Raw genomic sequence first — 228,354 nt, forward strand, 5'->3', positions numbered from 1 at the left:
GGGTCGGCGTCGATGACGAGCACCATGTCGCCGATGACGTGCTGCATCATCTCCACGGCGTCGAGGATCGCCTCCAGGGATCCCGTGGTGGCCTCCTGGGCCGGCAGGCTCTCGCCGAGCAGCTGGGCGTGACCGCGGATGGCCGTCAGCGGGCCGTGCAGCTCGTGATGGACGGAGTTCAGCAGCAGGTGGCGCATGGATTCGAGCTGCCGCTGCGCCGACTCGTCCACGAACACCGCGGTGAGGAGCTCGCGCGCCGACGGATCGGCCGGAGTCGAGGATGAGACCTGTACCCACAGGGACCGGCCGGCGTGCGTGACCAGCCGTACGCTGCCGCGGGGCGAATCGGCGAGGCGCACCCGGGACTCCTCCTCGTCGTAGAGGAAGAACAGGTCGTCGTCGCGTTTCCCGAGGGCGTCCCGGGACGCGATGCCGGTCAGATGCGACATTGCCACGTTCCACACGGCGATCCTGCCCGCCGGATCGATGGCGAGGATCGCGACGTCGGAGTGGTCGATCACCGCGCTGAGCCGGGAGCGCTCCTGCTCCAGTGCGTGCGCCGACCGCTGGTTGGCCCAGAGCGCGCCCAGGGCCCGGGCGGTGCTGGTCAGTGCTCCGCCGAGGACACCGGAGGTCATCCGGGAGGCGTTGTACGAGCCGCCGCGCCGCGTCCAGCCGAGCAGCAGGTACCCGATGTCCCGGCCGTCCGGGGCGCGCAGCGGAGTGTGCACGCCGGCCCGCCAGCCCGCGGGCCGTACCCACCGCGGGATGAGCGCCGGCCGTCCGGCCCGGCCGAGGCCGGCGAAGGTCTGGTGGCCGGGCGGTGGCCGGTCGTGCACGGTGCAGCCGTCCGTGAGCGTCGCCAGCAGCCAGACCTCTCCGGCGGGCAGGCTCGTGTGCAGCCAGAGCTGGTCGGCGCGCAGGATGCGGCGCAGGTCCGTGCTGAAGGAGGTGAGGTCCGCGGCGGTCGTCATCCGCACGGCCATGACGTGCGGCAGCTCCAGCAGCTGCTGCGCGATGCCCAGCGCGCCGTCCTTGGCGAGGGCGTCGTCGGTCTCCAGGTAGTAGGCGAACAGGGCGAGCAGGGCGAGCAGCCCCCACAGCACCCGGCCCGTGTGCGCGGCCTGGAGGATGAGGACGGCGAACGCGACGGCACAGCCCGCCTCCGCCAGGCAGCTCCAGCCGCGCGCGTACGGTCCCGGCCGGCGTGCCGCGGGCGAGTCCGTCAGGCAGCCGATCAGCACGCCGGCGACGACGAGCGCCCCGACCTGCCACGTGCCGGGCGTCGTCGAGGGCAGGCCGCTCGCGGCGACCGGCAGACCCGCCGCGGCCAGGACGAGGGCGCCGCGGGCCGCGTCGGACACCGCCCTGCCCCAGGTCCGTCGCAGCAGGCCGTCCACCAGGAGGACGGCGACGACGCTCGCGGCGACCAGCACCGGCACCGGGACCAGGCAGTAGCCGATCGGCGTGACGAAGGCCATGACCGACACCGTCAGCTGACCGGTGGGCCCGTCCGATCGGGAGCGCCCGGCCCGGGCGAGCCCGAAGGCGGCCGTCAGCGTGGCCGCCGTCCACCAGTTGTCGGGGCGGGGGTCGTCGGTGAGGCTCCACGCGCCCGCGTACAGGCAGAGGGCTCCGGCCCACGTGCACAGGGTCAGCCGCGCGGACCGGCTCATGGCGCCGGCGGTCCGGCGCTGGGGAGGCCCATGAAGCCCTTTCACGAATTATGGCGGTTAACACGTGATAGTCGGCCGCAACCTACCACGAAGCCCCTTTTTTGCGTCGATTTGCTGGTCACACGGCTAATGCTGCGTTCGGCGCCGTACCGGCGGCGCCACGGGGGTGCCCGCCCCCCGCGAGCGGCGGTGGTCGTCGGCTCCGGTGATCGGGCGGGAGGGCGGCGACGACGGTGATGAGGCTTGGCCCTCCGGTGCACCGCCCGGACGGTCGTGTCCGTAAGTCCCTACAAACGAGAGGAGGGTGCGATGAGCCGACCCCGAAGGGCTTGCTCCTGCCTGATCTGTACGGGATCGCGCAGTGACGATCCGGTCGTGGACGGTCACGTTCCCACGATCATGGACGAGGGATGGACCGTGGTCGACAACGGCGACAGCGGACGCCCGTCCTGGTCGTACACGGTGGGCCTGTGGCACCACCAGGGCTGGCCCGAGCTGGTGATCTGCGGTATGGACAGTGACTGGCGGGCCACGTTGCTCGGCCAGGCGGTCCTGGCCATGGAGCACAAGCAGGGCTGGTCCGGCGACGTCGACCTTGAACTGGGGTTGCTGTTCATCAAGTTGACGGAGGTGGACCCCGGCTGGGGAGCCACTCGTCTGCTGGAACAGTCCGCCGCGTTCTACCGGAGCGATGTCCCCCCGCACTGTCAGCTGGTCTGGACCGATGCGGACGGGAACTTTCCAGGTGACAACGGCTTCGACGAGAAGCTCCTGGAGGCTCAGCCGGACCTCGCCGTGCCGTGGCCTGACCATCGGCCCGGCGTCTGGCCGCGGCTGGGGCACCGGCCGTAGTAGCGGTCCCCGCGGACTCCGGCCCGCGGGACCGTCAGGAGGCAGAAGGCACCTCGCGTGATGCGGGGTGCCTTTTCTCGTTGCCCGCACCCGGACCCGGTCCCTGTCCCGGTCCGGGGAGCTGGCGACCACCGAGGGCGCGTGGACGGTCCTCTCGGTAAGCCCCTACAAACAAGAGGAGAGCACGATGAACGCTGCTCGAAGGCCGTGTTCGTGTCTGATTCACCAGGGTCTGAAGACTGGTGACCAGGTGGTGGATCGTTTACTCGAGAAGGTTCGCGGCCACTTCTGGGCCATCAGCCACGAAGGCGGCGACGGTCTTCCGTCCTGGGCCCTCACCGTGGGCCTGTGGCACACCTTCGGTCTGCCGGAACTGCTGGTCTGCGGTCAGGACCGCCCCGGGCGGACCGCGACCCTCAGCCAGGCCCGCCTGGCTCTGGACTACGGCCTCCTCCAGGTCGGGCAGGTGGACCGGGAGGTGGCGTGGCCGCACGTCAAGGTCGGTCGTGTCGACGAGAGCTGGCATGGGACCGGCCTGATGCGGACTCCCTCCGTGTTCTACGCCGGAGCGCTCCCCGAATACCGGCAGCTCGTCTGGGCCGACGGACAGGGGATCTTCCCCGGCGAGGAGGGCCATGCCGGGACGCCCGGTGGCCAGCCGGACCTCGCCCTCCCGTGGGGTGACCACCCGGCCGGTGCCTGGCGGGATCTGGGCGGCCAGGCCTGACACGTCACGGACGGGCCTCCGTCCGTGACCGTTCGGAACCATGGGGTGCCTCGTCGACCGGCGAGGCACCCTTTTCCTGCCGATGGGCACAAACACAAAGTGTGTCCCGGCACGTGACGGCGTGAAGCCGCCCCGTGCCGGGACACCGGAGCTCACCCCGCGCGGTCGTTGTGACGACCACGCGGGGCAGGTCGTGCCCGAACGGGAGCGGCGTGGAGCCGCCCCCGCCCGGACACTGGTGGTCTACCCCGCGAAGCCGTTAGGCTACACGGCGTAGAGCGACGGGAGCAGGCCGGCGAGGTCGAACCTTTCGCCGTCCCGCATCGTCCTGAGTCGCGTCACTTCCCTGTCCCTGAGGGTGACGGTCTCCATCTCTGTGGGATGGCTGACCCTCACGCCGCTCGGGTTGTGGAAGATGACGTCCCTGCCCGGATCCTGCCGGTACATCACACCCGTGGAGGGGATGATCTTCCCGTAGGGGAACAGGGCGACCGCTCCGTGGAACTCCAGGCCCCAACGCTTGGCGATCACCGGAGTGAACGCGTCCACGGAAGCCTGGATGGTGCTCTCGACGTAGTCGTTGATCGAGATCACCGGGCCGTTCTGACTTGCTCTGAGAACGGCGGCCGTGTAGGAGGCTCCGCAGAGCTCCTGCACAGTCTGGAGGTAGGGCGTCAAGGGCTTCCGTTGGAGGTGAACCTCCGGACGGAGGGCCGGTGACAGCAGCGCGTCCCAGATGGGGTCCCCCTGGTTGCGCATGACATCGACCAGGTCCTGAAGGTTGACCTCGCGCTTGAACCGGCGTCTGATCCTCCCGCGGAGGATCTCGCCGACCGGCGCGAGCTCGTCCTTCTCGACGATCTTGATCTTCTTGTACCGGTTGCCCAGCATTTCCTGGAGCAACTGGCGGAAGAAGGCCCTGTCCATGGCGTTGCGCTCATCGTCCTGGTCGAACCAGGCGATGGACGCATCCCGCGAGATCTTCTTGGCCTGAGCGTAGCGCAGGATGTACGTGTAGTACTCCTCGCGCGGAACGTTCAGGTTGATCGTAAAGCGGGTCTCTCCCGGCGAGCGGGAGATCACCTTTGCGATCGCGCAAGCCGACCGCCACGCGTTCTCCAACTCGTAGAACACGAGATCCGGGACGAACCCGGCGGAGAGCAGGCGGCTGACGGTGTGCTCGTCCGCGCCGTGTGAGCCGAGCTGGAAGGGCGCCCTACCCCGTCGGAAGAGGCCCAGTCGCGTTTCCGCGACCGTGCCCTGGTTGGAGCCCAGGCATCCTCCGGTCACGATGGTGACGTGGGCCGGCCTCGTTGCGAAGGCCTGCTCCACATCGCCGTGAACGGCGAAGTGCTCCTGGGCAGCGCCCGTCCCGAGGCCCGTGAAGGCCGACTGGACGTAGCGCTTGTCCTCCCTACTGCGGAGTTCGTACATCACGCTGGGCGACACCGCGACGTTCCGCAGGCCGAGACCCTGGATCAGGGCCTCCAGCCTTCGGGCGTTCTTGGTCGCACCGCCCCCCTCGCCGTACAGGACACCGTCGTGGGTGCCGCTGATCGGCTCGGGCGAGTAGAGCCAGTCCCGAGTGATCTGGACCGGCTCACCCGCCAGGAAGTGGGGGGTGACGCGGGAGGTGTTGGGCCCGTCGGGGTCCAACTCCGTCGACCAGCGGATGATTCCGCTGTTCTTCGATGACATGAGCCACCTTTCTCGGTTGTGCGCGCCACGGCTCTTGCCGGGGCGACCCGGTTCCGAGAACCAGGCAGAGGTGACCGTGCGGAACCTGGACGCGACCGCAACATGAGGGGTCTTGGGAACGTGCCAAAAACGAGGTCTTACGAGGTCACGCGGTTGTCGGACGCGCCGCGCAGCCCGTGCCGGGCATGCGAAAACGGCGGGGAGGATCGCTCCTCCCCGCCGTGATTGGTTGTGGCGCCGTTCAGCGCCGTGTCGGACGTACGGCCCAGCCGGCGGACGCCGCCATGCAGACCAGGATGATCCCGGCCACGTTCAGCGGGGTCATCCACTGGGCCAGGCCGAACAGCTCGGCCGTGGTGGCCAGCACCGGTGCGAGCACCGGCACGGAGCGCACCATCGCCGAACTGGTCGGCTGTGACCGGGCCTTGCGCAGGTGCGCCAGGAGCGTGATCAGGCACACCCACAGCAGGCCGGTGACGAAGGCGAACCCGGCCAGCAGCAGGGTCGCCCAGGTCGGGTCATGCGCGGTCAGGACCGGCACCGCCAGGACCGTCAGGGCCATCCAGCCGAAGGCCGGGAAGGCACTGTCGTGCCCGGCGCGTGCCTTGCGCCTCGCGATCTCGGTGAGGATCGAGATGCAGATACCGCACAGGGACGCGCTCGCCACACCCTCGCTGCCGAGAACGTGGTGCCACGGGTCGCTGAGCAGGAGCACGCCCATTCCGATCAGCAGGAGGACCGCGAACCGGAGCAGGCTGGAGTCGTGCTCGGCGGGCACGGAGTACCAGAACCAGTAGATCGTGCAACCGGCCAGCGCCAGCGCGATTCCGTAGCCGAACGGCAGCCTGTGGCCGATCACGAACGTGGTGGCCATGGCGACCGCGATGGAGATGCGGAGGACGGCCGTCCGTGCCACGGGAGTGCCGGCGCCCACCGACGCCTCCGGCTTCGAGGTGAGCAGGAGCAGCACGGTGCCGCCGATGGTCTGCAGAGCCACCACCATCAACGGCGCGGGCCCGATCAGCCCCGCCGCTGCCGCCGCGATGAACTGCGCGGTGATGAGCACGCCGAGTACGACGACGAAGGCGAGGACGGTGAGGCCGAGGCTGAAGGATCGCCCCGCCCTTCGGATGTTCTCTGGCATGACGCCAAGTTCCTTTCTCGTTTGTTTCGCGCGGACGTTGAGCCCGTGCGCGCCGGTTCCGAGAACCGGGCAGTGGTGACCGTGCCGAGTGGGGCGACCGAGGCAACGGAGGCGATCTGCGGTGAGCGACGGCACGAGGCCGCTACGACCGTGCCGATCTGGTGAGGCGGGCTGAATGGCCGGGGTAAGCGAATGTCCCGGTGGAACGGCATGGAGCCGTCCACCGGGACATCGTTGTCACGTCACGCAGCCTCGCGTCCCGGTAGACCGGCGGATGGCCGTTCTACCGGGACAGCGCCGTCACGTTACGTGATCTTCAGCCCCGCGACCGCGGTCGCACGGGGCAGCAACGTGGAGATCGTGCGGTGGAGCGGGTTCACCTGGAGCGCCCCAAGCCACCGCTGCGGTTCACCGCTGTCAACGGTGATCGCTCGGACCAGGTCCTGGGCGAGCACCAGCGTGTCGCCCGTAGGATCCGGGAAGCCCACCGCGATGGCCAGGCCGTCTCTTGCCGCCCCGGCCAGCGTGACGGCGTGGGCCGTCAGGATGAGCTCGTCCATGGTGCCGATCGTCCCCGGGAGGCCGGCCATTTCCCGGAGTTCCGGATCGAGCGCGTGCGTCCACACCGTGTTGGCGCTGTGGCGCATGACGCCGACCAGGTCGTCCAGGGACGGGACCCGATCCTTCCCGAGGGCCGTGGAGAGATGCCGGCCGGCGAGCAGGAGCTCGTCGTGGGCGGACACGCGGACGCGCCCGTGTCCGTCCCCCAGCATCTCGCGCAGGAGGTCGCGGAAGAAGTCCTCCGCGAAGAGGCTGCTCCGCGACACCAGCTCCACGTACGCGAGGTAGTCCTCGTGGGAGATGGCGCCCTGGTGCAGCCCGTCGATCATCCGAAGCCAGCGCTGTTGGCGCGGAATTCCGATGCGGATCGGGATCTTCCTCCGGCCGGCCGGCGCGCCGCTGAGAAGCACGGCGAGCGTGCTGGCGTTGAGCTGGATCTCCGCCAGTTCTTCGAGCGAGACCTTCGACCCTCCGGACGCCAGGTCGTCGAAGTCGGCCCCGAGGTTCACCCAGGGCACGAACGTGATGAGGTCCGAGCCGGCGCGGAACGCCAGGTCGACTTCGCCGCTGATCGCCCAGTGGCCGTGGTAGGAGCCGACTTTGACTCCGACGTACTCGGTGCCGCTGGAACGGTGGCGGATGAGTTCGTCCATGACCGAACCCTGGATGCCCAGGCCGCCGAGCAGGGCGTTCATCTGCCACCATGTCTGGCCCCAGGGGCCGGACGCGGTCAGCCCGCCGGACGGCTGGTGGATCCAGTCGGAGAGGATTCCCTCACGTGGACCGGTCCGCGGCCGGGGCGGGGTGGCGGTGGGGTTCCGTGGATCCCCACCCGGTAGGGGGCGAACGAGTTCGCCGCCATCTGATGACACAGTGCCGCCTTTCTGGGTTGTGATCCGCCCGCGCACTGCGCGCGGGCGGCCTGGCTCCGAGAACCAGGCAGGGGTGACCGTGTGAGGGCGGAGGCGTACGGCAAGCTCATGGGGTTGATCAGTGATCGCCGGGTGAGAGCGGAATGTCCCGGTGGGGCGGCGTGCGGCCGCCCCACCGGGACACGGTTCGTTCGGCCACGCGGCCGCCGGGGCGGCTACCTGGCGTAGATCTCCCGGAGCAGGCGGCCGAAAGGCACGCGAGTGTCAGAAAGATCCGGTTCGGTGACTCGAACCTGTAGGTCGTCGGGCTGCGCGGTGAGAAGGCCGGTGGCCGTCTCCAGTCCCAGAATCCTCGGGAACGGATGCATGGTCAGCACCCGGAACGGGAGGCTCTGCTGCAGCTCGTCGAACCCTGTGGGGAGTTCCGCCCCGCTGGGCGCATCCACCCGGATGACGGGGCCGCTGAGCGCGTCCCGTTCCAGGTCGGCCGTGCGGGCCGCCTCGATGAGGGTGGGTGCTGTGTGCGGCGATCCCTGGACCGGCTCCGGTGCGAAGGCGTGGAACGGACCGGGATGTTCGAGCAGTACCTCGTCGACCACTTCCCGTAGGGTCGGTACGCGACCCCGCGTGAGGTGCTGATAGAGACGCTGCCCGAGGTGAACGAGCCGGTCGCTCACGTAGACGCGAACCTCGGCGCCGTGGGAGTCCATCATCTCGTCGATGACGAGGCGATAGCGCTCTTCCACGAGCCGGGCACGTGCCACCACCTGGTCGAGCCGGCGGATGCATTCGTCCGGGGTGAGAGCGCCCCCCTGGGCCGCGTCCAGTACGCGCAGCATCGCCGGTACCGGAGACGTGTCGAGACGGATCTGCGGGCTGGGCAGGAGACCTCCCAGGCTGCGGACCAGGCTGACGGTTCCGTGGGCGAGCTGCTGGATCGTGGCCCATTCGTCGGGGGACAGCAGTGGCTCGGTGAACACCTCCGCGTTCGGCCACATGCCGGTGACGAAGGTGATGAATGCTCCGGGCCGCGAGGCCGGGTGCACGGCCGCATTCCCCATGGCCCAGTGCTGGAGGCCGTGGGCGAACGTGACTCCGGCATAGGCCCGGACAGCGGACCTGGTGTCGTAGACGACGTCGTCCCCGACCTCGGCCCTGGAGCCGATGGAGGCGAGCAGCGCCGCCAGGTCCTCGCGGACCTCGTCGGCGCCGGGCACGTCGGCGACCGGGCGGCCGTCCGGCGTGCGGGGGCGGTCATGGTGCAGGCCGTCAGGGAGGTCCTTGCCTCCCGGCGACCAGTGATGGAGTGCGAGGACGCCGCCGTCCGTCCTCGCTCGGTAGGGTCTGATCACTTTTCACCTCTTCCTGTTTTGTTCCGTCCGCGCACCGCGCGGGCGACCCGGTTCCGGGAACCGGGTACGAATGACCGTGTGGAGAGGGCGGCGGGCCGCAGGTCCGGCCGTGAGACCCCTGGGGAGTACCGGGAGCACCGGGCGGGGCCGGAAAGACGAACGGTGGGGAGGAATGATCCTCCCCACCGTCGGGTGGGTTGCGGCGCCTTTCAACGCCGCGCTGATGAGGTCTTGCCGCGACTCTCCGCCCGCGAGACACCGATTCCGGCCATGCAGACCAGCGCGATGCCGCACATTTCCAGGGCGGAAGGCTGCTGGGACAGCGCGATCAGCCCTATGAGGGAGCTGATCGCCGGTTCGAGGCCCAGCAGGACCCCGTTCGTGCTCTGCGAGATCCGTCGCAGAGCCGCGATCTGCAGGAGTTGCGGAACGCCGGACCCGGCGAAGCCGGACGCCATGGCCCAGACGAGCACGTGCGGGTTCGCCCAGTCGTCGTTCATGAAGATGAGCGCCGACGAGAACAGGACGATCGCACTGATCGTGGTGGCCGCGGCGACGACCTTCTCACCGTGGACGGCGTGCCGGGACACCTGCGTGATGTGCCCCATGATGATGAGGAAGTTGGCCCAGCAGGCGGCACTGACGAGTGCGAACAGCACACCCCAGCCGTCGATCTCCCCCTGCAACGGGTTGGTGAGAACGAACACTCCGCCCCCGGCCAGCAGTGGCCAGAGCAGAGCCGTGAGCCGTCGGGAACCGGTCCCGGCGCGGTACGACTTGACGGCCGCGACGCCGAGCGGGCCGAGGAACGACAGCGCGGCCGTGGTTCCCAGCGGCAGTTTCTGCGCCGCGTACAGGTACGAGGCGTTGGAGATCGCGTTGCCGATCGCGAGAGCGGCGACCATCAGCAGCAGCGCTGGGCCGAGGCCCTTGATCCGCGAGAGGACGTAGGAGATCTGCTCGCGCCTTCGCGTCAGGAACGCACCGAGGCGCGCGTACGCCCACTTCAGAGCGGGTCGGATGTGCCTCCGCCCCGTCCACAGCAGGAGGGAGAAGGCGCCGGCGCCGATGCTCAGGGCCGAGGCCATGAGCGGCGACACGTGATCGGACAGCAGAACCGCGAACGCGGCTCCGCCCTGTTGGCTGGTCAGCGCCAGCACGACCAGGAGAGGTCCGGATACCGAACCTTTCCTATCGGAATTCTTGTTTGTAGTCATGATCGGGACCGTGCCCGGGTGCCGGCCGTTCGGCAACCGGAAGCGCCGGCGTTCCTGGCCGAGACCGGTGGAGGCACGCGGGCCGAGCAAGAAACCGGCTCCCCACCCCGTCGGGGTCGAGAGCCGGTCGTGTGGCAGCGTGGCTATCCGTCCTCGGTCCAGGCGTCGACCCGGAGTCGCACCGAGACGGCACGCGTGTACTGGGGGAAGGTGAATTGGCCGTTGTAGCGGGCCGCTCCTTCGCTCCCGGTGATGGTGGCGCGCTCCGTCGCGGAGAGCTCAGGCACAGGCCCGGTCGCCCTGACCGCGATGACCAGGTGCTGCCTGTCGCCGCCCTCGTAGACGTCGAAGGCCCGCACGGTGAGGCTGCGCATGCCTTCGATCCGCACCACGGGGAACATCGCCATGACCAAGGCGATGGCCGCGTTGCCGTACTGCGACATTCCCCAGGACCTGAGAGTGGTGTCGAGAACGAGCCGGCTCATGGCCATCCGGTCCTCGTCGTGGTACGTCAGCTTCAGCCGCCGGCGTCCTTTGGTGAAAGCCCGATCCATCAGGCCTACTCCTCTCTGGTTTGTAGGTTGCGGGTCGTACCGTCCGCGTGGTCCGGGCCGGAACAAGGACACCGGGGGCCCAGGAACGAAGAATGTCCCGGCGGGAGCGGCATGAGCCGCCCCGCCGGGACACCGTCGTACGCCCTACGCAGCCGGCACCGGGGTGCGGCTACACGGGGTAGGTCGCGGCGAGCATGAAGTCGAAGGACCACAGACCGCCGCCGTTGTTGCGGAGGACCTGCCGGGTGCCGTCGCCGGCGCCCGGACCGCCGCCCGGGTGGTACGAAGCGGGATCGGCCCGCAGGTTCCCGAAGATCTTCGGGAGCGGGTACACCGCGACGACCCTGAAGAGGAGCTCAGGATCCCGGGCGTTGATGTGCAGGCCGTAGGCCTTGACGAAGGCCATCGTCCGTGCCGTGGGCTCGGGGGCGTCCACCGCGATGACCGCGCCGTCCGCCGCCGTGCTCATCAGCGTGACCATGCCGGCCATGTCGATCAGCCGGCTGACCGTGTCGATAGACCCGCCGAACTCGGGGCCGACGTCCCGCTGGACTCCGGAGTGCAGTGCCCAGCGCCAGAGCCGGCTGCCCCTGGACAAGGCCAGGAGCACGTTCTCCAACTGGGGAACGGACCCCTGCCGGAAGGCACCGTAGAGGTACCGCCCAGCGAGGTGCAGTTCGTGGTACGAAAGGACCTGATGGAAGTGCGAACCCAGCATCCGCTCCAGGAGCGTGGTGAAGTGCTGCTCCAGGAGGAGGCTGTGCGCCTTCACCCGGTCGAACCAGGCGAGGCACACCTCCGATGAGATGAGTCCCTGCTGTGCCGCGTCCAGCACGGCCAGCCAGTGTTGCTCGCACGGGATGTCGAGCCGGATCCGCGTGTTGCCGCGGACCCACTCCGGCCTGCCGAGGATCAGCTTGGCGATCGTGCTGGCGAGGCGTTGGACGGTCTCCAGCTCATCGAGCGAAAGACCCTGCTCCGCGTACGTCACGGAGATCACGCGTTCGCCCCGCTCGGCGAGTTGGGCCAGCATCTGCTCCGATGCCAGCTCGGCCAGCGGGAACGACCGCGTCGACGTGTGCGCGAGCATGTCGATCTTGGTGCTCAGGCTGGCGCCCGAGACCACGGTGAAGCCCGGGTCGGACCCGAGGGCCCAGCGGACATCACCTTCGATCGCCCAGTGGTCGCGGCCGGCACCGCACGTGATCCCGGCGTAGGCCAGGTCGATGCCGGAGGTGATCTCACGGATGAGATCTCCCGTGACCGAGGCGTCCTCCAACCCCAGGGCGCTGATCAGAGCATCCACCTTGTGCCAGGGAAGGCTCCCCAGGCGGTGGACATTCGATCCGCTCCGGAGGTCGTCGCGGTGCTCGTGGAGCCAGCCCGTGACGAACTCCGTCTCGCCGGACTTCAGCGACAGGGGGGACAGGACCGGGATGGCCGGGTCGAGCGGATGCCTCCCGACCACCAGATAGCGAATGGAATCGCCGTTGTCGGATGACACGATGTCACCTCTTCTCTTGGTTGTACGCGCCCGCGCGCTGCGCGCGGACGGCCCGGTTCCGAGAACCGGGCACCGATGACCGTGTGCCTGTCAACGTGGGCGGCAAGCGTGCACGGGCCACGATCAGGAGTCGTTCGGGGTGCCGGCCGGAGGCAGGTGGGAGATCACCTGGCGGCGGAGCGGGCATCACCCGCGCCGAAACGCGAGAAACGGCGGGGAGGAGTGATCCTCACCGCCGTCGGTCACCGCGGCACTCGACGTGCCGCGGCAGAAGGGCGGCGGGGGAGTGACCCCCCGCCGCGGTTGGGGACAGCGGGGGGTTACCTGCTGTCGTGTCGTACCGCGCCGATGGCGGCGACGGTGATGGTGATGATGCCGATCCCCTGGACGAGGGTCACCGGCTGGTGCAGGAACAGCAGGCCCAGGACGGCCCCGAGCACGGGGCTCAGGCACAGCAGGATCCCGTACACGCTGTCGGAGACGAACCGGCGGGCGGTCAGCTGCAGCAGCTGCGGGACGAACGTGGAGATCGCCGCGCAGATCAGCACGAGACCGACCGTGCCGGTGGCCCAGGCGGGCGCGAGGCCCTCGCCCATGAGGAGGGCCCAGATGAGGATCGCGGCCGCGCTGATGGCCGTGGCCGCCGCCGTGTAGATCTCTTCCTTGCCCTTGCGTATGTGGCTACGGGAGATCGGAAGAGACAGCGCCCGGCAGACTCCGGCGATCAGGCCGCAGACGATGCCGAACAGGTTGACGTCCCCGGTCCAGAACTCGGTGAGCACGGCGACGCCGGTGGCGGCCAGCAGCGGCCAGGCGAGTGCCTGAGCCCTGCCGGAGTCGCGTCGCCACCCCTCGATCACCGACACGATCAGCGGCGCCGAGTAGTAGAGGGCGTTGACCATACCGAGCGGGATGCTCGCCACGGCGTAGACGAACCCCACCTTCACCCCCACGTTGGTGAGGGCGAGAGCGAGGATCGACGCGGTCGTGGATCGCAGCGCCCGGTCGACGTGTCGCTTGATCTGGCGGAGGAAGTCCCTTACCGGGCTCCTGAGGCTCCAGAGCAGAAGCATGACCGCGCCTACGCCGGCCTCCAGGCCGGCGATGACCAGCGGCGGCAGGACGGTCAGCAGCCAGACGGAGACGACGCCTCCGCCGATGGCGCTCAACCGGCCGGCCAAAGTGAGGGCGGTGCCGAGAATCGGCCTCCGCCCGGATGTACCGCCCGGCTGGTGCCGGGGAACATATTTTTGGTTGGACATGAGAGAAACTCCTTGTGTGCATGGCGCGCACAAGGGGCATGGGTAGCTAGCCCGGCCCCTCGTCGCGCCTGTGAGGACAGGCGCAACTCCGAGAGCCGGGCGGCTCTTTTTTGTGGAGTTGTTGATCTCCACACTCGCAGGGGCTCGATCACAGCCGGTGAAGGCGATCGGAAGTTCTGGTGACGGCACCCTGTACAGAGCCATCGTCAGGTGGCCGCGCGGTGAACTCCGGGGGCGCGGTGGCAGACACCCCGGTGAGCTGGCTAAACTCGGCCGCGCGGAAGCCCCTCCTGGAAAGCGGCGGCCTCGCTAACCGTCGGCAGGGGCACGCGGAACGGCGGGAAGACCTCTTGTCCTTGTGGGAGGTCGGCCCGCCGCGTCCGCGGCGGCGGATGGACCTTCCCGACGGCGCAGGGCGGCCGGGCCTCTCCGGCCGGGACGGCGGACCACCCCGGCGGGTGACCGGGGCGGGTCCCACCGGCGCCGGGACCGCGCCCGGCGCGGGGTCAGCGGGGCGGCTCGGAGTCCTTCGTGGCCAGATGGCACGCGACGTCATGGCCGTCGGCGACGGGGAGCCGCTGGGGGTTCTCGGTGGCGCAGCGGTCGACGGCGATGGGGCAGCGATGGCGGAACGGGCAGCCGCTGGTCGCGGGGCGGGCGTCCGGGCGGTCGGTGTGCCGGTGCTCCTCGCCGATCTGCGGCACCGCGTCGCGCAACGCCATGGTGTACGGGTGCACGGGCGCGTTCAGCACGGTGTGGGCGGGTCCGGACTCGATGACCCGGCCGGCGAACAGCACGTGCACGGTGTCGCAGAGCCGTTCGACGATGGCCAGGTTGTGCGTGATGAGCAGGTAGCTGAGGCCGTGCTCGGCCCGCAGGTTGACCAGCAGGTCCAGGATGCGGGCCTGCACGGTGACGTCGAGTGCGCTGGTCGGCTCGTCCAGGATGAGCAGCTGCGGGTCGACGGCCAGCGCCCGGGCGATGATGACACGCTGGCGTTGCCCGCCGGAGAGCTGGTGCGGACGGCGGTCGGCCAGGCCGGGCTCCAGGCCGACGTCGTCGAGCAGGGCCGCCACGCTCGGGCCGATGGCGTCGCGCCCGCGCATCCGCAGCGCCTCGGTGATCGAGGTGCCGATGCGCATCCGCGGGTCGAGGGCCTCGCTGCCGTCCTGGAAGACCGGCTGTACCTGCGACCGGTAGCGGGCCCGGTCGGCCCGGGACAGGCGCCCGATCTCCGTGTCGCGGAACAGCACCCGGCCCTGCTCGGGCTTGACCAGGCCGAGCAGGGCCCGGGCGATGGTGGTCTTCCCGGAGCCGCTCTCGCCGATGAGCGCGACGCCGCCGGGCGTCTGCGGCAGTTCCAGGGTCACGTCGTCGACGACGGTGGTGCGGCCGTAGCTGACGGTGAGGCTCTCCGCGCGAAGCATGGTCACTTTCCGATCGTCGGGACGGCGTCGAGCAGTTCCCGGGTGTAGGCGGCGGACGGGGTGGTGAGCACGTCGGTGGCGGGTCCGGACTCCACCACCCGGCCGTCGCGCATCACGATGACCCGGCCGGCGATGTTGGACACGATGGCCAGGTCGTGCGAGACCAGGATCAGGGCGATGCCGTGCTCGTGTTGCAGCTGCGCGAGCAGGTCCATGACCGCGGCCTGCACGGTGACGTCGAGTGCGCTGGTCGGCTCGTCGGCGAGGATGACGTCGGCGCGCAGCGCGACCGCCAGGGCGATGGCGAAACGCTGTGCCTGGCCGCCGGAGATCTGGTGCGGATAGCGCCGCAGCAGGTCGGGGTCGAGCAGTACGCTGCGCAGCGCCTCGTCGGTCCGGCTGCGGGCCTCGGCGCCGCGTACGCCGTGCCGGGCGAGCGCGCGCCGCAGCAGCGTGCCGAGCCGCATCGTCGGGTTGAGGGAGGCCTGCGGGCTCTGGCTGATCAGCGCGATCGCGGAGCCGCGGATCCGGCAGAGCTGCCGCTCGCCGGCCTCCAGGACGTTCACCCCGCCGGTGACGATCCGGCCCGTCACCCGCAGGCCGTCGGTCAGCCCGAGCATCGCCTGCAGTGCCGTGGTCTTTCCCGAGCCGCTCTCGCCGACGATGGCCGCGCACTCGCCGCGACCGACCTCCAGCTCGTCGAGGGAGGCGAGCAGCCGGTCACCGGCGTACACCCTGAGGTTCTCCACTGTGAGCAGGCTCATCGGGTGATCTCCCGTCGGGGGTCGAGGGCGGCGCGCAGCCCCTCGCCGAGCACGTTGAAGCAGAACGCCGCAATCACGATGGCCAGGCCGGGGAAGGTGACGACCCACCAGTCTGTGGTGAACAGGCTCTGGCCCTGCTGGACCATCAGTCCCCACTCACTGGTGGGCTCCTGCGGCCCGAGCCCGAGGTAGGACAGGGCGGCGGCGGTGAGGATGACGCCACCGGCGTCCAGGGAGAGCTGGACCAGCACCGGGGTCAGCGAGTTGGGCAGCACGTGGCGGGTGACGATGCGTACCCGCGAGACCCCGAGGCACCGGGCGGCGTCGATGAAACCCCGGCCCCGGATGGAGGTGGCGGCGACCGCGGCCATCCGCGCGTACCAGGGCCACCACGCGGCCGTGATGGCGATGATGGCGCCCTGCATGCCGGGACGGAGCACGGTCACCAGCGCGACCGACAGCAGCAGCGCCGGGAAGGCGAGGAACACGTCGGTGATCCGCATGATCACGTCTTTGACGAGCCCGCCGGCGTACCCGGCGATGACCCCCAGCAGCACGCCGATGACGGCGGAGATGCTGAGCACGGCGAAGGCGATGGTCAGGGAGGTGCGCGCACCGTAGAGGACCCGGGTGAACACGTCCCGGCCGACCCCGTCGGTGCCGAACCAGTGGGTCCCGCTGGGCGGCAGGAGCGTCTGCAGCGGGTGCGTGGCGGTGGTGCCGTCGGCCGGGTACGGCGAGATCAGCGGAGCCGCGAGGGCGGCCAGCACGATCACGACGAGGACCACGGCGCCGCTCGCGGCCAGCAGGTCTGCCCGCGCCAGCCGTGCGAGGTGCTCGGTCCGCGCGATCCGGGCCAGCCGGTGCAGCGGCGTGCGCCGGTACGGCACGCCGCTCGCCTGCTCGCCGGTGGATTGCGGGACACGGTCGTCGGCGGCCATGAAGATGCTCCCGGCGCTCGCGGAGGTGTCCCCCGTGCCCGCGGAGTGGTTCCCGGCGGCCTGCACCGGCGTGCCGTGGGCGGTGTCGGGGCTGGTTTCGGGGGTGGTCATGAGAGCCTCACCCGGGGGTCGATGGCCGCCTGCGCGAGATCCACGAGCAGGTTGACCAGGACGTACGTCAGCGCGACGCCGATGGTCACGCCGGCGATGGCGGGAGTGTCGGAGGACCGGATGGAGTCCGCGGCGTACCGGCCCAGGCCCGGCCAGTCGAAGATGGATTCGACCAGGAAGGCGTTGACCAGGGAGAACGCGAACACCAGAGCGAGCAGTGCCAGCACCGGGCCGAAGGCCGGGCGCAGCGAGAACCTGGTCAGCACCTGCCAGCGGGAGAAGCCGAGCGCGCGTTCCAGCCGCGCGTGGTTCTGCGAGGACTCCTCGATGAGGGACGCCCGGGTCATCTGGGCGACGACGCCGATCGGGTAGGCGGCGATGGCGAGGGCGGGCAGCACCAGATGCCGCAGGGTGCTGCCGAGGACCGGCCAGTTCCCGGTGATCAGCGCGTCGAACGCGGTGATGTTGGTGTAGACGTGCAACGGGCTGGTCGAGTCGAGGTTCGAGTCGTACTCCCCGGCGACCGGCAGCCAGCCCAGCAGGGTGGCGAACACGTTCTGCGCGGCGAGCGCCAGCCAGAACACCGGGATCGACACGGCGAGCATCGAGCTGATGCGGACCGAGGCGTCGGTGGGACCGCGCTGGAAGTACGCGCCGATCATGCCGAGCGGCAGACCGACGAGCACGGCGATGATCATCGCGGTGCCGACCAGCTCGAGGGAGGCCGGGAACGCGGTCGAGATGTCGCTCAGCACGCTCTGATGGGTGCGCAGGCTGGTGCCCCAGTCGCCCTGGAACAGCGCGGTGAGGTAGTCGAGCAACTGGACCAGGAACGGCCGGTCGAGCGCGAGCTGCTCGCGTACCTCCGCCAGCTGGGCGGCGGAGGCCCGGGGGCCGGCGTAGGTGACCGCCGGATCCCCGGGTACCAACCGCATCACCACGAAGGTGAGCACGACGACCCCGGCCACCACGAGGGCGGCCTGGGCCAGTCGGCGAAGCAGGTAGCGGGCCATGCTCACGCGGTCGGCCGCAACTCGTGCACGAAGACCACGTTCGGGTACGCCGGGTTGTCGACGTAGCCGCCGACTGTCTTGGCGTAGGCCCGCTGGTACTGCTGGACGTACAGGGGAGCGGCGACGGCCTGGTCGGTCAGCAGCTTCTTCTGCAGATCGGTGTAGGTCGTCTGTGCCGTGGTCCTGTTCGTGGCGGTGAGCTCCGGCAGCTTGTCGATCGTGCTGTCGATGCCGGAGTCCTTGAGATAGGTGAGGTTGAAGCTGACCGGGTTGGCGGAGCGGAACACGTTGAGGAACCAGCTGTAGGCGTCGGGGTAGTCCGGGTACCAGTACATCAGGAAGATGTCCTGGCGCTTGGCCGGATCGTTGCCCTTGGCGCGGGTCCACTGGGCGTCCCACTGCATCGGCTTGGCGTCCAGCGTCACGTTGACGGACTTCAGTGTGGAGCTGAGCAGCGTCACCGCGGTCTGCTGGTCGGCGTCGCCCTGCGCGTAGGTGAGGTCGAGCCGCAGTTCCTTCTTACCGGGGCCGTACCCCGCCTGGTTGAGCAGCTGGGTGAGCTGCGCCGTGTTCTGGTGCATCGCCAGGCTGGGGTCGGCTCCGACCAGCCCGTTCGGGACGATGCCGGTCGCGGGCGTCACCGAGCCCTTCAGCGCCGCCGCCAGGCCGTCGTAGTCGATGGCGGCCTGGATCGCCTTGCGGAGGTTGACGTCCTTGAGCGGCCCGGCCGTGGTGTTGAACAGCGCCAGGAGGTTCTGGAACGAGGGCGTCGACTGGGTCTGCACGCCCCGGGTGTTCTTCGCCTGGGCGAACAACTGCGGGTTGAGCCGGTTGACGAAGCTCACCCCGCCGGTCTGCAGCTGCTGCCAGGCGGTGGTGACCTGCGGGGTGTCGCGGAACTCGACGCTGGTGTAGTGCGAGCCGCTCCATCCGCCCCAGTAGTCCTTGACCTGGCCCAGCCGGAGCTCGGTCTCCTGGCCCTTGTTCCACGAGGCGACGGTGTACGGGCCGGTGCCGGTGTCGTGCCCCTTCCCGAGCCAGCTCTTGAGCTCGGCTCCGCCGGGCACCGAGGTGTCGTAGATGTAGGCACCGTAGTCGGAGGCGGAGATGAGGTCGAGCGGCGCGGCGTACTTCAGGTGGAACACCAGCGTCTTCGGGTCCGGGGTGTCGATCGTCTTGACCGCACTCCAGATGTACGCGGAGCCGCCTTCCAGCTTGATCGTGCGCTCGATCGCCGCCTTGGCCGCCGTGGAGGTGACCGGGGTGCCGGTGTGGAACTTCACCCCGTCGCGGAGGGTGAACGTCCACGTCTTGCCGTCCGCGGACGAGTTCCACTTGGTGGCGAGCAGTGGTTTGACGGTCTTGGCGGCGGTGTCGTAACGGGTCAGCGACTCGTAGATGTTCTGCATCGCGATGATCTCGTTGGAGTACGAGGTCGCCGGATCCCAGTCGGTGACGACGTTGAGGTTGAAGGAGTAGACGAACGGGCGGGAGACGGGGGGAGCCGACTTTCGGACGGTTCCGCCAGAACAGCCGGTGGCCGTCACGGCGAGGCCCGCCGTGATCGCCAACGCTCTTATGCGCCAGGACATGTAGGTCTCCTTGCGGGGTCGGGCCGGATTGGAGTGGGGGGTGGGAGGGTCTCGGGTGCGTTACAGGCTGCCGAGCGGGCCGGCGGCCTTGACGCGCAGTCGCAGTGCGGGTTCGGGCAGGTAGCTCATGGGGACTTCGGTGATCTCGACGACGTCGACCTGGGCGGGGTCGGCCCCGGCCTGGACCGCGCGGCGGCGGGCGTGGTCGCAGGCGGCGTCGATGGCGTCACGACGGCCGTCACCGGCCGGAATGATGGTCTCGATGGTGCCACTGACCAGGGCGATGGCGGCGCCGACCGCGTTGGCGACATCTCCGTGATCGGGGTGGATCACTTCGGCGACCCCCGCCAGCTCGGACGGGACCAGGAACGCGCCACCACCGACGACGATCAGGGGCTTGTCGACCTTGCCGAGCGTCATGCGGTCGACCGCGTCGGTGAGCATCAGGTCGCTGATGCTCAGCGCCTCGGCCAGGGCCCCGTGCAGCGACGAGGGGATCGACGACCCGTCCAGGTCCGACCGGCCGGCCACCACGCCCGCGTCGGTCAGCGTCGGGGTGCTGCCGCCGAAGGCGTACGCCTCCTTGGTGATGCGGTAGCCGACGGAACGCGGACCCACCGATCCGTCGGCGCCGATGACCGTCCCGCCGCCGAGTGCCAGGGCGAGGATGTCGGGCATCCGGAAGTTGGTCCGTACCCCGCCGATCTCGACCCCGGCCGCGGACTCCCGGGGGAATCCGGCCGACAGCACGCCGAGGTCGGTGGAGGTGCCCCCGACGTCGGCGACGATCGCGTCGGTGAGACCGGACAGGAACGCCGCTCCGCGGATCGAGTTCGACGGGCCGGAGCCGATCGTCAGGACGGGGTAGCTGGCGGCGTAGTCGATCGCCATCAGCGTGCCGTCGTTCTGCGCGAAGTAGCTGGCCACGTCCAGTTGCCGGGCCGCGAGCGTCTGGTGCAGGCCGTCCCGTACCCCGCCGATGACCTGGTAGAGGGCGGCGTTCAGGATGGTGGCGTTCTCCCGCTCCAGCAGGCCGAGCGTGCCGATCTCGTGGCTCATCGACACCGCCACGCCGTCGCCGAGCTCGGCGCGCACGATCTCGGCGGCCTGGAGCTCCTGGTCGGCGAAGGCCGGGCTGAACACGCTGGTCAGTGCGACGGCGTCGGCCTTGCCGGCCACCTTGGCCAGGCAGGCGCGCAGCGCCCCGGTGTCCAGGGGGGCGAGCGGCGTTCCGTCGACGTAGTGCCCGCCGGGCAGCACCGCCGAGCCGGCGGCGATCGCGGCCGACAGGTCGGCCGGCCACGACTCCAGCGGTGGGACCGAGGTGGTGGCCGGGGCGCCGAGCCGGATGGCGGCGACCTTGCCGAGCCCGCGGCGTTCCAGGATCGCGTTGGTGGCGTGGGTGGTACCGAGCATGACGCGGCCGACGCGGCCGATGTCGTCACCGAGCGCGTCCAGGATGACCGTCAGCGCCGCCTGCAGGCCGGTGGTGACGTCGGCGCTGGTCGGCTGCTTGGTGTAGGTCAGCACCCGGCTCTGGTTGTCCAGGACGACCGCGTCGGTGTTCGTACCGCCGACGTCGATGCCGATGCGCAGGTCGCGGACCGCGGAACCGGCGGGGTGGTTTTCGGGGGGCATGGGGGATCGTCCCTCCTCGGTCGACTCAGACACGGGTCAGTTCCTCCACGGGCGTGTAGTCGAGGTCGTAGCCGAACGCCCGGGGGCCGGCCGTCGCGATGCCACGCTCGGTCCGCCAGATCGGGTCGCACGGCCAGGACAGGACCGACACTCGCTGCCCGTACCGCAGTGCCTCGGTGGAGATCGCGTCTCCGGTCTGCGCGTCGACGACGGTGATCAGGTCGGGGACGGACGCGCGCAGCCGGCCGTCCTCCAACGCGATGAGGTTCTCATTCTGGATCTCGACGCGGAGCAGCCGGCCGCGGTCGTCCCCGGTGCCGTCCACGACCAGGCTGCCGCGGACGAACCCGCCGCCGGTCCGCCGGTCCACGTCGACGACCTTGCCGTTGATCAGGACGATCGCGCCGAGGATGTCGCGCAGGGCGCCGACCGGGTCGGGCTCGTCCTCCACGACGTGCCCGATCGCGAGCGCGGCGCTCACCGTGCCCTCGATGACCGCCCCGCGGGCCTCCGCGCCGGTCAGGACGTAGTCGGCCATCAGCGCGGACGCGCCGTTGGCGACACAGACGGCGCGGGCGATGCGCTCGGACCACAGCCCGTCGACGGGGCGGATCGTGGTGACGTTGCCCTGCACGTCGGCGAGGATGGCGATGTTCACGGGACGGCCGGCGACGTACATGGCGACCATCTGGACCTCGGGGAAGGCCCGCCCCATGCCGTCGGCGTCCACCAGCGGCAGGCCCAGCCGGGCCGCCCAGCCGACCGGCCCGACCCCGTTGGAGCCCCCGATCTCGCAGGACATCACCGCGGCGACCCGGCGGCCGAGCAGCGACTCGACCTCGTCGCGGATGAGCACGGGCTCCTCTCCGCTCATCAGCATCTCGTGCGCGACGGTGGGCGCCCCGATCCCGGACAGTGGAAGGATCAGGCCGTCCTCGGGTACGTCCGAGAGCGCGATGAGCGGTACATCGCCGTACTCCCGGATCGCTCGTGCCGCCGTCAGGCTTCCGGTCTCCACCTGGCCGCCGCCCCCTGTGCCGAGGATCGCGCAGCCGCGGGCGAGTGCTGGCAAGTCATCCAGCGTTATCTGATCGATCCGCGAACGTATCTTCTGCATGTAGGAAGAATCGCCGAACCGAGAACAGGGAGGAAGGAGGCGCAACACAAGCTTTCTCATTCATTTGTGTCAGTGGCACAATCGGGTCGTGCCACATGTCGCAGATCTGCTTCAACCGGGCTCGCGCATCCCGTTCACGCTGCTCGCCGGGCCGGCCGACGCCGCGCCGCTCACGTTCGTCACCGCGGTCGAGACCTTCGACGGGCTCCGGCGGGCGCCGTCCGGGGCGCTCACGGTCGTCACCGGCCGGGCCTCGTCCCGCGCCGCCGCCTACGAGGTCGACATCGCGATCCGGACCGCCGCCGAACGGGACCTGTCCGCGCTCGTGCTGATCGGCGGGGACCACCTGCCGGTCACCGCCACCCGGCTGGCGGGCCGCGCCGCGCTGGCCGTGCTCTCCGCCCCCGAGGACTGCGACGTCGCCGACGTCGTCCTGCATCTCGACCAGGTCATCCGGGGCGGCGCGGCCGACTCGCTCGCCCGGGCCCAGGCGGCTCTGCGGATCATCGGGGAGGCGGGCCCCGGCACGGCGGAGGCGGACCTGCTGGAACGGGTGGGCATCGCGCTCGGCCGCAACATCTCGGCGCGGGACGACGACGAGGGCGAGGCCATCTGGATCGCGGGGCGGCGGCACGGCTCGCTCGCCGGGCCGCGCGACGACGCCGTCCGCCTCGTGCTGCCGGCGCTCGCCGCCGCGGTCGGGCGGCTGAAGGGGATCGCCCTGGAGCACGCGACCGCGCCGGGCCAGACCCGGTCGGACATCCTCACCGAGCTCATCGTGGCCGAGCGCGAGCAGGCCGGCATGCTGGCCGACCGGGCCCGGGTCCTCGGGTTCGCCGTCGACGAACTGCACACCGTCGTGTGGATGACCTCCGGCCGCCCGGCGGGCGCGGATCCGGCCGAGCTGGCGGAGCGGCGGCGGGTCTTCGACACCCTCACCCTGCACACGCACCATGTGCCGGGTGAGATGTGGAACCTCGCCAGGCTCGCCGACGACATCGTGCTGGTCGGTACGGCCCGTACCGAGGTCCGGGTGTCCGCCGCCCGCCAGATGATCACTTCGATGCACGCCGCGGTCGCCGCCGAGCACCCCGGTGTGGTGCTGCGGTCCGGCATCGGCAGCCCCCAGCGGGGCGTCGACGGGCTACGCCAGTCGGCGATGGAGGCACGCGCCGCGGCGGCGATCGCGGCCCGGTCCGGCCAGCTGATCAGGATCTTCGACGCCACGGGGATCAACCGCATCCTGGCCGGGATCGCCGGCTCGCCGCTCAGCCGCCGGGTGGTCGACGACCTGCTCGGCCCGCTGGACGCGCTCGGCCCGGTCCGGTCCACCGAGGCGATCAGAACGCTCTGCGCCTACCTCGACGCCCGTGGCTCGCTCAAGGGGGCGGCCGCCCGGCTGCGGCTGCATCCCAACGCGGTGAACTACCGCATCAGGAAGATCACGGAGCGGCTCGGCTCGGACCTGACCGATCCGGACACCGGCTTCGCCCTGCACCTGGCCTGCCGGGTCCGGCTCCGGGACTGAGAGAAGCCGGCCCGCACCCCCACAGGGGGGTGAAGGCCGGCTCCGGTTTCAGCCCGTCGGCTCGGAAGGAGCCTCAGAGCGGTGGTGCGTCCCGGTGTATTGGACGCCGGGGAGATGGACCGTAGCGCGTACCACGCGTCCGCTGTTCAGGTGCTCCTGGCTCCAGTCGCCTCCGGTGAGGGACTCGAGACGGGCGCCCAGTTCATCGGGCAGTTCCGGGCCGGCGTGCGACATCTCGATGCGCACGAAGCTCAGCTCGCCCCGCTCCACGCGGAGCTTCGTCGCGATCTCCCCGAACGGGAGCGCGAAGTGCCCGAGTTCGGCGATGACGTTCATCGCGTCGAGGAACAGGGCCTGCATGTCCAGGGCGCAGAGCGCCATGCGGAGCAGGTTCTCCGTTTCGCCCATGATGCGTGTGGGGTCCAGCGAGAGCCCCAAGTTGATCACGCCCGGGGGGCTCGGTGCCGTTTCGGGGGTCGGCTCGTCCATGCGAGTTTCCGCCTTTCTGGTTTGTGTGTTGCACGGTCGGTTCCGCGGTCGGAACCGTCCGTGCGGGAGGAGTCATGGCAATGAAGAAACCGGCCCCCACCCCCCGCAGGGGGGTGAAGGCCGGTTCCGGTTTCAGCCCGTCAGCTCACGAGAGCCTCAGAGCGGTGGTGCGTCCGGACCGCCGGTGCGGCTGACCGTCGCCTTCACCAGGTGCCCGCCGTCCAGGTCATGCCGGCTCCAGAGCCCTCCGGTGATGGCCTCGATGCGATCACGCAGTGCGGCGGGCAGTTCCAGGCCCACGTCCAGGACCTCGAAGTGCAGGCTCGGCTCGCGCCTGTCGACACTGAGCTTCACATCGACTCCTCCGGACGCGAGCGCGAAGCGCAGGAGGTCGGTGAAGACTTTCACCGCCTCCTCGAACCGCTCCAGCAGGCCCCATTCCCGCGGGCCTTCACGGAGCAGCGCCTCGATCGCCACGGGCGTACCCGCGGAGGTCAGAGCGAAGTCCAGCCGCATTACGTCCGGCCGGCTCCGCCTTTCGGTGTCGGGTCCCTCGTCCATGCGAGCTTCCCCTTTCTCGTTTGTGTTTCGCGGTCGGTACCGCGCTCGGTACCGTCCCCCGGTGCGGGTCAGGGCAGCAAAGAAACCGGCCTCCACCCCGCGAGGGGGCGAAGGCCGGTCCGGTGTCACGCCTCAGCCCGCGAAGGGCTCAGGCGCAGGTGGTGCCTCAGTGGCGGGCGCGCGGGCCGATCAGGGCCCACACGACCTTTCCGCCGGGAACGGGGCGCGCCCCGTGCTCGGCGGAGTACGCCTCGATGATGGGCAGACCCCGGCCGTGCTCGGCCCAGGGGTCCGGCACGGCCGACGGTCCGGGCATCGCCGGCATCGTGTCGAACACCTCGACGTACACCGAGGTGCCGTCCTGGACCGCGCCGAACCTCACGTGGAACGGCTGCCCCGATCGGGCGGCGTTGGTCACCAGTTCGGTGACCACCAGCGTCACCTCGTCGGAGAGGTACGCCAGGTTCCACACACGCAGGGCTTCGCCCACGAGCGCGCGCATTGCCGCGAGGGCACCGAGCGCGGGCCCCATCGGGAACACCGCCCAGCGGGCGTTCGGGTCGTGCGGATGGATGAAGGGTTCCTCGTCCATGCGAGTGGCCCCTTTCTCTGGTTTGTCACGGCTTTTGCCGTTGCCGCCTTGTGCGGCCTTACGGTGCGTACCGTCCGTACCCGCGGAGTCGGGTCAAGGGGGGTGATCACGGCCCGTTCGAGGTCGGCGACGTGGAGACGACAAGAAGCCGGCCCCCACCCCGCGAAGGGTGAGGGCCGGCCGTGTGATGGTCGCGTCAGCTCGCGAGAGCGTCAGCGGCTGTGGTGTCGCCCCTGCTTAGGAGACGTGGTGCCGCCCCTCAGGAGGCGCAGTGGTGTCGCCCTGCGAGGCAGGCGGTTCGACGACGAACCACCTGACCACGCCGGGACCGCCGGGCATCGGCATGTAGCCGTCCTCGGCCCCGGCGGGGACATCGGTGATGTGCAGGTCGAGGACCTGCACGCACACCCCACCGCTGCTGGTCGGGAACATCAGGACCTTGGCGGGCAAGCCGCCGGCCAGGACCGGGCGGATGAGCGCGCTGGCGCGCGTCAGCACGGCCTTACAGAGGTGGCTGAGTTCCCACACCTCCAGGACGTGCCCGACCGTCATGTCCAGGTAGTGGAACGCGACCGGCTTGCCGGGTGCCAGCTCCAGGACCAACTCCTTGGCGAGCCAGCGGCGTTTGGTTCCCTCGTCCATGCGAGGTCCCCTCTCTGTTGTTTGTACTTCACGGTCTTCACCGCGGTGAGGACCGTCCGCGCGTGCTCCTGCAGCGCAATGGCCGGTCGGGCGCTCGGGGCGTGTCGCGAGCGCATGCGAAAGGCGCGGGTGGATCACTGGGATCCACCCGCCCCGCGATGTGCTACCGCCTCCGGGCGTGCCGGAAGCGGCGGCGGTCAGTCGGCTCTACCGGAGTGATCTTCTTGATCATCCCCGGACGGAACAGGATGCCCGCCGATGGCGGGTTCCCCCCCTGGTAGAGCTCCTTGGCCAGGTACATGGCCGCGTCGGCGTCACCGAGACGTGCGTAGGAGCGCACGCCTTCGGCGATACCGATGCTCGCCGTCACCTCGGCGACGATGCCGCCGCCCAGGGTGATCGGTTCTGCGATCGCCTGGGCGATGTCCCTCGCCAGTTCGAGTCCGGCGTGTTCCGCCTCCTCGGAGGTGCTGTAAGGGCCCGCGATGGTGACGAACTCGTCACCGCCGAGGCGGTACACCGGGCAGTCCGAACCGACTGCCCTGAGCCGGCCCGCGACGACCTTCAACAACTCGTCCCCGGTGCCGTGACCATGCTGGTCGTTGACCGGCTTGAACTCGTTGAGGTCGAGCAGGAGCAGGACCCAATGGCCGCTCTTCTCCCGCTTGAGCCGCTTCTCCAGGGCCCGCCGGTTCGGCAGACCGGTGAGATCATCCAGCGATGCCTTGCCGGACTTGGAGTTCTGGCCGAGCCGGAACGCCAGCCATAACGCGGCACCTTCGGTGATGATGATCAGTGCGATCATCAGTGGGTGATGTAGTGGCACGTGTTCTCCACATTTTGTTTGTAGCCGATCTGGTGTCGGCCTCAGTGACGACCGTGTGCGCCGGACCGCGGCGGGCAACCGGAGGTGCCGGCCGGTACGACCGCGCCCGCCGCTTCGACCACTCCGCCGGCACGGACCAGGCACAAAAGAAGCCGGCCCGCACCCCGAGGGGTGCGGGCCGGCCCGGTGACGGTGGTCGGCCGACCGGGGTCAGCCGGCCATGCGGAACTGCGGCCACCTGGCCAGCCGCCACGGGCTCGTCCGGGTCGCCCGGTGCCAGTCGACGGTGGCGGCGGCGAGCACCTCGTCCTCGTCCCGCAGTTCCCACACCTGGGTGGCGGTCAGTCCCGACGCGTCGCCCATCGGCTGGCCCGGCTTGACGGTGAACCCGTAGTTCACCCATCCCGCGAAGGTCGCCGCGTACAGCCGCTGGCCGACCGGGCTGTACTGGCTCTTCTCGACCACACTGCTGATCCGGCTCAGGTCGCCCGAGGTGACCTCGGTCACCGCGGAGGTGTACGAGGTCGCGGACGGCACGGGATAGCCCTTCGCGAGCACGGGGCCGGGGGTCGGCTTGGCCGGCGCCGACGAGGCGGCCCCGCCCTTCTTGCCGGCCGGTGCCGTGCTGTCCTTCGGGGTGGGCGAGGATCCCGACACGGTGACGGCCACGATGACGACCGCCACGACCACGATCGCCGTGCCCGCCGCCCCGGCGATGGCGTACTTCGGCCAGCGCGGCTTGCGCCCGCCCTTGCCAAGATCGCGTGCCGCGGGCAGGCCACGAGGGCCGAGCAGGGTGTCCAGGCCGCCGGGCGGGGTGCCCGGCCCGCCACCGGGCCCGGGCGGGCCGGGCGGGCCGGGCGGAGCGGGCTGAACGGCGGGGGCGTCGGGGATCACCGGTTGCCCGCCCGTCGCGGCGAACGGCTGGTCACGGGGGTCCGCCGGGCCCTGCGGAGCCGTGAAGGCGTACTCCGACGGATCGGCGGGTTTCCACTGCCCGTCCGGGCCGGGGGCGCGCCGGATGAACGACTGGGTGACCGGGTCGATCCGCCAGGTGTGGCCGGCGGCGTCCACGACCTCCTTGTCCTGGATCTGGAGGATCGCCTCGTCGAGGCTGATGACATTGGCCTCGATCTTGGTCGTCAGATCGAGATAGGCCGCATGGAGCGCTTCGAGGGGGCTGCCGAGGAGGTTGTGCTCCACGCCGCATCATTCCTTTCGTCCCGGGGCATCGGGTGCCGGTGCCCGTCGCCGCCACCGACGGTCCGGCCCCGTCCACCGGCCGGCAGCGGAGTGGCCCTGGCGTCCGTGGCCGGTGACGCTGTTGACAGTCCCACAGGTCCGCTGGTCGGCAACGGGCTTGCGGGGATTTCGGCCGGTGGGTTGCCCGTGCGCCCCGGTTACGTACAGATATTGGGTATGCCCTACTACCGTGTCAGCAGAATGTCCTGCGGCGGACTGCTCGCGCAGATCGTGCTCGTGGTGATTCTCGGGGTCGTCGGGCTCATCTGCTTCGCCAACCGGTCATGGTTCGAGGCCAAGGCCATTAACGCCGTCTACGGTGACAGTTCGAAGATCCATGCCGGTGCCGCGTTCCGGCCGGGGGCCACCGCGGTGGAGGACGGCGTCCGGCAGACCGCCGTGCTCATCGCTGGGGCCCCGCACGTCCAGGTGAGCTCGCCTACCGCCGAATGGCGCGAGCGTCACAAGGACGCGGTGTGCAGCCACGGCATCTGTACCGCCGCGGCGACCCCGAAGTCGTTCGGTTCCGGGTTCGGTTCCGGGACCGTCTTCGGCGGCCTGCTCGGCGGGCTCCTGCTGAGTTACGTCGTGTGGGTCATGGTCGTCGGCGATTCGCCCTCCGGTCGTGACTACCGGGACTGATCCGGAGGTTGCCGGCCGCGGCCCTGCGCATGCCGGACTGCCGGTGGGCGGGCGTCACTGGGCGGGGCCCTCCGCGAGGCGGACGTTGGCCATGTGATGTCGGCCCAGGGCGTCCATCCAGCCGATCCGGACGGTGTCGTCCGGATGGTGCCGGAGCAGCAGCCCGGTGAGCTTGCCCGGGGAGTCGACGGACTCCCCGTCCACGGAGTCGATCACGGCGCCCGGGAGCAGGCCCGCCGACGCCGCCGGAGTGCGGGGGAACACCCGGGTGACGGCCGCCCCCCGGCCGGTGGCGGTGGAGGCCTGCACCTGCACGCCGAGCAGGGCGGTACGCCCGATGTGGACGTCCGGGGACGCGGTGCCCTTGAGGATCTGGCGGATGACCGGCATCGCGCGGTTGATCGGGATGGAGTACCCCTCGCCGGTGCCCAGCTTCATGTGGTAGCCGTACGACGCGGCGGTGTCGATGCCGATGACCCGGCCCGCCGTGTCCAGCAGCGGGCCTCCCGAGTCGCCGGGCTGGATCGGGGCGCTGGTCCTGATCAGCCCGCTCAGCCGCTCGGTGCTGCCGTCGCTCTGGTCCGTGGCGATGATCGACTCGTTCATCCCCATCACGGTGCCGGTGACCACGGTCGGCGGCCCGCCCCTGCCGCCCGCGTTGCCGACGGCGGTGACCACGTCGCCCTGGCCGACCTTCGAGGAGTCACCGAGCCTGGCCGGCTTGAGCTTCGTCGCGTTGCGGAGCCGGAGCACGGCGATGTCGGCGGTCCGGGAGTAGCCGAGCACCCGGGCGGAGTAGGACCGGCCGTTGTCGGTGTCGGTCACCTTGATGCGGGTGGCGCCCTGGATGACGTGGTTGTTGGTCAGTACGGTGCCCGTGGCGTCGAGCACGATGCCGGTGCCGGCGGCCCGTGCGTTGCGGAAGCCCAGCACGGTGTCGATGTTGGCCACGCCGGGACGTCTGCCGCTCGGAACGGTGCTCTGGACCAGCGGCTCGGCGGTCACGGCCGGGGGGTTGCCGGTCACCAGCGGCTGCACCGCCGACAGGCCCAGGATCGCGGCGATTCCCAGCCCGACCGCGTAGCCGACCGCTCCGCCCACTCCTCGGCGTGGCGGCGGGATATCGCTCATGAGCGTTCCTCCCCGGCCTGTCCGTCTCCGTGAGCGCCGGAGCGAACTCCGTGCCCACCGGGACGGACCAGGGTGATTCAGGTATCCCTGCGTCGGGTTGAATTCCCTCATACCCACCCGGAGCGGTAATTCCCCCCATATCCACCAGGGCCGTTCTGTCTCTTATACCCAGCCTGAGTGGTTATTCCTCTTCCACCTGCCCAGGCCTGGAGACAGGGACTACCGGGCGCCGGCCAGCCAGGAGCGGGTGTCGAGCGGGACGGTGGGCCTGCCGACGAGCGGCAGGCGGAGCTCGATCCGGGTGCCGGGGCCGGACGGCGGGGCGGTGATCCGCACGGTCCCCCCGTGCAGTGCGGCCTGCTGGTGCACCAGGGTGAGGCCGAGCCCCGATCCGGGGCTGCCGCGGCGCCGGGTGAACCGGCCGAAGACCGCCTGGCGCTGCTCGGGCGGCACGCCCGGCCCGGCGTCGTCCACGGTGAGCACGGCGTACGGCTCCGCGCACCGTACGTCCACGGTGATCGCCGCCCGGCCATGGCCCCCGGCACCGTGGATCGCGGCGTTGTCGAGGAGGTTGTCGACGATCATCCGGAGGCCGTCGAGCCAGCCGCGCACCATGACGTCCCCGACGAAGGAGACCTCGATCGTGGCGTGGTGGTGGCGGCGCCGGGCGTCCTCGGCGGCGGCCTCGACCAGCTCCGCGAGGTCCACGGTGGTGAAGGTCGCCGGGTCGATCAGCTCCGCCTGGGCCAGATGGCGCAGAATCGTGATCAGTCCCTGCATCCGGGCGTGCTCGGCGCTGAGGTCGGCGACGACCTCGTCCCGCTGGTCGGCCGGGAGGCCGGGGTGGGCCAGCAGGCTGAGGTTGGTGCCCATGCTGGTCAGCGGGGTGCGCAGCTCGTGGGCGGCCGTCGCCGCGAAGGCACGGGCGGTCTCCAGCGCCTCGCCGGTCCGGGCCACCGCCGTGTCCCGGCGATCGAGCAGCGCGTTCACCAGCCGGGCCAGATCGTCGACCTCCACGACCCCCGAGCCGGTCGCCAGCCGGTTCCCCGCGTACGGCGGCGTGTCGATCAGCTGTGCCTGCCGGCGCAGCGCGGTCAGCGGGCGGCTCGCCACCCGTCCGAGTGCGAAGCCCGCCGCCGCGCCGGCCACCGCCGCGAGCAGGACCGCCAGCAGCAGCCGGTGCCGGAGCAGGCTCATCCGGGCGGCCAGCCGGGACTCCGGCTCCACCACCCACATCCTCGCGGCGTTGCCGCGCCTGCCCAGGTCGGCCGCGACGAACCGCCACCTCCGGTCTCCCGGTCCGGAGAAGGTGGCCGGGCCCCGCGCCGTCTCGGGAAGGGCGGCCGGGGCGGGGACGGAGCCGATGATCAGCGGATCGCCGCCCGCCACCCGCAGGTACAACCCGCCGCTGCCCACCGCGGCCTTCGCCAGCTGATCGGCCGTCGCCTCCGCGGGCAACACCCGCTGGCGCCGGGTGCGCTGGGCGTACGCCGTCGCGAGCGGGGTGAGGGCCTGCAGCCGGCCCACGAGCTGCCGGTCTCGTTCGGCCCGCAGATCGTGCGAGGCCAGCCGCAGCACGAGCAGCCCGGCCAGCAGCACCAGCAGCGGGACCAGGACGGCGACGGCGATCGCGAACCGCGTGGAGAGCCTCATGAGCCGGACCGCAGGACGAAGCCGACCCCGCGCACCGTGTGCAGCAGGCGCGGGGAACCGCCCGCCTCCAGCTTGCGCCGCAGATACCCGGCGAAGGTGTCGACGGCGTTGCTGGTGACGTCGAAGTCATAGCCCCAGACCCGCTCCAGCAGCACCGAGCGGGAGAGCACGATGCCCGCGTTCACGGCCAGGACCTCCAGAAGGTCGAACTCGCGCCGGGTCAGCTCCACCTCCTGGCCGTCGACGGCGACCCGCCGGGCGCCGGTGTCGATCGTCAGCGGGCCGACGCGGATCCGGCCGGAGTCGGCGGCCGGGCGGACGCGGCGCAGCAGCGCGTGCAACCGCAGGGCCAGTTCACGCAGGTCGAAGGGCTTGACCAGGTAGTCGTCCGCACCGGCGGCCAGGCCGGCGACCCGGTCGGTGACGTCGTCCAGAGCCGACAGCATCAGGATCGGCACCTCGGTGCCGCGCTCGCGCAGCGAGGTGCACACCGCGATGCCCGACATCTCCGGCATGGAGACGTCCAGGACGACCGCGTCGGGCGGGACGTCCGCGATCCGCGCCAGCGCGTCCTTTCCCGACTCGGCGGTGTCCACCGCGAACCCTTCCAGCGCCAGCCCGCGCCGCAGCGCGCGCAGGATCGCCGGGTCGTCGTCGACGGCGAGAATCCGCTGCATGGAGTGCTCCCGGGTGGAACGCGAGGTGGCTCACCACAGTACGTAACGCCGGGTACGCCGGGGCCCGGCATCGCGGCGCCGTGACGGGGCGCGCGGCCCGCATGCCACGCGCCCCTGCCGCGACGGACCGGATCACTCGTCGGTGGCCTCGGCCTGGTCCGCGGCGCTCTCCGCCCCGGACACGATCTTCTCCAGCTCGGCGACCTCCCGGTCGGACAGCCCGCCGCCGGTCGTGCCGGTCGTGCCGGTCGTGCCCGTGGTCGTGCGGGCGGGGGGAGGGGACGTCTGGTTGTCTGCGCCGCCGCAGCCGGTGAGCAGCAGGGCGGTGGTCAGTGCTCCCGTGAAGAGCGCGCGGCGGCTCATCGGCCGTGCGCCTTGCACCAGGCGGCGACCTTCGGCAGCTGGTCCGCGCGGAGCTTGAGCGTGGCCAGCCGGGACTGCCGGATCTTCGCCCGGCCGTCGATGATGGCCGCCAGCGCCGGGTCCTTGGCCCGCACCCGGTTCGCCCTCGCCTGCAGCCACTGGACCGAGCCACGGGTCTTGGCGTCGCCCGAGAACCTGGCGGTCAGGCGGGTCACCCGCTGCTGGACCTTGGGCACTCGCTTGCACAGCCGCGCCGCCCGCTTGGTCAGATCCGGCCCGGCCTGCGGTCCGGGGGCCGAGGGGGTGGGCGTGGGGGAGTCCGCGAGCGCGGCCGGAGCGGCGGCGCTCAGGGTGAGCACGGTGGCCAGCCCGACGCCGGCCAGGATCTTGCGTGTCATCTTCTGCCTCCTCATCCGGGGGGTACGCCGCAGAAGCTAGGAGACGTTCTTGGCGAAACTCTGTGGATCCAAGACTTTGTGCAACCGAAACTCCCTGCAACCGAAACTCCGTCGAACGGAACTCTGCGGGCTGAAACCGTCTGATACCCCGCAGATGTCGGTCACGTTTCGTATGCGGACATGCCGTGGCTTTCGTGACGTAGGTAACACAGATGCAACGATCACTACCGGCGCGCCGTAAGAACCATGCTGATCAGGGGACACGGCAGTACGATCCGCTCACTTTGGTGAGAACGATGTTGCGCTCCGGGAGGCTGCTCTCATGTCGCGTTTTCCCCGTGCGCGGTTGCTCGGACGCCTGCGAGCCAGAAGCCGTTCGATCAAAGCGAAGATCTTCTTCCTGCTGGTCGTGCCGCTGGTCGCGCTGGTGGCGCTGTGGGGTTTCGCCGTGGCCGTCACCCTCGGGGACAGCCTGCGGTCGCTCCAGGCCACGACCTTCGACTCCAAGGTCGTGCGGCCGACGGAGGCGCTGATCAGCAACCTGCAGAACGAACGCAGGCAGTCGCTCGCCTATCTGGGCGGTGATATCACGGTCGGCCGGGAGGGGTTCGAGGCGCAGCGCAAGCGCACCGACCAGGCCCGTGCGGACTTCCGGCGGTCCGCCGCCGACGGCGACGCGCGAAGCGCCGCCACCGCCGAGACCAGGCGCCGGCTCGACGCGCTGGCGCGGCGGCTGTACGAGCTCGACGGCCTGCGCCGCCTGGTCGACGGACGGTCCATCGACCGGTCGCAGGCACTCGCCCAGTTCAACTCGCTGGTCGACGACGCCTCCGGGATCTTCGACGGGGCGTCCCCGGACGACCCCGTGATCGCCAAGCAGACGTGGACCCTCATCGAACTGGAACGCGCCCGGGAGAACCTCTCCCGGGAGGACGCGCTGCTGACCGGCGCACTGGCCGCGGGCCGGTTCACCGTGGCGGAGCACGCCCAGTTCGTCCAGCTCGTCGGCGCCCAGCGGTTCCTCTACCAGGACGCGGTCCGGGCGTTGCCCGCCGCGGACCGCTCGCGGTTCGAGGGGTTCAACGCCGGTCCCGAGCTCGGCCGGTTCCGTACGATCGAGGACGCCCTGGTGAACAGCCCCGTGACCGCCAGGGGGCTGCCCGTCGACGTCGGGTCGTGGCACACGGCCTCGGAGTCGGTGGTGACGAGCCTGGTCGATCTCGAGACGTCCGCCCGGGAGGGCACGTCCGAGCGCGCCGAGTCGCACGCCGCCTGGGTGATCCTCCGGCTCGCGCTGGCGGGCGGGCTCGGCCTGATCGCCGTCGTCGTGTCCACGGTCATCGCCTTCCGGCTGGGCCGGCGGCTGATCGGGGAGAGCCGCAGCATGGCCGGGGCGGTCGACGAGTTCGCCCACGACCGGCTTCCGGAGGTCACCGAGCTGATCCGGCGCGGAGAGAAGATCGATCCCGACCACGGCGCTCCGGTCTTCGACTTCACCGTCAGCGAGGTCCGGCGCATCTACGACGCCTTCCTCCAGGCCCGCCGGGCGGTCATCACCGCGACCGTGAGCGAGGCGGCGGCCAGAAGGGGCCTCAGCGAGGTCTTCGTGAACCTCGCCCGGCGCAACCAGGTCCTGCTGCACCGGCTGCTGCGCCTGCTCGACGACATGGAACGGCGGGTGGACGACGCCGACGAGCTGGCCGACCTGTTCCGGCTGGACCATCTCGCCACCCGTATGCGCAGGCACGCGGAGGGCCTGGTCATCCTGTCCGGCAGACCGGCGGGCCGCACCTGGCGCCGCCCGGTGCCGGTCGTCGACGTGACGCGCGCCGCGGTCGCCGAGATCGAGGACTACACCCGGGTCGACGTCTCCCCGCTGCCGTCGGTCGCCCTGGTCGGGGCCGCCGCCGCGGACATCATCCATCTGCTCGCCGAGCTGATCGAGAACGCCACCGTCTTCTCTCCGCCGGACCTCTCGGTGCAGGTGAGGGGTGAGCTGGTCGTGCACGGATTCGTGCTCGAGATCGAGGATCGCGGGCTGGGCGTCAGCGACGACGAGACGCTGGCCCAGATCAACGAGCGGCTGGCCGATCCGCCCGAGTTCGACCTGTTCGACAGTGCCCGGCTGGGTCTCTTCGTGGTGGCCAGACTCGCCCAGCGGCACGGGATCAGGGTCACCCTGCGCCGATCGGCCTACGGCGGCACCACGGCCATCGTCCTGCTCCCCGCCTCGATCGTCACCGTCGTCCCGGACGAGAACTCCTCCGTGGAGGTGGTGACCTCCTCCCGGAACGGTGCGCAGCCGGTGGGTGACGATGCCACCGCCGGATGACGAGCCGGAGTGGACAGATCTCGAGGCCGGACCCATCGTCCGCCCCTACGCCCTCACCGGCGGGCGGACCCGTCACGACTCCGGCGGATTCGACCTGATCGCCATGGTCGAGACGGCGGACGGCCACCCAGCGGAGCGCGTGCAGAACGGCCCGGAGCACCGCACGATCCTGCGGCTGTGCAGGTCCGCCCTGTCGGTGGCGGAGGTCGCCGCCGAGCTGGACCTCCCGGTCGACGTGGTGCGGGTCCTGCTCGGCGACCTGGCCGACCAGCGCCTGATCAACGTGCGGCGGCCCGCGCCGGTGACCGGCTCCCCGAGCACCAGTGTGCTCCAGCAAGTGATCGATGGACTCCATGCGCTCTGACAAGGACGCCGGGATGGAAGCACAGGAGGCGGTCGTGACACGACGTACCCGAAGGTTCGGAGCGGTGCTGGCGGCGGTGATCCTGGGCCTGTCCGGTTGCGGGAGCACCTCGGGGAACGACCTCGACCCGGCCGCGTCACCCGGCGTCACCAAGAAGCCGTGCCCGCACGCGGTGAACGCCGGGCACGGCTGCATCTACCTCGGCAGCCTGTCGGACCTCACCGTGGGGCCGTTCACTCCGATCGCGGTGCCGTCCGTCCAGGCACAGCAGGCCTTCTGGCGCCGGGTCAACGAGCAGGGCGGCATCGGCGGCTACGACATCGACGTCACCACCTACCTGCGGGACAACAGGTACGACGTCGCCACACAGAAACAGCAGTACCAGGCGATCAAGGACAAGGTGCTGGCGTTCGCGCAGACGCTCGGGTCACCGCAGACCGCCGCGATCCTGCCCGACCTGCGGGCGAGCAAGACCATCGCCGTGCCGCTGTCGTGGACCTCGCAGTGGAGCTTCGAGGACAACATCCTCGAGTCGGGCGCCAGCTACTGCTTCGAGTCGATGAACGCCGTCGACTACGCCGTCGACACCTACCGGATCAGGAGCATCATGGCCCTGCACTATCCGGGGGACTACGGCGGCGACGCCGCGGCCGGGGCGAAGATCGCGGCCCGGGCGCGTCGGCTGCCGTTCACCGACCAGCCGACCGGGCAGGGCAAGGACAAGCAGGCCGCCGCGGTCAACGCGCTGATCAAGGGCAAGCCCGATCTCGTCATCCTCACCACCGGGCCCGCGGACGCCGGCACGATCGTCGCCCAGGCCTATGCCCGGGGCTTCCGCGGGCACTATGTGGGCACCGGCCCGAGCTGGTCCAAGGAACTCCTCAGCGGGCCGGCCGGACCCGCGCTCAAGGAGCAGTTCCTCGTGTCGGCCCCCTGGAAGCCGTTCGCCACGGATTCCCCCGGTCACTCCGCCATGCGCAAGGCCCTCGGGCACATCGACAGCTCCGACTCCTACACCTCCGGCTGGGCGTTCTCGTATCCGCTCAAGGCGGTGCTGCAGAAGGCGGCGGCGAACAAGGAGCTCACCCGGGCCGGCGTGTTCAAGGCGGCCAAGGGAATCACCAAGATCGACTACGAGGGGATCCTGCCCGCCCAGGCCGGTAACTTCACCGGCGCCCCGAACACCGGCGCCTTCCGCCAGACGGTCATCGACCGCCCGGCCACGGCGGAGTACACCGGCGTGAAGGTGGTCAAGGACTTCTTCACCGGGCCGACCGCCCAGGCCTACGACCTCAAGGCCCCCTGCTACCGCTAGCCCCCACCCCACCGACGCCCGCCCCACCCCACTAGGGGGTGGGGCGGGGGTGTCCGTCGCGGGCGAAGGCGCGCCGGGCCTGCGGAAGGAAGCGGACCGCCTCCGGCAGCAGCGGCCAGACCCGGCCCAGCCGGCGGACCCCGGCGGCGAACCGCCGGTACCGGCGCTCGTCGGCGGCGCTCCAGGACAGCCCCAGCAGCTCGCGGGCACGAGGCGGCAGCCCGCCCACCGACAGCAGCCGTGCCACGGCGTGCAGCGGCGGGTGCAGGACCCGCCAGATCGGCGCGGGCATCCGGCCGGGCCGGGGGAGGCCCTTGGTCACGTAGCCGACGCCGTAGCGGGCGGTCCGGTGCGCCACCAGCTCCTCGTCGAGCATGCGCCGCCAGTACGCCTGGAAGCCCTCCCAGTCCTCCGGCATCGCCCGGTCGCTGACGCCGTACAGGCGGAACCACGTCTTGGACTCGGCGTAGATCTGGCGCTTCTCCGCCTCGCTGAGCGGCCGGATGAACGTCTCGACCCCGTAGAGCAGGGTGTCGAGGAACGTCGTGTGCGCCCAGAAGTAGGTCTCCGGGTCCAGCGCGTGGTACCGCGTGCCGTCCGGCAGTTCGCCCTTGATTCCGGTGTGGAAGTCGCGGACCCGTCTCCCGGTCTCGTTCGCCCGGTCCCCGCCGTACACGGTGTCCATGATCGGCCCGGCCGAGCGCCGGAAGCGCGCCAGCGTGTCCTTGAAGATCACCGAGTGCTCGAGAACACCCTGGCCGAGCGCCGGCAGCATGTTCTGCAGCACCGGAGCCCGCACACCGGTCAGGGCCATCCGGGTGTCACCGAAGAAGCGCCACGTCAGCGAGTCGGGCCCGAGGGGGACGACCTCGCGGACGTCGGCCGAGTCCGTCATGAGCGACCACCGGGGGTGAGAGGCGGGAGAGACATGCGACATCGATGGTCTCATGCCTCGATCGGGGGTCGCGCACGGGGCCGGCGGCCCGCGCAGGCCTCGTGCGCAAGGGCGGCAACACGAACTTCACGCTTCTCACAGGTTGACGAAGATACGGGCTCGCTGGTGAAGTTACCCCCGGGTCACATCAGTGACGGCACCCGGCCGGCCGGTCCAACCGGCGGGCCGTCGTGCTGTTCATCCGCGGGGGACGCCGGACTTGGGAGAGGACATGGGATGGCTTCTACGCTGCGGGACTGGCTGGACAAGCCGCGAGCTGGGCGCGGTGTCCATCTCGCCGCCGACGACGGCGGCTGGGAGTTCCGGGAGTACAGCGAGATAGCCTCGGCCGCACGCCGGGTGGCGGGCGCGCTCATCGCGGACGGGGTCCGGCCGGGCGACGTGGTCTGCGCGATCATCCCCACCGACTTCACCTGTGTCGAGACCTACTTCGGGGTCTGGGCCGCCGGTGCGACCATGTGCCTCATCACCCCGCCGCTCTTCCAGGACGGCGACGACTACGTCGCGCACGTGGCGGCGATCCTCCGGCAGGCCGACCCGAAGCTCACCATCGCCTCCGGCGACCTCGTACCGATGGCGGCCCGCGCGCTGGAGGCGGCGGGACTGCCCGGCGCGCCCTGGGAGCCGCGCGAGGGCACGGAGGCCGACCTGGCCGAGACCGGCGAGCTGGCCATCCTGCAGTTCACCTCGGGTTCCAGCGGGGAGCCGCGCGGCGTACGGGTCTCGTGGGAGAACCTCGAGGCCAACACCGAGCTGATCGCCCGCGTGGCGGGGTTCCACGAGGACGACGACGTCGCCTCGTGGCTGCCGCTGTACCACGACATGGGTCTCATCGGCTGCTTTCTCACCCCGGTGGCCAACCAGGCGGACCTGTGGCTGATGCGGCCGGACCACTTCATCCGCGACCCCGCACGCTGGCTGGAGTGCTTCAACCGGGCCAGGCACACGGCCGCGCCGCCGTTCGCCTACGCCTACGCCGCCCGCCGGGTCAAGCCCGAGCAGCTGGAGGGCCTGGACCTGTCCGGCTGGAAGACGGCGCTCATCGGGGCCGAGCCCATCGATCCGCACTCGCTGGAGGTCTTCGCCAGGCTGACCGAGCCGTACGGCTTCTCCCGGCACGCCTTCAAGCCCGCGTACGGGATGGCCGAGACCACGCTGCTGGTGACGCTGGACAACGTGCAGCGGGATCCGCTCGCCGTCCGGCCCGACGACCATTCGCTGGCGTTCGGGCAGCCGGTCCGCATCCTGGAGCAGCACTCCCTCGGCCCCGCGTCGGTCGGTGCCAAGACCGGCTGGGTGGTCGGCTGCGGGGCGCCCGAGGAGGACGTCTCGGTGACGATCGTCGACGACGACCTCCGGGAACTGCCCGCCGGGCACCTGGGCGAGATCGTCGTCGGCGGCGCGTCGGTCTGCGAGGGCTACCACGCCGGTGCCGAGGGCAAGTCGACCCGGTTCATGGACGGCAAGGTCTACACCGGGGACGCCGGGTTCTTCCACGACGGACAGCTGTTCGTGCTGGGCCGGATGGGCGACAGCATCAAGGTCCGGGGCAGGTCGGTGTACGTCGAGGACCTCGAGTCCCGGCTGGCCGAGGTGACCAGGCTGGGCAAGGGCCGCATCGTCATCGTCAGCGTCCCGGGGGCCGGGAGCAAGGGGGTGGCGCTGTTCGCCGAGACCGGTGCGGCGCCGTGGGCAGGCGACGCCCGCCGGGTGCTGGGCCGCCGGCTGGGCGACGACGTCGACATCACCATCGTCATCGGGCACGGCCTCATCCAGCGGACCTCCAGCGGCAAGCCCCGCCGCCGCTACATGTGGGAGCGCCTGAAGTCCGGGAAGATGGAGGGCGCCACCGTCGTCCCCGCGCCCTGACCTCACCCGATCCAGCAGATCGCACCTCGCGGGGCGGGCCGGCGCCGTGTTGACCACGGTGCCCGACAGCGGTGAACATGTCACTGTCTGTCTCGGAGGTCAACGATGCCCATCATTCCGAAGGCGCTGGTCAGCCTGGGTTCCCGGCTGGGTGCCACGGCGCAGAACGCGCTCGAGGTGGCCCGGTTCGGAGGGCTCGACACCGACGAGGCGGCCTCGCCGTACGAGGTGGTCTGCCGGCAGCGCGTCTACCGGCTGCGGCACTACTTCCCCGCCCGCCAGGACGGACCGGACCTTCCTGAGGAGACCGGGGAGGCCGGGGAGGCCGGGGACCGCCCGATCGTCCTGCTGGTCCCGCCGCTGATGATCACGGCGGAGGTCTACGACATCTCTCCGCAGGTCAGCGCGGTCGGGGTGCTGTACCGGCAGGGCATCGATCCGTGGGTGGTGGACTTCGGCGCCCCGGAGCGCGAGCCCGGTGGCCTGGAGCGCACGCTCACCGACCATGTGCTGGCGGTCAGCGACGCCGTCGACCGGGTCCGCGAGATCACCGGCCGGGACGTGCACCTGGCCGGCTACTCGCAGGGCGGCATGTTCTGCTACCAGGCGGCGGCGTACCGGCGCGGCGAGGGCATCGAGTCGGTGGTGACCTTCGGTTCCCCCGCCGACACCCACGCCGGGCTGCCCTTCGGGCTGCCGGGCCGGCTCGTCGGCGAGACCACCAAGCTGGTCCCCGACTGGGCCCTGGGCGACTGGGCGGTGCCGGGCTGGGTCACCCGGACCGGCTTCCAGCTGCTCAGCCCGGTGAAGTCGGTGCGCAACCGGGTCGACTTCATCCGCCAGCTGCACGACCGGGAGGTCCTGGCGCCCAGGGAGCGGCAGCGGCGGTTCATGCAGAGCGAGGGCTGGGTCGCCTGGCCGGGCCCGGCGCTGGCGGAGTTCGTCCGCCAGTTCGTCGGTCACAACCGCATGCTCACCGGCGGGTTCCTCATCGGCGACCGGCTCGTCACGCTCGCCGACATCGCCTGCCCCGTGCTGACGTTCGTCGGCGCGGCCGACGAGATCGCCGCCCCCGCGGCCGTGCGCGGGATCCGCCGTGCCGCGCCCCGCGCGGAGGTGTACGAGGCGACGGTGCGCACCGGTCACTTCGGGCTGGTCGCCGGGTCGCAGTCGGCCGGGGTGACCTGGCCGGCCGTGGCCGGCTGGCTGCACTGGAGGGCCGGGGAGGCCGAGCTGCCGGGCCTGATCCACCCGGTCGGCGACGAGGACCTCGAGCCGCCGGAGGGCCAGGGACACGCGAGCTACGGCCTGAAGCTGGCCGCCGGTGTCGGGGTGGACGCCGCGCGCTCGGTGGTGACGGCCACGGCGCGGGCGGTACGCGGCGCCCGCCACCTCACCGGCGCGGCGGCCGCCCAGCTTCCCCGGCTGGCACGGCTGGAGCGGATCCAGCCGGACACCCCGATGTCGCTGGGCCTGCTCCTCGACGAGCAGGCGCGGCGGGCCCCGGACGACGTGTTCTTCCTCTTCGACGGCCGGGGCCACACGCAGGCCGCGGCCAAGCATCGCATCGACAGCGTCGTCCGCGGCCTCATCGAGATCGGCGTCCGGCAGGGCGACCAGGTCGGCGTGCTGATGGGGACCCGGCCCAGCGCCCTGGCGGCGCTCGCCGCGCTCAACCGGCTGGGCGCGGTCGCCGTGCTGCTCCGCCCGGACGGCGATCTGGCTGACGAGGTGCGGCTGGGCCAGGTCGGCAGGATCATCGCCGATCCGGAGCACGCGGCCCGTGCGGTGGAGCTCGAGAGCGTCTTCCCCGACCTCGAGGTCTGCCTGCTCGGCGGCGGCGCGAGCGTACGCGACCTGGGGCTGCCCCTGCTCGACATGGAGCGGATCGACCCGGACGAGGTCGAGCTGCCCGGCTGGTACCGCCCCAATCCGGGGCGGGCGGGCGACCTGGCGTTCATCCTGTTCACCGGCGAGGGCGAGCGGACCCGGGCGGGCCGGATCACCAACCGCCGCTGGGCGCTGTCGGCGTTCGGCACCGCGTCGTCGGCGGCGCTGTCACCGGCCGACACCGTCTACAGCCCCACCCCGCTGCACCACCCGTCCGCGCTGCTCATGACGATCGGCGGGGCCGTCGCCGGCGGCGCGCGGGTGGCGCTGGCCACGGCGTTCGACCCGGCCACCTTCTGGGACGAGGTGCGCCGGTACGGAGCGACGGTCGTCTCCTATACCTGGACCCTCACGGCCGCGCTCGTCAACGCCCCGCCCGACCCCGGCGAGCGGCACCACTCCGTACGCCTGTTCATCGGCTCGGGGATGCCGAGCGGGCTGTGGCGGCGGGTCGAGCGGCGCTTCGCCCCCGCCCGGGTACTGGAGTTCTACGCCTCGACCCAAGGTGAGGCGGTCCTGGTCAACCTGAGCGGCAAGAAGACCGGATCGCTGGGCCGGCCGCTGCCGGGCAGCGCGGAGGTGCGGCTGGCCGTCTACGACCTCGAACACGGCCGGCCGGCCGAGGGTGCGGACGGGTTCGCCGTCGAGTGCGGGCCCGACCAGGTGGGGATGCTGCTGGCCAGGGTCCGCACGCCGGTCGCGGGCCCGGCCCGGGTGCTGCGCGGCGTGTTCGCCGCCGGGGACGCCTGGGTGGCCACGGGAGACCTGTTCGAGCGGGACGCCGACGGGGACTTCTGGCTGCTCGGCCAGGCGGCCGAGCTGATCAGGACCGCCGGGGGCATCGTGCCGCCCGGCCCCATCCGGAACGCGCTCGGGGACCTGCCGGCCGTCGATCTCGCGGTCGCCTACGGCGTCCCGGTCGACGGGATGGAACTCGCGGCGGCGGCCGTGACGCTGCGGCCCGGCGCGAAACTCCGGGCGGTGGACCTCACCGAGGCGTTCCTGGCGGTGCCGCCGCAGATGCGGCCCGCGCTGGTCCGGATCGTCGAGGAGATCCCGGTCACCGACTGCCATCGGCTGCTGACCGCGTCGCTCCGCGACGAGGGGATCCCGGCGTCCGCCGCGTTCTACCGGGAGGCGGCCGGTGGTTACCGGCCGCTCACCGCCGCCGACCGGGGCCGGCTGCGGCGCCGGGCACGGTGACGGACGTAACACCGAGGAAAACATCCGGCTACTCCGTCGCAACGCGCTCTCCCTACGTTCACGGCAACGCAGAGACCCGTTGATCGGAGCATGTATGTCCCATCCGTCCCGCCGGACCCTCATGCCCTCCCAGCTGGATCGCCGCACCCTTCTCCTCCGTGGCCTGCAGGCGTCCGGTCTGGTCCTGGCGGCGCCGGTGCTGGCCGCGTGCGGTGGCGACGACGGCGACGACAGCGGCGGCGGTGCGGGCAAGGGCCTCGGCACCGTCGGCCTGCGGTTCGCCTGGATCAAGAACGTGGAGTTCGCCGGCTCGTACATCGCCGACAGCAAGGGCTACTACAAGGCCGAGGGCTTCAGCTCGGTCAACCTGATCACGGGCGGCCCGACGGCCACCCCCGCCGAGACCGACGTGGTGACCGGCAAGGCCTTCGCCGGGCTCACCTCCCCGGACCGGGTCGGGCAGGCCATCCAGCAGGGCGCTCCGATCAAGATCGTGGCGACGCAGTACCAGAAGAACCCCTTCGCGATCATGTCGATGGCCGACAAGCCCATCAGGTCCGCCAAGGACATGGTCGGCAAGAAGATCGGTGTGCAGGCCACCAACGAGGCCGTCTGGGAGGCCTTCCTCCGGGCCAACAAGCTGGATCCCAAGAGCATCACCAAGGTGCCGGTGCAGTTCGACCCGCTCCCGCTGACCACCGGCACGGTGGACGGCTGGATGAGCTACATCACCAACGAGCCCAACGACCTGCGGCTCAAGGGTTTCAAGGTCGAGACGTTCCTGCTGGCCGACCAGGGTTATCCGCTCGTCGGCGAGTCGTACGTCGTCACCGACCAGGCGCTCAAGAAGGAACGTGCCAAGGTGAAGGCGCTGCTCCGGGCGGAGATCAAGGGCTGGAAGGACAGTCTCGCCGATCCCGCGGCGGGCGCCAGGCTCGCCGCCGAGGTCTACGGCAAGGGACTGGGTCTCAAGACCGAGGAGCAGACCCTGGAGTCCAAGGACCAGAACAAGCTGATCCTCACCGACGAGACCAGGAAGAACGGGATCTTCACGATGTCACCGGCCCTGGTCGAGTCCAACATCCAGACCCTCAAGTTCGCGAACGTGAACGTCACCGCCCAGCAGCTGTTCGACCTGTCCGTCATCAACGAGATCTACAAGGAAGACCCGTCTCTTGTCTGAGAGCGTGTCCGAGAGTGCGGTCTCCCACCCCGCCGCCCGGCCTCCCGAGGCCCCGGCCGGCCCCTCGGCCGGCCCCCCGGCCGGACAGGAGGGAACCGGCATCAGCCTGACCGGGTTGTGGAAGGACTTCCGGCTGGGCCGCAGGTCCGTCACCGCGCTGGCCGGGGTGGACCTGCACACCGAGGAGGGATCGTTCCTGGCGCTGCTCGGCCCGTCCGGCTGCGGAAAGTCGACCGTGCTGCGCATCCTCGCCGGCCTGGAGACCCCCACCGCCGGCGAGGCCTTGCTGCACGGTGAGCCCCCGGAGCAGGCGCGGGCCGGCCACCACCTGGGGATCGCCTTCCAGGACTCGGCGCTGCTGCCGTGGCGCTCGGTCGAGGCCAACATCCGGCTGCCCCTGGAGGTGGCCGGGATCAGGCCGGACCGGGCGAAGGTCCAGGACCTCATCGCGCTGGTCGGCCTGGAGGGCTTCGAGAAGGCCCGGCCGGCCCAGCTCTCGGGGGGCATGCGGCAGCGCGTCGCCATCGCCCGGTCGCTCGTCGTCGAGCCGAGGGTGCTGCTGCTCGACGAGCCTTTCGGGGCGCTCGACGACATGACGCGCCAGCGCCTCAACCTGGAACTGCTGCGGATCTGGACCGAGCGCGCCACCACCACCCTGCTGGTCACCCACGCCATCTCCGAGGCGGTGTTCCTGTCCGACACCGTCGCGGTGATGACGCCCCGTCCGGGGAAGATCGCCGCCATCGTGCCGATCGACCTGCCCCGGCCGCGTACCCCGGAGATGCTGCGCACCCCGGAGTTCCACGCCCTCCAGGATCGGCTGTCGGAGATCCTCTTCGGCGGTGACGGCCATGACGACGGCAAGCGCGAGGGCCGGGACGACGGAGCCGGGGGGTGAGCCGGCTCAGGGGCGGGCTCGGCGGTGCCGCCGGGTCGGCCATCGTGGTCGCGGTGTGGTGGCTGCTCGCCGCGACGGTCTTCCACGACGGCCGGGCGGTGCCGACGCCGCTCGCCGTCCTCACCGGCTTCGGGCGGGACGGCTGGTCGTTCTACTGGCCGCATGTCAAGGGCACCGGATGGGAGGCACTGCGCGGCTACTTCTGGGGCAACGGGCTCGCGCTCGCGATGGCCGTGGTCGTCATCCTGATCCCGCCGCTCGAACGCCTGATCACCCAGCTGGCCGTGACGAGCTACTGCCTGCCCGTCATCGCGGTCGGGCCCATCCTCACCGTGGTCTTCGACGGCGACACCCCGATGGTCGCGCTGGCCGCCCTGTCGGTCTTCTTCACCACGCTGATCGGCGCGCTGGCCGGGCTGCGGGCGGCCGACCGCACCAGCCTCGACCTGGTCAGGGCGTACGGTGGCGGACGCTGGCAGCAGTTGCGCAGGGTACGGCTCGCGGCGGCGCTGCCCAGCACCTTCGCCGCCCTGAAGATCGCGGCCCCCGCCGCGGTCCTCGGGGCGATCATCGGCGAGTTCCTCGGCCGGGTGCCGTACGGGCTCGGCCTGGCGATGGTCGTCTCCCAGCAGCAACTCGACGTCGACCGCACCTGGGGCGTCGCCCTGGTCTCGGGCGCGATCGCCGGGCTCGGCTACGCCCTGATCGGGCTCATCGCGAGGTTCGCGGCCCCGTGGGCACCACGATCGGAGGGCGGGCGATGAGACGACTGGCCGGCACCCTGCTCTCGGCCGCCGTGTCGGCCGCGGTCGTCATCGCCGCCTGGATCGGCTTCCTCGAGGTCATGGACGTCAACCCCATGGTCGCTAAGGACCCGCAGGCGGTCTGGCACTACCTGACGGTGCCCGAGCAGCGCCGCACCGTCCTCGACGGGCTGTGGATCACTCTGCAGGACGCGGGCCTCGGCCTGGTCGCCGGCCTGGCCGCGGCCTCGGCGGTCGCCATGCTGTTCGTGCTGTCCCGGTCGGTGGAACGCTCGTTCATGCCGATCGCCATGGTCGTCCGGTCCGTACCGCTGATCGCCATGACCCCCGTACTCACCCTGGTCTTCGGCCGCGACCTGCTGGCGACCACCGTCATCTCCGGGATCGTGGTGTTCTTCCCCGCGCTGGTGAACATCGTGTTCGGGCTCCGGTCGGCCTCCCCGCAGGCCGCCGACCTGGTCCGGGCGTACGGCGGGACCGGGTGGACGACGATGCGCAAGGTCATGGTGCCCAGCGCGCTGCCGGCGTTCTTCGCCTCGGTCCGGATCTCCGCGCCGGGCTCGCTGGTCGGCGCGCTGCTCGCGGAGTGGCTGGCCACCGGCAAGGGGCTCGGCTACGCCATGCTCAGGGACGGCAGCACCTTCCACTACGACGCCCTGTGGACCGCCGTCGTGCTGGTGACCGTCGTGTCACTGCTCGCCTATGCCCTGGTCGGGGTCGTCGAGGCGGCCGTGCTCGCCCGCTTCGGTCCCGCCCCGGCCGGGCACTGACGGGCCGCCCTCCGGCCCGGCGGCGAGCGGCGGGTCCGCGGGGGGCGGGGCCGTGAGGGCGTGCTCGGTCAGCGTGCGCTCGGAGAACCTGCGGCCCAGCGCCTCGACCTCGCTCTCGATGTTCGGCACCACGCCCGGCATCGCGACCCGCATGTACGCGTCGGTGACGTGGCTGAGGAACACCCACCGCATGGCCTGCAGCAGGGCCACCGACCGCGGCACGTAGATCCGCCGCCGCCGCTTCTCGATGCCCTTGATCATCGCCTCCGCGCACCGCTCCGCCGAGCTGTAGGTGCCCAGCGGGCCTGGCATCCGATGGAAGATGTCGTTGAAGGAGTGCAGGTCCGCGCGTATCTCGCGGACCATGTCGGTGTCGATCCAGGCGGGGTGCACGGTGCCGACGCCCACCCCCTTGTGCGCCAGCTCCAGCCGCAGGGCGCTGCCGAAATGCTCGATCCCGGCCTTGGACGCCGAGTAGGCGGCCATCGCGGGCAGCGCGCTGAAGGAGGAGGCGGACGAGACGAGCAGGAAGAAGCCCTCGGCCTCGGTCACGTAGGGCAGGGTGGCGCTGACCGTCCGGATCACGCCGTTGAGGTTGACGTCGATGACCTTGATGAGCTCGTCGGGCCGGCTGACCGCGACGGTGCTCATGTTGGCGATGCCCGCGTTGGCGACGACCACGTCGATGCCGCCGAGATCCTCGGCGGTCCGCGCCGCGGCCTCGTACAGGGCGGCCTGGTCGGTGACGTCGCACCGGTACCACACGTGCTGCCCGCCGTCGGCGCTCAGCTCCGCCGCCAGCGCCTCCAGCAGCTCCGGCTCCAGCCCGGTCAACGCGAGCCGGGCCCCGCGGGCCGCGGCGGCCCGCGCGGTCTCGGCGCCGATGCCGCGGGCCGCCCCGGTGATGAACACGACCTTGCCGGTCAGCGGCTCTCTCATCGGCCTGTCGCCCTCCGGTCCTGCGTTGTTACGGTCCATCACCGCACGAAGTCACACCGTGCCCCAGTCACCGGGTCACTGTCCATGTCCTGATCTGATAAAGACGCTGTGCGGGGCTGATAAAGACGCGGCGATCGACCGGCCATAAGCTCTAGGGGACCGAACCTCGTTGTGATCAAAGGGTGCGCATGGAAGCGATCGTCGGGACAGCCCAGGGCAGACTACGGGGCCGCGCCCGCGACGGCGTGACCGCGTTCCTCGGCATCCCCTACGCGGCGGCGCCGTTCGGTGCCCACCGGTTCGCTCCGCCCCGGCCCGTACAGCCGTGGGACGGGGTCCGTGACGCCGTGGCGTTCGGGCCGACCGCGCCCAAGCCGGGCTACGCGCGGCCGTTCGACGAGCTGCTGCCGGACCCGGAGATCCCCGGCGAGGACTGCCTGAACCTCAACGTGTGGACACCGGATGTGGGCGCTGCCGGGCTTCCGGTGATGGTGTGGATCCACGGCGGGGCCTTCCGCAACGGCTCAGGGGCGGTGCCGATCTACGACGGCACGCACTTCGCCCGCGACGGCGTGGTCTGCGTGACCCTCAACTACCGGCTCGGGGTGGAGGGCTTCGCCTACCTGCCGGGGGCGCCGTCCAACCGCGGGCTGCTCGACCAGATCGCCGCGCTGACCTGGGTACGGGACAACATCGCGGCGTTCGGCGGCGACCCGGCCAACATCACCGTCTTCGGGGAGTCGGCGGGCGCCATGAGCGTCACCACCCTGCTCTCCCTGGACCTGGGCCGGGAGCAGGGGCTGTTCCGCCGGGCGATCGCGCAGAGCGGTGCGGGCGAGATCGCCCAGGACCCCGCGGACGCCATGCTCGTCACCAAGGAGATCGCCGCGCGCCTCGGCGTCGACCCGACCGCCGAGGCGTTCGCCACCCGCGACCCCGCGGAGATCGTGCAGGTCCAGGCCGCTGTCGCCGCCGAGGTCACCGCGCTGCCCGACCCCGGGAGGTGGGGAAGGACGACGGCCGCCAGCGGCATGTCGCTGATGCCGATCCTGGACGGTGAGCTGCTGACCCGCCGTCCGGTGGACGCCATCGCCGACGGAGCGGGCGGCGACGTCGACCTGCTGATCGGTTACACCTCCGAGGAGTTCCGGCTCTTCCTGGTGCCGACCGGGCTGACCAAGGTCGTGAACGCGGACATCGCCGCGGCAATCCTCAACGGCATGGGCATGGACCCGGCGCTGGCCGCCGCCTACCAGGCGACCGTCCCGGGCGGCGCCCCCGGCGACGCGTTGTGCGCGATCATCACCGACGGCTTCTTCCGGGTACCGGCGCACCGGGTCGCCGAGGGCCGCGCCGCCTCACCGCAGGGCGCGCCGACCTACATGTACGAGTTCGCCTGGCGGACACCGGAGCGGGACATGGGCGCCTGCCACGCGCTCGAGCTCGGATTCGTCTTCGACAACCTGCACATGCCCGAGGGCGCCGCGATGGCCGGTCCCACGCCGCCGCAGGACCTCGCCACGGCGATGCACCGCGCCTGGATCGGCTTCGCCGCCCACGCGGACCCCGGCTGGCCGCGCTTCGATCCGGAGACCCGCCCGGTGAAGGTCTTCGACGGCGCCGGCGACAAGGTCGTCAACGACCCGCGAGCCGCCGACCGCCTGCTCTGGCACCCCTCCCACTGACCCCCGCACCATCCCGCCCCGCCTCACCTCGGCGGCCCCCGGCTCGGGTCAGTCTTGGAGGACCTGCTCGGCGACGTACTCGGCGATCGCCAGTGCGGAGGTGGCGGCGGGGGAGGGGGCGTTGCGGACGGTCACCACCCGGCCGGCCCGGCCGATGCGGAAGTCGTCCACCAGCGAGCCGTCTCTGTCGACGGCCTGGGCGCGCACCCCCGCCGGAGCGGGCACGACGTCGGCGGTCGTCAGGCCGGGCACGAACGACCGGGCCTCGGCGACGAAGGCGCGCTTGGAGACCGAGCCGTACAGCTCCTTGAGGCCGGTCCGCCAGTGCCGCCGGGTCAGCGGCCGGAAGCCCGGCCAGCTCAGCGTCTCCCAGACGTCGCGTGCGCTCAGGTCACGGCGGCGGTAGCCCTCGCGGGCCAGCGCGAGGACGGCGTTGGGGCCGATGTCCACGCCACCGTCCACGCGGCGGGTGAAGTGCACGCCGAGGAAGGGATAGCGCGGGTCCGGCACGGGATAGATCAGCCCGCGTACCAGGCCGGTGCGGTCGGGCACCAGGCGGTAGTACTCGCCGCGGAACGGCACGATCGCCGGACCGTCGAGGTCCCCGGCCAGGCGTGCCACCCGGTCGGACTGCAACCCGGCGCACACCACCAGGCGGTCGAAGGTCAGGCTCTCCTGCCGCGCGGAGGTGACGACGACCTCGGAGCCGGTGGGCCTGATCCGTACGACCTCGAAACCCAGCCGCACCGAGCCGCCCGCGGCCGCCACCTCGGCGGCCAGCGCCCGGGTGACGGCCGGGAAGTCGACGATCGCGGTACGGGGCGAGTGGAGCGCGGCGACCCCGGTGACGTGCGGCTCGACCTCGGGGAGCTGGCCGGCCTCCAGCCACCGCAGATCCGGCACGCCGTTCTCGGTGGCCCGGCGCCGGATCTCCCGCAGAGCCGGCAGCTCGGCCTCCGTGCGAGCCACCACCAGCTTGCCGCACTCGTCGTAGGGCAGGTCGTGCTCGGCGCAGAACCTCGCCAGCAGCCCGATCCCGCGCCGGCACAGCCGGGCCTTCAGGGAGCCGGGCGCGTAGTACAGGCCGGCATGCGCCACCCCGCTGTTGTGGCCGGTCTGGTGCGCGGCGACCCGGTCCTCCTTGTCCAGGACGGTCACCTGCGCGCCGAGCCGGCGGGCCACCGCCAGGCCGAGGATGCCGGCGCCCACGACGCCGATACGGGGTTCGGTCACGCGACGAACGTAACCCGTGGCGGAACCGGCCGTGACCCCGGCTCCCGGGGCCGGCGATCAGGTGCCCGCCGGGCCCCGATCAGCGGCCGAGGCGCTTGCGGCCCTGCGCCCGCACGCGCTTGCGCTGCGAGGGATCGAGCATGAGGTAGCTGCCGACCGGCAGCACGATCGCGCCGAGGATGATCAAAGCCGAGATCCACCAGGGCAGGATCAGGTAGGCGAGCAGCCCGATGGCCACCCCGCCGATGACGACCTTTGTACGCGAGGACATGTGCGCCCAACCTTCCGCGAGAGCTGCTACCCAGAGAACGGCTGCGACCTGATGGCGGTTCCACGATATATCGCGAATCTCGCGTTGTCTTCGCCGGGCGGCGGTCTTCGGGCAGATCAGACGGGGCGGACCGGCGGGTCAGTGGCCGCCGCCGAGCAGGTGCAGCACCTCGTCGTGCAGGTGGGCGTTCGTGCAGACGACGCTGCCGCCGCCGGGGCTGGGCACACCGGCCAGGTCGGTGAAGACCCCTCCGGCCTCCTCCACGATGACCTGGAGGGCCGCCAGATCCCACAGATCGACTCCCGCGGGCTCGGTGGCGATGTCGACGGCACCCTCCGCGACCATCATGTGCGACCAGAAGTCACCGAAGGCACGGGTGCGCCACACCGAACGGGTGAGCGACATGAAACCGTCGAGCCTGCCCTCCTCCTCCCAGCCGCGAAGGCTGGAGAACGACAGGGAGGCGTCCGACAGGTCCGTCACCGAGGAGACCCGCAGCCGGCTGGCCTTGGCCAGGCTCCGGCCGGTCCAGGCGCCGCCGTCGCGCGCCGCCCACCAGCGGCGCCCGAGGGCGGGGGCCGAGACCAGTCCGACGACGACCCGGTCCTGCTCCATCAGCGCGATCAGGGTGGCCCACACGGGCACGCCCCGCACGAAGTTCTTGGTGGCGTCGATCGGGTCGATCACCCAGCAGCGGGCTCCGTAGCCGGTCTTCCCGTACTCCTCGCCCAGCACGGCGTCACGGGGGCGGGCGCGCTTGAGGGTGCCGCGGATCTGATCCTCGACCATCCGGTCGGCATCACTCACCGGGGTCAGATCCGGCTTGGTCTCGATCCGCAGGTCGAGAGCCCGGAACCGCCGGCTCGTGATGTCATCGGCCGCGTCCGCCAGTACGTGCGCGAGACGCAGATCGTCGGAGTAGCCCGCCACGACGGGCCACGCTACCGCGATCACGGCGTACAGCGACAGACTGTGAAGTATGGACGACTCGACATATCCGGAGCTGCCGACCCCGGCCCTCCTTTTCGACCTTGACGGCACTTTGATCGACAGCGTCTATCAGCATGTGATCGCGTGGCGGTCCGCGCTCGCCAGCGTGGGCATCGACCTCTCGGTCTGGCGGATCCATCGCCGGATCGGGATGAGCGGCGGGCTGTTCGTCTCGGCGTTGCTGCGGGAGACCGGCGTATCGCTGACCGAGGACGAGGTCGACGAGCTGCAGAAGATCCACGCCAAGGCGTATCTCGCCCAGCTGGACACGGTGCGCCCGCTGCCCGGCTCGGAGGACCTGCTGGCCCTCCTCACCGACGTGGGCGTGCCCTGGGCGATCGCCACCAGCGGTCGCGCGGAGACCGCCCGCTCCGCCCTGGGCCTGCTCGGGCTGCCCGAGGACACGCCGATGATCACTCGTGACCAGGTCAAGCACGCCAAGCCCGACCCCGACCTGTTCCTCGCCGCGGCGGCCCGGCTGGACACCGACCCCCGGCACGCGCTGGTGGTCGGTGACAGCGTCTGGGATCTGCTGGCCGCGCGGCGGGCCGGCTCGCTCGGCGTCGGGATGATGTCCGGCGGGTACGGCCGGGAGGAGCTGGAGCGCGCGGGGGCCTTCCGGGTCTACCGGGACCCGCTCGACATGCTGACCCGGCTCGACGAACTCGGCCTGCGCCTGGCCCTCTGACCCGGCCTCGCCTCACTGCTCCTCGCCTCACCGCTCCTCGCCCCGGCGTGCCATGGACGCAGGCCGACCTCCGGGGTGTGCCCCGCGGTCAAGGGCGCCGCCGGTGCGACGTACGTCACCGTGGACGGCCGACCGGTGGGTTGTGAATTCCAACCTTGTACTGGGATAGTGAGTTGGAGAATCCAATTCGCTAGGAGGCGTGATGCGGGACGCGGTGATCGTCGAGGCGGTGCGCACACCGGTCGGCAAGGGCAAGGCGAACGGTGCCCTGGCGGGAGAGCACCCGGTGGACCTGCTCGCCCGTACGCTCCGGGAGCTCATCGAGCGCACCGGTCTGGACCCGGCGCTGGTGGACGACGTCGTCGGCGGATGTGTCACGCAGGTGGGCGACCAGGCGATCAACCTCACCCGGACGGCGGTCCTCGCGGCGGGCTTCCCCGAGAGCGTGCCCGCCATGACCGTGGACCGGCAGTGCGGCTCCTCCCAGCAGGCCGCCCACATCGCCGCCCAGGGGATTCTCAGCGGGGCCTACGACATCGCGATCGCCTGCGGCGTGGAGTCCATGTCCCGGGTGCCGATGGGCTCGTCCGTGCTGCCCGGTTCGAACCCGCTGGCCCCGCTGGCCACACGCTACCCGGAGGGACTGGTCGGGCAGGGCATCGGCGCCGAGCTCATCGCCGCCCGCTGGAAGATTAGCCGGGAGGAGCAGGACGCCTTCGCGCTGGAATCCCACCTGCGCGCCGCCGGCGCCTGGGACCGCGGCGAGTTCACCCGTGAGCTGGCGTGGTCCGCGCGCGACGAGACCGTACGGCCCGGCACGTCCATGGCGGCGCTCGCCGGGCTGAAGCCGGCCTTCTACGATCCGGTGCTCGAGGAGCGGTTCCCGGAGATCGGCTGGCAGGTGACCGCCGGCAACAGTTCACCGATCAACGACGGCGCCGCGGCGGTGCTGATCATGGACGCCGCGGTGGCGCCGCGGTGGCGGCGCGGCTCGGCCTGCGGCCCCGGGCCCGGTTCCACTCCTTCGCGGTGGTCGGTGACGATCCGCTGCTCATGCTCACCGCGATCGTGCCCGCCACCGCCAAGGTGCTGGCGCGTTCCGGGCTGCGGCTGGAGGACATCGACCTGTTCGAGGTCAACGAGGCGTTCGCCTCGGTCGTCCTCGCCTGGCAGCGCGAGACCGGCGCCTCCCTGGACAAGGTCAACGTACGCGGCGGAGCGATCGCCATCGGCCATCCCCTCGGCGGCAGCGGCACCCGCATCATGACCACCCTGCTGCACGCCATGGAGGACCGCGGCGCCCGGCTCGGCCTGCAGACCATGTGCGAGGCCGGCGGGCTCGCCAACGCCACCGTCCTCGAACTGCTCTAGCCCCCACGACCTCCCTGCCCCCCGGCGGCTCCCTCCCGAGGGAGCCGCGGGATCCCCGACCCCGGAAGGCGTACCGCTTCATGCTCGCTCCGCCCGTGTTCCCGCTCCGCCCGGCCGCATCCGGCGGGGGGAACTAGCGATGGCACGCCGCTGGCAGATCCTCGCCGTGGTCTCGGTCGCCGTCTTCATGGCGAGCCTCGACCTCTTCATCGTCAACATCGCCTTCCCCGACATCCAGCGGGACTTCGACGGCGCCGGCGCCGCGACGGTGTCCTGGGTGCTCAACGGCTACGCGATCGTCTTCGCGGCGCTCCTGGTGCCGGGCGGCCGGCTGGCCGACCGGCTCGGGCGGCGGCGCGTCTTCCTGGCCGGACTCGCCCTGTTCGTCATCGGCTCGGTGCTGTGCGGGGTGGCCCCCTCCATCGAGACGCTCATCGCCGCGCGGGTGGCGCAGGCGATCGGGGCGGCCCTGCTGATGCCCACCTCGCTCGCCCTGCTGCTGCCCGAGTTCCCGGCCCGGGAACGCGCCGCGGCGATCGGTGTCTGGGCCGCGGTGGGCGGTGTCGCGGCGGCCTTCGGCCCGCCCGTCGGGGGGCTGCTGGTCGAGGCGTCCTGGCGGTGGGTGTTCTGGGTCAACGTGCCCGTGGGGATCGTGGCCCTGGTGTTCGCCGTGCGGCTGCTGAACGAGAGCCGGGAGGAGGCGCGGACCCGCTGGCCCGACCTGCTCGGCACCCTGGTCCTCACCGCCGCCATCGGGCTGCTCGCGCTCGGGCTGGTACAGGCCCCCGACTGGCACTGGGGCGACCCGCGTACGCTCGGCTGCCTGGCCGGAGCCGTCGTCCTCCTGGCGGCGTTCTGGTTCCGCTGCGCCCGGCACCCCTCGCCGGTGATCGACCCGTCCATGCTGCGGGTACGGTCCTTCGCCCTGGCCAACACCGCCGGGCTGCTGTTCACGGTGAGCTTCTCGGTGATGCTGCTGAGCAACGTGCTGTTCATGACCGGCGTCTGGCACGACTCGGTGCTGCGGGCGGGCCTGCAACTGGCACCGGGTCCGCTGATGGCCGCGTTGCTGGCCGTGCCCAGCGGCCGGCTGGCCGGGCGCTTCGGTCAGCACCTGCTGGCCGGGGCCGGTTGCCTGCTGTTCGTCCTCGGCGCGTGCTGGTGGCTGTGGCGGGTGGACGCCTCCGCGAACTGGGCCGGTGCCATGCTGCCCGGACTCCTGATCGGGGGCGCCGGAGTCGGCATGGTGCTGCCGTCGCTCGCGAGCGCGGCCGCGGCGTCCCTGCCGCCCGGGCGCTTCGCCACCGGGTCCGCGGTGCTCACCATGTCGCGTCAGATCGGCTCGGTGCTCGGGGTCGCGATCCTGGTGGCGATCCTCGGCGACGGCGGTGCGGCGGATCCGGTCGGGCCCTTCCAGGACGGCTGGCTGTTCCTCGTGGCCTCGGGCACCCTGGCCGCCGTGGCCGGGTTCGCCATCGGCCCGGTCCACCACCACCACCACCAGCCGTCCGTGGCGCCCGGTCTCGTCCCCGCACCGGCCGAGCAATCAGTTTGAAAACACAACCCAGTGTCCTAATCTGGAGTCATGCCCAGGGACGCGAGACCGCGAGAGTGCTCGATCGCCATGACGCTCGAAGTGATCGGGGAGCGCTGGTCACTGCTGGCGATCCGCGAGCTGTTCCATGGGGTGCGCCGGTTCGATCAGATCGCCTCCAACACCGGGGCCTCCCGCGACATCCTGACCACCCGGCTGCGCAAGCTGGAGGACCACGGCATCATCGAGCGCCGTCCGTACAGCGACCGGCCGGTCCGCTACGAGTACCACCTCACGCCGGCCGGCAAGGATCTCTCGGACGTGATGACCGCGCTGGTGGCGTGGGGGGACCGCCACCTCGCGAACGGCGACCCGCCGGTGCGGTGGCGGCACTCCTGCGGGGAGTTCCTGGACCCGGTGATGGTCTGCCGGGCCTGCGGGGAGCCCGCGCGGCATGGCACGCACTCCCCGTCCGGTCGTGGTGTTACGGGCTTCTAGACGATCGCATGGTGGGAACATGGCCCCATGTCACAAGACCTGCCTGCCTGGGTTGCGGAGCTGACCGACCCCTGCCGGGCGACCACGCTCGATGAGCTCGCGGACCGCCTCGTACCTCTCGCCGAGCACTCCATCGACGTGTCGCGGCGGTTGCAGGCCCTGCTCAACGAGCTGAACGAGCCGTTCAAGCGCGAGGCGGTCTACGACCGCGTCGAGCGGCTGAAGAACCGCGCGGACGAGGCGTTCGGCGAGGTCACCAGGGAGATCGTGGCCTCCGGGCAGCAGCGGCTGGACCGGGTCTGGGCCGCGTGGCAGGACCGGGCCCCGGGGGAGCGGGAGAGCGCCCTGCGGGGGCGGCTGGAGGCCGACGTGATCCCCGCCCTGCGCAAGCAGGAGCGCAGCATCGCCGAGGAGGTCGGCGAGCGGACTGCAGTGGCTCTGGAGGTCGCGACGCAGACCCTGCTGTCCCGGGTCGAGGAGCTGGCCGTTGCGGTGACGAACCTGATCCACGACGTGCTGCCGCTCGCACACGAGGGGCTGGGCCTGGCCGGCCGGATCTCCGGGCTGGCGGCGAAGATACGCGAGCTGCGCGACGGACGTCAGGAGGTGCCCGGGCCGCTGCGCGAGGCGGCCTCTGGGACCGCGGACTCCTACCACAAGACCGTCGCCCGGCTGGAGATGGAGTGGGCGATGCTCGGCTCCCGGGCAGCGATCGTCCGGGCCGCGCTGCGGGCCGCGGAGGAGACCGCGTTCAGCCAGGTCACCGCCGAGATGACCGAGTGCGTCGAGACGCTGGCACCCTCCCACATCAAGGTCCTCAACGAGGCCGAGTCGCGGGCGATGACCCTCCTGGACGAGGTCATCGCGGGATAGCCGACCCGCGCGCCCGGATCTGACCGCCGCCCCGCCGGGGCCGTCAGCCGCTGTGCCACGCGTCCGGGATGGTGACCGGCCTGAACCGGCCCGCGCCGCCCCGCGCCGGCCCCGCTTCGGCCATCCGGAAGATCCGTCGTTCACGGACATGGTCTATGTTGTCCCGATTCGATCAAGCATGGGCGGGATGGCATGGGCACGTCGTCGGAGGACCCGGAGGGGCGCTTTGTCTTCGACGAGGCCTTCGTGGCCTCGGCCGGCATCAAGGAGCCGTCCGCGCGGGAACGCCGGGGGAATCCGCTCACCCGCCGGCTCGCCGAGCGACGGCGGCGCAAGGAGATGATCAGGCAATGGCGGGTCCCGCGGTCCGCCAGAGGCAGGCCCGGCGCACGAGCCCTCACGGTCGCCCTGGTCGTGGGGGTGGTGGCGGCCGGCGCGGTGTTGGCGGAGGCCGATCCCCTCGGCATGCGGCCGCCCCGCCCGGCCGGCACGGCGCCGCTGACCCTCGTACCGGCCCCGGTCCTGTCCCCGGCGCCCGGTGACGCGGGCACCGGCCCGGGGGAGGCGTTCGCGGGTTCACCCGCGCAGTCGTACGCCGACGGAGCGGCGGGCTTCACCTTCCCCGCGGCCCGGGCGACGGCGGGCTTCTCCGCGGCGGAGATCCGGCTCCTGCTGGCCAGGACCCGGGCGCTGCTGACGGCCTCGCACCTGGATCCCGGCACCCTGTTCGGCGGCCGCACCGACACGTTCACCCGCCGGCTCGATCCGGAGCAGCGCTCGGCCTTCACCCGCAGTCTCCGCAGCCGGGACCCGACGAGGAACCTCCGGTCCTGGCTGATGAACTTCGCGCCCGGGACCGCCGAGCCCACCGGATCGGTCGTCAAGGTGCACGGCGCCACCACGCTGGCCCAGGCGACTCGCCAGGGACATCGCGGCGCCCTGGTGAAGGTGAACTACGTCTTCGTCTACCCGGTGCACCGGCCGGGCCTTCCCGCCACCACCATCCCGGTCATCGCCCACCTCAGGGGCGAGGTGTTCCACTCCCGGGACGCACGGGGGGAGTGGACCTGGATCTACCGCTGGGAGTCCTCCACCGCCAATGCCCGGTGCGATGTGGAGGACGGCTACGTCCACCCGTTCTTCGCCGGCTCGCCGCCGGACCTGACCGATCGCACCGGTGCGCCCGTCGACCCGTATGACCTGAACGAGGACCCCGGCCCCGGCTGCCAGACCGTGAGCCACACCTGATCAGGTGTCGTCGGCCTCCTCCCGGGCGGTGAGCAGGCGGCGCAGCGAGTCCAGCCGGGCCTCGTCGGCGTGGCCGGCCGCGACCCAGGCGTCCAGCGCGCAGTCGGCCTGCAGGTGGGTGCAGCCGCGCGGGCATTCGGCGGCGCCCTCGGCCAGGTCGGGGAAGTAACCGACCAGATCGGCGGGGTCGACGTGCGCCAGGCCGAAGCTGCGCACCCCCGGGGTGTCGATGATCCAGCCACCGTCCGGCAGCGCCAGGGCGATCGCGGACGAGGAGGTGTGCCGTCCCCGCCCGGTGACCGCGTTCACATGGCTGACCGCCCGGCGCGCGTCCGGGACCAGGGCGTTCACCAGCGTCGACTTTCCGACCCCCGAGTGGCCGACGAGCACGCTCATCGTGCCGGTGAGCCGCTCCCGCACCTCGTCCAGCGGGCCGCCGCGCTCGGTGACCACATACGGCACCCCCATGGGGGCGTACGCGCCCAGCAGGTCGTCCGGGGCGGCGAGATCGGCCTTGGTCAGGCAGAGCAGCGGTTCCAGCCCGGCGTCGTACGCGGCGACCAGGCAGCGGTCGATCATCCTGGGCCGGGGCTCCGGGTCGGCCAGCGCGGTGACGATCACCAGCTGGTCCGCGTTGGAGACCAGGATCCGCTCGACGGGATCGGTGTCGTCGGCGGTACGGCGGAGCGTGGACGAGCGCGGTTCGACCCTTACCACCCGGGCGAGGGCGTCGGGCTCGCCGGAGACGTCGCCGACGAGGGCGACCCGGTCGCCCACCACCACGCCCTTGCGGCCCAGCTCACGGGCGCGCATCGCGGTGACCATCGTCTCGTCCACCAGGCAGCGGTAACGGCCGCGGTCCACGGCCGTCACGAAACCGGCGATGGCGCCCTCGTGCGCGGGGCGCTTGCGGGTCCGCGGCCGGGAGCCCCGGCGCCCGGGACGCACCCGGACGTCGTCCTCGTCCAGGCGTTTCCAATCACGAGCCTTCGGCACGACCCCGTCCCTTTACGCGCCGGCCAGCATGCCGGTCCACAGTTCGGTGAACTCTGGCATGGTTTTGCCCACCGTGGCCACGTTCTCCACGTCGATTCCCGGGACGGCGAGGCCCAGCACGGCCCCGGCCATCACCATCCGGTGGTCGTGGTAGGTGTGGAACACCCCGCCGTGCAGCGGGCGCGGGCGGATCTCCAGCCCGTCCGCCAGCTCACGGGCGTCCCCGCCGAGCGCGTTGATCTCGGCGACCAGGGCGGCCAGCCGGTCGGTCTCGTGCCCGCGCATGTGCGCGATCCCGGTCAGCCGCGACGGGCCGTCGGCGACGGCCGCCAGCGCGGCGATCACGCAGGTGAGCTCGTTGACGTCGCCCAGGTCGGCGTCGATGCCGTGGACGGCGCCGCCGCCCCGGAAGGTGACCCCGTGCTCGTCGCGGGAGACCGTACCGCCTAGGGCGGCCACCAGGTCGCGCAGCCCGTCACCCGGCTGGGTGGTCTCGGCCGGCCAGTCGCGGACGGTCACTCGGCCGCCCGTCACCAGGGCGGCCGCCACGAACGGCGCGGCGTTGGACAGGTCAGGCTCGATGGGGGAGGTCCCGCCGCTGATCGGCCCGGGCGCCACCCGCCAGGTGTTCTCACCGGTCTCGACCGTGGCGCCCGCCGCGCGCAGCATCTCGACCGTCATCGCCAGGTGCGGGGCCGAGGGCACCCTGGCGCCCTCGTGCCGGACCTCGATCCCCTTGTCGAAGCGCGGAGCGGACAGCAGCAGGCCGGAGAGCAGCTGGGAGGAGCCGGACGCGTCGATCACCACCGCCCCGCCCGGCACCGCGGAGCGGCCCCGGACCACGAAGGGCAGCCCGCCACGGCCCTCGTCGTCGATCTCCACCCCGAGGGTGCGCAGGGCCGTGAGCAACGGGCGCATCGGCCGTTCCCGGGCCCGCGGGTCCCCGTCGAACCGGATGTCGCCGCCGGCCAGCGCCGCCACCGGCGGGAGGAACCGCATGACCGTGCCCGCGAGGCCGACGTCGACCCGGGCCGGGCCGCCGAGGCCGCCGGGCACGACCTCCCAGTCCGGCCCGCGCTCGCCGACCCGCACGCCCAGCCCTCGCAGCGCCTCCGCCATGAGCAGGGTGTCGCGGCTGCGCAGCGGCCGCCGGATCACCGTGGGGCCGGTGGCCAGCGCGGCCAGGACCAGGGCCCGGTTGGTCATCGACTTGGAACCGGGCAGCGTGACCTCGGCGTCGACCGGGCCGTCCGCACGGGGAGCTGACCAGGAGGCGGCGTTTTCCATGTACCGCAGGTTACCGGCTCCCGGCACACTGTGATCTTCGTGATCTTCCCGCCCGGCGGCCTGTTGCATGATCGGGCGATCGATTGTCTGATCGACATGACACCCGGATCGACGGGACCCCGGATCTTCAGGACACCGGATCTCCAGGACGCCGGATCTTCAGGACGCCGGATCTTCAGGACACCGGGTCTCCAACACCGGGATCGACGTGGCACCGCGTTCGTAGGGAGAACGATCGTGTTCACTCCAGAGGATCTCCAGCGCATGGACGGGCGGGAGCGGGCAGCGCTGATGCGGGCCCTCACCGGCCTCGCCGGGGCGGATCCGTACGCCGATCCGCTCAACCGGCAGCGCAGGGCGGGGTTCCTCACCATCCTCACCGTCTGCTGCCTGGTCCTGGCCGGATGGATCGTCTTCCTCGCCGTGAACCTGCCCAGGCAGTACGCCGCGGAACAGTGGCAGCTGGCCTGGATCGGGTTCGACATCGGGCTGCTGGCCGCGCTCGGCGGCACGGCGTGGGCGGTCTGGCGCAGGCGCCAGCTCGCGGTCGTCGGCGTCGTCGTCTCCGGCACCCTGCTCAGCTGCGACGCGTGGTTCGACGTCAGCCTGTCCTGGGGCAGAGACGATCTGCCGGTCACCCTCGCCACGGCGCTGCTCGGCGAGCTGCCGCTGGCGGCGCTGATGTTCTTCACCGCCTGGCGGCTGCTGACGCTCACGATCCGCACCGTCTGGGTGCGCTCGGGACATGACGGCCCGGTCCCGCCGCTCCGCAAGGTCCGGATGTTCACCATCGCCGAACCCGGGGACGCGGCGGGCAGGCCGGACGGCCCCTTCGCACCCGGAGGAGGGAAGGAGCGGGACGCCGGTTAGCGGCGTACGGCCTTGCGGGCCTTCTGGGCGGCCTCCCTGCGGGCCTCCCGGACCTGGAGGGCGGCCTCCTTGCGGGTGTGCTTGATCTCCGAGGCCGCGTGCTTGCGCAGGTGCCGGGCCTCGGCGCCGGCCTTGACCCGGGTGTCGTGGGCCTGCCGGCGCAGGGCCTGCACCCGGGGGTGCTTGCGCGGCTCGGTGGCCACCAGCAGCAGGGCGCCGAACAGGCTGGCGCTCTTGAGCAGCTGGGAGCGCTGGTCGGCACGGCGCTCGGGGTCGTCCTCGGTCCAGTAGTGGTGCTCGGTGAGCAGCACCGGCACCATCTGGGCGGCGAGCAGCAGCGTGCTCAGCCGCTTGAACCTGCCGAGCGTCAGGAGCGCGCCGGCGCTGAGGCTGAGAGCGCCCTGCAACCGGACCAGGCTCTCCGGATCCTTGGTCGGCAGCCAGTCCAGCCGGTCGACGATCGGCTTCATGACCGGCCCGACCTGGTCGGCCCGCGGGCCGGGGTTGCGCAGGTTCTCGATGCCGGTGACCACGAACGGGGCCGCCACGAGGGAACGGGCAAGGGTACTGAAGGGTCGCATGCAGATCTACTTGCCCACGGATCGACGGGTCACGCACGCTCACGGCATTCGGCAGTATGTACCCGTGGGTCCGCCCTTCAGGGGCAGGGAGGAAGACGAGCATGTGCGGTCGCTATGCCACGGCGCGCCAGCGTCAGGAACTGCTGGACGAGTTCGAGATCGGCCTGGACGCCACCGAGGAGGCCCTCGAGCCCGACTACAACGTCGCCCCCACCAAGCCGGTGCCCGTCGTCCTGGAACGCGCCCCCCAGGAGGCCCCGAAGGAAGAGGTCGTGCGCCAGTTGCGCATGCTCCGCTGGGGGCTGGTCCCCTCCTGGGCCAAGGACCTGTCCATCGGCAACAGGATGATCAACGCCCGGGTGGAGACGGTGCACGAGAAGCCGGCGTTCCGCAGGGCGTTCGCCAAGCGCCGCTGCCTGCTGCCGGCCGACGGCTACTTCGAGTGGTACGCGCTCGAGGACGCCGACGGCAGGCCAGCCAAGCAGCCGTTCTTCATCCGCCCCCGCGACGGGCAGGTCATGGCGATGGCGGGGCTGTACGAGTTCTGGCGCTCGCCGGACGGCGAATGGGTCCCGACCTGCACCGTGATCACCACCGAGGCCACCGACGACCTCGGCCGGATCCATGACCGGATGCCGATGATCGTGGAACCGGAGCGCTGGGACGCCTGGCTGGATCCGGCCCGTACCGAGCCCGACGAGGTGCGAAAGCTCCTCGTACCGGCAATGGCGGGAACGATGGAGGCCTATCCGGTGTCCAAGTCCGTGGGGAATGTCAGAAACAACGGCCCAGAGCTCATACAACCGTTGCCGAATGGGGATATTTCAAAAGAATCAGAAACCTTGTTCTGACCCGCCGGTGCCCGCCGGGCGCGGCGGGACCGGGTCCGAGGGAGAAGAAGAGGAGCGCCGACCATCGTGGACACCGCCACCGCTCGCAAGCGCCTGGAGGGAATGCTCGCCGACCTGGATCGTTCCATCTCGATCCTGAAGGGCGAGTCTCCGGAGCCCGACGCCCCCGACTACGACCACCACCCGGCGGATGCGGGCACCAGCCTCTCGGACGCCGATCGCAGCGAGGCGGCGCAGCAGGCGATGGAGCGGCAGCGGTCGGCGGTGCTGGCGGCGCTGCGGCGGCTGGAGGGCGGCGAGTACGGGCGGTGCGTCGGCTGCGGCAAGCCCGTCCCGGAGGGCCGGCTGGAGGCGCGTCCCGACGCCGCCCGCTGCGTGGCCTGCCAGGCCCAGTACGACAAGTCCCTGCGCTGATCGAGCCCCCGCGCAGACCGCGGGTGCCCGGGGCCGCCGGGGCGAGAGATCACCGGGGGCGGCGGGCGCTGGCGATCAGGTGGATGCCGACGGACTCGTCGCCGACCGGGGCGGCCATCTCGGTGCGCACCAGGCGGGCCAGCCCGCCGGGGTCGTTGGCGAGGATGTGCTCGACCGTCGAGGGGGACAGGGTGGTGCGCGGCCGGATCCACTCGACCTCCAGGCCCGCCTCGGCCAGCAGTTCGCGGAGCTGCTCGGACCAGAAGCACCGGGTGATGGTGCCGTCCGGCCAGGGCACCAGGACCACCTCGGCGCTGGGCACGTCGGAAAGCTGGGCCCAGCAGTTCTGCTCGGCCAGGATCGCCATGCCGAGCATCAGCGAGTCCACGCAGAGCAGCACCCTGCCGCCGGGCCGCAGCACCCGGGCGATCTCGGCGACCGTCGCCTCGGTGACCAGGTGCCGCGAGAGCACCCGATCCTCCGCGATCACCCCGTCCAGGCAGCCGTCGGTGAGGAAGCCCAGTGACGCGGCGTCCCCCACCACGGGGTGGATGCCGGCCTGCGGCGGGTCCTCGGGCGGCCGGGCGAGCAGCTCGATGACGGTGTGACCGGCGGCCGCCGCCTGGGGGGCGCAGCGGGCCCGCAGGCCGGAGATGTCGAGGAGCCGGGCGGGCCGGCGGGGAAGCCAGCGGCTCAGCTGCGCCGCGGAGACGGCCCAGTAGAAGGTCCAGTAGCTCGCCAGGGAGTCAACGTCGCCTGAATCATGGCGCAGGCTGACCACGGAAGGGGTCGAGGGTCTCGCCGGCAGCAAGGGTCGTGGCTCCTGTTCTCGCCGTGTACGTGACATCTTTCCCCGTTGGCAACCCCGTATCACCGTCCGTACGGGACGGGTCGGGGTGGGTGCGGGCCCTGCCGGACATTTACCTGTCTTCGTCTTCCCGATCAGGGAATCCTACGGGCGGCCATGACGTTGCAGCGTCCTGTAACGCTCTGCGAAAGGACGAGGTGCAGTCGATGACCACTGTGCTCCACCCGCGCGGCTCCGCCCCGAGTCCACGGGTGGCCGCCGATGATATGAGGGGCACCGTCATGATCCGCGGGCGCGGCCCTATATCGTCGTTCGGGAGCGGTACCACGGGTACCGCCTTGATCGAGGGGGTGGGTTCGGTACCGGGCACCGTGGAGACGGCGGAGCAGCGTGGTGACAGGTTCCAGCGCGATGTGCTCCCCTTCCTGGACCAGCTGTACTCGGCCGCGCTGAGGATGACGCGCAATCCGGCCGACGCGGAGGATCTCGTTCAGGAGACGTTCGCCAAGGCGTTCGCGTCCTTCCACCAGTTCAAGGAAGGCACCAACCTCAAGGCCTGGCTGTACCGAATCCTGACCAACACCTTCATCAACTCGTACCGCAAGAAGCAGCGCGAGCCCAAGCAGTCCGCCTCCGAGGAGGTGGAGGACTGGCAGCTCGCCAGGGCGGAGTCGCACACCTCCAGCGGGCTCAAGTCCGCCGAGGCGGAGGCGCTGGAGCACCTGCCGGACTCCGACGTGAAGCGGGCCCTCCAGGAGCTCCCCGAGGAGTTCCGGATCGCGGTCTACCTGGCCGACGTGGAAGGCTTCGCGTACAAGGAGATCGCCGACATCATGGGCACGCCGATCGGCACGGTGATGTCCCGGCTGCATCGTGGCAGACGGCAGTTGCGGACCATGCTCGAGGACTACGCTCAGGACCGCGGCCTCTCGCGTACGGGGGCTCAGCCCAGGGAGGACTCGGCATGAGCTGCGGCAACCACCACGACACACCGTGCGTAGAGGTGCTCGACCGGATCTACACCTATCTCGACGGCGAGCTCGACCAGGGCGGCTGCGCCGAGGTCAGGCAGCACCTCGACGAGTGCGGCCCCTGCCTCCGGGAGTACGGCCTGGAAGAGGTCGTGAAGAAGCTCGTCGGCAAGTCCTGCGGCTGCGACCCGGTCCCCGGCGACCTGCGGTCGAAGGTGCTGGGCCGGATCCAGGCGCTGCGCGCCGAGATCGTCGAGACGGAGACCTCCGAGACCGCCTGAGCCGGCCCGTCCCGCGGATCGCGCACGGCCGGCATCGGGTCGGTATGGTTCGCTTGTGCTCGTATTGGTCACCGGCGCGGCCGGCTTCATCGGGTCCCATCTCGTCGACCGGCTGATCGCCGACGGCCATGAGGTCGTCGGGGTCGACGACCTGTCCTCCGGCGCCAACCTCAGGGAGGGCGCCGAGCTGGTCGAGATGGACGTGGCCGATCCCGCGCTGGGCGCCCTAGTCGCCGATCGCCGCCCCGAGGTGATCTGCCACCTGGCCGCCCAGGTGAGCGTGCGGGCCAGCGTGGCCGACCCCCTGCACGACGCCCGGGTCAACGTGCTCGGCACCGTCAACGTGCTGGAGGCGGCCCGGGCCGCCGGGGCCCGCAAGGTGGTCTTCACCTCCAGCTGCGCGGTCTACGGCGTGCCCGCGGGGCTTCCGGTGCCGGTGGACGCGTCCCTGGATCCCCGGTCGCCGTACGCGGCCTCCAAGGTGAGCGGCGAGGTCTACCTCGAGACGTACCGCGCCCTGCACGGCCTCGACTACACCACCCTCACCCTGGCCAACGTCTACGGCCCCCGGCAGACCCCGGAGGGCGAGGCCGGAGTCGTCTCGATCTTCTCGGCGGGGCTGCTCGCCGGCCGGCCGACCCAGGTGTACGGCGAGGGGAAGCAGACCCGGGACTACGTCTACGTCGGGGACGTCGTGGACGCCTTCGCCAGGGCGTGCGGGGAGCGGGGCGGCGGGCGGCGGTTCAACATCGGCACCGGGGTGCAGACCACCGACCGTGACCTGCACAGCCTGGTCGCGGAGGTCGTCGGCGTCGCCGACGATCCCGGTTTCGCGCCGCCCCGGCTCGGTGACCTGCCCGCGATGTCGATCGACCCCGGGCCCGCCCGCGACGGCCTCGGCTGGGAGCCCGTCACCGGCCTGCGCGAGGGTCTGGCCGCCACCGTGGCCTGGGCGCGCAGCCGCTGAGCGTCACCGCCGATCGCACGGTGATCGCACAAGGTGACGATTTGTTCACGCTTTGCTCACGATTCCTTTCTTTCCTGTGTGATCAGGGGCTCCCGCGTTAGTGTGGTGCCGTAATTCAGCGGCGGGGAGCATTGCTGACCCGAGTGATCGGGCACAGGGGGGAAAGGGAAATGCTCAATCGTGTAATGGTGGCGCTTTATCTGATCGCCATCGTCGTCATGGCGCTGCTACCACATCCCTCGGGCGTCTCCTGGGCTTGAGGCTGGTACGAGCCAGATCGAGCCGGGCAGTGGCCCGCTCATCGTCGACTCCCAAGGGGGCGGCAATGCGTGGACTTCCCCTCGCTGCCTGGGCGTACGTCGTAGGGGTGGTCGCCTTGGCGGCCGGCCTGGTCGCGACGGCGTCCTTCGCGGGGTTTCAAGGCAGCACCTTCGGGGTGCTCGCGGTGCTGTTCCTGGTGTGCGACTCCGCGCCGGCCCTGCTCAACAGCGAGCGGGTCAGGGTCTCGGTGAGCTTCTCGGCCACCCTGGCGTCGGTGGTGCTGCTCGGCCCGGCCGGTGCCGCGCTGGTCGGCGCCTGCGCGGTCGTCACCGGGCAGCGTCATCTGGGGCCGGAGAAGCGCCTGTTCAACGCGGCCCAGTTCGCCCTGTGCGGCTACGTCGCGGGCCAGGTCTTCGTGCACACCGGCGGGACCCCCTGGGCCTCCGGGGTGTCGCACAACTCCGTCTCGCGGACGCTGGGGCCCTTCATCGCGGCCGACATCACGTTCGTGGCGGTGAACCTGCTGCTGATCGGCGGCATCCTGGTGACCGCCAAGCAGGGCTCGGTGCAGGACCTGCGGTGGGGCCCGATCGCCACGCTGGCCTTCGGCTGCCTGGGTTACGGCATGTTCGGCCTGCTCATCGCGGCGCTGTGGTCCGAGGTGGGGGTGTCCTCCGCGCTGCTGGTCCTGCTGCCGTTGTTCATCGCCCGCTGGGCGTTCGCGCTGACCCGGGCCCAGCAGAAGGCCTACGACGCGACCATCGCGGCCCTGTGCCAGGCGGTCGAGACCAAGGACTACTACACCCGCGGGCACAGTGAGCGGGTCAGCCGGGGCTCGGTGATGATCGCGGAAGAGATCGGCATGCGGGCCGAGCGGATCACCGCCATCCGGTACGCGGGCATGCTGCACGACGTGGGCAAGCTCGGTGTCCCCACCAAGGTGCTGCAGAAGTCCGGCGGCCTCACCGAGGAGGAGTACGCCGCGATCCAGCTGCATCCGATGCGCGGGCTCGAGATCGTACGGGAGATCGGCTTTCTCGACGAGGCGCTCAACGGGATCATGCACCACCACGAGAAGATGAACGGCCGCGGCTACCCGATGGGCCTGGCCGGCGACGAGATCCCCGAGTTTGCCCGGGCCATCTCGGTGGCCGACGCCTTCGACTCCATGACCTCGGACCGCTCCTATCGCGGGGCGCGGTCGCGCGAGGAGGCGGTGGCCGAGCTGCGCAAGTGCGCCGGCAGCGACTTCGACCCCCAGATGGTCGACGCGTTCGTCAAAGCGCTGGAGACGGTGGGCTGGGAGCCGCCCGAGCCGGTGACGCTCCCCGACGACGACGTGGTCGAGACGACCCAGCAGGACCACGACGATCCGACCGTTCCGCTGCGGGTCTTCGGCGAGGGTGCCCGCTGATGGTGAGCACCGCGCAGCGCCCCGCCTGGCAGACCATCGACTCCGGTCAGCTGCTGCTGATCTCGATCGCCGGGCTGGTGGTGATCGGCGCCGTCACGCAGGTGGCGGCCGTCGGCGTGGTCCATCCGGACACCGCCGTCATCTTCGGTGTGCTCGTCGCCCTGGGGGAGCTCGCCCGCATGGTGATGCCGGGCGACCGTGAGGTGGCCCCGATCGGCACCGCCGGGGCACTCGGGTACGCCCTGCTGCTGAAGGTCGGGGACCAGACCGCCGGGCATTCGCCGTCGCAGGTGGTCGCCGTGACCGCGTCGGGAATGCTCATCGGCTCGCTGCCGCACATCGCCGTCGGCCGGTCCCCGCACGTGGAGGCGATGGCCCGGCGGCTGCTCACCGTGACCGTGGCCGCGTTCGTCTTCCGGCTGATCGACGACAACCTGCCGAAGTCGGCCGACTGGCCGATGGTGCTCTCCCTGATGGCCGTCGTGGTGGTCATCGCCTGCTCGGTCGACGTGGTGATCGCGGCGGTGATCCGGGCGGAGGCGGTCCGGGCGCGCTTCGGCATCGCGCTGGCCGACGAGATCCGGGTCAAGACGGCCCTGTGCGCGGCCACCGGCACCACCGGCATGCTCATCGCGGTCGCCACCTCGGTCATGGGGCTCACCGCGCTGCTGGTGTTCACCGCGCCGATCCTGGTGACCCAGTTCGCGTTCCGCCGGTACGCCGGCATCCTCGGCACGTACCTGCAGACGGTGCGGGCGCTGTCGCGGGTCACCGAGGTCGGCGGGTACGTCGAGGCCGGTCACTCCAGGCGGGTCTCCCAGCTGTCGGTGGCGATGGGCCGGGAGCTGGGCATGTCCGAGCCCGAGCTGCTGGACCTGGAGTACGCGGCGCTCATGCACGACATCGGCCAGCTCTCCCTCGGAGACCCCATCCCCGGCGGCGCGACCGTGCTGGCCTCGCCGAGCGAGCAGCGCCGTATCGCCGAGCTCGGCGCCAGCGTGATCGAGCAGACCGGGGTGCTGTCGCGGGTGGTCGAGCTGGTGCGCCGGCAGTCCGACTCCTACCGGGTCCCCAAGCCGAGCCGGGAGGCGGCGGAGCAGGAGACGCCGGACGGCAAGCCCCCCGCGGCCCCGACCGCGCCGCCGCTGGGCAGCAGGATCATCAAGGTCGCCAACGCCTACGACGACCTGGTCGGCGACTCCGCGGACCGGGACCGCTCCGCCGCCGTCCTGGAGCGGCTGCGGCTCGACTCGGCCTCGGAGTACGACCCCGCCGTGGTCGAGTCCCTCGCCCGCGTCATCGGCCGGGGTGCGCACCTGCGCCGTTGACCGGCGTCCGCGCCTGGCGGACAAAATTACGAGTGGGTATTTGTCGCCCACGCCATCAGTGGCCCGATGGTCCGCGCACTAGTGTCGGCGGCGTTCGGCGACTGTCGCTCGTACGAAAAGGGGTCGAGGTGTTCGAGTCCGTGCTCATCGCGAACCGCGGTGAGATCGCCAGCCGGGTCATCGGCACCGTACGCGCGATGGGCCTCAAGGCCATCGCCGTGCACTCCGAGGCGGACGCCGGCCTGCCCTTCGTGACCGAGGCCGACGAGGCGATCCTCATCGGCCCGGCCCAGCCGGCCAAGAGCTACCTCGACGCAGACGCGATCATGGAGGCGGCCGAGCGCACCAACGCCCAGGCCGTCCACCCGGGCTACGGATTCCTGTCCGAGAACGCGGCCTTCGCGCAGCGGGTCATCGAGGCGGGCCTGGTGTGGATCGGGCCGCCTCCGCAGGCCATCGTGCAGATGGGCGACAAGATCAACGCACGTAACCTGATGGAGAAGGCGGGCGTGCCCGTCGCCCGAGGCACCCGGGAGCCGGTCGCGACCACCGACGAGGCGGTCGCCGCGGCCGCGGGGATCGGCTATCCGGTGATGGTCAAGGCGGCCGGTGGCGGTGGTGGCATCGGCATGAGCGTCGCCCGTGACGAGGCCGGGCTGCGCGCCGCGTTCGAGACCGCGCGGGCCCGGGCCGAGCGCTTCTTCGGCAGTCCCGACATGCTGCTCGAGCGGTACCTCGAACGGGCCCGGCACGTCGAGGTACAGATCCTCGGGCTGGCCGACGGCACGGTGATCGCGCTGGGCGAGCGGGAGTGCTCGGTCCAGCGGCGCCATCAGAAGGTCGTCGAGGAGACCCCGTCGCCGGGCATCACCCCCGAGCTCCGGGCCCGCATGCTGGCCGCCGCCGTACGGGCGGGGGAGGCGGTCGGCTACCGCGGTGCCGGGACGGTCGAGTGCCTCGTCGACGCCGACGCCCAGGACTTCGTGTTCCTGGAGATGAACACCCGGCTGCAGGTCGAGCACCCGATCACCGAGCTGGTCACCGGGATCGACCTGGTCGAGCAGCAACTGCTGATCGCCGCAGGCAAGCCGGTGTCCTTCGACGGGCACCGGGCGGAAGGCCACGCGATCGAGTTCCGCGTGTACGCCGAGGACCCCCAGCGCTTCCTGCCCGCCCCCGGTGACATCACGGTGTGGGAGGAGCCCGTGGTCGAGGGCACGGCCAACGACGAGGACGCCGTGACCCCGCGCATCCGGATCGACGCGGGCTACGCCGAGGGCAACAAGGTCACCCCGTTCTACGACCCGCTGCTCGCCAAGCTCTGCGTGCGCGCCGCAGACCGCGGGGCCGCGCTCGTCCTGGCCCGGGAGGCGGTCGCCGCCTTCCGTATCGAGGGGCTCAGGACCAATCTGCCGTTCTTCACCGAGCTGCTCGGCAACGCCGAGTTCGAGAGCGGAGCCTACGACACCGGTCTGGTCGACCGGATGCGCGCGTCCTGAGCTGCCAGAGTCACTTCTGAGGTTTGCCAACGGTGATCCGGGCGGTGGGTCCGGCCGGTTCGAGAGAGGGGTCGTCGTGGCCGAGGTCCGTGCGGAGATGGTGGCGAACGTGTGGAAGGTCGTCGTCGCCGAGGGTGAGCGGGTGCAGGACGGGGACACCCTCGTCATCCTGGAGTCGATGAAGATGGAGATCCCCGTCCTCGCCGAGGATGCCGGGATGGTCGCTCAGCTCAGGGTGGCGGAGGGCGACGTCATCCAGGAGGGCGACCTGATCGCCGTCATCGAATAGCGGCTCGCTGCGAGCCCCGTCGCCGGCCGGACCGAGGAGTAGTCTTCAGCCGTGAGTGAGACCTACTGCGAGCACTGCGGGGACCCCGCCGGGGAGGCGGGCCACGAGGCCTGCCGGGCCGCCCTGCGGATGGAGCCACCGCGTTACTGCGCCGGATGCCGGCGCCGGATGGTCGTCCAGGTGACGCCCACCGGCTGGACCGCCCGCTGCGCCGAACACGGTGTGCTGGCCTCGGCCTGACGCAGGCCTGACGAGTAGGAGTCCATCGTGCGGTTCGGTCCCCCGGATCCCGCCCGCCCAGAACCGGCCCGATCCCTCTCCGTCCCGCCCGCCAGGCCCGGTGCCTGGCGGCTGACGCTGGCCGCGCTGGGCGTACCGGCGGTCATCGTCGGCGGGACCGCGATCGCCAGCCATCCACCGCTGTTCTGGGCAGGTGTGATCGTCGCGGTCGGCGCCTGGCTGTTCGGGTGCGGGCTGCTGATGGCCTGGGAGCGCTTCGGCCTGATGGTGGTCGTGCTGGTCGGCGGGCTGGGCCTGGCGATGTTCGCGGGTCCGGCGTTCCGCGTCTACGTCTCCGACACCCGCGGCGTCCGTACCGAGGCCGTCGTCGCGGCCAAGGTGCCGCGGCAGGCCAAGGAGGTGCGCTGGGAGTGCGCGCTGCGCCGCCCCGACGGGACACCGGTGAAGTTCCAGATGGGCGAGGACGACTGCGGCCAGACCCGGCAGGGGCAGCGGATCACCATCGTGGAGGATCCGGCCGGCTGGACTCCGCCGCGGCTGGACGAGAACGAGTCCTACCTCTACCCGACGACCGGGATCCTCTTCGGCCTGGTCACGGCCGCCATCGTGGTCGCGGGCCGGCGCGCCCGCCGGGCGGCGGTGCGAGGATCCTCCGAGCCGCTACCGGCGCCAGGTCAGAACTCCAGGGCGTAGGTGATCAGGTCCACACCGGGCACCGGCGACCAGTCGCGGTCCGGCGTGCGCTGGAAACCGATGCGCTCGTAGATCCGGTGCGCCGCGCCCATGTTGCGCTGGCTGGACAGCCGTAGCCCGGTCAAGCCCGACTCCCGGGCCCGGTCGATGCAGGTCTGGATGAGCGCTCCACCCACTCCCTTGCCGCGTGCCGTGGCGACGACGGCGAGCATCCGGAACTCCCCCTCGTGCGGGGCGGCGATCTCGGCGTAGATGCTGTCGGGCGGGCAGTACGACACCGCGCCGACCAGCTCGCCCGCGAGCTCGGCCACCAGCAGCTCCGCCTCGGCCGCCCGGTCGGCGGCGTCCCGCAGAATGCTGATGTAGGACGACGTCGGAGAGATCAGGCCGTCCTCGAGATACGCGGCGACCGTGAGATCACCGACCGCCTCGTACTCCTCCGGCCGGGCAGGCCTGATCGTCACGGCTTCCATGGCGTCCTGGTCCTCGGCGGACCAGGCGCTGTCGCGGATCGGCATGGATGGGAGCGTACAACGCAGGTCAAGCGGTATGGCAAACGCCGAGGCGAACGAGCGATCACTTGGTCGGTGGCGGCCGGGCCTCCCGATCGGCCGTCAGGGCGTGTTGAGCGCCCGGCAGCCGGGCTCGTCGGGGAGCAGCGGCCGGGGGATCACGCGGTAGGTCAGGCCGCCGCTGCGCCACCGCACGTCCGGTGCGGCGGTGAGGAGCTTCGTGGCCCGGGTCTGTGCGTCGCCGGTCAGCACGGTGCACGACCAGCCGCCCACGCGCTCTCCGTTGCCCAGCGGGCTGAACGGCCAGTTCTCCGGCGTCTCGCCCGTGCCCGGCCCGAGGTCCGCGGCGAGCACCGCCAGCCGGGCGGGCCGGTACGGAACCGGATCGCGCGCCAGGTCGGAGGGGGCGAAGCCGATACCGCCCGCGGCGCCCTGGGCGTGCAGCCGCCTCCAGAAGCGCTCCGCGGGGTGGTTCTCGGTGCCCACCTCGATGATCCGGGTGGTCGCCGTGCGGTCGCCCACCCGGAACATCAGGGTCAGGTAGGTGGCGTCCGCCACCCCTGACCGGTCGACGGTCCGCGACCGGGCCAGGCCGGCCGCGTGGGCCTCGTCGACCAGCCGCTGCAGGGCCGCCCGGGTCAACCGGTACTCCAGCGGCTGGAGCGGGCTGCTGATGCCGCCCTTGGGCGCGATCGCGCTGGCGTCGTCGTACAGCGAGAACTCGGGGAGGGCTCCGGGGCCACCACGCCCCGCGATGCCACCGCTGATCCACGCGCGCAGCACCAGCCGGCGCCCGCCGGGCGGAGTGGAGCCCGCCGGACCCCCGGACCCGGGACCGCTGACCGTCGTCGAGGGCCGGGAGGGGTCGTCTCCCGGGGTCCCGGACGCCGAACCGCACCCGGTCAGCAGCGCGACCCCGGTGATCAGTGCCAGGCCCGTCACGTTACGCATGGTGATCCTCACGGCGACCATCCAAGCCGCTACCGGCTCGGTCGCGTCTTAGACGCGCCGGAGCGGTGCGCGGTGCCCGCTGCTGGGCGTCCCGGACGCTCTCTCTCCATGGTGCGGGATGCGCGGCCCCGGACGGGCATCGGTGTCCCCAGAGGGCCTCAGCGGGTTCAGCGGATCCTCAGCGGCTCCGGCGGACCCTCGGCGGGTCCTCAGAGGGTCTGGGAGAGGGCCCTGATCGGCATCTGGAGCTCGACGAGCAGGTCGAGATCCTGCTGGGCCGGGCGGCCGAGGGTGGTGAGGTAGTTGCCGACGATGATCGCATTGATGCCGCCGAGCATGCCCGCACGCGTGCCGAGGTCACCGAGGGTGAGCTCCCGGCCGCCGGCGTACCGCAGGATGGTGCGCGGCAGTGCCAGCCGGAAGGTGCCGATCGTCTTGAGCGCCTCCACCCCCTCCACCAGGGGGAACGTCCCGAACGGCGTGCCCGGCCGCGGGTTGAGGAAGTTCAGCGGCACCTCGTCGGGCTGCAGCTCCGACAGCTGACCGGCGAACTCGGCGCGCTGCTCGATCGTCTCGCCCATGCCGATCAGCCCGCCGCAGCACAGCTCCATGCCGGCCTCCCGGACCATGAGGCAGGTCTCCCAGCGCTCCTCCCACGAGTGGGTGGTGACGACGTTGCCGAAGTGGGACCTGGCCGTCTCGAGGTTGTGGTTGTAGCGGTGCACGCCCAGGGAGACCATCTCGTCCACGAGCTCCTGGGTGAGCATCCCCAGGGACAGCGCGATGTTGATCTCGACGGCGTCGTTGATCGCCTTGATGCCCTCGCGGACCTGGGCCATGAGCCGTTCGTCCGGGCCGCGCACGGCGGCGACGATGCAGAACTCGGTGGCGCCGCTCGCCGCGGTCTCCTTGGCCGCCTGGACCAGCTCGGGGATGTTCAGCCAGACCGAGCGCACCGGCGACTCGAACGTCCCGGACTGGGAGCAGAAGTGGCAGTCCTCCGGGCAGCCGCCGGTCTTCAGCGACACGATGCCCTCGACCTCGACCTCCGGGCCGCACCAGCGCATCCGCACCTCGTGGGCCAGCGCGAGCAGGTCCTCGACCCGGTCGCCGGGCAGCGTGAGGCACTCCAGGGCCTGTTCCGCGGAGAGCCCCTTGCCCTCGTCGAGCACCTGGCGGCGGGCGACGTCGAGGATGTCGGTCACGATTTCTCCTTGTCGGGGGCTGAATGGTGGTGCGAGGTGGCCACGGCGCAGGCCTCCCGGAACGTACCAGCGTCGAAAATGCCGCCGAGCGCCGGGGACAGCCCCTGGCGTGCCACGACCAGGAACTCCGCGGGGTCGAGGGCCCCCGATCCGGCCGGCAGCACCCCCGCCAGCGGCCGGGCGGCCACCGTCTCGAGGTCCCGGATGTTGCTGAGCATGGCCAGATCGGGATCGTCCGGCCAGGAGCCGACCACCACGCCGGCGAGCTGTACGCCGCGGTGCGCCATGGCCTCCAGGGTCAGCGCGGTGTGGTTGAGGGTGCCGAGATCGGGCCGGGTCACGACCACCACCGCGGCGCCCAGCCAGCGGGCCAGATCGGCGATGGTGGCGCCCTCCTCGTCGAAGCGCACCAGCAGGCCGCCGGCGCCCTCGACGAGCACCAGGCGGTGGTCCTCGGCGAGTTCGCGGATCCGCTCGGCGGCGTGCGCCAGGCTGACCGGGGGCAGCTCGGCGTGCCGGGCGGCGGCGGCGGGGGACAGCGGATCCGGGAATCGGGCCAGCTCGTGGAGGTCGTCGATGCCCGCCAGCCGCCGTACGTCCTGAAGATCACCTGGCTCGCCGGGACCCACTCCGGTCTGCCCCGGTTTGACCACCGCCACGGAGGAGCCGCGGGCGCGCGCCAGGGTCGCCAGCGCGGCGGTCACGACGGTCTTCCCCACGCCGGTGTCGGTTCCGGTGACCACGAGCACACTCACGTTCCGCAGGTTAGCGTGGCTCCGCTACGGCCACCGGCGAGGATTCCGACAGTGTTCGCGGTGCTGTTTTTGTACGGGGAGTATGGCGATCAGTCCCAGGCCCGCCACCCGGCGGTGGGAATCTCCAGCCGGAACGGGTCCGGCAGGCGGACCGTCTCGCCGAACCCCCAGGACTCCCGGCGGAGGTAGGCGCCCGTGCTCTGGTCCGGGCCGGTGAAGAGGGTGGTCCGCGCGATCTTCGGCTCCCGGTCCACCAGCAGGTAGTACGGGATCCCCACGCGGGCGTAGCCGGTCCACTTGGTGGTCCTGGGATGGTCCCCGGCCGGCTGCCGGTCATGGGCGGCGTTCGACGGTGAGGTGACCTCGACGACGAGTTCGACCTGGCCGGGGACCAGGCAGGACAGCTGGGTCTGCCGAGCCCTGGCGAAGATCTCCGTGTCGAGGACCATGAGGTCCGGGACGTACCCGTCCCGGATGCCGACGAGGTTCAGCCCCGTGCGCTGGAGGCACTTCCAGGAGAACGCCGGCTCGACGAGGCGGGCCTGGACGAGCACTTTCGCGAGGTCGTGGACGATGGCGCCGTGTCCGAGCGCCGGTGCCGGTGACGCGACGATCTCCCCGTCGATGATCTCGACCGTGAAGTACCGATCGGGGAGGTGGAGGTGGTCGTCCAGCTCGCCCCGGGCCCACAGGGCATAGGGCGTGTCGGGCAGCTGGACGCCGAGGCGGGCTTCGGTGGTGATGCTCACGCCGGTGCCTCCTCCCTGACGTTCGGGTCCGGTCGTCGTAGGGAAGACCTGTTCCCAGCGTACCCAGAACGGCGTTTCCGACCGGGAGCCTCAGCGGGCGGGGGGAGCGGGGCGGCGCAGCCGGGTGACGAACTTGTAGCGGTCGCCACGGTAGAGCGACTGCGCCCACTCGACCGGTGCGCCGGAGGCGTCGAAGGAGTGCCGGGACAGCAGCAGCATCGGCAACCCGACGTCCATGCCGAGCAACTGCGCGTCGTGGGGGGTGGCGAGCACCGTCTCGATCGTCTCCTCGGCCTCGTGCAGGTGCACGTCGTACGCCGTGGCGAGGGTCTGGTACAGCGACAGGTGGCGCGGCAGCTCCTTGCGCAACCCCGGGAACCTGCGCGCCGGCAGGTGCGAGGTGTCGACGGACATGGTCTCCCCGTCGGCGTACCTCAGCCGGTGGATGCGGAGCACCCGGCCGCCGGGCCGGATGGCGAGCAGGCCGGCGAGCCGCTCGTCGGCACTGACGTAGTCGATGTCGAGGATCTTGGTCTCGGGGTGCAGCCCGTGGTGGCGCATGTCCTCGGTGTAGCCCATCAGCTGCAGCTCATGGGCCACCTTGGGCTTGGCGACGAAGGTGCCCTTGCCCTGGATCCGGTTGAGCCGCCCCTCCACGACGAGCTCGGCGAGCGCCTGCCGTACCGTCGTGCGGGAGGTGCCGTAGCGCTCGGCGAGGGTGCGTTCCGGGGGCAGCGGGCTGCCCGGGGCCAGTGACCGGGTGAGCTCGACCAGCAGCTCCTTGAGCTTGTAGTACTTCGGGATCCGCGGCCCCCCGGCAGGGGAGGACCGCCGATGGTCTCCCAGCATCTCGCTCGCACGTATCCGCCCCGCCGCCCCCGAAGGCGCCCGCTCAGCCGTCACGTGCGCTCTCCTCACGTTCACTGCAGGTTGGCCTAGATGTTACGCAAGCAGGGTACGGGTTGGTTTCCTCCGCAACGGCCTTCAGGGCATCGCCAAGAGTTGTGAGTTCGGACTCGGTGAGAGAGGCGCGGGCGGTGATCCGCAGGCATGCGCGCCCCTTGGGCACCGACGGCGGCCGGAAGCAGCCGACCCGCGCGCCGTGCTCCCGGCAGATCTCGGTGGCGCGCAGGGCGGCGTGCGGCTCACCCAGCACGACGGGCACCACCGCCGCGGCGGGCACGGTGGTCTCCAGGCCCAGGGCCGCCGCGGTCGCGGCGATCCGGCGGGCCCGCTCCCGCGCCCTGGCCGGAAGCCCCGGCTCGGCGGCGAGCACGTCCAGGGCGGCCAGCGCGGCCCCGGCCGACGGCGGGGCCAGGCCGGTGTCGAAGATGAACGCGCGGCCGGTGTCGACGAGGGTCTCGATCACCTCGGGCGCGCCCAGGACCGCGCCGCCCTGGGTCGCCAGCGACTTGGACAGGGTGAGCGTGAGCACGACGTCGGGCTCTCCCGCGATCCCCGCCTGCTGGGCGCCGCCCTGGCCGAGGGGCCCGACCACGCCCAGCGCGTGGGCCTCGTCGACGACCAGCAGCGCGCCGTACCGCCGGACGACCGCGTGCAGTTCGCGCAGCGGGGCCAGGTCGCCGTCCACCGAGAACACCGCGTCCGTCACGACCACGGCGTGGTCCTCGTCACGTTCGGCCAGCGCCAGTTCCACCGCCGCGACGTCGCGGTGCGGGGTGATCACCACCCGTGACCGGGAGAGCCGGCAGGCGTCCACGATCGAGGCGTGGTTGACCTGGTCGGAGACCACGAGGGTGCCGGGACCGGAGAGCGCGGTGATCGCGCCGAGGTTGGCGAGATAACCGGAGGAGAAGACCAGCCCGGCCGGGACGCCGACGAACTCGGCCAGCCGCGCGTCCAGCGCCGCGTGCAGTTCGGTGGTGCCGGTGACCAGGCGGGAGCCGCCGGAGCCGACCCCCCACTCGCGGGCGGCCCGGATCGCGCCCTCGATCAGCCGGGGATCCCGGGACAGCCCGAGGTAGTCGTTGGAGGCCAGGTCGATCAGGTCGTCGTGCTCGGCCGTCCGGGGCCGGAGCCGGCGGCGCAGCCCCGCCGCCTGCCGCTCCCGGGCCGCCGCCCGAAGCCGTCCGAGGGGATCTGCTGTGCTCTTGTCCACGCGTCCGTGGCCTCCGCTTCACTCCGGTGCGCTCTACGCCCGCATCTTCGCAGGGGGTCCGGCCTGCGATGATGGTCGGGTGCCCACGTTGACTGATCTGGTACGAAAGCGGACCGACCTGGACGATGCCGATCTGGAGTGGCTGCACGCCCTGGTATCGGACTGGCTGCTGCTGGCCGACCTGTCCTTCGCCGACCTGATCCTCTGGGTGCCGCTCTCCTCGGGCCGCCCGGCCGACGGCGCGGAGCCGCAGGCCGCGCCCGGTGACGCGGGCGAGGGCGGCACGGTGGCGGCCTGGGTGGCCATCGCGCAGATGCGGCCGACCACCGGCCCGACGGCCTACCCGCAGGACCTGGTCGGATCCGTCGTCCGGAGCGGCCGGCGGGGCCTGATCGACGTCGCCTGGCGGGAGCGGCGCATCGTCCGGGAGGGCGACCCGGAGTGGGGCAGCGGCATCCCGGTCCGGGAGGAGTCCATCCCGGTCATGCGGGGGAACAAGATGCTGGGGGTCATCCAGCGCAGCACCAACCTCAGCTCCGTGCGCACCCCCTCGCGGCTGGAGCTCACCTATCTCGACATCGCGAGCGTGCTGGCCCAGATGATCTGCCGGGGGCGGTTCCCGCTGCCGGGCGGTGAGCCCAACCTCGTGCGCTCACCGCGGGTCGGTGACGGGTTGCTGCGGCTGGACCGGGCCGGCCGGGTCATCTACGCCAGCCCCAACGCGCAGTCGGCCTTCCGCCGGCTGGGGCTGGCGACCGACCTGACCGACACGCATCTCGGCGAGACCACCGCGCGGCTGCGCGACACCGGGGAGCCGGTCGACGAGTCGCTGATCAGCATCCTGAGCGGCCGTGCGCCCCGGGAGGCGGAGGTGGAGTCGAACGGCTCGGTGGTCCAGCTGCGCACCATCCCGCTGATCGTCGACGCGGCGCGGATCGGTGCGGTGGTGCTGCTGAGGGACGTCACCGAGCTGCGCTGGCGGGATCGCGAGCTGATGACCAAGGACGCCACCATCCGGGAGATCCACCACCGGGTGAAGAACAACCTGCAGACCGTGGCGGCGCTGCTCCGCCTGCAGTCCCGGCGGCTGCGGATCCCGGAGGCCCGGGCGGCCCTGGACGAGGCCGTACGCCGGGTCGGGTCCATCGCGATCGTGCACGAGACGCTGTCGCACACCCCCGAGGAGCTGATCGACTTCGACGACATCGTGGATCGGGTGATCATGATGGTGGGGGAGGTGTCGACGGCGGAGACCCGGATCATCCCCAAGCGGACGGGAAGCTTCGGGGTGCTCCCGGCCGCGATCGCCACCCCGGTCGCGATGGTGCTGACCGAGCTGTTGCAGAACGCCCTCCAGCATGGCTTGCCCGGCCGGTTCGGGCTGCTGGAGGTGACCGCCACCCGGGGCGACGACCGGCTGATCACGGTCGTCGCGGACGACGGGGTGGGGCTGCCGGCGGACTTCGAAGTGGAGTCCTCCACCAGCCTCGGGCTGCAGATCGTGCGGACGCTCGTCGTCGGGGAGCTGAACGGGCGGCTGGAGTTCCGGGCGCGCGAGGGCGGCGGCACCGAGGTCGTCGTGGACGTGCCCGTGGACGGGCGTCTTCCCGGAACGCCCCCGGACGGCCGTGCCCGTGAGACCCCCGGTGAGACCAGATGACCGGTGAGAACCAGGTGGCCGGTGAGACGGGAGTGGTGGGACGGCGGAGTGGGACGGCGGAGTGGGCTGGCAGCGGGTCGGTGGCCCGGCATGCAGAACACCCGCGGCAGGGCCGCGGGTGTTCGAAGATCGGGTGAGGTCCGTCGGGTGCCTGCCGACCCGGGGGCTCGGCGGCGTCAGACCTCGGTGTGCTGTGTGCTGTGTGCTGTGTCTGCGGTGTTCGCGGTGAGGCGGAGGGCTCAGACGTTGGCCCTGGTACGGGCGCGGGCGTTGCGGCGCTTGAGTGCGCGGCGCTCGTCCTCGCTCATGCCACCCCACACGCCGGCGTCCTGACCGGACTCGATGGCCCAGCGCAGGCACCCTTCGGTCACGGTGCAACGGCGGCAGACCTGCTTGGCCTCTTCGATCTGCAGCAGCGCCGGACCCGTGTTGCCGATGGGAAAGAACAGCTCGGGGTCCACGTCACGGCAGGCTGCGCGGTGGCGCCAGTCCATGCGGTCCACTCCTTCGTCAGCGTGGAGCGGTGGCTCCACTTGTGAACGGTTTCACGATGTCGCGCACAACCCGGACCTGACGGTGACGAGTCCGGGGGTTGTTCTGCGCTGTGCTGGAGGCGGCGGTGCCTGGCTCCTCGCTGGGCGCACTTTGAGCGTGTCAGGGCCGCCCAGGCCGACGCAAGAGCTTTGAGAAAAGTTTCCCAAAGTATGAGTGTCGTATGTGTCACATCAGTGGTTCAAGCGCGTTACTTGTCCGTTAAAAGTACTTTCCCGTACTGCTATATGACGATGCGTATCGCTTTGGGCACGGAGCGGAACGTCACGCCCTCGCGTTCTCCAAGGTAGTCGCCGTCGAGCTGGAAGGCGATGGGGCGCGACGAGCTGAGAGTGATCTCTGTCGCATCGTGCACGTTGACCACGTGCCCGCCGCGCAGCCGGTCGGTGAGCGGGAACAGCATTTGCGTGAGCATGAGCACGGTGTTCACGGTGTCGAGGCGGTGAGTGCCGAACACATCCAGCCCGGAATTGAAATCCGCCCGGGGGCTGGGGAAGACCGGCCGGCTGCCGAGATAGGTCCAGGGCGAGGTATTGGACACGATGGCGAGAAACATATCCCGCACCGGCGCGAGCCCCGGCCGTTCCAGCATCAGCGCGGGCCGGCGGCGGTCGCTTATCGAGAAGAACTGCCGGAGCGCGGCACGTACGTAGAGCGCCGGGTTGGCGCGGGACCCGGAATGGCGCAGTTCTTCGACGACGCGGACGACTTCGGCGTCCAGCCCGAGCCCCGAGCAGAAGGTGAAGTACCGTTCGTCGGCCTGGCCGAGGCCGACGGTGCGGTACCGGCCGGCCCGCAGGGCGTCGAGGATCATGCGGGTGGCCTGGACCGGATCGTTGGTCAGCCCCAGCGCCCGGGCGAAGACGTTGGCGCTCCCGCAGGGCAGCACCGCCAGCGCGGGCAGCCCGTCGGAGGGCCCCTGCGTCAGCAGGCCGTTGACCACCTCGTTGACGGTGCCGTCGCCGCCGAGCGCCACCACCACGTCGTAGTAGTCGTCGGCGGCCCGCCGGGCCAGCTGCGTGGCGTGGTCGCGGTGCGCGGTCTCGGCGAGCTCCAGATCGAGGTCGCCGGAGAAGGTCCGGACCAGAAGATCACGGACTCGACGAGTGGTGGAGGTCGCCTTGGGATTGGCGATGAGCATCGCGCGCACGGCGCCAGAGTACCCAGCGTGGGACGGCCCGGTGACCTCGACCGGCTCGGGAGCGACACGGCGCGGCCGAGGAGATGGACCGCAGGCGATAGGTTGCGAGCCATGTCTTCCCGTCGCCGGCCGTTCACTTTGATCATCAGCGCCGCCATCGAGGCCGCCGAGGGTTTCGCCGGGCTCGTGTTCGGTCTCTTCGTCGGCTGGGAGACGGTCGTCGGCAAGCCGCTCGATCTGGCCAGCGCCATCGGCGTGGCCGTACTCGCCCTGCTGGGCGGTCTCGGCATGCTGGCGGTGGCGAGAGGGCTCCTGCGGATGCAGCGGTGGAGCCGCTCCCCGGCGGTGGTGACCCAGCTCTTCGCCCTCTTCGTGGCCTGGAACCTGATCCAGTCGGAGCAGCCGGGGTACGGAGTGCCGCTCGCCGCCGGCGCCGTCATCGCCCTGGTCGCCCTGCTCAGCGCCCCCACCACGAAGGCCCTGTTCACCGAGGACCCCACCGACCCCAAAGACTCCACGGACCCCAAAGACTCCACCGGCGAGACCGGACCTCCCTGATCCCGCCTCCCGCACCTGCGCGTCCCCCTCCGTGATCATGCAATCAATCGTCGATTGATTGCATGATCACGGAATGGGGTGGGCTCGCTCCGGCCCCCGGCGGGGGACACCGGGTTGCGGAGGTTCCTGTCACTCCTCGCTGGTGAGGCCCTCGCGGAGCTGCGTCAGCGTCCGTGCGAGCAGCCGGGACACGTGCATCTGGGAGATGCCGAGTTCGGTGGCGATCTGCGACTGCGTCATGTTCCCGAAGAACCGCAGCAGCAGGATCTTCTTCTCCCGGGGCGGCAGCTTCTCCAGCAGCGGCTTGAGGGACTCGCGGTATTCCACGCCCTCCAGCGCCTCGTCGATGATGCCCAGCGAGTCGGCGACCGCGGGAGCGTCCTCGTCACCGGAGTCGGGCGCGTCGAGGGACACCGTGGAATAGGCGTTCGCCGACTCCAGGCCCTCGAGCACCTCCTCCTCGGTCATCTGCAGATGGCTCGCCAGCTCGCCCACCGTCGGGGCGCGGCCGTTCCGCTGGGCCAGCTCGCTGATCGCCTTGGTGAGCGAGAGCTTGAGCTCCTGGAGCCGCCGCGGCACGCGGACGGCCCAGCCCTTGTCCCGGAAGTGCCGCTTGATCTCGCCGACGATCGTGGGAGTGGCGTAGGTCGAGAACTCGACGCCGCGCTCGAGGTCGAACCGGTCGATCGACTTGATCAGGCCGATCGTCGCGACCTGGATGAGGTCGTCGAGCCATTCGCCGCGGTTGCGGAACCGGCGCGCGAGGTACTCCACCAGCGGCAGGTGCATCTCGACCAGCTGGTCGCGGATGCGCTGCCGCTCCGGGTCGCCCTCGGGCAGCTCGTGCAGGCGTTCGAACAGCCGCCGGGCGCGGCTGCGATCCGGCACACCGGAGCGCTGCGGACGATCGACGAGATCCGCCAGGTCCGTGCTCTCGGGCGGCTGGTTGTCCTCCTCCACCGTGGTCTTCTCGGTCACGGAGCCCCCGCCGCGCCCCGCCGCTTCTGCAGCACGACCGTCACCCGGTCATCGGCACCGACCATGGAGTCCACGTCACCGGCCAGCGATGACAGGACGGTCCAGGCGAAGGTGTCACGACTCGGTTCGAGACCGTCCACGGTGAGCACCGAGACGGCGATGCGCATGGCGTCGCCGGTCAGCTCGAACTCGCACTCCAGGTCGGTGCCGGGAACCGCCTGGGCGAGCAGCATCGCGCAGGCCTCGTCCACGGCGATGCGAAGATCCTCGATCTCGTCGAGGGTGAAGTCCAGCCGTGCCGCCAGCCCGGCGGTGGCCGTCCTCAGCACGGACAGGTAGGCACTCGCGGCGGGCAGCCTCACGGTCACCACGTCACGCAGAGTCAGCTTCGTACTGGCCGGCATAGCAGCGGTCTCCTCAGTCACGTCACTCCCTTTTCGGGTCAGCCCGCTGATTTGAACGTACCGCGTGCCGGGACTCTTTCGTGCGTTCGCCGCGCATGGATCCGGACACGGGCAAGCATGACAAGGGGTGTCTTAGATCAAACACCGTCAAGAACTGGAAAAGCTCATGCGCGGCCCAGCTCGCGCAGCGACCGGCCGGCCACCCGGTAGACGGTCCACTCGTCCTGGGGCCGCGCACCGAGGGACTCGTAGAAGCCGATGGCGGGCTTGTTCCAGTCGAGCACCGCCCACTCGAACCGGCCGTACCCGCGCTCGTCGGCGATCCTGGCCAGCTCCGTCAGCAGGGCCTTGCCGTGCCCCTCACCGCGGGCGGCGGGGGTGACGTACAGGTCCTCGAGATAGATGCCGTGCCGGCCCCGCCAGGTGGAGTAGCTCAGGAACCACAGGGCGAACCCCACGGCCTCGCCGTCGTCGTCCACGGCCAGGTGCGCGAAGACCGCCGGATCGTCACCGAAGAGGTCCCGGCGCAGATCCTCCTCGGTGGCCACCACCTCATGGGAGGCGTGCTCGTACTCCGCGAGCTCGCCGATGAAGCGGTGGATGGCCGGCACGTCGCCGGGGGTGGCAGTACGGATCACCCCCACAGGTTAAGGGGCGGGACGGCCCCGCGCGGACACGACAGGGGCCGGGGCCCGCGGTCGCGGGCCCCGGCCCCTGTCGTGGGAGATCGGCGGGCCTCAGGCGGCCTGCTTGGTCTCCCAGAAGATCTTGTCGATCTCCGCGATCTTGGCAAGGAGGTCGTCGGCCACCTTGACGTCGACGCTGCCCTTCGTGCCGCCGGCTCCCGCGAGCTTGGTGGCCTCGTTGAACAGTTCGTGCAACTGCGGGTACCGCTCGAAGTGCGGCGGCTTGAAGTAGTCCGTCCACAGCACCCACAGGTGGTGCTTGACGAGGTCGGACCGCTCTTCCTTGATCTGGAGGGCCCGGGCCCGGAAGAGCGGGTCGTCGTTGGCCGCGTACTTCTCGACGATGGCCTTGACCGACTCGGCCTCGATACGGGCCTGGGCCGGGTCGTACACGCCACAGGGCAGGTCGCAGTGAGCGGACACCGTGGTCTTCGGACGCAGAAGGTTAGCGAGCACCTGCATGGTCCCTTCCTTCGTATCGGATCATGCTCTCAGGAACCGACATTACTCTTGCTGACCTATCCAGCGAGCAGAGAGGTATGCACGTGCGCCGACCGCTGATGGCCGTGCAGGTGGCGGGGGAGTCCATGCTGCCCTGGCTGCGGCCCGGCGACCGGCTGCTGGTACGGCCGGGCGCGCGGATAGGGGCGGGCGACATCGTGATCGCCGGTCACCCGCTGGAGCCCGGGAGGCTCATCGTCAAGCGGGTCACGCACCGTGACGCGGACGGCTGGTGGCTGGAGAGCGACAACCAGCGCGCCTCCGGGCGGCAGGACAGCTGGGACTTCGGCGCGGTCCCCGACCGGCTCGTCGTGGGCCGTGCGGTGCTGCGCTACTGGCCGTCGATCTCGGCGTCCGCGCTCGCCCGGCGGCGGCTGCGGTAGGCGGCCACGTTGGCACGGCTGGCGCAGCGGTCCGAGCAATATCGCCGGGACTTGTTGGTGGTCGTGTCGAAGTAGATGTTGCTGCAGGAGTCCGCCCGGCAGATCCCCAGCCGGTCGATGCCCTGATCGCTGATCTTCACCGCCAGCCCCATCGCGGCGCCGGCCGCGTAGCGGTCCGGCACCGAACCGCTCTCGGTGAGATGCAGATGCCAGCGCTGGCCGTCGTGGTTGGAGATCTGCGGATGCACCGGGTGCTGGATGAGCAGCGTGTTCAGCCGCTCGATCGCGCGGTCCTCGTCGCCGGTGGCCGCCGCGACGAAGATCGCATGCAGCTCGGTGCGCAGATCGCGCATGGCCTCGAGGGTCTCGCGGGTCACCCGGCCGCTCAGATGGGGCCGGATGGTGAGCAGATCCCGCAGCGCGTCGAGATCACGGAGCGAATCCTCGGCGGGATCCTGGGTGTTCACGAGCTCTATCACCAGATCTGCGTAAGAGGCGAGGTCCACATGCGCTCCTCACGGAATCGACCGCACGTAAGAGTCATTCCCCCGCATCGAGTATTACACGATGGGCGTTCCCAGAGCCGGGTTCACCGCGAGGTGACCTATTGATTTTGCCGCGCTTCCCACTACACACCTGACACTTTGGCCGCGAACGTGTCCGGGCGGCGAATCTTTTCACTGTTCCACTGCCCGAAGTGAACCCGAACGGAAAAGGCGGGAACGGCCCGCACCCCGGGCCGGGGATACGGGCCGTTCCTCGTGCGGTGCGCGTGCCCGATCCGGGCACGGGCGGATGCTCCGCTCGCCCGCCGGCGGCGGGACGGTGCTCAGATCCGGTTGACGCCCTCCGCGCGGGCCTGCTCGGACACGGCCTTGATGACGGCCGGGGCGACCCGCTCGTCGAAGGGGCTGGGGATCACGTAGTCGGCGGTGAGGTCGTCACCGACGACGGCGGCGAGCGCCTCCGCGGCGGCGAGCTTCATGCCCTCGGTGATCGAGTGCGCCCGGACGTCCATGGCGCCGCGGAAGATGCCCGGGAACGCCAGCACGTTGTTGATCTGGTTGGGGAAGTCGCTGCGACCCGTGGCGACCACCCGGGCGTGCGCACGGGCGATCTCGGGATGGACCTCGGGGGTCGGGTTGGACAGCGCGAACACGATGGCGTCGTCGGCCATCGAGGCGATCGCCTCCTCGGTGACCGTGCTGCCGGACAGGCCGACGAACACGTCGGCGCCCCGGAGCGCCTCCTCGGTCGAGCCCTTGAGGCCGGTCTTGTTGGTCGAACCCGCCAGCGCCTGCTTGATCGGGTTGAGCCCGTCGCGGCCGTCGTAGATCAGGCCCTTGCTGTCGGACAGCGCGATGTCGCCGATCCCCGCGTTGATGAGGATCTTCGACACGGCGATGCCGGATGCTCCGGCGCCGGCCACCACGGCGCGCAGCTCGGACAGGTCCTTGCCGACCAGCCTGGCCGCGTTGCGCAGCGCGGCCAGCACGACGATCGCGGTGCCGTGCTGGTCGTCGTGGAAGACCGGGATGTCGAGGGCGGCCCGCAGCCGATCCTCGATCTCGAAGCAGCGGGGCGCGCTGATGTCCTCGAGGTTGATACCGCCGAAGCTGGGTGCGAGCCGGATCACGGTCTCGATGATCTCTTCGGTATCGGTGGTGGCGAGGGCGATCGGCACGGAGTCGACCCCGGCGAACTCCTTGAACAGCAGGGCCTTGCCCTCCATGACCGGCATGGAGGCGGCCGGCCCGATGTCGCCCAGCCCCAGCACGGCGGTGCCGTCGGTCACGACCGCGACCACCTTGGAGGTCCAGGTGTACTCGTGGGCGAGCTCCGGGTTCTCCGCGATGGCGCTGCAGACCCGGGCCACGCCGGGCGTGTACGCCAGCGACAGGTCGTCTTTGTTGCGGACCGGAATCGTCGAACGGACCTCGAGCTTGCCGCCCCGGTGCAGGAGGAAGGCAGGGTCGTTCTCGTAGTCGAAATGGTTGGAACCTGACTCAGTAGCCACAGCGACCCCAGTGAGATGTAGTGCGTCCGAACGCGCCGGTGGCGCGAGGAGACATTCGGGCAGACGCCACTCGGCGACGCCGGTCTAGGTGGTGGCATCAGGTGGTCGTCTCTCGACGTACGGGGGTCACCCGTTGTCCGATTGTGCCACACCTTGCCGCGAGCTCCGCGCCCACAGTCGGTCAGCGTAATCCCTCTGGACAGAACACACAGTAATCTAATCATAACAGACTGTGACTGTACAAGGTACTTTCGGTACCTGTTGTCCGATCGTGTTGCACCCTTAATCGAGATCACACCAGGTGTAGGCCAAGATGGCCACCAGCCATCCACATATTCTCGATGCATTCGACTAGCCGAAGGGGGACGCCGTGACCAGTGGTCAGACGCGTCGTCGCGCTGTAGGGATCTGCGCGGTAGTACTCACGGGCGCCCTCGCGCTCTCCGCCTGCGGTTCCGACAAGAAGGACACCGGCGGCGGAACCCCGCAGGGCGGCAAGAGCGTGGGAGACATCTTCACCGGGATCCAGCAGGACCCGAAGCTGCACGAGATGCTGCCCGCGGAGATCAAGACGGCCGGCAAGCTCACCGTCGCCACGGACCCGTCATACGCGCCCAACGAGTTCTATGACACCGACAACAAGACGATGATCGGGTTCGACCTCGATCTCGGCAAGGCACTGGGCAAGAAGCTGGGAGTCGACTTCAACTTCCAGAAGGCCGGCTTCGACGCGATCATCCCGGGCCTGAAGGGCGGTCAGTACCAGCTCGGCATGTCGTCGTTCACCGACAACAAGGAGCGCGAGAAGACGGTCGACTTCGTCACCTACTTCACCGCCGGCTCCTCGCTGATGGTCAAGAAGGGCAACCCGCAGGGCCTCAAGCCGGACGACCTCTCGCTGTGCGGCAAGAAGGTCGCCGTCGAGAAGGGCACCGTCCAGCTCGACGAGCTCTCGCCCACGGTCGACGTGGCCAAGGGGCTCGGCGCCCGGACCAAGAAGTGCAAGGACGGCGGCAAGCCGGCGCCGATCGCCCAGCCGTACCCGGAGCAGAACGCGGCCAACCTGGCCCTGTCGAGCAACCGGGCCGACGCGGTGCTGGCCGACTCCCCGGTCATCGACTACGCGGCCAAGCAGTCGAACGGCCAGTTCGAGGTCTCCGGTGCCACCTACGACACCGCGCCGTACGGCATCGCGATCGCCAAGAGCCTCGGCCAGACCAAGGAGGCGGTCCTCGGGGCGCTCAAGGCCCTGCAGACCGACGGGACCTACACCAAGGTGCTGCAGAAGTGGGGCATCGAGAGCGGCGCGCTCACCAACCCAGTGATCAACGGCGCGGGATGAGTGCATGACCCTCAACGACGAGGCGGTGACGAAGGGACGGCCCGACGAGATCCGGGCCGTCCCCGTCCGCCACTACGGCCGGTGGATCGCCGCCCTGGTCATCGCCTACCTCGCTGTGTGGGCGATCTACAGCGTCGCCGGCAACGAGCGGTTCGGCTGGGACGTCATCGGGGACTACCTGACCACCGACACCGTGCTGACCGGCATCTGGACGACGCTGGAGCTCACCGTCATCGCCATGCTCATGGGGGTGGTGGGCGGGGTCATCCTGGCCGTCATGCGGTTGTCGCCCAACCCGCTGATCTCCGGTAGCTCGTGGCTGTACATCTGCCTGTTCCGCGGTACCCCGGTGCTGGTCCAGATCCTGCTCTGGGGCTTCATCAGCGTGCTGCTCCCCAAGATCTCGATCGGGATCCCCTTCGGCCCGACGTTCGCGAGCTTCGAGGCCAACTCCCTCATCACCCCCTTCATCGCGGGCTGCCTCGGGCTGGGCCTCAACGAGGCCGCGTACATGTCGGAGATCGTGCGGGCCGGCATCCTGTCCGTGGATCCCGGCCAGGCGGAGGCGTCCGGCGCGCTCGGCATGAGCCGTACGCAGACCATGCGGCGGATCGTCCTCCCGCAGGCCATGAGGGTGATCATTCCTCCGACCGGCAACGAGACGATCTCCATGCTCAAGACGTCGTCGCTGGTCAGCGTGATCGCGGTCTCGGACCTGCTGTACTCGGTGCAGATCATCTACGGCCGCACGTACCAGACCATCCCGATGCTGTTCGTCGCCTGCATCTGGTACCTGATCATGACCTCGATCCTGACCGTCGGCCAGTTCTACCTGGAGCGTTACTTCGGCAGGGGCACCGCCCAGCGCCAGACCATGGTCGAGCGGCTGTGGAGCAACCTGCGCACGTTCCGCGTCTCGAGGAGTGATGCCCGATGAGCGAGCCGGACAGCGGCGCGTCGGACCACGGCACGTCGGACCACGGCACGTCGGAGTTCATGGTCAAGGCGGAGGGGGTGCACAAGAGCTTCGGCCGGCTGGAGGTGCTCAAGGGCATCGACCTCGAGGTCAAGTCCGGGGAGGTCATGTGCATCGTCGGCCCCTCCGGATCGGGCAAGTCGACCTTCCTGCGGTGCATCAACCACCTGGAGAAGATCAACGGCGGCCGGCTGTGGGTGGACGGTCACCTGGTCGGCTACCGGCAGAAGGGCGGCAAGATCTACGAGCTGCGCGAGCGGGAGGTGGCGGCCCAGCGCAGCGACATCGGCATGGTCTTCCAGCGGTTCAACCTCTTCCCGCACATGACGGCGCTGGGCAACGTCATGGAGGCGCCGCTCCGGGTGAAGAAGGAGCCCAAGGGCGTCGTACGGGACCGGGCGCTCAAGCTGCTCGACCGGGTGGGGCTGGCCGACAAGGCCGACGGCTACCCCAACCAGCTCTCCGGCGGCCAGCAGCAGCGCGTCGCGATCGCCCGGGCGCTGGCCATGGAGCCCAAGCTCATGCTCTTCGACGAGCCCACCTCGGCGCTCGACCCGGAGCTGGTCGGTGAGGTCCTCGAGGTCATGAAGCAGCTGGCGCTCGACGGCATGACCATGGTCGTCGTCACGCACGAGATGGGCTTCGCCCGGGAGGTCGGCGACTCGCTGGTCTTCATGGACTACGGCGTCGTCGTGGAGAAGGGAGTGCCGCGCGAGTTGCTCAGCAACCCCCAGCACCCCCGCACCCAGGACTTCCTGTCCAAGGTCCTCTGACCTCTGACCTCTGACCTCTGACCGCTGACCGCGGCGCGCTGGTTCTCCGGCCGGGCTTGCGTACGGCCCGTACCCCCGCCACGGGGGCACGGGCCGTACTGCTCTAGGGTGACGGCATGTTCGCCGTCACCGCCGCACGTATCGACGCAGCCGATCCCCTCGACGGGCTGGAGCTGGGGGAGCGCCCCGAACCGGCCGTCCGGGACGGGTGGACCACCGTCACGGTGAAGGCCGCCTCGCTCAACCACCACGATCTGTGGACGCTCAAGGGCGTGGGGATCCGCCCGGAGCAACTGCCGCTGGTGCTCGGCTGCGACGCGGCCGGTGTGGACGAGGACGGCAACGAGGTCATCGTGCACGCGGTGCTCGGCGATCCCGACCGGGGCGGCGGCGACGAGACCCTGGACCCCAAGCGGTCCCTGCTGTCGGAGGTCCACGACGGCACGTTCGCCGAGCGCCTGACGGTGCCCCGGCGCAACCTGGTGCCCAAGCCCGCGGAGCTGTCGTTCGAGGAGGCGTCCTGCCTGCCGACCGCCTGGCTCACGGCCTACCGGATGCTGTTCGACAAGTCGGGCCTGCAGCCCGGCTCGACCATCCTGGTACAGGGCGCCGGAGGCGGGGTCGCGACCGCCCTCATCGTCCTGGGCAGCGCCGCCGGGTACCGGGTGTGGGCGACCAGCCGGACCGAGGCCAAGCGGGAGCACGCCGTCGGGCTCGGCGCCGCCGCGGCGTTCGAGCCGGGGGCGCGGCTGCCGGAGCGGGTCGACGCGGTCATGGAGACGGTCGGAGAGGCGACCTGGGCGCACTCGGTGAAGTCCCTGCGGCCCGGCGGGCGCATCGTCGTCTGCGGGGCGACCAGCGGCCCGATGCCGCCAGCTGAGCTGACCCGGGTGTTCTTCCTGCAGCTGTCGGTCGTCGGCTCGACGATGGGCACCCGCGACCAGCTGGTACGGCTCGCCCGGTTCTGCGCCACCACGGGAGTGCGCCCGGTGATCGACCGTACGCTCCCGCTGGCCCAGGCACGGGACGGGTTCGCCGCGATGGCCGGGGGCGACGTCTTCGGGAAGATCGTTTTTACCCCGTGACCGTCTTCACTCCCTGACCGTCTTCACTCCCTGATCGTCTTCACTCCCTGACCGTCCCGACCCGGTGATCGCCTTCTCCCGGTGATCGTCTTCGCTCCGTGATCGCCGTCACCGGTCGTCGGCTTCACTCCGCGGGCGGCCGGCGGAAGACCTCTCTGCGCAGCCGTTCGGCGGTCTCCTCCAGCACGGCCTGGGCGGCGGCCAGCTTCTCCCGGTCGAAGTCGGCGCCGTGCGCGGCGCGGCGGACGTCCTCGACGAACTGGCGCAGCGCCCGGTCCAGCTTGAGCGCGGCGACCTCCTCCTGGGAGCCGATCGCGGTCTTCCAGGCGTCCTCCCAGGTGTGCCGCCACTCCTCCTTCCAGGCGCGGCTCTGCTCCTGCCAGTACTCCTTCTGCCGCCGCCACTCCTCCTTCGGCCGCTCGGCGCTCTCCTTCCAGGCGTCCTTGGAGGTCGCACGGCCCTTGCCGCGGATGTCCTTGGCCGCCTGGGTGAGCTCCTCGCGCAGCGAACGCACGGTGTGCCGGACGTCCTCCTGGACCTCACGGGCGAACGACTGGGCCGAGGCGGAGATCTCGTCCTCGAGCTCGGCCAGCTCGTCCATCCGGCGTTCCAGCTCGGCGCGGCCCTTGTCGGTGATCGAGTACACCTTCTTGCCCTTGACGACCTCGTGGGTGACCAGCCCCTCCTCCTCCAGGCGGGCCAGGCGGGGATAGATCGTGCCGGGGGAGGGGGAGTAGATCCCGAGGAACCGGTCCTGAAGCAGCCGGATCACCTCATAGCCGTGCCGGGGGCTCTCCTCCAGCAGCTTCAGCAGGTAGAGCCGGAGCCGGCCATGGCCGAAGACGGGGGCCATCAAACCTCCACATCAGTGCCCGCGAGGGGAGCGGGGTCGGGTCTACTGAGCAGTGTGACGCTGCCGGAGACGGTGTTGACGGACAAACGTCCCGAGCCGTCGCCCAGGGTGCCGGTCACGCCTCTGGACACCGGCCGCTCCGACCGCTGCAGCTCGGGGAAGGCGGTCTCGACCCGGCCGGCCGCCGAGTTCAGGTCGACCTCGGCCGAGGTCGAGACGGGCAGCCGCAGTGCCACCTCGCCGGAGACCGTGTTCACCTGGACCTTGCTGCCCCGGCCCAGCTCGATGTCGGCGGCGATCTTCCCGCTCACCGACCGGGCGGCCAGCCGGTCCAGCGAGCCGCCGGCCAGCGCCAGGTCGCCGGAGAGGGAGTTGAAGCGGACCGTGCCGTCGAGGCCCTGCGTCTCGACGCCCCCCGAGACGGTGTTCGCGTCGATCTGCCCGGTGACGCCGTCGAGGGTGATGTCGCCCGACCCGGTCTTGATGGACGTACGCGCGGACAGGCCGGTGATGACGGCATCGGCGCTCACCAGGTTGAGCTGCACCGGGCATTCGCGCGGCACCATCACCGTGATGGTCACGCTGGTCCGCTCGTGACGCAGCCAGCCGAGCACGCCCTCCAGCACCTCGTGGTTGATGGTGAGCATGCCCGCGTCATGGCTGACCAGCAGCGGACGGCCGGTCACGTCGCCCACGTGGACGGACGGGCGGTCGTCGGTGGCGAGCACGGAGATGCTCCCCGCCACCAGGGTGGCCTTCAGCATGACCACGCCGTCGAAGTCGAGGGTGGTCGGCTCGTCGATCGTCCAACGCGACATCACTTTCGACCTTTCCTGCGGGCACGATCCATGGGGGGCGAAGACGGCTCCCCCTCAAGACGATATATCGCGTTTGGGGAAAGTCAAGATGTATCGCGTCTCAGCGGGCCGTCAGGGGCGGAGTACGGCAGGCCGTCCGCCCGGTGTTCCCGGTTCAGTCCTCTTCGTCGTCGTCCAGCCTGGCCAGCCAGGTGGCCAGCCGCTCGACGGGCGTCTCGAACTCCGGGTTGAGGTCGACGAACTCGCGCAACCGCTCGGCCACCCAGGTCAGGGTGACCTCCTCGGCGCCACGACGCTCTGTCAGCTCCTCAATACCCCGATCAGTGAAGTACATGTTTCTCTCTCCGAAGACGAAACCGCCGTGATCTTGTGCTGCGTCCCGGGGGACGCAGCACAAGATCACGGCGGTGCTGGAGCGTCAGACCTCGCCGAAGAGACGGACGAGCATGTCCTCCTGCTCGGCCTGATGCAGCTTGGCGGACCCCACCGCGGGCGACGAGGAGGCGGGCCGGGTCACCTTGCTGAGCGACCTGCCCTCCAGGTGCTGGGGCAGTACCAGTCCGAAGAAGGGCCAGCCGCCCATGTTCTTCGGCTCGTCCTGCACCCAGACGACCTCGGCGTCCGACGGGTACTTGGCCAGCTCGGCCTTGATCTCGTCGATCGGCGGCGGGTAGAGCCGCTCCACCCGGACGATGGCCGTGTCGGTGGCGCGGGCGGCCTCCCGGCGGGCCACGATGTCGTAGTAGATCTTGCCCGTGGTGAGCAGGACCTTACGGACACCGGCCGGATCGATCGAGCCGGAGTCGGGGATCACCGGCAGGAACTTGCCCGAGGTGAACTCCGACGTCGGCGAGGTCGCCGCCTTGTGCCGCAGCAGCGACTTCGGCGTGAAGACGATCAGCGGCTTGCGCCGCCCCGACCGGATCTGCCACCGCAGCAGGTGGAAGTAGTTCGACGGGGTCGTCGGGTAGGCGACCGTCATGTTGTCCTGGGCGCACATCTGCAGGTAACGCTCGATGCGCGCTGAGGAGTGGTCCGGGCCCTGCCCCTCGTACCCGTGCGGCAGCAGCAGGACGAGCGAGGACCGCTGGCCCCACTTCTGCTCACCGGAGGAGATGAACTCGTCGACGATCGTCTGGGCGCCGTCGGCGAAGTCACCGAACTGGGCCTCCCACAGCACCAGCGCGTCCGGCCGGGTGAGCGAGTAGCCGTACTCGAAGCCCATCGCGGCGAACTCGCTGAGCAGCGAGTCGTGGGCGTAGAACTTCGAGACCCCTTGGCCGAACTGCCGGAGCGGGGAGTACTCCTCGCCGGTCTTGCGGTCCACCAGCACCGCGTGGCGCTGGCCGAAGGTGCCGCGCCGGCTGTCCTGCCCGACGAGCCGTACGGGATGGCCGTCGATCAGCAGGGAGCCGAACGCCAGCAGTTCGCCGGTGGCCCAGTCGATCGCGTTGTCCTCGATCATCTGCGCGCGGCGGGTCAGCATGGGCTGGAGCCGCGGGTGCACGGTGAACCCGTCGGGCAGGTTGAGCTGGGACTCGATGACCCGCTTGACCGTCTCCTCCGGGATCGCCGAGCCGGCCGTGCCGTGGTCGACCGGGATCCGCTCCTCGTCCGCCGGGCGCACCACCGAGCCGGGCTCCAGCGGGCGCTTGACCGCCTCGCGGGTCTCGGCGAAGGCCCGCTCGAGCTGTTCCTGGTAGTCGCGGAGGGCCTGCTCGGCCTCCTCGACCGTGATGTCGCCCCGGCCGATCAGGGCCTCGGTGTAGAGCTTGCGGACCGAGCGCTTGGCGTCGATCAGGTCGTACATCAGCGGCTGGGTGAACGAGGGGTTGTCGGCCTCGTTGTGCCCGCGCCGCCGGTAGCAGACCAGGTCGATCACGACGTCCTTCTTGAACGCCTGCCGGTACTCGAACGCGAACCGGGCGATCCACGCGCACTGCTCGGGGTCGTCGCCGTTGACGTGGAAGATCGGCGCCTGGATCATCCGGGCCACGTCGGTGCTGTACACGCTGGAGCGCGAGTACTCCGGGGCGGTGGTGAAACCGACCTGGTTGTTGACCACCACGTGCACGGTGCCGCCGGTGCGGTAGCCGCGCAGCTGGGACAGGTTGAGGGTCTCGGCGACCACTCCCTGCCCGGCGAACGCCGCGTCACCGTGGATCAGGATCGGCAGCACCGTGAAGCCCGCCTCACCGACGTCCAGGATGTCCTGCTTGGCGCGGACGACGCCCTCGGCGACCGGGTCGACGGCCTCCAGGTGCGACGGGTTGGCCACCAGCGAGGTGCGGATCTTCGCGCCGTCCGGGGCGACGAAGTCGCCCTCGGCGCCCAGGTGGTACTTCACGTCACCGGAGCCCTGGGCGCTGCGCGGGTCGAGGTTGCCCTCGAACTCGCCGAAGATCTGGCCGTAGGACTTGCCGACGATGTTGGCCAGCACGTTGAGCCGGCCGCGGTGGGCCATGCCGATGACGACCTCGTCGAGGTGCCACTCGGCGGCGCTGGTGATCACGGAGTCGAGCAGCGGGATCAGCGACTCGCCGCCCTCCAGCGAGAACCGCTTCTGCCCGACGAACTTGGTCTGCAGGAACGTCTCGAAGGCCTCGGCGCTGTTGAGCCGCCGCAGGATGTGCAGCTGCTCCTCGCGGTCCGGCTTGGCGTGCGGGATCTCGATGCGCTCCTGGATCCAGGCCCGTTCCTCCGGGTCCTGGATGTGCATGTACTCGATGCCGACCGTACGGCAGTAGGAGGCGCGCAGCACCCCGAGGATGTCGCGCAGCTTCATGGTGGCCTTGCCGCCGAAGCCGCCGGTGGCGAACTCGCGCTCCAGGTCCCACAGGGTGAGGCCGTGCTGGAGGATGTCGAGGTCGGGGTGGCGGCGCTGCTTGTACTCCAGCGGGTCGGTGTCGGCCATCAGGTGGCCGCGCACCCGGTAGGCGTGGATCAGCTCGTGCACGCGGGCGATCTTGGCCACGTCGTCGTCGTGGGAGGCGGTGATGTCCTGCACCCAGCGCACGGGCTCGTACGGGATCCGCAGCGCCTCGAAGATCTCGTCGTAGAAGCGGTCCTCGCCGAGCAGCAGCTGGTGGATCCGGCGCAGGAAGTCGCCCGACTGGGCGCCCTGGATGATCCGGTGGTCGTAGGTCGACGTCAGCGTCATGGTCTTGCTGATGCCGAGCCGGGCCAGCGTCTCGGGGTTGGCGCCGGAGTACTCCGCCGGGTAGTCCATGGCCCCGGCGCCGATGATGCAGCCCTGCCCGGGCATCAGCCGCGGCACGGAATGGACCGTGCCGATGGTGCCCGGGTTGGTCAGGCTGATCGTGGTGCCCTGGAAGTCCTCCAGCGTCAGCTTGTTGTTGCGCGCCTTGCGCACGACCTCCTCGTACGCCGCCCAGAACTGGCGGAAGTCGAGGGCCTCGGCGGCCTTGATGCTGGGCACCACGAGCTGCCGCTGCCCGTCGTCCTTCTTGACGTCGATGGCCAGGCCCAGGTTGACGTGCTCCGGCCGGACCAGCATCGGCTTGCCGTCGACCTCGGCGTAGCCGGCGTTCATCTCCGGCATCGCCCGCAGCGCCCGCACGATCGCGTAGCCGAGCAGGTGGGTGAAGGAGACCTTGCCGCCGCGGCCGCGCTTGAGGTGGTTGTTGATCACGATGCGGTTGTCGATCAGCAGTTTGGCCGGCACCGCGCGCACGCTCGTCGCGGTCGGCACCGCCAGGCTGGCCTCCATGTTCGCCACGGTGCGGGCGGCCACGCCCTTGAGGCGCACCTCCTGCGCACCCGGCGGGACCGGTGGCGCGGCCACGGCCGGCTTCGGGGCCTGCTTGGCCGGGGCGGCCTTCGCCGGGGCAGCCTGCTGTGGCGGCACGGCGGGGCCGGCCGGCGTGGCTGTCGGCGGAGCCGCCGCGGGTGCGGCGCCGTTGTTGACCGGCTTCGGCGCGGCGGTGGTGGTGGTCTTCGCGACCGGCCGGGAGTCCGGCTGGTAGTCGGCGAAGAAGTTCCACCAGGCCTGGTCAACGGAGTTCGGGTCTTCGAGGTACTTCTGGTACAGCTCGTCGACCAGCCACTCGTTGGCGCCGAAATCTGGGTGCTTGGGGTCGGCACTTGTACGCGACGACTCTGTCGACACGGCGGAGATCGCCCTCTTCCGCAGCTCGCAAGGGTTTCTGGAATCAGTCAAGGCTACTCGCTGCCCCAGGCCACTGAGGCACACCTCGGTGACAAGAGTGCTCTAGCCCGGTCCATCAAGGATCTTTTCCACATTCGGCCATGATCATATCCAGGCGGTCGTCCCTGCTCAGCTGTGATTGTGCGCCGGAACGGTGGGGCCCTCACTGGCCTGGACAAGTACGAAACCCTGTCCCCGGAAAGCGAGCTGCATGGCCTCGCCGCTGCCCCGGCCGATCAGCGCGCCGGCCTTCATGGTCCGGTTGACGCCGACCTGGAGGCTGTTGCTCCAGCAGACCGCCGACTGGGCGTCCGCGAACGTCGGCGCCCGGCCGGTGTCGAGCAGGACCGGGGTGCCGTGCGCGGTGATCGCCACCCAGCCGGTGCCGGTGATCGTGGTGTTGAACAGGCCTCCGGTGGCGATGCCCGCCCCCTGGACCCGCTGGATGTCCCAGCCGAGGCTCTGGTCGAAGGCCAGCAGGTTGGCGCCGTTGACCGTCAGCGCCTCGTTCTCCAGGTAGAACAGGTGGATGTCGTGCGCGTCGGAGGCGAGGAACAGCAGCCCCTGGCCCCGGCAGCGCATCAGCGGGGTGCCCTCGCCGGTGAGCGCCTTCTTCAGGAACCGGCCGACGCCGCCGGACCCCTCGTAGTCGAAGTCCATCTGGCCCTGGAACGCCACCATGGCGCCCTGGCGCGCCAGCATCTCGCCGTTCAGGTGGACCCGGAGCATCTTGGAGTTCTGCAGGACGAAATGGCCGGGCAACTGCTGCTGCTCCATGTTCCCGAAGAACGAACTACGCACAGGGACCTTCTCTCGCCGGGTTTCGAAGCCGGTCATCTCGGGGGCCGGGTATCCGGCCGGACATCTCGTGGCGGCGGACAACGATAGTGACGGGGCAGGTCGCCCGGTGGTTCCCGGGCGGCGGATCCCCCGGAGGTCGCCGGGGCGATCCGCCGAAGGTCGGATGTAGGGGGCCCGGCGGCATGGATACGATCGATGGGACACAACCGAGCCTCGGGGTGGTGAACAGGTGTCTGGAATCACCGACTTCCTGCTGGGACTCCACGGCCCGGTGATCTATGTGATCGTGGCCGCGCTGGTCTTCGGCGAAGCGGCGCTGTTCTTCGGATTCGTGCTGCCCGGGGAGACCGCGATCGTCGTCGGCGGGGTGCTGGCCAGCCAGGGGCAGGTATCACTTCCCCTGCTGCTGGGCATCGTGGTGGTCGCCGCGGTCGTCGGGGACTCGGTCGGCTACGAGATCGGACGGCGGTACGGTGACCGGCTGCTGCAGACCCGGGCCATGCGTAAATACCAGGGCAAGGTCGGCAAAGCCCAGGATCTGATCCGGCGCCGCGGCCCCTTCGCGGTCTTCATCGGCCGGTTCACCGCGCTGCTGCGGGCGCTGATGCCCGCGCTCGTCGGCAGCTCGAAGATGCCCTACCACCGCTTCCTGGTCTTCAACATCATCGGTGGCGTCATCTGGGGCACCCTGTTCACGCTGGGCGGCTACTACGCGGGAGAGGCCTTCGAGCACACCGCCAAGGTGGTCGGCCGCTGGGCGGCCGCCGCGGTGGCGGTCGTCGCCGTGATCTCCCTGGTGGTGTGGAGCGTCCGCAAGCACCGGCGCGAGGCCTCCGTGGACGGCTCGGTCGCCGACGAGCTCGTCGAGGACGCACTGGCCGAGGCCGGGCTCTCCGGCGCGGAGCCGGCGATCGCCCTGGCGATGACCGAGGCCCTCCCCGCCGAGTCCGCCGCGGCCACGCCCGACGCCTGAGCGCTCGGCGCTCCCCTTTCTCGTCACCCCTTCGCCCGCCGTCGCCGTCGCCGTCGCCATGCGGTGCGCGCTGCCCTGCCCGGCGCTGCCCTGCCCGGGGTTGCCCTGCCCTGCCCGGCCGTGTCCGGCCCGGTGGTTGCGCCGGGGGCCCATACCGAGCGACATTCGGTTAGGTGGTACCACTGGGTGTGATTCAAGGTCGCCGCCTGGCGGCCGGGCCGGTGCTCTGGGGCATGATGCCTACGAGGTCGGTCGATGTGACGATTCGGTCGATGTGACGATGAGGAGACAGGGCATGACGGAACTGCGGTTCGACGGGCGGGTCGCGATCGTCACCGGTGCGGGCCACGGCCTGGGCCGGCAGCACGCGCTCGAGCTCGCCGCGCGGGGGGCGAAGGTCGTCGTCAACGACCTGGGCGGTGACGTCGCCGGCGAGGGAGCCTCCAGCGGGCCCGCGCAGGAGGTCGTCGAGGAGATCAACAAGAACGGCGGCCAGGCGGTCGCCAACGGCGGGAACGTGGCGACCGAGGAGGGCGCGCGTTCCATCGTGCAGAGCGCCCTCGACGCCTTCGGCAAGATCGACATCGTGATCAACAACGCCGGCATCCTGCGCGACAAGTCGTTCCGGAACATGAGCGCCGCCGAGTTCGACGGAGTCATCGCCGTCCACCTGCGCGGCTCGTTCCTGGTCGCCCAGGCCGCGTGGGATCACCTGCGCAACCAGTCGTACGGCCGGATCATCAACACCTCCTCGCCCGCGGGGCTGTTCGGCAACTTCGGCCAGGCCAACTACTCCACCGCCAAGATGGGGCTGGTCGGATTCACCAAGACGCTCGGCATCGAGGGCGCCAAGTACGGCATCAAGGCCAACGCGATCGCCCCGGTGGCCTACACCCGGATGACCTCCGACCTGTTCCCGGCCGAGTTCGCCGACACCCTGGGCGTCGAGAAGGTCACCCCGCTGGTGGTCTTCCTCGCTCACGAGAGCAACGAGTCCACCGGCCAGACCTACACCGTGGGCGGCGGCCGCATCGCCCGCGCCTTCGTCGCGGAGGGGCCGGGCTGGGTCAAGAAGGACGGGCTGAGCGTCGAGGACGTCGCGGAGAACTGGACCGCCATCAACGCCGAGACCCCGTACATCGTGCCGGCCAATCCCGCCGAGCAGATGGGCCCGCTGATCGAGGCCCTCAAGTAATGCCGGACCAGGTCATGCAGAACGTGGTCTTCGAGCGGCGGGACAGGGTGGCGATCATCACCCTGTCCCGCCCGGAGCGGCTGAACGCGGTCAGCCCGGCGATGGTCGAGGAGCTGCACGCGGCCCTCGACGAGCTGGCGGTCGACACCGAGACCTGGGTGGTCGTGCTGACCGGCGCGGGCCGGGGGTTCTGCGCCGGGATGGACATCCAGGGCGGCGATCCCTCCTCCGTCCAGTCGTCCGAGGGCCGGATGCAGCGGATCTTCCGTGGCATCTCCCGGGGCGGGGAGGCGGTGGCCAAGCTGCGGGAGATTCCCCAGCCGGTGATCGGCGCCCTGCACGGCCCGGTCGCCGGCATGGGCATGTCCTTCGCCCTCGCCTGTGACCTGCGGGTGGCCGACCCGACGACGAAGTTCGTCTCCCCGTTCACCAACCTCGGGCTCTCCGGCGGCGACCTGGGGCTGTCCTGGCTGCTGCCCCGGGTGGTCGGCCCGGCGAAGGCCGCCGAGATCCTCTACCGGTCGCAGACCCTGCGGGCCGAACAGCTCTACACCCTCGGCCTGGTCACCGAGATGGCCGACGAGGGCACCGACCTGGACGCCGCGCTGCGGCTCGCCGACGAACTGCTCACCAAGTCGCCGTACGGCCTGCGGCACACCAAGGAACTGCTCAACCTGTCGCTGGACGCACCCGGCCTGCGGCAGCACATGGCGGTCGAGAACCGGACCCAGACGATGGCCTTCTTCACCGAGGACTTCGCCGAGGGGCTGATGGCCGCGGCGGAGAAGCGCGCCCCCAAGTTCAACAACCGCTGAGCCATGCTGTTGACTCGTGGCGTGTCCCCCCGGTCCGCCGGGTTCCCGGGGCACGCCACGAGTCGATGACACGGCCGATCATGCGGGGGCCCGGTCCCGCGCGGGCCGACGACGTACGAGGGGGAGACCGTGGAGCGGGAGATCGCTCTGGAGGGCTGCGCCAACTTCCGCGACGTCGGGGGTTATCCGGCCGACGGCGGTCACATCGCCTGGCGGCGGCTGTTCCGCAGCGACGCGCTGCACGAGCTGACCCCGGCGGACGTGGCCCGGCTGACCGACCTCGGCCTCACGACCGTGATCGACCTGCGCTCGGACTTTGAGCGGGGCCACGACGGGGCGGTGTCCCACCCGCTCGCCGCGGCGGACCCGGAGTCCGTGGCGGTCGCCGAGCGTCGCCAGGTGACCTTCGTCCACGCGCCGATCATCAACGAGGCCAACGGCGCCTTCATGGTCGACGGCGGGCTCAGCCTGGCCCAGCGCTACGCCAAGATCATCGAGGCCACGGGGACCGCGCTGGCCGACACGGTGACCGCGATCGCGGACGCTCCCGGAGCGGCGGTGTTCCACTGTGCGGCCGGCAAGGACCGGACCGGCATGGTGAGCGCCGTCGTGCTCGGCGCGCTCGGCGTCTCCGACGAGGACATCATCGCCGACTACGCGATGACCGGCCGGAACCTGTCCGCCATCGACGCCCGGCTGCGGCGCCACGCGGCGTACGAGAACGCCTACCAGTACGTGCCCCGCGACGCGATGACCGCGGACGACGAGACGATGCGGGATCTGATCGCCCATCTGCGGGCCCGGCACGGCAGCATGACCGCGGTGCTGCGTGACGCGGGTGTCGGCGAGGACGTCCTGGACCGGCTGCGCGCCGCGCTCGTCCGCCCCGGTCCCTGAGCGGCGGACGGGCCGCCGCCCCACCGCCCGTCGTGCCCCCGGCGGCCATGTCCACGCCCGATCGTGCCCGCCGCCGGTCGTCGGAACGGCGGTGCCGGAACGGCGGGGAGTGCTACTCGGCGGCCCAGGCGCGCTCGAGGGCCTCGGCGTAGCGGACGGCGATGAGCTGGACCAGCGCCGGATGAGCGCCGATCGGCTCGGCGCACTCGGTGCCGGCCTCGGCGGCCGCACGGGCGATCAGTCCGGGGTCGGACTCGGGGCCGATCACGCAGGGAGCGAGGGCGACCCTGGCCGAACCCGCGCCGCGCAACTGGGCGGCCGCCGCGGCGACACCGCTGCTGCCGTCGAGCAGGACGGGGAGCACCGGCACGGCCAGCCGGGAGGCGAGCAGCACACTGGTGATCTCGGCATCGCTCACCGCGTTGGGCCCTCCGGTGACGCCGACGATGACGCCGTCCGCGGCGGTGACCATGGTCAGCAGCCGGACCCGGTCGGCGCGGGCCAGCCCGGCCTCGGTGAGCCGCGTGTGCAGTGCCTGCGCGATCACCGGGTGCGGGCCCAGCGGCTGGGCGACCACCGCGGAGACGCTGGCGGGCGTCCCGGCCACCGCCTTGCGCAGGGACTCCTCGAACTCCGGGTGCGGGCCGGTCAGCAGGGGCACCACGACCGCGTTGACGCCGATCTCCTGGCCCGGCGGGGACTCCGCGCCGAGGGCGCCGAGAACGGTCACCAGGCCCTCGGTGTCGTCGCCGAGCTGGACGGTGCGGACGGCGAGGCCCGGGTGTGCCGCCTCGGTGAGCGAGGCGAGGTCGGCGATCACTTGAGCCCCGGCGTTGCCCGAGGCTCCGTGAGCGGCCAGGATGAGGGCCGGCGCGTCGGACGGCACGGCGAACGAGTCTCCGCCGCGATGGCGGCCGCCGGGGCGGGTGCGACGCCGTCGGGCCGGCAGTGGCTGGGGCACATCGTTGTCGGGGGTCACGAGTGAGATCGTAACCCCGTCCCCTCGAGTCTCTCGGACACCTTGGGACTTAACGGCCGTCGGCCGCGGTGAACGACGGCCGGAGTGCAACGAATAACACCCGATATCGGAAGAAGATCACCGTAATCGAGTTGTTGCGTAGTACCATCCAGCTCTCTCCCGCTCGCGCTGCGCACTCGGGAGTCCCCCATATCCGTCCCGCGAGGTGTGATGGCGTCCCGCCAGCAGTCGATCAAAGTAAAGATCATCCTGTTGCTGGTCGTGCCACTGGCAGCTCTGCTGATGCTGTGGGTTTTCGCGGCGAGCAGCAGCTTCGGTGACACCATGCTCCTGCTGAAGGCCAAGAGCGTGGACAGCAAGGTCATCCGGCCCACCCAGGCCCTGATCACCGCGCTCCAGAGCGAACGGCGGCTGTCCCTCGCGGCTCTGGGCGCCGGCCACGAGACGGACCGTTCGGCGCTGGCGGCACAGCGGAACCAGACCAACGCGGCCCGCGCCGCCTTCCAGCGCGAGGTTACCGACGACGGCCTGCGCGACGGCCTCTCCGCCGACCTGACGGGGCGGATGGACGGTCTCTCCGGCCGTCTCGGCCAGCTCGACGCCCTGCGCGGGGCGGTCGACATCACGGGCATCGCCCGGCCCGCCGCACTCAGCGAGTTCGACTCGATCATCGACGCGGCCTTCGCGATCTACAACGCGGTGTCGACCGGCAACGCGGAGATCGCGCGGGATGTCCGGACCCTGACCTCGCTCGGCCGGGCCAGGGAGCTGCTCTCCCGCGAGGACGCCCTGGTCACCGGGGCGCTGGCCGCCCGCCGGATCACTCCGGCCGAGCACGACGCGATCGCCCAGCTCGTCGGCTCCCAGCGGTTCCAGTACACCGAGACCGTCCCCCTGCTGGCCGCGGCGGACCGGGCCCGCTTCCAGGCGTTCATGCAGTCCCCGGAGTTCCTGCGGTTCCGGGCGCTCGAGGACTCGCTCGTGCGCGGCGGCAGGACCGAGCGGCCGCCCGCGCAGGCGGGCGCGTGGGACACGGCGGCCACGCAGATCCTGCACCGGTTCAACGAGCTGGGGCTGCTGGCGACCGACAACACGGCCGAGCGGGCGCGCAGCATCGCCGTCGGCGTGCTCATCCGGCTCGGCCTCACCGGCGGGCTGGGGCTCCTCGCGCTCGTCGCCTCGGTCGTCATCGCCGTCCGCATCGCCCGCAAGGTGATCGGTGAGGTCAGGACCCTGTCCGGCGTGGTCGAGGACTTCACCACCCAGCGGCTGCCGGAGCTCGCCGAGCGGTTGCGGCAGGGCGAGCCGATCGAGGAGGGCGAGAACTACCCGGAGATGGCCTTCGGCATCAGCGAGATCGACCGGCTCTCCGACGCCTTCGACGACGCCCGGCGGGCCGTCGTGGCCGGAGCCCGCGGTGAGGCCGCGGCCCGTAAGGGCGTCAGCGAGGTCTTCGTCAACCTGGCCCGTCGCAACCAGGCTCTGCTGCACCGCCAGCTCGGGCTGCTGGACGCCATGGAACGACGGGTCGAGGATCCGCAGGACCTCGACGAGCTGTTCCGGCTCGACCATCTCGCGACCTGCATGCGGCGGCACGCGGAAGGGCTGGTCATCCTGGCCGGCCGGACCGCCGGCCGGACCTGGCGCACCCCAGTCCCGCTCATCGACGTGGTCCGGGGCGCCGTCGCCGAGGTCGAGGACTACACCCGGGTACAGGTGCTGCCCATGCCGCGCGCCGCCCTGACCGGTACGGCCGTGGCCGACACCATCCACCTGCTCGCCGAGCTCATCGAGAACGCCGCGATGTTCTCCCCGCCGCACGCGCCCGTCCAGGTGACCGGTCACGCCGTGCCCAACGGGTTCGCCGTGGAGATCGAGGACCGCGGGCTGGGCATGACCCCGGACCTGATGGCCGAGCTCAACGGTCGGCTCGCTGAGGCGCCCGAGTTCGACCTGTTCGACAGCGCGCGGCTCGGCATGTTCGTCGTCGCCCGGCTGGCCCACCGGCACGACGTCCAGGTCGCGCTGCGTCCGTCGCCGTACGGCGGGACCACCGCCATCGTGCTCATCCCCGGCACGCTCATCGTCAGCGAGAACCTGGTCGTCCCGGCACCGATGGCCGAGGTGGCCGACGGCGCGGAGGGCCTGAAGTCCATCTCGGTGGCGCCGGAACCGGTGCAGGCCGTCGACGCGGCCGACTCCACGGTGCCGTCGTTCATCATCGACGCCGCCCGCAGGCAGGAGCCGGGCGCGCCCGCGGACCGTGTGTCCGGGGACGGCGCGCCACCGGACCGTACGGCTCCCGGCCGCGCCCCGGACCCGGCCGCCGGTGCGTTCGCGGAGCGCGCGCCGGTGAGCCGTAGGCCCGTGGAGAGCGTGCCGGGGGATCCCTCCGGAGCCGAGGCGGGCACCCATCTGGGCATGCCCCGCCGCAGGCGCAAGGCCGCCCGTCCACCCGGTGAGCCGGCCCCGGCCGGCTTCGACGCCGATGTGCGGGCCGGCGCCGAGGCGGCCACGGCGGGCACCTGGGCCGGTGCCCAGGAGAGCGCTCCGGCGGCGCCCGCGGCACCCGCGCCCGGGGCCTCGCCCGCAGCCGCACCCGGGGCTTCGCCCGCGGCCGCACCCGCGGCCACGACCGGGGGCGCCGGGGACGGTCAGGACACCCACCTGGGGATGCCCCGGCGGACCCGGCAGGCCAGTCTGGCCCCACAACTGCGCAGCGACTCATGGGAGCCTACGGAAGATGAAGTGAAAAACGATTCGGGGTCTGATCGATCACCCGAAGCGCTACGCGCGAGAATGGCCGCCATGCAGAGCGGCTGGCAGCGAGGACGCAGCGTCGCCGACGCGACGACCGATCCGGCGGCCGAGCGGCCGGACGGCCGGACGTCGGAGGTCCCGGTGGGACCGGCGGTACGACCGGCGAAAGAGGAGGACACCCCATGACAGAGGTATCGAGCCCGACCGGCGAGCTGAACTGGCTACTCGACGGGCTGGTCGACAGGGTGGCGCACGTACGCCATGGGCTGGTGCTCTCCAGCGACGGCCTGCGGATCGCCTCTTCCCGCGGGCTGAGCCGGGAGGACGCCGAGCACCTGGCGGCGGTCGCCTCCGGCTTCCAGAGCCTGGCCCGGGGCGCCGGACAGCAGTTCGGCGGCGGCTCGGTCCGGCAGACGATCGTGGAGATGGAGTCGGCCTTCCTGTTCGTGACGGCGGCGGGCCAGGGCGCGTGTCTCGCGGTCCTGGCCGGCGCCGACGCGGACGTCGGGGTCATCGCCTACGAGATGGCAATGCTCGTCACCAGAGTCGGCCGCCATCTTTCGGCGCACCCACGGACCGTCGAGCGTGGCGGTGAGTGAGGATGGCGTCGCCGGAGCACGAGTGGATAGACGAGGCGGCCGGCCCGGTCGTACGTCCCTACGCGGTGACCGGCGGCCGGACCGAGCACGGTGCCGGTGAATTCGACCTGATCGCCATCGTCGAGACAGCCGACGTTCCGTTGCCCGACGCCCTGGTGCTCGGACCCGAGCAGGAGCGCATTCTGGTGCTCTGCCTGGCTCCGCTGTCAGTGGCCGAGGTCGCGGCGGAAATGGACCTCGCCGTGGGCGTCGTCCGGGTGCTGCTCGGCGATCTGCTCGACGACGGCCTCATCCTCGTACGTCAGCCCGCGCCGGTGGCTCAGTTCCCCAGCGTGGGCGTGCTCAAGGAAGTGATCGATGGACTCCATGCGCTCTGACCCGGGCGCCTCGCTCGCGGTCAAGATTCTGATCGCCGGCGGCTTCGGTGTCGGCAAGACAACCTTCGTCGGCTCCGTCAGCGACATCCGCCCGCTCCGTACGGAGGAGCGGCTCACCGAGAAGAGCATCGGCGTCGACGACACGGCGTTCGTCGAGCAGAAGACGACGACGACCGTGGCGATGGACTTCGGCCGGGCCTCGCTGCGTACCGGGCTCAGCCTGTATCTGTTCGGCACGCCGGGCCAGGACCGGTTCTGGTTCATGTGGGACGAGCTCGCCCAGGGGGCCCTCGGCGCGATCGTGCTGGTGGACACCCGCCGGCTGGGCGACTGCTTCGCCTCCATCGACTACTTCGAGCGGCGCGGGCTGCCCTTCATCATCGCGGTGAACTGCTTCGACGGGGCGGTCCGCGTCGATCCCAGGGACGTGCGGATCGCGCTGGACCTGGAACCCGACGTGCCGATCGTGCTGTGCGACGTGCGGCAGAAGGAGTCGGCCAAGCAGGCCCTGATCACGCTGGTCGAGCACGTCATGAGCTCGATCAGCCGCCGCTCGGCCCCGGTGTCCTGACCGGGCCGGGGCAGACCACCTGTGCTGGCAGGCCGTCCCGGACCACCGGCTTCCAGGAGCATTCAGACCACTCGGAAGTCGGCGAAGTCGAAGCCCGGTGAGACCACGCAGCTGACGAGGACCTCCTCGTCGGCTGCGGGCCGGGCGGCCTGCCACACCCCCGCCGGGACCAGCGCCTGCGGCCGCTGGCCCCGCTCGACCCCGGGACCCAGCGTGACGGTCCGCAGGCCGTCGTCGCCCGTCCGCGCCGGGCTCCCGCCGTCGCCGCCGAGCAGGAGCGTCAGCGGGCCGCCGCGATGCCAGAACCACATCTCGTCCGAGCGGACCAGGTGCCACACCGACTCCTCGCCGGGCGGCAGCAGGAAGTAGATGCCGGTGGCGCTGACCCGCTCGCCCGGATAGCCCGGCGGGGTGAACCGCGGACGGGTCGCCCAGGTCTCCCGGTACCAGCCGCCCTCGGGATGCGGCAGCAGGTCCAGGCTGTCGGCCACGGGCGGGCGGCGGAGCAGTGCCACATGCCGGCCCTCGGGACTCCGGCGGGCGTACCGCACCTCCGCGACCTGCCCGCGGTCGATGACGCCCGCCGGGGGCGGCACCGGGTCCAGGGTCAGCACGATGGCCTGCTCGCCGGACTGGCCGCCGCCGGCGAACATCTCGTCGGCGATGGCCAGCGCGGACTTCTCATCGGGTGCCCAGGCGGAGTCGTCACCGAGCACGAACCGCTCCTCGGTCCGGGTCCGCCAGGCGTCGAGCGTGGTCAGCAGCAGCATCCGTCCAGCCTAGCCAGGCCGATCTTGCCGGGCGGCGGCGGCACTCGGTCGAACGGGTGCTCAGTACCAGTCCGGATGACCGATGTCCCGGTCCTTGGGGGCGATGCACAGTTCGTCCTTGCCGTTCGCCCGGACCGCCCAGATCTTCGGATGCTGGGTGCTGCCCCGCACGAAGGCGATCCAGGTTCCGTCCTTCGACCAGTTGGGGTCCATGTCCCGGGTGGCGTCCGGGGTGAGCTGCGTCTTGCCGGAACCGTCGGCACCGATGACCCAGATGTGCCGGTCGTCCTTGTTCGGCTGGTCGGTGTAGGCGATCTTCGAGCAGTCCGGCGACCACGCCGGGTCGTTGACGCTGTGGTCCTCGTGGGTCACCTGGGTCCATGCGCCGCCCGCCGTCGCGGCGTCGGTGGTGTAGATCTGCTGGGTGCCGCCCTTGTCACTCCAGAACGCCAGCTTGCTCCCGCACCAGGCCGGGTCGTCCTTGTTCGAGCCGTCGGTGGTGATCTGCTTCGGGGACCCGGGGGCACCGAGGTCGAACACGAAGATCTGGCTCACCGAGCCCTGTTTGCCCATGCCCGCGATCCGCGTGCCGTCCTTCGACCAGGCCACCCGGGTCTTCCCGGCGAGCCTGTCGCTGATCATGCGGGGGGCGGACGCGTCCGCGTTCATGACCCAGAGCTCGGCGCCGGGGTCCGTGAAACGGGTGAAGGCGATGCGCTGGTGGTCCGGAGACCACTGGGGGAGGATGTCGCACTTTCCCGGGGCGTCGAGCAGCACCGTGGGCGTGGTCGCCATCGGCTTCAGCAGGCCGATGTTCCCGTAGCAGTCCTTGGGCCAGCCGGGCCGTGTGTCGACCCGGACCAGGAGCGGGTCCGCCGGCAGGGCAGCGGGTCCCGCGGACGCCTGGCCGGAGCTCTTGGGGGTGGGCGTGCCGCCCGAGGTGAGGATCAGCCCGCCGGTGACCAGGCCGGCGGCGAGGATCGCCGCGACGGCGGCGGCCAGCAGCGCGCGCCGCCTGCCCTGGCCCGGCGGTCTGAACGGCGGAGCCCCCGCAGGGTGCCCATGGGGCGGTCCGGCCGGCAGGGTGGGCGCCCCGACCAGGTTGGTCGGGGCCGCCTCGTAGCCCGGCCCGCCCTGGAGCGGATCGGTGCGCGCGGACCCGTACCCGGGCGATGCCTGCCCCGAAGCGGGCGTCGGCGCCGAGGAGGGCACCGGGTACGGCGCCGGAACGCCGGGGGAGGACGGCCGCCTCGCCTGGGTCGGCTCCTCGGCGGGCCGCGTCTCATCCTGCGCCCCGGGGGGGACCGGCGGCTGCCAGGAGGGGGTAAGGGTGCCCAGCACCGCGGCTTCGGCGCTCTCCCCGCCGACCATGGTGAGCAGCAGGTCCTTGGCGCTCGGGCGGTTGCGCGGGTCCTTGTCCAGGGCCGACCGCACCAGCCGGTCCAGCGGGGCCGGCAACACCCCCACCTGCGGGTCGCCGTGCAGCAGCCGGGCCGACATGACCGAGAAGTCGCCACGGCCGAACGGGTTGATGCCGTTCGCGGCGTACGCGACCAGGCACCCCCAGGAGAAGATGTCGACCGCCGTGGTCACCGGCTGCTGCAGGATCTGCTCCGGTGCCATCCAGCCGGGGCTGCCGACCAGCTGCCCGGTCATCGTGTGGTTGGTGGCCGCGTCCAGCGCGCGGGCGATCCCGAAGTCGATGACCCGGGGCCCGGAGTAGGACAGCAGCACGTTGGCGGGCTTGAGATCGCGGTGGATCAGCCCGGCGGAGTGGATGGCGACCAGCGCCGCCGCCACCCCGACCGCCACCCCCTGCAGCATTCCCGGGGACAACTGGCCGTTCTCGTTGACGTACTCCAGCAGCGAGACCCCGTCGATGAACTCCGTCACCATGTAGGCGCGGCCGTCGGACTCGCCGTGGTCGAGCACCTGGGCGGTGCAGAAGGAGGCCACCCGCTGGGCGTTGGCCACCTCGTCCTGGAAGCGCGCGACGAAGCCCGCGTCCCGGGCGAGCTCGGACCGGACCACTTTCACCGCGACCTTACGGCCGTCCGGGGCGCGGCCGAGGTATACGGCGCCCATGCCACCCTCGCCGATCCGCCCGAGGATCGTGTACGACCCCACGCGCTCTGGATCCTGGGGCAGCAGGGGGCCCGCCGCCCCCGCACGCCGCTGACTTTCCACCCGCAGGTCACCTCTCCACGCCAGTCTGATTTGACCGTATTGTCGCGGGTTTTACGCCGCTAGTCGCTGCATGCCGCGGATACGGCTTGTAGTCGTTATCAAAGGATGAACCGGTCGTCCTGTCCAGGCGTCCTTCGAGGATCTATGACGTAGCCGGAGGCCATGGAGTTCGGCACGCGGCCCGCCGGCGGGTTCGGTGACGGTTCGGCCACGCCCCGCACGGGTCCGGCGCCGGGCTCGGTGCCCGTGCGCCGGGCGTGTCCGCCGCCACCCTCTCGAAATCCGAGTGAAGTCGAGTTAAGATACATCGCGAGTCCGGGTGGAGTGCCCGGACCCGGCGAGGTGGAGTGCCATGGACGTCGAGCAGGGGAATGCGCCGGTCATCCGTGCCTCGGACCGGGAGCGGGACGCCGCGCTGCAGCGGCTGCAGGTCGCCTTCGGGGAGGGACGGCTGACCGACGAGGAGTTCGACGAGCGGATGCGGGCGGCACTGGCCGCCCGGACCCACCGCGATCTGGACGTGCTGTTCACCGATCTCCCGGCGGACGCCGGAACGGACGCCGCGGCCGCCTCCCGGACCGCTCCGCCGGTGGCGGGACGCCCGGTCGGCCGCTTCCAGGTCGCCTACAAGAACTCGGTACGGCGCGGCGGACGCTGGCGGGTGCCCGAGCGCTACAGCGCCCTGATCTACAAGGGCCACTGCCGGCTGGACCTGCGGGCAGCGGAGCTCGACGGTCCCGTCACGACCATCTTCGTGGTGGCCTACAAGTCGGATGTGGAGATCATCGTCCCGCCGGGGGTCCGGGTGGAGCTCAGCGGCTTCGGCGCCTCCGCCGAGGTGCACACCGACCCCGCCCCGAACGCGCCGACCGTCGTCGTCCGCGGTTTCGCCTACAAGGGCTCCGTGGACACCCGGACCAGTCCCTCGGAGTCCCGATAGCCCTTTCCCCAAATGTCGCACTCTGGCAACCGATTTTTGTGGCGGTATGGGATGGTCTGCGAGACGATTTGCTGTTGATCAAGCAGACGTGCCACGGCGATCAGGGCCGGCGCGCTTTCATGGACGCAAAGGCCTCCTCACGGGGAGGTTCGGTGGGGAGGGCGGCGTAGCGTGAGCGTGACAGACCAACAGGAGGGACTCGGTCCTCCAGCGCTGCGCGGCGCTCAGCAGGAGCCCTCGCAGGCCGCGTCGGCCGCCCTCCGCAGATCTCCGGTGCCCGCACGGGTCACCGAGATCAGGGCACCGTTGCTGCGCAACGCTTCGCCGTGGCAGCGTTCCCTGGCGGTCTGGCAGGCGGCCGGCATCGACTGGACCCACCCCGGCACCGTCACCCACCCCGGCACCGAGACCGAGAACGGCACGGGTCTTGCCACCGAGACCGAGAACGGCACGGGTCTTGCCACCGAGACCGAGACGGGCACCGACAACGGCACGGGCACCGAGACCGGCACGAGCACCGGCACCCGCGGTGGCGATGCCGTCGAGAGCGACGCCGACAGTGCCGTCGACAGGAACGCCGACAGGGACGCAGGCGGCGCCACCGGCGGCGGTCCGGTGCCCGCGAAAAAGCGGCCGGCGGCGGAGGGCGCCGGGCCACGACGCCGGAGTTCGCGCCTCGGGCGCGCGCTGCCGATCGCCCTCTCCGTGCTGCTGGTGGCGGCCGCGGTGACGTACGCCCTGCTGAGCGGGGACGAGAAGCACGCACCGAAGACGCCGGTCGCGGTCACCGCCGACCCGATGTTCGCGCTGGACCCGGCCGCGACCACCGACGGCCGGGTGCAGGAACTCACCGGTGTCGCGGCGGCCGGCTCGACCGTGGTGGCGATCGGTTCGGAGCAGGGGGTGCCCCCGCGCAGCCGGTTCGTCACGTCGGCGGACGGCGGGCGCAGCTGGCAGGTCGCGCCGGTGCGCGCGCCGGACGGCGACGAGCCGGCACCGGGACAGGTGCCCAGCAGGATCACCGGCGGCGCCGGCGGCTGGCTGGCCCTCGGCGGCACGGCCGTCTGGACCAGCCGCGACGGCCGTGCCTGGATCCGCCGGCCCGATGTGCCGGTCTCGGTGCTCGGCCCGTCCGACCAGGTGTACGGCTTGGTGCGGACGGCCTCGGGCTTCCTCGCGGTCGGGGTCACCGGCACGGCGGGCAAGACCCAGGGGGTCGTCTGGACCACCGCGGACGGCGAAACCTGGCAGCGCAGCGGGGCGGACCGCCTCGGGCTCGGCGCCGTGACGGCGATCGACCGGGTCGCGGCCAAGGGCGACACCGTGATCGTCCGCGGCACCGCCGCGCGGACCGTCACCAAGACCGTGAAGAAGAAGGGCAAGAAGAGGAGGAAGGTCTCCAGCACCGTCCTGTCGGGTGCGTTCTGGCGGTCGGCCGACGGCGGGCGCAGCTGGAGCGCGGTGAACGTCCCGCAGCCCGCCGGTGCCCTCGCCACTCCCGTCCGCCTGGTCTCCGGCCCCGGGGGGTTCGTCGGCGTGTGGGAGGTCTCCCGCACGGCGGGCTCCAAGAAGCGCCAGAAGACGGTGCGTTCCGCGGTGCTCGTCACCTCACCGGACGGGACGACCTGGTCGGAGACGGGTCAGATCGGGCAGCCCGACTATGCCGGGCTGGACCGGTTCGGTGGTTCGGACACCGGCCTGTCGGCGTTGATGCGGACCACCGGCGGGAAACCGGTCGTGCTGCGCAGCACCGACGGCCGGACCTGGCAGCGGCTCGGTGACGGCCTGTTGTCGCCCGAGCTGGCAAAGAACCTCACCGGACTGGCCGTGCTGCCGTCGGCGACCGTCGTGGCCGGCCGGCAGGGCACCGGAGACGCCTACCTGTCGGTGCTCGGCGGAGGCGGGGACGTCGACCTGAGGAAGATCCCGGGCATGGTCCATCCGGACCGCACGGTCGCCGCGCTGGCCACCTCCGGCGTGCAGACCGTCGCGGTGGGAAGCGGCAACGGCGACGCCGCGGTGTGGACCACGGCGGACGGCCGGACCTGGCAGCGCGCGCCGATCCCCCGGGGCACCGGCCCGCGGCGGCTCAGCGCGGCCGTGCACGGCCCGAAGGGCTGGGTGGTGGTCGGATCCTCCGGCGGCGGGTCCGGATCCGCGGGCGCCGTGCCCGCGCAGCCGCTGGTCCTGACCTCCGGCGACGGAGCCGGCTGGCAGCCGGCCGCCGGGTTCCCGGGCGGTGACGACGTCGTGCCCGCCGCGGTGACGTACGGTCCGGCCGGTTACGTCGTGGTCGGCAAGGCGGGCGGAAAGCCGGCCGCGTGGTGGTCGGCCGATCTCAAGACCTGGCAGCGGGCCTCGGGCGACCTGGCCGACGGCCGGTGGATGAGCGACGTCACGGCGACGGCCACGGGCTACGTCGCGGTGGGCGGCGGCCGGGCCGGTGCGGGGGCCGGCGCGCAGCCGGCCGGATGGACCTCCGCGGACGGGAAGAAGTGGACCGCCGCGGCGCCGGTCGCGCCGCCGCCCGGGGCGGCCACGGCCGCCTTCTCCCGGGTCCTCGCGCGGGGTGCGGAGCTGGTGGCCGTGGGATCGGCGACGGCGGGCGGCCGGCCGCAGGTCGTCGCGGCGGTCTCGGCCGACGGGGGCCGGCAGTGGCAGCCCCGGCTGCTGCCGGGAGACGGGGAGTTCACCTCCGCGACGCCGACCGGCAAGGGCTTCCTGGTGGCCGCGGTGACGGGCGCCCCCGGGCGTACCGATGTCGTGCTCTACGGCTCGGCGGACGGGCGTGCCTGGCAGCGGAGCCGGCCGCACGGAAACGGCCTGGACGGGCATGGCGCGCAACGGCTGACCGCACTGACCACGGTCGGTGCGGATCTGCTCGCCGTGGGCGTCAGCGGGGACCACCTGGGTGACACGACCACGTTGTGGCGCACCCAGGTGCCCTGATCCTGCTGTGATCCTGTTCTGATTCGTGATGTCGTGCGTGGAGCGGGTCCCCCGAGGAACAGCTGCAAGACCAAGGCCCCAGGGTCATGATCTTGCAGCTGTTCACCGGTCGAGCTTGTACCGGTCGAGCCTGTTCACGGTCAGGTGTGGATGTGCAGATCGACGCCGAGCAGCACCAGGAACCACAGGAAGATGGCGAGCAGCGCGCTGGCCACCCGGCGGAGCAGATCGGCGTTGAGGTAGCCCTTGTCCCAGGCCACGAAGATTCCGATGATGATGTATATGAGGCCGATGAGGCTGATGCCCCGGCTTCGATAGTGGTACGCCATGGCAGGCGTCTCCTCTCGATCATGTCAGTGGAACGCCTGGCAGATGCCCGGTGAAACGAAGGTCAAACTCGGCCCATCTCCGGGTCGGCGCCGGGAGGCCGGCCCGGGTGGCGGGCGCCTTCTCCCGTCCGGGCACATGCCCAGGTCAGGCCGGATGTTCAGCCGAGACGGAGCCGTACGACGCTGGGGTCGTGGTCGCTGATCTGGTCGGCGAACTCGGCGTTCATATGGACGATGTCGTACACATAGCGCTGCCGGGTCAGCTCCGGGCTGAGCAGGATGTGGTCGAGCACCTGTGAGTTGCCCTCGTGGTCGTAGGTGTAGCGATCGTCCACCGGCAGGCCCGCGGCCAGATCGCTTAGCCCGGTGCCGGTCGTCAGCGTCTTCAGCGGGGCGGAGAACTCGAAGTCGTTGAGATCTCCGGCCACGATGACCCGGGCACGCGGATCGACGGCGCGTATCGAGTTCACGAAGCCGGCCATGGCCTCGGCCTGTGCCTGCCGCTGCACCTGGCTGGGCAGGCGCGGCGGCTGGTAGCGGCCGAACAGCGGATCGTCGCCGCCCCTAGAGTTCCAGTGGCCGGCGACGACGATGACGCGTACGCCGTGCCACGAGAACTCCCCGGCGAGCGGCTTGCGGGAGTTCGCCCACGCCGGGCCGAGCGGATCGACCCGGCCGGGGCTCACGCTCAGCCGGGCCCGCCCGGTCCCGTCGTCCACGGCGGTCACCGGGGTGGCCGCGTCGCCGCCGGGCCGGTCGACGAAGGAAAGCCCCCGATCGGTGCGGAACAGGAAACCGACCCGGATGTTGCCGCCGGGCTCCCCGCCGTCGGCGTTGTTCTGCGGCGGGATGGAGCGCCAGTCGTAGGCCGGGCCGCCCGCGGCGCTGATGGCGGTGACCAGCTGTGCCACCGTCTGGTCGGCGGCGACGGTCCCGTCGTCGTCGGGACCGCTGTTGTCCTGCACCTCCTCCAGGGCCAGCACGTCCGGTGATCCGAGACCGCCGACGATCTCCTGCGCCAGCCCCTGGAACTTCGCCGGAGGATCGGACGGGTCGAGGTTCGCCATGTTCGCCGTCGCCAGCGCGAGCTCGCCGGCGCGGGCGGGCCGCGCCGACTCGCGGGCGATCGGCCCCGTCACGACCTGCGGGGTCGCGGTGAGGAACAGCTTGAAGCCGCCGAACGCGTAGTCCAGCACACCCGTGGACCGCCCGGCGAAGCGATCGCCGACGTTGACCGCCGGCACGCTCACGAGCGTGTCGTCGACGATCAGGCGTTCGGGGTCGGCGTCTCCCGGGCGCAGGACCAGGCCGCCGCGACGGGACCGTACGGTCGCTCCCGCGCCGCGCTCGGGCAGCACCGGGACCTCGCCGAACTGGGTCCGGGGGCCGACCACGACCGCGTCGTCCACCACGACCCGCATGCTCTCCAGCGACTCGTAGAAGTCGATGCCGTCCTTGCCCGGATCGAACGTGCCCGAGATCTCCACGTCGCCCGTGGCGTCGTCCTCGATGACCGTTCCTGGTGGCCTGCGCCCGTGCGGTCCGACGACCACGGCGGGCGGCAGCGGCACGCCATGGGCGACCACCGTGACCGCGCTCGCGTCCAGCTCGGTGCGGGTCAGGTTGGCCGAGGTGTCGCCACCGGGACGGAACTCCGCGACCACTCCGTCGATCAGCACCGAGTCCGACGGCACCGCGGACGGCCGGGTCCGGGTGAAGACGAAGATGCCCTCGGACGTGGCGTCGTCGTGGTCGGGCCGGGGGTCCTGAGCCCAGAAGCCGTTGGCGGTGACGGCGGTGACCACGCCCGGGACCTGGCCGACTTGTTGGCCCGCCAGCGGGGAGAGCTGGGCCGCGCCCTGGATGTCGTGGATGCGAGGGGCCACGGGAACGGGAGCGGCGTCACCGGTCCCCGGCAGGAGGACCACGGTGAGCCCGGCCGCGAGGCAACCGCAGAGCAGCCGGCCGGGTCCGCGCCGCCGGAGTCGTGCGTAGGTCACCGGCCCTCCATGAACGACACGACGGAGGTCCGTCGGAACGCGGGCGAAAATCACAATTACCGTACGTGTCGATCACGGTAACATCACGGCCCCGGAGATGACCAGCGGCCGGCGAGGGTCCCCGCACGCGACCTCGTGCGGGGACCCTCGCCGGCCGGACGTCCCGGCGGTGTGACCCGGTACGGCGCAGTGCGACCCGGCCGGACCCGGTCGGACCGGGGCAGCCTCGAGCGAAGCCGGCCGGGCCGGGCCGGAGCGGACTCGGCGGGGCTCAGTCGAAGAGCACGACCTGGCGGATGACGTCGCCGCCGGTCAGCGCCTCGACGGCGTCGTTGAGCTCTTCGAACTTGATGCGCCGGCTGATCAGGCTCTCCAGGTCGAGCTTGCCGGCCCGCCACAGGTCGACGAAGAGCGGAACGTCGCGCTTGAGGTCGCAGCCGCCGTACAGCGAGGCTTTCAGGCTCTTGCCGTCGAACAGCAGCGAGAACGCGTTCTGCGTCCAGTTGTCATCGCCCGCGCCCGCGCCGACCACGATCACGTCTCCGCCGCGCCGCGTGGCGGTCCAGGCGGTCTGGATCGCCGCGGACTTGCCGACGACCTCGAAGACGTAGTCGAAGCCGCCTCCGGTGAGCAGGCCGGTGGTCTCGGCCACGTTGTCCAGGGTCGCGGTGTGCGTGGCGCCGAAGTGCTTGGCGATCTCGTGCTTGGCCTCGTTGGGGTCGATGGCCAGGATGGTCGACGCACCGGCGATGCGCGCGCCCTGGATGACCGAGAGCCCGACGCCGCCGGCGCCGACCACGGCCACCTTGGCGCCCGGGGTGACCTTCGCGGTGTTGAACACCGCGCCGACCCCGGTGGGAATGCCGCAGCCGAGCAGCGCCGCGTACTCGAACGGCACGTCGTCGGCGACCTTGATCGCGGCCTGGGACGGGACCACCATCTCCTCGGCCCAGGTGCCGACCCCGGCCATGCCGAACGCGGGGCTGCCGTCGCCGAGCAGGAAGCGCGGGACGCTGAACGCCTCACCGATGAAGGTCATGCACAGGTACGGCTCGCCGCGGAGGCACTCGGCGCAGTAGCCGCAGTCCGGGCTCCAGTTGACGACGACGTGGTCGCCGACCTTCACGTTGGTGACGTGGTCGCCCGCCTCGACGACGACGCCGGAGCCCTCGTGGCCGATGACGGTCGGGGGCATGACCGGCAGCACGCCGGTCATCGACGACAGGTCGGAGTGACAGACGCCGGTCGCCTTGATTTTGATCTTCACCTGGGCCGGGCCCGGTTCGATCGTGGTGACGTCGTCACGCAGATCGAGTTCCTTGTCGCCTACCTGATGCAGTACCGCGGCACGCGCCATGCGTTCCTCCAGGGGGAGACGCCGTCCCCGCCGCCGGAACGGGCGCGGGAGCCGGGCGTCGAGGGTGGTTGGGTGACCTGCCGGTTGTTCGCTCCGGTCATTCGGTGAGCGTCAGGGCCGCCTTGGGGCAGGACCGGACGGCATGCCGTACCTTGTCGACGAGCTCCGCGGGGGGATTCGGCTGCAGGATCTCGAGGTTGTCCTCGTCGTCCAGCTCGAACACCTCGGGGGCGAGACCCATGCACACGGCGTTGGCCTCGCACACCAGCGGGTCCACTCGTACTTCCATCGCGCGCTCCTTGATTGCGGGGCCGTGCGCGAGTCCGGCCACGGTCGCCGGGTTCGCGTCTCGGGCCAGCTTGTCAGGCCAGCTTGGCGTGGTCCCAGGACGCGACGCGGGAGACGTTGACGACGTACGCGTAGCGTTTGGCCGCCGTGTGCTCGACGAACGGCGCGATCTCGGCCTCGTCCTGGATGTCCATCATGCGCCGGACCACTTCACTGCCAACATACCGAATCCTGTTCGGATCAGTGACGATCTCGGCCGTGCCGTAGATCAGTGCGCCGCGCAGCTCGAAGTAGTCCTCTCCGGCCTCGATCAGGCAGGTGATCCGCGGGTCCCGCTCGATGTTCCGGGCCTTCTGGGAGGTGCGGTAGGTCCAGAACCCGATCTGGTCGCCGACCAGTCCGTAGAACATGGTCACCAGATGGGGTGTGCCGTCCGGATTGATCGTGCCGAGTTGCAGCTTGCGCTGGCCCTCGATCAGGGCAGACACCTCTTTTTCGGACATGGAAATCCGCTTGCGCTCGCTCACCGGAAAAGTAGAACACGTTTCAGTCTGAGGCGGCAAGAGGGGATCGGTCACGATGTCGCCGAGACTGCCGGCCGCCGTCCGGGACGGGCGGCCGACACCTCCGGCCGACACCTCCGGCCGACACCTCCGCGCAACCTGAACGTGGGAGGGAGGTGGGTGAAATGTCACCGGGCGACCGCATCGTTGAGGGTTGAGGAGGAGTGCGGGGCAGTGGGTGATCTGAGCGGCACCGCCGGGGAGATACAGTGCGCGCGGAGGAGATCGATGACTGAGATGACCACGGCAGGGCCAGGTGAGGGGGAGACCCTTCCCGCCGATCCCCGGCCCGAGCGTGCGATGCCCGCGCACCTCGTCCGGGCGGCCGAGGCGGCGAAGGGCTTCATGCCCCGGCCCGAGGGCCGCGTGCTGTACGAGACCGCGCTGGAGTACGGCACGCGGGGGCCGCTCCTGGAGGTCGGCACCTACTGCGGCAAGTCCGCGATCTACCTGGGGGCCGCCGCCCGCGAGGCGGGCACCGTGCTGGTCACCGTCGACCACCATCACGGCTCCGAGGAGAACCAGGCCGGCTGGGAGCACCACGACCCGTCGCTGGTGGACCCTTGCACGGGCCGCATGGACACGCTGCCGACCTTCCGCAAGACGATCGGCTCCGCGGGACTGGAAGACCACGTGATCGCAGTCGTGGGCGCCTCCAGGACCGTCGCGGTGCTCTGGCGCACGCCGCTGGGCCTGCTGTTCATCGACGGAGGCCACGCGGAGGAGCACGCCCAGGGCGACTACACCGGCTGGGCCCCCTGGGTGATGACCGGCGGGGCCCTGGTCATCCACGATGTCTTCGCCGACCCCGCCGACGGCGGCCAGGCCCCGTACCACGTCTATCAGCGGGCCCTGGCGAGCGGCGCCTTCGAAGAACGCCGGGCCGAGGGCTCCCTCCGCGTCCTCGAGCGCACCTCCGACGCCGACCCCCTCAGCGCCTGACCCACCCTCGCTCTCACCCGCCCCCTGATCACCTCCCGTGATCACGCAATCGTTCGACGACTGATTGCATGATCACGGTAGAGGTGCGGAGGCGCGAGTGTGCCGGGCCACGGGGCCGGAGGGGCCGGAGCGCGGGGGGCTGGTGGGTGGGGAGGGAAAGGTAGCGGTCAGCGGTCGGCGGAGCTTCGTACGATGCGCGGAATCTGCGCGGTCTCACAGCCGCAGGCGGCGGGGTCGGCCGAGGCGCTGGGCCCCAGCGGACGGCCGGCGATCTCCTTGAAGATCTCCGCGCCCGGGGTGGCGCCGCTCAGCGTGTCGGCCGCGAGGATCACCGCGGCGGCCGTGTAGGTCGACCGGTCGCCGGGGAAGTGCCGGTCGTTGACGAACTGGTAGCCCGTCCAGTACGACCCGTCCTCGTGCCGCAGGAACTGCATCTTGGTGAACAGCTCCAGCGCGCGATCCCGGTCGCCGATGGAGTCGAGCGCCATCACCAGCTCACAGGTCTCCGCGCCGGTCACCCAGGGCTGGTCGGAGACACAACGGCAGCCGAGGTCACCGACCACGAAGGTGTCCCACTGGGCGCTGATCCGCTGGTGGGCGCCCCGGCCGCGGACCGGGCCCGTGAGCACCGGGTAGTACCAGTCCATCGACCAGCGGCTCTTGTCGGCGAAGGCCTCTGGATGCGCGGCGATCACATGGCCCAGCTGGTCCGCCGCGAGCTCCCAGTCCGGCTGCGGCTCGTCCAGGTGCTCGGCCAGCGCCACGGCGCAGCGCAGCGACTGGTAGATCGACGAGCAGCCGGTCAGCAGCGCGTGGTCGCTCGGCTGCCCGTCCGGGTGCCGGATCCAGATGACCTCGCCGCGGGCGGTCTGCAGGCCGAGCACGAAGTCGATCGCCCGGCGCACGCTCGGCCACATCCGGGCCACGAACTCCTCGTCGCCGGTGACGAGGAGCTCATGCCACACCCCGACGGCCACGTAGGCCGCATGGTTGGACTCACCGCCCGCCTCGATCACCTCGCCGGCGATCCACTTGGCCGGCCAGGAGCCGTCGGGCCGCTGCTCGCCGCGCAGCCACTCGTACGCCCGCCGGGCGGGCTCGGTCAGCCCCGCCACCGTGAGCGCCATCGCGGCCTCGATGTGGTTCCAGGCGTCCACGTGGCCGGGCGGCAGGTCCTGGCCGTCCACATGGGCGGCGGCGAACCACGGGATCGCACCGGAGGGGTCCTGCTGCCGGACGATGCTCTGGGCGGTGGCCACGATGTCGGCGGAGGTCACCACATCGTGCACGGACGGGATCACGGCAGGCTCAGGCCGCATCCGCCGACTCCTTAGCCCGGCCTTCGGAGCGGGCCGGTTTGGTGAAGTACGTCACGACGCTCTTGCCGATGAGCGGGTTGAGCGCACGTTCGGCCAGTCGGGTCGCGAGGGGGCGCTTCATGATGTCCCAGACCAGGACCTGGTGGTAGGCCTTGGCGAGCGGGTTGTCACCGTTGTCGACCCCCACCGCGCACTTGATCCACCAGTAGGGGGCGTGCAGCCCGTGCGCGTGGTGGTGACCGTCCACCCGGAAGCCGGTGGACTTCAGCTTGGCCTGCAGCTCCGCCAGCGTGTAGATGCGGACATGCCCGCCGGGAGCGGTGTGGTAGTCCTCCGACAGCGCCCAGCAGATCCGCTCCGGCAGCCAGCTCGGCACCGTCACGGCGAGCTGGCCGCCCGGCTTGAGCACGCGCATCAGCTCGGACATCGCCCGCATGTCGTCCGGGATGTGCTCCAGGACCTCAGAGGCGATGATCTTGTGGAACGTGTCGTCCTCGAACGGCAGCTTCAGGGCGTCGCCCTGCACGGTCTTGGCCGTGGCGCCCTCGGGGGCCTCACCCGCCAGCCGCATGGCGCCGAACATCTTCTCGACGCCGTCCAGCTCCTGCTGGTCCATGTCGAATGCCACGACGTGGGCGCCCCGGCGGTAAAGCTCGAAGGCATGCCGCCCGGCTCCGCACCCCATGTCCAGAATGTGATCGCCCGGTGAGACGGGGAACCGCTGGAAGTCAACGGTAAGCAGGGCGGTGCTCCTTCCTAGGGCCGTCCGCGCGGAGGCGCGGACGATGTCGGCTTACGGGTGCCCGGCCGCCTTGACGGCGGCCCGGTAGTGCTCGACCGTGGCGATGGCCACGGCCCGCCAGGTGAAACGCTCCTGGACTCGCTGGTAACCGGCCTCGCCGATCCGGGCGCGTTCCGCGGGGGAGTCGTGCAGCCGGCGCAGGGTGGCGGCCAGCTCCTCGACGTCGCCGGGCTCCACCAGCACCGCCGCGTCACCGACCACCTCGGGCAGCGCCCCGGCCCGGCTGGCGACCAGCGGGGTGCCGGAGGCCATGTGCTCGACCGCCGGCAGGGAGAAGCCCTCGTAGCGCGAGGGCACCACGGCGACCTCCGCGCCGGCCAGCAGCTCGCCCAGCTCGTCGTCGGAGATGCCGCTGACGAACCGCACCCGTTCGCCGAGGGCCAGCTCGCGGACCAGCTTGGCGGTGGGGCCGTCCTTGGTCGGCCTGCTGACGATCACGACGTGGACGTCGCGCTCGGTGGCGACCTTGGCCACCGCGCGCAGCAGCACGTCGACGCCCTTGAGCGGGGAGTCGGCACTGGCCATGGCCACGATCCGGCCCGGCACCCGGGGGGCCGCACGCGGATGGAAGACCTCGGTGTCGACGCCCAGCGGCAGGATGTGCACGTTCTCCGGCCGGGCCCGGAAGTCCTTGACGATGTCGACCTTGGACGACCCCGACACCGTGAGGATCCGGCCGATGCGCTGGGTGACCTGCGCCTGCATCCGTACGAACCCGTACCAGCGGCGCTTGCCGAAGTGCTGCTTGAGGCCCTTGGCCGCCTCGATCTCGATCCGGCGGTCCACGCTGATCGGGTGGTGGATGCTGGTGACCAGCGGCAGCCCGAGACGGGGGATTCCGAGGTTGCCGTAGCCCAGCACCTGGTTGTCGTGCACGACGTCGAAGTCCAGGCGCCGTCTGCGGAGCTCGCGCAGGACCCGCAGGCTGAAGGTCAGCGGCTCGGGGAAGCCGCCGGTCTTCATGTGGGCGAACTCCAGGACGTCGATCCAGTCCCGGAACTCGCCCGGCTTCGGGATCCGGAACGGATCCTCGTCGCGGTACAGGTCGAGGCTGGGGACCTTGGTCAGGATGATGTCCTCCCGGTCCAGCTCGGGGTACGGCTGGCCGGAGAACACCTCCACCCGATGTCCCAGATCGGACAGTTCGCGACTCAGGTGCCGGAGATAGACGCCCTGGCCCCCGCAGTGCGGCTTACTCCGGTACGAAAGCAGAGCCACCCGCAACGGCTCGTCATCCGGCGTGACTCTGCTCACGCACCACCCCTCTCAGCCATGGGAGGCGGTGGGCGTATGGCGCACCGGCATCTCCTTGATCCCGTTGATGAAGTTAGACCTTAGCTTGCGTACGTTACCCGTCAGTTCAATGGTGGGCATCAACGTCGAAAGCGTTTCAAAAAGTACACGCAGCTCCAGCCGGGCGAGATGGGCGCCCAGGCAGAAGTGCGGTCCGCCGCCACCGAAGCCTATGTGCGGATTCGGGTTCCTTCCCACGTCAAAGAGGTAGGGGTCGGTGAAGAGCGCTTCGTCCCGGTTGGCGGAGCTGTAGAACACGACGACCTTGTCGCCTTCTTTGATCTTCTGGCCGCGCAACTCGGTGTCCTGAACGGCCGTACGGCGGAACAGGTTGACCGGGGTCACCCACCGGACGATCTCGTCCACCGCGGTCCGGACCAGGCTCTGGTCGGCGAGCAGGCGCTGCCACTGGTCGGGATGCTCGAAGAACGCGAGCATCCCCCCGGACGCGGCGTTGCGGGTGGTCTCGTTGCCGGCCACCGTCAGCAGCAGCACGAACAGGTCGAACTCGTCCGTGGAGAGCCGGTCGCCACGATCATCGGGCTCCAGCAGCTTGGAGACGATGTCGTCGCGGGGGTTGTCCCGGCGCTCGGCCGCCAGCTGCTCGGCGTAGGCGTAGATCTCGCCCGCGGCGAGCTGCCCGTCGTCGGGCGATCCCTGGAAGTCGGGGTCGTCGTAGCCGATCAGCTTGTTGGACCAATCGAAGATCTTCTCCCTGTCCTCGACGGGGGCGCCGAGCAGTTCGCAGATCACATAGAGCGGCAGCGGCGCGGCGAGGTCGTGGACGAAGTCGGCCTCCGTTCCCACCTCATTGATGAGCTGGACGCAGATGTCGCGAATGTGCTGTTCCAGTACTCCGATGGCGCGGGGAGTGAAGCCCCGGTTCACGAATCCCCGCTTGCGCGTGTGGTCGGGCGGGTCCTGATTGAGCATCATCATCCGCTGCATGACGAGGTGCTCCTCTGGTGGCTCGTCGAACAGCGCCAGCCGGCGGTGCGAGGAGAAGATCTCCGGATGGCGGGAGACGTGGGTGACGTCCTCGTGCCGGGTGATGGCCCAGAATCCCGGCCAGCCGCGTTCGCGGTCACCGTGATGCCAGTAGACCGGGGCGTTCTCCCGGAGCCACTTGAGCTGGTCGTGCGGTACGCCGTCGCGGGCGTACAGATCCTGGTCGACGAGGTCGATCTCGGGGGGCGTCATTGCCGTACCTCCTGGCGGAGTTGCAGGATCTCCCGCCGTGATCATGCAATCCATCGACGATCGATTGCATGATCACGGAAGGGGGGTGGGGTCAGCCGAGCTTGGCGGACGGGGTGAAGCGAACGGGCATTTCCTTGATCCCGTTGACGAAGTTGGAGCGCAGCCGCCGGGCCGGGCCGGCGAGCCGGATGTCGGGCATCCGGTCGAGAACGGTCTCGAACAGGACCGCCAGGTTCATGCGGGCCAGATGGGTGCCCAGGCAGAAGTGCGGTCCACCGCCGCCGAACCCGACGTGCGGGTTGACCGCACGGGAGATGTCGAACGTGAAGGGGTCCTCGATGACCCGCTCGTCACGGTTGGCCGAGCCGTAGAACAGCACGACCTTGTCCCCCTGCCGGATCCGCCTGCCGCCGAGCTCGGTGTCCTGGGTGGCCGTACGGCGGAACAGGTTGATCGGGCTGGTCCAGCGGACGATCTCGTCGGGGGCGGTGCGCAGCAGGCTCCGGTCCTCCTGCAGCCGCCGCCACTGCTCCGGGTGCTCGAAGAAGGCGAGCATGCCGCCCGCGGAGGCCGTACGGGTGGTCTCGGTGCCCGCGATGACCAGCATCATCACGAAGAGCTGGAACTCCTCGTCGCTGAGGCGCTCCCCGTTCTCGTCGGGCTTGAGCAGCTGGGTGGCGATGTCGTCGCGCGGGCTGCTCCTGCGCTCGGCGGCCAGCGCGCCGGCGTACGCCATGAGCTCGCCGGCGACCACGGCGGCGTCCTGCACCGCGCCGGTGTACTCGGGATCGTTGAAACCGACCAGCTTGTTGGACCATTCGAAGAGCTTGCCGCGGTCCTCGACGGGCGCGCCCAGCAGCTCGCAGATCACGTACAGCGGGAGGGGGGCGGCGAAGTGCTCGACGAAGTCGGTCTCGCCGAGGGTCGCGACCTCGTCGATCAGGTCGTTGCAGATGTCGCGGATGTGCCCCTCGAGCTGCTTGATCATCCGGGGGGTGAACCCCCTGTTGACCTTGGCCCGGTTCTTGGTGTGGTCCGGCGGATCCTGGAACAGCATCATCATCCCGTACATCAGGATCTCGTCCTCGGTGAACTCCTCGAACATCGACGTCCGGGTGTGCGAGGAGAACAGCTCCGGGTGCCGCGAGACGTGCACGACGTGCTCGTGCCTGGTGATCGCCCAGAAGCCGGGCACGCCGTCGTTGGGGTCGTAGTGCCAGTGCACGGGGTCGTTGTCGCGCAGCCAGGAGAACTGCTCGTGCGGGATGCCGCCACGCTCGTAAACACTCGGGTCGATGATGTCGATCTCAGGGGTGGTCACATGCGCTCCTGTCGGGGAAGCGGACAGCGGGGTGGGATCAACTGAACGTGAGCGCCTCGGCGGCGCTGAATCCTGCGGTGCCGGTCGAGAGGTGCGGGCCGAGCTCGGCGGCGAGCCCGTCCGCGGTCCAGAGGCCGTCGATCCTCGCCAGGTGCGCCACCGACGGAGGGGCCATGACCGCGACGGTGCCGCCGTAGACCACGAAGACCTGGCCGGTGACCCGCTCCGCCGCCGGTGCGGCGAGATAGGCGACCAGCGGGGCGACGTGGTCCACAGAGAGCGGATCGGGGCCGTCCTCGGGCGCGGAGCCGAACATCGCGGCGGTCATGGCGGTCCGGGCGCGCGGGCAGATCGCGTTGGCGCGCACGCCGTAGCGCCCGCACCCCTGCGCGGTGGACAGGGTCAGGGCCGCGACGCCGGCTTTGGCGGCGGCGTAGTTGGGCTGCCCGGGGGCGCCCAGCAGGAAGGCCTCCGAGGAGGTGTTGATCACGCGGGCGTAGACCGGTGCGCCCTCCTGCTTGGACCGGTCCCTCCAGTGGGCGGCGGCCTGCCGGGAGGTGACGAAATGCCCCTTGAGGTGGACCCGGACGACGGCGTCCCAGTCCTCCTCGGACATGTTGAACAGCATCCGGTCGCGGGTGAAACCGGCGTTGTTGACCAGGATCTCCAGCGAGCCGTAGGTGCCGAGCGCGGTCTTGAGCAGCCCCTCACCGGTCGCCCAGTCGGCGATGTCGCCCGGGTGCACGGCGGCCTCGCCGCCCGCCTGCCGGATCTCCTCGGCCACGGCGTGCACGGCCTCGCCGGGCAGGTCGTTCAGCACCAGCCGGGCGCCGGCCCTGGCCAGCGCCAGTGCCTCCGCCCGCCCGAGCCCCTGACCGGCTCCGGTGACCACGGCCACCCTGCCGTCGAGGGATGTCGACTGATCGGTCACGGCCTTCCCTTCGTCCTCCACCAGCGGCCGCGCACCGCGAGATGAGGCAGGTTCCATACGACTGAGCGCTTGCTTGGTCTGGAACGAGTTCTAACATGAGACTCGAGTCTCATCAAGGGGCCGGGTGCCGGTAGTGACATGTGTCGCACCTCAGTGCGCAGCCGTACGACTCCGTACTGTGGAGGGCGGGAGCGCGGGAGGGGCGGTCAGGCCAGGAAGGATCAGGTCAAGGCTCGTCGAAGGGGCAAGCCGAGATAAGACACGCCAAATAGGACACAGCGGATGGGACATGCCGGATAAGGACACGCCAGATAGGGTGCGCCGGCTAACAGGCGTCGGTTAAGACGCGCCGGTGAAGACGCGCCAGCGAAGGCGTGTCAGTGAAGACGTGTCAGTTGAAGACGTGTCAGGTCAGGACGAAGCGGAGCGGATCCTCGGTGCCGTACCGGCGCGCGACCCCCCGACTCTCCAGCGTCCGCAGATGGGCCGCGGCCTCCGCTGCCGCCATCTGCCGCGCCGTGACCGGCATGTCGTCCCAGGACTGCCGCCAGACCATTCCGCCGGTCACCTCCCACAGCGTCCGGGCGTCCCGGGACAGCAGGCCGGTGATCTCGGTCAGCCGCTCCTCGTGGTGGGCGGAGATCTCGCCGGCCCGCTTGGCGAGGCCGTTGAAACGGTACTGATGGGCGGGCAGCACCTCACCCGCGTCGATCTCGGCCACCCGGCCGAGGGAGTCCAGGTAGTCCCCGAGCGGGTCCACGTCCGGCTGGTCGTAGGGGTAGAGCCCGATGTGCGGGGTGATCCGCGGCAGCACGTGGTCGCCGGTGAAGATCCGGTCGCCGTCCTCCAGATGCAGGCAGATGTGCCCGGGCGAGTGGCCCGGGGTCCAGATCACCCGGAGCTTGCGCCCTGGCAGGTCCACCAGGTCGCCGTCGGCCAGCTCGCGGTCGGGCACGGCCGGGGGATCGGGGTACTCGGTGCGGTGCTGCTGTGCGTTCAGCTCACCGGGGCCCGCACCGGCCCGCTGCATGGCGTTGAGCTGCCAGCCGCGGTCCACGTCCTGGGCGACGAGGTCACGGAATATTCGGACGATCTGGGCGTCGTTGTGGTGCATCGCGATCCAGGCGCCCGAGGCCTCCCGGACCCGGCCCGCCAGCCCGGCGTGGTCGGGGTGGTGGTGCGTGACCACCACACCGCTGACGTCGGCGACGTTCAGGCCCAGCGAGCCCAGGCCGTCCCGCAACGCGGCCCACGCGTCCTCGTGCTGCCAGCCCGCGTCGATGAGGACGGGCCCGCGCTCGCTCTCCACCGCGTAGACCAGCGTGTAGGCGAGCGGGTTGCCGGGGATGGGTACGGGAACGCTCCAAATCCCGCCGCCCAGGTCCTCGGGAACAGGTGTCTTGCGCACGCGGATCCTCGTTTCGCATCATCCCCTCCGTGGTCACCGCGGTGATCCATCGCGGAGCGCAGGGGGTCAGGGGGCCGGCACGGGTATGCCGGAGCTTTGTGATGGTTCCGTCAGTTGCCGACAGATACCGATAGACGGATACCGGGAACGGATGACAGTTACCGGGAAACAGCTACCGGTAAATGCTGTCAGATGCGTTCGATGATCGTTGCAGTGGACAGGGCGCCGCCGCAGCACATGGTGATCAGAGCGGTGGAGGCGTCGCGGCGCTCGAGCTCGTGCAGGGCGCTGGTGATCAGCCGGGCGCCGGTCGCGCCGACCGGGTGACCCAGCGCGATCGCCCCGCCGTTGACGTTGACCTTGTCCATGTCCGGCTTGTGCACCGAGGCCCAGGAGAGCACGACCGACGCGAAGGCCTCGTTGATCTCGACCAGGTCGATGTCGCCCATGGTCATCCCGGAGGAGGCGAGGATCCGCTCGGTGGCCTGCACCGGGCCGTCCAGGTGGTAGTACGGCTCCGAGCCGACGAGCGCCTGGGCCACGATCCGGGCGCGCGGCCGCAGTCCGTACCGCTCGGCCCTCTCCCGCGACATGAGCAGCACGCCCGCGGCTCCGTCGGAGATCTGCGAGGAGTTGCCCGCGGTGTGCCGGGCCTGCTCGCCCAGGACGGGGCGGAGCCCGGCGAGCTTCTCGACGCTGGTCTCCCGCAGCCCCTGGTCGCGGGTGACGACCCGGGTCTCGCCGGTCGGCGCGCCCTCGCCGTCCAGGACCGGCGCCTCGATGGGGGCGATCTCGCGGTCGAACCGGCCGTCGGCCCACGCCTTGGCGGCCAGGTGCTGCGAGCGGGCGCCGAAGGCGTCGAGCTCCTCCCGGGTGAGACCGCGCCGGGTGGCGATGCGCTCGGCGGCCTCGAACTGGTTGGGCATGTCGATCGACCAGTCGTCCGGCCGGGGATTGGCCGGCAGCACGTTGGTGCCCAGCGGCGCCCGGCTCATGACCTCGACGCCGCAGCCGATCGCGGCGCCCACCACGTCCTGTGCGACCAGCGCCGCCGCCAGGTGCACCGCCTGCTGGGCCGAGCCGCACTGCGCGTCGATCGTGGTGACCCCGGTCTGCCAGGGCAGGCCCGCGTACAGCCAGGCGTACCGCCCCACATGGCCGCCCTGTTCACCGGCCTGCGTCACACATCCGGCGAACACCTGCTCGACCTCGATCGGATCGATGCCGGAACGTTCGATCAGCGCCTTCTGGGCGTGCGCCAGCACCGCCTGCGGCTTCAGCCCGGCCAGCCAGCCGCCGCGCTTGCCCTGCGGGGTGCGTACGGCCTCGACGATCACGGGGGTCCCCATGAGTCCTCCTTTTAGAACGTCATTCTTGTTAACGACTGTAACGTGTTCTAATTTCCGGTGGAAGCCCGCCCCGTAGCGGAGGCGTGCCGGGGCCCCACCGTGCGCCGTGCCGTCCGCCGTGCGTGCGCCGTGCGTGCGCCGTGCGTGCGCCGTGCGTGCGCCGGGCTGAGCGCCGGGAGCCGCGCCCGCCGCGGTGAGCTGGGAACTCCCGGCGCGTTCCGCCCTCCGCGGCCGGACCCGCCGGGTGATGTGGGAGACGTCACGGGTGACGCTTCTCTCGTCGGGACGGCTCGAGGGCCCTCCTAGGGTTGGTCAACGTGACTCGAACTTCGCCTGCGCGCGCCCGCCTGGCCGGGACGGCCCATGACCGGCTGCGCCTGCTGGGCATGGGCCTTGCGGGGCTGGCCGGGCTGGCCTCGGTCGCCGCCTGTGGCGCCCAGGCCGAGGGCGGGAAGAGCCCCACCGCCGAGCAGACCACCGTGATGTCGCGCTACGTGCAGACCTGGAGCAAGTCCTACGACCGCACGAGCTGTGCCGAGTGGTCGGCCCGGATGACGGATCGGCAGCGCTGGACCGCGGCCCTCGACATGCTGAAGAACGCCCGGGCCGCCGACGACGCCTTCGCCGTGGTGCCGCCCGACCGGCTGGTGGACCGGTTCCGGCGCGGCGTGGACGCCCGGTGCGGCGCGGCGGCGACCGACCCGGCCACCGACACCGTCGCCGGGGCCGGAGCACGGGTCTATCTGTCGGGCAAGCGCGCCTATCACCCATGACGCGGCACTCGTAGCGGCATCCGTAGAACGGCATCCGTAGGGTGGCATCCCTCGCGCGGCACCCGTAGAACGGCACCCGCAGAGGGACACCCTTGGAACGGCACGCCTAGAACTTGTTCTAGTTCAGTCCCGATCGGTCGCCGGCGCCCGGTGCCAGGCGTACCCGGAGCGAGGCGTACGAGGGGACCAGGACCCGGCGGGCCGCCCGGCGGGACTCCACCCGCCAGGGACGGCCACCGGCGGTCAGGGTCTCCAGCATCCGGGTCACCTGGACCCGGGCCACAGCCGCGCCGAGGCACAGGTGCCGGCCGGCGCCGAACCACAGCTGGCGGGTCTCCGGCAGGTACTCGCGGGTGAGGTCGAACGGCCCCGCGCCGTTGTTGGCGACATAGGTCAGCAGCATGATCCGCTCTCCCGCCCGCAGCCGCCGCCCGGCCAGTTCCAGGTCACGGGTCACGTGCCGCCCGATCACCGGCGCCGGGGTGGCCACCCGGAGCCCCTCCCGGACCGCTCCCTCCATCAGTGCGGGGTCGGCGAGGAGCGCGTGCTGCTGCCCGGTGTCGTGCAGCAGCGCGACCGTACGGGAGGTGCCGGAGGCGCCGGTCTCGGTGCCCGCGATGGCGAGCAGGGTGGCCAGCCCGCGGGTCAGGTCCGGCCCGAGGTCCATCTCGCGGCAGCGGCCGAGGATGGTCTCCGGTCCCGCCGTGCGGTAGCCGTCCTCGACCCCGCGGGTGATGTCGGAGACGATCAGCCGGGCCTGGTCGAGGGTCTGGAGGGAGAGCTCGGTGGACGTGGCGGTGCCCATGGCCAGCCGGGCCAGCCGTTCGCCCGCTCCGAAGACCTGCCGGGCGTCGTCGTCGGAGCCCGGCCCCAGCCCCAGCAGCTCGGCGATCATGCGTCCGGCCAGCACCCGGGTGGCGTCGGCGATGTCGATGGTCTCGCCGCCGGCCAGCCGTTCCCGCATCGCCCGGTAGTGCGCGCCCTGCGAGCGTTCGACCAGCTCGCGCGCGCTCTCCTCGGTGAACAGATCGCGTGCCCGGGTCCGAAGCCCGGCGTGCCGGGCGCCGCCGAAGAACTGCGCCATCTCCGCGCCGAACAGCTGCGTCCACATGTGCCCGACACCGCCCTCGCCGACCATGTCGAAGTGTGCGTGGTCGTTGAGCACCCGGCGGGCCAGCACCGGGTCGGAGACCACCCAGCCGAGCCGGGGCACCCGGCAGATCCCGCCGGTGAACCGGCCGGCCTCCAGCAGCGCGAACAGCGCCCGATTGCCCTCCCACAGCAGCCGTGCCTCGAACCGCGCCGCCACCCTCGTCACCATGACGGCTAAGTATGGTTACTCACCGGGAAATAGCCACCTGGGACGTTCGCCTGAGTACCTTCTCGCTTGGAACGCCCGCCGGCATCGGGGATGCTCACGACGGTAGCGAACCACCGAACGAGGGGTCCCACATGAGAGCCCGTATCACGGGGGCGGCGGCCTACCTGCCGGAACACCGGGTGGACAGCGCGGAGGTCGAGCGGCGGATCGCCCGGGAGAGCGACGGGTTCGTCCCGTACCCCACCATCGTCCAGCGGATGACCGGCATCCGGTCCCGGCACGTCATGCGCGACGACCAGCAGGCCTCGGACCTGGCCGTGGCGGCGGCCGGCAAGCTGCTGGCCAACCACGGGCTGACCCCGGGGGACCTCGATCTGCTGATCTTCGGCTCCGCCTCCCAGGACCTCGTCGAGCCCGCGACCGCGCACATCGTCGCCGCCAAGCTCGGCGCGGCCTGCCCGGTCTTCGACGTCAAGAACGCCTGCAACAGCTTCCTCAACGCGCTCCAGGTGGCCGACGCGCTCATCTGTACGGGTCAGTACGGGCGGGTGCTGGTCTGCTCCGGTGAGACCCCGTCCAGGGCCGTCCGCTGGCGGGTCCGGGATCGGGCGCAGTTCGTCGACGCGTTCGCCGGCTACACCCTGTCCGACGGGGGCGCGGCGATGCTGGTCGAGGCACTGCCGGCGGACGGGGCGACGGCGGACCGGCCGGTGGGGGGCGGCATCTTCCATCTCGGCTTCTCCGCCGAGTCGCAGGCCTGGGACATCGGCACCCTGCCGGGCGGCGGTTCCCTGCACCCGCGAGACGAGGACTTCACCTACTTCAGCGGAGACGGCCGCAGGCTGAAGGACGCCTTCCTCTCCCGAGGCCCGGGCCTGTGGCTGGACGCCCTCCGTGAAACCGGCCTGACCTGGGAGGACTTCGCCGTCGTCTGCGTGCACCAGGTGACGATGCCCTACCTCGAGATGCTGCGCGGCATCCTCGGCATCCCGGCGGACAGGCTGGTGGTCACGCTCGCCGACCACGGCAACCTCGCCTCGGTGACCCTGCCGCTGCAACTCGCCACGGCCCTCGAGGAGGGCCGCTGCGGCCCCGGCGACCGGGTCGCGCTGGTCGGCCTGGCCGGCGGCGTCAGCCTCGGTGTGCTCTTCGCGGAGTTGTGATCGCAGGACCGGCCGACCGGGGGTCTGCCGATCGAGGGTCTGCCAACAGGGGGCTTGCCGACCGGGGGCTGCCGATCTGGTGGCAAGGGCAGGAAAAGGGGGATTCGCCTGGCGTCGCGAGTGCCGATGTTCGAGGATCAGTGTGTCGGGGCGGGCTGAGCACGAGATGGAGCACCCATGGCTGACCCTCTGCTGCCGGGCGATCCGGAGCGGCTGGGCGACTACGAGCTGATCGAGCGGCTGGGCGCGGGCGGCCAGGGCGTGGTGTTCCTCGGCCGCGGTCCGGACGGCGAGCAGGTCGCGGTGAAGCTCCTGCACGCCCAGCTGAGCAGGGACGAGGGGGCCCGGGCCCGGTTCGTGCGGGAGGCGAGCGTCGCCGAACGGGTCGCCGGGTTCTGCACCGCCCAGGTCCTCGACACCGATGTGGCGGGCGACCGGCCCTACATCGTGAGCGAGTACGTCCCCGGCCCGTCGTTGCTGGCGCAGGTGCAGCAGGAGGGCCCGCGGTCCGGCAGCGACCTGCACCGCCTGGCGATCGGGACGGCCACGGCGCTCGCCGCCATCCACCAGGCCGGGATCGTGCACCGCGACTTCAAGCCGCCCAACGTCCTGATGAGCCGAGAGGGTCCCCGCGTCATCGACTTCGGGATCGCCCGGGCACTGGACGCGGGCGCCACGATGTCGAGCCAGGTGGTCGGTACCCCGGCGTACATGGCGCCCGAGCAGGTCGCCGGCGGGATGATCAGCCCGAAGACGGACGTCTTCGCCTGGGGTGCCACCATCCTGTACGCGGCCACCGGACGGGCTCCGTTCGGGGCCGACACGATCCCGGCGGTCATGCACCGGGTGCTGTACTCCGAGGCGGACGTGAGCGTCCTGCCCGGCGGACTGGCCGAACTGGTCGCGGCGTGCCTGGCCAAGAACCCGGAGCAGCGGCCGGCCGCCGCCGACCTGCTCTTCGGGCTGCTGGGCCAGGTGGGCGTCGTGGCACCGCCGGCGCCCGCCGACACCGGCATCGAACCTGCGCTCGTCCAGGGAGCCGGCTACGCCACCGGGCAGTTCTCCGCCACCGGCTGGGCACGGCCGGGCGGACCCGGTCCGGACCGGCCCCCGGCGGCCCCGATGTGGACCCCGCCGGCCGTGCCGCCGCCACCGCACGCCCCACCGCATGCCCCGCCGCCCGGCACCACGCCCTACGGCCCGGGCTCGTACGGCACCGTGCCGGTGCACGGCGGGGCACCGCACCCGGGACCCGGCAAACGCCGGATCTGGCCGTGGATCGCCGCCGGGGCCGCCGCCCTGGTGGTGCTGGCCGTGGGCGTACCGGTGGCGGCCGTGCAACTGGCCGGGGGCGACGGGACGAGAGGGACGAGCGCGGAGAGCGCTGCACCGGGACCGGTGAAGACCGTGAAGATCGCCTTTGCCGGCCAGCTGACCGGGCCGAGCGCGAGCATCGGGCTCGCGCTGCAGCGCGGCGCGAAGCTCGCGGTCAACGAGTACAACGCCACCCGGCCGCGCATCTCGGCGGAGTTCGCGCAGTACGACACCCAGGGAGAGTCGGCCATCGCCGCGACGACCGCGCACAAGATGGTGGCCGACGGGATCGCCGCCGTGGTCGGCCCCGGCTTCAGCGGGGAGAGCCAGTCGGCGGGCCCGATCCTGGAACAGGCCAAGGTCCCCAGCGTCTCGCCGGCGGCCTCCGGCTCGGGTCTGTCCACCAACGGATGGCGGTACTGGCACCGAATCGTGCCGAGCATCACCGCGACCGCGCGGGCGACGGGCGAACTGCTGGCCCGCACCGGCCCCGAACGGGTGCTGGTGATCGACGACGAGGAGACCTTCACCCAGGACACCGCCAACCAGGTCAGTGACGTGCTGACCGCGAAGGGGATCGCGATCACCAAGCTACGGATCTCCTCGAGGGACTCCGACCACTCGGCGGCGGTCGCCACCCTCAAGAAGAGCGGGGCCGACGCGATCTTCTATGGCGGCTTCTACACCCCGGCGGGCACCCTCATCAAGCAGACCCGCGCGGCCGGTGTGACGGCCCGCTTCTTCCTCACCGACTACTCGCTGGCGGCCGACTTCGTGAAGACCGCCGGAAGCGGCGACGCCGAGGGCGCGATCCTGACCTGCGGCTGCCTGAACCCGGCGGCCTCGAAGGAGTCGCGGGTGCGGGACTTCGCGGGCAGGTACCGGTCGGTCTACGGGGAGGCGCCGCCCTACTACTCGGCCGAGGGCTACGACGCCGCGAGCGCCGTACTCGCCGCTCTCAAGGCCGGCAAGTCCACGGCCGAGGAGATCAACGCCTGCCTCGCCACGCTCGACGTTCCCGGGCTGGCCCAGCGGCTGCGGTTCGCCGCCAGCGGAGACAACGCCGCGGGCACGACCTACGCCTACGAGGTGAAGAGCGGAGTGATCTCGCTGATCGGCGACTCCAAGACGGCGTCGCCGTCCGGCTGAGACGGGCAGGCTGCAGGCAGGTGGGCTGTAGGCAGGTGGGCTGTAGGCAGGTGGGCTGAGACGGGCGGGCTGTAGACGGGCAGGCCGGGACGCGGGCGGTCCGGGACGCGGCGGGTCGAGTCAGGCCGCGCACCTCCGGAGAGGTGCGCGGCATCCCGTCTAGGCCTCCGGGGGCTCCTCGTCGAGGAGGTCGTCGAACTCGCCGTCCTTGACTCCGCCGATGAAGGCGTCCCACTCGGCCTCGGTGAAGTACAGCACCGGGCCCTCGGGATGCTTGGCGTCCTTCATCAGGATCGCCTGCTCGCCGGGGGCGAACACCTTGTTGTCCTTGCGGTGCTCATCGGGGACGTCCGCCGCGTCGATGAACTCGATGATGACACCGTCGTCGTTGTGGGATTCGGTCACGCGAGCAGGTTATCCCCGCGTCCCGGGCCTCGCCCCGAACTCGCTCGCGAACACTTCACCTTCCGCCGGCGAAGGAGGGGAGAACCCCCACCCGAGAGAGGCGGAACATGACCCGACGGAGCCGCACATGGCGGCCGTGATGAGGCCGGGAAACCCCGCCGCCGGCCCGGCAGGCGGAAGCGACGCCGAGACCATCCGGTCGTCGCTGCGCGAGCCGGAACGCTTCGCGGAGATCTTCGACCGTTACTACCCGGAGATCCATGGCTACGCCGCGCGGAGGCTCGGGCCGAGCCTGGCCGACGACGTGGCCGCGGAGACGTTCCTCATCGCCTTCGACCGGCGCTCCCGGTACGACCAGTCGCGCCCGCTGGCCCGGCCGTGGCTGTACGGGATCGCCTCCAACCTGATCTCCCGGCACCACCGCGCCGAGGTGCGCCAGTACCGCGCACTGGCCCGGGTCGGGCCGGAGCGGCCGGTGGACGGGCCGGCGGACCGCGCGGTCGTCCGGATCGACGCCGAGTCCACCCGGGGCCGCCTCGCCGCCGCGCTCGCCGAGATCGCCCCTGCCGACCGGGACGTGCTGCTGCTCGTCGCGTGGGCCGGGCTCAACGGCGAGGAGGCCGCCCAGTCCCTCGGCATTCCGGCGGGCACCGCCCGGTCCCGCCTGCACCGGGCCCGTACCAGGCTGCGCTCCGTCCTCGGCGGCGCCGACCCCACTCAGCAAGGAGAGGACGACCGATGGACGACCTGAGGATCCTGACCGAGGCATGGCGGACCCCCGCCCCGCCGTCCGGCACCGCGTACGCCCAGGCACGGGCGGCGGTGCTCGAACGCGCGGGCCTGGAACGCGCGGGCCTTCAGCGCGCGGGCCTGGACGGTACGGGGCTGGACGGTGCGGTTCTGGAGCGTGCGGTTCTGGAGCGTGCGGTTCTGGAAGGTACGGGGCTCGAACCTGCCGCGGCGGCCTCGCGGTCCCGGCGGGTCCGGCGGCGGCTCCGGCTGCCGCGGATGGGGGTCCGGCTGGTGGCGGTCGGCGCGCTGGCCGTGACCATCACCGCGGGGGTGACGGTCGCGCAGAACCTCGGCGGCGTCGACGAGCGCGGCCGGCCGAAGCCGATCGTGCCGGTCCTGCCGGCGGGTCCGGTCGCCAACGCCGCCCAGGCCCTCGACCGGGCCGCGACGGCGGCCGAGGCGCGGACGTTCACACCGCCCCGTCCCGACCAGTGGACCTACCTCGAGAACCGCGAGACCTCGCCCTCGGGCGGCCCGGGCGGCGTGGCCACGGGAGGCCCGCTGAAGACGCGCGTCAGCCGGCAGTGGCGACGGGCGGACGGCAAGCGGTCGGCCTGGATCGAGAAGGGGCGACTCCAGATCCAGGACGAGCCGGGCCGGCTGACCCCGCCCGCCGACTACCCGACGCTGGCCGCGCTGCCCACCGACCCGGCCGCACTGCTGAAGTGGGTCGACAAGGAGATGGGCGGCCTCGGCGGGGACGCCCCCGAGGGCCACCACGCCATGGCGTACACCCTCCTCACGACCGTGCTGCGCAACAGTGTGCTGCCGCCCGCCGTGGAGGCCGCCATCTACCGGGCGATGAAGCAGATCCCCGGTGTGACCCTCGTCCCGCGGGCCGTGGACGTCGCCGGCCGTCCGGCGCTCGCGCTCGGCCGCGTGCAGGAGGGCTGGCTGAGCGAGGAGGTGCTCCTCGACCGCACCACCTACACCTACCTGGGTGAGCGCTCGATCGCGATCAAGCAGCACACCTCGAAGGGCCTGGACGGGAGCTGGACCGTGAAAAAGGGCACGGTCCAGCTCTTCGCCGCCAGGATCAAGGCCGGCATCGTCGACAAGGCCGGTCAGCGCCTCTGACCGGAGCACGGCACAGGGCCGCCGGAGCAACTGTCCGGCGGTCCTGTCCGGCCACCCGCCCAGGGGTGTCTTCCACGGGCCGTGGTGGCACGCCCGGGCTGTCCCAGGGCGGCGCTGTGCCCCCGGGCGGCGCTGTGTCCCGAGGCGGCGCTGTCCCCGGGCGGTGGTGTGCCCCAGGGCGGTGCTGTGTCCCCGGGCGGCGCTGTGTCCCGGGCGGCGCTGTGTCCCGGGCGGCGCTGTGTCCCCGGGCGGGTGCCGGTCGCCTGGACGTCCTGCGTCAGAAGCCGGCGAGCAGCGGGGTGGCGGCCGTCTCGAGCCGGACCTGGATCTCCTCGGCGGTCGCGTGCCCCCGGAGCATCTCGATCATCTCCATGGTCCAGACGCTGGCGAGGGCCCGCACCAGGACGTGCCGCTGGTCCCCGGCGGGTATCTCCTCGCCGGGCGTGACGGCGGCGCGCAACATCAGGCCGGACATGCGGTCCCCGAAGTCGGTCTTCACGTCCGACAGCAGCAGCGAGCGGATCAGTGCCTCCGCGAGCTCGGGCTCCCGCATCAGGCCGCGGGTGGCGCGCATCAGCACCTCCACCGCGCGGCCGGGAGCGGAGGTCGCCCGCGGCGGGCGTTTCTCGATGCTGATCTCCAGCAGGTCGAGCTCCTCGCTGACCACCGCGACGACCAGGTCCATCTTGGAGGGGAAGTAACGGTAGAGCGTGCCGAGGGCGACTCCGGCGCGTTCGGCCACGGTGCGCATCTGCATCGCCTCGACGCCGCCGCGGGAGGCCAGTGCGGCCGCGGCCTGGACGATGCGCTTGCGGCGCAGAACCTGGCTGCGGGATCGCACTCCGGTCGCCTGCTCTGCGCTCACGGTGGAGTACCCCTCGATGCCGGGTGGCGTCCCGCGCCACCCTCCGCTGTCTCTCGACCGTCTCGACGTTGTCTCTCGACGTCTCGCGACTGTCTCTCGACGCATAGCGTACCGCCCTGGCAAGAACGCGTTATCTCATTTCTTCCGCGTTACGTGATCTTGCTGAGCCTGTCTCCGTCAGTAAACCGTGACATGCGTGGCCAATCCCCCTTGGCCGGGTCATGATCGCCCCTCTGGACACAGACTAGAATCTGTTCTAGTTTTCCGCCTGAGGGTACTCCCGCCCGGGGGTGGCGGAGCGCGGCCGAGGGAGTGGAGCACGGTGGACGACGCGACGACCGTGGCGGACGTGCTGCTGGCGCGTTCCACCGACGACCGTCCGGGATTGCGCTGCGTAGATGACGACCGGTCCTGGACGTGGCGCGAGTTCGTCCAGGAATGCGCCGTACGGGCCTCCTGGATGCGGGAGACCCGCGCACGGTTGCGCGGTGCGGCCGGGGCGTCCCGGCCGCTCCATCTGGGAGTGCTGTTCGACAACGTGCCGGAACTGCTGTTCCTGCTGGGCGGCGCGGCCCTGTCCGGGTCCGTCATCGTCGCGCTCAACACCACGCGCGGCGCGGCGGAACTGACCGCCGACGCCGCCCGGGCCGACTGCGACCTGATCGTCTTCGATCCAGTCCACGCCGGGGTCGCGGGAGAGCTGGCGACGCCGGGAGAACGGCTTCCGGCGGACGCCCTGCCGGCCCTGCTGGCGCGTCATCGTGGCGCGGAGCCGGTCGTCCAGCGGGGCCTCGGCCCCGGGGACCTGCTGATGCTGATCTTCACTTCGGGGACGTCCGGGAATCCGCGCGCGGTCCGGGTCACCCATCGCAAGATCGTGATTCCCGGACTGTCGCTCGCCGGCAGGCTGCTCACCGCCGACGACGTCGTCTACTGCCCGATGCCGCTCTTCCACTCCGGGGCGATCATGGCGGCGTACGCGCCCGCCCTTGTCGCCGGCGCGACGCTCGTACTGCGCCGCAGGTTCTCCGCCTCCGGGCTGCTGCCGGACGTCCGCCGCCACGGCTGCACGTACCTGCAGTACGTCGGCAAGGCCCTGTCCTACGCGCTGGCCACGCCCGGGCGGCCGGACGACCGCGACAACCCCCTCAAGATCGCCTTCGGCAACGAGGCCGCGCCGCGCGAGCAGAAGGCATTCGCCGACCGCTTCGGCTGCCTGGTCATCGACGCGTACGGCTCCACCGAGACCGCCATCTCGCTGTCACCCGACCCGCTGGGGCCGCCGGGCTCGCTCGGCCGGCTGGCCGACGGCATCAAGATCCTCAATCCGGAGACCGGAGCCGAATGCCCGGCCGGCGTCCTCGACGGTGACGGCCGGCTCACCAACGGCGAGGAGGCGATCGGCGAGCTGGTCGGCACCCAGGGCCTCGGGCTCTTCGAGGGCTACTACAACGACTCGGAGGCGGACGCGGAACGGCTGCGCGGCGGCATGTTCTGGAGCGGCGACTTCGGCTACGCGGACGAGAACGGCTACGTGTTCTTCACCGGCAGGTCCCTGGACCGGCTGCGCGTCGACGGTGAGAACTTCGGCGCCGCCCAGGTCGAGCGGGTGCTGGCCGAACTGCCCGGGATCGCCCGGCTGGCGGTGTACGGGGTACCGGACGTGGCCGCCGGCGATCAGGTGATGCTCGCGGTCGTCCTGTCCGAGGGCACCGGCAGCGAAGCCACCGGCAGCGAAGCCACCGGCACCGAGGGCACGGGCTTCGAGGGCACCGGCGGCTTCGATCCCGAGGCGTTCACCGGCTACCTGGAGCGGCGCCGGGACCTGGGCTCCAAGTGGGCGCCGCGTTACGTCCGGGTGACCCGTGAGCTCCCGGCCACCGCCTCCAACAAGATCCTCAAACGCAGGCTCGCGTCGGAGGGCTGGCACACCACCGATCCGGTGTGGTGGCGGCCCGGCAAGGACCTGACGTACCGGCTGATGACCCCCGGCGACGTGACGTGGTTGCGCGGCGAGTTCGAGACCCGGGGCCGCCTGCACCTGCTGCCCGGCCCGTTCTCCGCCGGAGGCGCGTCCGCCGAACACGCGTCCGCCGAACACGCGTCCGTGGAACACGCGTCCGGGCAACACGCGTCCGCCGAAAACCTGGAAAGGAACCGATAAGTGGACTTCAACCTCACCGACGACCAGAAGGAACTGGACGGACTCGCCACAGATCTGCTCGCGCGAGAGGCGACGGCCGGGAGGCTGGAGACCCACGAGAAGAGCGGCGCTCCCTATGACCGGGCGCTGTGGAAGGCGCTGGCCCAGGCGGGACTGCTCGGCATCGCGCTCCCGGAGGAGTCCGGCGGTGCCGGGCTCGGTGCCGTGGAGCTCGCCGTGGTGCTGCGTGCCGTCGGCGCGCACGCCGCTCCGGTCCCCGCCTACGCCTCGCTCGCGCTGGCCGCGCTGCCGATCGCCGAGCACGGCACACCGGAGCAGCGGCGGCTGCTGGCCCCGCTCGCCGAGGGCGAGACGGTGCTGACCGGTGCCTACCGCGAGCAGGGCGACGGACTCGCCACCACGGCCCGGCCTGACGGCGACGGCTACCTGCTGACGGGCGTGAAGACCTTCGTGCCGTACGCGACCGAGGCGTCGCGCATCCTCATCCCCGCGCACGTCGAGGGCCAGGGCGTGGGCGTCTTCCTGGTCGAGCCGTCGGCGGTCACGCTCACCCCGCACCCGGCGTCCACCGGCGAGCCCATGTCCCGGATCGCGCTCGACGGCGTACGGGTGGGTTCCGGCGCGCTGCTCGGCGGGACCGCGGACGGCGCCGCCTGGGCCACCCTGCGGCGGTTCGCGGTGGCGGGCGCGGTCGCCACCGTCTCCGGCGTCATCGACGGTGCCCTCAAACTGACCACCGAGTACGTCAAGACCAGGGAGCAGTTCGACCGGGCGCTGGCGCAGTTCCAGGCGGTCACCATGCAGGTCGCCGACGTCTACATCGCCAAGCGCGGCCTGGACGTCGCGGTCTGGGCCGGGGTGTGGCGGCTGGACCAGGCCCGGAACGGCGAGGAGACCGACGTCGACGAGGTGCTGGCGATCGCCGCGTACAACGCCTGTGATCCGGTCCTCAAGGCGATGTACACCTGCCAGCACCTGCACGGCGGCATCGGCCTGGACGTCACCTACCCGCTGCACCGCTACTTCGGGGCCGCCAAGCACTACGGGCATCTGCTCGGTGGCGCCGAGGCACAACTCGACGCGATCGGCGGTTTCATCGGCGGCTTCCCGGCCGGCGCCCGCAGCGTCTCCATGAGCGTCTGAGCTTGAGCGTCTGAGAAGGAGTCTTCAGCAGTGTTCATCGACCTGACCGACGAGCAGAAGGAGCTCCGCACCGAGCTGCGGGACTACTTCCGGGCATGTCTCAACGGCGAACAGCGTGACAAGATCGCGAATGATCCGTTCGGGACCGCGTACATCGAGCACTGCAAGCGGCTGGGCCGCGACGGCATGCTCGGCGTCGCCTTGCCGAAGGAGTACGGCGGCCGGGGCTTCGGCCCGCTGGAGCAGCAGATCTTCGCCAACGAGATCGCCCGCGCCGAGGTGCCGTACCCCATCATCACGCTGAACAGCGTCGCTCCCACGATCCTGCAGTACGGGACCGACGCGCAGAAGGACTTCTTCCTGCCCCGCATCCTCAAGGGCGAGTGCCACTTCGCCATCGGTTACAGCGAGCCGGGCGCGGGCACCGACCTGGCCTCCCTGCGGACCACCGCGGTCAAGGATGGCGACCACTACGTCGTCAACGGCCAGAAGATCTTCACCTCGGGTGCGCACTACTCCGACTACGTGTGGCTGGCGGCCCGTACCGACACCGACCCGGGCGGCAAGAAGCACAAGGGCATCTCGATGCTCATCGTGGACTGCAAGGACCCCGGGTTCTCGTGGACGCCGATCGTCACCATGGACGGCCGGCACCACACGAACGCGACGTACTACCAGGACGTCAAGGTCCCCGTCGACATGCTGATCGGCGAGGAGCACAAGGGCTGGAACCTCATCGTCAACCAGCTCAACCACGAACGGGTGACGCTCGGCCCGGCGGGCAACATCGGGCACACCTACGACCGGTTCGAGCACTGGGCGCGTACGGCCGTCGGACGGGACGGAAAGGCCCTGATCGAGGAGCCGGCGGTACGCCGCGCGGTCGGCCAGGTCTACAGCTACCTGCGGGTCAACGAACTCCTCAACTGGCAGGTCGCGGCCAACATGGACCTTGGCTGGCTCGGTGCGGCGGACGCCTCGGCCACCAAGGTCTACGGCTCCGAGCGGATGCAGGAGGTCGGCCGGATCGTCGGCGACGTGCTGGCCCGGTTCGGTGACCCCGGCGACCCGGCGACGGCCGAGTTCATCGATCGCGTCGACCACGGCGTCAAGGGAGCCATGGTCCTGACCTTCGGCGGCGGCGTGAACGAGGTCCAGCGGGAGCTGATCGCGATGATCGGGCTGGGCCTGCCCCGGGCTCCGCGTTGACAGAGCCCATGGCAGCGCGGGTCACGGCCTGCGGGCACTCCGTGACGGGACGCCAGTGCGGGTCATGACCTGCGGGTCATGACATGCAGGTCATGACATGCGGGACACGCCGTGGGACACGTCACGGGCCGGCAATGAGAAGGGATAAGAATGACCGCCGACACCTCGGTTCACGAGCAGCTCACGGTGCTCGCGGAGAAGCTGGCCGCCGCGGGAGAGAGTCCGGCTTCGCCATGCCCGGACCCGGTCAACGCGGCGATGATCCGCAACTGGACCCAGGCGCTCGGCGACACCGATCCGGCGTGGGAGACCACGGCGCCGCCCGCCATGATCCAGGTCTGGTCGATGCTGGGGCTGGGCGCCGCGCGCGGCGACTCGGTGGCCGACGACCCGCTGAGGCTGCTCAACGAGAGCGGCTTCACCGGGGTGGTCGCCACCAACTGCGAGCAGACCTACGACCGGTACCTTCGGCTCGGCGAGCCGCTCACCTACACGATGCGCTTCGGTGACATCACCGGCCCGAAGAAGACCGGGCTGGGGGAGGGCTACTTCGTCACCTGGTACCAGACCTGGTACGACTCCGACGGCCGGCGCGTCGCCGAAATGCTCTTCCGGGTGCTGAAGTTCCGGCCCCGCCCGAAGACGGCCGCCACCGCCCCGAAGACCGGCGGCCGGTATCCGCTGCCGCCCGCCGTCGGGCCGGACACCCGGTTCTTCTGGGACGGTGTGCGCCAGGGCGAGCTGCGGATCCAGCGCTGTGCCGGCTGTGGCGCGCTGCGGCACCCACCCGGCCCGATGTGCCCGATCTGTCATGCGACCGAGCGGGACCATGTGGTCTCCGCAGGCCGGGGTGAGGTTTACAGCTACGTCGTGCACCACCATCCGCCGGTGCCGGGCCGTACGCCACCGTTCGTGGTGGCCGTGGTCGACCTCGACGAGGGCGTACGGATCGTCGGGAACGTCATCGGCTGCCCGCCGTCCGAGGTGCGCATCGGCATGCCGGTCGAGCTCACCTTCCAGGCGATGGACGACGAGGTCACCCTCCCGCAATGGCGTCCGGCAGCATCGGCGGCGCCCGAGCCCGCCGAGACGGAGTCCGCCGCGGTCCGACCCGCCGAGACGGCGTCGGCTACGGTGCCCGCCGTCGAGGCCGCCAGAGAGGCCACCAGAGAGGCCGCCGGAGTGCCGGTAACGGAGTCCGTACGGGAGCCGGCAACGGAGCCCGGCGGCCTGCCCGCGCTGACAATCCCGCTGACCCCGACCTTCATCATCGCGACGGCGCTGGCCACCCGTGACTTCACGCCGGTGCACCACGACACCGAGCTGGCCCGCGCCCAGGGTTCGAAGGACATCTTCCTCAACATCCTGACCACCATGGGCCTGGTACAGCGCTACGTGACCGAGCGGATCCCCGGCGCCGTCCTGGAGAGCATGAAGGTGCGCCTCGGTGCCCCCGCGTACGCCGGAGACACCCTCACCCTCACCGGCCGGGTCATCGAGGCCGCCGACGGGCAGCCGCCCTCGGCCGCCACCGTGGAGGTACGGGGGGCCGTCAGCCTCGGCGACCACGTGACCGCGACCGTACGCCTCGCCGGCGGCCACTCCACCGACCCCACCAGACGTTCCACCGATCACCCTGTCGGCAGTCCCCCCGGCCACTCCACCGGTCAGTCCACCGGCCACGGTTCCACCGGCCACGATGAGAGAGGCGGAGCCGCGTGAGCACGCTGTCGGGCAAGGCGGCGATCGCCGGGATCGGCGCCACCGAGTTCTCCAAGGAGTCCGGGCGGTCCGAGCTGCGGCTCGCGGCCGAAGCCTGCCTGGACGCGATCAAGGACGCCGGGCTGTCCCCGTCCGACGTGGACGGGCTGGTCACGTTCACCGCGGACAGCAACTCCGAGATCGCCGTCGCCCGTGAGCTGGGCATTCCCGGACTTCGGTTCTTCTCCCGGGTGGACTACGGCGGGGGTGCCGCCTGCGGCACGGTCGCGCACGCCGCCATGGCCGTCGCGACCGGCCAGGCCGAGGTCGTGGTCTGCTACCGAGCGTTCAACGAGCGTTCCGGACACCGGTTCGGCCAGGCCAACAAGGCCGGGTACGCCCCGACCTCGCAAGGCCTGGAGTTCTCCTGGCACCTGCCGTACGGCTTCGCCACCCCGGCGGCCTGGGTCGCCATGCAGGCGCGGCGCTATCAGCATCTGTACGGCGCCACCAGCGAGGACTTCGGCCGGGTCGCGGTCGCGATGCGCCGGCACGCCGCCACCAACCCCAAAGCGTGGTTCTACGAGCGGCCCATCACGCTGGAGGAGCACCAGGCCTCCCGGTGGATCGTCGAGCCGCTGCACCTGCTCGACTGCTGCCAGGAGTCCGACGGCGGCGTCGCCATCGTGGTCACCACCCCGGAACGCGCCCGTGATCTGGCTCAGCCGCCCGTCATCATCCAGGCCGCGGCCCAGGGCTCCGGCCAGGGCCAGATGATGATGTTCAGCTACTACCAGGGAGACATCGCCACCCTGCCCGCCATGGGCCTGGTGGGTGAACAGCTCTGGGGCTCCGCTGGCCTCGGGCCACAGGATGTGCAGACGGCCATCCTCTATGACCATTTCACCCCGTTTGTGTTGATCCAGCTGGAGGAGCTGGGCTTCTGCGGGCGCGGTGAGGCACGGGACTTCATCGCCGACGGAGGGATCGAGATCGATGGGCGGCTTCCGCTCAACCCGCATGGGGGTCAGCTGGGCGAGGCGTACATCCACGGGATGAACGGCATCGCCGAAGGCGTCCGCCAGGTCCGCGGCAGCTCGGTCAACCAGGTCTCCGACGTGCACAACGTCCTGGTCACCGCGGGCACCGGCGTCCCGACGAGCGGCCTGATCCTGGCCAAGGCCTGACTCTGACCACGGCTTGAACTCCGGACGGGTCAAGGCGCGCCCGGTTGCCGTGAGTCGTCGGCGGTGCCGTCCAGGGAACGGTGGGCAGTGCCGGTGTCCCGGTGGGTGTCCCAGAGCGGGAGGATCTTCAGGACCGTCCGTCCCCGGCTGTCGCGGGTCTCGGTGATCCGGCCGCCGTGCTCTTCGATCCAGCGGTTGTGCCACCCGCAGGCGGGGGCGAGCTTGTCCAGGTCCGTGGGAGTGCCGAGCTTCCATCCTCCGCCGAGGTGGTGGACTTCACACAGGTGCGCGGGGATGTGGCATCCATGGACGACGCAGGTTTCGTACAGGGCGAGCAGGGGCTTGCGCTGGGCCGGGGTGACAAAGCGGACGGTCCGCCCGAGGTACAGCGGTAGCCCGTGGCGGCCGAGAACCAGGCCGCTGATGCCGGCATTGAGGGCGATGCGGCGGGCGTCATGAGGAGAGATCGGGGTGCCGTCCAGCAGCCGGGCGGGCACTCGCCCGAAGGCCGCCGACTCGATGAACCCCTGAAGGGCTTCTTTCCTCAGGTCGGGGAACGGTTCCCTCACCTCGCCTGGGGCGTCGGGCTCCGCAGGGGCTGCCGCCTCGACCGGGCCACCGGTCTCGGCCTCAGGTCCGGTCGCCGCCTCGAGCTCGTTCCCTGACTCGGGTCCGGTGTCTGCGTTGGGCTCGGTCACCGTCTCGGACTTGGTCTCTGTCTCAGATCCGGTCTCGGCCTGGAGTCCGGTCTCCGCCTGGGGCCGGGTCTCTGCCGTGGGCTCGGTTTCCACCGCGGGCTCGGTCTGCGCTGTGGTTCCGGTGTCGGCTTGGGCCGAAGTCTCGGGTGGAGCTGCTGCATGCTCCCGGGTGGGGGCGGAGCAAGGGGCGCCGGTGCCGGCAGGACCGCGACGAGTGTGGCCGAAGGGGCCGGTGTCGCCGGTGGCCGCGGTGTAGGCGGCGAGGTCGATGATGAGGGTGACCCCGGCGTTGCGGTTGCCTTCGGAGATGACCGACATCAGGGCGTCGGCGGTGCGCTGGGCGAGGTCGCGGTCATCGCCCCGGGCTCTGGGTTTCGCCAGCGGGCCGACGATCTGATCGAAGATCGCGGTGTGCTCGGGGTTGAGCCATGCCTTGACCCAGGAGCCCGAGTCCAGCGACTTCGTCCGGACGAGCCACGAGCGGGTGAACCCTCGCCGTGACTGCTCGGGCTCGGGGTCCGTGCCCTGCTGCTCGGCGATCAGGTCGGTGATGGTGTCCGCGGCCTTGGCGACGTGGGCGACCGGAGATCCCTGCTCGACCATGCCGAGGAGGATGTCCTCGGCGGCCGCGGTCTGCTCGTCGTCCAGACGCGGCGTCGCGTGGCAGATGGCCGAGGCGTACCCGAAGGACAGGGCGCTGCCGGTCAGGAGTTTCCCGACCCGGGGCAGGCGAGGCAGTTGCCTCGCCAAGGTGACGCGTTCGGCCGCGCGGCCGTGACGCATGCCCAGGGTGTTGCGCAGCCAGGAACCGGTCGAGCTGAAGCCGCCTTCGCCGTGCGCCCCGGTGGCGTCGACCCGGGCGACCAGCGGGGCGAGGGCCGCTTCCGACACATCGATGCAGCGGCCCAGCGACTCGGCGAGCTGCATGGCGGCCACACCCTGCGGTGCCGGACGGACGGCGAGCTCGGAGACGATCGCCTGGACCGCTCCCACGAGCTCCGCGGGGGAGGCATCGGCGAGGTCCAACGCAATCGAACTCATACTCGAATACTACGCTGCGTACCCACACAACGACAATACGTAGGCAAAGTCCGATCGAACTGACGAGCGCCAGGTCGGCGACGTACACGATCACGTGCGCCGGGCGCGGAGCCGATGTGCCGCGGCAGCGGATCTACCTCGGCTGCGCCTCTCAGCGGCCGGCGTCCACCGAACGCGCTGCTGTGGACCCGGCCTCCGCGTGCTCACGCGGGTGGTGGCGGGCGAAAAGGGCGCCGAGCAGGACGCCGGCGAGCATCGAGACCACATGGCCCACGGCGGCGATGTCGAAGTGCGTGATCCCCTCGAACAGGAACGGTGCCAGGACGAGGCAGCCGCCCAGCGCCACGGCGCGCTGCCAGAGTCCGCGTCCGTAGCACACGACGGCCACCAGCGCGGAGACGGTGACGTACGACGGGCCGACGTCGATGGCGTGCCGGATGGCCTGGGGCGCCGCCCCCACCGATACGCGTACGGCTGTGATGCCCTCGCTGACCAGCGTGCCCGCGATGTGAGCAATGATCACCAGGAGCGCCGCCCGCAGGTTGCCGAAGCGTCGTACGAGCAGCACCAGGCCGGTCGAGGTCAGCACGATCCACAGCAGCATCGTCTCCTCGCTGACGAACGCGGAGACCACCAGCGCGGACACCGGGCGGTTGGTCAGGTTTGCGAGGTTGGTGCTGGCCCAGCGCAGGAAGAACCGTTGGTCCGACGCGGACAGGAGGGGGGTGACGACCGCGTACATCGCGCCGAGCACGGCCAGGTACGCGACCGGTACGGGATATCTGCGCAGGAAAGCACTGATCATCGAGGAGCCTTAGGTCTTGGGTGGGAGGGGCATCAGCCGGACGGACGCGGGAGTCTCCTCGGGTGCGGGTGCGGGCTCGGTACGGGCCCGTGGGGCTGGTACGAGCCCGGGAGCGGCGGGCGGGGCGGGAGGCGCGAGTGGTGCGGCGGTCTCGGAGCCGGGGCTTGCGGCGCGTCGCCTGCCGGACGTCTCGTGTGCGACGAAGGCTCCGCCGATCACGGCTCCGGCGAGCATGGAGACCAGATGTCCCACCCCGGCGACCTCGAGGGAGGTCAGGCCCTCGAACAGCGTGGGTACGAGGACGATCCATCCGGCGAGCGCCGGGAGCCTGCTCCAGCGGTCCGGCCCGTACAGGATCACCGCGATCAACGCGGCGGCGATGACGTAGGACGGCCCGACGTCGGCGTCGCCGCGTACCGAGGGGGGCACCGCGCCGATCGACACCCGCCAGGCGGTCAGGCCCTGGCTGACCAGGGTGCCGAGGACATGCGCACCGCCGGCCAGCAGCACGGCGCGCGGGTTGCCGAACCGGCGGGCCAGCGGGAAGAGCGCCAGCGAACCCACGATCAGCCAGCCGATCACGGAGTCCTCGGAGACGAACGCGGAGACCAGCAGGGTGCCGACGGGATTGGCGGGCAGCCGGTCCAGGTTGGTGCTCGCCCAGGCCACCAGGGATCGTTGCCCGGCCGGTGAGAGGGCACAGCTGTAGATCGTGGACATGACGGCAAGCCCGGCCAGATAGCCGAGCGGCACCGGGTAGCGGCGCATGAGGCCGCTGGATCCACCGAGCACGGACGCAGCCTACGAGGCGAAGTTGGATGAAACCTGAATGTTGGCGCCTCTCTTCCCCCAGACTCTCGCCGTCCGAGATCCATCGGCGGGAGGCGGAGGCGACCGGAGACAGGGATGACGGCGGCGTCCCCCGATCATGCGATCGCCAGGGCGATCGCATGATCATGGGGACGGGTGGCCGGGGACGGGGCCTCGGCGAAGGGGATGCGCTGCAGATGGTGAAGGGGATGTGGTCAGTGCCCGGGGCGGTAGCGGCGCAGCCGTGCGGCGGCCCGCCGGGGACCGGTGCTGACCGCCACCGAACGGAAGCCGCCCGGTGCCTCGGCCACCCAGAAGGCCCCGGCGATCGCGGTGGCCTTCACCCGGTGGGTCGTACGGCGGGTACGGAACTCGACGATGACCTCGATGCTCCCGGAACCGGTCCCAGGCTGCGGAACATCCGCGGGACCGGCTCCGAGATCGGGACCGGCCCCGAGATCGGGACCGGCCCCGAGACCGGGACCGGCACCGAGATCGGTTCCAGCCGGCAGGTCGGCCCGCAGAGCAGCGTGCGGACCGGAAAGCGGACCGGAGAGCGAACCACTCTGGAGGTCGCCCTGCGTACCCGCCCGCCGACCGGACTCCGCACCGGAGTCCGGGCCGGCCGGCAGGTGTCCCCAGGCCAGCGCCCAGCGGCCCGCCGTCCTGCCCATGCCCCGCCGTCCAGGCCGGCGGCCTCGCAGGGCGCCGCGCAGCAGTGTCTGGTCGAGGCCGCCGGCCACGGCCACGTCGATCAGCCCGTCGCCGGTGTGGACCTCGAGGGCGGGCCGCCAGCCGGTGCTCTCGGCGCGTGATCCGCGGCCGATGTGCAGGTCCCAGCCGCTCTCCGGCAGGAACAGGTCGGGGGAGTCCGGGGGTGTCGTGAGAAGGGAAGCCATGGGGGCACCTCGCTCTGGAAGCGGGGCGGTACGGGTGGTGGGTCACCCGTACCGCCGGGTTGATCAGACGGCGACGCCGCCTTCTACGGGGGACTCGCCGCGACGGACGAGAAGGGCGACGAACACCGCGGCCAGCGCGACCATGGAGGCGACCACCATGGAGCTCTGGAAGCCGTCCATGAAGGCCAGGTGGCTGCCGTCGGTGATCGAGCGCGCCAGCGGGCCGGGGGTGCCGGGGGGCACCGGGGCGACGCCCTGGGCGACGTACTGGGTGGCGCCCTCGAGCCGGTGGGCGGCCTCGGTGGGGACGCCTGCGCCGGTGAGCCGGTCGACGAGCACGTTGCCGACCCGGGTGGACAGGATGGTGCCGAGCACCGCAGTGCCGAGCACGCCGCCGATCTGCGAGGCGGTCTGCTGCAGGCCGCCCGCGACGCCGGCCAGGTGCGCCGGGGCGTTGCCGACGATGGCCTCCGTACCGGCCACAATGATCATGCCGAAGGCCAGCCCGACGAGCAGGAACCACGGCCAGATGGCGGAGTAGGCGGCGTCCACGCCGATCCGCGACAGCCCGAACATCGCCACCGAGGTGAACACCATGCCGAGGACGAGCGGCAGGCGCGGGCCGAAGCGTGCGGTGAGCGCACCGGCGATGGGCGAGGCGACGATGAACACGGCGGTCATCGGCAGCATCCGGACCCCGGCGTCGACGGGGCTCATGCCGTGGACCTGCTGCAGGTAGAGCGTGATGAAGAAGATGGTGCCGAACATCGCGAAGAAGCCGAGCACGATCAGGGCGGTGGCCGCCGACAGCGAGACGGACTTGAACAGGCCCAGCGGCAGCAGCGGGTGCTCGGCGCGCAGTTCCTGGACCGTGAAGGCCACGAACAGCACGATGGCGGCGGCGAAGGACCACAGCGGCAGGGCGTCGCCGAAGCCGTACGCACCGGCCTTGATCAGGCCCCAGACCAGGGCGAACAGTGCCCCGCTGAGCAGGGCGACCCCGGGTATGTCGAACGAGCCTCCGGCCTGCTCGTCCCGGGACTCACGGATCACCCAGGCGCCGACCGCCAGCGCGATCAGGCCGAGCGGGGCGTTGAGGAAGAACACCGACTCCCAGTTGACGTTCTCCACCAGCAGGCCGCCGACGATGGGGCCGCCCGCGATCGAGATGCCGACGGTGGCGCCCCAGATCCCGATGGCGGTGTTGAGCTTCTCGGCGGGGAAGGTGTTGCGCAGGATGGCCAGGCTGGCCGGTTGCAGCAGCGCGCCGGCGAAGCCCTGGATGACCCGCCAGAAGATGACCATGCCGATGCCGCCGGAGACGCCGACCATGATGGAGGCCAGGGCGAAGCCGATGACGCCGGCGAGGAAGACCTTCTTGCGCCCGAACCGGTCGGCCAGCTTGCCCGCCGGGATGAGCGCGACCGCGAGGGCGAGCAGGTAGCCGTTGGTCACCCACTGCAGGCCCGCGAGATCGGCGTTGAGGCTCTTGGCGATGGCGGGGTTGGCGATCGAGACGACGGTGGCGTCGAGGCCGACCATCATCACGCCCAGCGCCACCGCCACCAGGGTCAGCCAGGGATGCCCGTGACCGGCGCGAGGCTTGCCCCGGGCGTTCTGCCCGGGCCGCCCACGCCGGCCGGGAAGCGCATCCAGGACGGCGCTGTTCGAGGAACGTGACATCAAAGCCTCCAGGCAGGTGGTTGACGTGCGGCTTCAGCTTTCGGAGTTAAAGTGTCATGGAATGACAGATGTCGTCAAACGACTAGCGTCGCAAAGCGACATGATTCAGATCACGACAGAAGTCACGCTCTGACTGTTGTCGTCCGGTGACTTGGTGGCTACACTGCGGCCATGAGTGCGATGGCGACTGAGGACACGGCGCCCGCGTCCGCAGGGCGGCGCGAGCGTAAGAAGCAGCTGACCCGTGAGGCGCTCACGGAGGCGGCCTTCGAGCTGTTCGCGGCTAAGGGCTTCGAGGCGACCACGGTCGAGGAGATCGCCGACGCCGTGGACGTCTCGTCCCGGACGTTCTTCCGCTACTTCGCCTCCAAGGAGGACGTCGCGCTGACGTTCCAGGAGGAGCAGTTCGCGGCCGTGCTGGCGGCGCTGGCCGCCAGGCCCGCCGACGAGCCCGTGGTCACGGCGCTGCGCCGGGCGATCGTCGGCGTCGCCGAGGCCTGCGAGGAGGGCGAGCTCGGCTTCGACCCCTCCCGTTTCCGGTGCATCCAGGAGATGATTTCGAGCAGCCCGGCGCTGATGGCCCGCAGCCTGGAGCACTCACAGAAGAAGCAGGCCGATCTCACCCGGATCATCGCCGAGCGCATGGGCACCGATCCCGCCGTGGACCTGCGCCCGCACGTGGTGGCCGCGATGGGGGGCTGCTGCTTCCGTGCCGTGGCCGACATGTGGGAGAGCTCCCCGCAGCACTACACCAAGCTCTCGGCGGCCGTGGACGAGGCGTTCGCCATCCTCGAGGAGGGCGTCAACTTCCCCTCGGTGCACAAGCCCGTACCCGAGTAGGACCCGGGCCCGCACGAGCGGGCCCGCGAACGAGCGGGCCCGCGCACGAGCCCGTCCAGGAACAGGCCATGCAGCCCTTGCGGGAGTACGTCCCGCAAGGGAGTTCACGGGCTCGGCGGGGCCTCCGGCGTCGGGGAGTCGACCGGCGTCGGGCTGGCCTGCGGGGTACCGGACGGAGTGTCCGAAGGGGTGCTCGGCGCGGGGTCCGAGGGGGTCTGCGACGGAGCGGCCGTGGCGGCCGGCGTCGACGGGGACGACAGGGTCGGCGACGACAGATGCCCCGAGGGCGTGGAGGAGGTCGTGGTGGAGCCGCCGGCGGGGGGCGGGACCGCGAGCACTCCCGGCGGAGTGGCCGTGACCGCGCCGGACGGCGCCGTGTAGGGGGCCGACGAGGACGTCGCGGGGGAGGCCCCGGTCTGCTGCGGCGTGGTGACCGACCCGCCTCCGCCGGTGGAGGTCCGGCTGCCGCTCGCACTGGGCACCAGCAGGTTCTGCCCGCTGCTCTGGGGCGCGCCGCTGCCTCCCGCGGCCGGCAGGGTCGCGATGACGCCCACGGCGGCGGCCGCGGCGGCGGCCAGCCCGACGGCACCGACGAACGCCCGGCCCGGCCTGCGCCTCGCCGCCAGTTGGTCCGAGGCGCCGGGGCCGATGACGACCAGCGGCCCCTGGTCCCGGGCGGCGGGGATCGGCCGGGTGTGCTGGACGCGGGCCGTCTCCGCCCCGCACGCCGCCAGCACGTCCGCCCGCAGTCCGGCCGGCGGCCAGGACGGCGCCCGCCGGGCGAGGAGGGCGTCCAGCGTTCCCTTCTCGAAGGCGGCGATGACGTCCTCGTGCTCCGGCCGGATCGGCCCGGGCAGCAGCACGTCGAGTACGCCGCGCTCCAGCCGCTTGCGGGCGGCCCGGATGAGCTGGGCGACGGTGTCGGTGGCCACGCCGAGCAACCGGGCGATGTCGGGGATCTCCAGCCAGCCGCCCGCGGAGAGCACGAGGACCTCGCGGTGGTCGGCGCGCAGCCCGGCGGCCGCGTGCCGGAGCGGGTCGCTGTCGCGGATCCGGGTGAACGCCTGGTCCAGGGCGCCACGCCGCAGGCAGGCGACCCGGGCGAGGCCGTAGAGCCACAGCAGGGTGCCGGTGCCGTCGCGCGGGGTGCCCTGCCGGGCCGCCGTCACGAACGCGTCGTGCAGGGCACCCGGGGCGTCGTCACCCACCAGGGACCAGCAGTAGACGTGCAGTCGGCCGGCGTACGCGTCGTACAGCGGCGCGTGCGGCTCCGGGGCTCCCTGCATGCGATCTCCGTCCCAAGTCCGTTCAATCGCCACAAATCTTGTCAAACCACAGCCGTTATGCAAGTGGAACACGGGACGGCGGAGCCCCGTGTCGCCGCCCGTGCCCGAGGTAGGGCCAGGCCACCCAGGTGGCGCGAAGTGGGTATCGGTTCTTCGTGGGACACCTCACGTTCTCGAAATTTTCCGGGAACTCTGTGGATTTCTGATGCGGTTCAGCTGGGAATGTCCAGGTATCCGTGCTCGGGAGGAGATGTCCGCTGTGACCCATTTGACGCTGGATGACGTCTACCAGCACAGCTACGGGGTGTGTTTCAAGACCGGTCCGCCCGGTGTCGTCGGGGCCGAGACCGAGTGGCTCGTCGTCGATCCCCGGCGTCCGGGCGCGCACGTCGCCCTGGACGACCTGCGCGACCTGATGGAGGCGGCCGGTCCGCTGCCGGCCGGCGGCCTGATCACCTATGAGCCCGGCGGTCAGCTGGAGGTCAGCTCCGCCCCGCAGCCCGGGCTCGCCGCGCTGCACGAGGCGCTCTCGCTCGACCTGGCGTTCGTCCGGAAGGCACTGGGGGACCTCACCCTCGCCGGGCACGGGGTCGACCCAGTGCGCGCTCCCTTCATGCAGACCCGCGACCAGCGGTATCTGTGCATGAGCACCTTCTTCGACACCCACTCCGAGGAGGGCGGGCTGCCGATGATGTGCGGGACCGCCTCGGTGCAGGTCTGCGTGGACGTCGGGGCCGACTCCGCCGACGCCGTCCGCCGCTGGCGGCTGGCGCACGCGCTCGGCCCGATCCTGATCGCCGCGTTCGCCAACTCGCCGTTGCGGGCCGGTCGCCGTACCGGCCTCAAGTCGACCCGGCAGGCGATCTGGAACGCCCTGGACCCGGGCCGCACCGGCGCGCCGGCCGGCGCGGACCCGGCCGAGGCTTGGGCCCGCTACGCGCTCGACGCCAAGGTCATGATGCGCCGCACCCCGGACGGCGGCTGGCTGGCGGACCCGGGAACGACCTTCCGGGAGTGGGTGGCGACCGGTGAGCCCACCTGGGAGGACCTGGACTACCACCTGTCCACGCTGTTCCCGCCGGTGCGGCCGCGCGGCTGGTACGAGCTGCGCATGATCGACGCGCTGCCGGAGCCGTACTGGCCGGTGCCGGTCGCCCTCGTCACCGCGCTGATGGACGACCCGGTGGCCTCCCGGCGGGCGGAGGAGGCCGCCGAGCCGGTCGCCGGACGCCACCGGGAGGCCGCCAGGGACGCGCTGGCCGACCGGGATCTCGCCCGTGCGGCCCGCGAGTGTTTCGAGGCCGCCCGCGACGCGCTGCCCCGGCTGGGCGCGGAGAGCCTGCTCCCGGTGGTCGACGACTACTACAACCGCTACATCGAGCGCGGGCGGTGCCCGGCGGACGACCTCACGCTGACGCCCGCCGCCCCAGTCGAGGAGGATCTGTCATGGAACCGCTGAGCCGGCCCGTCCCCGCAGTGCCCGTCTCCGACCTGCCCGTCTCCGTACCGCCCGTCTCCGAAGCCGACGAGGAGGCGCTCAAAGAGCTGATCGCCGCCGAGCTCACGGCCGTACGCGATCGCAGCTTCGGCCTGACCACCGAGGCGCTCGACGAGACCGAGCTGGTCGCCCAGATCTCCCCGCTGATGTCCCCGCTCGTCTGGGACCTGGCCCACGTGGGCAACTACGAGGAACTGTGGCTGCTGCGGGAGGCGGCCGGCGTCCAGCCGATGCGGCCCGAGATCGACACGCTCTACGACGCGTTCGAGCATCCGCGTGCCACCCGGCCGTCGCTGCCGCTGCTTGCGCCCGGCGAGGCGCGGACCTACATCGCGACCGTGCGGTCCAAGGTGCTCGACTCGCTGGCCTCGGTGCGTTTTCGCCCCGAGGACCCGCTGACCGCCGGCGGTTTCGTGTACGGCATGGTCGTGCAGCACGAGCACCAGCACGACGAGACGATGCTCGCCACCCACCAGCTCCGTACGGGCGCTCCCGCCCTCCTCGATCCGCCCGGCGCGGTCGCGGCGGCCGACGGTTCCGGTGACCGGCCGGCGGGGGAGGTGCTGATCGAGGCGGGGCCCTTCGAGCTGGGCACCTCGGACGACCCCTGGGCCTACGACAACGAGCGCCCGGCGCACGTGGTGGACCTGCCCGGCTACTACCTCGACACCGCGCCCGTCACCTGCGGGGACTACCTGGCGTTCATGGCGGACGGCGGTTACGGCGACCGGCGCTGGTGGCATCCGGCCGGCTGGGAGTGGCGTACCTCCAAGCAGGTCGAGGCGCCCGCCTTCTGGCTGCGCGACGACGGCGGCCCGGGATGGCTGCGCCGCCGCTTCGGCCGGGTCGAGGAGGTGCCGCCGGACGAACCCGTGCAGCACGTCTGCTGGTACGAGGCGGACGCCTACGCCCGGTGGGCGGGCAAACGGCTGCCCACCGAGGCCGAGTGGGAGAAGGCCGCCCGCTGGGACCCCGCCGCGGCGCGGTCGAGGCGGTTCCCCTGGGGCGACTCCTATCAGGAGGGCAAGGCCAACCTCGGCCAGCGGATGCTGCGTCCCGCGGCGGCCGGGTCGTTCCCGGCCGGTGCGTCCGCGTACGGGGTACGGCAGCTCCTCGGGGACGTCTGGGAGTGGACGTCGTCGGACTTCGACGGCTATCCCGGATTCCGCGCCTTCCCCTACCGGGAGTACTCCGAGGTCTTCTTCGGCGGGCACGGCGAGTACAAGGTGCTGCGCGGCGGGTCCTGGGCGACCGATCCCAGCGTCTCCCGTGGCACGTTCCGAAACTGGGACCTGCCCGTCCGGCGCCAGATCTTCGCTGGTTTCCGCTGCGCGAGGTCGCTCTGATGTGCCGCCATCTGGCCTACCTCGGCCCGCGGACTCCGCTGAACTCCCTGCTGTACGACCCGCCGCACTCGCTGCGGCGCCAGTCGTACGCCCCGCGGTTCAACCTCTACAACGTGCTCAACGCGGACGGCTTCGGCGTCGGGTGGCACGACGGGGACCGGACCGTGCGCTACCGCCGGTCGGTGCCCATCTGGACCGACGTCTCGTTCGCCGAGGTGGCGGAGGTCGTCTCGGCGGGCTCGGTGCTCGCGGCGGTCCGGTCCGCGACGGTCGGCTTCCCGGTCGACGAGTCGTGCGCCCAGCCGCTGCGCTGCGAGTCGTGGCTGTTCAGCCATAACGGCAGGATCGAGGACTTCGGCTCGGTGGAGCCGAAGCTGCGCGAGCTGGCCGGCGATCTGTCGGCGGTGCCGGAGGCCCGGGCGCCGGTCGACTCCGCGCTGCTGTTCGCCATGGCGGTGGGTCGGTGGCGGGCCGGCCGTTCCCTCGCGGACGGCCTGGCCGACACCGTCCTCTCGATCGCCGCGCTCGCGCTGGGCCGCTACAACCTGCTGGCCGCGGACGGACGGTCCCTCGCCGCCACCACCTGGGGGGACTCGCTGTTCGTCCGGGCCCTTCCGGATGCCGCGGTCATCGCCTCGGAGCCGTACGACGACGACCCGGGCTGGCAGCGCGTGCCCGACGGCTCCGTGGTGACCGCCACCCTGCAGGACCACACCCCGGTGATCCAGATTCGCCCGATGTCCCCGCCGTGACGGCCGTCGCCGAGGCACGCCGGTCCGCCGGCGTGCCCCGGCACGACCAAATGATCACGAAGGGCCGAGAGAAGGAGATCACACGTGTCCGTCATCGATGAATTCCTGACCCCTGACGACCTCGAGAAGGCCCTGCGGCTGGACGTGGCCCAGGGGCTGACCGCCGAGCCCAAGCGGCTGCCGCCGAAGTGGTTCTACGACGAGCGGGGCAGCGGCCTCTTCGAGGAGATCACCAGGCTGGAGGAGTACTACCCGACCCGCAGGGAACGGGCCATCCTCGCCCAGCGCGCACCCGACATCGCCGAGGCCACCCGGGCGCGCATCCTGGTGGAGCTCGGCGCGGGGTCGGGGGAGAAGACCCGGCTGCTGCTGGACGCGCTGGACGGCACGCTGAAGACCTATGTCCCGGTCGACGTGAGCGGCGAGTTCCTGGCCGACGCGGCCGTCCGGATCGCCCGGGACCACTCCGGCCTGGCCGTGCACGCCGTCGTGGCCGACTACGAGCGGCACCTGCACCTGCTGCCGAGCGGGCCGGACCGGCTGCTGGTCTTCCTGGGCGGCACGATCGGCAACATGACCCCGGCCGAGCGGATCGGCTTCCTCGGCGGCGTGCGGGCCACGATGGGCGAGGGCGACACGCTGCTGGTCGGCGCGGATCTGGTCAAGGATCCCCGGCGGCTGGTCCGGGCCTACGACGACGCCCGGGGGGTCACCGCCGCCTTCAACAAGAACGTGCTCCGCGTGATCAACCGGGAGCTGGGCGCGGACTTCGTGCCGGACGCCTACGAGCACGTCGCGCTCTGGGACGCCGAGAACGAGTGGATCGAGATGCGGCTGCGCTCGCTCGCCGACCAGACCGTACGGGTCGAGACGCTCGACCTCGAGGTCCGGTTCGCCGCGGGCGAGGAGATGCGCACCGAGATCTCGGCGAAGTTCCGCCGGGAGCGGCTGGCCGACGAACTCGCCCAGTCGGGCCTGGTCCTCGACCAGTGGTGGACCGATCCCGCGGGCGACTTCTCGCTCTCGCTGGCGCGGCCGCTGCTCTGAGCCGTCAGGCCACGTCGCCGATCGGGCTCAGCTCGTCGGCGTAGCTGACCGAGATGCGCCGGAGCACCCCGTCGTCCATGGAGTACTGGCCGAGCCGCTCCAGCGGCGGGGAGTAGGCGTGGATGGACACGCTGCGGTCGGCGGCGCCGACGAGCCGGTGGATGTGGTCGGGTCCGAAGCAGAAGGACGCACCGGCCGGCATGAGCGTCTCCAGGTGGGCGCCGCCGATCCGGGGGTTGGACTCCTTCAGCGCGCCGCTGATCACGTGGACCGCGCCGGAGGAGATGTCGTGGTCGTGCCAGCCGGTGTCGTTGCCGGGGGTCCAGCACAGCAGCCACACGTCGACGTGCTGGTCCCTGTGCAGCGAGACATAGTGCCGCTGCCCGTCCGGGAAGGCGATCTGGTCGCGCCACTCGTCCGGCCGGCCGGCCAGCGCGTCGACGAGGTCACGCAGTTCGCGCTTGTCGAGTGGGCGGTCGGACTTCGGTTGCTGCCGCGGAACGGCTGAAGACATTCGATCACTCCTCCCGGAGACGCCCGCCCCGGCGGGGGCCGGGCCGCCTGATGAACCGGCCACCCGAATGAGCGCAGGTGAGCCGGTGTGAATCCGTATGAATCTGTATGAATCGGTATGTGGTCAGTGGATGAGGCAGTGGGTGGGGCAGTAGACGGATCACCCGTGAGGCAGTGGGTGAACCGATTTACTGAACCGCTTCAGTGAACCGGTTAAGTAAGCCGTAGTCAAGTCCTGCGACCGCAGGTGGCGGCCGTGGCGGGCGGTCACCCCCGTCCCGGGGGACGGGGTTCTGTCGGAGCCCGAGGCTAATGTTGGGTCAGTGGCACAGCGCAGCAAGCGAGCGACCATTCGTGAGGTGGCCAAGGCGACAGGCCTTTCCCCCGCGGCGGTCTCGTACGCGCTGCGCGGCATCCAGACCTCCGAGGTCACCCAGGAGCGGGTCCGCAAGGCGGCGGCGGAGCTGGGCTACGAGGCGCATCCGATCGCCCGGGCCCTGGCCAGCGGCCGCAGCGGCATGGTCGGGCTGCTCTGCGGCTCGCTGGAGGACTTCTGGCAGCAGTCGCTGGCGGTCGGCATCGGCCGGGGCCTGCTCGCCCAGGACCGCTACGCGATCATCCTCGACGCGGCCGAGGATCCCGAGCGGGAGGTCGCCCTCGCCCGGCAGCTGCGCGACCAGCGGGTCGACGGGCTGATCGTCCAGCCGCTGGACCCGGCCGCGGAGTTCTGGGCCGAGCTGGCCGGGACGCTGCCGGTGGTCTCGATCGGCGATGTGCTGCGCGGCGGCACCGCGCAGGGCGAGGTGATCTTCGACAACCGGCACGGCGTCACGCTGGCGCTGGAGCACCTGCACGGCCTCGGTCATCGCCGGATCACGGTGCTCACCCCGACCCGGGCCAGCACCCCCGACCGTCCGGCCGACGTCTACGTCGACGCCGAGGCGGCCCGGCTCGGGCTCGACGTGGCCGTGGTGACCTCGTCCCAGGCGCTGCACGCCGCCACGGACACCGCGCTGACGGTGCTGTCCGGCCCGGACCGGCCGACCGCCCTGTTCTGCTTCTCCGACTCCATCGCCTACGGGGTCTACGCCGCCACCCGGGAGCTCGGCCTGGCGGTGCCCGGCGACGTGTCGGTCGCGGGCTACGACGACCATCCGATGTCGGCGCTGCTCACCCCTCCGCTGACGAGCGTGGACTGGAACATCGACGGCGTCGTCGCGGCGGCCGTCAAGGTGATGGTCGGGGCCATCGACGACCGGCCCGGGCGCAAACGGGTGGTCTGCGATCCGCGCCTGCGCGTCCGCGCCTCCACCGGCCCCGCCGCCCGGTGACCGCGACCACCGGTGAGCACGGGTGCCCGGTGAGCCGGCGCCCGGTGCGCGCTCGTCAGAACGGAGCGAAGGCCTCATGGTCGAGCAGGTCGGCCGCGCTCGCGATGTCGGCGTCCAGCGGGCGGTCCTCCATCCGCGGGTCCAGGATCTCGGCGGCGACGTCGAAGGCCGCCCGCAGCGCCCCGCCGGACGGAGCGCGGCCCTGCATGCGCAGCGCCCGCACGCCGGCGACCAGCTCGCAGCCGAGCGCGATGCGGTATGCGCCGAGAGCGTCCGTGGTGGCCCGCGCCGACTGGGTGGAGAACCCCGCGTGATCCTCCACTCCCCGAGACAGCACCGCGCTGCCCAGCGCCGCCGGAGAGGCGAACCGCCGGACGTCGGCGATCGCGGAGTGCGCGACGTACTCCAAGATCATGACTCCCGAGCTGGACTCGCTCGCCGCCAGGAAGGGGTGCAGCCCGGTGAAGGAGGGCTCGACGAGCGTGCCGAGCCGGGCCGCCGACAGCGCCACGGTCTGGAACAACGCCGCCCGGGCCGCGTCCAGCGCCAGCCCCACGTAGGCGGTGTGGAAGTTGCCGTTGTGCCACGCCGTACGGCTCGCCACATCGATCAGCGGATTCTCCGCGGCGGCGTTGATCTCCCGCCGCACCACGTCGTCGGCATAGCCGCCGATCTCGATGGCTGGGCCGTGGACCTGCGGAAACGCTCGGTAGCCGTAGGGGTCCTGGATCCGGCCGGGGGAGGGCCGCTCGTACAGCAGCAGCCCGCGCATGTCGGCGGCGACCTTCTGCTGCCCCGGGTGCGGGCAGGCCTCGTGCACGACCGGCGCGTAGGGCTCCGCCGATCCGTGCACGGCGAGCAGCGACAGGGCCGTGATCACGGTGGACGCGCCCAGCAGCCGCCGCAGATCGGAGACGGCCAGCGCGGACTCCCCCAGCGTGGCGGCGTTGGAGCTGATGAACGCCAGCGCGTCGGAGGAGCGCAGCGTGAAGCCGGGGCCGCGTTCGCCGCCGATCCAGGGGCGCTCTCCCAGCAGGCACAGTGCCGTCGAGGCGAGGGCGGTGAGGTCTCCGGTGCCGATCGCCCCGTACATCGGGATGGGAGGTGTCAGCCGCAGGTTGAGCACGTCGGCCAGGACGCGCAGCACCCCCGGGTCCACCCCGGAGCCGCCCGCGGCGAGCTGGTTCACCCGGACGGCCAGCATGGCGCGGACCGTCTCCTGGCCGAGCAGCGGCCCGGCGCCGGCCGCGTGACTGCGCAGCAGGCGCAGTCCGTGCGCGTCGGCGTCGTCCCATTCGACGTCCACGAGCCGGTTGGCGCCGACCCCGGTGGTCCGGCCGTAGACCGCCTGGGTCCTGGTCACCTCCCGGGCGACCTCCCAGGCCGCTCGTGCCCGCTTGACCCCGCTGTCGGCGACGACCACGCCGAGATCCTCCTCACGGGCGATGCGCGCCACATCGGTACACGTGAGGGTCGTGCCGTCGATCACGATTCGGTTGCTGATGGCCGCTTGCCTCCTGCATTCCTCACTATTTCAGTCTGTATGGTGCACAACAGTCTGTATGGTTTTCACCATAGATGCCCGGGACGGATGTGCCGGATACGGCCTCATGAAGGGCTTGTAACCGTTAGGTACGGTCGCTCACGAGATGTCCCCTGTTCAATATCCTGGCATCCGTGTCAGACACAGGCGTAGACCCGCGCCGGCGAGGATGTGAGTTGCTTGATCACCTTTGACGGCGTCACGAAACGGTTCCCTGATGGCACCGTCGCCCTCGACGACGTCAGCCTGGAGTGCCCGACCGGGCAGATCACCGTCTTCGTCGGCACCTCGGGCGGAGGCAAGACCACCGCGCTGCGCACCATCAACCGCATGGTCGATCCCACGACCGGCCGGGTGCTCATCGACGGCCGGGACGTCCGGGAGAGCAAGCCCGCCGAGCTGCGGCGGAGCATCGGCTACGTCATCCAGCAGGCCGGGTTGTTCCCGCACCGCACCATCGTCGACAACGTGGCGACCGTGCCGTATCTCCTGGGCTGGGACAAGAAGAAGGCCCGGGCGCGTGCCCTGGAGCTGATGGAGCGGGTCGGCCTGGAGCCGGGCATGGCCAAGCGCTACCCCTTCCAGCTGTCCGGCGGTCAGCAGCAGCGGGTCGGAGTCGCCAGGGCGCTCGCCGCCGATCCGCCGATCATGCTGATGGACGAGCCGTTCAGCGCCGTGGACCCGGTGGTTCGCGCCGAGCTCCAGGCGGAGTTCCTGCGGCTGCAGGCCGAGCTGGAGAAGACGATCGTCTTCGTCACCCACGACATCGACGAGGCCATCAAGCTCGGCGACCGCATCGCCGTCTTCCAGACCGGCGGCCGGCTGGTGCAGTTCGACACGCCGGAGAACCTGCTGGCCCGCCCGGCCGACGACTTCGTGGCCGGCTTCATCGGCCATGACCGGGGCATCCGCCGGCTGTCCTTCGTGAAGGCGGCGGACCTGGTCCTGCGCCGGCCCGAGGTGTTCCCGCTGACGTCCCCGGTGGCGGACGCGCGGGCCACCGGGCAGGACTGGGTGCTGGTGGTCGAGGACGGCAGGCGCCCGGTGGGCTGGGCGCGCGTCGCGGGCCTGCCCGCGGACGGCACCCTCGCCGACGCCGAGCTCGAGCCGCTCGGTCACACCTTCGGCCTCGACGGCGACTCCGCCCGTGCGGTCCTGGACGCGGCGATCCTGTCGCCCTCCGGGCTGGCGGTCGGCATCGACGCGGACGGCGGTGTCGCCGGGGTGGCCGGTCAGCAGGACCTGGTCAGCGCCCTCGCCCTGGCCGGCACCGGCACCGAGGCCGGCACCGAGGCCGGCAGTGAGGCGGACGGCGACGCCGAGGCCGCCAGTGAGGCCGGTGCCGAGGCCGGTACCAAGGCCGGTTCTGAGGCCGGCGCCCGGGACGATACCGGCGGCGCCGCCGACCCGGATGCCGGCGGTGACACCCGGTGATCGCAGCACTGGCCGCCGCCACGGACGGCGAGCCGCTGGTCCGGTGGAACTGGATCGGCGACCACACCGCCGAGCTCACCCACTACACGCTCATCCACCTGCGGCTGGCCCTGCTGCCGGTCCTGTTCGGCCTGATCATCTCGTTGCCGCTCGGCGTGGTCTGCCGCCGCTGGCAGTGGACGTACCCGATCGTCCTGACCGGCGCCAACGCGCTGTACGCCATCCCGTCGCTGGCGCTGTTCATGGTGTTCGTCCAGTACACCGGGCTCAATCCGTCGACGGTCATGATCCCGCTCACCCTCTACACGCTGTCGGTGCTGGTGCCCAACGTGGTGGACGGCCTGGGCTCGGTCTCCGCGCCGGTCCGGCAGGCGGCCACCGCGATGGGCTTCGGGCCGCTGCGCCAGCTGGTCCAGGTCGAGCTGCCCATCGCCGTGCCCGTGGTCATCGCCGGGGTACGGGTCGCGGCGGTGTCGTCGATCAGCCTGGTGGCGGTGGGCCAGCTCATCGGCCAGGGCGGCCTCGGCTTCTACATCATCCGGGGCCTGCAGCTCGACTTCCCCACGCCCATCATCGTCGCGACCGTACTGATCGTCATCCTCGCTCTCGCCACCGACGCGATACTGGTGCTGGTGCAGTGGCTGCTCACACCGTGGTCCCGGGCCCGGGGGAGGAGCGCATGAACGACTTCCTGAACCAGATGAAGCTCGTCGGGGAGTGGCTGGCCTCGTCGGCGCAGTGGCACGGCGAGGACGGCATCCCGCACCGGCTCCTGGAGCACCTGACCTACAGCGGGCTGTCGCTGCTGTTCGCCGCCGTGGTCGGGCTGGCGCTCGGCCTCGTCGTCGGGCACACCGGGCGCGGCGGGTTCGCCGTCGCCAGCCTGGCCAACCTGGCCCGGGCGGTGCCCACCCTCGGCCTGGTGGTCCTCATCGTGACGCTCGTCGGCCTCAGCGTGACGCCGGTCCTGGTCGCGTTGATCGCGCTGGCGGTGCCGGCCATCCTGGTCAACACCTACGAGGGCATCCGTGGTGTCGACGCCGACGCCAAGGACGCCGCGCGCGGGATGGGCATGACCGGCTGGGCGGTGCTCTGGCGGGTCGAGGTCCCCATCGCGCTGCCGCTGATCCTGCTCGGCCTGCGCACGGCCGCGATCCAGATCGTGGCCACCGCCACGATCGCCGCCGTACCCGGCCTGGGCGGGCTGGGCCGCTACATCGTGGACGGCCTGGCCCGTAACGACTACGAGCTCGTCATCGGGGGCACCGTCGTCATCGTCGCGCTGGCCGTCGTCGTCCAGCTGATCTTCTCGGCGCTGCGACGCCTCATCGTCTCGCCCGGGCTGCACAGCCCGGCACGCACTTCGTGACCCCCGGTTCCATGAGAGGAAACAAGGAATGAAACGCATTGCCCGCGCCGTAGTCGTCGGCCTGACCGCCGCCCTGGCACTGACCGCCTGCGGCGGCAGCGACGGCGACAAGAGCAACCCCCTGGGCGGAGGTGCCGCGAGCTCGGGCGGTGGCACCGTCACCGTGGGCTCGGCCAACTTCCCCGAGAGCGCGGTGCTGGGTGAGATCTACGCCCAGGCGCTCGAGGCCAAGGGGCTCAAGGTCACCCGCAAGTTCAACATCGGTGCCCGCGAGGTCTACTACGACCAGGTCGTCAAGGGCGGCATCAGCGTCATTCCCGAGTACAACGGCGCCCTGCTCACCACCTCGGTCGACAAGGCCAGCACCGCGGTCACGACCGAGGAGGTCAACGCCGCGCTCAAGGCCAAGCTGCCCCCGAGCGTCGGCATCCTCGAATCCTCCCAGGCCGAGGACAAGGACTCGGTCACGGTGAACACGCAGACCGCCACCAAGTACAACCTCAAGTCGATCAGTGACCTCAAGGCCTCGGCGAAGTCGCTCACGATCGCCGGCCCGTCGGAGTTCAAGACCCGTCAGCAGGGTCTGGTCGGGCTCAAGGCCAAGTACGGCCTGGAGTTCAAGAAGTTCCAGCCGTTCGACGCCGGAGCGCAGGCCACGCTGGTCAAGCTGCTCAAGAGCGACCAGATCCAGGCGGCGGACCTGTTCACCACCGACCCGACGATCGCGACCAACAAGTTCGTCGTGCTCGAAGACCCGCTGCACGTCTTCAGCTCGCAGAACGTCACGCCGCTGATCTACAAGGCGGCGGTGAACGAGACCGGCCAGGCGGCGCTCAACGCGGTGTCGGCCAAGCTCACCACCACCGACCTGCTCGACATCATGACGAAGATCGCGGTCGACAAGGCCGACCAGGAGACGGTGGCCAAGGACTGGCTGAAGAAGGCCGGCCTGGTCTGAGCGCCTGGTTGAACCCTGGTGTGTCCCGTACCCGTGCAAGGCACGCGGTGCGGGACACACTGGTTTCTCTGGGTCGCTACTCCATGAGGAGACATGAGGAGAACTGCCGCCGCTCCTGGGTGACTTCGCCGACGAGAGTTGTGGACTCTCACCACGCGGCTCGGACCGTCTCGGGTGAAGGGAGAGGACGCCGACGTCAACGGCGTCCGACAAACAAGATGGCCCGTGTGGATGGAGGAGGCGAGAAGGCACAGGAGTTGACCGAGGAGCTCGACGATTTCGAGAACCTCCTAGGTCTGTTCAAGGAATGGGTGGCCGTGCTGGTGGCGGACCCTTCTGCGAAGGATCCCGGCACGCTGCAGTGCCGTCAGGCGCTGCAGCACCACCTGCCCCGGGCGACCAAACGCCTGGCTGCCATTCTCGTCTCGGTCGGCACGGCGATCACCGTGCCGGCGGAGAACGACGGGCTGAACCTCGACACGGTGATCAACCTGCTCGAGGTGATGCACGAGATCAGCGGCAGCCTGCAGCGGCTCTACGGCACGTTGCAGCAACTGGGCTGGTCCGAGTGAACGAGGGGAGCGTGGCCGCCGGCCGCGCTCCCCTTCCTCCGTCACCATGCCTCCTTACCGGACGTGGCCGCCGGGCCGGAGCGGGTCTGTCAGCAGGTACTGGGCGGGGTCTTGCCGGCGAAGCGGTCGGCGAGGTAGGTCATGGCTCCGTTCAACCTGGTCACCATCTCCAGGGCGTGCTCGCCGATGGCGTCCCGCACGACCTGGATCTTGGCCCCCTTGGCGCACCAGGCCTTGGTGAGGGTGTTGGCCTGGGCGACGGGCACGATCTCGTCGGTGTTGGCGTGGTAGTTGTAGATCGGTGATGCGGGGGCCGCGGAGCCCAGCGTGTTCTTCTTGAGCACCGCGGCGACGGAGGGCACCGACAGCGGGTCGGGGACGGTGCTCTCGTCGGCGAGCTTCCGGAAGGGGAACGCGAGGATCAGGTCGGGCAGGCACTTGTCACGGGCCTTCTCGAGGTCCACCTTGCCCTGCTCGTTGATGATCGCTTCGATGTCCATCTCGGGGTACTCCGTGGCCAGGCTCACCGTGGCGGCGGCCTCGAAGCCGGAGAACGGGCCGCCGTCCAGCGACCGGGCAACCGCGGCGGGGTCGGCCGGCGTCCCGCCCATGGCGGTCCCCACGAGCTTGATCTCCGGAGCGTACGACGGCTGGAGTTCGGCGCCCCAGCCGGTCGCCTGGGCGCCACCGGAGTAGCCGTTCAGCGCCCAGGGGTTGCTCGGGCCGATGCCCGCGGTGCTGAAGTTCTTCACCGCGCGGATGCCGTCGAGCACCGCGTGACCGGCCTGGACGCCGCCCATGAACACCGACTTCGGACCCTGGAAGTCGGGCATCGCCACGGCCCAGCCCCTGCTGAGGATCGGAGCGGAGAACAGGGCGGACGATGCGGCATAGCCGCTGCCCGACGACAGCCCGTAGGACGGGGCGCACTGGGTCCCGGTGGAGTCCTCGGGAGCCTGCACCGACACCACGGGCCGGGAGCCGGTGCCGGTCCACGCCGCCTTGGGCACCAGCAGCGAGGTGACCGCCAGTTCGGGTTGGTCATGGGAGTCGTTGGTGCGGTAGGAGATCTGCCAGGCGTTGGTGGTGTTCGCCAGGTCGCCGGCCTTCGGGGTGACCTGGCGGCTCGCCACCACCTGGCCCGCCGCGTAGGAGGCGATGTCGGCCGGGGCGGCATAGAACGGGTCCTGATCCGGTGGCACCGAGCCCGGTGCCGGCGGATCGGCCGCCGCGGGGCCGGCTACGGCGGCCAGCGTCAGGGCGGCGGTGATCGGCACCGCCAGGACCATGCGCAGGGCGGCCTGAGGGGATGGCATGGCGAGTCTCATCGGTACTCCGGGGGTGGCAGGCCAGGGGCCTCACGGATGCGATGCCTCGACTGTCTCCCTTCCGGCCCCCCGGGTGGTATGTCATGGCCACAACATCGCGCGGCTCCGCACTGCATCACGGTGACAACCGCCCGGCTTGACCAGCGCGCTCGCCCGACCGCATCTGCCTCGTGCGTCTGGGCGCCCGTGTCCCGTTCAGGGGGCGTTGCCACTGAGGCGGCGGGTCAGGTCGGCGGCGGTCAGGCGGACCTGGTCGGCCAGGGCGGGGTGACTTCGCCGGTGAGAGCTGTTGACTCTCACCGGGCGGCTCGGACCGTCCTCGGTGAAGGGAGAGGACGCCGACGTCAACGGCGTCCGACAAACGAGATGGCCCATGTGGAACCAGAAGGCAATGTGCCACCGGCGTGGACGAGGGACCTCCGCGAGCTGAAGGAGGCCATCCGTCGTCTGGAGACGGCGGTGGCCGGGCTGGAGGAGGCTGACCCCTCTGACAACGGTCCCGACGTGGAGGCGAGCCGCAAGGTACTGGCCGAGCAGCTGCCCCGGACGAGTGAGCTGCTGGTCACCGTGCTCGGCTATGTCGGCGCCTCGCTGATCACCCGTTCGGGCAACGGCGAGCCGGACCTCGATTCGGAGAGGGCCCTGGACATGGCGATGCGCTCGGTCAAGGCGCTGAGCGAAGTCAGCCGGCACCTGCCGGATCTCTTGGGTGCGGTGGAGGGGCTGGATTAGCCCCGTACAACTGGGGGGTGCGGCCGTCGGCCGCACCCCCTCCTTCCTTCTGCGGCCTTCCGCTGCCGCCAGGGTGCACAGGGGCGTGTCTCACGGGGCGTGGCCGCTGAGCCGTCTGGTGAGATCGGCGGCGGCCGTCCGGACCTGGGTGGCGAGTTCTGCCCATGAATCCTCGGGTCGGGTGTCGCGGCGAAACGTCACGGTGAGGGCGGCGACCGGGTGGCCGATGTGATCGAGACTGCAAGCCGCGATGCTGGCGAGCCCTTCGGTGACATGACCGTCCTCCACCGACCATCCCCTGCGGAGGTCTTCGGCCAGCAGTCGTCGCAGCTCCGGGAGAGAACGCGGGCCATGGCCGGTCCGGTCGATGAACTGGCCCGCCGGGCGGCCCGGGAACAGCGCGCGGACCTGGGCGGCGGGCAGATGGGCGAGCATGGAGCGCCCGCTGGCGGTGAGCTGGGCCGGGAGCCGTACGCCCACGTCGGTCACCAGGGTCGGGTGATGCGGGGGCTGTTCCTTGAGCAGGTAGAGCGTCTCGGCCCCGTGCAGCACGCCGAGCTGGGCGATCTCCCCGGTGCGCTCCACCAGCCGCCGCAGCAGCGGCCGGGCGAGCCGCTCAAGCGGTCCCTGGCGCAGGTAGGCGGAGCCGATCTCGAAGGCGGCGACTCCGAGCCCCCAGCGGCGCTCCTCCGGCAGGTACGTGACGAAACCGTCGGCCGCCATCTCGGTCAGCAGGTGGTACGTGCTGGATCTGGGCAGGTCCAGCGTGCGCGCGATCGCCGAGGCCTCCAGCGGCTGAGCCGACGAGGCCAGCAGCCGCAGCACCGCGAGGGCTCTGCGCGCGGCGGGCACCTGAGTCATCTCACCATCGTCTCGCATCCGAGACCCGCGTACCAGAACGCCCTTCTGTGGCGAGAAAAGTACCGGGACCCCGCCCATCACAGGTATTTCTGCCGCCACAGAACGGTGTTCGGTCACCCTGATCCCGCTTGCCGGGGCAACCCGCCGCCGGGCTCCGGGGAGAGTGTCTCGGATCCGAGACATAATCCCGATCGCGCCGGTCCGCGGGGGCGGCCTGCCGGGTTCCAATGGCGGGTATGGAGATCCTTATGGGGGACGCAGCCGTGTCCGGTCGGGAAGGGCCGCTGGTCGAGGTCGGCCCGGAGCCGCTGACCCTCGAGCAGGTGGTGGCGGTGGCCCGGGACGGCGCGAAGATCGGGCTGACCGACGCGGCACTGGCGGCGATGACCCGGTCGCGGTCGTACATCGAGGAGCTGGCGCGGCAGGCTACCCCGGTCTACGGCATCTCGACCGGCTTCGGCGCGCTCGCGACCCGGCACATCGACCCCGCGTTGCGGGCGAAGCTTCAGGTGTCGCTGATCCGCTCGCACGCCGCGGGCAGCGGTCCCGAGGTCGAGCGGGAGGTGGTCCGCGCGCTGATGCTGCTGCGGCTGCGCACGCTCGCCACCGGGCATACCGGGATCAATCCCGCCACGGCGATGACCCTCGCGGCCCTGCTCAACGCCGGCATCACCCCGGTGGTGCACGAGTACGGCAGCCTGGGCTGCTCCGGTGACCTCGCGCCGCTCGCCCACTGCGCGCTGGCGCTGCTGGGCGAGGGGCCCGTGCGGGACGCGGCCGGTGACCTGATGCCCGCCGCCCAGGCCCTGGCGGCCGCGGGCATCGAGCCGGTCACGCTTGCCGCCAAGGAGGGACTGGCGCTGATCAACGGCACCGACGGCATGCTGGGCATGCTGGTGCTGGCCATGGCCGACCTGCGCGAGCTGCTCAAGGTCGCCGACGTCGCCACCGCCATGAGCGTCGAGGCGCTGCTCGGCACCGACCGGGTCTTCGCCGCCGACCTGCAGGAGCTGCGACCGCACCCCGGGCAGGCCGCGAGCGCCGCCAACCTCCGGGCGCTGCTCGACGACTCGGCGATCATGGAGTCGCACCGCGGACCCGACTGCACCCGGGTCCAGGACGCGTACTCCCTGCGCTGCTCGCCGCAGGTCAGCGGCGCCGCCCGGGACACCCTGGCGCACGCCCAGCTGGTGGCCGGCCGGGAGCTGGCCAGCGCGGTGGACAACCCGGTGGTCCTGGGAGACGGGCGGGTGGAGTCCAACGGCAACTTCCACGGCGCACCCGTGGGCTACGTCCTGGACTTCCTGGCCATCCCGGTGGCCGACGTGGCGTCCATGTCGGAGCGGCGCAGCGACCGGATGCTCGACAAGGCCCGCTCGCACGGGCTCCCGCCCTTCCTGGCCGACGATCCCGGGGTCGACTCCGGGCACATGATCGCGCAGTACACCCAGGCCGGGCTGGTGTCGGAGCTCAAGCGGCTCGCCACCCCGGCCAGCGTCGACTCCATCCCCAGCTCGGCCATGCAGGAGGACCACGTCTCCATGGGCTGGAGCGCGGCCCGCAAGCTGCGCTGGGCCGTCGACGGACTGACCCAGGTGCTGGCCATCGAGATCCTGACGGCCGCCCGGGCGCTGGACATGCGCGCCCCGCTGCGCCCCGGGCCCGCGACCGGCGCCGTGGTCGCCGCACTGCGCTCCCGGGTCGCCGGCCCGGGGCCCGACAGGTTCCTCGCCCCGGAGATCGCCGCCGCGGTCGAGCTCGTCCGCGACGGCTCGCTGGTGGCCGCCGCCGAATCCGTGACCGGCCCCCTGCTATGACCCGCCCCGCCCCGACCGGCCCCCCGCCATGACCCGCCTGCCATGACCCGCCTGCCATGACCGGGCTTCCGCCGTAGGAGCGCCTACCTCTTCAGGAGCGAAGATGACGTCTCAAGGTCCCCGTCCCGTACGCGCCCCGCGCGGCTCCCGGCTCACCACCAAGGGGTGGCAGCAGGAGGGCGCCCTGCGCATGCTCATGAACAACCTCGACCCCGAGGTCGCCGAACACCCCGACGAGCTGATCGTCTACGGGGGTTCCGGCAAGGCCGCCCGCAACTGGGCGTCCTTCGACGGCATCGTGCGGTCCCTGCGCGATCTGGAGGCCGACGAGACCCTGCTGGTCCAGTCCGGCAAGCCGGTCGGCATCTTCCGTACCCACGAATGGGCCCCCCGGGTCCTGATCGCCAACTCCAACCTGGTGCCGCAGTGGGCGAACTGGGAGGAGTTCCGGCGGCTGGAGGCGCTCGGCCTGACCATGTACGGCCAGATGACCGCCGGTTCGTGGATCTACATCGGTACCCAGGGCATCCTGCAGGGCACCTACGAGACCTTCGCCGCCGTGGCCGCGAAGAGGTTCGGCGGCTCGCTCGCCGGGACCATCACCCTCACCGCCGGGCTCGGCGGGATGGGCGGCGCGCAGCCGCTGGCCGTCACCATGAACGGCGGGGTCGTGATCGTCGTCGAGTGCGACCCGTCCAGGATCGACCGGCGGGTCGAGCACCGCTACTGCGACGTACGGGTCGACTCGCTGGACGAGGCCCTGCGACTGGCCGAGGAGGCGAAGGCCGCCCGCAGGCCGCTGTCGATCGGGCTCCTCGGCAACGCCGCCGACGTCGTACCGGAGCTGCTGCGCCGTGGCGCGCCGATCGACATCGTCACCGACCAGACCTCCGCGCACGACCCGCTGATGTACCTCCCGAAGGGGCTGGCCTTCGAGGATCTGGCCGCCGCGCGGGAGAAGGACCCCGCGGGGCTCACGGTGCGGGCCCGCGAATCCATGGCCGTCCACGTCGAGGCCATGGTCGGCTTCCAGGACGGCGGCGCCGAGGTCTTCGACTACGGCAACTCGATCCGCGGCGAGGCGGAACTGGCCGGCTACGCACGCGCGTTCGAGTTCCCCGGCTTCGTGCCCGCCTACATCAGGCCGCTGTTCGCCGAGGGCAGGGGACCGTTCCGGTGGGCGGCCCTGTCCGGCGATCCGCAGGACATCGCCCGCACCGACCAGGCCATCCTCGACCTCTTCCCCGACAACCAGCCGCTCGCCCGGTGGATCCGGATGGCCCGCGAGAAGGTGCACTTCCAGGGGCTGCCGTCGCGGATCTGCTGGCTGGGGTACGGCGAGCGGGACAAGGCCGGCGAGCTCTTCAACGACCTGGTGGCGCGCGGCGAGATCAGCGCACCGATCGTGCTGGGCCGTGACCACCTCGACTGCGGCAGCGTGGCGAGCCCGTACCGCGAGACCGAGGGCATGGCCGACGGCTCCGACGCCATCGCCGACTGGCCGCTGCTCAACGCCCTGGTCAACACCGCCTCCGGCGCCTCCTGGGTGTCGATCCACCACGGCGGGGGAGTCGGGATCGGCCGGTCCATCCACGCCGGCCAGGTCTGTGTCGCCGACGGCACCGCGCTGGCCGGGGAGAAGCTCAACCGGGTCCTCACCAACGACCCGGGAATGGGCGTCATCCGGCACGTCGACGCCGGCTACGACCGCGCCGCCGAGGTCGCCGCCGAGCGCGGTGTCCGCATCCCCATGGCGGAGGGGGGATGAGTGCCGCCGCACATTTGCCCTGACCACCCATACGCGGCCCCGCGCCACCCGCACCCCGCACCCCGCAGCCCTGGGCTCGCGGCTTGCGACTCGCGATCAGCGACCCGCTGCCGCGACCAGGTGGCCCTGACCCGATGGCCCGCGACCTGATTGCGCGCGACGACCCGCGACCTGACGGCCCGCGACCCGATTGCCCGCGACCCGCGTCCGGGTGGCCAGGGGCTGATGGCCCCACTGCCCGCACGGAACCTCTCCGTGATCATGCAATCGTTCGTCGAACGATTGCGTGATCACGGAGGGGCGAAGGCGAAGGCGAGGAGCGAAGGCGAGGGGCGACGGTGGACGCTGAGGTCTGCGATCTTGTGGTCCTGCGGCTTCGGCCGCGTCCATGTGGTCAGGGCAAATGGTATGCAGGGAGCACAGCTGAGCCGCCGCGCCGGAGCCGGGTCTGACCGGGCACCATGCCGAACACTCTGGGGAGAGATGACTTTCGAGAAGATGTGGGCGGCGCTGCTGCCGATCGGGCGGGACGCGGCCACCGGTGGCTACCACCGGTTCGCCTGGACGCCGGCCGAGCTGGAATGCCGTGCCTGGTTCCTGGGTGAGGCGGCCGCCCGGGGTCTGGAGATCGAGCAGGACCGCAACGGCAACCTCTTCGCCTGGTGGTATCCGGCCGGCGCCGCCCCGCGGGCCGCGGGCGCGGACGGAGTCCGGGCCGGGGTCGTCACGGGCAGTCATCTGGACTCGGTCCCGGGCGGGGGAGCGTTCGACGGCCCGCTCGGCGTGGTGAGCGCGCTGGCGGCGGTGGACCTGATGCGCGCCCGGGGCGTACGGCCCGTGCGCCCGATCGGGATCGCCGTGTTCGCCGAGGAGGAGGGCGCCCGGTTCGGGGTGGCCTGTCTCGGCTCCCGGCTGCTGACCGGCACGATCGACCCGCGGCGGGCCCGTGACCTGCGGGACGCCGACGGGATCGGCTTCGGCGAGGCACTGGCCCGTGACGACGGCGGGTGGGCGGCCGGATCCGGTCTGCCGGCCGGCGGGCCCGACCCGGCGGCGATCGGCAGGGACGAGGATCTGCTGAGCCGCATCGGGTGTTTCGTGGAGCTGCATGTCGAGCAGGGCCGGGCCATGGACGCCCCGGTGGGGGTGGCGAGCGCGATCTGGCCGCACGGCCGGTGGCGGTTCGACTTCGGCGGGCAGGGCAACCACGCGGGTACGACCCGGCTCGCCGACCGGCGCGACCCGATGCTGCCGTTCGCCCACACGGTGCTGGCCGCCCGGGCCGCCGCCGAACGCCATGACAGCCTGGCCACCGTCGGCAAGGTCACGGTGGTCCCCGGCGGGGTCAACGCGATCCCCTCCAGCGTGACCGCCTGGCTGGACGCCCGGGGCCCGGACGACCGGGCCGTGCGCGGCACGGTCGAGGAGATCGCCCGGGCCGCCGAGCTGGCCGCCGGGGACCACGGCGTCACGGTGCGGCTCGGCGAGGAGTCCTACACCGCCGTGGTGGCCTTCAACACCGCCCTGCGCGACCGGATCGCCGGCGTGCTCGGATCGGCCGGACCGGCCGGACCGAACGGCACGGCCGGACCGAACGGCACGGCCGGGTCGAACGGCACGGCCGGATCGGACCGCCCGCCGGTGCTGCCGACCGGGGCGGGCCATGACGCCGGCATCCTGTCCGCCCACCTCCCCACCGCGATGCTGTTCGTCCGGAACCCCACCGGGGTGTCCCACGCGCCGGAGGAGTACGCGGAGATGGCGGACTGCCTCGCGGGCGTCGAGGCGCTGGCGGCCGTACTGGAGGATCTGGCCTGCGACCAAGGCCAGGAACAGGCGCATTATGGGTGATATGAAGTGGCACGCCGAGCTTGCCTGGCTGGGCGATGAAGTCGCCGCCGATGTGCTCCTGGAGGCGAGCGGCGAGCGGTTCACGGCCGTGGCCGCCGGTGTGCCGGCTCCCGAGGGGGCCGTCAGGCTTCCCGGGCTGACCCTGCCCGGCCTGGCCGACGCCCACTCGCACGCCTTCCACCGGACCCTGCGCGGCCGGGCCCAGGTGGGCAGCGGGACCTTCTGGACCTGGCGCGAGCAGATGTACCGGGTGGCCGCCCGGCTCGATCCGGACTCCTACCACGCCCTGGCCCGGGCCGTGTACGCCGAGATGGCGCTGGCCGGGATCAGCTGCGTGGGCGAGTTCCACTACCTCCATCACGGGCCGGACGGCGTGCCCTACGGGAACCCGAACGCCATGGGCGAGGCGCTGCTCGCGGCCGCCGCCGACGCCGGGATCAGGATCACCCTGCTGGACGCCTGCTATCTCGCCGGTGGCATCGGACGGCCCCTCGAGGGCCCGCAGCTGCGGTTCGGGGACGGCTCGGCGGGCGGCTGGGCACGGCGCCTGGACGCGCTCTACGACCACGTCCACAAGGCAGGCACTCCGCACGCCCGGATCGGGGCGGCGATCCACTCGGTGCGCGCCGTACCGCGTGAGCAGATCCACGCCGTCGGCGGCTGGGCGGTGGAGCACGACGCACCGCTGCACGTGCACCTGTCCGAGCAGCCGGCCGAGAACGACGACTGCCTGCAGGCGTACGGGATGACCCCGACCCGGCTGCTCGCCGAGAGCGGGGCGCTCGGTGCCCGGACGGTCGCCGTGCACGCGACCCACCTCTCCGGCGAGGACATCGGGCTGCTCGGCGCCACCATGACCGGCGTCTGCATGTGCCCGACCACCGAGCGCGACCTCGCCGACGGCATCGGGCCGGCCGCCCGGCTGAGGGACGCGGGGGCGCCCATCTGCCTGGGCTCCGACCAGCACGCGGTGATCGACCTGTTCGAGGAGGCCAGGGCCGTGGAGCTGGACGAGCGGCTGCTGACCCGCCGGCGCGGCCACTGGCACGCGGGCGAACTGCTGGCCGCCGCCACCTCCAACGGCCACTACGCCCTGGGCTGGCCCGAGGCCGGCCGGCTCGAACCGGGCTCCTACGCCGATCTGGTCACCGTGTCGCTGGACTCGGTACGGCTCGCGGGGACCAAGCCGGCGTTCGCCGCCGAGTCGGCGGTCTTCGCCGCCACCGCGGCGGATGTCCAGAATGTTGTGGTTTCTGGTCGCCAGATCGTCCGCGACGGACGTCATCTGCTGATCGACGACGTCCCCCGGGCCCTGACGGCCGCGATCGACGCCGTGACGGGGGTACCACATGAGTGAGGGGCGCCGTTCCGCGCGCAAGCCCGCAGGCATGTCCGCGGGCAAGTCCGCACGCAAGTCCGCACGCATGTCCGCACATAGGCCCGGCTCACCGGTGGCCGAGCCGCGATCTGGGGAGAGCGGCTCGTGAGCCTGCTGATCAGGAACATCGGGGAGCTGGTCACCAACGATCCCGGGCTGGGGGAGGGGCCGCTCGGGCTGCTGCACGACGCCGCCCTGGTCGTGCAGTCCGGCCGGGTCGCCTGGGTGGGCGGCTCCGCGCAGGCGCCGGCGGCCGACCACGCCTACGACGCGGCCGGCCGTGCGGTGCTGCCGGGCTTCGTCGACTCGCACGGCCATCTGGTCTTCGCTGGGGAGCGGGCCGCGGAGTTCGCCGCTCGGATGGCCGGGCAGCCGTACGGCGCGGGCGGCATCCGCACGACCGTGGCGGCCACCCGGGCGGCCACCGACGGGCAGTTGCGCGCCAACGTCCGGCGGCTGGTCGAGGAGATGGGGCGGCAGGGCACGACGACCGTCGAGTGCAAGTCCGGGTACGGGCTGACGGTCGCGGACGAGGAGCGGGCCCTTCGCATCGCCGCGGAGATCGCCGACGAGGTCACCTTCCTGGGTGCTCACGTGGTCCCCGGCGAGTACGCCCACGACCCGGACTCCTACGTCTCGCTGGTGATCGGGGACATGCTGGCCGCCTGCGCGCCGCACGCCCGGTGGATCGACGTCTTCTGCGAGAGCGGCGCCTTCGACGCCGAGCAGACCAGGGCCATCCTGGAGGCGGGGGTGAAGAGCGGGCTCACCCCGCGGCTGCACGCCAACCAGCTCGGCCACGGCCCGGGGGTCCAGATCGCGGTCGCCTACGGCGCGGCCTCGGCGGACCACTGCACCTACCTGTCCTACGAGGACGTGGCGGCGCTGGCCGGCTCCGCCACGGTGGCCACCCTGCTGCCCGGAGTGGAGTTCTCCACCCGCCAGCCCTACCCGGACGCGCGGCGGCTGCTGGAGGCCGGGGCCACGGTGGCGCTGGCCACCGACTGCAACCCCGGGTCCTCCTACACCTCCAGCATGGCCTTCTGCATCGCGGTGGCCGTCCGCGACATGTTCATGACCCCGGCCGAGGCGGTCTGGGCGGCGACCGCGGGCGGCGCCCGCGCACTGCGCCGCGGGGACGTAGGGCATCTGGGCGTCGGCGCCCAGGCGGACGTGCTCGCCCTGGACGCGCCGTCGTACGTCCATCTGGCCTACCGCCCGGGAGTGCCGCAGGTGGCGGCCGTCTGGAAGGCCGGTACCCGCGTCCACTGATCACCGGGGCCGCACCCGCAGGCCAGGCCGGTGCCGGACCGCCCGGCACCGGCAGGGCCGATCCGATGTGATCCGGCGCGGTTCGTCCTGGCAGGTATGGATACGCTCAGCCGGGTAGAAGGAATCTCGTTGGCATCACGAGGGAGAGAATGATGGCCGAGTTCCTGACCGATATCAAGACGCTCCGTGAGCGGGCCCGGATGGAGATCGACAAGGGTCCCGTAACGGCGGCGTACGGCGCTGATCTGCCGAGGGTCATCCAGGTGCTCAACGAGGCCTTGGCGACCGAGATCGTCTGCGTGCTGCGCTACAAGCGGCACTACTACACCGCGTCCGGCATCCACGCGGGCACGGTGGCGGCGGAGTTCCTCGAGCACGCCGCGGAGGAACAGCAGCACGCCGACCTGCTGGCCGAGCGCATCGTGCAGCTCGGCGGCGAGCCGGATTTCGACCCGGACACGCTCTCCACCAGATCGCACGCCGAGTACGACGCGAGCACCGACCTCATCGAGATGATCAAGGAAGATCTGATCGCCGAGCGGGTCGCGATCGCCTCGTACACCGAGATCGTGCAGTGGCTGGGTGAGGGCGACCCCACCACGCGGAGGGTCTTCGAGCAGCTCCTCGCCCAGGAGGAGGAGCACGCCGACGACCTGCGCAGCCTGCTGGAACGCCTCCCGGGTGAGATCAAGTAGGGCTCAGGCAGAACTCGAACAGAACTCGAGCGGCAGGAGAGCACGGCCGCCCGGGGCCGCAAGGGCCCCGGGCGCCGGCCTGCCGCGGGTACCCCGGCAGGCGCCGGTGCGCCCGGCCTCGCCGCGCGGGCGCTCGTCTCACAGGTAGCGGCGGTTGACCCGGACGAGCGGCTCGCCGCCCGAGATGTAGTCGATGGCCGGCACGTCGGCGAGGAACAGCACATGATCCCCGGCCGGGACGCGCTGCCGGGTGCGGCACTCCAGCGCGGTCAGCCCGCCGTCCACGATCAGGGCGCCGCTGAGCGGGCCCCGGTGGTGGGCCTCGTTGGCGATCAGCAGCCGGGCGCTCGGCCGCCCCTGCGCGGCGAAGCGGCCCGCCAGCGCGCGCTGGCGGGCGGAGAGCACGGTGGCCGCCCAGTGGTCCTGCCGGTGCAGCACCTCGCCGAGATAGGACTCCGCGTCCACGGCGACGGCGACCATCGGGGGCTCCACCGACACCGACATGAAGGCGGTGACGGTGGTGCCGATGTCGTCGCGGCCGTCGCGTACCGTCACCACGACCACCCCGGTCGCGAAGCCCGCGAGGGCGTCGGTGAACTCCTGTGGATTCAGCGGATGGTCCAGTCGCCGGGCAGCATCAGCGGGCCTGCGGAGGGCAGGCCCAGCCGCGCGGCCAGCCCGGAGATCGGGCCCCACGCCTCCAGCCGGGCGCGGGCGGCCGTGCGGTCCTCGCTGGACTCGGCGGGTCGCAGGCGCTCCAGCGGAGAGCTGTGCGGATAGGAGCGGACCGGGGCGTCGGCCGCCAGGCCGGCCCTCTTGCGGGCCAGCGCGACCGCCAGCTCCAGCCCGCCCAGCTCGTCCACCAGGCCGTTGTCCTTGGCGTCCGCGCCCGTCCACACCCTGCCGCGGGCCAGCTCGTGGACGCGGTCCTGGGACAGGCCGCGGCCCTGTGCGGCCTTGGCCGTGAAGTCGTCGTAGATCCGGTCCATGAAGAGGTTGAGCCGCTCCAGCTCGCCGGAGGTGAAGTCGCGGGTGGTGGTGAACATCCGGGCATGCGCGCCGCTCTCGACGCTGCCCATCTCCACCCCGATCCGGGACAGCAGGTCGCTGATCACCGGCTTGCCGACGAACACACCGATCGAGCCGGTCAGCGTGCCCGGCTGGGCGACGATCACATCGGCCGCCATCGCGACGAAGTATCCGCCGGAGGCGGCCACGTCGCCCATGGAGACGATCACCGGCTTGCCGGCCTCGCGGGCCCGTACGACCTCGCGCCAGATGGCGTCCGAGGCGACGTACGACCCGCCGGGGCTGTCCACCCGGAACACGATCGCCTTGACCTTGTCGTCCTTGGCGGCCGAACGGATGGCCGCGGCCATCGTGTCGGAGCCGATCGCGCTGCTCTGGCCGGGCAGCGGGCTGCGGCCGCTGCGCCCGAGCCGGATCGGCCCGTGCCCCTGGACGAGGGCGACGACGTCCGGCCGGGTGGCGTGCGGCAGCCGCTCCACCAGGCCGTGGGTGCGGTTGTAGCGGGAGACGTAGCGCAGCAGCGCCTTCTCGCCCACCTCGCGCCGGATGTCGGCGTAGACCTCGTCGCGGTAGCCGAGCCGGTCGACCAGCCCCTCCTCGAGCGCCTCCGGGCCGAGCAGCGGGCCGCGGTCGATCAGCTCACGGACCTTGTCCTCGGTCAGGTTGCGGGACTCGGCCACCCCGGCGACGATCTGCTCGCCGATCGAGGCCACCAGGCGGGCCGAGCTCTCCGCGTGCTCAGGGGTGTAGGAGGTCTCGGTGAAGCTGTTGGGCGCCGTCTTGTACTCGTGGCGCTTGATGAAGCGGGGCGTGACGCCCAGCTTGTCCAGCGCGCCCTTGAAGAACGGCTCCTCCAGTGAGACACCGGTGAGCCCCACGTCGCCGGACGGCTGTACGTACACCCGCTCGAACGCGGACGCCAGGTAGTACGGGACCGTACCGAGCCCGGTCTCGCCGAACGTCTCGGCCCAGGCCACGGTGAGCTTGCCGGACTCCCGGAACGCCTGGACGGCCGCGCGCAACTCCTGGGCCTTGGCCAGTCCGACCCCGCTGCCGACCTTGACGACCAGGGCCTTGACCCGCGTGTCGCCGCGGGCCCGGCGCAGCCCGTCGAGCACATCGCGCAGATGCGGTTTGCGCATGCTCAGCAGCGCCGCCAGCGGGTCCGGGGGAGCGCCTTCGACCAGCCCCTCGGTGAGGTCGAGCTCGAGGATCAGAGGGGCGGTGCGCCGATCGCGCGCGTCCTGGAAGAAGTGAACGACTTTGCCGGGATCCAGATCCACCATGCGCAACAGCCTATTCCGTCATCCGGCACATCAGCGGCGGGCGAAAGCCTGATTCGCCGTCACACTGGCGGTGGCCTGCGCGACCAGTTTTCCGGCCGCGTCGGTGACCGTGGCGTTGCACAGCATCCGGGTACGGCCCGGATGCACGCAGACGCCGACGACCGTATGGGTCTGGCCGGCCCGCACCGGACGCACGTAGTCGACGCTCAGGCTGAGGGTCAGCATCGGCATGAACACCTCGCAGGTGCTGGCCCCCGCCAGGCAGACCGCGTTGTCCAGGATCAGCGCGATGTAGCCGCCGTGCACGGTGCCGCCCGGGTTGCAGAGCTCCTCGGTCGGCGTCCAGGAGATCTCCACCCGCCCCGGCTCGGCCCCCGCGATCACCTGCCCCACGTGCGTCGCCACATGGGACATCTCGGGGAACCGGCCGTCCCCGATCGCCCGGATCAGCTCGGCCCCGCTCAGGGTGTTCCACAGATCCGGATCCAGGTCCTGCAGATCCTGCTCGACGCTCACTGACGCTCCTCGCTCGGGGCTGCTCCCCTCGAAGGGTAAACGCCGTTCATGGCGCACCCGGTGTGCCCTTCGTCACGCGCGCCCCGCCCGCCCCGGGCTCCGGCCGTGCTCCGCGGGCCCGGCCGTGCCCCGCGCCTTCGGGCGTGCGACGCATGTCCGGCCCTGCGCCCGGGTCAGCTCTTGCGGAGGGTGCCGCTGTAGGTCTCGCCGCTCCCGGCGAGCCGGTAGGCGAGGGTGCCGTCGGCGTTGCTCTGCAGGGTCACCGTGCCGGTGGGGCACTGGGTCTCACCGGCGAGGTTCAGGTTGATGCCGGAGCCGGTGTCGCTGCTGAAGTTCAGATCCCCGGTGCAGGCGCCGGTGGAGAAGGTGCCCGCCGAGGACCCCTTGGTCAATACGATCTTGACGTTCTGGCTGGACCGGTTGATCGCCCCGCCGGTGACCTGGCCCGTCCACGTGCCCGCGTAGGCGGCCGGGACACCGTCGCCGGTCCCCCCACCGCCCGCGCCGCCGCCCTTGCCGAAGAAGTACCAGCCGCCGATTCCGGCCGCGACCAGCAGGGTCAGCACCATCAGCATGACACCCCACCGGCTGCCGCCTTCGGCGCCCTCCTGCCGTTCCTGTCGTTCCTGCCGCTCGTCCGGTCGCCGCGGCGGGCGGGTCTCATCGAGCTGATCGACACCCTGCGGGCGCAGCAGCCCCTGGTTCCAGGGGACCTGCGGGCCGGGCGGGGGAGCCGGCGGAGGCACGCTCACCGGCGGGTAGGACGGAGCGGGCTCCTGCTGGTACGGGAAGGCGCCGACCGGCGGCGCGTACGGCAGCCGGTCCTGGTCCACCGGCTGGTCCGGCGGCGCGGAGTCCGGCACCGGGACGGGAGGGTCGCTCTCCTGGGGGACCTGGGTGACGTCCCGCCCGGCGCCCGGCAGGTTGAGCGCGTTCTGGGCGGCCTGGGCCACCTGCGCGACGGCCTCCTCCTGGCCCAGCCCCACGGAGGGATCGAGCAGCCGGTCCAGCAGCGCGCGGGCGGTCGGCCGGTTGGCCGGGTCCTTGTCCAGGCAGGTCCGGATGACCGTGAGCAGCTTGTCCGGCACCCCGGTCAGATCGGGTTCCCGGGTGACGATGGCGGCGATGATCGAGGAGAGGTTCTGGCCGTGGCCGAACGGGGTCCGCCCGGTGGCGGCGAACACCATGGTGCCGGCCCACGCGAACACGTCGGAGGCCCGCGAGGCGGGCTTGCCGTCCAGCTGCTCGGGAGCCATGTACGAGGGGGTACCGATCAGCTGGCCGGTGATGGTGTCGGAGTCGGCCTGCCGGGCGATCCCGAAGTCGACCACCACGGGCCCGTCCGGGCCCAGCAGCACGTTGGAGGGCTTCAGATCGCGGTGCACCACGCCGGCGGCGTGGATCGCGGTGAGGGCCGTCGCGGTGCCGACCGCCAGCCGGTAGAGCCGCCCTCCGGTCAGCGGGCCCCTGTCCTGCACCCGGTCGTAGAGTGAGGGACCCTCGACGTACTCGCTGACCACGAACGGCTGCGGGCCGTCGACCGAGCCGTCCAGCACCTGCGCGGTGCAGAACTCGTCCACCTGCTGGGCGGCGGCCATCTCCTTCTTCAGCCGCTTGCGCGCCTCCGGGTCGGAGGCGGTCTTGAGCACCTTGACGGCGACCTGCTGGTCGCCGTTGGCGGGGTCCACGCCGAGGTAGACGATGCCCTGGCCGCCCTCGCCGAGCCGAGCGGTGATCCGGAACCGCCCGAGCCTGCGGGGGTCCTGGGGCTCCAGCGGAAGCACGGACATGACGGGTCTCCTCAGACTCAAGCTGCGCCACCCCCCGACGGCGCTCTCTACCGTACTGAATCGGCCGGTCGAAATGCCCCCCGCAAGGTCGTTCGCCGGTCCCGGACCGCCCACATCCCCGGGCGGCGGCCGGGAAGACGGCCGGAGGGTGGCCGGAAGACGGCCCGGAGGTGGCCGGAAGATGACGGCCGCGGCCGATCGCGGAGCCACTAGGGTCTGGTCCCATGGGTGACGGCGACGGCTGGGCGCGCTGCGACCTCGGCCACGTGCACTGGGGGCGGTACGGCGCCGCCGGGCTGCTGGTCTTCCACCGCGAGACCGCCGGTGAACCGTACGTCCTGCTCCAGCAGCGGGCCTGGTGGTGCAACGGCGGGGGCACCTGGGGGATGTTCGGCGGCGGCAGGCACAGTGGAGAGGACCCGGTGACGGCCGCGCTCCGGGAGACCGCGGAGGAGTGCACCCTCGACGTGACGGCCCTGCGGATCCATGGCTTCACCGTCGACGATCACGGCGGCGGCTGGGGGTTCACCACCGTGGTCGCCTCCATGGCGAGCCGCCCGGACGTCGGGCCCGCCTCGATGGAGACCCGCGACGCCGCCTGGGTGCCCGCCGCCCAGGTCGCCGGGCTGAAGCTGTTCGCGCCCTTCAAGGCCACCTGGCCTAGAATCAGGACCACGATGTCCCGGCTGGTGCTGGTGGTAGACGCGGCGAACGTCATGGGCTCACGCCCTGACGGCTGGTGGCGTGACCGCGCCGGCGCCGCCGAGCGGCTGCGCGACCGGCTCGCCCCGCTGGTCGGCTCCGGGGTCACCGGGCTGCCCGCGGGCGTCCCCGCGGCCGACCGGGCGTTTCCCGAGGTCGTACTGGTCGTGGAGGGCGCCGCCCGGCACGTTCCCGGCACCGAGGCGGTACGGGTTGTCCCGGCCAAGGGCAGCGGCGACGACGCGATCGTCGAGCTGGTCGCCGAGCGGGAACCGGACACCACCTATCTGGTCGTGACCGCCGACCGGGAGCTGCGGGCCCGCTCCGAGGCCGAGGGGGCCAAGGTCACCGGCCCCGGCTGGCTGCTGGACCGCCTCAGCTGACCGGTACCGCCTGAGCTGACCGGACCCCGCCGGGTCGACCGGGACCATCCGAGCAGACCGGGACCGGCCGGGCTGCACCGCCTGAGCCGAGGGGCCCGGCCCGGCGGAGGCCGGCGAGGAAGCGGCTCCAGGCCGGGCGGCCGAAGGTGAGCACGGGGCCGCAGGGGTCCTTGCTGTCGCGGACGGCGATCACGCGCCCCAGCGCGGCCACCTCGACGCAGGAACCGCCGTTTCCACCGCTTCGCCGTGACCTGCGCCAGCCAGCGCGGGGGCGTTCGGCACCGGTCACTCCCGGGTCCCCCCGTCGTCCGTGCCCCTGTCGTCCCCGGCCATGGTGGTCGCGACCCGCCTGACCAGGTTCCGGGACTCGTCGTGGCCGAGTGCCCGGGCACGCAGATGCTCGAACGCCCGTTTGTGGTCCTCGACGTCGGCCGGCCTGTCCAGGCAGAGGCCGCCGGTCCGATGCTCCAGGTAGGCGAGGTCGTAGGTGAGGTCTCCGCCGATCGGGATGGACAGGACCGCGAAGCCGCCCGCCTGCATCGCCGGATGGGCTCCCGCGGTGAACGGCAGCACCTGTACGGACACGTTCCGCTCGCGGGAGACCGCCAGCAGGTGCGTCAGCTGGCGGCTCATCGTGCCGGGGCCGCCCACCTGGTGGTGCAGGACGGCTTCGTGTAGCACGAACGACAGCCGCGCTCCGGTGCCGTCGCGCAGCCGCCGCTGGCGCTCCATCCGGACGGCGACCCGGCCGGCGGCCTCCCGCTCGGACGGCGGTGACGGCTCGGCCCGCACCATCGCCCGGGCGTACTCCTCGGTCTGCAGCAGGCCGTGCACGGCCGCCGGCTCGTACAGCCACTGGGTCGTGGCCTCGGCCTCCATGCCGAGGTAGACGTCGAAGCCCGGGAGCATCGAGTCGGCATGGGCGTGCCACCAGTTGCGCCGGCGGGCCTCCTTGGCGAGGACGCGCAGGGCCTGACGCTCGTCGGCGGAGGCCTGGTACAGCTCCAGGAGCTTCTCCAGCACCCGCTGGCTGACCGAGACCTGGCCGGTCTCCATCCTGCTGATCGTCGAGTCCGTGCGGGCGACCTGGTCGGCGGCCTCCAGCATCGTGTGACCCGACCGGTTGCGGAGCCGGCGCAGCTCGATCCCGAGCCGCAGCTTGCGCACCGTCGGGCTCTGTTCCGTCATCGCCTGCTCACCTTCCGTGTCGTACGGCCAGTGTGCTGAGCGGGCGCGGCGGCGGCAAGGGCTTTCCCGCGGGGTTCCGAGATGCAGTTGCATATCGCGCCTGCACCTGCATATCGTACGTTGAGTAGTCATACGACTACACAGAGTCCGGGGGTGCGTGTGAACCGAGGTGAGCAGCGATGTCCGAGGCCGAAGCACGGCGACAGATCGAGACCTGCCTGGCCGAGCTCCACCGGCATCTGGAGGGGCTCGGGGTGACGGTGACCCCGATCCGCGACGAGGAGGGGCGGGCCTGCCTGGAGGTGTACGACCGGTACGCCCGGCGCCGCCGGGTGCAGGTGTTCGCGCAGTTCTTCTGGTTCGTCTGGGGCGCGGACCACGATGAGCGCGGTTCGGTGTTCCAGCCCGCGCAGATCGCCGAACGGCTCGCCCGTCTCGCGCTCGGGCCGGGCTGGCTGCCCGAGCAGGACCCGGGCGACCTCACCCGGGCCCTGCGGCGGTTCCTCCGCTGAGGGCAGGAGCCGACGGCCACCGCCGGCCGGGCGCCGGGGGAACGACCCGGCGGCGGTGGCCGGGCGGTGGTGGGCCGGGCGGTGGTGGCCGGGTGGTGGTGGGCCGGGCGGTGGCCGGGCGGCGGGGGATGGCCGCCGCCCGGTCGTGCAGGAGTCTCGAGCCGGCCCTACTCGGGCACCAGCCAGACGGCGCCCAGCGGCGGCACCCGCAGGACCGCCGAGGCGGGCTGGCCGTGCCAGGGCTCGTCCAGCGCTTCGACCTGGCCGAGGTTGCCGACCCCGCTGCCGCCGTACTCGAAGGCGTCGGTGTTGAGGATCTCGCGCCACCGGCCGGAGGAGGGAAGGCCGACCCGGTAGTCCTCGTGGGGCTGACCGGCGAAGTTGGTGACGCAGGCGAGCACGGAGCCGTCCGAGCCGTACCGCAGGAAGGAGAGCACGTTGCCGGCGGCGTCGTTGGCGTCGATCCAGCGGAAGCCCTCGGGGTCGTTGTCGCGGGTCCACAGCGCGGGCGTCGACCGGTAGGCCCGGTTGAGGTCGCGGACCAGGCCCTGCACGCCGGAGTGATAGGAGTCGTCGAGCAGCCACCAGTCCAGCGACCGCTCCTCGGCCCATTCGCCGCCCTGGCCGAACTCACCGCCCATGAACAGCAGCTGCTTGCCCGGATGCGCCCACATGTAGGCGAGCAGGGTGCGCAGGTTGGCGAACTTCTGCCAGGTGTCGCCGGGCATCTTCCCCAGCAGCGACCCCTTGAGGTGCACCACCTCGTCATGGGACAGCGGCAGCACGTAGTTCTCGGAGAACGCGTAGACCAGCGAGAAGGTGATCTCCCCGTGGTGGTAGTTGCGGAAGATCGGCTCGTGCTCCAGATAGCCGAGCGTGTCGTGCATCCAGCCCATGTTCCACTTGAAGCCGAAGCCGAGACCGCCCAGATGGGTCGGGCGGGAGACGCCGGGCCAGGCGGTGGACTCCTCGGCGATCGTCATGATCCCGGGCGAGCGCTTGTAGCAGGTGGCGTTCATCTCCTGCAGGAACGAGATCGCCTCCAGGTTCTCCCGGCCGCCGTAGACGTTGGGCGTCCACGAGCCCTCCTCGCGGGAGTAGTCGAGGTAGAGCATCGAGGCGACGGCGTCCACCCGCAGCCCGTCGATGTGGAACTCCTCCAGCCAGTACGAGGCGTTGGCGACCAGGAAGTTGCGCACCTCCGAGCGCCCGAAGTCGAAGACGTAGGTGCCCCAGTCGGGATGCTCGCCGCGCAGCGGATCGGCGTGCTCGTAGAGCGGCGTGCCGTCGAAGCGCGCCAGCGCCCACTCGTCCTTGGGGAAGTGCGCGGGCACCCAGTCGACGATCACGGCGATGCCGGCCTGGTGTAGCCGGTCGATCAGATACCGGAAGTCGTCGGGACTGCCGAACCGCGACGTGGGGGCGTAGTAGGAGGTGACCTGGTAGCCCCAGGACGGCCCGTACGGGTGCTCGGCGACCGGCAGGAACTCCACATGGGTGAAGCCGAGATCGGTCACGTAGCCGACCAGCTCCTCGGCCAGCTCCCGGTAGCCGAGGCCCTGCCGCCACGAGCCCAGGTGCACCTCGTACACGCTCATGGGCTCCTCCACCCACGAGCGGCCCTTGCGCGCGTCCATCCATTCGGCGTCGCCCCACTGGTGCGAGGAGCTGAACACCCTCGAGGCGGTCTTGGGCGGGACCTCGGTGGCCCGAGCCATCGGATCCGCCTTGCGGCTCCAGACCCCGTCGGCGCCGAGGATCTCGAACTTGTACGCCACGCCGTCGCCGACGCCGGGCACGAACAGCTCCCACACGCCGGTGGACCCGAGCGACCGCATGGGGTGGGCGGTGCCGTCCCAGTGGTTGAAGTCGCCGATGACCCGGATGCCGCGTGCGTTCGGCGCCCACACCGCGAAGCCCGTCCCGCTGACCGGCCCGAACGCGGACGCGTAGGTGCGGACGCGGGCACCGAGCGCCTGCCAGAGCTCCTCGTGCCGTCCTTCGCTGATCAGGTGCAGGTCGAGCTCGCCCAGCGTCGGCAGGTGGCGGTACGGATCGTCCTGGACGAGTTCGGGTCCCTCCCCGTATGTCACGGCCAGCCGGTAGTCCGGCACGGCCAGCGGCGCCGCGTCCGGCGCGCCCTCCGCCAGGGGCGTGCCCTCCGGCAGGGTGCCCGCGAAGACCCCCGCGTGCACGTGCCGCAGGGGGTGGCGGCCGCCGTCGGGCAGGACGACCTCGACGGTCTCGGCCAGCGGTCTCAGGGCCCGGACCGTGATGCCGTCACGGTCCCGGTGGGCGCCCAGGATCGCGTGCGGATCGTGGTGCTCGCCGCCGACCAGCCGGTCGATTTCTTCGCGCGTGACCCGTGCCATGGCGTCGGGGGCCTCCTCGTCCGTGAATCGCTGGATGTCGCAGGATCAGGTGTTCAACCTATGCCGTGCCCCCTGTGCGGCAGGTTTCACTTCGTACGGTTTGCGGGTTCTTGGCAAGAGTCCGGTCAGAGTCCGGATCAGGGGCCGATCACTCGCCGGTCACAGGTCGATGGAGTAGTCGAGGATCACCCGATCGGCAGGGATGACGATGTCGCGGCAGACCTCCAGCACCCGGCCCTCGGACAGCATCCGCCGGGTGATGGCGAAGACGGGGACGCCGGGGGCCATCCGGAGCGTCTCGGCCTCCTCCGGGGTGGGCATCCGCGACCGCACGGACTCCTCCACGCGCGTCGCCGGATGGCCGAGGAAGGCCAGCTGGGCGGGTGTGCCACCGGGCCAGGGCTCCCGGGCCGGATCCGCCACGGGAGTGTCGGCGACCACGTCCCACGGGAGGTAGTTGACCGAGATCTGCTGCGGGTTCCCGCGAGCGTAGAACACGAACCGGCGGCGCAGCAGCACCGTGCCCACCGGCAGTTCGAAGAGCGCCGCCAGTTCCTCCGCCGCCCGGACGCGGGAGTAGACGCGGTCCAGCCGGTACTCCTGCCAGGTGATCCGCTGGTCGTGGGTGAAGGAGGTCGCGGGCGCCGGGGGCGGTGACACCGCGCCGGGCTCCTGTCCCGTCTCGACCCGGTATCTGTCCATGGCGACCCGGCGGGCCGGTGGACGGACCTGGACGATCGTGCCGCCGCCACGGCGGGTCTCCACCAGGCCCTCTCCGCGCAGCAGTGCGATGGCCTGCCGGATCACGATCTCGGAGACGCCGTGGGTGGCGGCCAGCGCGGACATCGTCGGCAGCCTGGACCCGGGGGGATAGCCGCCGTCCCGGATCCCCTCCCTGAGTTCGTCGGCGATCCGGTGGTAGGCCGGGCGGTCCGGCATGGGCCTCACCTCCGATTCGGGCTACCGGCGGGGGGATGGTCCGCTTACGGACAGCTTGACGTCTCTCTGTCTGTGTATCACTTTCGTATACAGAAGGCATTCCTCGGGGAAGGGACTACCCAGATGGGAGACTTCGAGGATCTCAAGGCCGCCATCGAGGCCGAGTTCCCTGGCTGGCTGGTGTGGCGCAGCGATGCGGGTCGCTGGTACGCCACACGCAGCGGGGACCTGTCGGACGCACAACTACAAGCCGGATATGCGATGACCGTCGCCGCGGACGATCACTCCGGCCTCCGTCACCTGCTGGTCGGTCAGATGCGCGAGGACCAGATGTGACGCCTCGGGTCCCGGTCCGCTGACGGGGGCGGACCGGGCCCCGGGGTACAGCGGGGACGATAGATACCCCTGCTACTGCGGATACTGACCAGTGTCGGCCGGAGTAAGGTCCCGGCGGTTCACAGCAAACCGTGAAGTTCGAAGTCCGAACTTGCACCGATCCGGGGGCGTTCTAAGGGATGTGGCACGATCCGGCCGCCTGGCCGGGCCACCCGCTCTCAGGAGGGCTCCGTGGACGGCTCCAGCCGGACTAGCGTTACCCCCGTGACCATGCTCACGCCCCGGCAGGGCCGGCACGGGAAACGCCGCCGGCGCGCGCTGTTCTTCGTCGCGCTGATCGGCGGCCTGGCCGGGGTCCTCGCCGCGGCCGTCTTCCTGGCGCTCACCGGGGACGACGACGAAAAGGTCCCGGTGGGCACCGCCGCCAAGGAGGTCGGCACCGTCGCCGGCGGAGCGCCCGAGTCCTGGCCGGCCTGGGGCTTCACACACACCCAGAACAGCGCGGACGGGCCGCAGGGCTTCGACCAGGCGCGCGCGGCCCTCGCCGCCCGGCCGTTGGTGCAGGTGCAGTCGATCATGGGTTGGGGCACGGACAACCCGGAGCCCGCCAACGGCTCGTTCAACTTCGCCAGCCTGGACAAGCGCATCCAGCTGATCCGTGACACCAAGGGCACACCGGTGATCACCCTGTGCTGCTCACCCGACTGGATGAAGGGCGGCGCGCAGGGGCAGACCGACTGGTCGAAGCTCGAGACGGCCCCCTCGCCCCAGCACTACGACGACTTCGCACAGCTGGCGGCCAAGGTCGCCGCGCGCTATCCGGACGTCAAGTACTTCGTCGTCTGGAACGAGTTCAAGGGCTTCTTCGACAACGGCCGCAACCGCTGGGCCTACGAGGACTTCACGACGTTCTACAACAAGGTCTACACCGCGTTGAAGAAGGTGAACTCCGACATCAAGGTCGGCGGACCGTACATGGTCATGAACAGCAACGCCCCGAGCCACCCCGAGCGGTCGGCCGTCCGCGGCAGCTGGGGGAGCCTCGACCCGCGGGTCGTCGACGCGGTGCGGTACTGGATGAAGAACAAGAAGGGCGCCGACTTCCTCGCGGTCGACGGCTGGTCACTGCCCGAGCAGCGCGACGCCCCGATCGACGAGTTCGCCGTGCTCAGCAAGTTCTCCGACGTCACCAGGTGGTTGCGCGGGCTGGCCGGCGACCTGCCGATCTGGTGGGCGGAGTGGTACGTCGAGCCGGAGGGCGCGGGCTGGACCGACGAGCACCTCGGCGCCGTGCAGGCGGCCGCGATGATGGAGCTCATCAGGGGCGGCGCCGCCACCGCGCTCTACTGGAGCCCGCAGACCACGACCGCGACGGACTGCACGGGGTGCCTGTTCTCCGGCGCCCAGTCCGGGGGCAAGGGCACTCCCACCCTGACGATGTTGCAGAACTTCGCCAAATGGTTCCCCCCGGGCACCAAACTGATAGGCGTGAAGAGCAGCAATGCCGCGGTGCGGACGCTGGCGTCGCCCCGGCAGATACTGGCCGTCAACACCGGTGAGGGGCCCGCCACGAGCGAGGTCGACGGCAAGAAGCTCGACCTCGGCCCCTACGAGGTCCGCTGGATCGGCAGATGAGGAGATCCACCGTGGCGCCGGACTCCCCGCTCGCGGACATCGACCTCGTGAGCATGGAGTTCTGGGGCCGTACGCCCGCCGAGCGGCACGCCGCCTTCGCCCGGCTCCGGGCGCACGACGGCCCGGTGTTCTTCGCCGAGCCGCGGATCCCCCTGCTGCGGGCCGGAAAGGGCTTCTACGCGCTCGTCCGGCACGCGGACGTGCAGGCCGCGAGCCGCAACGCCAAGGTGTTCAGCAGCGAGCCCGCCGCGACCTCACCGGAGCCGCCCCCCTGGCTGGCGGCCGTGTTCGGTACCCCCATGGTCAACATGGACGATCCGCGTCATGCCCGGTTGCGGCGCATCGTCTCCCGTGCCTTCAGCCCCCGGATGCTGTCGAAGATCGAGGCGGACATCCAGGTCACCGCCACCCGCATCGTCGACGACGTCCTCGCCTCCGGTGCCGGCGACTTCGTCGAGCAGGTCGCCGCGCGGCTGCCCATCAACGTCATCTGCGCGATGATGGGCGTCCCCGAGGACCTGCGGCCGTACGTCCTGGACCGCATCGACGCGATGACGGAGTACTCGGGCGTGCGCGGATCGCTGCTGCACCCTCGCACGCTGCGGCTGCTGGCGGGCAACCTCAAGGCCATCGTCGACCTGCACCGGCTGGTCGCCCGGCTCGGCCGGGCCCGGCTGGAGGAGCCCGCAGACGATCTGGTCTCGGCCCTGGTCAACGCCAACGTCGACGGTGAGCGGCTGTCGGTCAAGGAGCTCGGCTCCTTCTTCGACCTGCTGCTCGTGGCGGGCAACGAGACGACCCGCAACGCCCTGGCCCACGGGCTGAAGCTCTTCACCGACCACCCGGACCAGCGGGCCCTGCTGCTGGCGGACTACGAGGCGCGGATCGGCGGCGCGATCGAGGAGATCGTCCGCTACGTCTCGCCGATCATCCAGTTCCGCCGGACTCTGACCGAGGACCACGAACTGGGCGGGCACACCTTCAAGGCCGGCGAGAAGGTGGTGCTGTTCTACCTCGCGGCCAACCGCGACGAGGACGTGTTCACCGACCCGGACGCGTTCGACATCACCCGCTCGCCCAACCCGCACGTGGGTTTCGGCGGGCCCGGTCCGCACCTGTGCCTGGGCGCGAACCTCGCCCGCATGGAGCTGAAGATCATGTTCCGTGAGCTGTTCACCCGGCTCCCGGAGATCCGCGCCACCGGCGAGCCCGAGCTGCTGCTGTCCAACTTCGACAACGGAGTGGTCCGCCAGCCCTTCGCCTTCTGATGCGCCTTATGTTGCGGGGGCGGGGTGCTGTCTTCCCGTCGCATTTGCCCTGACCACCGATACGCGGCCTGGGGCCGCTCGGCCGGTTGATTTGGTCGCGGCCGACGTGACCTCGTCGTTCGGCGGGTGGCCGGGACGGGATGCGGGTCCGGCGGGTGGCCGGGACGGGATGCGGGTCAGGGGTGGAAGATCCACTCGTCGTTCTCCTCGGGACCGGCGGCGGGGACGGCCGGGATCGAGGGGGCTGGCCGGCGGGGGACGACCGCCGGGAGTACGGGGGGCCTGCGGCGGGCCCGGTGCACGAGGGCCGCCAGCAGCATGAGGCCGGAGACCACGAAGACGGCGACGAGCCCCCAGCCGGGCGACCAGAGTCCCGTCACGAGCATCACCCCGGCCACCGCGCTGACCAGGGCGGGGCTGGCCGCGCTGGCGACGACCAGCCGGCCGATCGGGTCCAGCCCGGGGACGAGCGACCAGAAGGCGTAGGCCGGCAGGCCGAAGATGAGCAGCACCAGCAGCAGTGTCATCAGGAAATGCTCGCGAATCTCTCGACGATGACCGCCAGGACACCGATGAACAGCGGGATGGTCACCACGGTCAGCGGGCGGAGCCGCCGGTACTCGGCGGGGACGAACCGCAGCCTGCGCAGTTCCCGCGCCATCAGCACGCCGAGCAGCACCGGCAGATAGATCAGCCCCGCCGGGGTCCACGGCGAGGACCGCAGTCCCAGCCCGGCGGGCGCCGGCACGGGCGGGTTCGGCTCGGCAGGCGGGTTGCGCAGCGCGTAGACGGCGGCGTCGCGGTCCGCGAAGACCACCCTGATCTCGGGGGAGGCGGCCAGCGCGGCCCGCAGCCGGGTCCCGTAGTCGGCCGGCAGGCCGGAGGTGAGGTGCTGGTACTGCTCGTGGCTGCGGGTGGTGACGAAGAAGCCGCCCGGCCCCTGGGCCTTCATCAGGGTCAGGATCCGGGTGATGTCCGCCGGATTGTTGCGGTTCACCACCACCGGGGTCCTGGTGAACCGCTCCCAGCTCCGGTAGGACCACGGCATGACGGGTTCCCCGCCCACCGCCGTCGGGTCGTCCGCGCTGTACCAGACGATGCCCACGGCGCCCTTCGTCTGGCGCAGCGTGACGTCGAAGGCCTTCACGTCACTGGGATGCACCTGCTCGTAGGCCTCGTTGCCGTACCGCACGGTGAGAAAGCCGAACGTCATCAGCAGCCCGAACACCGAGGCGGCCAGGACGGCCGGCCAGTGCCTTCGCCGTCCGGCCCGCAGCCAGCCCAGCCGGATGCGCACGGCCGGGTCGCGCACCGCCGGGGCGTCGAAGGCCGCGGGGAAGAACAAGTACGAGATCAGCAGGCAGGCCGCCGGCAGCATGAAGAAGTAGATCCGCAGCGCCAGCTCGCCGCCGTAGTTCTGCAGTCCCAGCGTGGTGAACGGCACCAGCATCAGGACCAGGGCGACCCGGTCGTCGATGCCGCGCCAGCGGCGCCGCAGCAGGCCGAACCCGGCCAGCAGCATCAGCACCAGCGCGATGACGATGCGCAGCTTCTGGACCTCGGCCGTCTCCGGGCTGGTCTGGCTGATCCGGTCGCCGACGCTCTGGTTGAAGTTCTGCCAGAACTTGCCCAGGCCGCCGAGGAGCTCGCCCTTGCGGCTGGACCAGTAGGCGACGGTCATGAAGCTGACCCAGGCGGCGTAGATGACCCCGGTCAGGAAGGGCAGGCCGCGCAGGTTGCACCGGCGGGCCACCACCAGCCCGAAGCTGGCCGCCGTCATCAGGAACGGGGTGAGCTGGTGGTCCGCGGTGCCGACCACGATCAGCACCACGAGCAGGACGAACAGGATCCGCCGCTCCCGCAACGGCACCCGGGGGACCGGCAGCTCACCGGGGTCCTTGGGCCCGAAGAGCACGTTGTAGATCCGCCAGAACGCCCCGGTGCGCTCGGCGGTCTCCGCGCTGCGGCGCCGGCCCGAGCGGCGGGTCGACTCGTCCTGGTGACGGAACCAGTTGACCAGGATCGCCACGAAGTAGAGATAGAGCAGGTACGCGAACGCCTGCGGCGACAGGTAGTCCTGGCCCACCCAGTTGGCCACCACGAACAGCCATGCGGCGAACCACTTGGCCCGCCAGGTGGCCCGCAGCACCCGCAGGATGAGCATGTACGGGACCAGGTACATCAGCTCGGTCAGCGGCGGGGCCCAGCGCAGGATCGGCTCGATGTCGTTCTGCCCGACGGCCTTCATGAGGAAGGCGATGAACGCGAAGAAGCCCGGGGTGCTGAAGCGCGCGTCCAGCAGGGCGTCGGTGGTGTGCGTGCGGGCGATGTACTCGATCAGCCCGGCGTGCTGCCAGGCCGTGGGGAACCGGGCGTACGCCTCGAGCGACTGGGCCACGGTGTGCAGGGAGAACAGCAGCACCAGGATCTGCACGGTCAGCAGCATCCGGTGCGGCCGGCTGAAGCCGAGGGTGAGCAGGAACGCCAGGACCAGCAGGACCGCGCCGAGCAGGGTGAGGACCGGCAGCACCCCGATCAGCCCGTAGCCGTTCATGGCGTCGAGGTGCACGCCGCCCAGCGGGGCCCAGAACAGCGTGGTGCCCACGGCCACGAGCAGGCTCACGCCCAGCACGGGTCTGCGGCGGAGGTGGTGGTGGCCGGGGTCGGGCGGTCTGGAGGGAACCGCCTCGACGTTCTCAGCCTCGCGAGCCGTCACGCTCAAGTGATATCCCGCTCGGGTCCGGTCGCGGAAGGCCGCGGTTCGATCTCGTCGCCCGGACCGGCGTCGCCCCCGCCGTCGACAGAGCCGTCGCCCCCGCTGTCGACAGAGCCGTCGGCCGCGTCGCCGGGAGCGGGCGCCGCCGCGGCCCGGCGCAGCGCCGGATAGATGAAGGCGGCGACGGCCGTGTTCACCCCGAGCACCATGAAGCCGATCGTGATCAGCCGGGACGGGTCGATGAAGGCGAAGACCAGCGCCAGCACGCCGAGGAACCGCAGCCCCTGGAGCAGCGCGATCAGGCGGGTCCGGGACTGGACCCGCAGCACGCCGCAGTACAGCTCGATCAGCGCCTTCGGCAGGGTCGCCACCGCCAGGATCTGCAGCAGCGGGGCGCCCTTGGCGGCGTAGCCGTGACCGAGCACCCCCAGCGCGAACGGAGCGCACAGCACCACCAGCACGATGACCGGGATCAGCAGCGTGTACGTGCGGCGCAGCGCCGCCCGGGTGGACCCGGCCAGCACGGTGGCGTCGAAGGAGCCCTCCACCGTCAGCGACAGCGACAGCGTGAGCGCCAGCAGGTCGAGCATCATCCCCAGCGCCCAGGCCATCTGGAAGTAGGCGTTGCTGGTGGAGTCGATGTGCGCCGCCACGATCACCGGGATCAGGCTGATGGCGGCGTACTGGAAGAGGCCGCCGAGGTAGCCGCCGCCGAGGTACCGCCAGATGTCACGGTAGGTGGGCCGGTCGCCACGCCCGGAGTTCAGCCGGGCGTGCGCGGGGACGAGCCGCCCGAAGATGAAGGCGTTCACCGGCACCAGGGCGACCATGACCGGGATGAACCACGAGAGCACGACCCCGTCGTGCGGGAAGGACATCGCCAGCACGAGCAGCAGCACGAGCTTGGTGGCGCCGAACACGGTGTTGACCACGGGCACCCAGCCGGCCCGGCGCAGGCCGGTGAAGACCCCCTCCTGCTGGTTGAACAGGTTCCACGCGACCGCCATGGCGATGAACCACAGCCCCGGCCAGAACCCGTGCAGATGCTGGAACGAGGGGCCCCACCAGTCGAGGGTGAGCAGGAATCCCAGGCCGAGCAGCGCGGCGGCGCCGGCCCCCAGGGCATAGGCGCCGGCGACCAGCAGCCCCGTCTTGCTGGCGCTCTGCGGGATGAACCGGATGAGCAGGAAGTTCAGCATCGTGACGCCGCCGACGAACATGATCGCCTGGATCTCGGCCCAGTTGCGGCCGACGTCGGCGTCGCTGTAGGCGACGGCGCCCAGCGTCCAGTAGGCCAGTCCCAGCAGGCCGGTGAGCCCGCCGTTGGCCATCAGGGCGTAGGCGTTGCGGAAGAGCGGGTTGGCCAGCTCGCCGCGCAGGGCCGACAGCCGCCGCGGGGCCTGGATCGGATCGGACGCTCCCACCGGATCGACTGCGGGATCCACCATGGGTTCAACCATGACGGTTCGGCCGGCGTACTGCATAGCGCGTTCTGCGCACGATCGCGTATCCCTTCGTGAGCGCCCGGTCCCGCAGGTACGCCAGCGGGACGCCCCGGCCCTCCACGACCCGGCCGAAGCGCTCCAGGGACGTCGACCACCGCACCGTGAGCCGGGGGAGGGCGAGCTCGTCGTGCCGGCCGGCGGCCAGATCGTTGGCGACCGCGCAGGCGGCCTCGTAGCCGGCGGCGCGCACCTCCCGCCGCACCCGGGCACTGGAGTAGCCGTAGGGGTAGGCCATCGTGGTGACGGCGCGGCCCAGCCGATCCTCGAGCGCCTCCTTGTTGCGGGTCAGCTCGTCCCTCAGCGGCCCGTCGGCGAGCTGGTCGAGCTGGGGGTGGCTGTGGCTGTGCCCGCCCATCTCCACGCCGTGCTCGACGGCCTCACGCACCTGGCTCCACGACAGCATCCGGTCCAGCGGCCGGCCCGCCGCGTCCGCGCCCGCGTCGGCCAGCCAGCCGGTGGTGACGAACACGGTCGCGGGGAAGCCGAGGTCGTCGAGCACGCCGAGCGCGTTCTGGTAGAAGTCGGCGTATCCGTCGTCGAAGGTGATGACCACCGGCTTGTCCGGCAGCCGCCCGCCCGAGCCGTAGCCCGTCCCCTGACCGGAAGGGTCCTGCGGCGACCGCAGGAGCGCGGCCAGCCCGCCGAACGACAGGGGCGTGAACCCGCGGTCCTTGAGCAGGGCCATCTGGTCGGCGAAGGCACCGGGCCGGACGGCGAGCGGGGCGGTCCCGGGCGCCGGCCGCTCGTGGATCGAGTGGTACATGAGGATCGGGACCCGGGTCATTACGCGGTGTCCCCGGTGCGCGCGCCCGCCCGGGCGTGGCCGGCGGCGCCGGCGCGGCGGGCGGACACGGTGCCGACGGCATAGCCCCAGGCGGTGTAGCCCAGGCCGATGGTGATGGCACCGGCCCGGCCCAGCCCCGCCGGGTCGCCGCGGAAGGTGTCCCCGACCCCCCGTACCGCGCCCCGGGGCAGCGTCCTGAGCGCGTGGGCACGCTCGTTGGCCAGGCCGTCGCCGCTGCCGACGCTCTGCGCCACCAGCGCCTTGGACAGCCCCTCGGCGAAGCAGCGGGTACGGAAGTAGCGGAAGCGGGCGCGTTCGGCGGGGACCCGGTGCCAGATCACCGCGCGGTCGTCGAAGAGCATCACCGCGCCGGGGCTGCGCTGGCCCAGCCGGATGCAGAACTCGGTCTCCTCGCAGCCCAGCGGCCGGTTCTTGTGGTGGGTGCGGCCGATGCCGGAGTGGAAGCCGCCGGTGATCTCGAACGCCTCCCGGCGGAACGAGGCGTTGCCGCCCAGGACGTTGCGGACCGGACCGGCCACCATGCCCCGGTAGGTGCCGCCGACGGTCCAGTCGAACTCCTCGGGGAACCAGCGGGGGCGCCGGCCGACCTCGGTGTGCTCGCGGAGCAGGCCCGCCTGGTCCTGGTGGATCTCGCGGGCGGTCGGGGAGCCGGGCCACAGCGACAGGGTGCGCCCGCCGACCGCCATGACCTTCTGGTCGGCGTACCCGGCCGCGAAGACGGTCAGCCAGTCCCGGTCGGCCACCGCGTCGTCGTCGAGGTAGGCGACCACGTCACCGCCCGCGCGGGCGGCTCCGGTGTTCTTGCCGCCGGACAGCCCGCGGCCCTCCTGGTTCTCGATGACGACCACGTCCGGCAGCGCGTGCCGGAGCCTGCCGAACAGCTCGGGATTGTGGTCGACCGAGACGATGATCTCGTACGGCTGGTGGCGCTGGGCGCGGACGGACGAGACCGCGGCGAGGATGTCGTCCCAGCGCTTCTCGGTGAAGACGCAGATGACGACCGAGATGGAGGGGGTCACGGGGACGGTCACCTGGACCTCGTCACGAGGGCGCGCGCCTTCGCGTAGGTCTTGAGGACCTTGTCGGCGCGGGCGTAGAGCCGGGGATTGTCGAGTGCGGCGTTGCGGGCGCGGCTGAGCGGCACGGTGCGCACCCAGTGCACGCCCGCACCGGCGGACGGCCGGGTCACCCGGCCCTCGGCGATGGGGATCTCGCGGCTCTTGAGCCACTCCTTGAACTCCTTGCCCCCACGGCCCATGGCGATCTCCGTGACGCCGTGCTCGGCGCAGCCCTGGGCCAGCCGCAGGTGCCCGATCATGCCGGGGGAGTACCTGGCGTACGCGGTGTCGTAGGCCGGGAACCAGCCGGCCATCACGGGCCCGTTGCGCAGCCCGAAGTGCATCGACACCGGCTTGTCGCCGGCGGACAGCACGCTCAGTACCCCGAATCCGCTCTGGTGGAAGTGCTCCATCAGCCGCACTATCAAGGGCCGTGCGAACCGGTCGGTCCGCCCCGTGCGGTTGTACTGATCGGACTTCCAGGCCATCAGCAGGCGGAGTTCGGCCGGGTCGGCCGAGGAGAAGGTGTAACGCACCTCGCCCTCCTCCCGTCCGAGCTTGCGCTCCTTGTAGCGGATGGTCTTGTGCGTCTTGGGCGCCAGCTTGCGGGCCTCTTCCTGGTAGACGCCGAAACCGGCGCTCAGGTCGATGATCGGCTCGACTCTTTTGACGGTCTGGTACGGCGCGAACATCCGCTGGTGGCCGAGCAGGTGGTCGAAGTCCCACACGCCCAGCCCGCACGCCTTCAGCAGCGCCCGCGGGTCCAGGTCGAGGTCGGGGGCGGCGACGATGCCCTGCAGGTCGGTGAGGCCGAAGCCGACCGGGTGCCCGATGCCCGGTGCCTGCTTCTCGTAGGGGAAGAACGCGACAACGTCCGGGCCATCGCTGACGACGGCGACCCGGACGTTGGGGCGGAGGCGGCCGACTCCGAGGGTGAACTCCGGTGCGAGGAACGGGTTGCCCAGCAGCGGGTCGGCCTGTTGCAGAGCCCGCCATCGCTCGACCTCGGTCTCGCCGAGGTCGAGCGGGTGGGCGACGTCTATCTTCATCGGGTGATCTTCACCTGCTCTGGGCCCCGTCCTGGACCGCGTGGGCGAACGCGGCCGCCCGCCAGCTCGGCGAGACCGGCTCCAGCGGCTGGGTCAGCTCGGTGGTGTCGGTCAGCTTGCCCTGGAAACGCAGGCTCAGCATGGTCCGCAGCACCCGCCAGCCGTCGCGGAAGGTGTTGAGGTTGGACTCCCCGTGCCGGCGGTTGCTCTCGTGGCTGGCCACCTCGGCCATCTTGAGGCCGGCGCGGATGGCGTTGACGCACATCTCGGTCTCGATCTCGAACCCCGTGGACTTGAGCTCGAGCCGGTCGACCGCCGAGCGCCGCATCGCGACGTAGCCGTAGCACAGGTCACTCCAGTTGGTGCGGTAGAGCGAGTTGGCCAGGCCGGTGAGGGCCTTGTTGCCGACGCTGCGCAGCCCGGTCAGGTCGTCGGAGCCGCCCCCGCAGGCATACCGAGAACCCTTGACGAAATCGAACCCGCGGCAGATCAGTGCGAGGAAGGCGTCGAACTCCGCCGGGTCCATGCTGCCGTCCGCGTCCAGCATGATCAGAACGTCGGAGGTCGCGGCCGCCATCCCCACCCGCATCGCGGTGCCCTTGCCGGTGGGCGGCTCCACGATGATCACAGCGTCCTGGCGCAGCAGCCGGGCGATCTCGACCGTGCCGTCGGTGGACTCGCCATCGACGATCACGACCTCGTCCACCGCGGTCAGCCGGGGCAAGAGCCATCGCAGATTGTCGGCTTCGTTCAGCGTGGGGATCACGGCGGTCACCGTGGGCCACTGTGTACGGCGCCGGGACGCATCGAACCGGTGCCTGTTCAGGGCCGGAGCGTAACGAGCGGCGCCGGCGGCGATCGTGAGGGGTTCAGGCGTGTTCATGTGGAGCCCCCGGGGAGGTTGGTGTCTGACCTCTTTGATGCCAGTCGCCCACATGATGTTTGGAGGAATCTTCGGGGGACTCCCAAAAGTGACGCAGACCTAACTACGTCACCGGTACGGCTCCGCCCGGTAAGGGGATCATTACCGTCCGCGCGATCGGGCATGGGCGGCGAAACCGGACAACGGGATGTGCAGCCACGACGGCCGGTTGCGGGCCTCGTAGAGCACCTCGTAGACGGCCTTGTCGAACTCGAACGCGCGGAGCAGCACCTCGTGGGCGTGCGGGTCGGGCCCGCCCGCCTGGGCGTATCCACGGCAGAACGCCGCGCGGTTGCGGTCCGCCCATTCGCGGGCCCGGGCCTGCAGCCGCTCGGCGGAGTCGGGGACGGAGCCGGGCTGGTGCTGGCCGGAGAGCAGGCTGTGCTGGCCGGAGAGCAGGAACTGCGCCGCGTACTCGAAGGACCGCAACATGCCGGCGACGTCGCGCAGCGGGTGGCCCGGCGCCCGCCGCTCGGCCAGCGAGCGGGCCGGTTCGCCTTCGAAGTCCAGCACCACCCAGCGATGCTCGGTGCGCATGACCTGGCCCAGGTGGTAGTCACCGTGGATCCGCTGGACCGGCAGGGGCCCGTCGAGCTTGGCCAGGTCGTCGTAGGCGGCCGCGATCAGGTCGCTGTAGGGCGCCAGCTCGGGCACCGCCTCCCGGGCCTCCACCAGCCGGTCGTGCATCACCCGGGCGGTCGCCCGCACCTCGTCGGCGGGCAGCCGGGTGACGTCGAAGGCCACCGCCAGGTCGCGGTGCACCGCCGCGGTCGCCGCGCCGAGCCGCTCGGCCTCCGCCGCGAAGTCGCCCCCGGCCTCCTCCGCGCGGATCCCGGGCCGGTCGGCGGCGTGCGCGTACAGGTCGCGCACGCTGGTGGTCGCCAGCCGCCAGCCGTCCGTGGCCGAGGACAGGAACTGCGACAGCATGCCGAGGGTCGTCTGCTCGCCCTCCAGCGTCGTGTCGATCCAGCCGTACAGCTCCGGGATGGCGCCGCAGCCGACCTCGGAGAGCCCGAGGTTCATCTCCAGGTCGGGGTTGACCCCGGGTGTCAGGCGCCGGAACAGCTTGCAGATGTAGGTCTCGCCGAAGATGAGCGAGGTGTTGCTCTGCTCGGCGGGGCTGGCCAGGCTGGCCAGTGCCGTCTCGATCCGCGTGCCGGGGACCGTGTGGAACGACAGATCCCCCACCCGGGCGTCGCCGGCCAGCTTGGCCAGCAGCACCCGGGTGAGCTCCGGATCATGTACGGCGTCGTATACGCGCGGATCGTGGAACCCGCCCGCCTCCGGGCAGATCTCGGCGTACTCCAGCCGCCCCGGCAGCAGGCCGCGCGCCCCCACCAGCACCTGGTAGTGGTCCAGCAGGTCGCCCTGGCGGACGCCCAGGATCAGATGGTGGAGGCCGGGATCCCCCGGCACCAGCTCGGTGCCGGAGAGGATCTCGACGTGGGCTGCCCCCCTGCCCTTCCCGGCGAACCAACGTTGCCTGGGGAGCCAGGTGGCGAGGGACTGTTCGAGGCCGGCGGGCAGTCGCACTGACTTCTACACCTCCAGTGGGGGCGGTCCTTGGGATTCCGTCTCCGGCTCGGTGGTGGCGGGCGGGAGCAGGAACCAGTAGAACCCATGCCCAGGAAGCGTCAGAAGATACGGAAGTTCCCCAATGGGCGGAAATTGGACTCCACCCATGCACTCGACCGGCTCTGAGCCCTCGAACCTCCGCAGGTCGAGTTCGACCGGCTGGGGGAAGCGGGACAGGTTGTTGACGCAGAGCACGCGGTCGTCGCCGTACTCCCGCACGAAGGCCAGCACGCTGGGGTTGGAGGCCGAGAGCTCGACGTAGGAGCCCAGCCCGAAGACGGGGTGCCGCTTGCGGATCTCGATCATCTTGCGGTTCCAGTGCAGCAGCGAGCCCTGGTTGCGCTGCTGGGCCTCGACGTTGACGGCCTGGTAGCCGTAGATCGGGTCCATGATCACCGGCAGGTAGAGTCGGCCCGGGTCGCAGCTGGAGAAGCCCGCGTTGCGGTCCGGGGTCCACTGCATGGGGGTCCGGACGCCGTCGCGGTCACCGAGCCAGATGTTGTCGCCCATGCCGATCTCGTCGCCGTAGTACAGGACGGGCGAGCCGGGCAGCGACAGCAGCAGCGCGGTGAACAGCTCCATCTGGTTGCGGTCGTTCTCCAGCAGTGGGGCCAGCCGGCGGCGGATGCCGACGTTGGCCTTCATCCGCGGGTCCCTGGCGTACTCGGTGTACATGTAGTCGCGCTCTTCGTCGGTCACCATCTCGAGCGTGAGCTCGTCGTGGTTGCGCAGGAAGATGCCCCACTGGCAGTTCTCCGGGATCTTCGGAGTCTGCGACATGATCTCCGAGATCGGGTAGCGCTGTTCCCGCCGTACCGCCATGAAGATGCGCGGCATCACCGGGAAGTGGAACGCCATGTGGCACTCGTCGCCGCCGACCGAGGGGTCCCCGAAGTACTCCACGACGTCGGCCGGCCACTGGTTGGCCTCGGCCAGCAGCACCCGGTCCGGGTAGAGCCGGTCCACCTCAGCGCGGACCCGCTTGAGGTAGTCGTGGGTCTCCGGCAGGTTCTCGCAGTTGGTGCCCTCCCTGGCGTACAGGTAGGGCACCGCGTCCAGCCGGAAGCCGTCGATGCCGAGGTCCAGCCAGAACCGCAGCACCTCGAGCATGGCGTCCTGGACGGCCGGGTTGTCGTAGTTGAGGTCCGGCTGGTGCGAGAAGAAGCGGTGCCAGTAGTACTGCCCGCGCACCGGGTCGTAGGTCCAGTTGGAGGTCTCGGTGTCGACGAAGATGATCCGGGCGTCGGGGTACGGCTCGTCGGTGTCGGACCACATGTAGAAGTCGCCGAACGGCCCCTCCGGGTCGGACCGGGACGCCTGGAACCACGGGTGCTGGTCGCTGGTGTGGTTGATGACCAGGTCCGCGATCACCCGGATGCCGCGCTTGTGCGCCTCGTCGATCAGCTCCACGAAGTCACCGAGATCGCCGAACTCCGGCAGGATCTGGGTGTAGTCGCTGATGTCGTAGCCGCCGTCGCGCAGCGGCGACTCGTAGATCGGCAGCAGCCAGAGGCAGTCGATGCCGAGCCACTGCAGGTAGTCCAGGCGCTGGATCAGCCCGCGGATGTCACCGGTGCCGTCGTCGCTGGAGTCGGCGAAGCCCCGGATGAGCACCTCGTAGAAGACCGCCCGCTTGTACCAGTGGGGGTCGCGCGGGGTCTCGTCGCTGAAGGAGTCGACCGGCGCGCCGATCGCGTGGTCGAAGGGACCGTCGAAGTCCTCTGATGTGCCGCCGGGTGGCTGAGGCCGAGGCCGGGGATTCGGCGGGGCGGGCTGGGAAACTGTCAACTCTCGCTGCTCCTGAGCGGGGAGGTGGGACCGGGACGATCCAGCGTGAAAATATGGGCGGGCCGTGCATGCGGATCAAGGCGCACGTAGTTCGCCTGACCCCACTGGTACGACTCGCCGGAGAGTTCGTCGGTCACGGCGAACTCGGGGTGGTGCGGATCGACGCCCAGCGCGGGCAGATCGAGATGGACGGTCGCCTCCCGCACTTGGTACGGGTTGAGATTGACCACGATCAGCACCGTGTCCGCGGGTGCGTCACCGCCCGGATCCACCCGTTTGGAGAAGCAGATCATGTCGGGCTGGTCCACGTGATGAAACCGCAGGTTACGTAGCTTACCCAGAGCCGGGTGAGCTCGTCGCAGCATGTTGAGCCTGGTGATGAGGGGTGCGATGCTCCGGCCCTCCCGCTCGGCCTTCTCCCAGTCGCGCGGGCGGTACTGGTACTTCTCCGAGTCGCGGTACTCCTCGCTGCCGGGCCGGACCGGAATGTTCTCGATCAGCTCGTAGCCCGAGTAGACCCCCCAGGTCGGGGAGAGCATCGCGGCCAGGACGGCGCGGATCTCGAAGGCCGGCCGGCCGCCGTGCACGAGGTACTCGTTGAGGATGTCGGGCGTGTTGACGAAGAAGTTCGGCCGCATGTACTTCGCCGCGTCGCCGGACAGCTCCCGGAGGTAGTCCTCGAGCTCGTCCTTGCTGTTGCGCCAGGTGAAGTAGGTGTACGACTGGTGGAAGCCGATCTTGCCGAGGGTGTGCATCATCGCCGGCCGGGTGAACGCCTCGGCCAGGAAGAGCACGTCGGGGTCGGTCCGGGCGATCTCGGCGAGCAGCCGCTCCCAGAAGGCCACCGGCTTCGTGTGCGGGTTGTCCACCCGGAAGATCCGCACCCCGTGGTCCATCCAGTGCCGCACGACCCGCAGCACCTCCTGGTAGATGCCCTCGGGATCCCGGTCGAAGTTGATCGGGTAGATGTCCTGGTACTTCTTCGGCGGGTTCTCCGCGTAGGCGATCGTGCCGTCCGCGCGGACGCTGAACCACTCGGGATGCTCGGTGACCCAGGGGTGGTCGGGGGAGCACTGCAGCGCGAGGTCCAGCGCGATCTCCAGGCCGAGGTCCCGGGCGTAGGACACGAAGGCGTCGAAGTCCTCGATCGTGCCGAGGTCGGGGTGGACGGCGTCGTGGCCGCCGTCGCGGGAACCGATCGCCCACGGCACCCCCGGATCGTCCGGGCCCGCGTTGAGGGTGTTGTTCGGGCCCTTGCGGAACGTCGTGCCGATCGGGTGGATGGGCGGGAGGTACAGGACGTCGAAGCCCATGTCGGCGACGGCGGGGAGCCGCTTCATCGCGGTCCGGAACGTGCCCGACTGCGGGGGCCGCCGGGCGGTCGGGTCGTAGGAGGCGCCCTCCGACCGGGGGAAGAACTCGTACCACGAGCCGTACAGGGCGCGCTCGCGATGGACCATGACGGGGAGCCACTCGGTCGTGGTCACCAGGTCGCGCAGCGGATGGCGGAGCAGCGCCGCCGTGATCTCGGGTGCCCCCGCGGCGGCGAGCCGGTCGGCGGCCGGACGGGCCTTGATGATCAAGTCGCGCGACAATCGCGACAATCTGGACCGTTCCTTGCCGGTGGCGCCCTTGGCCGCGCGGGCGAAGAGCAGGGACCCCTCCTTGAACATCAGGTCCACGTCCTGGCCGCGCGGGATCTTGATCTCCGCGTCGTGCCGCCAGTGCGCGATGGGGTCGCCCCAGGCCTCGACCCGGTAGTGCCACAGGCCGGGCTCGCCGACGGTCACCTCCGCGCCGAGCCGGTCGGTGCCGGGAACGCGCTCGCTCATGTGCACCAGCGGCCTGGGCGCGCCGGAGGGATCTCGCAGCACCACTCCGGCGCCGAGCATCTCGTGGCCCTCACGGAACACCGTCGCGGAGACCTCGAAGGTCTCGCCGGCGCTCGCCTTGGCGGGCCAGAGCGCACCGACCCCGTTGGAGCACGGGACCTGCGGTTCCACGTCAAGGATGGGTATGCGTCCGATCATCGGCGGCAACGCTACAGACGCGGTCTCGGCGGCGGAGTGAACTTTGCCCAAATAATGATCAACCGCCTCTTCGGTCAGGTCGCGCGGATCCGACTGCATCGTTCACCCCAGGCTTGCTCGCCGGGTCCAGATCAGGACCCCCTCTGAACCTCACCAATCCTGCGTCATTGAAACGAGTGGAATGTCCGCTCTCCGAGACCAGAGGAGGTGCGCGGGACGCGTGACCAGTGATCACGATGGAACGCGCCAGGAAGAAAAGACCCTCACCACCGGTCTTGATCGTTAGTTTTCGCTATCCGGAGACAATCAGGTGCCCCGGAACGGTCGCGAGCATGGTCCGGAAGCGCCTAGCGTTACTGGGCGTGAAGGCCATCCGACGATTCACCGTCCGCACCGTCCTGCCCGCGCCCCTCCAGGGGCTCGAAGAGCTCGTGCTCAACCTGCGCTGGTCCTGGCACAGTGAGACGCTGGAGCTGTTCCGCTCGGTGGATCCCGAGCTCTGGGAAGCCGTGCGGCAGGACCCGGTCCGGCTGCTCGGCGAGGTGCCGGCCGACCGGCTCGCCGTGCTGGCGGCCGACAAGCGGTTCCTGCGCCGGCTCGACGACGCGGTCGAGGACCTCCGCGACTACATGACCGCGCCGCGCTGGTATCAGAGCCTGGAGGGGCCGCCCCCCGCGGCGATCGCCTACTTCTCGCCGGAGTACGGCATCGCCGCCGCGCTCCCGCAGTACTCCGGGGGACTGGGCATCCTGGCCGGCGACCACCTCAAGACCGCCAGCGATATGGGCGTCCCCATCGTCGGAGTCGGGCTGCTCTACCGCCATGGCTACTTCTCCCAGTCGCTGTCCCCGGACGGCTGGCAGCTCGAGCGTTACCCCTCGATCGACCCCAACGGGCTGCCGCTGACGCTGCTCAAGGACGCCGGCGGCGCCGCCGTGCGCGTCACCATCGGGCTGCCGGAGGGCCGCGACCTGCACGCGCAGGTCTGGCTGGCCCGGGTCGGCCGGGTGCCGCTGCTGCTGCTCGACTCCGACGTGGAGGAGAACGACCCCGCGGCCAGGGACGTCACCGACCGGCTGTACGGCGGCGGCACCGACCACCGGCTGCTGCAGGAGATGCTGCTCGGCATCGGCGGGGTCCGCGCCATCCGGGCGTACTGCGAGATCACCGGGCACGCCGCCCCCGAGGTCTTCCACACCAACGAGGGCCATGCCGGTTTCCTCGGCCTGGAGCGCATCCGGGAGCTGGTCACCGAGCAGTCGCTCTCCTTCGACGAGGCCCTCGAATCCGTGCGGTCCGGCACGGTCTTCACCACGCACACCCCGGTGCCGGCCGGCATCGACCGGTTCCCCCGGGAGCTCGTGCAGAAGTACTTCGGCACCGCCCAGCCGGGCGAGGCGGGGCGTGGTCAGGGCGGCGAGGCGCAGGTGCCGGTCGAGCGCGTGCTGGCGCTCGGCGCGGAGACCTACGAGGAGGGCGACCCCACCGTCTTCAACATGGCCGTGATGGGCATGCGGCTCGCCCAGCGGGTCAACGGCGTCAGCCGGCTGCACGGCGCGGTCAGCCGGGAGATGTTCGGCGGGCTGTGGGGCGGGTTCGACGTCGACGAGGTGCCGATCGGCTCCATCACCAACGGCGTGCACGCACCGACCTGGGTGGCCCCCGAGGTCATCGAGCTGGCCACCCGGGAGATCCCCTCGGTCCTCGAGGCCGGTCAGGACTGGGAGGGCGTCCAGCGCATCCCCGAGGCCGACATCTGGCGGGTGCGCCGGACACTGCGCGAGCGGCTCGTGCACGACGCCCGGCGCCGGGTGCGCGCGTCCTGGCGTCAGCGTGGCGCCTCCCCGGCCGAGCTGTCCTGGGTCGACGAGGTGCTCGACCCGGACGTGCTGACCATGGGGTTCGCCCGCCGGGTCCCCTCGTACAAGCGGCTCACCCTGATGATGCGCGACCCGGCGAGGCTGCGCGCGCTGCTGCTGGACCCCGACCGCCCGGTGCAGATCGTCATCGCCGGCAAGGCGCACCCCGCCGACGAGGGCGGCAAGCGGCTCATCCAGGAGATCGTCCGTTTCGCCGACGACGCCGGTGTGCGGCACCGCATCGTGTTCCTGCCGGACTACGACATGGCGCTCGGCCAGGCCCTGGTGCAGGGCTGCGACGTCTGGATGAACAACCCGCTGCGGCCCCTGGAGGCGTGCGGCACCTCCGGCATGAAGGCCGCGCTCAACGGCGGCCTCAACCTGTCCATCCGGGACGGCTGGTGGGACGAGTGGTTCGACGGCCAGAACGGCTGGGCGATCCCCACCGCTGACGGGGTCACGGACGCGGACCGCCGCGACGACCTGGAGGCCTCGGCGCTCTACGAGCTGATCGAGGATCACGTCTCGGTCATGTTCTACGACCGCGACGCCTCCGGGCTGCCCCGCCGCTGGCTGGAGATGGTCAAGCACACGCTGGTCTCGCTTGGCCCGCGGGTCCTGGCGGGCCGGATGCTGCACGACTACGTCACGCAGCTGTACGCGCCCGCCGCGACGGCGGCCCGCGGCATCTCCGCCGGGGGTTACCAGGGGGCCCGCGACCTGGCCGCCTGGAAGCTCCGGGTGGCCAAGGCCTGGCCGGGCGTCAGCGTCGACCACGTCGAGTCCAGCCTGGAGTCCGGGGACGACGACAGCCCGCACGTGGGCGCCCGGCTCACCATCCGGGCGCTGGTCGGGCTCGGCGAGCTCGAACCCCGTGACGTGACGGTCGAGGTGGTCTACGGCCGGGTCGACGAGACCGACTCGCTCGTCTCACCGGCCTACCTGGAGCTCACCGGAGACGAGGTCGCCGAGGACGGCCGGCTGCGCTACGTCGGCGAGATCCCGCTGGACCGCACCGGGGCGTTCGGCTACAGCGTCCGGGTCGTGCCGCACCACGAGCGGCTGGCCAACCGGGCCGAGCTCGGCCTGGTGGCCCTCCCGCCCGCTCCCGTCGGGATGCCCGAGGGCGACCTGCGATAGCCCCCGCCGCTCCCGCGGTCCCGGGCCGGGCGGAAGGGGCCGGGGTCAGGGGGTGGGCGTCGCGGCGGCGGGCGGACGCGGCCGTACGATCGCGAGCTTGCCGCAGCGGGCACGCTGGTCGACCAGGATCCGGGCGACGGCCCGGCCCGAGGGGTCGGCCGCCTGCTGGTCCCGGAGCTTGGACTTCAGGGCGGCCAGCCGGTCTCCCAGCGCGGTGCAGTCGTCCTTGACCGTCTGGAGCAGGGTGGCGAGCCGGTCCACCGTCGTGGCTTCGACCCAGGGCTTGCCGAGGTACTTGGCCTGCAGGTAGGGGCCGCCGACCAGGGTCGTGCCGGCCGGACCGGCGTCCTCGAAGACGAGGCCCTGCTGCTGGTCCATCAGCGGGGTCCCGGCCGGGTGCCCCGTGCCGTCGCCTCCGTCGCCCAGCGGAGCCGGCACCTGCTGGAGGAAGGCGACGAGCCGGGCGCCGGCCGGGATGGCGGCCTGGAACCTGGCCGCATCGGCGTCGCCCGACCCGACCCTGACGTAGACCCGTGGCCCCGGGGCCGAACCCTTGAGGGTCTTGTCCACGCGTACCTGCATCACCACGGACTTCAAGGCCTTCTCCGGGGCGGCTCCGGACGGGCGGGCGGGCATGGGGAGCCTGGCCTGTCCCGTCGTGAACCCCTCGACCGTGCCCGTCACCACGACGTCGGCGAAGGCCGCCATCGCCGACGGCGACGACACGCCTCCCAGGTCCACGGGCAGCGGCACGACCTGGCGCTTCTGCGCCGCCGCCCAGGAGAGCAGCTTGAGGCGCTCGGCGACCAGGCGGCGCTCGGCCGGGCCGGTCAGCACCGAGGCGTCGACATGGAGCGGCCTGGGCGAGGGGGACACCGAGGCCGCGACGGGCCTGGCGCGGCCGCCGTCGTCGCCCAGGCCGGGGAGGGTCAGCACGCCGACGCCGACCGCGACCGCGCACGCGGCGACCGCCCCGGCGGTGTAACGGCGCCGGCGGACCCTGCGGCCCCGCCGTTCGGCATTGCCGGTGAGGTCGCTCACCGGCGGTACCTCGGCACTGTTGTCTTCGAGCACGGCGCGCAGCTCCTCTTCGGTGAACGGCATGTCAGGTCCCCTGTCCTACGAGCACGACCGATCCTTTGAGGGCCGGATCGACGCGGAGCTTGGCGAGGGCCCGGCTGATCTGGCTGCGCACGGTCACCGGGGAGCACCCGAGGATGCCCGCGATCGTGGCGTGGTCCAGGTCGGCGAAGTAGCGCAGCACGACGGCCGCCCGTTCCCGCTTGCCCAGACGGTCCAGGGCCGTCCACAGCACGTCCCTGTCCTCGATGCCGTACGGGGTCTCGGCGGCGACCTCGGGCAGCCGGTCCGTGGGCGTCTCACCGTGCCAGCGCCGCCGCCACCAGGAGGCGTGGGTGTTGACCAGGATCCGGTAGACGTACGGATCCGGGTCGTCGCCGATGCGGCTCCACGCCAGCCACGCCTTGGTCAGGGCGGTCTGGACGAGATCCTCGGCCGTGGCCCAGTCCCGGCACAGCAGGTAGGCGGTCCGCAGGAGGCGTGATGACCGCCCCGCGGCGTACGTCCCGAACTCGGGCCGCTCCTGCATGAGCTCTCCTTGCCCTCGCTGTCTCGAGGACTACTACTCCTCAGGCCTCCTGGAGTGTTGCGCGAGTGCCTCGAATGCCGGGGCGAGGACGTCCGCCAGGTCTCGCCGGCGGACCTTGACGCCGGGCGGCTCGACCAGCCGGAGCAGCAGGCCGGGCGGCGCCGTCGGAGCCGGCGGCCGTTCCCGGAGCCGCGCCAGGCCGCTCGCCGGGGTCCAGAAATGCCCGGCCGTGAGCGGGACGTCCTCGACCGCGAGCGGATCCGGGGCCGCGATCGGCCGCCGGCGCAGGGCGGTCAGGAGCTGCTCCTTGGTGCGGCCGTGCCAGGCCAGGATGAGGAACGGATCGTCGTCGAACGCCTCCGCCAGCACGTAGAGGGCGGCGGCGGCGTGCTTGCAGGGATCGCCCCAGTCGGGGCAGCTGCACATCAGGTGCAGGTCGGCGGCCGATGCGGGGAAGAGCGGGACGCCGAACTCGCCGAACACCTCCTCGATCTCCGGCGGCATCTCCCCGGCCAGCAGCCGCGCCCGGAACACCGCCCGGGAGGCGAGCGCCGCCTCGAGGTCCGCCCAGCCGCTCTCGCCGATCGCGTCGAGGCCCAGGGTGACGCGGTACGGCTGGGCGCGCGAGCCCTGCACCTTGGCGGTCACCTCGAACGGCCGGACGCTCAGCTCCAGCACCTGCCCCTGCCTGGCGTACGCCCGGCCGCGCTGCAACCGGCCGGTGTCGGCGAAGGACTCCACCACGTCGATGAACCGCCGCGACCACCACTCGGCGCCGATCGAGCCGCGCTTGGTGCGGGCCTTGATCCCGCCCTCGACCCGGATGGGCTTGGCCGGCTCGAAGAACGGCATCAGTCGCTCACCGCCTCGGCGCCCAGCCGGAACACGTCGCGCAGCTCCGCCACCGACAGCTCGGTCAGCCAGCCTTCGCCGGTGCCGACGATCGACTCCGCCAGGGCCTTCTTGCGCTCGATCATCTCGTCGATCCGCTCCTCCATCGTGCCGACGCAGATGAACTTGCGGACCTGGACGTTCCTGGTCTGGCCGATCCGGAAGGCCCGGTCGGTGGCCTGGTCCTCGACGGCGGGGTTCCACCACCGGTCGACGTGGATGACATGGTTGGCGGCGGTCAGGGTGAGGCCCGTGCCCGCCGCCTTGAGCGACAGCAGGAAGATCGACGGCTCGGTGTCACGCTGGAAGTGCTGGACGAGCTCGTCGCGCCGTTTCTTCGGGGTGCCGCCGTGCAGCCAGAGCACCGGGCGGTCCAGCCGGCTCTCGAGATACGGCTGGAGCATCGAGCCGAACTCGGCGTACTGGGTGAACACCAGCGCCTTCTCGCCCTGGTCGAGGATCTCCGCGCAGATCTCCTCCAGGCGTTCGAGCTTGCCGGACCGCCCCGGCAGCCGCGAGCCGTCCTTGAGCAGGTGCGCGGGGTGGTTGCAGACCTGCTTGAGCTTGGCCATCGTGCCCAGCACCAGCCCGCGCCGCTCGGTGTCGTCCTTGCTCTCGGCGATCCGTGCCAGCATGTCGTCCACGGTGGCCTGGTAGAGCGAGGCCTGCTCGGGGGTCAGGTTGCAGAAGACCTTCATCTCCTGCTTCTCCGGCAGGTCGTCGATGATCGACTTGTCGGTCTTCAGCCGCCGCAGGATGAACGGCTGGGTGGCGCGCTTGAGCGCCGCGGCGGCCCGCTCGTCGCCCTGTGCCTCGATGGGGACCGCGTAGCGCTCCCGGAAGGACTGGCGCGGGCCGAGCAGCCCCGGATTGGCGAACTCCATGATCGACCACAGCTCGGTGAGGTGGTTCTCCACCGGGGTCCCGGTCAGCGCGAGCCTGCTCCGCGCCGGGATGGAGCGCACCGCCCTGGCCTGCCGGGTGCCGCTGTTCTTCAGTGCCTGGGCCTCGTCGCACAGCACCCGCGCCCATGGGATCCGCCGCAGCATCGCGGCGTCCCGCAGCGCGGTGCCGTACGTGGTCAGCACGAGATCGGCCCGCCCGGCGGCCTCGACCAGGTCGTCGTCGCGGTGCCGGCCCGTGCCGTGGTGGACGTAGACCCGCAGCTTCGGCGCGAACCGGGCGGTCTCCCGCTGCCAGTTGCCCACCAGGGACATCGGCAGGACGGCCAGTGTCGGGCCGGGATCGTCGCCGGCGGCCCGCTCGTGCACCATCAGTGCCAGCGCGGTGATCGTCTTGCCCAGGCCCATGTCGTCCGCGAGCAGGGCGCCGAGCCCGAGCCCGTCCATGAAGGTCAGCCAGGCCAGGCCGCGTTCCTGGTACGGCCGTAGCTCCGCCTCGATGCCCTCCGGGGTGGTCATGGCCTCCAGCCGGCGGTCGGCCTCGCCGGAGAGCAGGTCCCCGAGAGCGCCGTCGGCGTCGACGGCCAGCAGCGGGAGGGACTCGTCTCCGGCGTGCAGGGTGGCCCGCATCGCCTCGGCGGCGGACATCCGGCCGGTCCGCGGGTGCCGCATGAACTCCAGGGCGGCTGCGAGCTGCTCGTCGTCGAGCTCCACCCACTGCCCGCGCAGCCGTACCAGCGGGGCCTTGAGCCGGGCCAGCTCGGCCAGCTCCTCCTCGTCGATGGAGTCGCCGCCGATCGCCAGGTCCCAGCGGAACTCCACCAGGGAGTCCAGGCCGAACCCGGAGGAGACGGCCGCGCCCGGATCGGGCTCGTCCTCGGCGCGGGTGGTGAGTTTCAGGCCCAGGGCGGCCTTGCCCGCCCACTGCGGCAGCAGCACCCCGAAGCCCGCCGCGGCCAGCATGGGCGCCGCCTGGCGCAGGAACCGGAAGGCCCCCGCGGTGTCGAGCACGACCTCGTACGGCACGGCGGTGTCCAGTGCGGGCGCGAGGTCCGGGAACAACCGCAGCGCACGGCCCAGCCCGGTCAGCAGGGTCTCCTCCGCCCCGGCGACCGAGGCGGCCTCGCCCGCCCAGACCGAGGCGGCCGGGACCAGCAGGCTGAGATCCTCGGTGCCCTGCAGTGCGAACTCGACCCGCCAGGTCTCCTCCGGCGGCTCGCCCGCGGGCTCCTCGAACGGCTCCCCGGGAGGCGGCGGCTCGTGCGCCGGATCGGCGTCCGGGACGGCGCGCGGCTCGGTCAACCGGAAGCAGACGCGCAGCGGCCCGGACGGGCGCCGGGCGGCCCTGGCCCAGGCGTCGAGCTCCGCGGTCAGCGACTCGGGATCGTCGCCCGGCTCCCGGACGACCACCGGGTCGGGCCCGGTCAGCGCCGCCACCCAGCGCTCGGCCAGGGGGAGCCGGTCCGGCACCCGGCCCTTGCGCACCGGCAGCAGCGGATGCGGCACGACACCGCGCACGGCGGTGTCGGCCAGCCCGTCCAGCGCCTCCCGCAGCACCTGGCCCGCGGGCTGCCCGCCGTCGGCGGCCCGGCAGGCGGGCGGCATCGCCAGCGCGAGCGTGCGGAACCGCTTGGGGTCGTCCATCACCGGGCGCCAGCGGGCGATGAGATCGCCGTCCTCGCGCAGCAGCGCCGGCAGCACCTGCCCCCGCTCGACCAGGTCCAGGGCCTCCGCGCCGACCAGACCCAGGAAGCGCAGGTCGGTGCCCGGCACGACGTCGGCGGCCTCCTCGGCGGCCTGCAGCAGTGCCATCGCGGGGAACGGCTCCAGGGCCAGCGCGGGCACCAGCCACGGGCGCAGCTCCGGCTCGCCCTCGAACGGCTCCGAGCCCAGCTCCGGCGACGGCAGCGGACGGGCCGGGCCGCTGGGCGGCAGCATGGTCGGCAGCGACATGGTCAGCTCGATGCGCACCGCGTCGCGCACCAGCGGGCCGTAGGAGCACGCGCCGAAGTCGTTGGTGGCGTACGGATGGGGAGGGACACCGCCGGCGCGCCGGGGCCGGGCCGCCGTCGCGGCGCCGGGCGGGCCGGAGCGCTCGGCCCACAGGCACAGCGCGCCACCGTGCCAGGTGGCGTGCGCGACGAGCATGGTGCGGTCCCCCGGGACGACGGTGCGGCTCAGGGGACCGAAGTTACCAGCGGGCCCCGACGACCCGGCTCACTCCGCTGTTCCGGGTGATTTCGATCCGTCCGGGCGGCTCGCTAGGCTCGCCTCATTCCATGGTGATGAGGAGACGTTCATGGCTGAGTTCGTACGGGTCGAGATCGAGGACGGTGTCGCCACCATCCGGCTGGACCGGCCCAAGCTGAACGCTCTCAACGCCCGGATGCAGGACGAGCTGACGGCCGCCGCCGCGCAGGTGACCGGTGACGACGACGTCCGGGCGGTCATCCTCTACGGCGGAGAGCGGGTCTTCGCGGCCGGGGCGGACATCAAGGAGATGGCGGAGATGTCCTTCGAGGAGATGTCCGTGCACTCGGCCCGGCTCCAGAAGTTCACCACGGCGCTGGCGGCGATCCCCAAGCCGGTCATCGCGGCCATCACCGGCTACGCCCTCGGCGGAGGGCTGGAGGTCGCTCTCACCGCGGACTTCCGGGTGGCGGGGGAGGGCGCCAAGGTCGGCCAGCCGGAGATCCAGCTCGGCATCATCCCGGGCGCGGGCGGCACCCAGCGGCTGACCCGGCTCATCGGGTCGTCCCGGGCCAAGGACCTCATCTTCTCCGGCCGCCATCTCACCGCGGCCGAGGCGGAGCGGATCGGCCTGGTCGACAGGGTCGTCCCGGACGCCGACGTCTACACCGTCGCCATGGCGTGGGCGGCGAGCTTCGTGAGCGGCCCGGCCCTGGCGCTGCGCGCGGCCAAGCAGGCCATCGACGCCGGGCTGGAGGCCGGGCTGGCGGACGCCCTGGAGACCGAGCGCGCGCACTTCGCCGGCCTGTTCGCCACCGAGGACCAGAAGCTGGGCATGAAGAGCTTCCTCGAGGAGGGGCCCGGCAAGGCGAAGTTCATCGGCCGCTGACGCCCTTGCCGCGGCCGATAGCATCGCCGCCATGCGGCAGACGTATCGAAGCGCCCTGGTGACCGGTGCCTCCAGTGGCATCGGGGAGAGCATGGCCCGGACCCTCGCGGACCGGGGCTGTGACCTGGTGCTCGTCGCCCGGCGCGAGGAACTGCTCGACGGTCTCGCCGACGACCTGCGCGGCACCCGCAAGGTCGGCGTCGAGGTGCTGGCCGCCGATCTCACCGACCCTGCGCAACTGGCCCGGGTCGAGGAGCGGCTGCGCGCGGAGCCGGTGGACCTGCTGGTGAACAACGCCGGATACGGTGCCTTCGGCGCGTTCGCCGGGATCCCCCTGGACGATCAGCTCAAGGAGATCGACCTCAACGTCACGGCGCTGGTACGGCTGTCGTACGCGGCGCTTCCGGGCATGATCGAGCGGGGCCGCGGCGGGGTGCTCAACGTGGCCTCGGTCGCCGGGTTCGCCCCCTCGCCGGGGAGCGCGACCTATGGGGCCACCAAGGCCTTCGTGGCGTCGTTCAGCGAGAGCCTGCACGCCGAGGTGCGCGACGCCGGGGTGACCGTGACCGCGCTGTGCCCGGGCTTCACCCGCACGGACGAGGACACGGCGGCCGGCCTGCTCTGGCTGCGCCGTGACGACGTGGCCCGGGCGGGCCTCGACGCGGTCGGCGCCGGGCGGGCACAGTGCGTTCCGGGGATGCGCTACAAGGCGGTCATGCCGGCGTTGAAGCTGGTCCCGCGCCCGCTGGTGCGCTCGGCCGTCAAGCGGATGTGGCGGCAGGCGGCGGACTCGCACTAGGGCTCACGGCCGGACCCGCAGGTCGGTCCGGGAGGCTTGTCAAGACGCTCTGCTCCAACCTACGCTTGCGTAAGTTGTATGTAACACAACTATCACTCGCGCCGCTCATCGGGCACTCTGACTCAGAGGGCGTGATCCGTGTGCCGCCGACGGGGACGGCGGGCACCTCTGCACAGTTGTTCGCCAGACATTGAATGAAGGGTCAGGTATGCCTCTCACTTCCGGTCCGAAGACCCAGAAAGAGCTGCTCCTGGAGCTGGAGCCGGTCGTCGAGAAAGAGGTCAACCGTCATCTGACGATGGCCAAGGAGTGGTTCCCGCACGAGTACGTGCCCTACAGCCAGGGGCGGACGTACGCGGGGGTGCTGGACGGCGAGGGCTGGGAGCCCGGGGACTCCAAGGTCGCGCCCGAGTCCCGGGACGCTCTGCTGGTCAACCTGCTGACCGAGGACAACCTGCCCGGCTACCACGCGGCCATCGCCCGCATCATGGGCAAGGATGGCGCCTGGGGCTTCTGGGTGAACCGATGGACGGCCGAGGAGAACCGGCACGGCATCGTGATCCGGGACTACCTCACCGTCACCCGCGCCATCGACCCGTACACCCTCGAGCGCGCTCGCATGAAGCACATGCAGGGCGGCTACGAGCCCGACCACGGGGACAGCCTGCTGCACGGCGTCGCCTACGTCGCGTTCCAGGAGCTGGCGACCCGGGTGTCGCACCGCAACACCGGCAAGGCCTCCGGCGACCCGCTGTGCGAGCAGATGATGGCCCGGGTGGCGGCCGACGAGAACCTGCACATGCTCTTCTACCGCAACGTGATCGGCACCGCCTTCCAGATCAGCCCGAACGAGTGCATGCGCGCCTGCACCGACGTGGTGAAGAACTTCCAGATGCCCGGCTACACGATCGACAACTTCCTGCGCAAGTCGGTCAGCATCGCCAACGCCGGCATCTACGACCTGCGGCAGCACCACGACGACGTGCTCGCGCCGATCCTGCGGCAGTGGGGCGTGTTCGAGCTCGAGGGCCTGAGCGACGAGGGCGAGAAGGCGCGGCAGGAGCTCAGCGAGTTCATGGACGGGCTGGACGCCGCCGCCAAGAAGTTCGAGGAGCGCCGGGAGGCCCGCCGCGCACGGCAGGCCGCGCGCCAGGCGTAGCCGCCCGCGGAGCTCTCCGGGAGCCGGCGGTCACCTCGCCGGCTCCCGGCGACATATCGCCATCTCCCTGGCATCCTCGGCGCATGACGACCTCGGAGGCCAAGCGGGCGGCCGCGGCCAAGGTGCTGCGGAGATACTCCAGCGGACGGCGTCTGCTGACCGGCTACGCGGTGAGCACCGCCGTGCTGCTGGGCCTGCTGGTCGCCCGGGATCACGACCGGCTCGATCTGGTCAAGGCCGCGGCGCTCCTGCTGTCCGGCGGTGCCGCGCTGCTCGTGCTGGTCAGCCTCCGCAACGGCTGGGCCGGCGACGCGCTGGCGAAATGGCGGTCGGACCTGGTCGGACCCGAAGAGCTGGCGGGTGACCGGCGGCTCGGTGGCACCGGCGCCTATGCCTACCTGACGGCCCTGCTCACCGTGGCCGCCGCCGGTCTGCTGACGCAGGCGGCCTGGGCGGAGCTGCGGGCGAACGCGGACGGTACCGCCCGCATCCAGCACTGTCACACCACCCGGGCCCGTGTCGGTCACAGCACGACGTGCTACGGGACCTGGATCGTGGCCGGCCGGACCTACTCCGGGCCGCTGCCGGGGGTGAAGAGCGGTATCGGCTCGACGGTGAACATCCGCTACGACCCGGACGACCCCACGGCGCTCGGCGGCCGGTCGCTGAAGTTCCCGATCGGCTTCTTCCTCGTCACGGGGGCGGCCACCGGCGTCCTCACCTGGCGATGGACCACCGCCCGGGATCCCTACATCGCCGAGGTCACCATGATCGCCAAGAGGCGCGTCCGCGAACCCGGATGAGGCGAGCCGGAACCTTCCTCCACTTCGTGGCGTCCAAGAGAGCATGGAAAGACTGGGGGAGTACCGCCTGGTGGAGCGGATCGGCGGGGGCACCACGGCGGTGGTCCACTGCGCGGTGGACGGCCAGGGACGCACGGTCGCGCTGAAGGAGCTGCGCCCCGAGTACTCCTCCGATCCGGACGCCCGCCGCCGGCTGGCCAGGGAGATGGTCGCGCAGGGCAAGGTGCGCAGCCCCTACGTCGCCCGCCTGATCGACGGCGACGTGCGCGGCGAGCGGCCGTACGCGGTGACGCAGTACGCGCCGGGCACGACGCTGGCCGACCTCATCGCCTCGTACGGCCCGCTGCGCGGCGCGCCGTTGCTGCGCTTCGCCCTGCAGTTCGCCGAGGGGACGGCGGCCGTCCACGAGGCCGGGGTCGTGCACCGCGACCTGGCCCCCGGCAACGTCATGGTGCTCGGCGGCTCGCCGCTCATCATCGACTTCGGCATCGCGCACGACGTGGCCGCCGCGCACGCCACCCGGCCGGGGATGCTGATCGGTACCCCGGCGTATCTCGCCCCCGAGCTGATCGAGGGCGAGCCGGTGGGTCCGGCCGCCGACGTCTTCTCCTGGGCCGCCACCCTGGCCTATGCCGCCTCCGGCCGGCCGCCCTTCGGGACCGGCTCGCTGCACTCGGTGTGCTTCCGCATCCTGCTCGGGTCCGCCGACCTGGAGGGGATCTCCGAGCCGCTCGCCTCGCTGCTGCGGCTCGCGCTGCGACGCGATCCCGAGACCCGTCCGCCGGCCCAGTGGTTCGCCAACGGCCTCCGGCACTGGTGCGGAGATCCAGCACCGGTCGCGGCCGGATGAGGCCCCGGGCAGGATGTCGGTTAGGTCACGCTAAGCCCCTAAGGCATGGGTAGGGTTGCGTGCGATGAAGGGGGTCAACACGTCTGGGGACCGCATCGGCCACTACCGCCTGCTCGAGATTCTCGGGGAAGGCGGCATGGGGGTCGTGCATCTGGCGACCGATCAGCAGGGGCGCAAGGTCGCCATCAAGGTCCTCCGGCCGCAGGTGGCGGGGGACGCGACCGCGCTGCGCCGGCTGGCCCGCGAGGTCGACACCATGCGGCGGGTGCACAGCCCGCACGTCGCCGAGATCCTCGACGCCGACGTGACGGCGGAGCGGCCGTACATCGTGACGCAGTACGTGCCGGGCCGCACGCTGGAGGAGGCGGTCTTCGAGGGCGGGCCCATGAGCGGCCGCCCGCTGCAGCGGCTGGCCACCGGCCTCGCCTCGGCGCTGGCCGCCATCCACGGCGCCGGGGTCATCCACCGTGACCTCAAGCCCGGCAACGTCATGATCCTCGACGGTGAGCCGGTCCTGATCGACTTCGGGATCGCCCAGGGCATGGACGCCACCCGGCTCACGGCGACCGGCCTGGTCATCGGCACGCCGGGATATCTCGCCCCCGAGATCATCGAGGGCGAGGACGCCGGCGCCCCCGCCGACGTGCACTCCTGGGCCGCCACCCTGGTCTACGCCGCCACCGGGCGGCCGCCGTTCGGCTCCGGCACATTCGAGTCGATCTTCTACAAGATCATGCAGGGCACGCCCGACCTCGACGGCGTGCCCGAGGCGATGCTGCCGCTGATCCGCGGAGCGATGGCGCACCATCCCGCGGAGCGGCCGACCGCCGTCACCCTGGTGCAGCTGGCGCGCCGGATCGACCTGGACGCCACGATGACCGACCAGACCAGGGTGGACGCACCCTTTCAGGTGTTCACCCCGCCGCCTCCCGAGCCCGCCCGGACTCCGCCGCCGCAGCGGCCGTTGCAGCAGCCCAAGGACTTCAAGGGCCTGCTGCCGCCCGCGGCGCCGCCGCCCGCCCCGCCCCCCGCGCCGGCTCCGCAGCCCAGGCGCCAGCGGACGGCTCAGCAGGCCCAGGCACAGCCGGCCCAGCCGCCGCCGTACGCCCAGGGTCCGCCGCCGCAGCAGCAGCCGTACCCGCCGTACAACCAGCCGCAGCAGCCACGGCGCGGCGCCGCCCGGCACCAGCCCGACCCGTCGCCCGCCGGGGCCGGGCCCGGCCGGCAGCCACAGCCGGAGCGCCGCAAGCCGTACGGGCTCTACCGGCTGTGCAGTCTCGCGGCGCTGGCCTGCGTGCTGGGGTTCGCGGCGATCCTGCCCACCCTGACCCTGATGTTCGTGGTCGTGGCGGTCCTGGTGCTGCGGGCGGGAGACCGGGCCGCCAAGAGCCTGGAGTCCAAGCGCACCCGCCGGGGCAAGAGCGGCGGCGACGTCTTCGGCGCGGTGCTGAAGTCGCCACTGGCGCTGCCGCGCGCCCTGATGACGACGTTGCTGGTGACCCCGGTGGGGCTGTTCGCCGGGGTGGTGCTGGTCCTGGTGCTGATGGTGGTCTACCCGGACATGACCGTCGTGCGGGCGGCCACGTACGGGTCGATGGCCGTCATCGCCCTGCACTTCCTCGGCCCCGGCAGTGGGGCGCCGCGCCGGCAGATGGCCCGGATGTGGGCGACGTTCCTGCCGCGTCCCGAGCCCGCGGCCATCATCATGCTCAGCCTCGCGGTGTTCGCGGTCGTGCTGTTCGGCCTGTCGGCCGGCAAGACGCCCGATCTGCAGCCGCTGGGCTTCAGCGGTGACAGCAAGACCCTCAACGGCTTGAAGAGCGACATCCAGAGCTGGATCGGCATTGGCGACTGACGTCCCGTAGTTCCCGAAGCGAGGCCCCCCAAGATGCCCATCGAGGAGACCCCGGAGGAGAGGATCGGTCCGTACCGCCTGCTCTCGAAACTGGGGCAGGGCGGGATGGGCGTCGTCTACCGCGGGGTGGACGACGCCGGTCACGAGGTCGCGGTCAAGGTGCTCCGCCCGGAGATCGCCGAGGACTCGGCGTTCCGCCGCCGGCTGCTGCGCGAGGTCGAGACCATGCGGCGGATCCGGAGCCGGTACGTCGCCCAGGTCATCGACGCCGACCTGAACGGCGCCCGGCCCTACATCGTCACGCAGTACGTGGCCGGTCACGCCCTGGACGACACCGTGCGCGCCACCGGCCCGCTGACCGGCCGGCTGCTGGTGCAGGTGGCGGCGGGGCTGGCCGAGGCGCTCATCGCCATCCACGCCGCCGGGGTCGTGCACCGCGACCTCAAGCCGAACAACGTCATGCTCGTCAACGGTGAGCCGGTGGTCATCGACTTCGGCATCGCGCACGCCGCGGACTCCACCCGGCTCACCCAGGCGGGCATGGTCATCGGGACTCCCGGCTATCTCGCCCCCGAGGTCCTCGACGGCGGGGTCCCGGGCCCGGCGGTCGACATCTACGCCTGGGCGGCCACGGTGGCCTTCGCGGCCACCGGGCGCTCGCCGTTCGGCAGCGGCTCCCTGGAGGCGATCGTGGGGCGGGTGGTACGTGGGCGGGCCGACCTGACCGACGTGCCACCGGAGATCGGCGGCGGCCTGCAGGTGGCGCTGGCCCGCGACCCGGCCGAACGTCCCACCGCGGCCCAGCTGACGGGCTGGCTGCGCAACCTACAGACGGGCGAGCCGGCACCGGCCGTGCCGCCGACCGTGCTGGGCGCGCGGACCCCGACGCCGCCGCCCATGCCCCGGACGGCAGTGGGGATGCCACCGCTGACCCCGGTGCCGATGAGCCCGGTCGGCCCGTCGCCGGCGAGCCCGATGACGCCCTACCCGGTGGGCGCCGACCAGATCGATCTCGGCTGGTACAAGCTGGTCGCCTATCTGCTGGTCTTCGCGGCCACGGGGGTGACCGCGGAGCTGCCCGTGCTGGGCGGTTTCGTGGCGGTGCTGGCCGCCTGGTACCTGCGCTCGGGTGACGCGGCCGTACGCTCCCGGCGGGTCCCGGTACGCGGCGCCAACGATCTGCTGCTGGGGCCCCTCCGGTGGCCGGGCAGCATGGCGCGCTCGGCGGTGCAGACGGCACTGTCACTGCTGTACGCCGCGGTGGCCGGCGGGCTGGTGATGCTGGTCCTGCTGGTGCTGGCCGAGTCCGGCGCGGAGAGCGTCTCCGACGAGACCGTGGCCTCGTTCGGGCTGGCGGCCTGGGCGTACGTGATCATGGCGGGGCCGGGGATGATGGGCCCGCGCCGCCAGCTGGTCCGGCTGCTGTCGGCCACGGCCCAGGACCGGCGCACCATGACCGCCGTCGGGCTGGCGGCCGCGGCCGCCACCTTCGTGGTCCTGCTGGTCGCCTGGCTGGACGTTCCGCACTGGGTCCCGCTGGACGACCCCTACGCCGCGTTCGACCGCCTGCGCGACACGATCCACGAGGGCATCGACGAGCTGGGCAGCAACGGCTCGTGAGCGGGCCGAGCCGACGCGGCCACCGCCCGGACGTGACCGTGTCCGGAGTGATGGTTGACCGCGCATATACGGGTACCGTCTGCGGAAGCCTGGGTTTTGCACTTAGGCTACCGATCGGTAACATCAGCGTACGGCGTGCTATCGGGGACCCGGCACCGAAACCGGTTCGGGTCTTTGGCAGGCTGTGACGCATCAGCTCTGCGCCGCCCCGGTCACGAGGCGGCGCGCCCTTGGCCGCGCAGCAGGGCGGCCCACTGAATGCAGGGAGGTCGGCCACCGGCCATGAACATCGTCGTCTGCGTGAAGCAGGTCCCCGACACGGCGACCGAGCGAAAGTTGAAGTCGAGTGACAGCACGCTCGATCGCGAGGCCGCGGACGGTCTCATGAACGAGCTGTGCGAGTACGCGGTCGAAGAGGGGCTGCGTATCAAGGAGGCCCACGGCGGTGAGGTCACCATCCTCACCATGGGTCCCGGCGCGGCGACCGACACGATCCGCAAGGCCCTTTCGATGGGCGCGGACAAGGCGGTGCACCTGAGCGATGACGCGCTGCACGGCTCCGATGCCTGGCAGACGTCCTACGCGATCCAGCAGGTGCTCGGCCGGACCGGGTTCGACCTGGTCATCCTGGGTTCGGAGTCGACCGACGCCCGCACGGGGCTGCTCGCCGCGATGCTGGCCGAGCGGCTCGGCGTCGCCCAGGTCACGCTGGCGAACAAGGTCGAGATCGACGGCTCGACCATCCGGATCCAGCGGCAGACCGACTACGGCTACGACAAGGTCGAGGCGAGCCTGCCGGCGGTCGTGAGCGTCGTCGAGAAGATCAACGAGCCCCGCTACCCCTCCTTCAAGGGGATCATGGCGGCCAAGAAGAAGCCGGTCGACTCGCCGTCCCTCGCGGACGCCGAGATCGACCCGTCGAAGGTCGGCCTGGCGGCCGCCTGGACCGAGGTCGTGGACTTCGCCGAGGCCCCGCCGCGTGCCAAGGGACAGATCGTGACCGATGAGGGAGACGGCGCCGCCAAGGCCGCCGAATTCCTCGCCTCGAAGAAGTTCGTCTGAGGGAGGGCAGGAAAATGGCTGAGATTCTCGTCCTCGTCGACCACCTCGACGGTGAGGTCAAGAAGGTCACGTTCGAGCTGCTGACGCTCGCCCGCCGCCACGGTGACGCGGCCGCGGTGTGGATCGGTCCGGGCTATGAGAACGCCAAGGACAAGCTGGCCGAGTACGGCGCCGCCAAGGTCTACGTCGCCGCCGACGAGGAGCTGACCTCCTACGTCGTGGCACCGAAGGCCGAACTGCTGGCCCAGCTGGTGACCGAGAAGTCCGCCGCCGCGGTCTTCGTGCCGGCCACGGCCGAGGGCAAGGAGATCGCCGGTCGTCTCTCCATCAAGATCGACTCTGGCGTGATCACGGACGCCGTCGGGGTGGAGGACGGTTTCGTCGCCGAGCAGTCCATCTTCGGCGGCTCGACGGTCGTGCACTCCAAGGTGAAGGTCGGTACGCCGATCATCGCGGTGCGGCCGAACTCGACCGCGCCCGAGGCCGCCCCCTCGTCTCCGGTCGAGGAGCAGGTGAGCGTCACGCTGTCGGACGCCGCCAAGGCCGCGCGGATCGTCGAGAAGGTCGTCCAGGAGAAGGGCGAGCGCCCGGAGCTCACCGAGGCGGCCATCGTCGTCTCCGGTGGCCGCGGTGTGGGCAACGCCGAGAACTTCAAGATCATTGAAGGGCTCGCCGACTCGCTCGGCGCGGCCGTCGGCGCGTCCCGCGCCGCGACCGACGCCGGCTGGTACCCGCACCAGTTCCAGGTCGGGCAGACCGGCAAGACGGTATCGCCGCAGCTCTACATCGCGGTCGGCATCTCCGGGGCCATCCAGCACCGGGCCGGCATGCAGACCTCGAAGACGATCATTGCGATCAACAAGGACGCCGAGGCGCCCATCTTCGAGCTGGTCGACTTCGGCGTGGTGGGCGACCTGTTCCAGGTGGCCCCCGCGCTCACCGAAGAGATCAACAAGCGTAAGTAGCGGGTTCCGCGAGAACGCCCCGGTGACGCGTGCGCGTGTCACCGGGGCGTTGCCGTTCGCGGCCTGCGGAGCCCGCCACGGCACCGTCGGCGACGGGTCAGGCGAGGCGCGCCCGGCCCGTCAGGCGGCGATCAGGTCCCGCTCGGGCAGCCGCGCGGTCTCCGGGGTCACGGCCACGTCGGTCTCCGCGCTGATCGGCAGGAACCGGGTGGCGGCCGCGATCAGCAGGGCCAGGACGAGCACCAGGCCCAGCCCGGCCCGCAGGGACGTCGCCTCGGAGATGAAGCCGATGACCACCGGGCCGAGCAGCAGCCCGCCGTAGCCCATGGCGCCGACCTGGGCGACCGAGGCCGCCGACCGTCCCGGCGCCACCGTCCCGGCCAGCGAGATCATGGTGGGCACCACCGTGCAGACCATCGCCCCGGTCAGGAAGAACCCGGCCAGGGCCACCGGCGTCGACGGGGCGAGCAGCACGACGCTCATCGCGCCCGCCGTCCCCAGACCCGCCAGGCCCAGCAGCCGCCGGGTGCCGAGCCGGCTGCGCAGCCGGTCCCCGACGAGCCGCCCGCAGAGCATGGCGGCTTCGAACAGCGGGTAGCCGAGTGCCGCGACGGCCTCGGTGCTGCCCAGCTCGTCGTGCAGCATGAGCCCGCTCCAGTCGGCGATCGCCCCCTCGGCCATGAACGCCAGGAACGCGAGCGTCCCGATCAGGTAGACCGCCATCGGCAGCCGGCCGCGCCGGCCCCGCCCGGTGACGACCGTGAGCGCGGGCGGCTCGGCGAGATAGGTCCGGCCGATCGCCAGCGTGGCGGGCAGCGCGATCAGAGCGGCGATGAGCAGGGCGGGGGTGAACGAGAGGCCGGCCGCGGCGGTGAGCACGCCGAGCAGGCCACCGGACATCGCCCCGGCGCACCAGCCGGCGTGCATGCCGCTCATCAGCGGCCGGCCGTAGGCGCGCTCCACGACGCTGCCCTGGGCGTTCACCGAGACGTCCATCACGCCGAAGGCCATGCCGAACAGCCCGACCGCGACGAGCAGCAGAACATAGGTGGGGGCCAGTGCCATCAGCGCCGCCGTAATGGCGGCCAGCGGGGCCGCGATGCGCAGCACCGTGCGGCTGTCGGTCCGCGCGATGACCCCGCGCAGGCCCTGCATGGCGACGACCGCGGCGACTCCCCAGGTGAGCAGCACCACACCGATCTCGCCGGCCCCGATGCCGAACTTGGCGCTCAGCGCCGGCATCCGGGCCACCCAGACCCCGCACAGCAGACCTCCCAGGGCGAAGGTGAGGAAGGTCCCCAGCCTGGCCCGGGAGAACGGGGAGGACAGAGCGCCCGTGAGGGCGCGGCGGCGCAGCATTGCGCGGCTCCTTTCAGGAGTCGTGGTGGAGTTCAGGGGGAGGGATGAGCAGGAGTGATCGGAGTTCAGGGCGTGACCACAGGTCGCCAGGGAGATAGAAGAGCGGGAAGGGCGCGAATGTTCCCGAGGTGACGCACTGTCCGATCCGGGCCCGGAGGCCGTGCCGTTACGACTTCAGCAGGTCGAGCATCCGTCGTCGGAGCGCGGCGTACTGCTCCGGGTCGTAGAGCTCCGGATCGTGGACGGCCACTTCCCACAGGCCTTCCGCGGCGAGCCGTACGACCATCCCGGAGACCGGATCCACGGCCTCGCCGGGATCGCGCCGGTGCCAGCGGGCCATGGCCTCGCGCAGCGGCGCTATCAGCGCGGGATCGGCCGCGGCGGCCGTGATCACCGTCCAGCGGCGCCGGGTGCGCGTGGCCTCGGCGTCGGTCATGATCGCGAACGTCGCCTCGACGTAGGCCCGGCTGTAGGAGCCGGGAGTGCCGTCGTCATAGGAGTCGACCAGTGCGTCGAACTCCTCGATGACCCGGGCGACCAGGCCCTTGATCAGGGCTTCCTTGGTGGGGAAGTGGTAGAGGAGCCCGCCCTTGCTGACGCCGGCCCGCTCCGCCACCGCGGCGAGGGTCAGGGCCTGGGTGCCGTGCTCGAAGAGCACGCACTCCGCGGCGTCGAGAAGGGCTTCGCGTTTCATGATTCCTATACTATACCGTCCGGACGGTACACTGATCAAGCCGGGCGAACGACCGCGGCGCCGCCTGGATAAGCTGTGGGCGCCATGGTGACCTATCTCGACCACGCGGCGACCACCCCGATGCTGCCCGAGGCGATCGAGGCGATGACGGCCGAGCTCGGCCGGGTCGGCAACGCGTCCTCACTGCACGCCCCCGGCCGTCGTGCCCGGCGGGTGGTCGAGGAGTCCCGCGAGATCATCGCGGAGGCCTTCCACGCCCGCCCCAGCGAAGTGGTCTTCACCGGAAGCGGCACCGAGGCCGACAACCTCGCGGTCAAGGGCATCTTCTGGGCCCGCCGAGCGGCCGATCCAGGACGGACCCGGGTGCTGGCCAGCGCCATCGAGCACCACGCCGTGATGGACGCGGTGCAGTGGCTGGCCGACCACGAGGGCGCGCGGATCGACTGGATCCCAGTGGACGAGCTGGGCCGGGTACGCCCGGAGACCGTCCGCGACATGATCGGGGACGACGTGGCGCTGATCACCGTCATGTGGGCCAACAACGAGGTGGGCACGGTGCAGCCGGTCACCGAGCTGGCCGCCGTCGCCCGCGAGCACGGCATCCCCTTCCACACCGATGCGGTCCAGGCGGCCGGCGCCCTCGAGGTGGACTTCGCGGCCTCCGGCGCGGACGCGCTGTCCGTCAGCGGTCACAAGATAGGCGGGCCGATGGGGGTGGCCGCGCTCCTGCTCACCAAGGGCGTCGCCCCCGTCCCGGTGCTGCACGGCGGCGGCCAGGAGCGCGACGTGCGGTCCGGCACCCTCGACGCCCCGGCGATCGCCGGGCTGGCGGCGGCCGTCCAGGTCACCGCCGGCGTGGACCGGGCCGCCCACGCCCGCGACCTGGCGGTGCTGCGCGACGACCTGATCGGCCGGGTCCGGGCGGCCGTCCCCGACGCGATCCTCAACGGAGACCCCGTCGACCGGCTGCCGGGCAACGCGCACTTCTCGTTCCCCGGCTGCGAGGGTGACGCGCTGCTCATGCTGCTCGACGCACGCGGGATCGCCTGCTCCACCGGGTCGGCCTGCTCGGCCGGGGTCTCCCAGCCGAGTCACGTGCTGCTCGCCATGGGCGCGGACTCCGCGCGGGCCCGCGGCTCGCTCCGCTTCACGCTGGGCCACACCTCCGTCGCGGCCGACGTGGAGGCACTGGCCGAGGCCATCGGCCCGGTGGTGGAACGCGCCCGGCGCGCCGGCCTGACCTGAGCGCGTTCAATGGCCTCGCTGCGCTCGGCGGCTCGGGGCGCTTTTTGGGCGGTGTCTTCCCTCGTCGCGTGCTCGCTCCTTCGTCGCTGCGCGCGCTCCTCAGTCCAGACACCGCCGCGCCCCTCGCGGTTAGGGCTGGTAGGGCGCTAGTGCCCGCCAGCCGGGGTCGGGGGCGGAGGCCACCTTGGCGCGACCCTCCGACCACCCGGCCGTGAGCTGGTCCAGCTCCGCGACCACGCCGGAGTCCGGGTCGGCGTAGAGATGGAAGACCTGGAGGCCGTCGCCGGTCTGCCGTACCACCAGGACCGCGCGATCACCGAGCGCGCTCAGGCGCTTCTCGAACTTGCGCAGGGCCGACGCGGACGGCTCGACCGGCAGCCGGTCCGGGTTGCTGTGGGCGTACGGCACCGAGACCTCGACGTGCAGGTCGCACAGCGGGTAGTCCTGCCGGTGCAGCGGGAAACGCACGCCCAGCCGGGCCGGGTGGCCGCGGGGGGTGCGGCCCTCACCGCTCAGCCACGCGGGCTCGCGGAACGGCTCGGAGATCTGCTCCACCACGGCGGACAGCATGCCCGGGGGCAGCGCGTCCGTGGGCTGGTCGGTCGCGATCTTGACCTCGCCGACCCAGCGTGCCACGTCGTCCTCGCCCAGCGCCCAGTCCAGCACGTGGTAGGCGACCTGGAGCTGCGCCTCCTCCGGGACGAAGAGGAAGTCCGGATGGAAGACCGTGATGTGGATCCGGGCCCGCCCCGCGTCGGCCCGCATGCCGAGGCGTACGTAGCCGAGGTCGAACTCGTGGTCGGCGAGCTGCAGCTTCTGGCCGAGCATCTCCGGATCGGCCTGCCGGGCGGCCCGGAACTCCCAGCCGGAGCCGGCCGGAGCGCTCCGCAGCCAGCGCTCCGCGAGCCCGCGCAGCTCGGCGACGCCGCCGCCGGTCAGGGTCAGGGTCGGCGTGTCGTCCTGGCCGGTGCCGATCTCCCACTGCAGACCAGAATGGATCTTGTGGACCCGCAGGGACAGCTCCTCGACCAGCTCGGTGGCGAAGTCCTGCTGGCCGCCGCTGGTGAGGGCGGCCTCGATGCGGGGCTGTGCCTGGTCCCACCAGGCCCAGAACTCGGCGATCGCCGGGGACGGCGGGGATGGCATGTCGCGAGGGCGGCGGAAGATTCCCATCCTCCTATCTTTCCAGCCAACACCGACGTTCCGTTCCGGGACGCGGTGATGTCGGCGCGACCGGGGCCCTCATTTCGATTTCGACTCGCGCGGCCGCGTAGCCTTGGGGGGTTATGACTCTGCGCGTACTCGCCGCCATGTCGGGCGGTGTCGACTCCGCCGTGGCCGCTGCCCGGGCCGTCGAGGCCGGTCACGATGTCACCGGCGTCCACATGGCCCTGTCCAGCAACCCCCAGTCGTATCGCTCGGGCGCCCGCGGCTGCTGCACGCTCGAGGACTCGCGGGACGCCCGCCGGGCGGCGGACGTGATCGGGATCCCCTTCTACGTCTGGGATCTGGCCGAGCGGTTCGACCGGGACGTCGTCCAGGACTTCGTCCAGGAGTACGCCGCCGGGCGGACGCCGAACCCCTGTCTGCGCTGCAACGAGAAGATCAAGTTCCAGGCGCTGCTGGACAAGGCCCTGGCGCTGGGATTCGACGCCGTCTGCACCGGCCACTACGCCCGGCTCGAGGACGGCGTGCTGCGCCGGGGCGCCGACGCCGGCAAGGACCAGTCGTACGTCCTCGCGGTGTGCACCCGGGAGCAGCTCGCGCACGCGATGTTCCCGCTCGGCGACACCGCCAAGGCCGAGATCCGCCGCGAGGCGGAGCGGCGTGGCCTCCAGGTGGCCGACAAGCCCGACAGCCATGACGTGTGCTTCATCTCCGACGGGGACACCCGGGGCTTTCTCGCCCAGCGCCTCGGCACCGCCCCCGGGAAGATCGTCGACAGTGACGGCGAGGTCGTCGGCGAGCACGACGGCGCCTACGCCTACACCGTCGGCCAGCGCAAGGGCCTGCGGATCGGGCACCCGGCGGCCGACGGCAGGCCCCGCTACGTGCTGGACATCTCGCCGGTGAGCAACACGGTCACCGTCGGCCCCCGGGAGGCGCTCGACGTGGCGCAGATCGTGGCCGAGCGCCCCGTCTGGCTCACCGCCACCCCGCCGCCGGGCCCCTTCGGCTG

204 protein-coding genes and 1 pseudogene (2 of these 205 only partly in view) are annotated in these 228,354 nt (G+C 71.3%); 95 read left to right on the forward strand and 110 right to left on the reverse strand.

The window, feature by feature from the left end; all coding sequences use genetic code 11:
- Positions 1-1,676 carry the 5' portion of an ATP-binding protein gene (locus ACRYCC_RS13200; RefSeq protein WP_433811697.1) on the reverse strand. The gene continues 463 nt to the left of window position 1, outside the view, so the window shows 1,676 of its 2,139 coding nt (coding positions 1-1,676); its start codon is at positions 1,674-1,676; its stop codon lies beyond the left edge, outside the window.
- 375 nt (positions 1,677-2,051) lie between these two features.
- Here ACRYCC_RS13200 and ACRYCC_RS13205 point away from each other — a divergent pair, with 375 nt between their 5' ends.
- Together ACRYCC_RS13205 and ACRYCC_RS13210 are read left to right on the forward strand one after the other, a co-directional pair.
- A complete protein-coding gene (locus ACRYCC_RS13205; RefSeq protein ID WP_433811699.1) occupies positions 2,052-2,528 on the forward strand; it encodes a DUF4262 domain-containing protein in 477 nt (158 codons plus the stop codon).
- Between the two features lie 250 nt (positions 2,529-2,778).
- Entirely contained in the window at positions 2,779-3,255 is a 477-nt protein-coding gene (locus tag ACRYCC_RS13210; RefSeq protein ID WP_433811701.1) for a DUF4262 domain-containing protein, read from the forward strand.
- A 264-nt stretch (positions 3,256-3,519) separates the two neighbouring features.
- On the opposite strand, the gene ACRYCC_RS13215 is transcribed toward ACRYCC_RS13210, so the two are convergent.
- The 15 genes from ACRYCC_RS13215 to ACRYCC_RS13285 form a co-directional block, all read right to left on the reverse strand.
- Positions 3,520-4,953 (reverse strand): hypothetical protein, encoded by a 1,434-nt coding sequence (locus tag ACRYCC_RS13215; protein WP_433811703.1) that lies wholly within the window; start codon positions 4,951-4,953, stop codon positions 3,520-3,522.
- Positions 4,954-5,194: 241 nt separating this feature from the next.
- Positions 5,195-6,097: a hypothetical protein gene (locus ACRYCC_RS13220; RefSeq protein WP_433811705.1), complete on the reverse strand. Its 903-nt coding sequence runs from the start codon at positions 6,095-6,097 to the stop codon at positions 5,195-5,197.
- A 305-nt stretch (positions 6,098-6,402) separates the two neighbouring features.
- Positions 6,403-7,353 carry a hypothetical protein gene (locus ACRYCC_RS13225; RefSeq protein WP_433811707.1) on the reverse strand — a complete coding sequence of 317 codons (951 nt, stop codon included), beginning with the start codon at positions 7,351-7,353 and terminating at the stop codon, positions 6,403-6,405.
- A 392-nt stretch (positions 7,354-7,745) separates the two neighbouring features.
- On the reverse strand, positions 7,746-8,882 hold the full coding sequence (locus ACRYCC_RS13230) for a hypothetical protein (RefSeq protein WP_433811708.1): 1,137 nt from the start codon (positions 8,880-8,882) through the stop codon (positions 7,746-7,748).
- A gap of 209 nt (positions 8,883-9,091) precedes the next feature.
- Positions 9,092-10,042 (reverse strand): EamA family transporter, encoded by a 951-nt coding sequence (locus ACRYCC_RS13235; protein ID WP_433811710.1) that lies wholly within the window; start codon positions 10,040-10,042, stop codon positions 9,092-9,094.
- 200 nt (positions 10,043-10,242) lie between these two features.
- Entirely contained in the window at positions 10,243-10,653 is a 411-nt protein-coding gene (locus ACRYCC_RS13240; protein WP_433811712.1) for a hypothetical protein, read from the reverse strand.
- A gap of 169 nt (positions 10,654-10,822) precedes the next feature.
- Positions 10,823-12,157 carry a hypothetical protein gene (locus tag ACRYCC_RS13245; protein WP_433811713.1) on the reverse strand — a complete coding sequence of 445 codons (1,335 nt, stop codon included), beginning with the start codon at positions 12,155-12,157 and terminating at the stop codon, positions 10,823-10,825.
- Between the two features lie 320 nt (positions 12,158-12,477).
- The gene (locus tag ACRYCC_RS13250; protein ID WP_433811714.1) at positions 12,478-13,419 is read right to left on the reverse strand and encodes an EamA family transporter; all 942 of its coding nucleotides are present in this window, start codon (positions 13,417-13,419) and stop codon (positions 12,478-12,480) included.
- Between the two features lie 506 nt (positions 13,420-13,925).
- Positions 13,926-14,846, reverse strand: coding sequence for an ABC transporter ATP-binding protein (locus ACRYCC_RS13255; protein WP_433812168.1), 921 nt, complete (start codon positions 14,844-14,846; stop codon positions 13,926-13,928).
- Positions 14,847-14,848: 2 nt separating this feature from the next.
- Complete coding sequence (locus tag ACRYCC_RS13260) at positions 14,849-15,610, reverse strand: ABC transporter ATP-binding protein (protein WP_433811716.1); 762 nt, start codon at positions 15,608-15,610, stop codon at positions 14,849-14,851.
- Positions 15,607-16,662 (reverse strand): ABC transporter permease, encoded by a 1,056-nt coding sequence (locus tag ACRYCC_RS13265; protein WP_433811718.1) that lies wholly within the window; start codon positions 16,660-16,662, stop codon positions 15,607-15,609. The genes ACRYCC_RS13260 and ACRYCC_RS13265 overlap by 4 nt, the downstream gene beginning before the upstream one ends.
- Positions 16,659-17,675 (reverse strand): ABC transporter permease, encoded by a 1,017-nt coding sequence (locus ACRYCC_RS13270; RefSeq protein ID WP_433811720.1) that lies wholly within the window; start codon positions 17,673-17,675, stop codon positions 16,659-16,661. The genes ACRYCC_RS13265 and ACRYCC_RS13270 overlap by 4 nt, the downstream gene beginning before the upstream one ends.
- A gap of 2 nt (positions 17,676-17,677) precedes the next feature.
- Positions 17,678-19,267 carry an ABC transporter substrate-binding protein gene (locus tag ACRYCC_RS13275; RefSeq protein WP_433811722.1) on the reverse strand — a complete coding sequence of 530 codons (1,590 nt, stop codon included), beginning with the start codon at positions 19,265-19,267 and terminating at the stop codon, positions 17,678-17,680.
- Positions 19,268-19,327: 60 nt separating this feature from the next.
- On the reverse strand, positions 19,328-20,905 hold the full coding sequence (locus ACRYCC_RS13280) for a hydantoinase/oxoprolinase N-terminal domain-containing protein (RefSeq protein WP_433811724.1): 1,578 nt from the start codon (positions 20,903-20,905) through the stop codon (positions 19,328-19,330).
- 25 nt (positions 20,906-20,930) lie between these two features.
- Positions 20,931-21,977 carry an S-methyl thiohydantoin desulfurase family protein gene (locus tag ACRYCC_RS13285; protein WP_433811726.1) on the reverse strand — a complete coding sequence of 349 codons (1,047 nt, stop codon included), beginning with the start codon at positions 21,975-21,977 and terminating at the stop codon, positions 20,931-20,933.
- A gap of 133 nt (positions 21,978-22,110) precedes the next feature.
- Here ACRYCC_RS13285 and ACRYCC_RS13290 point away from each other — a divergent pair, with 133 nt between their 5' ends.
- On the forward strand, positions 22,111-23,550 hold the full coding sequence (locus tag ACRYCC_RS13290) for a PucR family transcriptional regulator (RefSeq protein ID WP_433811727.1): 1,440 nt from the start codon (positions 22,111-22,113) through the stop codon (positions 23,548-23,550).
- A 48-nt stretch (positions 23,551-23,598) separates the two neighbouring features.
- On the opposite strand, the gene ACRYCC_RS13295 is transcribed toward ACRYCC_RS13290, so the two are convergent.
- The 6 genes from ACRYCC_RS13295 to ACRYCC_RS13320 all read right to left on the reverse strand — a co-directional run bounded on the left by ACRYCC_RS13295 (position 23,599) and on the right by ACRYCC_RS13320 (position 27,863).
- Positions 23,599-24,039, reverse strand: a complete 441-nt coding sequence (locus ACRYCC_RS13295) for a hypothetical protein (protein WP_433811729.1) — start codon at positions 24,037-24,039, stop codon at positions 23,599-23,601.
- A 156-nt stretch (positions 24,040-24,195) separates the two neighbouring features.
- Positions 24,196-24,600: a hypothetical protein gene (locus ACRYCC_RS13300; RefSeq protein ID WP_433811731.1), complete on the reverse strand. Its 405-nt coding sequence runs from the start codon at positions 24,598-24,600 to the stop codon at positions 24,196-24,198.
- Between the two features lie 166 nt (positions 24,601-24,766).
- Complete coding sequence (locus ACRYCC_RS13305) at positions 24,767-25,192, reverse strand: ATP-binding protein (RefSeq protein WP_433811733.1); 426 nt, start codon at positions 25,190-25,192, stop codon at positions 24,767-24,769.
- A gap of 237 nt (positions 25,193-25,429) precedes the next feature.
- Complete coding sequence (locus ACRYCC_RS13310; RefSeq protein WP_433811734.1) at positions 25,430-25,834, reverse strand: hypothetical protein; 405 nt, start codon at positions 25,832-25,834, stop codon at positions 25,430-25,432.
- 163 nt (positions 25,835-25,997) lie between these two features.
- The gene (locus ACRYCC_RS13315) at positions 25,998-26,639 is read right to left on the reverse strand and encodes a GGDEF domain-containing protein (protein WP_433811736.1); all 642 of its coding nucleotides are present in this window, start codon (positions 26,637-26,639) and stop codon (positions 25,998-26,000) included.
- A gap of 231 nt (positions 26,640-26,870) precedes the next feature.
- Complete coding sequence (locus ACRYCC_RS13320; protein WP_433811738.1) at positions 26,871-27,863, reverse strand: hypothetical protein; 993 nt, start codon at positions 27,861-27,863, stop codon at positions 26,871-26,873.
- Between the two features lie 216 nt (positions 27,864-28,079).
- Between ACRYCC_RS13320 and ACRYCC_RS13325 the strand changes: the two genes are divergently transcribed.
- A complete protein-coding gene (locus ACRYCC_RS13325; RefSeq protein ID WP_433811740.1) occupies positions 28,080-28,544 on the forward strand; it encodes a hypothetical protein in 465 nt (154 codons plus the stop codon).
- A 54-nt stretch (positions 28,545-28,598) separates the two neighbouring features.
- Here the strand turns inward: ACRYCC_RS13325 and ACRYCC_RS13330 are convergent, their stop codons facing one another.
- From ACRYCC_RS13330 to ACRYCC_RS13350, 5 genes are all read right to left on the reverse strand, one after another.
- Entirely contained in the window at positions 28,599-29,675 is a 1,077-nt protein-coding gene (locus tag ACRYCC_RS13330) for a S1C family serine protease (RefSeq protein WP_433811742.1), read from the reverse strand.
- Between the two features lie 219 nt (positions 29,676-29,894).
- The gene (locus ACRYCC_RS13335) at positions 29,895-31,328 is read right to left on the reverse strand and encodes a sensor histidine kinase (protein WP_433811744.1); all 1,434 of its coding nucleotides are present in this window, start codon (positions 31,326-31,328) and stop codon (positions 29,895-29,897) included.
- Positions 31,325-32,005 carry a response regulator transcription factor gene (locus tag ACRYCC_RS13340; protein WP_433811746.1) on the reverse strand — a complete coding sequence of 227 codons (681 nt, stop codon included), beginning with the start codon at positions 32,003-32,005 and terminating at the stop codon, positions 31,325-31,327. Before ACRYCC_RS13340 ends, ACRYCC_RS13335 begins: the two co-directional genes overlap by 4 nt.
- 132 nt (positions 32,006-32,137) lie before the next feature.
- Positions 32,138-32,368 carry a hypothetical protein gene (locus tag ACRYCC_RS13345; protein ID WP_433811748.1) on the reverse strand — a complete coding sequence of 77 codons (231 nt, stop codon included), beginning with the start codon at positions 32,366-32,368 and terminating at the stop codon, positions 32,138-32,140.
- A complete protein-coding gene (locus tag ACRYCC_RS13350; RefSeq protein WP_433811750.1) occupies positions 32,365-32,766 on the reverse strand; it encodes a hypothetical protein in 402 nt (133 codons plus the stop codon). Before ACRYCC_RS13350 ends, ACRYCC_RS13345 begins: the two co-directional genes overlap by 4 nt.
- 322 nt (positions 32,767-33,088) lie before the next feature.
- Here ACRYCC_RS13350 and ACRYCC_RS13355 point away from each other — a divergent pair, with 322 nt between their 5' ends.
- From ACRYCC_RS13355 to ACRYCC_RS13365, 3 genes are read left to right on the forward strand one after another with little or no spacing between them, the layout of a single operon-like run.
- Complete coding sequence (locus ACRYCC_RS13355; protein ID WP_433811752.1) at positions 33,089-35,098, forward strand: sensor histidine kinase; 2,010 nt, start codon at positions 33,089-33,091, stop codon at positions 35,096-35,098.
- A complete protein-coding gene (locus ACRYCC_RS13360) occupies positions 35,082-35,462 on the forward strand; it encodes a DUF742 domain-containing protein (protein WP_433811754.1) in 381 nt (126 codons plus the stop codon). Before ACRYCC_RS13355 ends, ACRYCC_RS13360 begins: the two co-directional genes overlap by 17 nt.
- A gap of 34 nt (positions 35,463-35,496) precedes the next feature.
- Positions 35,497-36,777: an ABC transporter substrate-binding protein gene (locus ACRYCC_RS13365; RefSeq protein WP_433811756.1), complete on the forward strand. Its 1,281-nt coding sequence runs from the start codon at positions 35,497-35,499 to the stop codon at positions 36,775-36,777.
- A gap of 31 nt (positions 36,778-36,808) precedes the next feature.
- On the opposite strand, the gene ACRYCC_RS13370 is transcribed toward ACRYCC_RS13365, so the two are convergent.
- The gene (locus ACRYCC_RS13370) at positions 36,809-37,672 is read right to left on the reverse strand and encodes an oxygenase MpaB family protein (RefSeq protein WP_433811758.1); all 864 of its coding nucleotides are present in this window, start codon (positions 37,670-37,672) and stop codon (positions 36,809-36,811) included.
- Between the two features lie 276 nt (positions 37,673-37,948).
- Here ACRYCC_RS13370 and ACRYCC_RS13375 point away from each other — a divergent pair, with 276 nt between their 5' ends.
- The 6 genes from ACRYCC_RS13375 (at position 37,949) to ACRYCC_RS13400 (ending at position 46,309) form a co-directional block, all read left to right on the forward strand.
- A complete protein-coding gene (locus tag ACRYCC_RS13375; protein ID WP_433811760.1) occupies positions 37,949-39,601 on the forward strand; it encodes an AMP-binding protein in 1,653 nt (550 codons plus the stop codon).
- Between the two features lie 105 nt (positions 39,602-39,706).
- Entirely contained in the window at positions 39,707-42,694 is a 2,988-nt protein-coding gene (locus ACRYCC_RS13380; RefSeq protein WP_433811762.1) for an AMP-binding protein, read from the forward strand.
- A gap of 94 nt (positions 42,695-42,788) precedes the next feature.
- Positions 42,789-43,877: an ABC transporter substrate-binding protein gene (locus ACRYCC_RS13385; RefSeq protein WP_433811764.1), complete on the forward strand. Its 1,089-nt coding sequence runs from the start codon at positions 42,789-42,791 to the stop codon at positions 43,875-43,877.
- A 4-nt stretch (positions 43,878-43,881) separates the two neighbouring features.
- Positions 43,882-44,775, forward strand: a complete 894-nt coding sequence (locus ACRYCC_RS13390) for an ABC transporter ATP-binding protein (protein WP_433811766.1) — start codon at positions 43,882-43,884, stop codon at positions 44,773-44,775.
- The gene (locus tag ACRYCC_RS13395) at positions 44,772-45,539 is read left to right on the forward strand and encodes an ABC transporter permease (RefSeq protein WP_433811768.1); all 768 of its coding nucleotides are present in this window, start codon (positions 44,772-44,774) and stop codon (positions 45,537-45,539) included. The genes ACRYCC_RS13390 and ACRYCC_RS13395 overlap by 4 nt, the downstream gene beginning before the upstream one ends.
- Positions 45,536-46,309 carry an ABC transporter permease gene (locus ACRYCC_RS13400; protein ID WP_433811770.1) on the forward strand — a complete coding sequence of 258 codons (774 nt, stop codon included), beginning with the start codon at positions 45,536-45,538 and terminating at the stop codon, positions 46,307-46,309. The genes ACRYCC_RS13395 and ACRYCC_RS13400 overlap by 4 nt, the downstream gene beginning before the upstream one ends.
- Here the strand turns inward: ACRYCC_RS13400 and ACRYCC_RS13405 are convergent.
- Complete coding sequence (locus tag ACRYCC_RS13405; RefSeq protein WP_433811772.1) at positions 46,229-47,248, reverse strand: short-chain dehydrogenase/reductase; 1,020 nt, start codon at positions 47,246-47,248, stop codon at positions 46,229-46,231. The genes ACRYCC_RS13400 and ACRYCC_RS13405 overlap by 81 nt on opposite strands.
- Positions 47,249-47,436: 188 nt before the next feature.
- Here ACRYCC_RS13405 and ACRYCC_RS13410 point away from each other — a divergent pair, with 188 nt between their 5' ends.
- A complete protein-coding gene (locus ACRYCC_RS13410) occupies positions 47,437-48,933 on the forward strand; it encodes a carboxylesterase/lipase family protein (protein ID WP_433811774.1) in 1,497 nt (498 codons plus the stop codon).
- A gap of 48 nt (positions 48,934-48,981) precedes the next feature.
- Here ACRYCC_RS13410 and lhgO read toward each other — a convergent pair whose 3' ends face one another.
- From lhgO to hisN, 3 genes are all read right to left on the reverse strand, one after another.
- Positions 48,982-50,166: an L-2-hydroxyglutarate oxidase gene (lhgO, locus tag ACRYCC_RS13415; protein ID WP_433811776.1), complete on the reverse strand. Its 1,185-nt coding sequence runs from the start codon at positions 50,164-50,166 to the stop codon at positions 48,982-48,984.
- Between the two features lie 79 nt (positions 50,167-50,245).
- Positions 50,246-50,437, reverse strand: coding sequence for a tail-anchor membrane protein (locus ACRYCC_RS13420; RefSeq protein ID WP_433811778.1), 192 nt, complete (start codon positions 50,435-50,437; stop codon positions 50,246-50,248).
- 138 nt (positions 50,438-50,575) lie between these two features.
- Positions 50,576-51,367: a histidinol-phosphatase gene (gene hisN, locus ACRYCC_RS13425; protein ID WP_433811780.1), complete on the reverse strand. Its 792-nt coding sequence runs from the start codon at positions 51,365-51,367 to the stop codon at positions 50,576-50,578.
- 49 nt (positions 51,368-51,416) lie between these two features.
- Between hisN and ACRYCC_RS13430 the strand changes: the two genes are divergently transcribed.
- The 6 genes and pseudogenes from ACRYCC_RS13430 (at position 51,417) to ACRYCC_RS13455 (ending at position 57,639) form a co-directional block, all read left to right on the forward strand.
- Positions 51,417-52,115 carry an HAD family hydrolase gene (locus ACRYCC_RS13430; RefSeq protein ID WP_433811782.1) on the forward strand — a complete coding sequence of 233 codons (699 nt, stop codon included), beginning with the start codon at positions 51,417-51,419 and terminating at the stop codon, positions 52,113-52,115.
- A 202-nt stretch (positions 52,116-52,317) separates the two neighbouring features.
- A pseudogene (locus ACRYCC_RS13435) lies at positions 52,318-53,486 on the forward strand (thiolase family protein).
- 139 nt (positions 53,487-53,625) lie between these two features.
- On the forward strand, positions 53,626-55,041 hold the full coding sequence (locus tag ACRYCC_RS13440) for a DHA2 family efflux MFS transporter permease subunit (RefSeq protein WP_433811784.1): 1,416 nt from the start codon (positions 53,626-53,628) through the stop codon (positions 55,039-55,041).
- A gap of 30 nt (positions 55,042-55,071) precedes the next feature.
- Positions 55,072-55,518: a winged helix-turn-helix transcriptional regulator gene (locus ACRYCC_RS13445; protein WP_433811786.1), complete on the forward strand. Its 447-nt coding sequence runs from the start codon at positions 55,072-55,074 to the stop codon at positions 55,516-55,518.
- Between the two features lie 27 nt (positions 55,519-55,545).
- A complete protein-coding gene (locus ACRYCC_RS13450) occupies positions 55,546-56,391 on the forward strand; it encodes a hypothetical protein (protein WP_433811788.1) in 846 nt (281 codons plus the stop codon).
- A gap of 192 nt (positions 56,392-56,583) precedes the next feature.
- The gene (locus tag ACRYCC_RS13455; RefSeq protein WP_433811789.1) at positions 56,584-57,639 is read left to right on the forward strand and encodes an SCO2583/SCO2584 N-terminal domain-containing protein; all 1,056 of its coding nucleotides are present in this window, start codon (positions 56,584-56,586) and stop codon (positions 57,637-57,639) included.
- Here ACRYCC_RS13455 and rsgA read toward each other — a convergent pair whose 3' ends face one another.
- Positions 57,640-58,635: a ribosome small subunit-dependent GTPase A gene (gene rsgA, locus ACRYCC_RS13460; protein ID WP_433811791.1), complete on the reverse strand. Its 996-nt coding sequence runs from the start codon at positions 58,633-58,635 to the stop codon at positions 57,640-57,642.
- Positions 58,636-58,647: 12 nt separating this feature from the next.
- Positions 58,648-59,922: a 3-phosphoshikimate 1-carboxyvinyltransferase gene (gene aroA / locus ACRYCC_RS13465; protein ID WP_433811793.1), complete on the reverse strand. Its 1,275-nt coding sequence runs from the start codon at positions 59,920-59,922 to the stop codon at positions 58,648-58,650.
- Between the two features lie 237 nt (positions 59,923-60,159).
- On the opposite strand from aroA, the gene ACRYCC_RS13470 reads away from it, so the two are divergent.
- Positions 60,160-60,792, forward strand: coding sequence for a hypothetical protein (locus tag ACRYCC_RS13470; RefSeq protein WP_433811795.1), 633 nt, complete (start codon positions 60,160-60,162; stop codon positions 60,790-60,792).
- Here ACRYCC_RS13470 and ACRYCC_RS13475 read toward each other — a convergent pair.
- Positions 60,789-61,373 (reverse strand): DoxX family protein, encoded by a 585-nt coding sequence (locus ACRYCC_RS13475; RefSeq protein ID WP_433811797.1) that lies wholly within the window; start codon positions 61,371-61,373, stop codon positions 60,789-60,791. The genes ACRYCC_RS13470 and ACRYCC_RS13475 overlap by 4 nt on opposite strands.
- Before the next feature lie 101 nt (positions 61,374-61,474).
- On the opposite strand from ACRYCC_RS13475, the gene ACRYCC_RS13480 reads away from it, so the two are divergent.
- Complete coding sequence (locus ACRYCC_RS13480) at positions 61,475-62,224, forward strand: SOS response-associated peptidase (protein WP_433811799.1); 750 nt, start codon at positions 61,475-61,477, stop codon at positions 62,222-62,224.
- Positions 62,225-62,290: 66 nt separating this feature from the next.
- On the forward strand, positions 62,291-62,638 hold the full coding sequence (locus tag ACRYCC_RS13485; RefSeq protein ID WP_433811800.1) for a TraR/DksA family transcriptional regulator: 348 nt from the start codon (positions 62,291-62,293) through the stop codon (positions 62,636-62,638).
- A 49-nt stretch (positions 62,639-62,687) separates the two neighbouring features.
- Here the strand turns inward: ACRYCC_RS13485 and ACRYCC_RS13490 are convergent, their stop codons facing one another.
- Positions 62,688-63,446 (reverse strand): class I SAM-dependent methyltransferase, encoded by a 759-nt coding sequence (locus tag ACRYCC_RS13490; RefSeq protein ID WP_433812170.1) that lies wholly within the window; start codon positions 63,444-63,446, stop codon positions 62,688-62,690.
- A 350-nt stretch (positions 63,447-63,796) separates the two neighbouring features.
- Between ACRYCC_RS13490 and ACRYCC_RS13495 the strand changes: the two genes are divergently transcribed.
- The 9 genes from ACRYCC_RS13495 (at position 63,797) to ACRYCC_RS13535 (ending at position 71,389) form a co-directional block, all read left to right on the forward strand.
- Entirely contained in the window at positions 63,797-64,414 is a 618-nt protein-coding gene (locus tag ACRYCC_RS13495; protein ID WP_433811802.1) for a sigma-70 family RNA polymerase sigma factor, read from the forward strand.
- Positions 64,411-64,698, forward strand: a complete 288-nt coding sequence (rsrA, locus tag ACRYCC_RS13500) for a mycothiol system anti-sigma-R factor (RefSeq protein WP_433811804.1) — start codon at positions 64,411-64,413, stop codon at positions 64,696-64,698. Before ACRYCC_RS13495 ends, rsrA begins: the two co-directional genes overlap by 4 nt.
- A 55-nt stretch (positions 64,699-64,753) precedes the next feature.
- Positions 64,754-65,665, forward strand: coding sequence for an NAD-dependent epimerase/dehydratase family protein (locus tag ACRYCC_RS13505; RefSeq protein WP_433811806.1), 912 nt, complete (start codon positions 64,754-64,756; stop codon positions 65,663-65,665).
- 325 nt (positions 65,666-65,990) lie between these two features.
- The gene (locus ACRYCC_RS13510; RefSeq protein ID WP_433811808.1) at positions 65,991-67,340 is read left to right on the forward strand and encodes an HD-GYP domain-containing protein; all 1,350 of its coding nucleotides are present in this window, start codon (positions 65,991-65,993) and stop codon (positions 67,338-67,340) included.
- Positions 67,340-68,668 carry an HD-GYP domain-containing protein gene (locus ACRYCC_RS13515; RefSeq protein WP_433811810.1) on the forward strand — a complete coding sequence of 443 codons (1,329 nt, stop codon included), beginning with the start codon at positions 67,340-67,342 and terminating at the stop codon, positions 68,666-68,668. The genes ACRYCC_RS13510 and ACRYCC_RS13515 overlap by 1 nt, the downstream gene beginning before the upstream one ends.
- 128 nt (positions 68,669-68,796) lie before the next feature.
- Complete coding sequence (locus ACRYCC_RS13520; protein ID WP_433811811.1) at positions 68,797-70,167, forward strand: acetyl-CoA carboxylase biotin carboxylase subunit; 1,371 nt, start codon at positions 68,797-68,799, stop codon at positions 70,165-70,167.
- Between the two features lie 76 nt (positions 70,168-70,243).
- Positions 70,244-70,456 carry a biotin/lipoyl-binding carrier protein gene (locus tag ACRYCC_RS13525; RefSeq protein ID WP_433811813.1) on the forward strand — a complete coding sequence of 71 codons (213 nt, stop codon included), beginning with the start codon at positions 70,244-70,246 and terminating at the stop codon, positions 70,454-70,456.
- A gap of 51 nt (positions 70,457-70,507) precedes the next feature.
- Positions 70,508-70,696 carry a biotin synthase auxiliary protein BsaP gene (gene bsaP / locus ACRYCC_RS13530; RefSeq protein ID WP_433811815.1) on the forward strand — a complete coding sequence of 63 codons (189 nt, stop codon included), beginning with the start codon at positions 70,508-70,510 and terminating at the stop codon, positions 70,694-70,696.
- A 27-nt stretch (positions 70,697-70,723) separates the two neighbouring features.
- On the forward strand, positions 70,724-71,389 hold the full coding sequence (locus tag ACRYCC_RS13535; protein ID WP_433811817.1) for a hypothetical protein: 666 nt from the start codon (positions 70,724-70,726) through the stop codon (positions 71,387-71,389).
- On the opposite strand, the gene ACRYCC_RS13540 is transcribed toward ACRYCC_RS13535, so the two are convergent.
- From ACRYCC_RS13540 to ACRYCC_RS13570, 7 genes are all read right to left on the reverse strand, one after another.
- On the reverse strand, positions 71,371-71,907 hold the full coding sequence (locus ACRYCC_RS13540) for a GNAT family N-acetyltransferase (protein WP_433811819.1): 537 nt from the start codon (positions 71,905-71,907) through the stop codon (positions 71,371-71,373). The two genes, ACRYCC_RS13535 and ACRYCC_RS13540, sit on opposite strands and share 19 nt — an antisense overlap.
- Before the next feature lie 96 nt (positions 71,908-72,003).
- Positions 72,004-72,852 carry a hypothetical protein gene (locus ACRYCC_RS13545; RefSeq protein WP_433811821.1) on the reverse strand — a complete coding sequence of 283 codons (849 nt, stop codon included), beginning with the start codon at positions 72,850-72,852 and terminating at the stop codon, positions 72,004-72,006.
- A 209-nt stretch (positions 72,853-73,061) separates the two neighbouring features.
- Entirely contained in the window at positions 73,062-74,057 is a 996-nt protein-coding gene (bioB, locus tag ACRYCC_RS13550; RefSeq protein WP_433811823.1) for a biotin synthase BioB, read from the reverse strand.
- Positions 74,054-74,812, reverse strand: a complete 759-nt coding sequence (gene bioD, locus ACRYCC_RS13555) for a dethiobiotin synthase (RefSeq protein WP_433811825.1) — start codon at positions 74,810-74,812, stop codon at positions 74,054-74,056. The genes bioB and bioD overlap by 4 nt, the downstream gene beginning before the upstream one ends.
- Positions 74,813-74,901: 89 nt before the next feature.
- A complete protein-coding gene (locus ACRYCC_RS13560; RefSeq protein WP_433811827.1) occupies positions 74,902-75,561 on the reverse strand; it encodes a Uma2 family endonuclease in 660 nt (219 codons plus the stop codon).
- Positions 75,562-75,651: 90 nt separating this feature from the next.
- Positions 75,652-76,410: a GntR family transcriptional regulator gene (locus ACRYCC_RS13565; RefSeq protein ID WP_433812172.1), complete on the reverse strand. Its 759-nt coding sequence runs from the start codon at positions 76,408-76,410 to the stop codon at positions 75,652-75,654.
- Positions 76,411-76,453: 43 nt separating this feature from the next.
- Positions 76,454-77,680, reverse strand: coding sequence for an 8-amino-7-oxononanoate synthase (locus tag ACRYCC_RS13570; RefSeq protein ID WP_433811829.1), 1,227 nt, complete (start codon positions 77,678-77,680; stop codon positions 76,454-76,456).
- 79 nt (positions 77,681-77,759) lie between these two features.
- Here ACRYCC_RS13570 and ACRYCC_RS13575 point away from each other — a divergent pair, with 79 nt between their 5' ends.
- Positions 77,760-79,340, forward strand: coding sequence for a sensor histidine kinase (locus tag ACRYCC_RS13575; RefSeq protein ID WP_433811831.1), 1,581 nt, complete (start codon positions 77,760-77,762; stop codon positions 79,338-79,340).
- Between the two features lie 239 nt (positions 79,341-79,579).
- Here ACRYCC_RS13575 and ACRYCC_RS13580 read toward each other — a convergent pair whose 3' ends face one another.
- Together ACRYCC_RS13580 and ACRYCC_RS13585 are read right to left on the reverse strand one after the other, a co-directional pair.
- Positions 79,580-79,834, reverse strand: a complete 255-nt coding sequence (locus tag ACRYCC_RS13580) for a WhiB family transcriptional regulator (RefSeq protein ID WP_433811833.1) — start codon at positions 79,832-79,834, stop codon at positions 79,580-79,582.
- A gap of 281 nt (positions 79,835-80,115) precedes the next feature.
- Positions 80,116-81,042 carry a diacylglycerol/lipid kinase family protein gene (locus tag ACRYCC_RS13585; RefSeq protein ID WP_433811835.1) on the reverse strand — a complete coding sequence of 309 codons (927 nt, stop codon included), beginning with the start codon at positions 81,040-81,042 and terminating at the stop codon, positions 80,116-80,118.
- 102 nt (positions 81,043-81,144) lie between these two features.
- Between ACRYCC_RS13585 and ACRYCC_RS13590 the strand changes: the two genes are divergently transcribed.
- Positions 81,145-81,591 carry a hypothetical protein gene (locus ACRYCC_RS13590; protein WP_433811837.1) on the forward strand — a complete coding sequence of 149 codons (447 nt, stop codon included), beginning with the start codon at positions 81,145-81,147 and terminating at the stop codon, positions 81,589-81,591.
- A gap of 129 nt (positions 81,592-81,720) precedes the next feature.
- On the opposite strand, the gene ACRYCC_RS13595 is transcribed toward ACRYCC_RS13590, so the two are convergent.
- From ACRYCC_RS13595 to sodN, 4 genes are all read right to left on the reverse strand, one after another.
- Complete coding sequence (locus tag ACRYCC_RS13595; RefSeq protein ID WP_433812174.1) at positions 81,721-82,479, reverse strand: RNA polymerase sigma factor SigF; 759 nt, start codon at positions 82,477-82,479, stop codon at positions 81,721-81,723.
- Between the two features lie 86 nt (positions 82,480-82,565).
- On the reverse strand, positions 82,566-82,994 hold the full coding sequence (locus tag ACRYCC_RS13600; RefSeq protein ID WP_433811839.1) for an ATP-binding protein: 429 nt from the start codon (positions 82,992-82,994) through the stop codon (positions 82,566-82,568).
- 143 nt (positions 82,995-83,137) lie between these two features.
- Positions 83,138-83,611 carry a GNAT family N-acetyltransferase gene (locus ACRYCC_RS13605; RefSeq protein WP_433811841.1) on the reverse strand — a complete coding sequence of 158 codons (474 nt, stop codon included), beginning with the start codon at positions 83,609-83,611 and terminating at the stop codon, positions 83,138-83,140.
- A 99-nt stretch (positions 83,612-83,710) separates the two neighbouring features.
- Positions 83,711-84,115, reverse strand: a complete 405-nt coding sequence (gene sodN / locus ACRYCC_RS13610) for a superoxide dismutase, Ni (protein ID WP_433812176.1) — start codon at positions 84,113-84,115, stop codon at positions 83,711-83,713.
- A gap of 89 nt (positions 84,116-84,204) precedes the next feature.
- On the opposite strand from sodN, the gene sodX reads away from it, so the two are divergent.
- Positions 84,205-84,543, forward strand: a complete 339-nt coding sequence (gene sodX, locus ACRYCC_RS13615; RefSeq protein WP_433811843.1) for a nickel-type superoxide dismutase maturation protease — start codon at positions 84,205-84,207, stop codon at positions 84,541-84,543.
- On the opposite strand, the gene ACRYCC_RS13620 is transcribed toward sodX, so the two are convergent.
- Together ACRYCC_RS13620 and ACRYCC_RS13625 are read right to left on the reverse strand one after the other, a co-directional pair.
- A complete protein-coding gene (locus ACRYCC_RS13620; protein WP_433811845.1) occupies positions 84,492-85,049 on the reverse strand; it encodes a CGNR zinc finger domain-containing protein in 558 nt (185 codons plus the stop codon). The two genes, sodX and ACRYCC_RS13620, sit on opposite strands and share 52 nt — an antisense overlap.
- Positions 85,050-85,372: 323 nt before the next feature.
- Positions 85,373-86,560, reverse strand: a complete 1,188-nt coding sequence (locus tag ACRYCC_RS13625; RefSeq protein WP_433811847.1) for an NAD(P)-dependent malic enzyme — start codon at positions 86,558-86,560, stop codon at positions 85,373-85,375.
- Between the two features lie 370 nt (positions 86,561-86,930).
- Here ACRYCC_RS13625 and ACRYCC_RS13630 point away from each other — a divergent pair, with 370 nt between their 5' ends.
- From ACRYCC_RS13630 to ACRYCC_RS13645, 4 genes are all read left to right on the forward strand, one after another.
- Positions 86,931-87,902 (forward strand): ABC transporter substrate-binding protein, encoded by a 972-nt coding sequence (locus ACRYCC_RS13630; protein WP_433811849.1) that lies wholly within the window; start codon positions 86,931-86,933, stop codon positions 87,900-87,902.
- Positions 87,903-87,906: 4 nt separating this feature from the next.
- Entirely contained in the window at positions 87,907-88,839 is a 933-nt protein-coding gene (locus ACRYCC_RS13635; RefSeq protein ID WP_433811851.1) for an amino acid ABC transporter permease, read from the forward strand.
- A 59-nt stretch (positions 88,840-88,898) separates the two neighbouring features.
- Positions 88,899-89,651 carry an amino acid ABC transporter ATP-binding protein gene (locus ACRYCC_RS13640; protein ID WP_433812178.1) on the forward strand — a complete coding sequence of 251 codons (753 nt, stop codon included), beginning with the start codon at positions 88,899-88,901 and terminating at the stop codon, positions 89,649-89,651.
- 116 nt (positions 89,652-89,767) lie between these two features.
- Entirely contained in the window at positions 89,768-90,736 is a 969-nt protein-coding gene (locus tag ACRYCC_RS13645; protein WP_433811853.1) for a zinc-binding dehydrogenase, read from the forward strand.
- 124 nt (positions 90,737-90,860) lie between these two features.
- On the opposite strand, the gene ACRYCC_RS13650 is transcribed toward ACRYCC_RS13645, so the two are convergent.
- The 5 genes from ACRYCC_RS13650 to ACRYCC_RS13670 form a co-directional block, all read right to left on the reverse strand.
- Positions 90,861-91,589, reverse strand: a complete 729-nt coding sequence (locus ACRYCC_RS13650; RefSeq protein WP_433811855.1) for a PadR family transcriptional regulator — start codon at positions 91,587-91,589, stop codon at positions 90,861-90,863.
- The gene (locus ACRYCC_RS13655) at positions 91,589-92,407 is read right to left on the reverse strand and encodes a DUF4097 family beta strand repeat-containing protein (RefSeq protein ID WP_433811856.1); all 819 of its coding nucleotides are present in this window, start codon (positions 92,405-92,407) and stop codon (positions 91,589-91,591) included. The genes ACRYCC_RS13650 and ACRYCC_RS13655 overlap by 1 nt, the downstream gene beginning before the upstream one ends.
- Before the next feature lie 154 nt (positions 92,408-92,561).
- Positions 92,562-92,741 carry a DUF6104 family protein gene (locus ACRYCC_RS13660; RefSeq protein WP_433811858.1) on the reverse strand — a complete coding sequence of 60 codons (180 nt, stop codon included), beginning with the start codon at positions 92,739-92,741 and terminating at the stop codon, positions 92,562-92,564.
- Positions 92,742-92,825: 84 nt separating this feature from the next.
- Positions 92,826-96,536 carry a multifunctional oxoglutarate decarboxylase/oxoglutarate dehydrogenase thiamine pyrophosphate-binding subunit/dihydrolipoyllysine-residue succinyltransferase subunit gene (locus ACRYCC_RS13665; RefSeq protein WP_433811860.1) on the reverse strand — a complete coding sequence of 1,237 codons (3,711 nt, stop codon included), beginning with the start codon at positions 96,534-96,536 and terminating at the stop codon, positions 92,826-92,828.
- 168 nt (positions 96,537-96,704) lie between these two features.
- Positions 96,705-97,376 (reverse strand): AIM24 family protein, encoded by a 672-nt coding sequence (locus ACRYCC_RS13670; RefSeq protein ID WP_433811862.1) that lies wholly within the window; start codon positions 97,374-97,376, stop codon positions 96,705-96,707.
- 229 nt (positions 97,377-97,605) lie between these two features.
- On the opposite strand from ACRYCC_RS13670, the gene ACRYCC_RS13675 reads away from it, so the two are divergent.
- The 4 genes from ACRYCC_RS13675 (at position 97,606) to ACRYCC_RS13690 (ending at position 101,256) form a co-directional block, all read left to right on the forward strand.
- Positions 97,606-98,349 (forward strand): DedA family protein, encoded by a 744-nt coding sequence (locus ACRYCC_RS13675; RefSeq protein ID WP_433811864.1) that lies wholly within the window; start codon positions 97,606-97,608, stop codon positions 98,347-98,349.
- 295 nt (positions 98,350-98,644) lie between these two features.
- On the forward strand, positions 98,645-99,544 hold the full coding sequence (locus tag ACRYCC_RS13680; protein WP_433811867.1) for an SDR family oxidoreductase: 900 nt from the start codon (positions 98,645-98,647) through the stop codon (positions 99,542-99,544).
- On the forward strand, positions 99,544-100,359 hold the full coding sequence (locus ACRYCC_RS13685) for an enoyl-CoA hydratase/isomerase family protein (protein WP_433811869.1): 816 nt from the start codon (positions 99,544-99,546) through the stop codon (positions 100,357-100,359). The genes ACRYCC_RS13680 and ACRYCC_RS13685 overlap by 1 nt, the downstream gene beginning before the upstream one ends.
- 129 nt (positions 100,360-100,488) lie before the next feature.
- Entirely contained in the window at positions 100,489-101,256 is a 768-nt protein-coding gene (locus ACRYCC_RS13690) for a tyrosine-protein phosphatase (RefSeq protein WP_433811871.1), read from the forward strand.
- A 112-nt stretch (positions 101,257-101,368) separates the two neighbouring features.
- On the opposite strand, the gene ACRYCC_RS13695 is transcribed toward ACRYCC_RS13690, so the two are convergent.
- Positions 101,369-102,235, reverse strand: coding sequence for a sirohydrochlorin chelatase (locus tag ACRYCC_RS13695; protein WP_433811873.1), 867 nt, complete (start codon positions 102,233-102,235; stop codon positions 101,369-101,371).
- A 210-nt stretch (positions 102,236-102,445) separates the two neighbouring features.
- On the opposite strand from ACRYCC_RS13695, the gene ACRYCC_RS13700 reads away from it, so the two are divergent.
- From ACRYCC_RS13700 to ACRYCC_RS13715, 4 genes are read left to right on the forward strand one after another with little or no spacing between them, the layout of a single operon-like run.
- Entirely contained in the window at positions 102,446-105,181 is a 2,736-nt protein-coding gene (locus ACRYCC_RS13700) for a sensor histidine kinase (RefSeq protein ID WP_433811875.1), read from the forward strand.
- A complete protein-coding gene (locus tag ACRYCC_RS13705) occupies positions 105,178-105,594 on the forward strand; it encodes a roadblock/LC7 domain-containing protein (RefSeq protein ID WP_433811877.1) in 417 nt (138 codons plus the stop codon). The genes ACRYCC_RS13700 and ACRYCC_RS13705 overlap by 4 nt, the downstream gene beginning before the upstream one ends.
- A gap of 2 nt (positions 105,595-105,596) precedes the next feature.
- The gene (locus ACRYCC_RS13710) at positions 105,597-105,971 is read left to right on the forward strand and encodes a DUF742 domain-containing protein (RefSeq protein ID WP_433811879.1); all 375 of its coding nucleotides are present in this window, start codon (positions 105,597-105,599) and stop codon (positions 105,969-105,971) included.
- The gene (locus ACRYCC_RS13715; protein WP_433811881.1) at positions 105,952-106,542 is read left to right on the forward strand and encodes a GTP-binding protein; all 591 of its coding nucleotides are present in this window, start codon (positions 105,952-105,954) and stop codon (positions 106,540-106,542) included. Before ACRYCC_RS13710 ends, ACRYCC_RS13715 begins: the two co-directional genes overlap by 20 nt.
- A 62-nt stretch (positions 106,543-106,604) precedes the next feature.
- Here ACRYCC_RS13715 and ACRYCC_RS13720 read toward each other — a convergent pair whose 3' ends face one another.
- Both ACRYCC_RS13720 and ACRYCC_RS13725 read right to left on the reverse strand, forming a co-directional pair.
- On the reverse strand, positions 106,605-107,312 hold the full coding sequence (locus tag ACRYCC_RS13720) for a cupin domain-containing protein (RefSeq protein ID WP_433811883.1): 708 nt from the start codon (positions 107,310-107,312) through the stop codon (positions 106,605-106,607).
- Positions 107,313-107,372: 60 nt separating this feature from the next.
- Positions 107,373-109,499 (reverse strand): protein kinase domain-containing protein, encoded by a 2,127-nt coding sequence (locus ACRYCC_RS13725; RefSeq protein ID WP_433811885.1) that lies wholly within the window; start codon positions 109,497-109,499, stop codon positions 107,373-107,375.
- Between the two features lie 352 nt (positions 109,500-109,851).
- Between ACRYCC_RS13725 and ACRYCC_RS13730 the strand changes: the two genes are divergently transcribed.
- Positions 109,852-110,439, forward strand: coding sequence for a DUF1707 SHOCT-like domain-containing protein (locus ACRYCC_RS13730; RefSeq protein ID WP_433811887.1), 588 nt, complete (start codon positions 109,852-109,854; stop codon positions 110,437-110,439).
- Between the two features lie 177 nt (positions 110,440-110,616).
- Positions 110,617-113,388, forward strand: a complete 2,772-nt coding sequence (locus tag ACRYCC_RS13735) for a WD40/YVTN/BNR-like repeat-containing protein (protein ID WP_433811889.1) — start codon at positions 110,617-110,619, stop codon at positions 113,386-113,388.
- A gap of 140 nt (positions 113,389-113,528) precedes the next feature.
- On the opposite strand, the gene ACRYCC_RS13740 is transcribed toward ACRYCC_RS13735, so the two are convergent.
- The 5 genes from ACRYCC_RS13740 to ACRYCC_RS13760 all read right to left on the reverse strand — a co-directional run bounded on the left by ACRYCC_RS13740 (position 113,529) and on the right by ACRYCC_RS13760 (position 117,889).
- A complete protein-coding gene (locus ACRYCC_RS13740) occupies positions 113,529-113,717 on the reverse strand; it encodes a hypothetical protein (protein ID WP_433811891.1) in 189 nt (62 codons plus the stop codon).
- Between the two features lie 158 nt (positions 113,718-113,875).
- Complete coding sequence (locus tag ACRYCC_RS13745) at positions 113,876-115,717, reverse strand: DUF8508 domain-containing protein (protein ID WP_433811893.1); 1,842 nt, start codon at positions 115,715-115,717, stop codon at positions 113,876-113,878.
- 271 nt (positions 115,718-115,988) lie between these two features.
- Entirely contained in the window at positions 115,989-117,074 is a 1,086-nt protein-coding gene (locus ACRYCC_RS13750; protein WP_433811895.1) for a Zn-dependent alcohol dehydrogenase, read from the reverse strand.
- A 97-nt stretch (positions 117,075-117,171) separates the two neighbouring features.
- Positions 117,172-117,363, reverse strand: a complete 192-nt coding sequence (locus ACRYCC_RS13755) for a ferredoxin (RefSeq protein ID WP_433811897.1) — start codon at positions 117,361-117,363, stop codon at positions 117,172-117,174.
- A 73-nt stretch (positions 117,364-117,436) separates the two neighbouring features.
- Positions 117,437-117,889: a pyridoxamine 5'-phosphate oxidase family protein gene (locus ACRYCC_RS13760; protein ID WP_433811899.1), complete on the reverse strand. Its 453-nt coding sequence runs from the start codon at positions 117,887-117,889 to the stop codon at positions 117,437-117,439.
- A gap of 264 nt (positions 117,890-118,153) precedes the next feature.
- Between ACRYCC_RS13760 and ACRYCC_RS13765 the strand changes: the two genes are divergently transcribed.
- Positions 118,154-118,867: a class I SAM-dependent methyltransferase gene (locus ACRYCC_RS13765; protein WP_433811901.1), complete on the forward strand. Its 714-nt coding sequence runs from the start codon at positions 118,154-118,156 to the stop codon at positions 118,865-118,867.
- Between the two features lie 167 nt (positions 118,868-119,034).
- Here the strand turns inward: ACRYCC_RS13765 and ACRYCC_RS13770 are convergent, their stop codons facing one another.
- The 8 genes from ACRYCC_RS13770 to ACRYCC_RS13805 form a co-directional block, all read right to left on the reverse strand.
- Positions 119,035-120,186 (reverse strand): prenyltransferase/squalene oxidase repeat-containing protein, encoded by a 1,152-nt coding sequence (locus ACRYCC_RS13770; protein WP_433811903.1) that lies wholly within the window; start codon positions 120,184-120,186, stop codon positions 119,035-119,037.
- A complete protein-coding gene (locus ACRYCC_RS13775; RefSeq protein WP_433812180.1) occupies positions 120,176-120,928 on the reverse strand; it encodes a class I SAM-dependent methyltransferase in 753 nt (250 codons plus the stop codon). The genes ACRYCC_RS13770 and ACRYCC_RS13775 overlap by 11 nt, the downstream gene beginning before the upstream one ends.
- A 51-nt stretch (positions 120,929-120,979) precedes the next feature.
- Entirely contained in the window at positions 120,980-122,242 is a 1,263-nt protein-coding gene (locus ACRYCC_RS13780; protein WP_433811905.1) for a glycosyltransferase family 4 protein, read from the reverse strand.
- Positions 122,243-122,254: 12 nt separating this feature from the next.
- The gene (locus ACRYCC_RS13785) at positions 122,255-123,481 is read right to left on the reverse strand and encodes a cytochrome P450 (protein ID WP_433811907.1); all 1,227 of its coding nucleotides are present in this window, start codon (positions 123,479-123,481) and stop codon (positions 122,255-122,257) included.
- 91 nt (positions 123,482-123,572) lie between these two features.
- A complete protein-coding gene (locus ACRYCC_RS13790) occupies positions 123,573-124,802 on the reverse strand; it encodes a cytochrome P450 (protein WP_433811909.1) in 1,230 nt (409 codons plus the stop codon).
- A 37-nt stretch (positions 124,803-124,839) separates the two neighbouring features.
- Complete coding sequence (locus ACRYCC_RS13795; RefSeq protein ID WP_433811911.1) at positions 124,840-125,733, reverse strand: SDR family NAD(P)-dependent oxidoreductase; 894 nt, start codon at positions 125,731-125,733, stop codon at positions 124,840-124,842.
- Positions 125,734-126,139: 406 nt separating this feature from the next.
- The gene (locus ACRYCC_RS13800) at positions 126,140-127,141 is read right to left on the reverse strand and encodes an MBL fold metallo-hydrolase (protein ID WP_433811913.1); all 1,002 of its coding nucleotides are present in this window, start codon (positions 127,139-127,141) and stop codon (positions 126,140-126,142) included.
- Positions 127,142-127,329: 188 nt separating this feature from the next.
- Positions 127,330-128,490 (reverse strand): steroid 3-ketoacyl-CoA thiolase, encoded by a 1,161-nt coding sequence (locus ACRYCC_RS13805; RefSeq protein ID WP_433811915.1) that lies wholly within the window; start codon positions 128,488-128,490, stop codon positions 127,330-127,332.
- Between the two features lie 317 nt (positions 128,491-128,807).
- Here ACRYCC_RS13805 and ACRYCC_RS13810 point away from each other — a divergent pair, with 317 nt between their 5' ends.
- A complete protein-coding gene (locus ACRYCC_RS13810) occupies positions 128,808-129,263 on the forward strand; it encodes a hypothetical protein (RefSeq protein ID WP_433811917.1) in 456 nt (151 codons plus the stop codon).
- A gap of 118 nt (positions 129,264-129,381) precedes the next feature.
- Here the strand turns inward: ACRYCC_RS13810 and ACRYCC_RS13815 are convergent, their stop codons facing one another.
- Positions 129,382-130,584: a cytochrome P450 gene (locus ACRYCC_RS13815; RefSeq protein ID WP_433811919.1), complete on the reverse strand. Its 1,203-nt coding sequence runs from the start codon at positions 130,582-130,584 to the stop codon at positions 129,382-129,384.
- 131 nt (positions 130,585-130,715) lie between these two features.
- Here ACRYCC_RS13815 and ACRYCC_RS13820 point away from each other — a divergent pair, with 131 nt between their 5' ends.
- Positions 130,716-131,747 (forward strand): 3-oxoacyl-ACP synthase III family protein, encoded by a 1,032-nt coding sequence (locus ACRYCC_RS13820; RefSeq protein ID WP_433811921.1) that lies wholly within the window; start codon positions 130,716-130,718, stop codon positions 131,745-131,747.
- Between the two features lie 177 nt (positions 131,748-131,924).
- Positions 131,925-134,210: a bifunctional serine/threonine-protein kinase/ABC transporter substrate-binding protein gene (locus ACRYCC_RS13825; protein WP_433811923.1), complete on the forward strand. Its 2,286-nt coding sequence runs from the start codon at positions 131,925-131,927 to the stop codon at positions 134,208-134,210.
- 159 nt (positions 134,211-134,369) lie between these two features.
- Here the strand turns inward: ACRYCC_RS13825 and ACRYCC_RS13830 are convergent, their stop codons facing one another.
- A complete protein-coding gene (locus ACRYCC_RS13830) occupies positions 134,370-134,615 on the reverse strand; it encodes a DUF397 domain-containing protein (RefSeq protein ID WP_433811924.1) in 246 nt (81 codons plus the stop codon).
- 127 nt (positions 134,616-134,742) lie between these two features.
- Here ACRYCC_RS13830 and ACRYCC_RS13835 point away from each other — a divergent pair, with 127 nt between their 5' ends.
- Entirely contained in the window at positions 134,743-135,366 is a 624-nt protein-coding gene (locus tag ACRYCC_RS13835) for an RNA polymerase sigma factor (protein ID WP_433811926.1), read from the forward strand.
- The gene (locus ACRYCC_RS13840; protein WP_433811928.1) at positions 135,354-136,484 is read left to right on the forward strand and encodes a CU044_5270 family protein; all 1,131 of its coding nucleotides are present in this window, start codon (positions 135,354-135,356) and stop codon (positions 136,482-136,484) included. The genes ACRYCC_RS13835 and ACRYCC_RS13840 overlap by 13 nt, the downstream gene beginning before the upstream one ends.
- 277 nt (positions 136,485-136,761) lie before the next feature.
- On the opposite strand, the gene ACRYCC_RS13845 is transcribed toward ACRYCC_RS13840, so the two are convergent.
- A complete protein-coding gene (locus ACRYCC_RS13845) occupies positions 136,762-137,349 on the reverse strand; it encodes a TetR family transcriptional regulator (RefSeq protein ID WP_433811929.1) in 588 nt (195 codons plus the stop codon).
- Positions 137,350-137,671: 322 nt separating this feature from the next.
- On the opposite strand from ACRYCC_RS13845, the gene ACRYCC_RS13850 reads away from it, so the two are divergent.
- The 5 genes from ACRYCC_RS13850 (at position 137,672) to ACRYCC_RS13870 (ending at position 144,753) form a co-directional block, all read left to right on the forward strand.
- Positions 137,672-139,513: an AMP-binding protein gene (locus ACRYCC_RS13850; RefSeq protein WP_433811931.1), complete on the forward strand. Its 1,842-nt coding sequence runs from the start codon at positions 137,672-137,674 to the stop codon at positions 139,511-139,513.
- A complete protein-coding gene (locus ACRYCC_RS13855) occupies positions 139,514-140,656 on the forward strand; it encodes an acyl-CoA dehydrogenase family protein (protein ID WP_433811933.1) in 1,143 nt (380 codons plus the stop codon).
- A 30-nt stretch (positions 140,657-140,686) separates the two neighbouring features.
- Entirely contained in the window at positions 140,687-141,865 is a 1,179-nt protein-coding gene (locus ACRYCC_RS13860) for an acyl-CoA dehydrogenase family protein (protein ID WP_433811935.1), read from the forward strand.
- Between the two features lie 150 nt (positions 141,866-142,015).
- Positions 142,016-143,587 carry an OB-fold domain-containing protein gene (locus ACRYCC_RS13865; protein WP_433811937.1) on the forward strand — a complete coding sequence of 524 codons (1,572 nt, stop codon included), beginning with the start codon at positions 142,016-142,018 and terminating at the stop codon, positions 143,585-143,587.
- Entirely contained in the window at positions 143,584-144,753 is a 1,170-nt protein-coding gene (locus tag ACRYCC_RS13870) for a lipid-transfer protein (RefSeq protein WP_433811939.1), read from the forward strand. The genes ACRYCC_RS13865 and ACRYCC_RS13870 overlap by 4 nt, the downstream gene beginning before the upstream one ends.
- Positions 144,754-144,782: 29 nt before the next feature.
- On the opposite strand, the gene ACRYCC_RS13875 is transcribed toward ACRYCC_RS13870, so the two are convergent.
- The 5 genes from ACRYCC_RS13875 to ACRYCC_RS13895 form a co-directional block, all read right to left on the reverse strand.
- On the reverse strand, positions 144,783-146,492 hold the full coding sequence (locus tag ACRYCC_RS13875) for a DUF222 domain-containing protein (protein WP_433811941.1): 1,710 nt from the start codon (positions 146,490-146,492) through the stop codon (positions 144,783-144,785).
- A gap of 151 nt (positions 146,493-146,643) precedes the next feature.
- The gene (locus ACRYCC_RS13880) at positions 146,644-147,297 is read right to left on the reverse strand and encodes a rhomboid-like protein (RefSeq protein ID WP_433811943.1); all 654 of its coding nucleotides are present in this window, start codon (positions 147,295-147,297) and stop codon (positions 146,644-146,646) included.
- 9 nt (positions 147,298-147,306) lie between these two features.
- Entirely contained in the window at positions 147,307-148,089 is a 783-nt protein-coding gene (locus ACRYCC_RS13885; RefSeq protein ID WP_433811945.1) for a rhomboid-like protein, read from the reverse strand.
- Positions 148,090-148,322: 233 nt separating this feature from the next.
- The gene (locus ACRYCC_RS13890; protein WP_433811947.1) at positions 148,323-149,006 is read right to left on the reverse strand and encodes a hypothetical protein; all 684 of its coding nucleotides are present in this window, start codon (positions 149,004-149,006) and stop codon (positions 148,323-148,325) included.
- A 63-nt stretch (positions 149,007-149,069) separates the two neighbouring features.
- Positions 149,070-150,689: a DHA2 family efflux MFS transporter permease subunit gene (locus ACRYCC_RS13895; RefSeq protein ID WP_433811949.1), complete on the reverse strand. Its 1,620-nt coding sequence runs from the start codon at positions 150,687-150,689 to the stop codon at positions 149,070-149,072.
- A 171-nt stretch (positions 150,690-150,860) separates the two neighbouring features.
- Between ACRYCC_RS13895 and ACRYCC_RS13900 the strand changes: the two genes are divergently transcribed.
- Positions 150,861-151,529: a TetR family transcriptional regulator gene (locus tag ACRYCC_RS13900; RefSeq protein WP_433811951.1), complete on the forward strand. Its 669-nt coding sequence runs from the start codon at positions 150,861-150,863 to the stop codon at positions 151,527-151,529.
- A gap of 104 nt (positions 151,530-151,633) precedes the next feature.
- Here the strand turns inward: ACRYCC_RS13900 and ACRYCC_RS13905 are convergent, their stop codons facing one another.
- The gene (locus tag ACRYCC_RS13905) at positions 151,634-152,815 is read right to left on the reverse strand and encodes a sigma factor-like helix-turn-helix DNA-binding protein (protein WP_433811953.1); all 1,182 of its coding nucleotides are present in this window, start codon (positions 152,813-152,815) and stop codon (positions 151,634-151,636) included.
- Positions 152,816-153,074: 259 nt separating this feature from the next.
- On the opposite strand from ACRYCC_RS13905, the gene egtA reads away from it, so the two are divergent.
- The 4 genes from egtA to egtD all read left to right on the forward strand — a co-directional run bounded on the left by egtA (position 153,075) and on the right by egtD (position 157,458).
- Positions 153,075-154,274: an ergothioneine biosynthesis glutamate--cysteine ligase EgtA gene (egtA, locus tag ACRYCC_RS13910; RefSeq protein ID WP_433811955.1), complete on the forward strand. Its 1,200-nt coding sequence runs from the start codon at positions 153,075-153,077 to the stop codon at positions 154,272-154,274.
- Complete coding sequence (gene egtB / locus ACRYCC_RS13915) at positions 154,262-155,659, forward strand: ergothioneine biosynthesis protein EgtB (protein ID WP_433811957.1); 1,398 nt, start codon at positions 154,262-154,264, stop codon at positions 155,657-155,659. Before egtA ends, egtB begins: the two co-directional genes overlap by 13 nt.
- The gene (egtC, locus tag ACRYCC_RS13920) at positions 155,659-156,411 is read left to right on the forward strand and encodes an ergothioneine biosynthesis protein EgtC (protein ID WP_433811959.1); all 753 of its coding nucleotides are present in this window, start codon (positions 155,659-155,661) and stop codon (positions 156,409-156,411) included. Before egtB ends, egtC begins: the two co-directional genes overlap by 1 nt.
- A 93-nt stretch (positions 156,412-156,504) precedes the next feature.
- Positions 156,505-157,458: an L-histidine N(alpha)-methyltransferase gene (gene egtD, locus ACRYCC_RS13925; protein WP_433812182.1), complete on the forward strand. Its 954-nt coding sequence runs from the start codon at positions 156,505-156,507 to the stop codon at positions 157,456-157,458.
- A 4-nt stretch (positions 157,459-157,462) separates the two neighbouring features.
- On the opposite strand, the gene ACRYCC_RS13930 is transcribed toward egtD, so the two are convergent.
- Entirely contained in the window at positions 157,463-157,972 is a 510-nt protein-coding gene (locus ACRYCC_RS13930) for a cysteine dioxygenase (protein WP_433811961.1), read from the reverse strand.
- 358 nt (positions 157,973-158,330) lie between these two features.
- Here ACRYCC_RS13930 and ACRYCC_RS13935 point away from each other — a divergent pair, with 358 nt between their 5' ends.
- Complete coding sequence (locus tag ACRYCC_RS13935; RefSeq protein ID WP_433811963.1) at positions 158,331-159,302, forward strand: LacI family DNA-binding transcriptional regulator; 972 nt, start codon at positions 158,331-158,333, stop codon at positions 159,300-159,302.
- Between the two features lie 55 nt (positions 159,303-159,357).
- Here the strand turns inward: ACRYCC_RS13935 and ACRYCC_RS13940 are convergent, their stop codons facing one another.
- Complete coding sequence (locus ACRYCC_RS13940) at positions 159,358-160,791, reverse strand: aromatic amino acid ammonia-lyase (RefSeq protein ID WP_433811965.1); 1,434 nt, start codon at positions 160,789-160,791, stop codon at positions 159,358-159,360.
- 234 nt (positions 160,792-161,025) lie between these two features.
- Here ACRYCC_RS13940 and ACRYCC_RS13945 point away from each other — a divergent pair, with 234 nt between their 5' ends.
- The 5 genes from ACRYCC_RS13945 (at position 161,026) to ACRYCC_RS13965 (ending at position 165,178) form a co-directional block, all read left to right on the forward strand.
- On the forward strand, positions 161,026-162,279 hold the full coding sequence (locus tag ACRYCC_RS13945) for an ABC transporter ATP-binding protein (protein WP_433811967.1): 1,254 nt from the start codon (positions 161,026-161,028) through the stop codon (positions 162,277-162,279).
- Positions 162,276-162,962 (forward strand): ABC transporter permease, encoded by a 687-nt coding sequence (locus tag ACRYCC_RS13950; RefSeq protein ID WP_433811969.1) that lies wholly within the window; start codon positions 162,276-162,278, stop codon positions 162,960-162,962. The genes ACRYCC_RS13945 and ACRYCC_RS13950 overlap by 4 nt, the downstream gene beginning before the upstream one ends.
- Positions 162,959-163,648 (forward strand): ABC transporter permease, encoded by a 690-nt coding sequence (locus tag ACRYCC_RS13955; RefSeq protein ID WP_433811971.1) that lies wholly within the window; start codon positions 162,959-162,961, stop codon positions 163,646-163,648. Before ACRYCC_RS13950 ends, ACRYCC_RS13955 begins: the two co-directional genes overlap by 4 nt.
- Before the next feature lie 28 nt (positions 163,649-163,676).
- Positions 163,677-164,606 (forward strand): ABC transporter substrate-binding protein, encoded by a 930-nt coding sequence (locus ACRYCC_RS13960; RefSeq protein WP_433811973.1) that lies wholly within the window; start codon positions 163,677-163,679, stop codon positions 164,604-164,606.
- Positions 164,607-164,863: 257 nt separating this feature from the next.
- On the forward strand, positions 164,864-165,178 hold the full coding sequence (locus tag ACRYCC_RS13965; protein ID WP_433811975.1) for a hypothetical protein: 315 nt from the start codon (positions 164,864-164,866) through the stop codon (positions 165,176-165,178).
- 89 nt (positions 165,179-165,267) lie between these two features.
- On the opposite strand, the gene ACRYCC_RS13970 is transcribed toward ACRYCC_RS13965, so the two are convergent.
- The gene (locus ACRYCC_RS13970; protein ID WP_433811976.1) at positions 165,268-166,494 is read right to left on the reverse strand and encodes a lipase family protein; all 1,227 of its coding nucleotides are present in this window, start codon (positions 166,492-166,494) and stop codon (positions 165,268-165,270) included.
- 378 nt (positions 166,495-166,872) lie between these two features.
- On the opposite strand from ACRYCC_RS13970, the gene ACRYCC_RS13975 reads away from it, so the two are divergent.
- The gene (locus ACRYCC_RS13975; protein ID WP_433811977.1) at positions 166,873-167,238 is read left to right on the forward strand and encodes a hypothetical protein; all 366 of its coding nucleotides are present in this window, start codon (positions 166,873-166,875) and stop codon (positions 167,236-167,238) included.
- A 90-nt stretch (positions 167,239-167,328) separates the two neighbouring features.
- Here ACRYCC_RS13975 and ACRYCC_RS13980 read toward each other — a convergent pair whose 3' ends face one another.
- On the reverse strand, positions 167,329-168,099 hold the full coding sequence (locus tag ACRYCC_RS13980) for an IclR family transcriptional regulator (RefSeq protein WP_433811979.1): 771 nt from the start codon (positions 168,097-168,099) through the stop codon (positions 167,329-167,331).
- A gap of 263 nt (positions 168,100-168,362) precedes the next feature.
- Here ACRYCC_RS13980 and hutH point away from each other — a divergent pair, with 263 nt between their 5' ends.
- The 6 genes from hutH (at position 168,363) to ACRYCC_RS14010 (ending at position 176,880) form a co-directional block, all read left to right on the forward strand.
- Positions 168,363-169,916 (forward strand): histidine ammonia-lyase, encoded by a 1,554-nt coding sequence (hutH, locus tag ACRYCC_RS13985; RefSeq protein WP_433811981.1) that lies wholly within the window; start codon positions 168,363-168,365, stop codon positions 169,914-169,916.
- Positions 169,917-170,019: 103 nt separating this feature from the next.
- Positions 170,020-171,684, forward strand: coding sequence for a urocanate hydratase (gene hutU / locus ACRYCC_RS13990; RefSeq protein WP_433811983.1), 1,665 nt, complete (start codon positions 170,020-170,022; stop codon positions 171,682-171,684).
- Between the two features lie 483 nt (positions 171,685-172,167).
- Positions 172,168-173,535, forward strand: coding sequence for an allantoate amidohydrolase (locus ACRYCC_RS13995; RefSeq protein WP_433811985.1), 1,368 nt, complete (start codon positions 172,168-172,170; stop codon positions 173,533-173,535).
- 1 nt (position 173,536) lies between these two features.
- A complete protein-coding gene (locus ACRYCC_RS14000) occupies positions 173,537-174,892 on the forward strand; it encodes a formimidoylglutamate deiminase (RefSeq protein WP_433811987.1) in 1,356 nt (451 codons plus the stop codon).
- A 126-nt stretch (positions 174,893-175,018) separates the two neighbouring features.
- Positions 175,019-176,185: an imidazolonepropionase gene (gene hutI / locus ACRYCC_RS14005; protein WP_433811989.1), complete on the forward strand. Its 1,167-nt coding sequence runs from the start codon at positions 175,019-175,021 to the stop codon at positions 176,183-176,185.
- A gap of 152 nt (positions 176,186-176,337) precedes the next feature.
- Positions 176,338-176,880, forward strand: coding sequence for a ferritin-like domain-containing protein (locus tag ACRYCC_RS14010; protein ID WP_433811991.1), 543 nt, complete (start codon positions 176,338-176,340; stop codon positions 176,878-176,880).
- Between the two features lie 138 nt (positions 176,881-177,018).
- Here ACRYCC_RS14010 and ACRYCC_RS14015 read toward each other — a convergent pair whose 3' ends face one another.
- The 4 genes from ACRYCC_RS14015 to ACRYCC_RS14030 form a co-directional block, all read right to left on the reverse strand.
- Complete coding sequence (locus ACRYCC_RS14015) at positions 177,019-177,504, reverse strand: flavin reductase family protein (protein WP_433812184.1); 486 nt, start codon at positions 177,502-177,504, stop codon at positions 177,019-177,021.
- Entirely contained in the window at positions 177,489-179,195 is a 1,707-nt protein-coding gene (gene sppA / locus ACRYCC_RS14020) for a signal peptide peptidase SppA (RefSeq protein WP_433811993.1), read from the reverse strand. Before sppA ends, ACRYCC_RS14015 begins: the two co-directional genes overlap by 16 nt.
- A gap of 30 nt (positions 179,196-179,225) precedes the next feature.
- Complete coding sequence (locus ACRYCC_RS14025) at positions 179,226-179,711, reverse strand: PaaI family thioesterase (RefSeq protein ID WP_433811995.1); 486 nt, start codon at positions 179,709-179,711, stop codon at positions 179,226-179,228.
- Between the two features lie 173 nt (positions 179,712-179,884).
- Complete coding sequence (locus ACRYCC_RS14030) at positions 179,885-181,501, reverse strand: serine/threonine-protein kinase (protein ID WP_433811997.1); 1,617 nt, start codon at positions 181,499-181,501, stop codon at positions 179,885-179,887.
- 224 nt (positions 181,502-181,725) lie between these two features.
- On the opposite strand from ACRYCC_RS14030, the gene ACRYCC_RS14035 reads away from it, so the two are divergent.
- On the forward strand, positions 181,726-182,586 hold the full coding sequence (locus tag ACRYCC_RS14035) for an NUDIX domain-containing protein (protein WP_433811999.1): 861 nt from the start codon (positions 181,726-181,728) through the stop codon (positions 182,584-182,586).
- Here ACRYCC_RS14035 and ACRYCC_RS14040 read toward each other — a convergent pair.
- Both ACRYCC_RS14040 and ACRYCC_RS14045 read right to left on the reverse strand, forming a co-directional pair.
- Positions 182,579-182,875, reverse strand: a complete 297-nt coding sequence (locus ACRYCC_RS14040; RefSeq protein ID WP_433812000.1) for a DUF397 domain-containing protein — start codon at positions 182,873-182,875, stop codon at positions 182,579-182,581. The two genes, ACRYCC_RS14035 and ACRYCC_RS14040, sit on opposite strands and share 8 nt — an antisense overlap.
- Positions 182,872-183,774, reverse strand: a complete 903-nt coding sequence (locus tag ACRYCC_RS14045) for a helix-turn-helix domain-containing protein (RefSeq protein WP_433812002.1) — start codon at positions 183,772-183,774, stop codon at positions 182,872-182,874. The genes ACRYCC_RS14040 and ACRYCC_RS14045 overlap by 4 nt, the downstream gene beginning before the upstream one ends.
- Positions 183,775-183,953: 179 nt before the next feature.
- Here ACRYCC_RS14045 and ACRYCC_RS14050 point away from each other — a divergent pair, with 179 nt between their 5' ends.
- Positions 183,954-184,286, forward strand: a complete 333-nt coding sequence (locus ACRYCC_RS14050) for a hypothetical protein (RefSeq protein ID WP_433812003.1) — start codon at positions 183,954-183,956, stop codon at positions 184,284-184,286.
- A 167-nt stretch (positions 184,287-184,453) separates the two neighbouring features.
- Here ACRYCC_RS14050 and glgB read toward each other — a convergent pair whose 3' ends face one another.
- Positions 184,454-186,658 (reverse strand): 1,4-alpha-glucan branching protein GlgB, encoded by a 2,205-nt coding sequence (gene glgB / locus ACRYCC_RS14055; RefSeq protein WP_433812005.1) that lies wholly within the window; start codon positions 186,656-186,658, stop codon positions 184,454-184,456.
- Between the two features lie 159 nt (positions 186,659-186,817).
- Positions 186,818-187,597: a GntR family transcriptional regulator gene (locus ACRYCC_RS14060; protein WP_433812007.1), complete on the reverse strand. Its 780-nt coding sequence runs from the start codon at positions 187,595-187,597 to the stop codon at positions 186,818-186,820.
- A 123-nt stretch (positions 187,598-187,720) separates the two neighbouring features.
- On the opposite strand from ACRYCC_RS14060, the gene ACRYCC_RS14065 reads away from it, so the two are divergent.
- The 3 genes from ACRYCC_RS14065 to ACRYCC_RS14075 all read left to right on the forward strand — a co-directional run bounded on the left by ACRYCC_RS14065 (position 187,721) and on the right by ACRYCC_RS14075 (position 190,836).
- On the forward strand, positions 187,721-187,933 hold the full coding sequence (locus ACRYCC_RS14065) for a hypothetical protein (protein WP_433812009.1): 213 nt from the start codon (positions 187,721-187,723) through the stop codon (positions 187,931-187,933).
- Positions 187,934-188,203: 270 nt separating this feature from the next.
- Positions 188,204-189,568: a GH39 family glycosyl hydrolase gene (locus tag ACRYCC_RS14070; protein WP_433812186.1), complete on the forward strand. Its 1,365-nt coding sequence runs from the start codon at positions 188,204-188,206 to the stop codon at positions 189,566-189,568.
- Positions 189,565-190,836: a cytochrome P450 gene (locus ACRYCC_RS14075; RefSeq protein ID WP_433812011.1), complete on the forward strand. Its 1,272-nt coding sequence runs from the start codon at positions 189,565-189,567 to the stop codon at positions 190,834-190,836. Before ACRYCC_RS14070 ends, ACRYCC_RS14075 begins: the two co-directional genes overlap by 4 nt.
- A gap of 176 nt (positions 190,837-191,012) precedes the next feature.
- Here the strand turns inward: ACRYCC_RS14075 and ACRYCC_RS14080 are convergent, their stop codons facing one another.
- The 10 genes from ACRYCC_RS14080 to ACRYCC_RS14125 form a co-directional block, all read right to left on the reverse strand.
- Entirely contained in the window at positions 191,013-191,363 is a 351-nt protein-coding gene (locus ACRYCC_RS14080) for a hypothetical protein (protein WP_433812013.1), read from the reverse strand.
- Entirely contained in the window at positions 191,363-193,552 is a 2,190-nt protein-coding gene (locus ACRYCC_RS14085) for a type 2 periplasmic-binding domain-containing protein (protein ID WP_433812015.1), read from the reverse strand. The genes ACRYCC_RS14080 and ACRYCC_RS14085 overlap by 1 nt, the downstream gene beginning before the upstream one ends.
- Positions 193,553-193,554: 2 nt before the next feature.
- On the reverse strand, positions 193,555-195,000 hold the full coding sequence (locus tag ACRYCC_RS14090) for a polysaccharide biosynthesis protein (protein ID WP_433812016.1): 1,446 nt from the start codon (positions 194,998-195,000) through the stop codon (positions 193,555-193,557).
- 4 nt (positions 195,001-195,004) lie between these two features.
- Entirely contained in the window at positions 195,005-195,841 is an 837-nt protein-coding gene (locus tag ACRYCC_RS14095; RefSeq protein ID WP_433812018.1) for a polysaccharide deacetylase family protein, read from the reverse strand.
- Positions 195,841-196,893: a glycosyltransferase family 2 protein gene (locus ACRYCC_RS14100; RefSeq protein WP_433812019.1), complete on the reverse strand. Its 1,053-nt coding sequence runs from the start codon at positions 196,891-196,893 to the stop codon at positions 195,841-195,843. The genes ACRYCC_RS14095 and ACRYCC_RS14100 overlap by 1 nt, the downstream gene beginning before the upstream one ends.
- Positions 196,890-197,969 (reverse strand): GNAT family N-acetyltransferase, encoded by a 1,080-nt coding sequence (locus ACRYCC_RS14105; protein WP_433812021.1) that lies wholly within the window; start codon positions 197,967-197,969, stop codon positions 196,890-196,892. Before ACRYCC_RS14105 ends, ACRYCC_RS14100 begins: the two co-directional genes overlap by 4 nt.
- Before the next feature lie 10 nt (positions 197,970-197,979).
- Positions 197,980-198,744 (reverse strand): glycosyltransferase family 2 protein, encoded by a 765-nt coding sequence (locus ACRYCC_RS14110; RefSeq protein ID WP_433812023.1) that lies wholly within the window; start codon positions 198,742-198,744, stop codon positions 197,980-197,982.
- A 249-nt stretch (positions 198,745-198,993) separates the two neighbouring features.
- On the reverse strand, positions 198,994-200,424 hold the full coding sequence (locus ACRYCC_RS14115) for a maltokinase N-terminal cap-like domain-containing protein (protein WP_433812025.1): 1,431 nt from the start codon (positions 200,422-200,424) through the stop codon (positions 198,994-198,996).
- 6 nt (positions 200,425-200,430) lie between these two features.
- Positions 200,431-202,158, reverse strand: coding sequence for a maltose alpha-D-glucosyltransferase (gene treS, locus ACRYCC_RS14120; RefSeq protein WP_433812188.1), 1,728 nt, complete (start codon positions 202,156-202,158; stop codon positions 200,431-200,433).
- Between the two features lie 92 nt (positions 202,159-202,250).
- The gene (locus ACRYCC_RS14125; protein WP_433812027.1) at positions 202,251-204,284 is read right to left on the reverse strand and encodes an alpha-1,4-glucan--maltose-1-phosphate maltosyltransferase; all 2,034 of its coding nucleotides are present in this window, start codon (positions 204,282-204,284) and stop codon (positions 202,251-202,253) included.
- 362 nt (positions 204,285-204,646) lie between these two features.
- Between ACRYCC_RS14125 and glgP the strand changes: the two genes are divergently transcribed.
- Positions 204,647-207,283, forward strand: a complete 2,637-nt coding sequence (glgP, locus tag ACRYCC_RS14130; protein ID WP_433812029.1) for an alpha-glucan family phosphorylase — start codon at positions 204,647-204,649, stop codon at positions 207,281-207,283.
- 45 nt (positions 207,284-207,328) lie between these two features.
- On the opposite strand, the gene ACRYCC_RS14135 is transcribed toward glgP, so the two are convergent.
- The 4 genes from ACRYCC_RS14135 to ACRYCC_RS14150 are packed head-to-tail and all read right to left on the reverse strand — an operon-like array spanning position 207,329 to position 212,833.
- Complete coding sequence (locus ACRYCC_RS14135; RefSeq protein WP_433812031.1) at positions 207,329-208,387, reverse strand: hypothetical protein; 1,059 nt, start codon at positions 208,385-208,387, stop codon at positions 207,329-207,331.
- 1 nt (position 208,388) lies between these two features.
- Positions 208,389-208,892, reverse strand: coding sequence for a SigE family RNA polymerase sigma factor (locus ACRYCC_RS14140; RefSeq protein WP_433812033.1), 504 nt, complete (start codon positions 208,890-208,892; stop codon positions 208,389-208,391).
- A 33-nt stretch (positions 208,893-208,925) separates the two neighbouring features.
- Entirely contained in the window at positions 208,926-209,744 is an 819-nt protein-coding gene (locus ACRYCC_RS14145) for an SWIM zinc finger family protein (RefSeq protein WP_433812035.1), read from the reverse strand.
- The gene (locus ACRYCC_RS14150; protein ID WP_433812037.1) at positions 209,744-212,833 is read right to left on the reverse strand and encodes a DEAD/DEAH box helicase; all 3,090 of its coding nucleotides are present in this window, start codon (positions 212,831-212,833) and stop codon (positions 209,744-209,746) included. Before ACRYCC_RS14150 ends, ACRYCC_RS14145 begins: the two co-directional genes overlap by 1 nt.
- A gap of 151 nt (positions 212,834-212,984) precedes the next feature.
- Between ACRYCC_RS14150 and ACRYCC_RS14155 the strand changes: the two genes are divergently transcribed.
- The 9 genes from ACRYCC_RS14155 (at position 212,985) to ACRYCC_RS14195 (ending at position 222,877) form a co-directional block, all read left to right on the forward strand.
- Positions 212,985-213,764 (forward strand): enoyl-CoA hydratase/isomerase family protein, encoded by a 780-nt coding sequence (locus ACRYCC_RS14155; protein WP_433812039.1) that lies wholly within the window; start codon positions 212,985-212,987, stop codon positions 213,762-213,764.
- A gap of 31 nt (positions 213,765-213,795) precedes the next feature.
- Entirely contained in the window at positions 213,796-214,563 is a 768-nt protein-coding gene (locus tag ACRYCC_RS14160) for an SDR family NAD(P)-dependent oxidoreductase (RefSeq protein WP_433812041.1), read from the forward strand.
- A 208-nt stretch (positions 214,564-214,771) separates the two neighbouring features.
- Positions 214,772-215,722, forward strand: a complete 951-nt coding sequence (locus ACRYCC_RS14165) for an acyl-ACP desaturase (protein WP_433812043.1) — start codon at positions 214,772-214,774, stop codon at positions 215,720-215,722.
- A gap of 83 nt (positions 215,723-215,805) precedes the next feature.
- Positions 215,806-216,525 carry a hypothetical protein gene (locus tag ACRYCC_RS14170; RefSeq protein ID WP_433812045.1) on the forward strand — a complete coding sequence of 240 codons (720 nt, stop codon included), beginning with the start codon at positions 215,806-215,808 and terminating at the stop codon, positions 216,523-216,525.
- Positions 216,526-216,568: 43 nt separating this feature from the next.
- The gene (locus ACRYCC_RS14175) at positions 216,569-217,375 is read left to right on the forward strand and encodes a serine/threonine-protein kinase (RefSeq protein ID WP_433812047.1); all 807 of its coding nucleotides are present in this window, start codon (positions 216,569-216,571) and stop codon (positions 217,373-217,375) included.
- A 64-nt stretch (positions 217,376-217,439) separates the two neighbouring features.
- Positions 217,440-219,230: a serine/threonine-protein kinase gene (locus ACRYCC_RS14180; protein WP_433812049.1), complete on the forward strand. Its 1,791-nt coding sequence runs from the start codon at positions 217,440-217,442 to the stop codon at positions 219,228-219,230.
- Positions 219,231-219,263: 33 nt separating this feature from the next.
- A complete protein-coding gene (locus ACRYCC_RS14185; protein WP_433812050.1) occupies positions 219,264-220,850 on the forward strand; it encodes a serine/threonine-protein kinase in 1,587 nt (528 codons plus the stop codon).
- Positions 220,851-221,132: 282 nt separating this feature from the next.
- The gene (locus ACRYCC_RS14190) at positions 221,133-221,912 is read left to right on the forward strand and encodes an electron transfer flavoprotein subunit beta/FixA family protein (RefSeq protein WP_433812052.1); all 780 of its coding nucleotides are present in this window, start codon (positions 221,133-221,135) and stop codon (positions 221,910-221,912) included.
- A gap of 14 nt (positions 221,913-221,926) precedes the next feature.
- Entirely contained in the window at positions 221,927-222,877 is a 951-nt protein-coding gene (locus tag ACRYCC_RS14195; RefSeq protein ID WP_433812054.1) for an electron transfer flavoprotein subunit alpha/FixB family protein, read from the forward strand.
- A 120-nt stretch (positions 222,878-222,997) separates the two neighbouring features.
- On the opposite strand, the gene ACRYCC_RS14200 is transcribed toward ACRYCC_RS14195, so the two are convergent.
- Both ACRYCC_RS14200 and ACRYCC_RS14205 read right to left on the reverse strand, forming a co-directional pair.
- On the reverse strand, positions 222,998-224,236 hold the full coding sequence (locus tag ACRYCC_RS14200) for an MFS transporter (RefSeq protein ID WP_433812055.1): 1,239 nt from the start codon (positions 224,234-224,236) through the stop codon (positions 222,998-223,000).
- A 166-nt stretch (positions 224,237-224,402) separates the two neighbouring features.
- Positions 224,403-224,930 (reverse strand): TetR/AcrR family transcriptional regulator, encoded by a 528-nt coding sequence (locus ACRYCC_RS14205; RefSeq protein WP_433812057.1) that lies wholly within the window; start codon positions 224,928-224,930, stop codon positions 224,403-224,405.
- 84 nt (positions 224,931-225,014) lie between these two features.
- On the opposite strand from ACRYCC_RS14205, the gene ACRYCC_RS14210 reads away from it, so the two are divergent.
- Entirely contained in the window at positions 225,015-226,175 is a 1,161-nt protein-coding gene (locus ACRYCC_RS14210; RefSeq protein WP_433812190.1) for a cysteine desulfurase family protein, read from the forward strand.
- 129 nt (positions 226,176-226,304) lie between these two features.
- Here ACRYCC_RS14210 and ACRYCC_RS14215 read toward each other — a convergent pair whose 3' ends face one another.
- Entirely contained in the window at positions 226,305-227,321 is a 1,017-nt protein-coding gene (locus ACRYCC_RS14215; protein ID WP_433812059.1) for a DUF695 domain-containing protein, read from the reverse strand.
- Positions 227,322-227,461: 140 nt separating this feature from the next.
- Between ACRYCC_RS14215 and mnmA the strand changes: the two genes are divergently transcribed.
- Positions 227,462-228,354, forward strand: the 5' portion of a protein-coding gene (mnmA, locus tag ACRYCC_RS14220; RefSeq protein WP_433812061.1) for a tRNA 2-thiouridine(34) synthase MnmA. It continues 187 nt past the right edge of the window; only the first 893 of its 1,080 coding nucleotides appear in the window; it begins with the start codon at positions 227,462-227,464; its stop codon lies beyond the right edge, outside the window.

The organism is Actinomadura scrupuli, assembly GCF_050971785.1.
Classification (GTDB): Bacteria; Actinomycetota; Actinomycetes; order Streptosporangiales; family Streptosporangiaceae; genus Actinomadura_E; species Actinomadura_E scrupuli.

What these genes read in the sequence shown, in the direction of transcription:
- ACRYCC_RS13215 (WP_433811703.1), bottom strand. Translation starts at nt 4,953, where the DNA reads ATGTCATCGAAGAACAGCGGAATCATCCGCTGGTCGACGGAGTTGGAC.
- ACRYCC_RS13220 (WP_433811705.1), bottom strand. Translation starts at nt 6,097, where the DNA reads ATGCCAGAGAACATCCGAAGGGCGGGGCGATCCTTCAGCCTCGGCCTC.
- ACRYCC_RS13225 (WP_433811707.1), bottom strand. Translation starts at nt 7,353, where the DNA reads ATGAACGCCCTGCTCGGCGGCCTGGGCATCCAGGGTTCGGTCATGGAC.
- ACRYCC_RS13240 (WP_433811712.1), bottom strand. Translation starts at nt 10,653, where the DNA reads ATGGATCGGGCTTTCACCAAAGGACGCCGGCGGCTGAAGCTGACGTAC.
- ACRYCC_RS13250 (WP_433811714.1), bottom strand. Translation starts at nt 13,419, where the DNA reads ATGTCCAACCAAAAATATGTTCCCCGGCACCAGCCGGGCGGTACATCC.
- ACRYCC_RS13255 (WP_433812168.1), bottom strand. Translation starts at nt 14,846, where the DNA reads ATGCTTCGCGCGGAGAGCCTCACCGTCAGCTACGGCCGCACCACCGTC.
- ACRYCC_RS13260 (WP_433811716.1), bottom strand. Translation starts at nt 15,610, where the DNA reads ATGAGCCTGCTCACAGTGGAGAACCTCAGGGTGTACGCCGGTGACCGG.
- ACRYCC_RS13265 (WP_433811718.1), bottom strand. Translation starts at nt 16,662, where the DNA reads ATGACCACCCCCGAAACCAGCCCCGACACCGCCCACGGCACGCCGGTG.
- ACRYCC_RS13270 (WP_433811720.1), bottom strand. Translation starts at nt 17,675, where the DNA reads ATGGCCCGCTACCTGCTTCGCCGACTGGCCCAGGCCGCCCTCGTGGTG.
- ACRYCC_RS13275 (WP_433811722.1), bottom strand. Translation starts at nt 19,267, where the DNA reads ATGTCCTGGCGCATAAGAGCGTTGGCGATCACGGCGGGCCTCGCCGTG.
- ACRYCC_RS13280 (WP_433811724.1), bottom strand. Translation starts at nt 20,905, where the DNA reads ATGCCCCCCGAAAACCACCCCGCCGGTTCCGCGGTCCGCGACCTGCGC.
- ACRYCC_RS13295 (WP_433811729.1), bottom strand. Translation starts at nt 24,039, where the DNA reads ATGGACGAGCCGACCCCCGAAACGGCACCGAGCCCCCCGGGCGTGATC.
- ACRYCC_RS13300 (WP_433811731.1), bottom strand. Translation starts at nt 24,600, where the DNA reads ATGGACGAGGGACCCGACACCGAAAGGCGGAGCCGGCCGGACGTAATG.
- ACRYCC_RS13305 (WP_433811733.1), bottom strand. Translation starts at nt 25,192, where the DNA reads ATGGACGAGGAACCCTTCATCCATCCGCACGACCCGAACGCCCGCTGG.
- ACRYCC_RS13310 (WP_433811734.1), bottom strand. Translation starts at nt 25,834, where the DNA reads ATGGACGAGGGAACCAAACGCCGCTGGCTCGCCAAGGAGTTGGTCCTG.
- ACRYCC_RS13315 (WP_433811736.1), bottom strand. Translation starts at nt 26,639, where the DNA reads ATGATCGCACTGATCATCATCACCGAAGGTGCCGCGTTATGGCTGGCG.
- ACRYCC_RS13325 (WP_433811740.1), top strand. Translation starts at nt 28,080, where the DNA reads ATGCCCTACTACCGTGTCAGCAGAATGTCCTGCGGCGGACTGCTCGCG.
- ACRYCC_RS13330 (WP_433811742.1), bottom strand. Translation starts at nt 29,675, where the DNA reads ATGAGCGATATCCCGCCGCCACGCCGAGGAGTGGGCGGAGCGGTCGGC.
- ACRYCC_RS13335 (WP_433811744.1), bottom strand. Translation starts at nt 31,328, where the DNA reads ATGAGGCTCTCCACGCGGTTCGCGATCGCCGTCGCCGTCCTGGTCCCG.
- ACRYCC_RS13340 (WP_433811746.1), bottom strand. Translation starts at nt 32,005, where the DNA reads ATGCAGCGGATTCTCGCCGTCGACGACGACCCGGCGATCCTGCGCGCG.
- ACRYCC_RS13345 (WP_433811748.1), bottom strand. Translation starts at nt 32,368, where the DNA reads ATGAGCCGCCGCGCGCTCTTCACGGGAGCACTGACCACCGCCCTGCTG.
- ACRYCC_RS13350 (WP_433811750.1), bottom strand. Translation starts at nt 32,766, where the DNA reads ATGACACGCAAGATCCTGGCCGGCGTCGGGCTGGCCACCGTGCTCACC.
- ACRYCC_RS13355 (WP_433811752.1), top strand. Translation starts at nt 33,089, where the DNA reads ATGTCGCGTTTTCCCCGTGCGCGGTTGCTCGGACGCCTGCGAGCCAGA.
- ACRYCC_RS13360 (WP_433811754.1), top strand. Translation starts at nt 35,082, where the DNA reads ATGCCACCGCCGGATGACGAGCCGGAGTGGACAGATCTCGAGGCCGGA.
- ACRYCC_RS13370 (WP_433811758.1), bottom strand. Translation starts at nt 37,672, where the DNA reads ATGACGGACTCGGCCGACGTCCGCGAGGTCGTCCCCCTCGGGCCCGAC.
- ACRYCC_RS13375 (WP_433811760.1), top strand. Translation starts at nt 37,949, where the DNA reads ATGGCTTCTACGCTGCGGGACTGGCTGGACAAGCCGCGAGCTGGGCGC.
- ACRYCC_RS13380 (WP_433811762.1), top strand. Translation starts at nt 39,707, where the DNA reads ATGCCCATCATTCCGAAGGCGCTGGTCAGCCTGGGTTCCCGGCTGGGT.
- ACRYCC_RS13385 (WP_433811764.1), top strand. Translation starts at nt 42,789, where the DNA reads ATGTCCCATCCGTCCCGCCGGACCCTCATGCCCTCCCAGCTGGATCGC.
- ACRYCC_RS13400 (WP_433811770.1), top strand. Translation starts at nt 45,536, where the DNA reads ATGAGACGACTGGCCGGCACCCTGCTCTCGGCCGCCGTGTCGGCCGCG.
- ACRYCC_RS13405 (WP_433811772.1), bottom strand. Translation starts at nt 47,248, where the DNA reads ATGAGAGAGCCGCTGACCGGCAAGGTCGTGTTCATCACCGGGGCGGCC.
- ACRYCC_RS13410 (WP_433811774.1), top strand. Translation starts at nt 47,437, where the DNA reads ATGGAAGCGATCGTCGGGACAGCCCAGGGCAGACTACGGGGCCGCGCC.
- ACRYCC_RS13420 (WP_433811778.1), bottom strand. Translation starts at nt 50,437, where the DNA reads ATGTCCTCGCGTACAAAGGTCGTCATCGGCGGGGTGGCCATCGGGCTG.
- ACRYCC_RS13430 (WP_433811782.1), top strand. Translation starts at nt 51,417, where the DNA reads ATGGACGACTCGACATATCCGGAGCTGCCGACCCCGGCCCTCCTTTTC.
- ACRYCC_RS13440 (WP_433811784.1), top strand. Translation starts at nt 53,626, where the DNA reads ATGGCACGCCGCTGGCAGATCCTCGCCGTGGTCTCGGTCGCCGTCTTC.
- ACRYCC_RS13445 (WP_433811786.1), top strand. Translation starts at nt 55,072, where the DNA reads ATGCCCAGGGACGCGAGACCGCGAGAGTGCTCGATCGCCATGACGCTC.
- ACRYCC_RS13450 (WP_433811788.1), top strand. Translation starts at nt 55,546, where the DNA reads ATGTCACAAGACCTGCCTGCCTGGGTTGCGGAGCTGACCGACCCCTGC.
- ACRYCC_RS13455 (WP_433811789.1), top strand. Translation starts at nt 56,584, where the DNA reads ATGGGCACGTCGTCGGAGGACCCGGAGGGGCGCTTTGTCTTCGACGAG.
- aroA (WP_433811793.1), bottom strand. Translation starts at nt 59,922, where the DNA reads ATGGAAAACGCCGCCTCCTGGTCAGCTCCCCGTGCGGACGGCCCGGTC.
- ACRYCC_RS13475 (WP_433811797.1), bottom strand. Translation starts at nt 61,373, where the DNA reads ATGCGACCCTTCAGTACCCTTGCCCGTTCCCTCGTGGCGGCCCCGTTC.
- ACRYCC_RS13480 (WP_433811799.1), top strand. Translation starts at nt 61,475, where the DNA reads ATGTGCGGTCGCTATGCCACGGCGCGCCAGCGTCAGGAACTGCTGGAC.
- rsrA (WP_433811804.1), top strand. Translation starts at nt 64,411, where the DNA reads ATGAGCTGCGGCAACCACCACGACACACCGTGCGTAGAGGTGCTCGAC.
- ACRYCC_RS13510 (WP_433811808.1), top strand. Translation starts at nt 65,991, where the DNA reads ATGCGTGGACTTCCCCTCGCTGCCTGGGCGTACGTCGTAGGGGTGGTC.
- ACRYCC_RS13515 (WP_433811810.1), top strand. Translation starts at nt 67,340, where the DNA reads ATGGTGAGCACCGCGCAGCGCCCCGCCTGGCAGACCATCGACTCCGGT.
- ACRYCC_RS13540 (WP_433811819.1), bottom strand. Translation starts at nt 71,907, where the DNA reads ATGCCGATCCGCGACAGCGCCTGGTCCGCCGAGGACCAGGACGCCATG.
- ACRYCC_RS13545 (WP_433811821.1), bottom strand. Translation starts at nt 72,852, where the DNA reads ATGCGTAACGTGACGGGCCTGGCACTGATCACCGGGGTCGCGCTGCTG.
- ACRYCC_RS13565 (WP_433812172.1), bottom strand. Translation starts at nt 76,410, where the DNA reads ATGCTGGGAGACCATCGGCGGTCCTCCCCTGCCGGGGGGCCGCGGATC.
- ACRYCC_RS13580 (WP_433811833.1), bottom strand. Translation starts at nt 79,834, where the DNA reads ATGGACTGGCGCCACCGCGCAGCCTGCCGTGACGTGGACCCCGAGCTG.
- ACRYCC_RS13590 (WP_433811837.1), top strand. Translation starts at nt 81,145, where the DNA reads ATGTCTTCCCGTCGCCGGCCGTTCACTTTGATCATCAGCGCCGCCATC.
- ACRYCC_RS13635 (WP_433811851.1), top strand. Translation starts at nt 87,907, where the DNA reads ATGACCCTCAACGACGAGGCGGTGACGAAGGGACGGCCCGACGAGATC.
- ACRYCC_RS13640 (WP_433812178.1), top strand. Translation starts at nt 88,899, where the DNA reads ATGGTCAAGGCGGAGGGGGTGCACAAGAGCTTCGGCCGGCTGGAGGTG.
- ACRYCC_RS13645 (WP_433811853.1), top strand. Translation starts at nt 89,768, where the DNA reads ATGTTCGCCGTCACCGCCGCACGTATCGACGCAGCCGATCCCCTCGAC.
- ACRYCC_RS13650 (WP_433811855.1), bottom strand. Translation starts at nt 91,589, where the DNA reads ATGGCCCCCGTCTTCGGCCATGGCCGGCTCCGGCTCTACCTGCTGAAG.
- ACRYCC_RS13655 (WP_433811856.1), bottom strand. Translation starts at nt 92,407, where the DNA reads ATGTCGCGTTGGACGATCGACGAGCCGACCACCCTCGACTTCGACGGC.
- ACRYCC_RS13660 (WP_433811858.1), bottom strand. Translation starts at nt 92,741, where the DNA reads ATGTACTTCACTGATCGGGGTATTGAGGAGCTGACAGAGCGTCGTGGC.
- ACRYCC_RS13680 (WP_433811867.1), top strand. Translation starts at nt 98,645, where the DNA reads ATGACGGAACTGCGGTTCGACGGGCGGGTCGCGATCGTCACCGGTGCG.
- ACRYCC_RS13685 (WP_433811869.1), top strand. Translation starts at nt 99,544, where the DNA reads ATGCCGGACCAGGTCATGCAGAACGTGGTCTTCGAGCGGCGGGACAGG.
- ACRYCC_RS13700 (WP_433811875.1), top strand. Translation starts at nt 102,446, where the DNA reads ATGGCGTCCCGCCAGCAGTCGATCAAAGTAAAGATCATCCTGTTGCTG.
- ACRYCC_RS13705 (WP_433811877.1), top strand. Translation starts at nt 105,178, where the DNA reads ATGACAGAGGTATCGAGCCCGACCGGCGAGCTGAACTGGCTACTCGAC.
- ACRYCC_RS13710 (WP_433811879.1), top strand. Translation starts at nt 105,597, where the DNA reads ATGGCGTCGCCGGAGCACGAGTGGATAGACGAGGCGGCCGGCCCGGTC.
- ACRYCC_RS13715 (WP_433811881.1), top strand. Translation starts at nt 105,952, where the DNA reads ATGGACTCCATGCGCTCTGACCCGGGCGCCTCGCTCGCGGTCAAGATT.
- ACRYCC_RS13720 (WP_433811883.1), bottom strand. Translation starts at nt 107,312, where the DNA reads ATGCTGCTGCTGACCACGCTCGACGCCTGGCGGACCCGGACCGAGGAG.
- ACRYCC_RS13730 (WP_433811887.1), top strand. Translation starts at nt 109,852, where the DNA reads ATGGACGTCGAGCAGGGGAATGCGCCGGTCATCCGTGCCTCGGACCGG.
- ACRYCC_RS13740 (WP_433811891.1), bottom strand. Translation starts at nt 113,717, where the DNA reads ATGGCGTACCACTATCGAAGCCGGGGCATCAGCCTCATCGGCCTCATA.
- ACRYCC_RS13750 (WP_433811895.1), bottom strand. Translation starts at nt 117,074, where the DNA reads ATGGCGCGTGCCGCGGTACTGCATCAGGTAGGCGACAAGGAACTCGAT.
- ACRYCC_RS13755 (WP_433811897.1), bottom strand. Translation starts at nt 117,363, where the DNA reads ATGGAAGTACGAGTGGACCCGCTGGTGTGCGAGGCCAACGCCGTGTGC.
- ACRYCC_RS13765 (WP_433811901.1), top strand. Translation starts at nt 118,154, where the DNA reads ATGACTGAGATGACCACGGCAGGGCCAGGTGAGGGGGAGACCCTTCCC.
- ACRYCC_RS13770 (WP_433811903.1), bottom strand. Translation starts at nt 120,186, where the DNA reads ATGCGGCCTGAGCCTGCCGTGATCCCGTCCGTGCACGATGTGGTGACC.
- ACRYCC_RS13785 (WP_433811907.1), bottom strand. Translation starts at nt 123,481, where the DNA reads ATGACGCCCCCCGAGATCGACCTCGTCGACCAGGATCTGTACGCCCGC.
- ACRYCC_RS13805 (WP_433811915.1), bottom strand. Translation starts at nt 128,490, where the DNA reads ATGGGGACCCCCGTGATCGTCGAGGCCGTACGCACCCCGCAGGGCAAG.
- ACRYCC_RS13815 (WP_433811919.1), bottom strand. Translation starts at nt 130,584, where the DNA reads ATGGTGACGAGGGTGGCGGCGCGGTTCGAGGCACGGCTGCTGTGGGAG.
- ACRYCC_RS13820 (WP_433811921.1), top strand. Translation starts at nt 130,716, where the DNA reads ATGAGAGCCCGTATCACGGGGGCGGCGGCCTACCTGCCGGAACACCGG.
- ACRYCC_RS13825 (WP_433811923.1), top strand. Translation starts at nt 131,925, where the DNA reads ATGGCTGACCCTCTGCTGCCGGGCGATCCGGAGCGGCTGGGCGACTAC.
- ACRYCC_RS13835 (WP_433811926.1), top strand. Translation starts at nt 134,743, where the DNA reads ATGGCGGCCGTGATGAGGCCGGGAAACCCCGCCGCCGGCCCGGCAGGC.
- ACRYCC_RS13840 (WP_433811928.1), top strand. Translation starts at nt 135,354, where the DNA reads ATGGACGACCTGAGGATCCTGACCGAGGCATGGCGGACCCCCGCCCCG.
- ACRYCC_RS13865 (WP_433811937.1), top strand. Translation starts at nt 142,016, where the DNA reads ATGACCGCCGACACCTCGGTTCACGAGCAGCTCACGGTGCTCGCGGAG.
- ACRYCC_RS13875 (WP_433811941.1), bottom strand. Translation starts at nt 146,492, where the DNA reads ATGAGTTCGATTGCGTTGGACCTCGCCGATGCCTCCCCCGCGGAGCTC.
- ACRYCC_RS13880 (WP_433811943.1), bottom strand. Translation starts at nt 147,297, where the DNA reads ATGATCAGTGCTTTCCTGCGCAGATATCCCGTACCGGTCGCGTACCTG.
- ACRYCC_RS13890 (WP_433811947.1), bottom strand. Translation starts at nt 149,006, where the DNA reads ATGGCTTCCCTTCTCACGACACCCCCGGACTCCCCCGACCTGTTCCTG.
- ACRYCC_RS13895 (WP_433811949.1), bottom strand. Translation starts at nt 150,689, where the DNA reads ATGTCACGTTCCTCGAACAGCGCCGTCCTGGATGCGCTTCCCGGCCGG.
- ACRYCC_RS13900 (WP_433811951.1), top strand. Translation starts at nt 150,861, where the DNA reads ATGAGTGCGATGGCGACTGAGGACACGGCGCCCGCGTCCGCAGGGCGG.
- ACRYCC_RS13905 (WP_433811953.1), bottom strand. Translation starts at nt 152,815, where the DNA reads ATGCAGGGAGCCCCGGAGCCGCACGCGCCGCTGTACGACGCGTACGCC.
- egtB (WP_433811957.1), top strand. Translation starts at nt 154,262, where the DNA reads ATGGAACCGCTGAGCCGGCCCGTCCCCGCAGTGCCCGTCTCCGACCTG.
- egtC (WP_433811959.1), top strand. Translation starts at nt 155,659, where the DNA reads ATGTGCCGCCATCTGGCCTACCTCGGCCCGCGGACTCCGCTGAACTCC.
- ACRYCC_RS13930 (WP_433811961.1), bottom strand. Translation starts at nt 157,972, where the DNA reads ATGTCTTCAGCCGTTCCGCGGCAGCAACCGAAGTCCGACCGCCCACTC.
- ACRYCC_RS13955 (WP_433811971.1), top strand. Translation starts at nt 162,959, where the DNA reads ATGAACGACTTCCTGAACCAGATGAAGCTCGTCGGGGAGTGGCTGGCC.
- ACRYCC_RS13960 (WP_433811973.1), top strand. Translation starts at nt 163,677, where the DNA reads ATGAAACGCATTGCCCGCGCCGTAGTCGTCGGCCTGACCGCCGCCCTG.
- ACRYCC_RS13970 (WP_433811976.1), bottom strand. Translation starts at nt 166,494, where the DNA reads ATGCCATCCCCTCAGGCCGCCCTGCGCATGGTCCTGGCGGTGCCGATC.
- ACRYCC_RS13975 (WP_433811977.1), top strand. Translation starts at nt 166,873, where the DNA reads ATGGCCCATGTGGAACCAGAAGGCAATGTGCCACCGGCGTGGACGAGG.
- ACRYCC_RS13980 (WP_433811979.1), bottom strand. Translation starts at nt 168,099, where the DNA reads ATGACTCAGGTGCCCGCCGCGCGCAGAGCCCTCGCGGTGCTGCGGCTG.
- hutU (WP_433811983.1), top strand. Translation starts at nt 170,020, where the DNA reads ATGACGTCTCAAGGTCCCCGTCCCGTACGCGCCCCGCGCGGCTCCCGG.
- ACRYCC_RS13995 (WP_433811985.1), top strand. Translation starts at nt 172,168, where the DNA reads ATGACTTTCGAGAAGATGTGGGCGGCGCTGCTGCCGATCGGGCGGGAC.
- ACRYCC_RS14000 (WP_433811987.1), top strand. Translation starts at nt 173,537, where the DNA reads ATGAAGTGGCACGCCGAGCTTGCCTGGCTGGGCGATGAAGTCGCCGCC.
- ACRYCC_RS14010 (WP_433811991.1), top strand. Translation starts at nt 176,338, where the DNA reads ATGGCCGAGTTCCTGACCGATATCAAGACGCTCCGTGAGCGGGCCCGG.
- sppA (WP_433811993.1), bottom strand. Translation starts at nt 179,195, where the DNA reads ATGGTGGATCTGGATCCCGGCAAAGTCGTTCACTTCTTCCAGGACGCG.
- ACRYCC_RS14030 (WP_433811997.1), bottom strand. Translation starts at nt 181,501, where the DNA reads ATGTCCGTGCTTCCGCTGGAGCCCCAGGACCCCCGCAGGCTCGGGCGG.
- ACRYCC_RS14035 (WP_433811999.1), top strand. Translation starts at nt 181,726, where the DNA reads ATGGGTGACGGCGACGGCTGGGCGCGCTGCGACCTCGGCCACGTGCAC.
- ACRYCC_RS14045 (WP_433812002.1), bottom strand. Translation starts at nt 183,774, where the DNA reads ATGACGGAACAGAGCCCGACGGTGCGCAAGCTGCGGCTCGGGATCGAG.
- ACRYCC_RS14050 (WP_433812003.1), top strand. Translation starts at nt 183,954, where the DNA reads ATGTCCGAGGCCGAAGCACGGCGACAGATCGAGACCTGCCTGGCCGAG.
- glgB (WP_433812005.1), bottom strand. Translation starts at nt 186,658, where the DNA reads ATGGCACGGGTCACGCGCGAAGAAATCGACCGGCTGGTCGGCGGCGAG.
- ACRYCC_RS14060 (WP_433812007.1), bottom strand. Translation starts at nt 187,597, where the DNA reads ATGCCGGACCGCCCGGCCTACCACCGGATCGCCGACGAACTCAGGGAG.
- ACRYCC_RS14065 (WP_433812009.1), top strand. Translation starts at nt 187,721, where the DNA reads ATGGGAGACTTCGAGGATCTCAAGGCCGCCATCGAGGCCGAGTTCCCT.
- ACRYCC_RS14070 (WP_433812186.1), top strand. Translation starts at nt 188,204, where the DNA reads ATGCTCACGCCCCGGCAGGGCCGGCACGGGAAACGCCGCCGGCGCGCG.
- ACRYCC_RS14075 (WP_433812011.1), top strand. Translation starts at nt 189,565, where the DNA reads ATGAGGAGATCCACCGTGGCGCCGGACTCCCCGCTCGCGGACATCGAC.
- ACRYCC_RS14080 (WP_433812013.1), bottom strand. Translation starts at nt 191,363, where the DNA reads ATGACACTGCTGCTGGTGCTGCTCATCTTCGGCCTGCCGGCCTACGCC.
- ACRYCC_RS14090 (WP_433812016.1), bottom strand. Translation starts at nt 195,000, where the DNA reads ATGGTGGATCCCGCAGTCGATCCGGTGGGAGCGTCCGATCCGATCCAG.
- ACRYCC_RS14095 (WP_433812018.1), bottom strand. Translation starts at nt 195,841, where the DNA reads ATGACCCGGGTCCCGATCCTCATGTACCACTCGATCCACGAGCGGCCG.
- ACRYCC_RS14105 (WP_433812021.1), bottom strand. Translation starts at nt 197,969, where the DNA reads ATGAAGATAGACGTCGCCCACCCGCTCGACCTCGGCGAGACCGAGGTC.
- ACRYCC_RS14125 (WP_433812027.1), bottom strand. Translation starts at nt 204,284, where the DNA reads ATGATCGGACGCATACCCATCCTTGACGTGGAACCGCAGGTCCCGTGC.
- ACRYCC_RS14135 (WP_433812031.1), bottom strand. Translation starts at nt 208,387, where the DNA reads ATGCCGTTCACCGAAGAGGAGCTGCGCGCCGTGCTCGAAGACAACAGT.
- ACRYCC_RS14140 (WP_433812033.1), bottom strand. Translation starts at nt 208,892, where the DNA reads ATGCAGGAGCGGCCCGAGTTCGGGACGTACGCCGCGGGGCGGTCATCA.
- ACRYCC_RS14145 (WP_433812035.1), bottom strand. Translation starts at nt 209,744, where the DNA reads ATGCCGTTCTTCGAGCCGGCCAAGCCCATCCGGGTCGAGGGCGGGATC.
- ACRYCC_RS14150 (WP_433812037.1), bottom strand. Translation starts at nt 212,833, where the DNA reads ATGCTCGTCGCGCACGCCACCTGGCACGGTGGCGCGCTGTGCCTGTGG.
- ACRYCC_RS14155 (WP_433812039.1), top strand. Translation starts at nt 212,985, where the DNA reads ATGGCTGAGTTCGTACGGGTCGAGATCGAGGACGGTGTCGCCACCATC.
- ACRYCC_RS14160 (WP_433812041.1), top strand. Translation starts at nt 213,796, where the DNA reads ATGCGGCAGACGTATCGAAGCGCCCTGGTGACCGGTGCCTCCAGTGGC.
- ACRYCC_RS14165 (WP_433812043.1), top strand. Translation starts at nt 214,772, where the DNA reads ATGCCTCTCACTTCCGGTCCGAAGACCCAGAAAGAGCTGCTCCTGGAG.
- ACRYCC_RS14170 (WP_433812045.1), top strand. Translation starts at nt 215,806, where the DNA reads ATGACGACCTCGGAGGCCAAGCGGGCGGCCGCGGCCAAGGTGCTGCGG.
- ACRYCC_RS14175 (WP_433812047.1), top strand. Translation starts at nt 216,569, where the DNA reads ATGGAAAGACTGGGGGAGTACCGCCTGGTGGAGCGGATCGGCGGGGGC.
- ACRYCC_RS14180 (WP_433812049.1), top strand. Translation starts at nt 217,440, where the DNA reads ATGAAGGGGGTCAACACGTCTGGGGACCGCATCGGCCACTACCGCCTG.
- ACRYCC_RS14185 (WP_433812050.1), top strand. Translation starts at nt 219,264, where the DNA reads ATGCCCATCGAGGAGACCCCGGAGGAGAGGATCGGTCCGTACCGCCTG.
- ACRYCC_RS14190 (WP_433812052.1), top strand. Translation starts at nt 221,133, where the DNA reads ATGAACATCGTCGTCTGCGTGAAGCAGGTCCCCGACACGGCGACCGAG.
- ACRYCC_RS14195 (WP_433812054.1), top strand. Translation starts at nt 221,927, where the DNA reads ATGGCTGAGATTCTCGTCCTCGTCGACCACCTCGACGGTGAGGTCAAG.
- ACRYCC_RS14200 (WP_433812055.1), bottom strand. Translation starts at nt 224,236, where the DNA reads ATGCTGCGCCGCCGCGCCCTCACGGGCGCTCTGTCCTCCCCGTTCTCC.
- ACRYCC_RS14205 (WP_433812057.1), bottom strand. Translation starts at nt 224,930, where the DNA reads ATGAAACGCGAAGCCCTTCTCGACGCCGCGGAGTGCGTGCTCTTCGAG.
- ACRYCC_RS14210 (WP_433812190.1), top strand. Translation starts at nt 225,015, where the DNA reads ATGGTGACCTATCTCGACCACGCGGCGACCACCCCGATGCTGCCCGAG.
- ACRYCC_RS14215 (WP_433812059.1), bottom strand. Translation starts at nt 227,321, where the DNA reads ATGCCATCCCCGCCGTCCCCGGCGATCGCCGAGTTCTGGGCCTGGTGG.